We start from the raw sequence: 227,990 nt of genomic DNA on the forward strand, positions 1-227,990 counted from the left end.
TCAGTGCGATGGCGATGCCGATCCCCGCAACCGCGATCGCGAACAGGCTCCGTCCCGGGAAGGGAAAGGTGAGCGAAGGGAAGCGTTCTGCGGCCAGCCACATCAGGCCTGCAGTGGCCCCCATGACGACGAGGGGCGGAACGCGAAGTTCAAGGCGCCTGGCGATCCGACTTACCACCATCCCCACCACGGCCACGGCGCCGGGTAGCTCATCGCGTCCACGGTTTCACGGGCCGGCCACAGGTAGACCACGTCGGCGTCCACGCGCGGGAAGCGGTAGTCGTACTGGCCGATGCGGCGGTTCTCGTAGCCGGCGATGTGGCCGACGAAGGTGACCTCGCGGTTCTTCTCGAACACGGCCGGGTCGTAGAAGCCGGTGCGGCAGGCGAGGAAGCGACCGCCGGTGTCGTCGCTGCCCCAGTACGGCCGGCCGCTATCGCCCAGCATGGTCGAGATCATCTCGAAGCAGGTGCGGTTGGCCAGCGGTTCGACGTTGACGATGCGCCCGCCCCAACGTACCGGCGCGCCCGTGCTGTCCCGGGCGGCGGCGTCGCGCGGATTGATCGGGTCGAACTGGCCCTGCAACGGTTGGGGTACGCTCGCGCAGGCGGCGAGCAGCGCGGCGCTGACGGCGAGTACGGCGAGACGGACGTTCATCGGCGTTCTCCTGGAGAAGTCGCGGGCGGGCGATGCGCGCGTAGCGCCATGGTCAAGGCGCGGGCCGAACGTCCCCCCGGTTCGCCATCAGCGTACCGCCAATCGCTGAAACGTTGGCTGAGCATCCGCAGGTCCGCGGCCAGGTCGGGACGGGCCGCGGCGATGCGCTCCACCCAGGTCGAAGGGGGCTCGAAGGGTTCGCGCTCCAGACCGAAGCGGCGATACCGGCGCGAGAGTCGATGCCACGCGCGCAGCACCGGGTCGGCCTCGCGTTCGTTGCGCCGACTCAGCCAGACCATCCACAGCAGGCCCAGCGCCGCGGCCAGCGCGAGCAGCAGCACCAGCGTGCGGTCGTCGATGCGCTCGATGCCGAAGGGTCGCAGCAGTTGCTGCTGGCGCCGGGCATCGAAGCCCAGCACGAAGTCGTTCCAGCCGCGCCGCAGCCAGTCGCCGACATCGGACAGGGACGTTGCGCCGCCAAAGCTGGCGAGCAGGCCATCGGGGGCCGTTTCCTGCGTCTGCAGGGTATCGAAGACGCGCTCCGGCGCGACCGCGGCCGTGGGGTCCACGCGGCTCCAGCCCCGACCGCGCAGCCACACCTCGGCCCAGGCGTGCGCATCGGATCGACGCACCAGCCAGTAATCGCCGATGCGGTTGCGGTAGCCGCCCGTGTAGCCGGTGACCACGCGCGCCGGAATGCCCGCGGCGCGCATCAGCACGACGAACGACGAGCTGAAGTGTTCGCAGAAGCCGGCCTTGCGGTCGAACAGGAATTCATCGACCGAATGCCGCCCGAGCAGCGGCGTTTCCAGCGTGTAGCTGAAGTCGCGGCGGATCCAGTCCAGCGAGCGGCGCACGATGGCCTCGTCGTCGAACGGGCCGGCCTCCTGCCGCCATTGGCGGGCCAGCGCCAGCGTGCGCGGATTGAATCCCTGCGGCAGTTGCAGCGCGTACTGGCGCACATCGCGCGGAAGCCGGGGCTGGTACTGCGCGGGCGGTGCCGATTGCATGCGCCAGCGCGTCAGGCCGTTGAGCGGGCGGAAGGTCTGCAGATTGTGGTCCGGCTCCATCCGGCTGCCATCGGGTGCGGAGACCGGCAGGTCCAGTGCGACCAGCTGCGTGCGGTCGGTGGGCTCCAGTTCGATCTCGTAATCCCAGCGATCGCGCGCGGGAACGACCGGCGTTTCCGGAATGTCCGGATGCCAGTTGGGCTGGGTCCATGTGCGCCCATCGAAATCCCACAGGACGGGCCCACGCCAGTACATCTGCTGCGGACGCGGCGTCGCCCCGAAGAAACGCGCACGCAGCGCGGGGCGATCGTCGCCCATGAGGTCGACCCAGTCGCCCGGACTCATGCGGTCGGTCAGGCCGGTGCGTGCCAGCGCGCGATCGGGAATGCCCCACAACGGCGCCCCGAGGCGCGGAAACAGCCAGAACGCGGCCAGCGCCAGCGGAAGGCCTATGGCGAGCAGGCGGGCGATGCTCCACAGCCGCTGTCGCGCCGGCACGGGTTGCAGATCGCCCGATTCGATTTCCGCCAGGTATTGCAGCGTGGCCAGCACCAGCAATGCGCCGACCAGGCCCAGCAGCAGCGACAGCGGCCCCTGGTCCAGCAGGAACGTGGCGAACGGTGCGAACAGCGCGAAGGCGAGCAGGCTGCGCGCATCGCGCACGGTGAAGGTTTCCGAAGGTTTGACCGCCAGCATCGCGGCCAGCAGCGCACACCCCGTGTCGCGGCCGATGGAGAAGCGGCTGAGCATCAGCACGAGGGCGATCAGTCCCAACGCGATCAACAGCCGCAGCGCGCCGGGCATCGGCTGGCGGTGCGACAGGACGGCGATGGCCAGCGCGCAACCGCCGATGGACAGCGCAAGCGTCAGTGGCAATTGCAGCAGCAGCGGCAACAGGCACACGGCCGCGGCGAGCAGTGCCCAGGCGCGATGGTGCGGCTTCAGTGCGAGCGCGGCACTAGCCATGCGGCATCAGCGCAAGCGCGCGCAGGCAGGTGTGGCGATGCTGCGGGCCGCGGTCCGGTCCGATCGCAGGCTGGCCGGGAAGACGCAGCTGGTAGCGACGGCCCTCACGTTCGGCCTCGTCCACCCAGCGCGCCAGTCGCGAGATGCGCGCTTCGTAGGGCACGCCGCCCGCGCTGTGCCAGTCCAGCACGATTTCCGCGCCCATGGGTTGTTCGAACTCGCGCACGATCAGTGCGTCGCGCCGCGCCGATGGCTTCCAGGCGATGGCGCGTCGCGGATCGCCGGCGCGGTAGGCGCGCAGGTGGTGCACGTCGTCGCCGGCGGGATTCAGTCGCGCCTGCACGCGATCGCCACGGCCGGTCGGCAACGGCGGACCGTGTGGTTCGGGTGTGGGGTAGACCAGCAACGGAGTTTCGGGCCACACGTACGCCCATGCCCGTGCAAGCCCTAGCGGGCGTGTGGTCGACAGGCGCAGCCGGGGCAGATCGAACCAGCCACGCTGGAGTGTGGGCAACTGCAGTTGCGCCTGGCCCGCGCCCTGTTCGAGGTTGAGCACCGCGGCGTCGGCATCGAAGAGGCCATCGTCGTCCAGGCGCAACCCGCGTCGGGCGCGTCCTGGTGCGGCGCGCGCATGCACGCGCACGGTGAGTGCGGCGCCCGCGGAAACCGGCTCGGCTTCGGCGGCGATGATCTCCAGTTCGGACAACTGCATCTGCGCGGCGATCAGGCTGGCCATGCCCGCGCCGCCCAGCAGCAATCCGAGCAGCAGCGCGGGGTTGTTGTTGTAGTTCAACGCGCCCAGCAGCATGGTCAGCAGCGCAGCCGCATAGAACAGGCCGAAGCCCGTGGGCAGCACGTAGATGCGACGACGGTGCAGGCGGGCGGGGAACGGCTCCGGATCGCGCGGCCGCGTCCACACCATGGCGAAAGCATGGAAGCGCGCATACAGGCGCCGGACCGCAGCTGCGGGCATGGTCAGTCCACCGGCACCGCGTGCAGGATCGCCTTGGCCAGTGCGGCGTCCTTGCCGGCATCCACTTCCGCCACCAACCGATGCGCGGCCACGGCGGGGAACAGGGCCTGCACGTCCTCGGGCAACACGTGCGCGCGGCCCAGCAGCAACGCATACGCACGCGACGCACGCAGCAGCGCCAAGCCCGCGCGGGGCGACAGGCCCACGCGCACGCCCGGATGACGACGGCTGCGGGCGAGCAGCGCCTGCACGTAGGCGATCAACGCGTCGCTTGCGTGCACCTGCTGAACGACGCGCCGCGCATCCTGCACATCGGCGCTGCCCAGCAGTGGCAGCACCTTGGCGATCATGTCGCGACGGTCGTCGCCGGCGAGCAGGTCGCGTTCGGCGCTCTCACCGGGATAGCCCAGGCTCAGGCGTAGCAGGAAGCGATCCAGTTGCGAATCGGGCAACGGGTACGTGCCGGACAGGTCGACGGGATTCTGCGTCGCGATCACGAAGAACGGATCGGGCAGGGGATGCGTGGTCCCGTCCACCGTGACCTGGTATTCGGCCATCGCTTCCAGCAGCGCGCTCTGCGTACGCGGCGGCGCGCGGTTGATTTCGTCGGCCAGCAGCACCTGCGCGAACACCGGGCCTGCATGGAACTGGAATTCACGCGATTGCGGATCGAACACCGACACGCCGACGACATCGGCCGGCAGCAGGTCGGAGGTGAACTGCACGCGCTGGAAATCCAGTCCCAGCGTCGCGGCGAGCGCGTGTGCCAGCGTGGTCTTGCCCAGGCCCGGGAGGTCTTCGATCAGCAGATGTCCGCCGGCGAGCAGCGCGACGAAGGCAAGGCGCACTTCCTGCGCCTTGCCCAGCACCAGTGCGTTGACCTGTGTCTGCGCACGGTCGAGGGCCAAGCGCAGGCCATCGGTTAGCATGGGCGCCGTCGTGAGGGGTACCGCCATCGTGCGTGTCTCCTGATTGCCGCCGCGGGCGCATCGTTGCCGTGCGCAGGGCGCCCCGAACGGGTCGTCCCGATCAAACCAGAGTGTAGCGAGGTCACGAACGGATGCGGGATGCAGCGAAGACGCAGCGCGCCTTCTGGGTGCTGTGGGTCTCAGTTCTGCTGGTGAAGGTGGCGGTCGCCGCGCGACTGCCGCTGTTCGTCGACGAGGCCTTCTACTGGCAGGAAGGCCAGCATCCGGCTGCCGCGTATTCCGATCTGCCCGGACTTACCGCATGGCTGACCCGCGTCGGCGTGGCCCTGGGGGGCGACACCGCGTTGGCATTGCGCTTGCCGTTCCTGCTGATCGCCGCATGCATTCCGTTGCTGACGGTGCGCATCGCTTCGCGTGAATTCGGTGCGAAGGCCGGCTGGGAAGCGGGGCTGTTCGCCCTGCTGCTGCCGCTGGCAGGCACGCTGGGGTTGATGGCATTGCCGGATGCGGCGATGGCGCTGGCCACGCTGCTGTGCGTGGATGCCGGTGCGCGCTTGCTGAGGCAGGTCACCGCGCAGGCCGCACTCGAACTGGCGGTGGGTCTGGCGCTGGGAGCGCTGTGCCATTACCGGTTCATCGCGGTGATCGGTGTGGGGTTCATCGCGCTGCTGATGCTGGAAGAGGGGCGACGCGCGCTGCGCGACGTGCGCGTGATGATCGCCATCGCCTTCGGCGCATCGGCATGGGTGCCGCTGGTCGCCTGGAACCTGGACAACGCCGATGCAGGGCTGCGCTTCCAGCTGGTCGATCGGCATCCGTGGTCGTTCCACGTGGACGGGCTGCTCTTCCTGCTGGTGCAGCCGCTGCTGGTGACACCCCTGCTGTTCGCGGCCCTGTGCGTGGCGGCCTGGCGCAGCCTGCGGTGCGCATCGACCGTGTCGCGCTACTTCGCGCTGCTGGGCGCGGGCATCGTGGCCGGCTTCTTCGTGCTGGGATTCTTCGCCGACACCGAACGGGTGAGTTTCCACTGGCCGCTGCCCGGGTACCTGGCGCTGCTGCCTTTGTTGCCCGCCGTGCTGGCCTCCTGGCCACGCGGATGGCGCGTGGCCACGCTGGCGTTGGCGGCAGTGGGCCTGGCTGCCAACCTGGGCTACTACGTGGCCGTGTCCAGCGCGCACTGGCGCGAGATCAACGCGGCGAAGAAGTGGTATCCGTCCAACTTCGCTGGCTGGCAGCCTCTGGCCGATGCGGTGCGTGCGCGACTGGCGACGATGCCGCCCGGCACGCGGTTGGTGGCCGACAACTTCAAGATCGGTTCCGAACTGGGTTTCGCCCTCGGCGATCCGCGCATCGAGGTACTCGATCACCCGATCAACCAGAAACACGGCCGTGCACCTCAGTTGCGCTTGTGGGGATTGCACACGGCAGGGCGCGAGGCGTGGGGTGAAGGGCCTGTGCTGCTGGTGGTCGGCGCGACCGAAGTGAAGTACCGCGACCTGCTCGCGCGTTACCACGAACTGTGCGCGGTGGTGGGCCCATTGCCGCCAGCTCAGGTGCTCAATGTCGATCATGGGCGCCAGCGCTTCCTTCTGTTCGCGCTGGATGGCCCGCGCGCGCCAGGGCCGTGCACGACGCCGGCGATGGCATGGGTCGATGCGCCCGTGGCCGATGCGCGCGTGGGCGAGCGCTTCGACGTGCGCGGCTGGGCGTTCAAGGACGGTGCCGGGCTGGCCGGCATCGACGTGACGCTGGACGGCCGCGTCGTCGCACAGGCGCGTTACGGCACGCCGTTCGACGGGCTGCGGACGGTGTGGCCCATGTCCAACGATCCCCAGCATCCGAATGTGGGCTTCGAGGCGAACGTGGACCTGCGCGGGCAATCGATGGCGCCGGGCCCGCATTGGCTGGGCCTGCGACTGCACGGTCACGATGGCAGCATTGAGACCTGGTCGGAACAGCCCGTCGTGCTGACGGAATGACGCCAGCTAGGGAAGGGTAAAGCCGGCCTGTCGAAGCAATCGTGCCGTCGCGATCAGCGGCAGGCCGATCAGCGCGGTGGGGTCGCGGGTGTCGATGGCGTCGAACAGCGCGATGCCCAGCCCTTCGGACTTGAAGCTGCCGGCGCAGTCATAAGGCTGTTCAGCGGCGAGGTAGCGCTCGATATCCCCTTCCGCCAATTCGCGGAACCGCACCACGGTGAAGTCGAGCGCTTCCAGCGGTTCGTGGCCGACGCGCGCCAGGCACAGTCCGGTCTGGAAGCGGACCTCCCGGCCCGACATCGCGCCGAGCTGGGCGCGGGCGGTCGCGTGGTCGCCGGGCTTGCCGATGGGTTGGCCGTCGAACTCGGCGACCTGGTCGGAGCCGATCACCCAGGCGTCCGGATGATGCGTGGCGACGGCTTCGGCCTTGGCGCGCGCGAGGCGGCGGGCCAGGACGACCGGGGCTTCCCCGGGCTGAGGGGTTTCATCGACGTCCGGCCGGGCGACGTCGAACGCCAGACGCAGGCGGGACAGTAGTTCGCGCCGATAGACCGAAGTGGACGCCAGGACCAGGCGGAGCGGGGCGCTCATACCATTGGAGCGCGTGCCTGGGCGATGCGCGATAATTGCTGGTCGATGCGGTCGCGGGCGGCGTCGATCGAGCTGCGCACCTCGCCGAGCTGGGCCAGGCTGGCCTCGCGGCCATGGTCGCGCAACCACAGGCGCTGGCGCAGCATTTCGCGCATGGCCTCGCCGACGGGGTCGTCGCCACCGCTTCCGGCCACGGCTTCGATCTCCGCCCGGGCGATCCGCAGCTGGGCTTCCAGCGCGTCCGCGGCGTCCAGTACGTCGCGCAGGGCGCGGTCGCGCCGGCTGGGCCGATTGCGGGCAAATACCAGCGCAGCGACCAGGAGCGCGGAAAGCAGCACGAGCAGGGCGATGGTCACGGCAGGGATTTCGGGCTGAATGGGATGGCTCCAGTCTGAGGCCGGCAACCCCGGCCCGCAAATGAACCTGCACGGCCCGTGACGGGCCATACGGAGCGACGGGTTCAGGTTTGACAGGAGGCGTTGGGGTCCATAACATTCCGCAGCTTATGTCAGCGGACCTGCCCGAGATTCTTGATGCTTGGCGCATGGTGGCGGCACGGCGCGGCGTTGAAGGCCGCGTGCCGTTGTCATCGCTGACGCGGTTGCGGGACAGTCTGGCCGACACCGAAGGCGACGTGCGGTTCGCGATCGAATTCGATCACGATTCGCTGCGGGTGCCCTATGTCGAGCTTCGCATCGATGCCGAGTTGCCGCTGATCTGTCAGCGCAGCCTGCAGCGGTTCCTGTTGCCGGTGAACATCGTGCAGCGGCTCGGTCTTATCCGCCATGAAGCGGACGAAGCCGCGCTGCCGCCAGGATACGAGCCGCTGCTGATGCCCGAAGACGGCCAGTTGCGGACCGTCGAACTGGTCGAGGATGAGTTGATCCTCGCCGTTCCGGTCGTGCCGATCATGCCCGGCACGGAAGCGGTGGAGCGCGACTGGCCCGCGGCCGAACAGGCCAAGGAGCCGGAACGTGCGAATCCCTTCGCGGCGTTGTCGGCATTGAAGAAACATTCGAACTAGTTTTTTTGGAGCAAGACCATGGCTGTCCAGAAGTCCCGCGTTTCCCCGTCCAAGCGTGGCATGCGCCGTTCGCACGATGCGCTGTCCGCCAAGCAGCTGGCCACCGACCCGACCACGGGCGAGACCCACCTGCGTCACCACGTCACCGCCGACGGCTACTACCGTGGCAAGAAGGTGATCGACACCAAGACCAAGGTTGTCGACGAAGAGTAAGCTCTCCGTCCATCCGCCGCGCCGCGCGCAGGTCGCTTGACGACCGGCGCGGCCGCCGCCCGGCCGGACAGTCCGGAACCGCCAGGCCCCTCGTGGACGGCGGCTGAAGCGGCGGTGCTCTACCGCTGGTTCGGCCAGCGGATCCCGACAACGGCTGTGCAGCGGAGTGGCGATGACGCAAACGATTTATTCCCGCATCGCGGGAACCGGCAGCTACCTTCCCGAGAAGGTGCTGACCAACGACGACCTGGCCAAGATCGTCGATACCAGCGATGAGTGGATCGCCGCGCGCACGGGCATCCGTGAGCGCCATATCGCCGCGGAAGGCGAAACCACGTCGGACCTCGCCTACCACGCCGCCACGCGCGCGCTGGAAGCGGCCGGCGTCGATGCCAAGGACCTCGATCTGATCGTGGTCGGCACGACCACGCCGGACCTCATCTTTCCCTCGACCGCCTGCCTGCTGCAGCACCGCCTCGGCGCGAACGGCTGCCCCGCGTTCGACGTCAATGCCGCCTGCACGGGTTTCGTCTATGCGCTGACGGTGGCCGACAAGTTCATCCGTTCCGGCGCCGCGAAGACGGTGCTGGTGGTCGGCGCGGAAACGCTCACCCGCATGCTTGACTGGAGCGACCGCTCCACCTGCGTGCTGTTCGGCGACGGCGCCGGCGCGGTGGTGCTCAAGGCCGACACCGAGACCGGCATCCTCAGTACCCACATGCATGCCGATGGCGGCAAGAAGGAACTGCTGTGGAACCCGGTCGGCGTGTCGGTCGGATTCAAGCCGGAAGAACACAACGCCGGCGTGCGCGTGCTGATGACCGGTAACGAGGTCTTCAAGCATGCGGTGAAGGCGCTCGACTCCGTCGTCGAGGAAACGCTGGAAGCCAACGGGCTGGATCGCCATGACATCGACTGGCTGATTCCGCACCAGGCCAACCTGCGCATCATCGAAGCCACGGCCAAGCGCCTGGACATGCCGATGGACCGCGTGATCGTCACCGTCGACAAGCACGGCAACACCTCGTCGGGCTCGGTGCCGCTGGCGCTGGACGAAGCGGTGCGTTCGGGCAAGGTGCAGCGCGGTCAGCTGGTGCTGCTGGAAGCCTTCGGCGGCGGTTTCACCTGGGGCTCGGCGCTGCTGCGTTACTGAACCCGGGTCTGCGCCCCGACACGACGCCTCCGCCGGCAACGGCGGGGGCGTTCTCGTTTGCGGGCACAGGAACGCGTTTCACGGTTCCGCAATGGCGGCGGTGCTTCAGTACGTGGCGGTACAGACGTCCTAGAGCAAACACTCGTATCATGCGCACTCTTTTTTCAGGGACCCCCGCGTGACCGATACCGCACCCGAGACGACGCTGGCCTTCGTCTTCCCCGGCCAGGGCTCGCAGTCGCTGGGCATGCTCGCCGAACTGGCGGAACTGCACCCCATCGTTCGCGAGACCTTCGTCGAAGCCAGCGACGGTGCCGGTGTCGATCTGTGGGCGCTCAGCCAGGGCGGTCCCGAGGAAATGCTCAATCGCACCGAGTACACGCAGCCGGCACTGCTCGCCGCGGGCGTGGCGGTATGGCGCGCGTGGCAGCACAAGGGCGGCCGTACGCCGGCACTGTTGTCCGGCCACAGCCTGGGCGAATACACGGCGCTGGTCGCCGCCGGCGCGCTGTCGCTGAAGGACGGCGCGCATCTCGTGCGCCTGCGCGGCCAGCTGATGCAGGAGGCCGCGCCCACCGGTGTCGGTGCGATGGCCGCCGTGCTCGGCGCCGAAGACGCGCTGGTGCAGGAAGTCTGCGATGCCGTGTCCGGTACCGAGGTCGTGGTCCCGGCCAATTTCAATTCGCCCGGCCAGATCGTGATCGGCGGCCACGCCGCAGCGGTCGACAAGGCGCTGGCGATGCTCGGCGAACGCGGTGTGCGCAAGACGGTGAAGCTTGCCGTCAGCGTGCCCTCGCACACGCCGTTGATGCGCGACGCGGCCAACCGCCTGGCCGAAGCGATGGCCGGCCTGTCATGGCGCATGCCGGATCGTCCGGTCGTGCAGAACGTCGATGCGAAGGTGCACGGCAGCGTCGATGCCATCCGCGACGCGCTCGTGCGCCAGCTGTACCTCCCGGTGCAATGGACCGGTTGCGCGCAGGCGCTGATGGCGCAAGGCGCCACGCGCATGGGCGAGTGCGGCCCGGGCAAGGTGCTGGCCGGACTGATCAAGCGCATCGACAAATCGGTCGATGCGCGCGCGCTCGGTACGCCGGGCGAATTCGAATCCGCTTTCGAGGAATGGAACAAGGCATGAGCGAGAAGCTGCTTTCCGGAGAGATCGCCCTCGTCACCGGCGCCAGCCGCGGTATCGGCGCGGCGATCGCCGACGAACTGGCCGCGCAGGGCGCGACGGTCATCGGTACCGCCACGTCCGAAGCCGGCGCGAAGGCGATCGGCGATCGCCTGGCGGCCCACGGCGGCCACGGCCGTGTGCTCGATGTCGGCGCTGCGGGCGCCATCGAGGAACTGATCGAGGGCATCGCCAAGGACATCGGCGCGGTGTCGATCCTGGTCAACAACGCCGGCATCACTCGCGACAACCTGCTGATGCGCATGAAGGACGAGGACTGGCAGGCCATCCTCGACACCAACCTCACCAGCGTCTACCGCAGCAGCAAGGCGGTGATGCGCTCGATGATGAAGGCGCGCAAGGGCCGCATCATCAACATCGCTTCCGTCATCGGCGTGACCGGCAACGCCGGCCAGGCCAATTACGCCGCCGCCAAGGCGGGCATCATCGCTTTCAGCAAGTCGCTGGCGAAGGAAATCGGCAGTCGCGGCATCACCGTGAACGTGGTCGCGCCGGGCTTCATCGACACCGACATGACCCGCGCGCTGCCGGAAGACGCGAAGAACGCGATGCTGGGCCAGATCGCGCTGGGCCGCTTCGGCGAACCGGCCGACATCGCACGCGCGGTGGCCTTCCTGGCCGGCCCGTCGGCGGCCTACATCACCGGCGAGACCCTGCACGTCAACGGTGGCATGTACATGCCGTAAGACGCCCATGCCGGGCTCAATGTTTCAGCTGTAACCGCTTGAACCCCAAGGACTTTCGCGTATGCTCGCGATCGTCCACGATTCATTTAGACTATTCCGTCGAATATCCCGTCCCGGGAGGAGTGAGTACCCATGAGCAGCATCGAAGAGCGCGTCAAGAAGATCGTGGTCGAACAGCTTGGCGTTAAGGAAGAAGAAGTCACCAACAACGCTTCGTTCGTCGACGACCTCGGCGCTGACTCGCTCGACACCGTCGAGCTGGTGATGGCCCTCGAAGAAGAGTTCGAGTGCGAGATCCCGGACGAGGAAGCCGAGAAGATCACCTCGGTGCAGCAGGCCATCGACTACGTGAAGGCTCACGTCAAGTCGTAAGCCTCGCCCTGCGGCGCCGGCCGATGGCCGGTGCCTACAGGCAAGCCGCCGCCTGGTTCAGGCGCGGTCGCTTGAAAAACACAGACCGGGGCCGCATTGCGGCCCCGTGTCTTATGAGCCGGACCATGCGCCGGCGTAGTGTTCGAAGACGGAGTGTTTCATGTCCAATCGCCCCCTCCGACGCGTCGTCGTCACCGGCCTCGGCATCGTTTCGCCGCTGGGCAACGACCTGGCCAGCAGCTGGGACGGTATCGTCAACGGTCGCTCCGGCATCGGCCCGATCACGAATTTCGACGCCTCTGCCTTCACCACCCGCATCGCGGGCGAGGTGCGCGACTTCGACATCACCCAGTGGGTGAATCCGAAGGACGCGAAGAAGATGGAGGAGTTCATCCATTACGGCGTCGCCGCATCGATGATGGCGATGAAGGACGCCGACCTCACCGTCGACGATTCCAACGCCGAGCGCATCGGTGCGCTGATCGGCTCGGGCATCGGCGGCCTGCTCGGCATCGAAGAGCAGACGATCAAGTACCACGAAGGCGGCCCGCGCAAGGTGTCGCCGTTCTACGTGCCCAGCACCATCATCAACATGCTGCCCGGCCAGGTTTCGCTGCTGACCGGCATCAAGGGGCCGAATTTCTCCGCCGTCTCGGCCTGCGCCACCGCCAACCATTCCATCGGCATGGCGATGCGCATGATCCAGTACGGCGATGCCGACGTGATGGTCGCCGGTGGCGCCGAGCGCGGCTCCTCGCCGACGTCGGTCGCCGGCTTCTGCTCGATGAAGGCGATGTCCACGCGCAACGACGACCCGACGCACGCCTCGCGCCCGTGGGACAAAGACCGCGACGGCTTCGTGCTCGGCGACGGTGCCGGCATCCTGGTGCTGGAGGAATACGAACGCGCCAAGGCGCGTGGCGCGCGCATCTACTGCGAGCTGGCCGGTTTCGGCGCCAGTTCCGACGCGTTCCACATGACCGCGCCGAGCGAGAACGGCGAAGGTCCGGCGCGTTGCATGGTCGCGGCGATGAAGGACGCGGGCGTCAATGCCGACCAGATCGAGTACCTCAACGCGCACGGCACCTCGACGCCGCTGGGCGATCTGGCCGAAACGCTCGCCATCAAGCGCGCGCTGGGCGACCACGCGTACAAGACCATGGTCAGCTCGACCAAGTCGATGACCGGCCACCTGCTCGGCGCGGCCGGCGGCGTGGAGGCCATCTTCTCCGTGCTGGCGCTGCACGACGGCATCATCCCGCCGACGATCAACCTGTTCGAGGCGGGCGAGGGCTGCGACCTGGACTACGTGCCCAACGTGGCGCGCGAGAAGAAGATCGACGTGGCGATGTCCAACGGCTTCGGCTTCGGCGGCACCAACGGCACGCTGGTGTTCAAGCGGATCTGACGGCAGGCCTCGCGCGGTGTCTGGACGATCCCCGCTTCGGCGGGGATCGTTGTTTGGGGCCTTCCTTCCCGCGAGGGCGCGGCTCCCGGGCCGCCCTACGACGGCATGTCTCCACCGCGAAGGCAGCGTCCTTCCGGCCGCGATAGACGACAATATCGCCATGCTGCTGACCCACCCCCTTCCGGCGTCCTTCGACCTGCTCTCGCTCCAGCGCCTGGCGCCCGGGCGCTACCCGATGCTGTTGGAATCCAGCGCGCACGGCACCGCGCAGGGTCGCTGGGACATGCTGCTGGTCGCTGGCGTGGGTGCGTTGCGCCTGGATGCGGACGGCACGGTCCGCGACGAGCACGGGGTGGATGCCGGGCGTGATTTCTTCGCTGCTCTCGATGCCCGCTGGCAAGCCGAGCGCGTCCCGCGCGACGAGCCGCGTTGGCCCTTCCGCGGCGGCTGGGCGCTGCTGCTCGGCTACGAAGCGGCAGCGCAGGTGGAACCGATCCTGCACCTGCCGCGCGCCGAAGGCCGGCTGCCAGCTGCGATGGCTCTGCGTTGCCCGGCAGCGGTGCTGCGCGACCACACCAGCGGTGAATGCGTGCTCGTCGTCGAGACCGCACATGAATCGCTGCGTGCGAGCGTGCTCGAAGACGTTGCCGCGCTCGCGTCGCAGCCGACGCTGCGGTCCTGGCAGGTGCCGGTCGCGCTGGAGGAGGACGAGCCGCAACGCTTCATCGATGGCGTGCGCCGCGTGCTCGACTACCTCGCCGCCGGCGATGTCTTCCAGGCCAACCTGTCGCGCGGCTGGCGCGCGCGCTTCGATCGCGGCGTGGAGGCGGCGGAACTCTTCCAGCGGCTGCGCGAGAACAACCCCGCGCCGTTCGCGGGCGTGTTCGCCGGCGATGACTGGGCCGTGGTGAGCGCCTCGCCGGAGCGACTGGTGTCGGTGCGCGGCGACGTGGTCGAAACGCGCCCGATCGCAGGCACGCGCCCGCGCTTCGCCGGCGACGACGACGCGACGCGCATCCAGGAACTGGTGGGTCATCCGAAGGAACGCGCCGAGCACGTGATGCTGATCGACCTGGAACGCAACGATCTGGGTCGCGTGTGCACGCCGGGCAGCGTCGAGGTCGACGAGCTGATGACGGTGGAAAGCTATGCGCACGTGCACCACATCGTCAGCAACGTGCGCGGACGCCTGCGCGCCGAAGCGACGCCGGGACAGGTGATCCGCGCGGTATTCCCCGGCGGCACCATCACCGGCTGCCCGAAGGTCCGCTGCATGCAGATCATCGCGGAACTGGAAGGCGTGGGGCGTGGCGCCTACACCGGTGCGATGGGCTGGCTCAACCGCGATGGCGACCTGGACCTCAACATCCTCATCCGCAGCGCCGAACTGGAGCGCGACGAGGCAGGCAGCGCGCTGCGGTTCCGCACCGGTGCCGGCATCGTCGCCGATTCCGACCCCGCCAAGGAACTCGACGAGACGCGCGCCAAGGCACGCGGCATGTTGCGCGCGCTGGGAGTGGCCGGGTGATCGCGCCCATGCGCCATTTCGCCGGCGATGAGGCGATTGTGGCGACGCCCGACCACGATCGCGGTCTCGCCTATGGCGATGGCCTGTTCGAGACCATGCGCGCGCACGGCGGCGTCATCCACTGGTGGCCGGCGCACTGGCACCGGCTCGAACGCGGCGCGCAGGTGCTGCGGATCCCGTTGCCCGACGAAGCGCGCGTGCGTCGCGAATGCGAGGCGTTGCTCGACGGCGGGGCGGGGGTGTTGAAGCTGGTGCTCACGCGCGGCGCGGGCGGACGCGGCTATGCGCCGCCGGTGAGCCCCATCCCGCACTGGGCCATCTCCCTGCATCCCGTGCCGGACCGTGGGCCCGCCGACGGATTGCACCTGCGCTGGTGCGACACGCGCCTGGCGCTGCAGCCGGTGTTGGCCGGCATCAAGCACTGCAACCGGCTCGAACAGGTGCTGGCGCGCGCCGAATGGAACGAACCGGACATCCACGAGGGCCTGGTGCGCAGCATGGAGGGCGATGTCGTCTGCGCGACGGCGGCCAATGTGTTCGTGCTGCGCAATGACCATTGGACCACGCCCGCGGTGGACCGCTGCGGTATCGCCGGCGTGTGCCGCGACTGGGCCCTGCAGGCGCTGGGGGCCGACGAGACGCGCCTGGCTGTGACCGATGTCGAAGCCGCCGACGCCATTTTCCTGTGCAATGCCGCGCGCGGTATCCTGCCCGTCGCGCGGCTGCGCGATCGTTCGTGGCGACCGCATCCGCAGGTGCTCGAACTCCAGCGCCGGCTGGCCGCCGAGCATCCCGCATTCGCCACGGAGGTTGCGTGAGTCGCAAATCTGGACGCCGCTTCGGCGGTCTGCTTTTCCTGCTGCTCCTTTCGGCCGCCGTGGCCGGGACATGGCTGTGGCAGCGCTACACCAGTTTTGCCGACGCACCGCTCGCGGGCATCGAGAACGGACAGACGCTGGTGGTGGAACCGGGTGATTCGCTCCCGGCCGTGGTGCGCAAGTTGCGCGCCACCGGCGTGCGGACCGGCGAGCCCATCCAGTGGCGCGCGCTGGCCAAGCAACTGGGCGCCGCGGGCAAACTCCAGGTGGGCGAGTACGAACTGGAGAAGAACACCTCGCCGCGCAAGCTGCTGGTGGCGATGCGCGACGGCAGGGTGGTGCGCCGCCGCTTCACCATCGTCGAGGGCTGGAACATCCGCGAGCTGCGCGCGGCGCTCAAGCGCGCGGGTGAACTCGAGCACGAGACGGATCAACTGGACGACGCGGCGTTGATGAAGGCGCTGGGTCATCCCGGCCAGCATCCCGAGGGCCGTTTCCTGCCCGAGACGTACCTGTTCGTTCGCGGCGACAGCGACCTCGACATCCTCAGCCGCGCGCATGAGGCGATGGACAAGGCGCTGGCAGCGGCGTGGGAACAACGGCACGAGGACAGCGTGCTGAAGACGCCCGACGAAATGCTGGTGCTGGCTTCGATCGTCGAGAAGGAGACCGGCATCGCCGAGGAGCGTCCGCGCATCGCGGGGCTGTTCGAACAGCGCCTGCGCATCGGCATGCGCCTGCAGACCGATCCGACCGTGATCTACGGTCTGGGCGCCAGTTACGACGGCAACATCCGCAAGGTGCATCTCACCACCGACACGCCGTACAACACCTACACGCGCGCCGGCCTGCCGCCCACGCCCATCGCGATGCCGGGCGTGGATGCACTGCAGGCGGTCGCGCGCCCGGCGCCGGGCGAAGACCTGTTCTTCGTGGCGGTGGGTGACGGCAGCGGCCGGCACCTCTTCGCGCGCACCCTGGCCGAACACGATGCCAACGTGCAGCGTTACCTGCAGCGCTACCGACAGGCCCGCGCCGCTGAACGCGCAGGCGCGGACGCAGTGCAGACGCAGGAGCGGCAATGACGCTTCGCACGCTACCGCGCCTGGTCACGCTTGAGGGAGGCGAGGGCGCCGGCAAGTCGACCGTGCTTGCCGCGTTGCGCGAAGCGCTGTCCGCGTCCGGTAGCGAAGTGGTGAGCACCCGCGAGCCGGGTGGCACGCCGTTGGCGGAACAGATCCGCAGCCTGCTGCTGGACACGCATCACGAGCCGCCGACGACCGACGCCGAACTGTTGCTGGTGTTCGCAGCGCGCGCGCAGCACGTGCGCGAGACCATCCTGCCGGCCATCGAGCGTGGCGCGTGGGTCATCAGCGACCGCTTCACCGATGCCAGCTACGCCTACCAGGGCGCGGCACGAGGCGGCGACCTGGGTTTCATTGCCGAACTGGAGCAGCGCGTGGTCGGCATCGAGCCGGGCCTGACCCTGCTGCTGGACGTGCCGGTCGACGTGGGCCTGAAACGCGCGCGGGGTCGTGGCGCGATGGATCGCATCGAATCCGAGCGCGAGGACTTCTTCGAACGCGTGCGCGCCGGCTACCTCGCGCGTGCGCAGGCGCAACCGCAGCGCTTCCGCGTGATCGACGCCACGCAGCCGCAGGCCGACGTGGCCGCGCAGGCCGTGGCGCACCTGCGCGCGTGGATGGAGACGAACGCATGAGCGTGAACGTCGCCACCTTCGCGCCGTGGCAGCAGCGCGTGTACGAACAGGCCGTGGCGGCACTGGGCGCGGGACGTCTGGCGCATGGACTGTTGTTCTGCGGGCCCGCGCAGCTGGGCAAGCGCGCAGTGGCCGAACGTCTCGCGCAACGCCTGCTGTGCCAGAAGCCCGGCCCCGATGGCGAACCCTGCGGCGCGTGCCGCAGCTGTCACCTGCTGGCTGCGGGCACGCATCCGGACTACCACCTCGTGTCCTTCATTCCCAACAAGGAAGGCACGCGGCTGCGCACCGAAATCGTCATCGAGCAGATCCGCCAGCTCTCCGAGCAACTCGCGCTGACGCCGCAATACGGCGGCGCGCAGGTGGTGATCCTCGAACCGGCCGAGGCGATCAACCACGCCGCCTGCAACGCGCTGCTGAAGACGCTGGAAGAGCCCGTGCCGGGCCGTTACCTGTGGCTGGTCAGTTCGCATCCCACGCGCTTGCCGGCGACCATCCGCAGCCGCTGCCAACGGTATGAATTCCGTCTTCCGCAGGCAGACGAGGCGCTGGCCTGGCTGCGCGCCCGCGGGCGTTCGGAAGCGGCCGCCCGTGAAGCGTTGGACGCCGCGCGCGGCCACCCCGGGCTGGCGGAGGAGTGGCTGGAAAACGACGGCCTGAAACTGCGGCGCGACGTGGCCAACGACCTGGCCCGGATCGCGAAGGGCGACGCCGGCGCGGTCGAAACGGCGCAGCGCTGGGTCGGCGACGACGATGCGGGCCTGCGGTTGCGCCATGCGGCCGACCTCGCGCTGACCGAGGCGGCCGGCTTGACCGACCCGGTGCGAACGCGCAGTCTGGCCGCGTGGTTCGATCAGGCGAACCGCACCCGCGACCTGCTGCGCACCACGGTGCGCGCGGACCTCGCGGTGACGGAATTGTTGCTGGCCTGGCGCGCCGCGAGCGGCGGCCGGGTCGAGGGGGGAAGCAGGAGATGAGTGGCATGAATGCAGCAGGCGGCGCGCGCCAGGGCATCCTGTCCTGCGCGATCAAGGACAAGGCGCAGCTCTACACGGCCTACATGCCCTTCCTGAAGGGCGGCGGTATCTTCGTGCCGACGCCCAAGCGCTATTTCCTCGGCGATGAAGTGTTCCTGCTGCTGACGCTGCCGGAATCCGCCGAGCGCCTGCCGGTCGCAGGCAAGGTAGTGTGGGTCACGCCCGTCGGCGCACAGGGCAATCGCCCGGCCGGCATCGGCGTGCAGTTCGCCGACAGCGCCGAAGGCGAGACGGTGCGCAGCCGGATCGAGGCGCTGCTGGCCGGCACGCTGAGCGCGGAGCGGCCGACGCATACGATGTAACGGCGAATGTGGGCAAGCCCACCGCCATCATCGGTATCGATTGCGCGACGGACAACGCCAAGGTTGGACTCTGCCTGGCGACCGTATTGCACGGCCATTGCAAGTAAGACGTCGGAGTTGAAAGGCGCACCCGATCGGATGCGCCTTCAAGTACATCCCTCAGGTTCAGGCCGCCGCAGCGGGTGCCTGGGGTTCCGCACGCAGCGCAGGACTGTTCCAGCCGGGCCGCGGCTTGAACCGGTCGCCATAGCGCTGCTGCAGGATCGACATGCGCGCCAGCAGGCCTTCCACGCCGGTCTCGCGGATGTACTGGATCGGGCCGCCGCGGAACGGCGCGAAACCGGTGCCGAAGATCACGCCGGCATCGAGCAGTTCCGCATCGTCGACCACACCGTCGTGCAGGCACGCCACCGCTTCGTTGAGCAGCGGCAGGATCAGGCGATCCTCCAGGTCCGACGGCATCTGGTAGTCCTTCGGTAGCGCCGGCTTCACGGCCTTGCCGTTCTCCCAGCGATACAGGCCCTGGCTGTCCTTCTTGCCGCGCTTACCGGCTTCCGGCGGCCTGGACAGCGATTCGGGAATCGGCAGGCCGAGGAACGGCGCGAGTTCCGCACCGACGCCGGCTGCCACGTCCAGCCCGACGGTGTCGATCAGTTCGATCGGGCCCATCGGCATGCCGAACTTCACCGCGGCCTTGTCGATCGCCGCGCCCGGAATGCCTTCGGCAAATGCAGTCGCCGCTTCCAGCATGTACGGGAACAGCACGCGGTTGACGAGGAAGCCCGGTGTGCCTGCAACCGGAACGGGCAGCTTGTCGATGGCCTTGCAGAATGCGGCCAGACGCTGCTCGGTCTGCGGCGCGACGCGGTCGTGATGGATGATTTCCACCAGCGGCATCAGCGCGACCGGATTGAAGTAGTGCAGGCCGGCGAAATGCACCGGACGCGCGATGTGCTCGCGCAGCTCGGTCAGCGGGATCGACGAGGTGTTGGTGGTCAGCAGCGCGTCGAACTTCATGCGCGGCTCGAGCGAGGCGTACAGCTCGCGCTTGGCCTCGGCGTTCTCGATGATCGCCTCGATGACCAGGTCCGCATCGGCCACGCCGTCGCCAGCGAGGTCGCCCTTCAGGCGCGCTGATACCGCCGCACGCTTGGCTTCGTCCTTCACCTTCTTCTCGAACATCGACTGCGCACGCGTCAGTGCGCCGTCGATGAAGCGCTGCTCGCGATCCTGCAGCGTGACGTTGAAGCCCTTGGTCGCCGACCACGCGGCGATATCGCCGCCCATCACGCCCGCGCCAACCACGTGCACGTTGCGGATGCCGTGTTCCTTGCCGCCCAGTCCCTTCAATCGCTCCTGCAGGAAGAACACGCGGATCAGGTTGCGTGCGGTCGGGGTGGACGCCAGCTTCACCACCGCCTTGCGCTCGGACGACAGGTGCGACTGGATGCCGCCGCCGCTGTTCGCCCAGCTGTTGATCAGCGCGTACGGCGCGGGGTAGTGCTCCTTGCGCGCCTTGCGTGCGACCTGCTTGGTCAGCATCGGCGCAAGCAGCCGGCGCGCGGGCAGGGTGTTGGTGGCCCAGCCGAGGAAGCGCTGCTTGAACGGACGCTGCGCGCCGCCCTTGAGCGCGTACGCGGCGGCGACGTCGATGAGGCTGGCCACGTCGGTGACCTTGTCGACCAGCCCGTTCGCACGCGCGGCCGAGGCCGACAGCGTGCGGCCGGTGAGCATCATGTCGAATGCCGCCGGCGCGCCGATCAGGCGCGGCAGGCGCACGCTGCCGCCCCAGCCCGGGAAGATGCCGAGCTTCACTTCCGGCAGGCCGATGCGCGTGGACGGGTCATTGCTGGCGACGCGGTAGCGGCAGGCCAGCGAGATCTCGGTGCCGCCGCCCATGCAGAAGCCGTGGATGGCGGCGACGGTCGGGCAGGGAAGTTCGGCCAGGCGCTGGAAGGTCTGCTGGCCGCGGCGGATGGCGTCGCCGACCGTCCCCTTCTCGTCGAAGGCCTGGAATTCCCGGATGTCGGCGCCGGCGATGAAGCCGGAGGCCTTGGCCGAGCGCAGCACCACGCCCTTGGGCGGGTCCAGCGCCAGGCGCTCGATCAGGGTGTCCAGCTCGATCAGAACGTCCTGGGAGAACGTGTTGACCGGGGTGCCGGCCTTGTCGAAGGACAGGACCAGGACGCCGTCGGGGCGCAGTTCGGTCTGCCAGTGCTGGAAGCGGAGACCGTCGAGGCCAGCAATCATTGCGGGACCATCCGTTCAGGTATGGAGAGGCCGCTATCATCCCGAGGATGCTTCACCGGCGTCAACGCACCAGCCTGCGCGGGGTCCGGTATGCGTCCCGTGACCGCTGGCGCTTGCGGCCCCGGGGGGCGCCCCCATTAATGATTGCGATTGAACTTACGCCCGGAAGGGCTGTCCATTCGTTCGGCCATGGCCGAGCTGACAGGAGCGCCGGCGGGGTATGGCCGAAACGACGTTGCAAAAAGACGTGGAGTTGGACCAGGAACTGGTCAGGCGTGTCCAGCGCGGCGAGAGTGCGGCCTTCGATGCCCTGGTGCGCAAGTACCAGCATCGGATCACCGCGCTGATCGGGCGCTACATCGCCGACTGGAGCGAATGCCAGGACGTGGCCCAGGAAACCTTCATACGCGCCTACCGGGCGCTGCCGAACTTCCGGGGCGATGCCCAGTTCTATACATGGCTGCACCGGATCGCCGTGAATACCGCCAAGAACCACCTGGTTGCGCAGAACCGCCGACCGCCGACGGACGACGTCGATGCGGCCGACGCGGAGCAGTTCGATACGGGCACCCGCCTGCGCGACACCGACACGCCGGAACACGAACTTCTGCGGCAGGAGATTGAACGCACGGTGATGCGTGTGGTCGAAGGACTGCCGGAAGAATTGAGGGCCGCGATCACCCTGCGCGAGGTGGACGGCCTGAGCTATGAAGAGATCGCGCAGAAGATGGGCTGCCCCATCGGTACCGTCCGTTCGCGCATTTTCCGTGCGCGAGAGGCGATCGATGCGGACCTGCGGCCCCTGCTCGACAACGACACTGCGGAAGCTGCCACGCGATGAACTCCAACCACGCTACTCAAGACGATCGCGAAACCCTCTGCGCGCTGTTCGACGACGAACTGCAGGGCGATGAGGCGCGTTTCGCGTTGAAGCGGCTCGGCCACGACGCGCAATGGCGCGAGGCCTGCGGTCGTTGGCAGTTGTACGGCGACGTGCTGCGCGGACAGGCGCAGGCGGTCGCGCCTGCCGGATTCGCCGAACGCGTGGCGCTTTCGATCGCACAGGAAGACACCCTGCGAACGGCAGACACGCCCGTCGCGAGCCGGCCGACGACGCTGCATCGCGGCTGGATCGGCGGCGCACTGGCGGCGTCGGTCGCGGTGGCGGCGCTGTTCGTGGTGCGACCGTTCGCCGACTCGGATGCCCCCACCACGCGCAGCGCACCGGCCCAGGTGGCTGCTGCGCCGTCGGTCGTCACACCCTCGCTGCCGAGACCGGCAATCCCGCAGCGCATGCCGACCCCGCAGGCACCGGTGCAGACGGCCGATCTCGCCGCGGCGGCCGTTGCGGTCGCCGAAGTGCCGCGCCGTGCGGTGGAGCGTCGCGCCTCGCGCGGGCAGAACCAGCGGGCCGCCGTGCGTGCCAGTCGCCAGAACACCTTGCCGGCCGTGGCCGCCGCATCGGTGGCGGCCAGTGCCGTGGCCGGAGTGGATGCGATCCGCGCGAGCGTGATGCCCGCGACCTCGCCGGCTGCGACCAATCCCTTCCATCCCGGGCACGCGGATGCCGTCAGCCGGCCCTGGCCGCGTGCGGTGCTGCCGCAGTACTCCGGCGGCAATAGCGGCATGACCGCCAGCTTCGGAACCGGTTCCGCATCGCCGTCGTTCTACCCGTTCGAACCCCAGCCCGTGCAGGCCGAACCTGAATCGACGGGCGACGACGACGGGTCGCTGCAGCGCTGACCGCGGAACCTTCCGCCCCTCCGTCCCGTCCATGCGTCGCACTCGCGGCGCCGCCGCACCCACTCACCTTTCGTTTGAGATCCCTTCCGATGAGTCGTCCGTTCTCCAAGCCGCTGCGCAGCATCCTCCTCGTCGGTGCCATCGCCGTGGCGCTGCCCATCGCCTGCACCGCGCAGCAGTCCGCGTCGCCGATCGCGCCGCCGCCCGCTGCCGTGCAGGCTCCGTCGCTTGTGAGTGGCCTGCCGGACTTCACCGGCCTGGTGCAGCGCGTGGGCCCGGCGGTGGTGAACATCCAGGCCGAGGTCTCGCCCCGTCGCGTGGCGCGCGGCTCCGCCCCCACCGAGGACCAGGTGCCCGAGATCTTCCGCCGCTTCTTCGGCGACGACATGCCGTTCCCGGGTGGCCCGGGCGGCCCCGACGGTCCGCGCGCGCCGCGTGGTGGCACGTCGCTGGGCAGCGGTTTCGTGATCTCCGCCGACGGCTACGTGATGACCAATCACCACGTCGTGGAAGGCGCGGACACCGTGACGGTGAAGCTGTCGGATCGTCGTGAGTTCACCGCCAAGGTCATCGGAAGCGATGAGCAGTCCGACGTCGCGCTGCTGAAGATCGACGCCAAGGGCCTGCCGTTCCTGCGCATGGCGCAGGCCAATTCCACCAAGGCCGGACAGTGGGTCATCGCCATCGGCTCGCCCTTCGGCCTGGATCACTCGGTCACCGCCGGCATCGTCAGCGCCGTGGGCCGCAGCAACCCGTACGCGAACCAGCGCTACGTGCCCTTCATCCAGACCGACGTGGCCATCAACCAGGGCAACTCCGGTGGTCCGCTGCTCAACACCAGCGGTGAAGTGGTGGGCATCAACTCGCAGATCTTCAGCAACTCCGGCGGCTACATGGGCGTGAGCTTCGCCATCCCCATCGACGTGGCGATGAGCGCGGCCGAGCAGCTGCGTGCGACCGGCAAGGTCAGCCGCGGCCAGCTGGGCGTGCAGGTGCAGGTGCTCACGAGTGAAAGCGCACGCGCGCTGGGCCTGCCGGACAGCAGCGGTGCGCTGATCGCCGACGTCCTGCCGGGCAGCCCGGCGGAGAAGGCGGGCCTGGAACGTGGCGACGTGGTGCGCGCGGTCGACGGTCGCACCATCAACGAGTCCAGCGACCTGCCGCCGATCATCGGCTCGATGGCGCCGGGCACCCGCGCCAAGGTCACCGTGTTCCGCGACGGTCGCACGATCGAGAAGACCGTGGTGGTGAACGAACTCAATGGAGGTCTGGCCAATGACGGCTCCAGCCCGCGCCCATCCACCGCGGATGGTCAGGCACGCCCGTCGGCCGGCAATGCCCTCGGCCTGGTCGGCCAGGACCTGTCCGCGGGCGAGCGCCAGCGCCTGGGCCTGCGCTCGGGCGAGGGCGTGCTGATCCGCAATCCCGGCGACGCCGCGGCCGAAGCCGGCCTGCGTCCGGGCGATGTGGTCCTGCAGGTCGGCCGCAGCACGGTGGGCAGCGCCTCGGCGCTGGACCGCGAACTGGCCTCGATCAAGGCCGGCCAGACCGTGATGCTGCTGGTCCGCCGCGAGGGCTCGACCCAGTTCATCGCCGTGACCGCCGGGGACGAGGCCAAGACTGGCTGACCTCCGCCAGACAGGATCCCGCGCCTGCCGCAACGGCAGGCGCGGAGTGGTGGCGCCGGGCCCTGTGCGATAATCGCCCGTTGATTTCAAGGAACGGCCAGCCTCGCGCGCCCCCGCATGCAGCAGATCAGAAACTTTTCCATCATCGCCCACGTCGACCACGGCAAGTCGACCCTGGCCGACCGCATCATCCAGCTCTGTGGTGGCCTCGAAGCCCGCGAAATGGAAGCCCAGGTCCTCGATTCGAATCCGATCGAGCGCGAGCGCGGCATCACCATCAAGGCGCAGTCCGTGTCGCTGCCGTACAAGGCGCGCGACGGCAAGACCTATTTTCTCAATTTCATCGACACGCCCGGCCACGTCGACTTCAGCTATGAAGTCAGCCGTTCGCTGGCTGCGTGCGAAGGCGCGCTGCTGGTGGTCGACGCCGCGCAGGGCGTGGAAGCGCAGTCGGTGGCCAACTGCTACACCGCGGTGGAGCAGGGCCTGGAAGTGGTGCCGATCCTCAACAAGATCGACCTGCCCACGGCCGACATCGCGCGCGCCAAGGCCGAGATCGAGGCCGTCATCGGCATCGACGCCGAGGACGCCGTGGCGATCAGCGCCAAGACCGGCCTGAACGTGGAAGAGGTGCTGGAGGCGATCGTCCATCGCATCCCGCCGCCGAAGCCGCGCGATACCGACAAGCTGCAGGCGCTGATCATCGACTCGTGGTTCGACAATTACCTCGGTGTGGTGTCGCTGGTGCGCGTGATGCAGGGCGAGATCAAGCCCGGCGACAAGCTGCTGGTGATGTCCACCGGCCGCACGCACCAGGTCGACAAGGTCGGCGTGTTCACGCCCAAGCGCAAGGACCTGCCCAAGCTGGGCGCGGGCGAGGTGGGCTGGATCCACGCCTCGATCAAGGACGTGCACGGCGCGCCGGTTGGCGACACGCTTACGCTGGCGGGAGATCCCGCCGCCAAGCCGCTCCCGGGCTTCCAGGAAATGCAGCCGCGCGTGTTCGCCGGCCTGTTCCCGGTCGACGCCGAGGACTACCCGGACCTGCGCGAGGCGCTGGACAAGCTGCGCCTCAACGACGCCGCGCTGCGCTTCGAGCCTGAAAGTTCCGAGGCGATGGGCTTCGGTTTCCGTTGCGGCTTCCTGGGCATGCTGCACATGGAGATCGTGCAGGAGCGCCTGGAGCGCGAGTACAACCTCAACCTCATCAGCACCGCGCCGACGGTGGTCTACGAGGTCCTCAAGACCGACGGGTCCATCGTGTCGATGGACAATCCGGCCAAGCTGCCGCCGGTGAACATGGTCGAGGAGATCCGCGAGCCGATCATCCGCGCCAACATCCTCACGCCGCCGGACTACGTGGGCAACGTGATCACGCTGTGCGAAGAGAAGCGCGGCGTGCAGATCGGCATCCAGTACATGGGTGGCCAGGTGCAGATCAGCTATGAGCTGCCGATGGCCGAAGTGGTGCTGGACTTCTTCGACAAGCTCAAGTCGGTCAGCCGCGGCTATGCCTCGCTGGACTACCACTTCCTGCGCTTCCAGGCCGGCCCGTTCGTGCGCGTGGACACGCTCATCAATGGCGACAAGGTCGACGCGCTGTCCATCATCACCCACCGCAGCCACGCCGACCGCCGCGGTCGCGACCTGTGCGAGAAGATGAAGGAGCTGATCCCGCGCCAGATGTTCGATGTGGCCATCCAGGCCGCCATCGGCTCGCAGATCATCGCCCGCAGCACGGTCAAGGCGATGCGCAAGAACGTGCTGGCCAAGTGCTACGGCGGCGACATCTCCCGCAAGAAGAAGCTCCTCGAGAAGCAGAAAGAGGGCAAGAAGCGGATGAAGCAGGTCGGCCGCGTGGAAATCCCCCAGGAGGCCTTCCTGGCGGTGTTGCAGGTGGACAGCAAGTGAGGCCCGGTCGGGGGACGACCGGAACGCCGGCCCCGGCCGGCCGTGCCCCCGGGAGCGGCCACGCGCCGGCAAACCTCGCAATGACGAAGGGCAGATCCCCGGCTATGCTCGATCCGGCAGGCTCGTCGGGGTACGGCTTGCCGGGTGGGTCATCGCCTTCCCGTTGTTCCTTCCCGATTCCCGAATAACGGCTCCCAAGGAGCGTGCATGCGCTGGTTTGAAATCGCCCTGGTCGTCCTGACCCTGTTCACCGGCCTGGTGTGGCTGCTCGACAAACTGGTACTCGCCAAGCGCCGCGCGGCGCGCCAGGGCCTGCTGGACGACGGCAAGGAGCCGGTGGTCGTCGATTACTCCAAGGCGTTCTTCCCGGTGCTGGCGGTGGTGCTGATCCTGCGCAGCTTCGTGGCCGAGCCCTTCCGCATTCCGTCCAACTCGATGATGCCGACCCTGCTCACGGGCGATTTCATCCTGGTCAACAAGTTCACCTACGGACTGCGCCTGCCGATCAACAACCATAAGTTCATCGCCCTGGGCGAACCCCAGCGCGGCGACGTCGTGGTCTTCCGTCCGCCGCACCATCCGGAGCAGGACTGGATCAAGCGCGTCGTCGGCCTGCCGGGTGACCGCGTGAGCTACCACGACAACCAGGTGACCGTGAACGGGCAGCTGCTGCCGTACGCGCCGGTCGGCGTGTACCAGGGCAAGGGCAACGGCGCGGAGATGACCGGCGCCGAAGAACTGCGCGAGGACCTGCTCGGCCGCGAGCACAGCGTGCTGGAGCGGACCAACATGCCGTACCTGGACCAGGGCGAGGGCGAGTGGGTGGTGCCGCCGGGTCACTATTTCGTGATGGGCGACAACCGCGACAACAGCGAAGACAGCCGATACTGGGGCTTCCTGCCGGAGGAGAATCTCCGCGGCAAGGCGTTCCTGATCTGGATGAACATCGATGGCGGCGTGGACACCTCGCGCATCGGCACCCGGATCAAGTAATACTGCGCGCGTCGCCCGGGGGCTCGTGGTGGCGCGGGTGATCGACCAACATTGGGGGAGTGAGTGAAATGAAGCGTAACCAGAGCGGCATGACCCTGATCGGGTTTGTACTGATCCTCGGCATGGTGGGCGTGTTCATCTACATGGGCATGAAGCTGATCCCCATGTATTCGGAGTACTACGCCGTGAAGGAAGCGCTGAAGGAGATGTCGCAGGAAGCCGACATCAGCCAGCAGGATCCGGGCCGCATCAAGGACGCGTTCTTCCGTCGCCTGTACATCAGCTACGCCGAGAACGTGAAGTCCGAGAACGTGAAGATCGCCCGCAAGGACGCCGGCTACGTGATGACGGTGGACTACGAAGTGCGTCGTCCGCTCATCGCCAATATCGACGTGGTCGGTCACTTCAACGCCGAGCAGGTGCTGAGCCGCAGTCTGGAATGAGTGAGCGTATCGGTCATCGTTTTCGCGATACGGGCCTGCTCCAACAGGCCCTGACTCACCGCAGCGCCGGCACTCCGCACAACGAGCGCCTGGAATTCCTCGGCGACGCCCTGGTCAACCTGATCGTCGCCGAAGCCCTGTACGCGCATTGGCCGCGCGCCGACGAAGGCGCGCTGACGCGCGCCCGCGCCGAGCTCGTCCGCGAATCCGCCTTGGCTCCGATCGCACGTGCGCTGGAGCTGGGCGCCCGCCTGACGCTGGGGCCGGGCGAAATGAAGTCCGGCGGCCACCGGCGCGATTCCATCCTTGCCGATGCACTCGAGGCGCTGGTCGCGGCGATCTACCTCGATTCCGACTTCGAGACCTGCCGCGCCGCCGTGCTGCCGTGGTTCCAGGAGGCCATCGACGCCCTGCCGCCGCCGAACAAAGTGGGCAAGGATGCCAAGACGCGTCTGCAGGAATGGCTGCAGGGGCGCCAGAAGCCGCTGCCCGTCTACACGCTCCTGGCCGAAACCGGCGAGGAACACGCCAAGACCTTCCAGGTCAGCTGCACGCTGACCCAGCCGCCGCTGGTCGCCGAAGGCATCGCGCATTCGCGCCGCGCCGCCGAGCAGATCGCGGCGGAAGCGGTGCTGGAGCAGCTCGCGCCCTAGTCGGGAGGGCTGGCGCGCGTGGCGTTTGCCCCCGGCGCGCCGGGCGCCGACAATTCCCGCCATGAACACCCCCGCACATCGCGCCGGCCACGTCGCCGTCATCGGCCGTCCCAACGTCGGCAAATCCACCCTGGTCAACGCGCTGGTCGGCGCCAAGGTCAGCATCACCTCCGATCGCCCGCAGACCACGCGCCACCAGCTGCTCGGCATCGCCACCTTCCCGGAAGGCCAGCTGCTGCTGGTCGACACGCCCGGCATCCACCGCGAGCAGAAGCGCGCGATGAACCGCTGGATGAACCGTGCCGCGCGCGGCGCGCTGGAAGGCGTGGACGCCGCCATCCTGGTCGTGCGCGCCGGACAATGGGACGACGAGGATTCGCTCGCCTTCGACGCGCTGAAGAAGGCCGGCCTGCCCGTGATCCTGGTCGCCAACCAGGTCGACCGCATCAAGGACAAGACCACGCTGTTGCCGTTCCTGGCCAAGGTCAGCGAAGGGCGCGACTTCGCCGGCATCCATCCGATCTCCGCGCTCAAGCGCAAGGGCCTGGAGGCGCTGGTGAAGGACGTGCTGGCACTGCTGCCCGAGCAGGCCGCGCTGTACGCCGAAGACGAGATCACCGACAAGAGCCAGCGCTTCCTGGCCGGTGAGATGGTGCGCGAGCAGCTCATGCGCCAGCTCGGCGAGGAACTGCCGTACGCAACGACGGTGGAGATCGAGAAGTTCGACGTCGACGGCGCACTGTTGCGCATCGGCGCGGTGATCTGGGTGGAGCGCGACGGGCAGAAGGCCATCGTCATCGGCAAGGGCGGCGAACGCCTGCGTGAGATCGGGGCCAGATCGCGCGTGCAGATGGAGCGCCTGTTCGGCAGCAAGGTGTTCCTGGAAACCTGGGTGCGCGTGCGCGAGGGCTGGTCGGACGACGAAGCGGCGCTGCGCGCCTTCGGGTATCACGATTGAGCGCTCAGGCCGAGGACCTGGCGTTCGAGGCGGCTGACTTCCGGGCGCGGGGCTGACCCCGCGTCCTTCGCCTCCAGCCGCGACCATCCCATCCATGCGCCTCACTGCCGAATCCGCCTTCGTCCTGCACACGCGGCCCTGGCGTGAGACCAGTCTGCTGGTGGAAGTGCTGAGCGAGCATCACGGTCGTCTTGGCCTGGTCGCGCGCGGCGTGCAGGGGCCCAAGCGACAGACCCTGCGTGCGGCGCTGCAACCGCTGCAGTGGATCCGTTTCGATGCCGTGCAGACGGGCGAAATGGCACGCCTGAACTCCGCCGAGGCGCACGACGTCGCACCCAGACTATCGGGCGAGGCGATGCTGTCGGGCTTCTACCTCAATGAACTCACTCTCCGCCTGGCCCCGCGGCAGGATCCCGTGCCCGAGTTGTACGACGCCTACGGCCGCGCCCGCGCGCGACTGGGCGCAGGCGAATCGCTGGCCTGGACGTTGCGACGTTACGAACGCGACCTGCTGGACGCACTCGGTTTCGGTTTCGACTGGGAGCACGACGGCGACGGTGCACCCATCGATCCGGCCGCGCGCTATCGACTCGATCCCGAACACGGCCCTCGCCGCCTGCTGAGCGATCGCGGACACGGCGACCGCAGCAGTGCGGCGACCGGTCGCGGATTGCTGTCCCTCGCGCAGGACCGAATGCCCGAGGCGGACGACCTTCCGGGCCTGCGTCGCGCCATGCGCGGCGTGCTTTCGCATCACCTAGGGCCGCGCGGCCTGAAGTCCTGGGAGATGGTGTCCGAGCTGGGGCGCATGGCGCCCCGTGACGATCACACCGCGACGGAGTGATCCACCGACGGCGCCGTCGCGCTCGGATGCGCGAGGGTGTCCTGCGCGACGCGCTCGAGCACCTGCAGTCGTACCGCGGAAGCTGGATCGTCCTGCATCGAATGCACCGCCGCGGCCATCCGCTGCGCGCCGACGAAACCGCAACTCGCGCGCAGGCGATGGAGGTCGTTGCGTACGGAGTCCAGATCGCCGCGCTCGGCGGCGATGGCGATCGCGTACACCGCGTTGGGCAGCTCATGCACGAACAGGCCGCGCAGGGTGTCCACGTGGGTGCGGTTGCCGTTGAGGGCCAGTACCGCGGCTTCTTCGTCCCACAGCGGCAGCGTGTCATCGATGGACGAGGCGATCGAAGCGATCGGCAACGACGGCGCCAACCCGAGCAGACGCCGCACCGCGCCCTGCACGGCGCTGGCCGGCATCGGTTTGGTCAGGGCTTCGACGAAGCCGGCTTCGACCAGCGCATCGAGCGTGGTCGCCTCGTGCGCGGCGGTGTGGGCCAGCGCGGGCGTATGCGGGTGGTGTGCCCGCAGTCGCGCGAGCAGTTCCTCGCCGGTGCCGTCCGGCAGGCGGGCGTCGATCATCCACGCCGAATAGTCCTGCGATGCGGCCAGTGCGATCGCCGCGGCGACGCTGTCGGCCGCGTCCACCTCCGCGGGCGTGGCCTGCAATGCCGCGGTGAGGAAGCTTCGACTGGTCGGGTCGTCCTCGACCAGCAGGATGCGGGGGAGGGTGGCGGGCATCATCGGCATTTCGCGTCCTGTCGGTATGCTGATCGGATGTCGCGTCCGATCTTACGCCTGCTGCTGGTCTGTGCACTGCTCGTGCCGTTCACGCCGGCCACGGATGCGTGGGCGCGTTCGGCACAGGCGCGCATCGCCAACGTGCGCACACCGGTGGCGACACTCGAAGACGTCCGCGTCCGACTGGTCTGGCCTGCCGCGGCGACGCAGGGTCGCCTGCTGTTGCAGGCCGGGCGGGTCGATGCGCCCGACCTGGGCTACCGCTTCCGCAATCTCGCCTGGCAGTGTCCACTCTTGCACGAGGCCGGCCGATGGCGCTGTGAAGGGGAGATCCGCAGCGGCAACGCGCGCCCCTTGCGGCTGGCGATCGAACTGGACGATGCGCGCACCGATGCGCGCCTGTCGCAGGGCGATGGCGTGCTTTCCCTGCACCGCGATGCCAAGACGCCCGACCTCACGCGCATCGACCTTGCACGTGTGCCGCTGGTCTGGGCCCAGGCACTGCTGTCGAATGCGTGGACCGAGGGCCGCCTGAAATCGGGCTCGCTCGACGGTCGCATCACGGTCGATGCCGGCGCCAACCGTCCGTTGCGGGTATCCGGGCCGCTGCGCGTGAGCGGCGGCGCCTTCGATACCGCCGATGGCACCGTGGCGGGCGAGAACGTGGGTGCGCAACTGGAACTGGACACGCGTTTCGGGCCGGCCCCGCAGGTGAGCCTGGCCGGTGCGCTGCAGGGCGGCGATCTGTTGTTCGGAAATGCATATCTCGCCCTGCAGCAACGGCGCATCGGACTGGACCTCGTTGCCACGCGGCTCGCGGACGGCGGGTGGCGGGCCACGCGCCTGCACTGGGACGACGCAGGCATCCTCACCGCGGAAGGCAGCGCCACGCTGGGCGTGGATGCGGGACTGCGCGCGCTGCAGATGCGTGCGCGCAGCCAGGACCTGTCCCGCCTTCGTGACGGTTACCTCACCGGATTCCTAGGTCTGGCCGGATTGGCGGAACTGCAATTGCGCGGTGCGGCAGATCTCGATCTGGAGATCGACGGTGGTGCGCTGCGTCGCGCGACGGTCGCGCCGCACGCGGTCGCCATCGACGACCCGCAAGGTCGCTTCGACTTCGCCGACCTCGACGGCGACCTGCGTTTCTCCTCCGGCAGCGAGGTTCAAAGCGCGCTGCGCTGGAGCGGTGGCAGGCTGCATGGCCTTGCCTTCGGCGCGGCAGAGCTGCCGTTCGCCAGCAGCGATGGCGAACTGCGACTGCGCGATGCGGTGCGGATGGCGATGCTGGGCGGAGAGGTGCGCATCGCCCACCTTCTGTTGCGTCCGCCGTCTGACGGGCAGGGACTCGACATCCGCTTCGGCCTGGAGCTGGATCGCCTGGACATCGGGCAGCTGGCCAGTGCGCTGCGATGGCCGCCCTTCACCGGGGAGCTCACCGGCCACATTCCGCAGGCGCGCTACTTCGAGGACCGGCTCGATTTCGAAGGCGGTCTGTCGGTGGAATTGTTCGGCGGCCACGTGCAGGTGTCGTCGCTGGCGATGGAACGGCCCTTCGGCGTCGCGCCGACGCTGTCGTCCGACATCGCGTTCGAGGACATCGACCTGCAGGCGCTGACTGGCGTGCTCGGATTCGGCGAGATCACCGGCAAGCTCGACGGCCGCTTCGACCGCCTGCGCCTGGTCGACTGGCAGCCGGTCGCGTTCGAGGGACATCTGTCCAGCGATGCACAGGCCGCGCGCCGTGCCGGCGTGCGCCAGCGCATCAGCCAGCGCGCCGTGCAGGACCTGTCCAGCGTCAGCGACGCCTCCTTCGTGAGCAGCCTCCAGGCGCAGCTGATCGGGTGGTTCGACGACTTCGGCTACCGGCGCATCGGCATCTCCTGCCGGCTCAACGACGAAGTCTGCGAAATGGATGGCCTGAGTTCAGCCGGCAACGGATTCACTATCGTCGAAGGTTCGAGCCTGCCGCGACTGACCGTGGTCGGCTTCAACCGGCGGGTGGACTGGCCGACGCTGATGGATCGCCTGAAAGCGGCCAGCACGGGCGACGTGAAACCCGTCTTCGAGTAAGTTGGGAGCGATAACCATGCCCTGGAGAACGCACATGCGCCGTTGGATGGGAGTTCCGGTCGCCGCGGTCCTGTTGACCGCCTGCGTCACGATCAACGTGTACTTCCCGGCCGCCGAAGCCAAGGAAGCGGCCCGCGAATTCGTCGAGAAGGTCATTGGCGACGAAGGGCAGCCGCCCGCGCCCAAGCCGCAGGACAAGCCGGGCGGGCAGAGTGCCTACGTGCCTTCGCCGATGCCGGGGCGTTCGCTCGCCGCGCGCATCGACTGGCTGTCGCTGGTCGGCATCGGCAGCGCCCAGGCGCAGGACCAGCCGGACATCACGATCAAGACGCCTGCCATCCAGGCGATCCAGTCGCGCATGGGCTCCCGCTTCGAGAGCCAGCTGCGTCCGCATTTCGATTCCGGTGCGCTGGGCTTCGCCAACGACGGCACCATCGCCGTGCGCGACGCTGCCAAGATCCCGCTGCCGCAGCGCGTGGCCGTGAACCAGGCCGTGGCCGACCAGGGGCGCGATGCCCGGGCCGTGTACCGCGAGATCGCCGTGGCCAACAACCATCCCGAATGGGAGCAGCAGATCCGCGCCGTGTTCGCGCGCCAGTGGATGGACAGCGCCCACCCGGGCTGGTGGGTGCAGGACGCCGGCGGTGGCTGGCGCCAGAAGTGACCTGAGCGCCATTCCGGCCACGAAGGGCCCGCTGTGAAGCGGGCCCTTTGCCGTTCAGGGCCCGGCGGGGCCGCCGGCGCGATCTGCGACAATACGCGGCTTCCCCCGCATTACACGCCAGCCGCTGTGGCCCGCATCGACCAGACCCCCTTCGAAGTACAGATCACCGACCTCACCCATGACGGCCGCGGCGTGGCCCGCCGTCCCGACGGCAAGGCCGTGTTCGTGGCCGGCGCATTGCCGGGCGAGCGCGTCATGGCCTCGCAGACCGGCCGCCACCGCAGTTTCGACGAGGCCAAGACCGTCGAAGTGCTGGAGGCCGCGCCCGAACGCGTCGTCCCGCGCTGCGCGCATTTCGGCACCTGCAGCGGCTGCGCCCTGCAGCACTACGCCGAGGACCAGCAGATCCTCGCCAAGCAGCGCGTGCTGATGGAGAACTTCGAGCGCATCGGCCATGTCGCGCCCGAGCGCATCCTCGCGCCGCTGACCGACGCGCAGTGGGGTTACCGCCGCAAGGGCCGCTTCTCGGTGCGCCGCGTGGAGAAGAAGGACAAGACGCTGGTCGGATTCCGCGAGACCGATCCGCGCTTCGTCGCCGACATCCGCGAATGCCACACCGTGATCCCGCAGATCGGTGAGGCACTGCCCGCGCTGTCGGCACTGGTGGACGGCCTGCAGGCGCGTCGCGAGATCCCGCAGATCGAATTCATCGCCGGCGATGCGCAGGACGATTACGCCGGCATCGCGCTGACGATCCGTCACCTCGTGCCGCTGTCCGACGCGGACCGCGACGCGCTGGTGGCGTTCGCCAAGCAACATCGCTTCGCCATCTTCCTGCAGCCCGGCGGCGTGGACAGCGTGCATCCGCTGTGGCCCGAATCGCCGAAGCTGGCGTTCTCGCTGCCGCAGTGGAAGCTGGAGTTCCTGTTCCGCCCGCTCGACTTCATCCAGGTCAACGCCGGCCTCAACGGCCGGATGATCCAGCTCGCCATCGACCTGCTGGACCCGAAGCCGGAAGACCGCGTGCTCGACCTGTTCGCGGGCCTGGGCAACTTCACCCTGCCGCTGGCACGGCAGGTGCGCGAAGTCGTCGGCGTGGAAGGCGAGGCTGGACTGGTGCGTCGCGCACGCGAGAACGCCGCGCACAACGGCATCGCCAACGCGGAGTTCCACGCGGCCGACCTGGCGAAGGACCTCAGTGGCGAGTACTGGATGAAGCAACCCTTCGACAAGCTGCTGCTGGACCCGCCGCGTTCCGGCGCCGATGTCGTGCTGGCGCAGCTGCCGCTGAAGCAGTTCGACCGTATCGTCTACGTGAGCTGCCATCCGGCCTCGCTGGCGCGCGATGCGGGCTTCCTGGTCAACGAACGCGGCTGGAAGCTCAAGGCTGCCGGCGTGATGGACATGTTCCCGCACACCGCGCACGTCGAATCGATCGCGCTGTTCGAACGCTGAGGACGCCATGGGCATCGAAATCGAACGCAAGTTCCTCGTCACCGGCAATGGCTGGCGCGACGCCGCGCACAAGGTCGTGCCGATGGCGCAGGGCTACATCAACGACCAGGCCGCGATGGATTCGGGCGCGATGAAGGCCTCGGTGCGCGTGCGCATCGCCGGCGAGGAAGCCTTCCTCAACCTCAAGTCGCGCGAGCTGGGCCACACGCGTCAGGAATACGACTACGCCATCCCGGTGGACGACGCGCGCGGCCTGCTCGCGCTGTGCGTGGGCGGCATGGTCGACAAGCGTCGCCATTACGTCACGCACGAAGGCCATCTTTGGGAGGTCGACGAATTCCTCGGCGACAACGCGGGGCTGGTGGTGGCGGAAATCGAACTGTCGTCGGCCGACGAAGCCTTCGCGCGGCCGGAGTGGATCGGCGCGGAAGTCACCGACGCATCGCGCTACTACAACCTCGCCCTGGCCACGCGCCCCTACCTGGAATGGAACGCGGACGAACGCGCCGGCACGGTTGCGTAAGGTATCCACGCCCTCATATCGATCCCCATGAACGACAAACCCCTGCGCATCGACATCTGGTCCGACGTGGTCTGCCCCTGGTGCTGGATCGGCAAGCACCGCCTGCGCGCGGCGCTGGCACAGCTGGGGCCGGCCGGCGAATCGGTGGACATCCACTGGCATGCCTTCCAGCTCGACCCCGAGTCCGACGAGACGCCGGTGCCGCTGCGGCAGGCATACGAGAAGAAGTTCGGCGGCGCGCAGCGCACCGAACAGATCCTGTCGCAGACGCAGGCCGCCGGCCGTGCTGAAGGCCTGCCGTTCGATTTCGAACGCGGGCAGGTGCGCGTCAGCACGCTCAAGGCTCATCGCCTGATCTGGCTGGCTGGCCGTGAAGGCGATGCCGACAAGGTCGGCGAGGCGCTGTTCCGCGCGCACTTCGCGCACGGCCGCAACCTGGCCGACGTACAGACGCTGGTCGAAGCCGGCGCCGCGGGCGGGCTGAGCGAGACGCGCGTGCGCGCGATGCTCGATTCCGACGAAGGCCTGGCGGAAGTGCGCGCACAGATGAGCCAGGCGCAGGCGCTGGGCATCCAGGCCGTGCCGACCTTCGTGTTCGACGGCCGCATGGCGGTGCAGGGCGCGCAGACGCCGGACGTGTTCAAGCAGGTGTTCGAGCGGCTGGGCCTGGAATCCTCGCCGGCCGCCACGCAGGACGCCGGCGCCTGCGGTCCCGAGGGCTGCGCGGTCTGAGCCTGAACCGCGACGCCCGCAGGGTGTCGCGACCCGCCAACTGGGCGACAATGCCGGGCCGCGCTGCGGCGCGATCGTCCCTATCGGAGTTCCAAGCATGCTCGTGATCGGCGTCGCCGGCACCGAACTCACCGCGCAGGAGCGCGACTGGCTGCAGCACGACGCCTGTGCCGGCGTGATCCTGTTCAGCCGCAACTTCGCCTCCAAGGCGCAGGTGACCGAACTGTCCGCCGCGATCCGCGATGCCGCGCCGCGGCCGCAACTGATCTGCGTCGACCAGGAAGGCGGTCGCGTGCAGCGATTCCGCGAAGGCTACAGCGCGCTGCCGCCACTGGACGGTTTCGGCAAGCGTTACGCCGACGACCGCGAAGGCGCGTTGAAGCTCGCCGAAGAACACGCATGGCTGATGGCCAACGAAGTGCGTGCCAGTGGCGTGGACCTGAGCTTCGCGCCGGTGGTGGACCTGGGACGCGGCAACCTCGCCATCGGCAATCGCGCGTTCTCGGAAGACCCGGCGGTCGTCGCCGAGTTCACCCGCGCCTACATCCGCGGCATGCACGCCGCAGGCATGGCGGCGACGCTCAAGCATTTCCCGGGACACGGTTCGGTGCAGGCCGACACGCACTTCGACGACGCCGTCGACCCGCGTGCGCTGGACGAACTGCGCGCGACGGACCTGATTCCGTTCGTCGCCGGCATCGAAGCCAAGGCCGACGCGGTGATGATGGCGCACGTGAAATACCCGGCCGTCGCACCGGAACCGGCCGGCTATTCGAAGCGCTGGATCGAGGACATCCTGCGCGGCGAGATGAAATTCCGCGGTGTGGTCTTCAGCGACGACATCGGCATGAAGGCCGCGTTCTCGGCGGGCGGGGTGAAGTCGCGTATCGACGCGCACTACGATGCCGGCTGCGATGCGGTGCTGGTCTGCCACCCGCAACTGGTCGAAGAATCGCTGGCGGCGGTGGAAGGCCGCACGCTCAACACGATGGCGCTGGCCGGGTTGATCGGTCGTGGCGCCATGGGATGGGACGGCCTGCTGGCCGACGCACGTTACGGCGCCGCGCGCAGCCGACAGGAAGGACTGGCCTGATGGAAACCATCGCGAACACGCACGACCTCGCCAGCGCGCTGGCCAATTCGGACCTCATCTTCGACCGCGCCACGCTAGAGCAGGCCATCGCCCGCATGGCCCGCGACATGAAGGCCGACTACGACAACGCCGACGTGCCGGTGTACCTGACGATCATGCACGGCGGCCTGCCGTTCGCCGCGCAGCTGGCGATGGAGCTGGGCGCACTGGGCCAGGACCTGGAATTCGATTACCTGCACGCCACGCGTTACCGCGGCGAGACCTCCGGCGGCGACCTGGTGTGGAAGCACCGTCCGGCCACGGCGCTCAAGGGCCGTCGCGTGCTGCTGGCCGACGACATCCTCGACGAGGGCCACACGCTGGCCGCCATCCGCGACTGGTGCATGGAGCAGGGCGCGCGCGACGTGCGCATCGCCGCGCTGGCGGTGAAGAAGCACGACCGCTGCGTGCAAGGCGTGTGCGCGGACTATGTCGGCGTGGACGTGCCGGACCGCTACGTGTTCGGCTACGGCATGGACTTCCACGAGCAGGGCCGCAACCTGCCGGCGATCTATGCGTTGAAGGACTGACCGATGAGCGACATCGCACTGGCCGTCATCGGCGGCACCGGCCTGTACAAGCTGGCGAACCTGCAGGACGTGGAAACCGTCCAGCCCGACACGCGCTTCGGTGCGCCCTCGGGCCCGATCCGCATCGGCACGATCGGCGGCCATCGCGTGGCCTTCCTCGCGCGCCATGGCGAAGGCCATTCGCTGCCGCCGCACAAGATCAACTACCGCGCCAACCTGGCCGCGCTGCAGGGCCTGGGCGCGACGCGCGTGCTGGCGCTCAACACCGTCGGTGGCATCACCGAGCGCTTCGGTCCGCGCGTGCTGGCCTGCCCGGACCAGCTGATCGACTACACCTGGGGCCGCATCTCCACGATCTGCGAGGAGCCCGGCACCGAGGTGCTGCACGTGGATTTCGGCGAACCCTACACGCGCTCGCTGCGCGCGCAGGTGGTCACTGCGGCGGAACGGGCCGGCGTCGCGCTGGTGGCCGTGGGCTGCTATGGCGCAACCCAGGGCCCGCGTCTGGAAACCCGGGCCGAGATCGCCCGCATGCGCCGCGACGGCTGCGACCTGGTCGGCATGACGGGCATGCCGGAGGCCGGTCTGGCCCGGGAACTCGGCCTGGACTACGCCTGCCTGGCCATCGTCGCCAACTGGGCGGCGGGTGCCGGCCCGGACCCGGACGAAGTCATCACCCTGCAGGATGTACTGGACAACGTCGCCGCCGCCTCGGCCGGCCTGCCGGCCCTTCTGTCGGCTTTGCTCGGCGGTCCTGTGACAAGGTGATTGTCAAGCCGGCATTCAGTTTGCATACTCGACCGGCGTTCGGGCCTGCACTGGCCGTGCGCGACTCGCATCCAGCATGAGGTTGACAAGGACATGCAGTACGGCACCGTGAAATGGTTCAACGACGCCAAGGGCTTCGGGTTCATTTCGCCCGAGGACGGCAGCGCAGATGTGTTCGCGCACTTCTCTGCGATCAACGCCAAGGGCTTCCGCAGCCTGCAGGAAGGCCAGCGCGTCAGCTATGAGCTGACCCAGGGCCCGAAGGGCGCTCAGGCGTCCAATATCAACATAGTGGCCTGATCGCAGGCGCAAGCCCGCATTGATCTGGAAGGCCCCGCATCGCGGGGCCTTTTTTCATTCCGACAGGACGTCGTCGTGCCCGCTACCCGCCCCGAATCCCTGCGCATCGGCATCGTCGGCTACGGCACCGCCGGACAGGCGGCCGCGTTGCTGCTTACCCGCGACGGGCACACCGTGGAGGTGTTCGAGCGCGCCCCCGTGCTCGGCCCCGTGGGCGCCGGCTTCCTGTTGCAGCCCACCGGCCTGGCCGTGCTGTGGGAGCTGGGCCTGCTGGACGACGCGCTGGCTCACGGCGCGCGCATCGGCCGGCTGTTCGGCGAGACCACGGGTGGCCGACCCGTCATGGACATGCGCTACGGCGACCTGGACTCGCGCCTGTTCGGCCTGGGCATGCAGCGCGGTGCCCTGTTCGGCCTGCTCGACGCAGCCTGGCAGGACGGCCGCGCGATCCACTGCGGGCGTCGCATCGTCGATGTCGATGCGCAGCGCGGCGTGCTGCGCGACGACACGGGCGAGGAGCACGGCGCCTATGACCTGCTGATCGTTGCCGACGGCGCCGCTTCCTCGCTGCGCGGTGTGATCGCAAAGCCCGCACTGGACCGGCCATATCCCTGGGGCGCGCAGTGGTGCCTGGTGGCGCAGCACGATTGGCCATCGCGCGATGAACTGCGCCAGCGTTACGTGCGTGCACGCCGCATGGCTGGCCTGCTTCCCGTGGGCACGCGCCCGGGCGATCCCACGCCCCGCCTCAGCTTCTTCTGGAGCCTCCCAGCCACTGCACTGGCGGAGGCGGGCACCGACGAGGCGGCGTGGCGCCGCGACGTCGCCAGCGTGTGGCCCGAGGCCGAAGTGCTGCTGCGCGACACCGCCGTGCCCTGCGATCTGGCGCAGGCGCGTTACCGCGATGCCGTGCTGGACCGGTGGCATCGAGGCCGCGCCGTGCTGATGGGCGATGCGGCCCATGCGATGAGCCCACAGCTGGGGCAGGGCGTGAACATGGCGCTGGCCGATGCCTTCGCGCTGCGCGAAGCCCTGCGCACGCACGCGGACCTGCCGACGGCACTGGCGCGCTACCAGCACGCGCGTCGCCAGCACCTGGGCATCTACCACTTCTGGAGCCGCTGGCTCACGCCGCTGTTCCAGTCCGAACGCGACCGCCTGGCGGCGCTGCGCGATCGCGTGTTCCATCCGATGTCGCGCCTGCCCGGCGGGCGCGGGCAGATGCTGCGCGTGCTGACCGGGACGCGTCGCGGCTGGTTCGGCACCGTCGCGCTGCCACCCGGGTTCGAGGACGCTCTTGCCGAACGTGCGGGCGCGCCCGTGACTGCCGTCCGTCTGGCCGGCGAAAGCGCGTAGGCCCCTGCGGGCCTAGAATCGGACCGTCCCTGGCCGGAGTTGCAGATGGAACCGCTGCCGCCGTTCGTTACGCATCGCGTCGAGAACCAGCCGCCGGAGTTCGCTCCGCGCGACCTGTGGCGCGACGACATCGCACTGCGCGAGGCGGTGGTGCGCGAAGGCGGCTACGACTTCGCCGATGCGCTGGCCACGTACGGCGCGCTCGCCGGCGACGAGCTGTATCGCCTGAGTTTCGACGCGCACCGTGATCGTCCGCGCCTGCGCACGCACGATCGTTTCGGCCATCGCATCGACCTGGTCGAGTTCCATCCCAATTACCACCGCATCATGCAGTCCGCGATCGAACACGGCGTGGCGGGTTTGTCGTGGTCGCAACCGCGGCCTGGCGTGCACGTGGCACGTGCGGCGCTGAGCTACCTGCATCATCAGGTGGAGCCGGGCACCAGCTGCCCGCTGACGATGACGCACGCGGCGGTGCCGGTGTTGCGCCATGCGCCCGCGCTGGCCGGCTGGGAAAGCAAGGCGATATCGCCGTACTACGACCCGCGCGACATCGCCTGCGAACACAAGCTCGGCATCACGCTGGGCATGGGCATGACGGAGAAACAGGGCGGCAGCGACGTGCGCGCCAACGCCACGGTCGCCATGCCGTTGGGCGCCGAAGGCGAATACCGGCTGATCGGGCACAAGTGGTTCCTTTCCGCGCCGATGTCCGACGCCTTCCTCGTGCTTGCGCAGGCACCCGGCGGCCTCAGCTGCTTCCTCATGCCGCGCTGGCGGCCCGATGGCAGCCGCAACGCATTCGCGCTGATGCGTTTGAAGGACAAGCTCGGCGACTGGTCCAATGCATCGTCCGAAGTTGAACTCATGGATGCGTGGGCCTACCGCATCGGCGAGGAAGGGCGCGGAGTGGCCACCATCATCGAGATGGTGATGCTCACGCGACTGGACTGCATGCTGGGGGCCGCAGCGGAAATGCGCATGGCACTGGCGCAGGCAATGCACCACACGCATCACCGCACCGCCTTCGGCAAACGGCTGGCGGACCATGTGCTGATGCGCAACGTTCTGGCCGACCTGGCCGTCGAGGCGGAAGCCGCCATCGCGCTGGCGATGCGGGTGGCGCGCGCCGTCGACCATGCGCCGTTCGATCCGCAGGAGGCCGCATTCGCGCGCATCGCCACGGCGATCGGGAAGTACTGGGTGTGCCGGCGTGCGCCCGGCTTCGTCAACGAAGCGCAGGAATGCCTGGGCGGCGCAGGCTACATCGAGGAGTCGATCCTGCCGCGGCTGTATCGGCAGGCGCCGCTCAATTCGATCTGGGAAGGCAGCGGCAACATCCAGTGCCTGGACGTGCTGCGTGCGCTCACCCGGGAGCCGGACACTGGCCGCGCACTGCTTACGGAACTGGAAGGCGCGCTGCACCTGGATCCGGATTTCGACGCCGAGTTCAAGGAACTGCGGCCGGTCCTGCAGGGCGAGGCCACGTTGCCCGAAGCCGAGGCGCGGCGATGGGTGGAAGCCATCGCGCTGGCGCTGCAGGCCAGCCTGCTGCTGCGCAGCGGCAACCTCATGGCCGATGCGTTCTGCGCCACCCGCATCGGCGGCGATCACGGCCTGGCGTATGGCACGTTGCCGCGCGACTTCGATTCGCACGCGCTGATGACGCGTGCCTGGGTCCCCGACGCCTGAAGGCGCCCTAGAACCAGCGACGCACGCGCAGGACGTATTGCGCCCACGCCGTGCCGTGCGTGCGCGCCAGCCACGGTTCTTCGCCGAACACCACGCGCAGGTGGAAGGCCAGTGCCACTGCCAGCGCGTACAGCAGCAGTCCGCTCGACCAGAAGGCCGCTGCCCATCCCAGCAGGATCAGGAACACCGACACATACATCGGGTTGCGGCTGAAGCGGTACAGCCCCACGACCACCAGCTCTTTCGGTGGCGCCCACGGCGCCAGCGTGCCTTTGCCCGACACGTAGAAGTCGCGCACGCACCACAGCAGGCCGAACGTGCCCAACGCCACCGCGAGCAGCCCCGCGGGTTGCCGCAACGGCAGGTGCGCCAGCGATGCCCACGACAGCGGCACGAGGAACGCAACAACGCCGGGGAGCGCGAGGAAGGCGAGCAGGGCGCGCATGAAGGGATGCATTCGTCTGCCTCCTCAGGTGACCGGTGCGATCTCGCCCGCCGTGCTGTTGTACGTCACAGCACCATGCCCATGATGTGATCGTCGTAGTCGTGGCCGCCGACATTGAAACGGCGGGTTCCCAACTTCTGGAAGCCCATGCGTTCGTAGAAGCCGATCGCAGCATCGTTGCGCGCGTAGACGCCCAGAAGCAGCCTTTTGGCATCGCGCTGGCGTGCTTCGTCGATGGCCTCCAGCACCAATCGCTTGCCCAGGCCGCCGCCGTGGAACCGGCTGAGTAGGTAGATGCGCTTGATCTCCACATCCTGGGTGGAAATATCGGGAAGCGGCAGCTGCGCGGGCGCGAGGGCCATGAAGCCGACGGGCGCCTGCCCCGGATGGGCCTCGGCCAGCCACAGCCGGTAGTCGGCGTGGTTCAACCAGTCGCGATAGAGAACAGCGGAGTGGGCATTGGCGCAATGCGCCACGATGTCGCGCCCCGCGAGCACGCCGGCGAACGTTTCAAGGAACGTGGCCTGCCCGATGAGCGACAGGGCGTCTTCATCGCCCGGCAGGCACGTTCGAATCTGGATGTGCGTGGTCATGGACCTTCCCTGGAATCGTTGGGGAAACGGGGCCAACCTTCCTGCACGGCGATGTCGAAATGCAGCACGTCCTCGCGCGTGCCCAGCTTCGTGTACAGCGCGATCGCGGGGTCGTCGCCGTGGTCGGCCTGGACGAAGATCACCCAGGCGCCGCGCGTGCGGGCGACCTGCTGCAACCGTGCGATCAAGGCCGTCGCGATACCGCGGCGGCGGTGTGTCTGCTGCACGGCAAGGTCGTAGATGTAGACCTCGCTGCGTGCCTGCTCGAACTTGTCCAGCACGTATGCAGCGAGGCCACCGACGACGGCATCGCCCTCCAGTGCGGCGACCGCGATGAACGTATCGCTTCCCAGCAGGCGACGCAGGTAGTCATCGCCCGGCGGCGCATCGTGGAACGTGGCGACCTCGTCGAAGGCTTCGCCGAGCATGGCGAGCATCGCGCGCATGGCTGCCACATCGTCGGGGCCAAGCACGCGGATGTCGTGTGCGGGCATGCGGATTCCTCGACTGGACCTGCAGGCAGCCTGCCATGCCCGCGCCACGGGCGGATATGCCGGAGGTCAGTCCAGGAACTGCAGCTTCGCCAGTTCCGCGTACAGGCCGCCTTCGGCGAGCAGCTTCTCGTGCGTGCCTTCGGCAATGATGCGGCCGCGGTCCATGACGACGATGCGGTCGGCCTTGAGCACGGTGGCCAGGCGGTGTGCGATCACCAGCGTGGTGCGTCCTTCCATCAGCGTTTCCAGCGCCTGCTGCACCGCGCGTTCGCTCTGCGCGTCCAGTGCGCTGGTGGCTTCGTCCAGCAGCAGGATCGGTGCGTCCTTCAGCAGGGCGCGGGCGATGGCGATGCGTTGCTGCTGGCCTCCGGACAGGCGCGCGCCACGCTCGCCCAGTTCGGTGTCCAGTCCCTGCGGCAGGGCGTGGATGAAGTCGGCCGCGTGCGCGGCATCCACCGCCTGCGCGATCTGCGCGTCGTCGGCTTCCAGGCGGCCATAGCGGATGTTTTCCCGCGCGCTGGTGGCGAAGATCGTGGGCTGTTGCGGCACCAGCGCGATGGCCTCGCGCAGCGCGGCCAGGTCGAGCTGGCGGATGTCGGCGCCGTCGATGCGCACATCGCCGGACTGCGGATCGTGGAAGCGCAGCAGCATCGAGAACACCGTGCTCTTGCCGGCGCCCGACGGGCCCACCAGCGCCACCGTTTCGCCGGGGCGTACGTGCAGGTCGAAGCCTTCCAGCGCCGGGGCGTCGGGGCGCAGAGGGTAGTGGAAGGTCACGTTGTCGAACGTGATTTCGCCTCGCAGCGGTTGCGGCAGGGCTAGCGGCTGCGCGGGCGAGGCGACGGCGGGATTCTCTTCCAGCAGTTCGCTGATGCGGCCCATGCCGGCAGCGGCGCGTTGCAGCTCGTTCCACACTTCGGCCAGCGAGCCCACCGAACCGCCGACGATCAGCGCATACAGCACGAACTGCGCGAGCGTGCCCGCGGTCATGCGCCCGGCCATCACGTCGTGCGCGCCGGACCAGAGCACCAGGATGATCGCGCCGAACACCAGAAGGATCGCGATGGCCGTGACCCAGGCCTGTGCCTGGATGCGCCGGCGCGCGGTGTCCACGGCGATCTTCAGCGCGCTGCCGAAGCGGCCCAGTTCATACGGTTCGCGTGCATGCGCCTGCACGGTGCGCACCGCACCAAGGGTTTCGCTGGCCATCGCATTGGCATCGGCCACGCGATCCTGGCTGGCGCGCGAGATCTTCTTCAACCGTCGCCCGCCCAGCACGATGGGCAGCACCGCGAGCGGGATGCCGACCAGTGCGAAGGCCGCCAGCCGCGGACTGGTGACGAACAGCATCGCCAGGCCACCGATGACGGTGACCGAGCTGCGCAGCGCGACCGACATGCTCGATCCGACCACGCTGCGGAGCAGTTCGGCGTCGGCGATCAGGCGCGAGACCAGTTCGCCACTGCGGTTGCGGTCGTGGAAACCCGCGTCCAGGCCGATGAGGTGGGCGTACAGCTGCCGGCGCAGATCCGCGACGACGCGTTCGCCCAGCAGCGAAACGAAGAAGAAGCGCGCGGCGGTGGCCAGCGCCAGGGCGGCGGCCACCGCGAACAGCAGCAGGAAGGCGCGATCGATGGCACCCGATCCGGCCGCGGCGGCACCCGGGGCGAAGCCATGGTCGATCATCGTGCGGAACGCGGCGGGCATGCTCAGCGTCGCCGCGCTCGACGCGGCCAGCGCTACCAGCCATGCGACGAACAGATTGCGATGGCGCCGTACGAACGGCCACAGGGTGCGCAGACTGCCGATGGGGGCTTTGGCGGGGGAAGCGTCGCTCATGCGGCAAGTATGGTCCGGGTTCGGGGGAATCGGCTTCGCCGATGATGGCGAAGGCGCGCGCCGCCCGGTCAACCGGAAAGAAAGCGCGTCCGATCCCGGGTGGCGTCGCGCAGGCGTACTTTCAAGTCGTCCACGCGGTCCGCGGGCAGTCGCACGTGCAGGTGCGCGCCGTCCGCATCGAAGCGCTCGTCGAGCTTCTGTGCGCCAAACAGGGCCAGTGCGGCGTGGACGGCTCCCGTGTCGGCGAACGGGTACTCCAGCGCCAACTCCGCATAGGCGACAAGTTCGCGGCGCGGGGCGACGCGCAGGCACTCCGCCGCGCTGCCACCGTAGGCCCTCACCAGACCGCCCGCGCCGAGCTTGATGCCGCCGAACCAGCGAGTGACCACGGCCACCACGCGGTCCAGCCCCTGGCCGTCGATGGCGGAGAGGATGGGGCGGCCCGCCGTGCCTGCGGGTTCGCCATCGTCGTTGAAGCGGTATTCGCTGCCGATGCGGTAGGCCCAGCAGTTGTGGGTGGCTGCCGGATCGCCGACCTGCGCGACGAAGGCGAGCGCTTCTTCCGGGGTATCCACGGCGGCGGCGTTGACCAGGAAACGGCTGTGCTTGACCTCGAGCAGGAACGAGGTCGGACCGGCCAGCGTGCTGCTCATCGGGCGGGTGCGGCGAGCTCGCGCAGATCGCGCGGCACGCGCACGCGCGGGTGGGCTTCGCGGAAATGCCTGAGGCTTTCGCGCGCGCCATCGATGTCGCCCGCATCGCGGCGTTCGCGGATGCGCTGCAGCCATTGCGCCGGTTCCAGTGCGGCATCGGCGGCGACATCGGTCGCAGCCGAGGCGTTGGGAGCGACCGCGACATCAGCCGCGCTTGCCGGGGCCGGTGCGGCTGCGGGAGCAGGCGCCGCCATCGCGGCACGCTTGGCGGATGCGGCTGCCGCCCCGTCGCTGCGCTCGCGCGCGGCGGATTCCGCCGCGGTCTGGGCCGCCATCCGGCGATGCATCTGCTCTTCGCGCGCGTCGGCTTCCGCCGCCTCGGCGATAGCCGCCGGTGGTGGCGGTGGGGCGGGGGCCGAATAGGCTGCCGCGGCGGCGGCGGTGGAGGTGTGCGCGACGGCCTCGTCCACGTAGTGGTCGTGTTCGTCGGTAACGGGGGCGGGCGCCGGCGCGGCGGGGGCGGCCTTGCGGGCCATGGCCGGCGCGGGTGCTTGCAGCGCACGCGCGGACGCGACGGTTTCCGGCGGGGGCGGGGGCGGCGGTGCCGTTGGCTTCCGCGCTTCGCGCTTGATCAGGTCGACGCTGACCACGCCCATGTCGCCTTCCTCGCGGGGAAGGCGCGCGGTCGGGCTGGACGGACGCAACTGCCAGACCACGCCGACCACCAGGACCAGCGCGGCGGCCATGCCCGCGCCGGTGATGAGCCCGCCCGGGATGGCGGCCAGACCGAGCCAGCGTCTGCGGTGCGGACGCGCAGCCGCCGCGTGCGCGGCCGCGAGGATGCGCGCGTCCAGTGCGGGCGGCGGGCCGTCGTGCGGGCCCAGACGCACCAGGCGGTCGGCCAGTGCGCGTTCTTCCGGGCTCAGCGGGTCGCGGTCGGTGCGGCTCATTCGGTCAGTCTCGCGCGCAGCTTGTCCATCGCGTATCGCAGTCGCGATTTGACGGTCTCCCGGCCCACACCGGTGATGTCGCCGATCTCCTCCAGGCTCAACTCCTGTTCCAGGCGCAGCACCACCACTTCGCGCTGCTCTTCGGGCAGGTCCTCGATGGCCAGTTGCAGCCGCCGCCGTTGTTCGAACTCCGACAGCTCGTGCTCCGGGCTGCTGGGGTCCGGCACGCGCGTGGCGCGCTCGTCGCCATCGGCGGGGGCGGCGGGGCGGTGCTTCAGGCCGCGCCAATGGTCGTTGAGGCGATTGTGGGCGATGCGGAAAAGCCAGGTCCTGAACGCGGCGTCCGGTTTCCAGCCCTGGCGCGCGGCGATCACGCGCTGCCAGACGTCCTGGAAGAATTCGTCGGCCAGCGCCTGGTCGCGCAGCTGGCGGAGCAGGAACCGGTACAGCGGGCCGCGGTGCCGGGCGTAGAGCACCTCGAACGCAGCCACGTCGCCGGCCGTCCAGGCCAGCATCAGTGCGTCGTCAGGGGTGTCCGCGCCCGTGTTCATCCGCGGCAGGGTACGGGTTGGGCGCGCCGGCGTGAAGCACACGGCTTCGGCCGGGGTCTGCCCCGGGAATGCAATGGCCAGGTCCATATTCGGATGAACGGGTCGCAGTTCCGGATGGGGTTGGACACGATCGCGAAAGGCCGCGCTATCCTGCTTCGTCTGCCCAGGGGCTGATTCACTAGTGTCCAACCGCACCAGGCCAAAAGCCGTAAGGATCGTCGACGCCCGCAGTGGCCGCGACGTGCTTGCGGACACCCTGCAGGAGGCGCTCCCGCCCGGCTCGGAAGTGGCCGTGCTCTGGCGCGATCCCCAGGGCGTGGTGGCGGCGGGGTCGGCCTCGGCAGGGGCGACCAGCACCCTGGCCAACCGTGCCGAATCGCTGCTGGGGCGCGAGCCCGTCGGCCAGCACTCGCATCGCATCGAAGCCAGCTGGACCTCGCCGGAAGGGGTGCGGGTGGCGATGGCGGCGCAGCTGCCCGGTCCGATCGCGACGGAAACGCGTTCGATGTGGATCGCGCTGGCCCGCCAGGTGATCCATGCGCACCTGGTCGCGCTGCGCACGCTGGCGCGCGCCGAATCGCTGGAGAAGTCCGAACGCCTGCAGCAGGCGCTGTTCGAGATCGCCGACCTCGCCGGCTCGGATCTCGAACTGGCCGACATGCTGCGCCGGTTGCACACCGTCGTCGCCGGCCTGATGTACGCGGCGAATCTGTACATCGTCCTGTACGACGATGTGCGCGACACGCTGCGCTTCCTGTACTTCGCCGACCAGCGCGACACCTACGTCGCCGAACCCGAACGCGACATCCCCATCGAGGAGATGCCCAACAGCGTGACCGTCGCGCTGTTGCGGCACGGCGAGCCGCTGCAGGGCCCTTCGGCCGACATCCGCGAACGGCTCGGCGTGGCGCGCGACAGCCGCCATGGCCCCGACAGCGAGGACTGGCTGGGCGTGCCGATGCGCCGCGACGACCGCATCTGCGGCGCGATCGTGGTGCAGAGCTACGACCGTCCCGACGTCTACGGCGAGGAGGAACGCGCGCTGCTGGCGTTCGTCGCTCAGCACATCCTCACCGCACTGGACCGCTTCCATGCGCGCGAGGAACTCGAACGCCGCGTCGAGGAACGCACCCAGGCATTGCAGCTGAGCAACCGCGACCTGCAGGCCGAGATCATCGAGCGTCAGCGCGCCGAACGCCTGCAGCGCGCACTGTTCCGCATCGCCGAGCTGTCGATCACCTCCGAAACGCTCGAGCGCTTCTACACGCAGGTGCACGACGTCGTCAGCGACCTGCTGTACGCGCGCAACTTCTACATCGCGTTGCTCACCGATGACGGCGAGCGGCTGGAATTCCCGTACTCCATCGACGAGCGCGATGCCGTGCGCGAGACCCGCAAGCTCACCTCGGGCCTGACCGAGTACGTGATCGAGCGCGGTCGACCGCTGCTGGCCGACCGCAAGCGCATCGCCGCGCTCGAGTCGCAGGGGCTGGTGCGCAGTCGCGGTTCGCTCGCGCACTGCTGGCTGGGCGTGCCGCTGTTCCGCAACGAGGCGGTCGTGGGCGTGATTACCGTGCAGAGCTACTCGCCGGCGATCAACTTCAGCCAGCGCGACCAGGAACTGCTCACCTTCGTCGCCCACCACATTTCCATCGGCCTGGCGCGCAAGCAGTCGCAGGATCGCCTGGTGACCGCGCACGCCGAGCTGGAACAGCGCGTGGACTCGCGCACCCGCGAGCTGGCGCAGGCCAACGCGGAGCTGCTGTCGCAGATCGGCGAGCGCCTGAGGGTGGAGCAGCAGCTCACCCACCAGGCCATGCACGACGCGTTGACCGGCCTGCCCAACCGCAGCCAGCTGCTGGATCGGCTGGCGCAGGCCATCGCGCACGCGCACGCCGATTCCAGCCGCACCTTCGCCGTGCTGTTCCTCGACCTGGACCGCTTCAAGCTGGTCAACGACAGCGTGGGCCACGCGGCGGGCGACGAACTGCTGATCGAGACCGGTCGCCGCATCGTCGATGCCGTGCGCACCGGTGACACGGTCGCACGCCTGGGTGGCGACGAGTACGCCATCCTGATCGAGAACATCGAGGGCCCGCAGGTCGCCGAGGAGCTCGCGCAGCGCGTGCTGCGCGCGCTGGGCGAGCCGTGCTGGATCGCCGGGCGCGAGGTGTTCCCCTCCGCAAGCCTGGGCATCGCGCTGTGGCATCCGCGCTACCGCACCGGTGCCGAACTGCTTCGCGATGCCGACGCCGCCATGTACCGGGCCAAGTCGGCCGGCCGCGATCGCTGGGCGGTATTCGATGAGGCCATGCGCGAGGAGGCCGTGCGCATCCTCGACCTGGAAGCCGACCTGCGCCGCGCGATCAACGGCGACGGTTTCGTCGCGTTCTACCAGCCGATCGTTCGCCTGGACGACCAGCGCGTCATCGGCCACGAAGCCCTGCTGCGCTGGCGCCATGAGCGGCGCGGCCTGCTCACGCCCAGCGAGTTCATCGGTGTGGGCGAGGACAGCGGCCTGATCGAGGAGGTCGACTGGATCCTCTACGGGCAGGTCATGGAGGAGCTGGCGCGGGGCGGGGAAGGGTACATCTCGGTCAACGTGTCGCCGCGGCACTTCCGCTCGTCGGACTTCGCCGACCGCCTGCTGCGCATGATCGACCAGGCCGGCGCGGACCCGCACCGCCTGCGCATCGAGATCACCGAGGTCGCCCTGCTGGACGACGTCCCGCGCGCGCTGCGCATGCTGCGCACGCTGCGCAGCCACGGCGTGCTGGCTCAGCTGGACGACTTCGGCACCGGCTTCTCGGCGCTGTCGTACCTGCACCGGTTCCCGATCGAGTGCCTGAAGATCGACCAGAGTTTCGTTGCCGGCCTGGTGGGCGATACCCAGCCCGAAAGCGTGGCCGTGGTGCGCGCCATCCAGGCGCTGGCGGGCACCCTGGGCATCCACACCATCGGCGAAGGCGTCGAGAACGAAGCCCAGCGGGCCACCCTGCGCGAGCTGGGCTGCGCCTACGGCCAGGGCTATCTGTTCGGCTACCCCACCGAGCGCACCCACACGGTGCCCCTGCGGCTGGCCGTTACCGGCTAATTAACGGGTTACTGCGCACTTCCGACGATAGGAAATGGCGAGCCTTGACTTGAATCAGTTGTTCCAGTGGACGTCGTGCACGTCACATTCGACTCTACCGGATTGGACGTAACGCCATCCGCATCGATCAACGTGCTCCGGACGCGTGTGACTCCTGTCGTGCTCGCGTTGCATGCAAACATCCAGGTCAGCGGGGATGCCTGGCTCGATTGATAGGTCGAGTTTCCACCTGTGCATGTCCATCCCGCTGGGCACTTCACGATGTCGAGTTTCAGCGTGACTGGAAAGGTTGGGTAACCTTTGAAGTGGATGTCAGATGCTGCTTTGTCGCCCCTGGGGGCAGTCGAATCCGTCACGCTCGCAATAGCCAAGGGTTGGCAGGGCTTTGCTTCGCGCCACATCCGATAGCCCTTCTCGACGCCTTTCATCGATGCGGTGCGAAAGCGCGAGTCCTGTAGCGCGAGGGCATCATCCGGGTTTGTGTGGAAGGCAATCTCGACCAATGCAGAGGGCATGGAACCGGAGTTCTCCGCGTACTGGTCACTTGGTCGAGTCTCACGCATCGTCCAGTTCTGGTATGTGGGTTGCGCATGAATCAGTTCTTCCATATGGCAGGCAATGCTGGAAGCGAGTGCTAAGCCTTCAGCCTGCCCTGTGGCATAGAAGACCTGCGTCCCTCGGGCTGTAAGCGCGGTGGTGGCGTCGGGTGCGGCATTCGTATGCAGGCTGATCATCGCGAGCGCGCCCATCTCATCAGCGAACAGGGCGCGGGAGTTGATGTCTTTTGCGCGATCACGCTGGTTGTCAGTTCTTGATGTGACGTCCCAAAGATCCGTCCGCCCCGGATACAACTGTTCCACATGGTACTTGGCACCTATGTCGGTCCAGAGGTGAGTGCTGCCAGACTCCCGAGTGCTCTGTTCGTGAACCAGAGGAGAGGTAGACCGCGTCGAGAAGGTGTCGATACCCGGGCTGCGCTCCGAGAACCATTGCTTCACCTCGGTGGCATAAAGCGGGGTTATCTCGTCTTCCACCAGGCCGTTGGACGGGTCGCGCTGGGTGGTCCAGCGGTAGTTCGGATCAAGCGTCCCGGCGCTGTAGAGCTTGTAGAGTCCGTGCCCAGGGTTGATGGCGACGCTCGGGGGGTTGTAGGCGACGAGCGGATAGGGTTGCGGCGGGAGGTACATTCGCGAAGGGTCGTCATTGACCGGCGGAGGGATGTACGGCGGAAACGGGGGGTAGCTGGAGTCCTGCTGGGTGCTGCTGGCCTTCTTTGCTCTTGGTTTCAGGTCTGGGTAGTAGTAGACGATGTTCTTGCCGTCGAACAGGTAATTGATGCCGACGTACTTCACCTCGGCGACCATCGTGTCCATGACGGCGGTGAGCATGTGCAACTGGTCTGGCACGTATGCGCCGTTCAACGTTCCATCGGGCTTAAGTACAAACCGTCGCCCTAGCTCAACCATCAGCATGTTTCCTTCGGGATCGAACCGTACAACGACCTTGGCCGGGAACTCCTGCCCCTCCGCGGGCTTCATTTCCTTGAGTGTCAGCTGGATATGCTCGGCCATCATTGCTTCCAGCTCGGCTCGTTCCGAACTGCTCAGTTCCGCCGGCCTGATCATTGGAGGGGCCTGTTCCGCATGAGCACTGCCCCCTAACAGAACGGCAACGGTTAGCAGAATTTTCGACGCCCGGCGCCAAGTCCTTTTCGGATCGCTCACGCATGACTCCTTTCATAGGGATTGAGTGCGCCTCCTTACGGTCTCAGAGCGCAAGTGCAAGGTAGCGTCCGGATCACAGGGGGGATGTCGGGTTTTCCCTCTGTCGTGGCAGAAAATTGCCCGTAACGGTCAGGGGGAAGGCGGCGAGTAGACCGTCGGAAAGTTTCGCGAGAATGCGGTCATGGGGGGCGCAGACAGGCATGCTCTTTCGTGACGAAGCCCAGCGGGCCACCCTGCGCGAGCTGGGCTGCGCCTACGGCCAGGGCTATCTGTTCGGCTACCCCACCGAGCGCACCCATACGGTGCCCCTGCGACTGGCCGTTACCGGCTGAGCCCGTCGCCGGCTCCACAGCCGGCGATCACCATCCCAATCTCACAACCCTGCGTGACGCGCAGGGGCAGGTACTCCTGCGTCATGGATTCGTTAATGGCATGTGACTAAACGGTGAATATCTCACTAAAAGTGTGACAAGAAGCACAAATCACACAAAAATTTAACGTGAACGTACGTTAAGCGTTGACCCATCCCCATGCCGGAAGTCAGGGTCGCAATGCTCCTTTTGGGGCATTCCATTTGCTGAATTGGGGGAATTAGTGAAACGTTCAACTCTGAACCGCAACATGCGGCGCAGCGCGCTGACCGTGGCTTTGGGTCTGTGCTTCGCGTCGGGCGTGCACGCCCAGCAGACCGGTGGCTCGGTCTTCGGTCAGGCGACGGCTGGGGAGACCGTCGTGATCGAGAACTCGGCAACGGGTTTCCGCCGCGAAGTGGCCGTGGGCGCAGATGGCGCCTTCCGCGTGCCGGCGCTGTCGCCGGGCAATTATCGAGTGACCTTGCAGCGTGCCGACGGCACCACCACCGTCCGCGACGGCGTCGCCGTCAGCCTGGGTACGGGTACGCCGGTGAGCTTCGGTGCGTCCGCATCGAGCGGCTCGGCCACCACGCTTGAGAGCGTGGTCGTGACCGGTGCGCAAGTGGTCAATCCGATCGACGTGTCCTCGGTCGAGTCCACCACGATCCTGACGGCCGCGCAGATCGCCAAGATCCCGGTCGCGCGCGATGCCACCTCCGTCGCGCTGCTGGCCCCGGGCACCGTCCGTGGCGACAACGCGTTCGGCAACCTGGCCTCGTTCGGCGGTTCGTCGGTCGCCGAGAACCAGTACTACCTCAACGGCTTCAACATCACCAACTCGTTCCGCGGCCTGAACTTCGCTCAGGTGCCGTACGAGGCGATCGCCGAGCAGCAGGTCAAGACCGGTGGCTACGGCGCCGAGTTCGGCCGTTCGCTGGGCGGCGTGGTCAACATGATCTCCAAGCGCGGTACCAACGAGTTCCACGCCGGTGGCAACGTGTTCTGGTCGCCGAAGTCGCTGCGTTCGGAAGTGGCCAGCACCTACTACGCCAATCCGCTGGCTGACAACGACATCAACCCGGTCGGTTCGGTGCGCGAGGACAACTCCGAGGACACCGAAGAGCAGTGGAACAGTTCCATCTGGGCCAGCGGCGCCCTGATCAAGGACACCCTGTTCGCCTATGGTCTGTTGTCGTACAGCCAGAAGGAACAGAACTACTGGAACACCCAGGGCAACACCTACTTCCCGAACAACAACTTCCACGAGAAGGAAAAGGGCAACCCGACCTGGTTGGTGAAGCTGGACTGGAACATCAGCGACAACCACCTGCTGGAGTTCACGTCCTTCTCCGACCAGCGCGATACCACGCGTCAGACCTACCTGAACGGCGCCTCGCCGCTCTCGCGTGGTGGTCTGGTGGGCACCTCGTACGAGGAGTCGGGCGGTGACAACTATGTCGCCAAGTACACCGGATACCTCACCGACACCTTCACCCTGTCGGCGCTGTACGGCTACGGCGAGTATTCGCGTTCCCGTCACCTGATCACGGCCGGCGGCCAGCGCGTGGAATACGGCGGTGACCTGAACCAGCCGGCCACGGGCTGCCCGATCATCACCGACATCCGCCCGGGCTATCGCAAGGCGGTCACCGGTACCTACGCGAGCACCTGCAACATCACCGGTGGCGCGATTCCGCGTTCGGACTCCGGCGACACGCGCGACATGTTCCGCATCGACGCCGAATGGCAGCTTGGCGACCACCGCGTGCGCGGCGGTATCGACGTGGACGAGTACGAGTCGGTCGCAGGCAACTCGAACGAGGGTGGCCGCTTGTGGCGCTACTCGACGACCGATCGCGATGGCGACCCGAACAGCGGCGACGAGTTCGACGTCGTCCGCGAGCAGATCGTCAACCAGGGTTCCACGGTCAAGGTCAAGTCGCAGGCGTACTACCTCGAGGACTACTGGAGCATCTCGGATACCTTCCTGGCCTACATCGGTGCGCGCTGGGATACGTTCGAGAACTACAACGGCGAGGGTCAGAAGTACGTCGAGATCAAGAACCAGTTTGCTCCGCGCTTGGGTTTCTCGTGGGACGTCCACGGCGACTCGACGTTCAAGGTCTACGGTAACGCCGGTCGTTACGCCCTGCCGCTGACTTCCAGCGTGGCCGTGCGTGGCGCCAGCGCCTCGCTGTTCACCCGCCAGAACTTCGACTTCAGCGGTGTGGATCCGGTCACGGGCGCGCCGATCAATCCCACGCCGCGTGGCGGGCTGACCTACGTCAATGGTGAATTCGGCGAGCCGAAGACGCCGGAGACGATTGCCTCGCAGAACCTCGATCCGATGTACCAGGACGAGTTCATCCTTGGCTTCCAGTACCAGCTGACCGACCACCAGAACGTCGGCGCGCGCGGCATCTACCGCAAGCTGAAGGCGGCCATCGACGACAACTGCGATTACACGCCCATCCTGACGATCGAGGGCTTCAGCAAGAACGACGATGACGTCTGGGTCGACGCCAATGGTCGCGAAGCAGCCCTGCCGAGCGCCGGCTTCCCGTACTGCCGCATGTTCAACCCGGGCTCCGACGCGGTGTTCCTGACCGACCTGTACGGCGACGGCAACCTGAAGGCCACCACTGTTCCGGGCGACCTGCTCTCGCCGAAGGCCAAGCGCAACTACCAGGCGCTTGAGCTGTTCTGGGACGGCAGCTGGGACAAGTGGTTCTTCCAGGCGTCGTACACGCTGGCCCGCAACAAGGGCAACACCGAAGGCGGCGTGAAGTCGGACATCGGCCAGGCCGATACCAACGTGACGCAGGACTTCGACTACAAGGAACTGGCGGTCGATTCGTACGGCTACCTGCCCAACGATCGTCGCCACAGCCTGAAGGTGTTCGGCAACTACTCGTTCAATGACGAGTGGTCGGTCGGTGCCAACCTGCTCGTGCAGTCGGGTCGTCCGATCAACTGCTTCGGCGTGCTGCCGGTGGGCGACGTCGCGGACGGTGATCTGCACGGCTATGGTGCCTCGTTCTTCCGTTGCGGCACGACGTCGGCCGGTGGTGGTTATCTGGACACCAACAACGACCTAGTCCCGGATACGCTGGCTCCGGCCGGTCCGGCGCCGCGCGGTACGGCGGGTCGCCTGCCCTGGACGAACTCGATCGACCTGAACATCGCCTACTTCCCCAACTGGGCGAAGGGGCTGCAGTTCAAGGTCGACGTGTTCAACGTCTTCGACAACCAGAAGGTCACCTCCGTGTCCGAAGTGGCCGAAGATGCCGTCGCCGGTGCCCCGCTCGATACGTACCTGATCGCGCGTACGTTCCAGGCTCCGCGTGCGGTGCGTTTCATGGTTCAGTACGACTTCTGAGTAGTACGTTTTCATTTACTCTCTCCACGGCCGCCGCAAGGCGGCCGTTTTTTCAAAGCCGGTCGTCGTGAAATGAATCCAGCCATCCCAGGTCCGCCGCCTCACCCTGGCGCCGCCGCCTCCGCGCAGAGCTGGCAGCGTGCCCAGCAGTTCGAATCGACGGGGCAGTGGCAGCAGGCGCGCGAGCTTTACGAGTCCATGCTCGCCACTGCGCCGCAGCACGTTCCAGCCCGGTTGCGGATGTCGCGGCTGGAGCAGTTCGCCGATCGCTATCGCGAATCCCGGGATCACATCCTCCAGGCCGCCGACACCGTCCGCCTGCAGGCCAGCACGCGCAACATCGCCTACGTGACGGCGCGCCTGCTCGAATTCGCCGAGGAAGCGGAAGTCGCCTCGGTCATCCTTTCCGCCGACACGTCCGATCCGGACGTGATCCGGCAATCGCCCACGCTGGCGCAGCACCTGTGGCTGGCCGGCCGTTACGAGGACGCGCTGCGCTTCCTCGACGCGATGGACAAGCACACGCCATCGCACCCGCTGTTGCTGTTCACCCGCGGCAACGTGCTGCGCTACCTCGGCGATGCCGACGGCGCGGCGCGCCTGTACGAGGCTGCGCTGGCCCGTGCGCCCCATCTTCCGGACCTGCACTGGGCCATCGCCACGCTTTCGCGGGCGCAGCAGGCCCTGTCGCGCGTTCCCCGCATTCGTGCGGCGATGGCGCAACATCCGGCCGGCAGCGCGGCGCAGGCGCAGCTGCTGTACGCGTTGTTCCGCGAATACGACGCCGCCGGCGACGTGGATCAGGCCTGGGCGGCGCTGTCGCAGGGCGCGGCGATCCTGCACCGCGACGGCGCATACGATGCCGGCCGCGTCGCAGCACGACTGGATGCGCTGCGCGCCATGCGCCCGGGCGCACTGGTCGCGGAGGAAGCCCCGCTGGGCACGCTGCCGGTCTTCGTCGTCGGCATGCCGCGCACCGGCACCACGCTGCTGGATCGCGTGCTCGGCAATCACGGCTGGGTGCGTTCGCTCGGTGAACGCAACGACCTGTCGGCGGCCATCAGCGAAGCGTCCGGCCATTTCTTCCAGTCGGCGGTGCAGGGCGATCATCACGACCTGCTGCAGTCGCTGGACATGCGTCGCGTCGGTCACCTGTACATGCAGCGTCTGCGTCGCGCGGCGCCGCCGGTGCGCTACGTGATCGACAAGAACCCGCAGAACCTCTTCAGCATTCCCGTCATCCTGCAGGCGCTGCCGCAGGCGCGCATCCTGTGCCTGCGCCGCGACCCCATGGATGCGTGCTTCTCCACATTCAAGGAGCTGTTCCAGGGCGACGCCTACGCCTGGAGCCATTCGCTCGAGGACGCCGCCTCGCACTGCCAGCAGGCGCGCTCGTGGATGGCGCACTGGCAGGCCGTCGCGCCGGGTGCGGTGCGAGTGGTCGACTACGAATCGCTCGTGGACGATCCCGAAGGCACCGCCGCCTCGCTCAGCGAATTCCTCGGGCTGCCCGCGCAGGCGGGTCTGCACGACATCACCCGCAACGATGCTCCCGTGGCCACCGCCAGCAGCAGCCAGGTGCGCGAGGGCATCCATGCGCGCAACGTGGGCGCGTGGAAGCGCTACGAGGCGCATCTGCAGCCGTTGCGCGACCGGCTGGACGCGCGCGGATGAATTCCCCCGCGCCGACGACCGTTCGGGGCCTGCTGGCGCAGGCCGAGACATTGGCGTCGCAACGCGACTGGGAAGGCGCCATCGCGGCCTGCGAGGTCGCGCGTTCGCTTTCGCCCGACAGCACGGAAGTGCTGTTGCAGCTGTCGTACCTGCATTCGTTGCGCGGCGACTACCGCGATGCGGATGCGTTCGCCGTCGCCGCGGCCGAGACGGGCATCACCGACCCCGAACAGGTGAAGGAACTGCTGCCGCGACTGCGCACCTTCAATCGCATCGACGCGATGATGGCCTGCATCGAGCGGTTGAAACCGATGTCGCGCATGCCGATCCCGTTGCTGATCTCGGTCGGCGCGCAACTGAGCTACGCGAACCTGCCCGATCGCGCCATCGCTTTCCTGGATGAAGCGCGCCACGCCGATCCGGAGTATCCGCCCACGCTGCTGGCGCGTGCGCAGGTGCTGACCTACCTGGGCCGTTTCACCGAGGCCGAGGAAGACGTGACACGCGCATTGCGGCGCGCGCCGGAGATCGCCCAGGGCTATTGGCTGCAGGCATGGGTGCGCAAGCAGACGCCGGACCGCCACCACGTCGATGCGATCCGCCGCGAGCTGCATCGCCCCGGCCGCAAGGCCGAGGACATCGCGCTGCTGGCCTTCGCGCTGCACAAGGAACTCGACGACCTCGAACGTCATGAAGAAGCCTGGGACGCGCTGACGCTGGCTTGCCGCGCCAAGCGTTCACGCGTGGCCTACGACACGGCGGTCACCCAGGACCTGTTCGCTGCGCTGAAGTCGTGGGCGCCTGCCAGCAATGCGATGGCACCGTCGGATGGAAGCGACGCGATGCCGATCTTCATCGTCGGCATGCACCGGTCGGGGACGACGCTGCTGGAGCAGCTGCTCGACGGCCACCCGCAGGTGCGCGGCCTGGGTGAGCTGTACGACTTCACCAGCGCGATGCGTCACGCGACCGACCACCATTGCCGCGGCGTAATCGACCGCACGCTCGTGGAGCGCGCCGCGCAGGCCGATCTGGCCGCGGCCGGACAGCGCTACCTGGACGGCACGCGCTGGCGGCGTGGCGAACACCGCGTGTTCACCGACAAGCTGCCGTCCAACTTCCTCAATGTCGGCTTCATCGCGCAGGCCTTGCCGCAGGCGAAGATCCTGCACATGGTCCGCGACCCGGTGGAGACGTGTTTCTCCAACCTGCGCGAGCTGTTCTCCGAGGCGAACGCCTACAGCTACGACCCGATCGAGCTGGCCGAGTACCACCATCAGTACCGCAGCCTCATGGCGCACTGGCACGCACGGTTCCCGGGACGGATCCTGGATGTCGACTACGCGCAGCTCACGCGCGAGCCCGACGTGCAGATGCGCCGCGTGGCCGAGTTCTGTGGGCTTCCCTTCGATGCGGCTATGCTGAAGATGCAGTCGCGCCGCGGCGTGGTGACGGCCAGTGCGGTGCAGGTGCGCGACCGCATCCAGGTGCGTGAACGACCGAAGTGGGCGCCGTATGAGCGCTGGCTGCAGCCGATGATCCAGCGACTGCGCGACTGACCGGGCCGCCCGGGAACCCCGGACGGCCCGATCTGCGGATCATCGCGCGCGTTTCATCGCGCCACGCCCACGCGTGGCGGTTCGTCAGCCTCGAGCTGCCGGCGCGCGACCTCCAGCAACTGCAGGAACTGCGCGCGGTCGCCTTCCGCATCGTCACCCCGTGCCTGCTTCGCGGTGCGGGCGATGGCGTCCCAGTTCCAGCCGTCCATGCGTGCGCCGCCACGCAACGCGTCGGCGAAGCCCGCGACCGCGCTGGCGAAGCGCAGCGATTCGCTCGGCGTTGTGGTGGCCTGCGAAGCCAGCACGGGCGTTTCGATCAGCTGGCTGCTCTGGCTTCCAGGACGCTTGTAGCGAAGGCGCAGGTGGGCGACTTCCCGCGCGGCGTCCGCGGGCGTCGACGGCACGGTGGCATAACGCAGCGGCGCCATGCGTTGCGCGGCGGACGAGGTGGGCGTGATCTCGTACAGGGCGGTGACTTCATGACCCGCGCCGATGTCGCCGGCATCGACCTTGTCGTTGGCGAAATCCTCGCGGTTGAGGATGCGGTTCTCGTAACCGATCAGCCGATACTCCGCGACCTGCGCCGGATTGAACTCGATCTGTATCTTCACGTCCCGCGCGATGGTCAGCAGCGTGCCGCCCATCTGCCGCACCAGCACCTTGTGGGCCTCGCGCAGGTTGTCGATGTAGGCGTGGTTGCCATCGCCCACGTCGGCCAGTCGTTCGGACAGCTCGTCGTTGTAGTTGCCCGTGCCGAAGCCCAGCGTCGTGAGCGCGATGCCCGACTTGCGCTGGTCGGCGACGAGCGTCTCCAGTGCGTTCTCGTCCACCGTGCCGACATTGAAGTCGCCGTCGGTGGCCAGGATCACGCGGTTCGCCCCGCCGGGCACGAAGGCCTGTTTCGCCATCGCATAGGCCAGGCGGATGCCGTCTCCGCCGTTCGTGCTGCCGCCGGCCTGGAGCCGATCCAGTGCCGCGAGGATCTCTCCGCGGTGGTCGCCCGGCGTGGGCGGCAACACCAGTCCCGCGCTGCCTGCATAGACCACGATGGAGACGCGATCCTGCGGGCGCAGCTGCGACACCAGTTGTCGCAGGGCGCCCTTCACCAGCGGCAATTTGTCCGGCGAATCCATCGATCCTGATGTGTCGAGCAGGAACACCAGGTTCGCCGGCGGCAACGTCGCCTTGGGCACCTCGTAGCCTTTGATGCCGATCATCAGCACCTGCCGCTGTGCGTTCCACGGGGCCTGTGCGAGTTCGGTGGTCACGCGGAACGGAACTTCACGCGTGGTCGGCGCGGCGTGCCCGTACTGGAAGTAGTTGATGAACTCCTCGGCACGCACCGAATCCGCGGGCGGGCGCACGCCGTTCTCGATCATGCGCCGCACATTGGCGTAACTGCCGGTGTCCACGTCGATGGAGAAGGTGGATACCGGATGTTCCGCGGTGCGCTGCACCGGGTTGTCTTCGCGCGCGGCGTATTTCTCCGTGTTGGCCGGTGCGGGCGCGGCCATCTGCATCGGCGGCGGCATGAGGTTGCGCTGCGCTTCCATTCGCGAGCGCGCCATCTTCGCTTGCGGGACGGCGTAGCCCTCGGGCGGAGGAGGCGGTGGTGCGGAAGCGGGTGCGACCGCCAGCATGTCTGCCGCCGCGTCGGCGGTTTCTGCGACGGACGGTTCTTCGGGTGCCTGCGAACGTGTGCTGCGACAGCCGGCCAGGGCCAGCAGCACGGCGGTGAACAACAGGGCGGGGGCAAAGCGCGTGCCAACGGATCGGGTGCGGTTCATCGGGCGAGCTCCAGGTGGGTCGCAGGGAATGAACGCGCAGGTCGGGTGAATGGGGTTATGCGGCGGTCAACCCGTGTCGGAGGTCATGCAAACGACGCGACCGCGCAATACATCCCAGGCGATGTATCCCGAAAGTCGTGGTGACCTTTCGAACTGGTGTACCGCATGGGATGCGCGCCACGATGCCTGCACCGTTGCGTGTTGGCAGTCCATTCCGTTCCCCCCGGTGGAGGTAACTGTCATGAAGGTCCTGGAGTCCGTACAGTCTGTTTCCCGTTTGCGTGTCCTCATCGCCACGATGCTGGTGGCCGCGTCGTCCGCCGCGATCGCGGAACCGCACCTGATCTACCTGCCGTCGGCCGAAGCGGGCGTCGACCATGACGCCATCGTGCAGGCGCTGGATAAACAGGGATTCGAAGTCACCACCCTCGCCAACGCCGGCGAGAACCGACTGGCCTACGCCAAGCGCATCGCCAAGGAAGTCCGCGCCTTGATGGCGCAGGGCGTTCCCGCCGACGACATCAGCGTGGTGGGCGCAGGCACAAGTTCTGCCGTCGCCGCGTTGACCTCCGCGCGCGTGGGCGACCGGCACGTGAACTATGTGCTGCTCGGGCAGTGCGATCCCATCCTCAAGGCCGAGTACAACTTCCGCATGAGTGGTCGCGTGTTGGGCATCCATGACGATGGCGACAGCGCGTCGTTGTCGTGCCGTTCGCTGTGGATCGGCTCGCCCAAGGTCAGTGACCGCCAGGAGATCGTGCTGGACACCGGTTTCGGCGCAACGCTGTTCCACGAGCCTCGTGCGCAGTGGGTGCAGCCGCTGGTCGAATGGAGCAACGGCGGCCGCGTGAACGTGGGTGAAGGTGCGCGGGTGACGCAGGTCGACGAGCCGGCGCCGAAGAACACGCGTTGATGGCGAACTGACAGGTTTCGGGCCGCACCGGGCGCGTCGCAGGGAGGCGCGTCCGGTGCGTGCCGTGTTCAGCGCGGGCGGTCGCGGATGACCAGCAGGCGCTGTTCGGTCATGTCCTCGATGGCGTAGCGGATGCCCTCGCGCCCCAGGCCCGAATGCTTCACGCCGCCGTAGGGCATGTTGTCGACGCGGAAGCTGGGCACGTCGCCGACGATCACGCCGCCCACTTCCAGCCGGTCCCACGCGCGCATCGCGTGTTCGAGGCGACCCGTGAAAACGCCCGCCTGCAGGCCGAAGTCGCTGTCGTTGACGCGGTCGATGGCCTGGTCGAAATCGTCGAAGGGTTCGATCAGCGCGACCGGCGCGAAGGCTTCCTTGCAGTACAGGTCGCTGTCGTGCGGCACGTTCTCCAGCAGCGTGGCCGGCACCATGTTGCCGGTGCGTTCGCCGCCGGCCAGCTGTTTCGCGCCACCCTTGCGCGCGGCGCGGATCCACGCCTCCACGCGCTTGGCCGCCGCTTCGTCGATCATCGGCCCGATGAAGGTGTGCTCGTCGCGCGGGTCGCCCATGCGCAGCTTCGATACGGCGGCCTTGAGCTTCCTGCGCAGCTTGTCGTGGATGTCGGCGTGCGCATAGATGCGCTGCACGCTGATGCAGCTCTGGCCGCTCTGGTAGTACGCGCCGAAGATCATGCGCTCCACTACCTCGTCCAGCGGCGCGCCAGGGTCCGCATCGACGATGCAGGCGGCATTGCCGCCCAGCTCCAGCGTGACCTTCTTGCGGCCCGCGCGGGCTTTCAGGTCCCAGCCGACCAGTCCGCCGGTGAAGCTGAGCAGGGCGATGCGTTCGTCCTCCACCAGTTGCGCGGCGTCCGCGGTGGAACAGGCCAGCACCGAGAACGCGCCCTTGGGCAGATCGGTCTCGGCGAGGATCTCGCCGATGATCAGCGCGCCGATCGGCGTCTTCTCCGAGGGTTTCAGCACGAACGGGCAACCGGCCGCGATCGCCGGCGCCACCTTGTGCGCGACCAGGTTGAGCGGGAAGTTGAACGGCGTGATGAAACTGCACAGGCCGACCGGAACGCGCTTGACCATGCCGCGGTAGCCGCGCGTGCGCGGCGAGATCTGCAGTTCGATCACATCCCCGTCGATGCGCGTGGCTTCGCCCGCAGCGATGCGGAAGCTGTCGATCAGACGTGTCACTTCACCGCGCGCGTCGCGGATGGGCTTTCCGGCCTCGATGCACAGCGCCATCGCCAGTTCGTCGAAGCGCTCGGTGAACCGCTTGACGCAGTGTTCCAGCACGTCGCGACGGGCGTCGGGCGGGAAGGCCGCCATGGCCTCGCGTGCCTGGTAACCGGCGACGATGGCCTTGCGCACCGCGGCCGCGTCGGCCATCGCCACGCGCGTGGCGCGCTGTCCGCTGTACTTGTCCAGCACCTCCAGGTCCGTGTTGGGCGCGACCGGGCGGTTGGCGAGGTAGTAGGGGTAGCTCGACTTCAGACCCGAGCGGCCGCGCGACTCGCGTTTCTTCTTGGCCATGGGAAACTCCGGAAAGGGGCAGGGTAGGCGGCGTGGCGTGAGCGCGGGGTCAGTCCAGCGCGGCGCTCAGGCGCGGGATCTCGTCGTTGAGCAGCCGGTCGTCGTCGTCATAGTCGATGGGCACTTCGATCACGTCCACACCCGGCGTGTCCAGTGCGTGGCGAAGCAGCGGCGCGAACTCGTCCGCACTCCCCGGACGATGGCCGCGCGCCCCGTAACTGCGCGAGTACTCGACGAAATCCGGGTTGCCCAGATCCATGCCGAAGCTTGGGTAACGCTCGTGCGCCTGCTTCCACTTGATCATGCCGTACGCATCGTCGCGCAGCACCAGCACGGTGAGATCCAGACCCAGCCGCACGGCGGTCTCCAGCTCCTGCGAGTTCATCATGAAGCCGCCGTCGCCGCAGACGGCGAGCACCTTGCGGTCCGGGCAGACCAGGCGCGCGGCGATCGCCGAAGGAAGCCCCGCGCCCATCGTGGCCAGTGCGTTGTCCAGCAGCAACGTATTGGGTTCGCGACAACGGTAGCCGCGCGCGAACCACAGCTTGTACAGGCCGTTGTCCAGACAGACCACGTCACGTTCGCCCATCGCCGCGCGCACATCGGCGACCAGCCGTTGCGCGACGAGCGGAAAGCGGTCGTCGCCGGTGCGGTCGGCCAGGTGCGAAAGCAGTTCCGCGCGCACACGGTCGAAGAAGGCGAAGTCCCAGTGCGGTTGCGGTCCAAGGCGTTCGGTGAATTGCCAGATGGTGTGGGCGATGTCGCCAACCACTTCGATCTGGGGAAAGTACACCGCATCGACTTCCGCGCCGGCGTAGTTGACGTGGATGACCGTGCGACGGCCCTCGCGCATGAAGAACGGCGGCTTCTCGATGACGTCATGCCCGACGTTGACGATGCAGTCGGCCGCATCGATGGCGCGGTGCACGAAGTCGTGGTCGGACAAGGCGGCATTGCCGAGCCACAACGGGTGCAGCTCGTCGATCACCCCCTTGCCCATCTGCGTGGTGAAGAAGGGGATGCCCAGTGCGTCGACCAGCGCGCGCAGCTGGTGTGCCGTGGTCTTGCGGTTGGCGGCGGCGCCGATCATCAGCAACGGGTGGCGCGATTGGCGGATCGCATCCACCGCGCGTTCGATGGCCTTGAGGTCCGCCACGGGCCGGCGCGAGTACGAGGCTGGAATCAGCTTCGCGGCGGTCTCGTCGCCCGCGATGTCCTGCGGCAGTTCCAGGTGGGTCGCGCCGGGGCGTTCCTCCTCGGCCCGGCGGAAGGCTTCGCGCACGCGCGCCGGGATGGCGTCGGCGGAGACGATCTGCCGCGTGTATTTGGTGAGCGGGCGCATGGTGTCGACTACGTCCACGATCTGGAAGTGGCCCTGGCGGCTGGTCTTGATCGGCTTCTGCCCGGTGATCATCAGCATGGGCATCGCGCCCAGCTGCGCGTAGGCCGCGGCCGTGACCAGGTTGGTCGCGCCCGGGCCAAGCGTGGACAGGCACACGCCCGCCTTGCCCGTGATGCGGCCGTACGTGGCGGCCATGAAACCGGCGGCCTGCTCGTGGCGCGTGAGCACCAGGCGGATGCGCGACGTGCGCAGCGATTCGAGCAGGTCGAGGTTCTCCTCGCCGGGGATGCCGAAGACGATCTCGACGCCTTCGGCTTCGAGTGCGGCGACGAACAGATCGGAGGCCTTCGTCATGCGAACTCCCCTTGCCGGTGGCGTGCGCCGACATGGTAGTGCTGCCCGCGTGAGCGCGGGCGTGACACAGCGTTGCAGCCGGTGTCAGTCGTCCGTGGGCTCGTGCGATTCCACGCGCACGGCCAGTTCGCCGTCGCTCATCCGTGCCGACAGGCGATCGCCCGGGGCGGCATCGAGCACGCTGCGCACGACGCGGCCGTCGCGGTGCTGAAGGATCGAGTAGCCGCGCGCGACCGTCGCCAGCGGGCTGACGGCTTCCAGCGACCGGGCCAGGCCGCGCAGGTGCAGCGCTTCCTTGCCCAGTCGGCGGACGATGGCCGCCTGCGGGCGCGGGCCCAGCGCGGCCAGGCGCTCGCGCAGACGCGCGATGCGGCCGCGCGGGTGCGTCGCGCGCAGTACGGCGTCGGCATGACGCAGGCGTGCGCGCTCGCCTTCGAGGCGACGCTTCCACGCGGATTCCAGGCGGCGCAGCGCATCGACCTGGCGACGGTGCAGCAGGTCCAGTCGTGCCCGCGGACGCAGCGCCTGCAGCCGAAGCGAGGCGCGATCGGCGCGTTGCATCGCCTGGCGCAGGTGGCGCAATTGCAGGCTGCGCAGGCGCGCTTCCAGCACGCGCAGGCGGTGCAGCAGGTCGTCGCGCTGCGGCACCAGCAGCTCGGCCGCGACCGAGGGCGTGGGCGCGCGCACGTCGGCGGCGAAGTCGCTGAGGCTGAAGTCGGTCTCGTGGCCGACCGCGGACACGATGGGCACGGGCGAGGCCGCGATGGCACGCGCCAGTCGCTCGTCGTTGAACGCCCACAGGTCTTCCAGCGAACCGCCACCGCGCGCCAGCACGATCACGTCGTAGCGCTGAGCGGCGATGGCCCGCTGCAACATCGCCACGATCTGCGGCGCCGCGGTGTCGCCCTGCACGGGCACGGGCAGCACGTCGGCCTCGACCAGCGGGAAACGGCGCGACAACACGCTCAGCACGTCGCGCACGGCCGCGCCGGTGGGCGAGGTGATCAGTGCGATGCGGCGCGCGTAACGGGGCAGCGGGCGCTTGCGCTCGGCCTCGAACAGCCCCTCGGCCGCCAGCTTGGCCTTGAGTTCGTCGAATGCGCGACGCAGCGCGCCTTCGCCGGCTTCCTCCATGTGGTCCAGCACCAGCTGGTACTCGCCACGCGCTTCGTACAGCGTGAGCCTGCCGCGACCGAGCACGCGCAGGCCCTCGCGCGGAGTGAAGCGCAGCCAGCTGCTCTTGGGACGGAACATGGCGCAGCGGATCTGCGCGCGCGCGTCCTTCAGGGTGAAGTAGAGGTGCCCGGAGGACGGCCGCGAGACGTTGCCCAGCTCGCCCTCGATCCAGATCGAGGGGAACGTGCCCTCCAGCAGGTCGCGCGCCAGCGTGTTCAGCTGGCTGGGCGTGAGCACCTGGTCGGGGCGGCTGGAGTCGGGGACGGGGCTCATGGACGGCGGTCGTCGACGGCCGGCCACGGTAGCGCAGAGCGGGGCGCGGGTCACGTGAAAGCGCGGCCGCCGTTGTGCGGGCGGCACGGGGCCGTGGCCTACAATGGGCCCATGAATTCGCATGCTCCGGCGCCCTGCGCCCACCCAGCCTTCGGACCCCTGCCGCGGCGCATCACGCGCGCGGTGCGCATCGGCGGCGTCGACGTCGGCGGCGGCCATCCGGTCGTCGTCCAGTCGATGACCAACACCGACACGGCCGACGTCGCCTCGACCACGAAACAGGTCGCCGAACTGTGGCGCGCCGGCTCGGAGATGGTGCGCGTCACCGTCAACACGGTCGAGGCCGCCGCGGCGGTGCCGCGCATCGTCGACAAGCTGGCGATGATGGGCGTGAGCGTGCCGATCATCGGCGACTTCCATTACAACGGTCATCAACTCCTCACCGCCGAGCCCGCCTGCGCCGAAGCGCTGGCGAAGTACCGCATCAATCCAGGCAACGTCGGCTTCGGCAAGAAGAAGGACAGCCAGTTCGCGACGCTGATCGAGCTGGCCATCAAGTACGACAAGCCGGTGCGCATCGGCGCCAACTGGGGTTCGCTCGATCAGGCGCTTGCCGCGCAGCTGATGGACGAGAACCACAAACTGGCGCAACCGCTGGACGCCGCCGAAGTGCTGCGCGAAGCGCTGATCCGCTCGGCGCTGGATTCGGCCGCGCGCGCGGTGGAGCTGGGCCTGGCGGCCGAGCGCATCGTGCTCAGCGCCAAGGTCAGCGGAGTTCAGGAGCTGATCGCCGTGTACCGCGAACTCGCCCGTCGTGGCGACTATGCGCTGCACCTGGGCCTCACCGAGGCCGGCATCGGCAGCAAGGGCATCGTCGCCTCCAGCGCCGCGCTGGGCGTGCTGCTGCAGGAAGGCATCGGCGACACCATCCGCATCTCGCTGACGCCGGAACCCGGCCAGTCGCGCACCAATGAGGTGATCGTCGCGCAGGAGCTGCTGCAGACGATGGGCCTGCGCGCGTTCACGCCGATGGTGACCGCGTGCCCCGGTTGCGGCCGCACCACCAGCACGTTCTTCCAGGAACTGGCAAAGACCGTGCAGGAACACGTGCGCGCGAAGATGCCCGAATGGAAGATCAGCCACCCCGGTGCGGAGAACCTCACGCTGGCGGTGATGGGCTGCGTGGTCAACGGCCCGGGCGAATCGCGCCACGCCAACATCGGCATCTCGCTGCCGGGTACGGGCGAAGCGCCATCGGCGCCGGTGTTCGAGGACGGCGAGAAGACCGTGACGCTGCGCGGCGAGAACATCGCCCACGAGTTCGTGGCGCTGATCGACCAGTACGTCGAACGCAAGTACGGAGCCGACGTCGCGCGTGGCGGCTGAGCGCGACGCCGCGCCCGCCACCGCGCTGCACTACGGCGCGCAGGTGCTGCGCCGCCATGGCCGGCGCCTGCTGCTGGTATTCGTCGCGCTGCTGCTGCCGTTGTGGGCCTTCGGCGAGTTGGCCGACGAGATCCACGAGCAGGAAGCCATCACGTTCGACGAACCGATCCTGCTGTTCGCGCACACCATGGCGCGACAGGGGTTCGACGATTTCTTCGTGTTCGTGTCGAAGCTGGGCTATGCCTGGGGCGTGGTGCCGTTCGACATCGTGCTGGTGCTGGCGCTGACGGTGATGCGGCGATATCGCGAAGCCACGTTCGCAGCGATCGCGCTGGGCGGCTCGGCGCTGCTCAACATCGGCGCGAAGCTGGTGTTTGCGCGTGAACGGCCCTCCTTGTGGGAGTCCATCGCGCCGGAAACCAACTACAGCTTTCCCAGCGGTCACGCGATGGGTTCGATGACGCTGGCGTGCACGCTGGTGTTTCTGGCCTGGCACACGCGCTGGCGCTGGCTGGCGATCGCGGTCATGGTGCCGTTCGTGCTGCTGGTCGGCCTGTCGCGCGTGTACCTGGGCGTGCATTACCCCTCAGACATCCTGGCAGGCTGGGCCGTGGCAAGCGCCTGGGTGGCCGCGGTGTTCCTGTCGGTCTACGGCGTGCGCCTGCGGCCGTGGCATCGGCATTCGGGGACGGGCGCCCGCCCCTGATTCGTGCGCGGCTCGCAGGTGCCGCCCGGCGCTACTCGCGGCCGCAAGTCGCTCCGATGCAGGTCAGCGTGTTGTAGTCGAGCACGCGCGAATGGCCGGGATTGCCGGTGGGGCGCTGGACGCCGCGCGGAACGATGAAGGTCGCCGAGTGCGCGCCGTACAGCCCGGCCGGCAACTGCATCGGACGAAGCACCACAAAGGCGTTGTGCAGGCGGGCATCGCTGCGGTCCGGTGCGGTCGCGCCGGACACGGGCGGTTCATCGCGCCGGTTGGCCGCATCGAAAGCGGTCTGCCAATCGCGCAGGTCGCTGGAGCGCGCTTCGCGCAGCAGGCCCTTGGCCACCGCGTCACGCAGTCCGGCTTCGCCGGCGAGCGGTGCCTCACGATCGCGGAACTGTTCCGGCGGCTGGTTCGCATCGGTCACCAGTCCGGTGGTCGTTCCGTTGCCGATGACGACGAATCCGTCCTTGGCCAGGAAGACCCGCGTGACCGGCCGCCCGAACATGCCGCGCGCGATCGGATTGAGCTGCCCCAGCTTGTCCTGGCTCACATAGAAGTAACCGCACGGTCCCTTGTTGTCGTAGCTGCTGTTGAGGCGCGGCACCGACGGCGGCAGGCCGGCGATGGCCTGGCGGTGATAGCCGCTCACCAGCACGGCGAGGATGCGCGTGCGCGGCGTCCAGCCGATGTTCCAGACGGTGGGTTCGTAAGCGCCCAGCATGAGCACGACCGGCGTTGCGGATTCGTCCACCGCGACGTCGATCTGCGTGGCTTCGTGGCCGCTCTGGTCGATCTGGTAATCGAGCGTGCGGCCGGAGTACGCGCCGGCCGCATAGACGGCGAATGCCGCCGGCAATGCGAGGCCGTCGAAGGCGCACTGCGCGGGCGCGATGTCGGCGCGCGACGTGGCCGGCTTGAATGGCACCAGGCGAGGATCCGCAGCGGGCGTTGCGGCGGCCGGGGCGATGGGAGGTGCGTCCGTCGACGCCGATGGGATCGATGTGGCGACGGGAGGAGCGTCCTGCGTCGACGCGGGCGATGCCGCCGGGACTGGTGCGGCAACACGTGGCGGGGCGGACGATGTTGCGGCAGGGGACGAAGCGGAGGCCTCCGCGCCATCTGTGTCCCACCACCATTTCCCGCTGCGCGTGTCGCACGCGGTCAGCAGCACGAGCGGAACCAGTACCGCGGCAGCCATCCTTGCCTTCATGCGGAATCCCCCTGTGGACGCGCACATCCTAGGCACGCCGCACGGGGCTGTCGAATGGGTCGCCTATTCGCCCGGCTTGGCCGCCTCGACCGGGGCATGGGTGGCGTGCCGGCGCAGCAACACCGCTTCACGGTGGGCGATGTAGGCGTTCGACGCCAGGATGATGCCGGCGCCGACCCAGGTCCATGTGTCCACCCGCTCGTCGAACCAGAACCAGCCCACCGTCGCGACCAGCGGCAACTGGATGAAGCTGATGGGCGTCAGCGCGGACACTTCGCCCAGCTGCAGCGCGTGCGTCCACAGCACCTGTCCTCCAGTACCGAACAGACCGGCGCCGATCACCCACAGCCACGCGATGCCCTGCGGCCATTCCCACACGAACAGCGCTGGCACGAATGACATCGGCACCCAGAACAGGTACGTGTAGAGCACGATCGTGTTGGCCGCATCCACGCGCGAGAGCTGCTTGATCTGGATCGCCACCACCGCGCTCAGAACCGCGGCGGCCAGGGCGATCAGCGTGCCGGAGGTGAACTCGGTGGAGCCCGGGCGCACGATCACCAGCACGCCGACGAAGCCCATCGCGACCGCGGCCCAGCGGCGTCCGCGCACGTGTTCGCCCAGCATCAGCGCGGCGAGGATGGTCACGAAGACCGGTGATGAGTACGACAGCGAGATCGCCTGCGCCAGCGGCAGGTGTCCGATCGCCCAGAAGCCGCACAGCATCGAGAAGATTCCGATCAGGCAGCGCACGAAATAGCGCGGCAGCTGCTTCGTGCGCAGCGAGGACGGATCCATGCGCATCACCAGCGGCAGCACCGTGAGCAGGCCGAAGAAGTTGCGGAAGAACGCGATCTCCAGCGTGTTCAGCGAGTGCGAGGCCAGGCGGATGGCGATGGCCATCATGCCGAAGCAGAGCGTGCTGGCGAGCATGAAGCCCGCGGCGCGAAGGGGGTGGTGGATCGTCGTCGTCGCGCTCACGGGTGTTCTTCTGATTTACCAGTCGGCACCGATGACCCGTGGCTCGGGTTCGATGGCGACGTTGAAACGCTGCCGTACCGACTCGGCGATGCGGCGGGCCAGGTCGAGCAGTTGCCGTCCCGTGGCGTTGCCGTGGTTGACCAGCACCAGCGCGTGCGTCGGCGCAACGCCGGCATCGCCGTCGCGGTGGCCCTTCCAGCCGCAGGCATCGATGAACCACGCCGCCGACAGCTTGCGCGTGCCGACGTCGTTGCCGCGGAATATCGGCATGGTCGGGTATTGCGCATGCAGGGCTTCGGCCTGCGCGACCGGGACGATGGGGTTCTTGAAGAAACTGCCGGCGTTGCCGAGCACGGCCGGGTCGGGCAGCTTGCGACGGCGGATGGCGATGACCGCATCCGCCACATCGCGCGGCGTGGCCTCGGCGATGCCCATGGCAGTCAGTTCGTCGCCGATGCCGGCGTAATCCAGCTTCAGCGACGGTGTGCGCGACAGGGCGAATTCCACCGCGGTGACGATGTAGCGATCCGGCTGGTGCTTGAACACGCTGTCCCGGTAGCCGAACGCGCAGGTCGCCGCATCGAAGCGGTGCACGCGTCCGGTGGCGGGCTCGAGCGCTTCCACGGCATGGATGGAATCGCGCACTTCCACGCCATACGCACCGATGTTCTGGATGGGCGCGGCGCCGACGGTGCCGGGGATCAGCGCGAGGTTTTCCAGGCCGGCCAGCCCCAGCGCCAGCGTGTGCATGACGAAACCGTGCCAGACCACGCCTGCGTCCGCGCGCACGATGGCGACGTCGCCATCGGTCAGCACGCGCACGTCCTGGCCGGTCAGCGCGAGCACCGGCGCGGTCGGGTCGTCTGCGAACAGCAGGTTGCTGCCACCGCCCAATACGAGCGGCGTGCGCCCTTCGAAGTCGGGGTGGCGGAGCAGGTCGGGCAGCGCGGCGGCGTCGCGCACTTCGGCCAGTACCTGCGCGCGTGCGGCCACGCCAAAGGTGTTGCGACGATCGAGCGGCGCGTCGTGCAGAATTCGGATCGGGTCGCTCATGTCGTCCGGAGGGATCATTCCCGGGGAAGCGGGAACGGCGAAGCGGATTCGCGGGCAGGGATCATACGATGGGCGGCATGTTGCCGCGGCTCGGGGCTTCCTTGCGCCGGCGCATGGCTTCCACGCATTCGTGCACGAGTGTGGGCCCGCGATAGACCAGGCCGGTGTAGCACTGCACCAGTGTCGCGCCGGCCGCCATCTTCGCGGCCGCGTCGGCGCCGGACAGGATGCCGCCCACGCCGATCATCGGGATCGATTCGGGCAGGCGCGTGCGCATCATGCGCAGCACTGCGGTGGCCTGGCCCAGCAACGGTTTGCCGGACAGGCCGCCGGCTTCGTTCGCGTGCGGCGCGCCTTCGATGCCGATGCGCGAGACGGTGGTATTCGTGGCGATCACGCCGTCCACCTGCAGGTCGCCCAGCACGCGCGCGGCGGCCTCGACGTCCTCGTCGGAGAGGTCGGGCGCGATCTTCACCAGCATCGGCACGCGCTTGCCATGCAGCGCACCGAGGCGTTCCTGTGCCTCGCGCAGCGTTCCGACCAGGCGACGCAGCGCCTGTTCTTCCTGCAACTCGCGCAGGCCCGCGGTGTTGGGCGAGGAAATGTTGACCGTGACGTAATCGGCGAGCGGGTACACGCGCTCCAGGCAGAGCAGGTAGTCCTGCTCGGCGGACTCGTTGGGCGTGTCCTTGTTCTTGCCGATGTTGATGCCCAGCAGCCCGTGCCGGCGCTTGGCCTTCTCGACGTTGCGCACCAGTGCGTCGACACCGCCGTTGTTGAAGCCCAGGCGGTTGATGACGGCCTGCTGGTCGGGCAGGCGGAACATGCGCGGCTTCGGGTTGCCTTCCTGCGGGCGCGGCGTGACCGTGCCCACTTCGACGAAACCGAACCCCAGCGCCAGCAGCGCGTCGATGTGGGCGCCGTTCTTGTCCAGGCCCGCAGCCAGGCCGACCGGGTTGGGGAAGGTCAGACCGAACGCACGCGTCGGCAGCGGGGCCGGGCGCCGCGACAGCAGGGCGCCCGCACCCGTGCGGTACGCCACTTCCATCGCCCGCAGCGTCGCGCCGTGGGCGGTTTCGGCATCCAGGCCAAACAGGAAGGGGCGAACGAGTCCGTACATGGATGCCGGGTTCGGAGTTGTGGTCGGTATCGCAGGTTAACGGAACACAGGGCGTCGAGTCGGGCGGCGATGGATTTCGCCGCCCGGAATCGCGACGGTCCTTACAGATCGAACTTGATGCCCTGGGCCAGCGGCAGCGCGTCGGAGTAGTTGATGGTGTTGGTCTGGCGGCGCATGTAGGCCCTCCAGGCGTCCGAGCCGGACTCGCGGCCACCGCCGGTTTCCTTCTCGCCGCCGAAGGCGCCGCCGATCTCCGCGCCCGAGGTGCCGATGTTGACGTTGGCGATGCCACAGTCCGAACCGGCCGCCGACAGGAACGCCTCGGCCGCCTTCAGGTTCTGGGTGAAGATCGACGACGACAGGCCCTGCGGGACGTCGTTCTGCAGGTGGATGGCCTCGTCCAGCTGGCTGTACTTCATGACGTACAGGATCGGTGCGAAGGTCTCGTGCTGCACGATCTCGGCGTCGTTCGACAGACCGGTCACGATCGCCGGCAGTACGAAGTTGCCGGGACGGTCGATCGCGGTGCCGCCGGTCTCGATCTTGCCGCCGCTGGCCTTGGCCTTCTCGATCGCGTCCAGGTAGGCCTGCACGCCGTCGCGGCTGTTGAGCGGGCCCATCAGGTTGGTCGGGTCGGTCGGGTCGCCAATCTTCTTCTCGACCTGCTTGTAGGCGGCGATGAGCTTGGCCAGCACGTCGTCGTAGATCGACTCATGCACGAACAGGCGACGCGTGGTGGTGCAGCGCTGGCCGGCGGTACCGACCGCGCCGAACGCGATGGCGGGAATGGCCAGCTTCAGGTCGGCCGAGGGATCGACGATGATCGCGTTGTTGCCGCCCAGTTCCAGCAGCGAACGGCCCATGCGGCGTGCGACGCGCTCGCCGACGATGCGGCCGACCTTGGTCGAGCCGGTGAAGCTGATCAGCCCGATGCGCTTGTCGTCGACGAAGCTCGAGGCGAGTTCGGTGCCGGCGTCGTTGAACAGGAAGAAGATGTCCGGGAAGCCGCCGGCCTTCAGCGCTTCGTTGCAGATCTTCATCGAGGCGATCGCCGACAGCGGGGTCTTCGGCGAGGGCTTCCAGATCGTGATGTCGCCGCAGATGGCAGCGATGAACGAGTTCCAGGCCCACACGGCGACCGGGAAGTTGAAGGCGGAGATCACGCCGACCAGACCGATCGGGTGCCACTGCTCGTACATGCGGTGGCCGGGACGCTCGGAATGCATGGTCAGGCCGTAGAGCTGGCGCGACAGGCCGACGGCGAAGTCGCCGATGTCGATCATCTCCTGCACTTCGCCATCGCCTTCGGGCTTGGACTTGCCCATCTCCAGCGCGACCAGCGAGCCCAGCGCGTCCTTGTGCTTGCGCAGCGCATCGGCGCACAGGCGGATGGCTTCGCCGCGGCGCGGTGCCGGCGTGGTGCGCCACACCTTGAAGGCAGCCTGGGCGCGCTCGACGATGGTGTCGTAGTCGTCCTGCGAGGAAGCGTGGACCTTGGCCAGCACGTCACCGTTGGTCGGGTTCACCGGTTCGAGCACGCCCGCGTCGCGGGTGGCGGACCACTCTCCATGGCCGAGGTAGGTGCCGGATTCGGTGTCGTTGAGACCGAGGGCGGTGAGTACGGGGTGGGTCATCGAAGGCTCCTTGGGCTGGGACGGGCGCCCGGGTCGGAAGCGGGGGCTTCCGGCGGTGCGGGTGCATGCGCTCGTCGCAATGGCGGCCCCGACACGATTCGAACGTGCGACCTGTCCCTTAGGAGGGGACCGCTCTATCCAACTGAGCTACGGGGCCATGAGCCGGGCATTTTCGCATGAACCCGCCGGATCGGGGCCCGGCTTTTGCGGGCCCCCGACCGGACATGTCAGACGGAAGGCTCGACCGGTGCGGCGGGATCGACCGCCTCGTGCTGGCCTTTCGCCACCACCGTGGTGGCCGTTAGGTCGCCCGTGACATTGCCCAACGTGGCGAATACGTCGGGGATGGTGTCCAGCGCCAGCAGCACGCCCAGGGGTTCCACCGGCAGGCCCAGCGCCTGCGTCACCGGCATGTTGGTCGCCATGAAGCTCACCTGGCCCGGCAGGCCCACCGAACCCATGCTGATCACCACCGCCAGCGCGGCCGCTGCGGCCCACTGCGCCACGCTCAGGTCCACGCCGTAGGCCCAGGCGACGAACGCCGCCACGCCCATGTACTGGATGGGGCTGGTGATGCGGAACAGCGACACCGCCATCGGCAGCACCAGCGAGGTCACGCTGAGCGGATGCCCCAGGCGCTCGCGCGAGGATTCGATCATCGCCGGCAGCGAGGCCAGCGACGACTGCGTACTGGCCGCCACCGCCTGCGCCGGCAGGATGGCCGAAGCGAAGCGCTGCAGGCGTTCGCGACCGGCGATCACCGCGATGGGATACATCAACGCCGTCGCGCACAGGTACATGGTGCACAGGATGGCGATGTACCAGCCGAAGGCACCGATCATGCCGTGGCCAACGCGCGCGCAGACCGCCAGCACCAGCGCGAACACGCCGATCGGCGCAACCCACAGCACCCAGTGCACGATCACGATCATGACGTCGGCGATGCCCTGGACCAGTTCCAGCACGCGGGCGCGTCGACCGGCGTCGATACGCGTGAGACCGAAACCGAAGAACAGGGCGAACACCACCAGCGGCAGCATCGCGCTCTGCGCGGCGGCGGCGATGGCGTTGCTGGGAATGATGCCGGCGAACCATTCCGACAGTGAACTCGGCAAAGTCAGCTGCGCCGCGCCCGCGGTGGCGGCGCGCAGCGAATCGGCCAGCCCTTCCTGGCGCGGCACGAACGAGAACAGGATCGGCGCGAGGATGGCGGCGAAGGCCGCGCACACGCTGAGGATGACCACGAAGGTCACGATGGCGCGGCGCGCGGTCCGACCGGACGCGGCGGCGTCGGTGGCGTTGTTCACGCCGATCACCACCAGCGCCGCGACCAGCGGCACCACCGTCATCTGCAGGGCGTTGAGCCACAGCCGGCCCACCGGCGCGACCACGTCGGCCACCTTCACCGCCAGCGCGGGATCGCCCCAGGCCAGCAGCAGGCCAATGACGGCACCAAGGAACAGGGCGAGCAGTACGCGGGCGGTGGGCGACATCAGCTATCCAGTGGGCGTTGATCGGATCCGGCCAGGTCGGAGGCAGGACGGCGCCTATTGTGGTCGCGTCGGGGAGGCAATGGGCAGCCCCCAGGCCGCATGCAGCCGTGCCAGTTCGTTATCGGGCAATAACACGAACACCGGGTGCCGCTCCGGGGAGAGCCAGGCCAGCAGTTGTTGCATCGCCGGTTCGGCCATCGCGGTGCAGCCCGCGGTCGGCTCGCCCGGCGCCTTCCACAGGTGGGCGAAGATGCAGCTGCCCGCGCCGCTGCGGTTGTCCGGGTTGTGCTCGATCACGAAGCCGAGCTTGTAGCGCTGGTCGCCATCGGCGTGCAGATCGCGACGCATCGGCTCGCTCGATCCCTGCACGGCGTCCTCGCCCACCTCGCGTGCGTCGACGATGCGGTTGTAGATCGGGGAATCGTTGACGTCGATGCACCAGTCCGACGCCGTCATGCCCTGGTAAGGCCAGCCGGTCGCAGCCGAATCCGCATAGCCGAATGCGGTGCCGATACGGAACACGCCGGCCGGTGCGCGACCGTCTCCTTCGCGCTTCTGTGGGCCATCCGCCTGCGCCGTGTTCAAGCCGACACCCCATGCCGATCCGCTGCGGCCCACCGAGATCGGTTGCGCTTCGCCCACCTGGCGCCATTGCGCGCCATCGCGCTCGAAGCGTTGCAGCGTGCCGGTGGAGGCGTTCCAGTCGGGGGTCGTCACCAGCACCAGCTGGCGGGCGTCGTCCCACGGTTGCGATGCGGTCTTCTTCGTCGCCGTTCCCGCGCAGGCCGACACGCCCAGCAGGAGGGCGATCAGGCAGGTGCGTCGCAACCCGTCGGTCAAAGGCATCGGCATGTCTCGTGGTGGATGTCAGCTGTCCAGCAGGTCCTGCATGCGCTCGAAGTTCACGTCGAGCTGCATGCGGCGATCCTCGCTGGCATCGCACAGCAGGATGAAGATGAGGTCCAGAAGGTGTTGCAGCGCCGACTGGTAGAGCAGTGGTTCGATGTGGCGACGCTCGTCGTGCGCCGATACCAGCAGGGCATCGTTCGCGTGCGCGCGCAACGGGTTGGGCGTGTGCCGCGTGACCGACACCACCTTGCCCACGCGCTCGCGGAACAGGTGGCTGATCTGGCACAGCGACGGCTGGCGGCCGTGCTCGGAGAACACCATCAGCACGTCGCCGGGTGCGGCCGTCGACACGCCGGCCTGCATCAGGATCGCGTCGACGTAATGCACCGTCAGCACGCCCAGCATCGACAGGCGCGTGGCGAACGCGCGTGCCGGGATGCCGTCCTCTCCCAGGCCGATGATGAACACCTTGCCCGCCTGCTGGATGGCGTGGGCGATGGCATCGATGCGCTCGGGCGGATTGATCAGCCGCGTTTCCGCCTCGGCCTGCGCCTTCAGGTGCCACAGGCTCTCGGCCAGCGCGGCGTGCGGGTCATCGCGGCGTGTCTCGCCGGTACCGGCTTCTTCTCCGCCATCGCCACGCGCCACGGCCTGGCCGATCGAGTACTTGAGGTCCGGATAGCCCTTGTAGCCCAGCTTCTGGCTGAACTTGACCACGCTGGACTGGCTGATGCCCAACGCGTTGGCCAACTGCTGCGAGGAGTAGTCGCGCAGCAGGTGTGCGTTTTCCAGCAGGAAGTCGGCGATTCGCCGTTCGATCGCCGACATCTGGTCGCGTTCCGCGCGGATCTTCAACAGTGGCGACATCCGGGCTCCGCTCAGTCGGGAAGCAGTTCGAGGCCGCGGATCTCGCGGATGCCAAGGCCGGGCGCGTCGGTCACCGAGATCTCCGATTCGTTGAAGATCACGCCGCCGTCCACCGGATTGAACGCGCTGAGCGAGGGGCCGTCCAGGTCCACCTTGGTGATGGCGTTGGACTTGGCCACCGCCAGGTGCACGGCCGCGGCCACGCTGATGCTGCTTTCCAGCATGCAGCCGATCATGCATTCCACGTCGTACAGCGCGGCGATGTCGGCGATGCGGATGGCATTGGACAGGCCTCCGGTCTTCATCAGCTTGATGTTGATGATGTCGGCCGCGCGCATGCGGATCAGGTCGATCACCTCGGTCGGGCCGAATACGCTCTCGTCGGCCATGATCGGGGTGTGCACGCGTTCGGTGACGTACTTCATGCCGTCCAGGTCCTGTGCCTTCACCGGCTGCTCGACCAGTTCCAGGCGCACACCGGCGTCCTCGAGCATGTTGATCGCGTGCACCGCCTGCTTGGCCGTCCAGCCCTGGTTGGCGTCCAGGCGGAGCAGGGCGCGGCCCTCGACGGCGGCGTAGATCGCCTTGACGCGCTCGATGTCGACGCCGATGTCCTTGCCCACTTTGATCTTCAGCGACTCGAAGCCGCGATCCACGGCGCTGATCGAATCGGCCACCATCTTGTCGATGTAATCGACGCTGATGGTGATGTCGGTGGTGATCACCGGGTCGCCGCCGCCGAGCATCTTGTACAGCGGCACGCCGTAGAGCTGGCCGAACAGGTCGTACACCGCGATCTCCACCGCGGCCTTGGCGCTGGTGTTCTTCTCCAGCGCGGTCTGGATGAGCTGGGTGATCCGGTTGAGGTTGGCGATTTCCTGGCCGATGAGGCGCGGCGCGATGAACTTGCGGATCGCCTCGATGATCGAGCCGTGCGTGTCGCCGGTGATGACCGCGGTGGCCGGCGCTTCGCCGTAGCCGATGTGCCCGGTGTCGGTGTGCACTGCGACCACGATGTCCTCCACCGCCTCGACCGTGCGCAGCGCGGTCTTGAACGGCGTCTTCAGCGGTACGCGCAGCATGCCGAAACGGATATCGGTGATTTTCATTGGGTCCGGAAGTTCGCAGTTCGAAAGGGGATGGCGGCGCGGCCCTTACGGGCGGATGCGCTGGATGTTGGTGATGCGGTCCACGAAGGTCTGCTTGCCGTTGAACAGCAGCGGCGTGAGCGGCGAGACCGTCACGCCGTTGGTCTTCGCCCGGACGGTGGTGCCGTCCGCGCCGGCGAAGCTCAGGCCGGTCGTGTCGTGGATGACGTAGGGTTCGCCGTCGATCTGCCCGATCACCATCATCACGTGGCCGGGGATGTAGACCAGGTCGCCCACCTGCAGGTCGCGCACCACGGCCAAGCGCTTGTCGCGGCCGTCCTTCTCGCTGAGGGCGATGCGGTTGAGCGCCGGGCTGACGGCCTGGTCGCTGGTGTTGCGCGGCAACTGCACGCCCATGCTGCGGTAGACCTCGGACACGAAGCCGCTGCAGTCGCGTGCGTTATAGCTGTGGCCCCATCCGTAGCGTTCGCCCAGGAACCTGAAGCCCTGTTCGATGATGTGGCGCGGGGTGAGGGCGAGGTGCTGCGCCTGGGTCGGTTCGCGTTGCGGCAGCAGGGCCGGCGCGAAGCGCAGGCTGCCGTCGGGATTGCGCACGGGCAGCTCGATGACGTGCGCAGTGTAGGCGTGCTGGCCATTCACCGGCGTGCCCATCGGCCAGTCGGCCAGCACCGGCACGCGCACGCCCATGTCGAGCTGCAGCTCCGAAACCGCGGGTTCTTCCGGGGTGAAGACAGTGGTCGCGCGGGCACCGGTAACCACGCGGTACGGTGTCTTGTTTCCGTAGCCCAGTACCTGTTCGGCGGTGCCCTCGGCGACGTGGCGTTTCTCGATCCACGCCGCATAGCGCGTGTTGACGACGAACCACCATTCGCCGTCGCGGCTTTCATGCACGATCGCCACCGGGTCGCCCGGGAACAGGCCACTCTCCTGGAAGCGGTCGATGTCGTGGTCGTCGTTGGCGCTGAATACCCGGGTCCGCGTGGGGAAGCTGCGCAGATCCGCGCGGTGGACGACCAGCCCGAAGCGCGTCGCCTGGTTGGCGGGAATCGCCGCGAGGTTCGCGTTGACGACGATGTCGTCCAGCACCTGCGTCGCGACCGGTTGCCCGCGTTCGTCGAACAGGGGCCGCGTGGGCCGCTTCGACAGCCCCTCTACCCATGCGGCGACCTGCGCGCGGTCCAGCGTCTTCGGCAGCGCGGCAAGGTCATGCATGCTGCGGTCGGTCGCCATCAGGCGCGCGTTCTGTGCGGCAATTGCCCCGGCGTCGAGGATCACGCGGTCGGGATCGGCCTGGCGCGCGATCCAGAACGCGGGGTCCAGCTGCGCCTTCTCGACGCCGACGACGCCCGTATCCGCGGGGACGCTCCACGACCGTTCGAACGCCAGCGCGGAGTGCGATACGGCGACGGCCAGCAGGGCGGAGAGGACAAGGAAGCGAATGGGGCGCATGGCGCGGAGTCCGGAATCAGGCGTGCTGGGCCGCGGCGGAAAGGTGCGGGGCATCGGGGCGCGACGAAGGGCCGGGGCCAAGGAATCGGACAGGCGCCGCAACGCTTCGCAGGACCAGACCATTCCCATCATTGCGTCCCCTCATGACCACCGAAGGAAGGCGGCGGCCTGCGGGTCAGAATAGATACTTCCTTTTCTGGATTAGTCAAGAATAAATTATTGACCACGTACTCCCTTCATGTTACACAGCGGTGAAACCGCCCTGTGAGCAGGAAGCGCGTGAACGGTCCCTGGTTACCGCTCCAATCGCCAATGCCCCGGACGCGCACCCCGCGCGCACTGGCCGGTGCCGCGCTGGCCATCGCGTTTGCCGTGCAGGTCGCGATGGCGCAGGCCGTGCCCGACGCGGTGCAGCGCAATGCCGCGCGGATCGATGCCGGCCAGTTCGCCGCCGCGCGAGCGGAGATCGATGCCCACCTCGCGGCCGCCGACATCGACGCCGACACCGCCCGCGCCCTCGAATTCCAGCGCGAACGCATGCGTCGCATCCGTCTGGATTTCACCCTCAGTGCGGATCAGGCCAGGGCCAGGCTGCGCGAATCCATCCCTGACCTGCGCGAGGACGAGTTCCAGCGCTGGACCGCGTCGAACCAGCTCGAGCACATGGTCATCGACGGCACCCCGTACTACTTCAACCGCTCGGTCTCGAACCTGTTCCGCGTGAGTCCCGAGGCGCTCGCGCGCCGGGCCACGCCGTTCCGGCGTAACGACGGGCCGATGGAGAACGCGAACGCCTACCACGACAAGGCCGTCGCCGAAGCCCGCGCGGGTGGAAGGACCAGCGTGGCGCCGCGACGCGTGCGCGTGACGCAGGCCATCACGGTCAATGCCGACGCCGTCCCCGCGGGCGAGACGCTGCGCGCATGGATTCCGTATCCGCGTGCGTTGCCCGGGCAGCAGGAGGACATCCGTTTCCTGTCCAGCGCGCCGTCGACGCATTCGGTCGCGCCCGAATCGACGATGCAGCGCACGGTCTACCTGGAACAACCCGCGGTGGCGGGGAAGCCGACCACGTTCTCGATCAGCTACGAGCTGACCGTGTACGGCCAGCACCACCGCATCGACCCGGACAAGGTCGTTCCGCTTACCGCGCAGCAGCGTGAGGACATGGCCGCCCAGCTAGCCGAGCGCCCGCCGCACATGGCGTTCACCGACGACCTGCGCGCGTTCTCGAAGCAGGTGGTCGGCGACGAGAAGAATCCGTACCGCATCGCGCAGAAGCTGTTCCAGGCAGTGGACCGCATTCCCTGGGGGGGTGCGCGCGAGTATTCGACGATCACCAACATCAGCGACTACGCGCTGCATGCCGACCACGCCGATTGCGGCCAGCAGACGTTGCTGCTGATGACGCTGCTGCGCTTGAACGGGATCCCGTCGAAGTGGCAGTCGGGCATGGTCTATTCCGACGGCTCGTACGACAACCTGCACGACTGGGGAGCGCTGTACCTGGCGCCCTACGGCTGGGTGCCGATGGACGTGACCACCGGTCAGTTCAAGGGCGCGCGCGACGCGGAGGTCGAGTGGTTCTACCTCGGCGGTCTGGACGCGTATCGCATCGCCTTCAACGACGACTTCGGAACGGACTTCGTTCCTGCAAAACAGCATTTCCGGTCGGAGACCGTGGATTCGCAACGCGGCGAAGTGGAGTGGGCCGGGGGGAACCTCTATTTCGACCAGTGGGATTACGCGTTCCGTGCGCAGGTGCTGCCGGTCGCGGGGAAGTAGATCAAACCGATTTTTTCTGGAATCCAACCATTTGAGAGGGGAGAGGGGATGAGCGGCAAGGCTTTGCGTAAGGCGGCGTTGTGCATGGCGCTGGGTGCGTGCATCGCGACCATGGCGCCGTTGGTGAGCGCGCAGAACGTCACCGGTTCCGTCGGCGGCCGCGCGAGCGCGGGCGACCAGATTACCGTCGTCAACAACGCCACCGGCTTGAGTCGCACCGTAACGGTCGGTTCCGACGGGACGTATCGACTCGGCCAATTGCCGGTGGGCGATTACCGCCTGCAGGTGATTCGCGAAGGGCAAGCGGTCGGTGAGGCCGTTGCGGTCAATGTAGCGCTGGGTGGCACCACCACGGTGAACCTGGGCGCACAGGGCGAGGTCGTCAACCTCGCCGCGATCCAGGTCATCGGCTCGCGCGTGGTGAACCGCGTTGACGTCAGGTCCACTGAAACGGCGACCAATATCACCCGCGAGGAACTCAAGCGCCTGCCGGTGCAGCAGAGCGTCGAAGCGGTGGTGCAGCTCGCGCCCGGCGTGCAGGCGGGCAATGCGACCTTCGGCGGACTGACGTTCAGTGGCTCGTCGGTGGCCGAGAACGCCGTGTACATCAACGGCCTAAACGTCACCGATTTCTACACGAGGCAGGGCTTCTCCAGCGTTCCGTTCGCCTTCTACCGCGAATTCCAGATCAAGACGGGCGGCTACTCGGTCGAGTTCGGTCGCAGCACCGGCGGCGTCGTCAACACGATCACGCGTTCGGGCACCAACGAAGTCGAAGGTGGCGTGGAGATCACGTTCGAGCCGGCCGCGATGCGTTCCTCGGCCGATGACCAGTACCACAAGGACGGCACCGTCCATGCGCTGGCCAGCCGCGACGAGCAGCAGTTCACCAAGGCCAACGTCTGGGCGTCCGGCCCGCTCGTGCGCGACCGCCTGTTCCTGTTCGCGATGTACGAGCAGCGCGACACCGGCGAGCGCAACACCAACGACCCCGGCAACACCTGGACTGACAGCGACACGAGCGACGGGTTCTGGGGCGCCAAGCTGGACTGGAACATCACCGACAACCACCTGCTTGAAGTACTGGCCTTCTCCGACAAGTCCGATACGGAGGCGGCGGCGTACAACTACGTCTTCGCCACGGGCGAGATCGGCGCCTACCAGGGCGACAGCTTCTCCACGACGGGTGGCGACAACTGGTCGCTCACCTACACCGGTCACATGACCGAGAACTTCGTCGCCAAGGCGATGTACGGCATCAACAACCGCAGCAGCTTCGTGCGCTCGGCACTGGATGAACAGTGCAGTCGCGTGACGGCGGGCTCCAGCTACTCGACGATCTACAACTCGATGGGCAGGCCAGTGCTTGGCTGCCACCCGACCGGTAACTCGGTGGTCCATCGCGACGATGAGCGCGAAGCCTCGCGCCTGGACTTCGAATGGAGCCTGGGGGATCACTTGCTCCGCTTCGGTTTCGATCGCGAACTGATGACCACCGAGCAGTCCTCGCGCTATCCGGGCCCGGAGGGTCAGACCTACACCGCCATCACCGTCGTGCCCGGCCAGGAGATCTGGGACACGTCGGGCGCATTCGTGCCGGCAGGCGTCACCCAGGCCATCGACGCGCGCAGGCGCCTGCTGGGCGGTACGTTCGAGACGGAGGCCAATGCGTTCTACATCGAGGACAACTGGAACGTCACGCCCAACCTGCTGCTCAACCTTGGCGTGCGCTGGGACAGCTTCGACAACCGCACGGCGGCCGGCGACAGCTTCATCAAGATCGACGACATGATTGCGCCGCGCGGTGGCTTCTCGTGGGACATGAAGGGTGATGGCAGCACCAAGCTGTACGGCAACCTGGGCCGTTACTACCTGCCCGTCACTAACAACATCAACGTGTCGTTCGCTGGTGGCCTGATCGACGAGCACACCTACTACGCTCTCAACGGATGGAGCCAGCAGACCAATCCGGTCACCGGCGCGGCTTACCTGGCGCCCGTGCTGGGCCCGCAGATCGGCCCGGTGGACGACCGCCTGAACGTCGGCGGCGGCGACCTGCGCCAGAGCGTGGACCGCGACATCAAGGCGGTTTACCAGGACGAGTTCATCCTGGGCTACCAGGCCATGCTCGATCCGGCGTGGTCCTGGGGCGTCAATGGCACGTACCGCCGCATGGAACGCGCGCTCGACGACATCCGCATCAACCACACGCCGTGCGGACCGACCGGCAGCACGCTGTTCCCGATCGGCAACCCCGGCGAGAACATGACGATCTGGGGCGACGAAAGCATCGGCTGCGCGACCGAGGGCTGGATCACCATCGACACCTCGAAGGACGGCTACCGCAAGGGCGGCAGTGGCGAGGTCATCGGCTACTACGATCCGGAGCGCACATACAAGGCGGTGGAGTTCCAGATCGACCGCGCGTGGGACGAGAAGTGGGCGCTCAATGCCTCCTACCTGTGGTCCAAGTCGGAAGGCAACTTCGAAGGCCCGGTAAATTCGGACCTGGGGTATGGCGATACCGGCATGGTCCAGCACTGGGATCACCCGGCCAACAACGAGCGCTACGGCTACCTGTTCAACGACCACCGCCACCAGATCAAGGTGCGCGGCAGCTACGCACTCAACGAGCAGTGGACGTTTGGCGCCAATCTGCAGGTGCAGTCGGGCGGTCCCGTGACGGCCTTCGGCGTCGTATGGCCGAACGACAGCACCGCGGCCGGCAGCTTCACCAATGAGTTTGGCAGCGGCGGATCGGGCTGGATCTGCGTGGATAAATGTTCCGGCCGGGATCCGGTTACCGGCGTTGCGTACACGTATGCGGATCGCGTACTCGAGTACACGCCGCGCGGCGCCTACGGAACCCTGCCGTGGACCTGGACACTGGGCGCCAACGTGACCTGGAAGTTGCCGGTGGAGACGACCGACCTGCAGGTGCGGTTCACCGTCTTCAACCTGACCAACAACCAGGAGAAGGTGAATATCCACTCGCGTTACGAAGCGGCGCCGGGTGTCTACCGTCCGTACTTCGAGGAGGGCACGCGGTGGCAGTCGCCGCGTTATGCGCAGCTGGTCGTGAGCTGGCGCTTCTGAGGCCAGTGGTGAAGGCGCCTGGCGGCGAAGGTCGCCAGGCGCAGCGGCGTGGGCTCCCGGTATTCCGGGAGACGGAAGGGGTCCACGCACGATCAAGGGACGAGATATTTCGATGACTGTACTGACTGGCGTGGACGATGCGAGGCTGTTCGATGGCGTGGACCTGCACACGCTCGCCTCGCGGGTCCAGACACCGCTCTACGCGTATTCCAGCAGCGTGATCCGCCAACGCACGACCGCCCTGCAGGACGCGTTCGCCGGCCTCGACCTGCGCATCTGCTACGCGGTGAAGGCCAACTCCAACCTCGCCATCCTGCAGCTGGTGGCGCAGCAGGGTGTTGGCGCGGACATCGTCTCGGTGGGCGAACTGCACCGTAGCCTTCGCGCAGGTATCCCCGCCGAACGCATCGTGTTTTCCGGCGTCGGCAAGACCGCGGAGGAGATCCGCGCGGCGTTGTCCGCCGGCATCTGGCGTTTCAACGTCGAATCGGCGGACGAGCTGCTGTTGCTGCAGGAGGTCGCGCGCGAAGAGGGCGTGTGCGCACGCGCGGCGGTTCGCGTGAATCCCGACGTGGATGCACAGACCCACGCCAAGATCTCCACCGGCAAGGCCGAGAACAAGTTCGGCGTTTCGATCGACGAAGCGCGCACCTGGTTCGTCCGCGCCTCACGCATGAGCCATGTGCAGCTGGACGGCCTGCACGCCCACATCGGCTCGCAGATCCTCAACCTGGAGCCCTTCCGTCACGCCCTGCGCCGGGTCGAGGATTTCCGTCAGGAACTCGAAGCCGCGGGCCATCCCATCCACAGCGTGGACATCGGTGGCGGGCTGGGCGTGCGTTATCGCGCGGGCCATGACCGCCCCATCGCCATCGAGGACTACGCGGCGCTGGTGCGCGAGACGTTTGCGGCCTTCAAGGGCACGCTCGTGGTGGAGCCAGGCCGCTGGCTGGTAGCCGAGGCCGGCGTGCTGGTGACGCGGGTGATCCGCGTGAAGCCTGGCGCCGACCGCGAGTTCCTCATCGTGGATGCAGCGATGAACGACCTGCTTCGTCCGGCGTTGTACGACGCCTGGCACGACATCGTGCCGCTTCGCCCGCGTCGCGAAAGCGCGTGCTACGACGTGGTCGGCCCGGTCTGCGAGACCGGCGACACGTTCGCCCGCGGTCGCGACATGCCGCGCTGCGAGGCCGGCGACCTGTTGATGATCGGTGGCACCGGCGCGTACGGTGCCTCCATGGCCTCCACCTACAACTCGCGACCACTGGCCGCCGAGGTGCTGCTCGATGACGGTCGCTACGCGGTCGTGCGTCGTCGCCAGACCCTGGCGGAGATGATGCTGGGCGAACAACTCCCACAGGACTGGCATGAAGCGTGAATTCCGGTTCGGGCGCGCGTGCTGCGCCGGCTTGCTGGCGTTGCTGCCGCTGTTCGCCCACGCGGCACCGCGCACGGACCGCGCCGCGGTGGACGCTGCCTTCGACGAGGTGATGCGCCGTTACCGCTTGCCGGGACTGGCGCTTGGCGTGGTCGAGGACGGACGCGTGGTGTACACACGCACCGCTGGCGAACGGGTGGAAGGCGAGGGCGCGCGCATCGACGCGCAGACGCTGTTCAAGGTCGCCTCCAACACCAAGTCGATGACGACCGCGACGCTGGCCCGGCTGGTCGATGCCGGCAAGCTGCGCTGGGACGATCCGGTGGCGAAGTGGCTACCGCAATTTCGTATGTACGACCCATGGGTCGGTGAGAACATGCAGGTACGCGACCTGCTCATCCACGACAGTGGTCTGCGCGCCGGTGCCGGCGACCTGATGCTGTGGCCGGAACCCAACGCATTCACGCGTGCCGACATCATCCACGGCTTGGCTTACCTGAAACCGCAGCGCAGCTTCCGCTCCGGATACGACTACGACAACCTGATGTACATCCTCGCCGGCGAGGTTGCGGCCGCTGCCGGTGGCGCGCCGTACGAGACGCTGGTGCGTCGCGAAGTGTTCGAGCCGTTGGGTATGACGCGTTGCCAGGTCGGGCAGTGGAGTCGCACCGAGGTCGGCAATGTCGCACAACCGCACATGCGGCAGGGCGGCCGTAACGTGCCGGTGCGCAGCGACGGTGACGTGGTGCCGGCCTCGACCATGGACCCGGCCGGTGGCGTGCGCTGCAGTCTGGACGACATGCTGCGCTGGGTGACGGCATGGCTGACGTCGCAGGGCGGCACGGCGCAGTGGCTGTCGCAGACGCAGCGCGAAGCGCTGTGGGCACCGCAGATGCCCATGCCCATTTCCAGGCGCATGCGCGAGTGGGACAGCAGCCATTTCTCCGCCTACGGATACGGTTGGCGACTGGCCGATGTCGATGGCGTGTTCAAGGTCTCGCACACCGGCACGCTGATGGGCATGTACTCGGCCGTGACGATGCTGCCGGACAAGGGCGTCGGATTCGTCCTGATGATCAACGGCGAGGGCGAGGACGCACGCACGGTGCTCAACCAGGCGCTGGTGAAGCTCTACACGCGTCCGGGTGCCGGGCTGGACGCCGCGCATTACGCCGCGCTGCTCGAGAAGGAAGACGCCGCCACCCCTGCGAGCGAGAAGGCACCCGATACCTCCGCGCGCCGCGCCGCGACCGCGCGCGAGCTGTCGTCGCGCCTGGGCGTGTATCGGGATCCGTGGTTCGGCGAAGTCCGGCTGTGCCCGGAGGGCGAGGGCGTGCGCCTGGTGTCGGCCAAATCGCCCATGCTCGATGGCCGCGTGCAGAAGGTCGGAAAGCGTTGGCTGGTGGACTGGAACGATCCCAGCGTGGATGCCGAAGCGTGGCTGGACTTCGATGCAGGCGGCGCCGACCTGGCGATGAGCAAGGTCGATCCGCAGGCCGACTTCAGCTACGACTACGAAGACCTCGCGTTCAAGCGTACCGGGACGTGCCCGTGAAGCGGCTTGCAGGTGTGGTTGCGTGCCTTGTCGCGATGGCGATGACCGGCTGCGCGACGACGCCCGCGATGGACGTATCCGATGCCGCCACGCCACAGGCGGCCGGTCTGGTGGACATCCGCACGCTGGTGCCCGATATCGACCTCGACCTGCGCTACGCCGGCAGCGACAACTTCGTCGGTGCACATATCGACGGCTATGAGGCGCCGCGCTGCTATCTGCTTGCACCGGCCGCCAAGGCGCTGGCACAGGCTGAGCGGACACTACGTGAAGAAGGCATGCGGCTGCGCCTGTTCGATTGCTATCGCCCTGCGCGCGCGGTGCGTCATTTCGTCGCGTGGGCGAACGATCTGGACGATCAGGCCACCAAGGCGCGCCATTACCCGAACCTGGACAAGCGCGACCTGCTGGGCGGGTACATCTCGCCGACGTCCGGCCACAGTCGCGGTGCGACGGTGGACCTCACGCTGCTGCAGTGCGATGGCGGCGGCGCCTGTCGCCCATTCGACATGGGCACGGATTTCGACTTCTTCGACCCGCTCGCCAACACGGATTCGCCGAAGGCGAGCGCGTCGCAACACGCCAACCGCGACCGCCTGCGCCAGGCCATGCAGCGGGCTGGGTTCCGCAACTATCCGATGGAGTGGTGGCACTTCACGCTCGACCCCGAGCCCGCGCCGAAGACCTTCCTCGACGTTCCGGTGAAGTAGCCGGCGCGTGCGCCGTCAGTGCGCGGCGTCGCCGTCCCGCACCAGCACAGCGATCCGCTTGGCGGTTTCGTAGGGTTCCGGGTCGTCGCGGTTGGTCAGCACGACCACCGTCATGTGTTCTTTCGGATACCGCACGATGACGTTGCGGAAGCCGATGGTTTCGCCGGAATGCCACAGGCTGTCGCCGGTGATGCGCCAGCCGAAACCGTACTCCACGTCGGCCACGTCCGTCTTCGTGGCGGGCATGAATGCCTGTCGCAGCGAGTCGGCCTTGAGCAGGCGTTCGTCGTAGAGCGCGGCATCCCAGCGGGCCAGATCGTCGATGGACGAATAGATGCCGCCATCGCCCAGTACCGCGCTGGTGGTGCTCTGGTCGGTGCGTCGCCACGCGCCGTTCTCCAGGCTGTAGCCATACGCGCGATGCGCGACCTGCGAGATGCCGTCCTCGAAGGCGACGGTGCCCTGCATGCCCAGCGGCAGGAAGATGCGCTGCCGCAGGAAATCGGCATAGCGCAGGCCGGATGCGCGCTCGACGATGAGCGAGAGCAGCGCGTAGCCGCTGTTGCTGTAGCGATAGCCCTGTCCGGGCGGGAAATAGGTGGTGTGCTGGGATTCGAGCAGATGCAGCACGTCGGCATCGTGCACCTGCCGGGTGTCGGCCGGGTCCATGACGTCTTCGTAATCGATGAGTCCCGACGTGTGCGTCAACAGATGGCGCACGGTGATCGGCGCGGCCACCTCCGGCAACGAGGGCAGCCACTTGCGGACCGGATCGTCCAGCCCGAGACGGCCGTCCTGTGCCAACAACAGGATCGACGCCGCGGTGAACTGTTTGCTGACCGAAGCCAGACGATAGTTGGTGGCCGGGGTCGCGGCGACACGCGCTTCCATGTCGGCCATGCCGTAGCTGCGCCGCACGATGGGCCGTCCGTCGCGAAGCACCAGCACCGACGCGCCGGGCACCGTTCCATCGTGGTCGCGCATCAGTGCATCGATGTCCTGCTGCATTCGAGAGCCTCCACCCGCGCAACCGGCGAGCAGCAGGGCGGGTCCGATGAGCCAGGCCGGTTTGCGCATCGGGTGATCGTAGCTGTGCTCAACGCGCGCCGCACGTGCAGGCGTTGGCAGATCCGCAACCTTCGCCAGTCTGGAAGCAGGTGGCGCCGTCTGTGTTGCAGGCGATCGATCGTCGGGATCGGGAACGCGCGTGTGGCGCGCGAGAGGAGGCTTTCCCTGGCCTGTGGCTGGGGCCTGTGTCATGACACGGCGCGACAGACGGTTCGATGCTGGCCTGTACCGCGCTTCACCGGCGTTGTATTCGGCAGGAGCCTCATACCGAAGGACAGACCGTGGCCGAATTCGACAAGGGACCGCCCCAGCGCTTCGCCAACGTGTTCGCGCAGTGCCCGGATTACGGAGCGCTGAAAACGCATTTCTGGTACGACTGGGGGCCGGTGTTCTATCGCGGCCGACTGGACGGTTCCGCGCGCGTGCTGTGCGTGGCCTCCGATCCCGGCGCGACGGAGCGGATCGCCGGCCGGACGCTCGTCGGCGACGCCGGGCAACGCGTGCAGGGCTTCCTCGCCAAGCTGGGGCTCAGCCGCTCGTATCTGTGCCTCAATGCGTTTTCGTATGCATTGATTCCCTCGCAGTCCAGCGATGGCGATGACGTGCTGACGGACCCGGCGCAGGTGACTTGGCGGAATCGACTGTTCCGCATGGCGCGCGGGAAGAACCTGCAGGCCATCGTGGCGTTCGGCGTGCAGGCGCAGAAGGCCGTGGACCTGTGGCCCGGAAAGGACGACACGCCGGTGTTCAAGGTGCCGCATCCCAGCAGTCGCGACGAAGCCGTCCTGCTGGCGAAGTGGAAGAGCGCGGTCACGTCGTTGCGCGGCATCGTCACGCCGGACGACGATGGGCCCAGTGGCCTGCCCAATTACGGCTCGGCCTTCCGCGAGAGCGACTACGCGGCGGTTCCCCGGCGCGACCTTCCGTTCGGTGCGCCCGCCTTCCTGGGCGACGACAGCCGCGGGCGCGCATCCTCGCCGCCGCAGCGCACCAGCGTCAGTCGCCCGCAACCGGACGACCGCCACACGCTGATCTGGACCGCTCCCGCGTCCCCCTAGTGTCGCGTGACGCGACCGAACGAGCTGCCGCCATGCCCGACAACACGCCCCTTCCCATCGACCCGTTGAATGGCGCGCGCATCGTCCTGCAGGGGCGGGCCGTGACGATGGATTCGCGCTTCAAGGTGTTGCCGCGCGCACGCGTCTACATCGACCGCGGCAACATCGTCGCGGTGCAGGACAGCGCGATGCCCGCGCCGTCCGGTTTCGACGACATCGCGGTCCTCGACACCAAGGGCACGCTGTATCCGGGCCTGATCGAACTCCACAACCACCTGGCCTACAACCTGCTGCAGCTGTGGAAAGTGCCGAAGAAGTACAGCAACCGCGATCAGTGGGCCGGAACGCCCGAATACCGCAGGCTCATCAGCGGGCCGATGCAGATCGTCGGCAAGACGCCCGAACTGCTACCGGCCCTGACGCGCTATGTCGAAGCCAAGTGCCTGCTCTCGGGCGTGACGACCAGCCAGGGCATCGCCCTGTACAGCAGCGCTGGCGTGCGCAAGTTCTATCGTGGCCTGATCCGCAATGTGGAGCAGACCGACGAAGCCGACCTCCCTGAAGCGTCCACGCGCATCCCCGACGTGGATGCCAGCGACATCGTGCGCTTCAAGGAGCGCCTGCTGAAGCAGTCGTGTTTCCTCCTGCACCTGAGCGAAGGCACCGACACGAAGGCGCGCAATGCCTTCCTCGCGCTGAAGATGGCCGGCGCCGACTGGGCCATCACCCGGGCGTTGGCCGGCATCCATTGCGCCGCGCTTCATGAAGAAGACTTCCGCACGATGGCGCAGTTCGAAGGCGCGATGGTGTGGTCGCCGCTGAGCAATCTGCTGCTGTACGGCGAGACCGCGCGCATCAAGGCGGCCAAGTCCGAAGGCGTGCGCATCGGGCTTGGATCGGACTGGTCGCCGTCGGGGAGCAAGAACCTGCTGGGCGAGCTGAAAGCCGCCAAGTTGTGGAGCGACGAACACGGCGTGTTCAGCGACCGCGAACTGGTGGCGATGGCCACGCGCAACGGTGCCAACATCGTCGGCTGGGGCAAGCGGCTGGGCTCGCTGCAATCGGGGAAGCGAGCCGACCTGATCGTGGTGAAGGGCGACGACAAGGATCCGTACGAACAGTTGATCCGCGCCACCGAAGGCGACGTCGCACTGGTGATGATCAACGGTGTTCCGCGTTGCGGATTGCCCTCATGGATGAAGAAGCTGGGCGTGAAGGCGTCGGAAGGCGAGTCGTGCAAGGTGGACGGCAGTGCGCGCACGCTGTTCCTGAAGCAGGACACGCAGGACCCCGCGGTCGCCAGCCTCGCGCTCGGGCCGGCGACGGAAATGCTGACGAAGGCACTCAAGCAACTGCCGAAACTCGCGCGAAAGCTGGAAGAGCCGCGCCCCGTGGCGGCGCTGGCGCGTCGCAAACCGGTGTGGCAGCTGGCGCTGGACGAGTTGGAGGAGGGCGGCCATCTGCGTCCCAACCTGCCGTTCGCGCACGTGTATACCGGCGCGCGCCCTCAAGTCGGCGCCGGCAGCAAGAAGCTCTCGGAAATCGTGACGCCGCTGGTGCTGGATCCACTGACGGTGGTGGACGATGCGCACTTCATCGACCGCATCGAGGCCCAGGCAAACCTGCCGGACGCGGTGCGGACGCAGTTGCGGGCGCTCTACTGATCACCGGCGACGTGACGATGCATCCGTAACCGCGGCCGCGCCCATACACCCGGCGTCGTGATGAGCGCGTGCAGTGGCGCGTGTCGTGGCTCGCCGATGTCAATCAAGGAAACGGTTGCGGGCGCGCGGCATACGCCTCATCCTTCGGCGAAGTCGCACATCGTGCGTATTCGTTTCGATTGCGCCTCTCGTGCGCGATCCATACGGAGAGTCCGGACGTGGCATTCCTGGTCTCGAAGTTCCCGACGACGATCTCGGCCCCGTGCATGCGTTCGCATGTGGCAGGCCCGATGGCGGTCGTTGCCCGGTTCGTCCCGATCGTGCTCGTCGGCGTGCTGTGCTTGTTGTCGGGATGCGCAACGCTGCCGCGTGATCCCGTTCCCCCGCAGCTGACCGGGACCGCGACGATTCCCGGCATGACCGGCGTGCGCGCGACGGCGGGACGGCCCAGCCTCGCGATGCAGAGCGACTTCCTGCAATCGCTGCAGGACGAATCCGCCACGGATTTCCCCGTCGATGCCAACGGCGCGACGCGCTATCCCTACCTCGCGCTGTCCGGCGGTGGTGCGTATGGGGCATTCGGTGCCGGGTTCCTCGACGGCTGGACCGCGACAGGAAAACGGCCGGTCTTCAAGATCGTCACCGGCGTTTCGACCGGCGCGCTGATGGCGCCTTTCGCGTACCTGGGCCCCCGGTACGATGCCTTGCTGAAACGGATCTACACCACCACCACGCGCGACGACATATTCACGCCGCTGTCGCCCATCGCCGCGTTGCTGCGACGCGATTCGTTCGCGCAGAGCGCGCCGCTGGAGCGGCTGATCGAGCGTTACGTGGATGCCACCGTGTTGTCGGAAGTGGCGCAAGCACATCGGAACGGCCGCAGGCTTTACATGGGCACGGTGGACCTGGATTCACGCCGTTTTGTCGTCTGGAACATGGGGCTGATCGCCACGCACGGCAATGCGCAGGCACTGGAGCTGTTCCGCAAGGTGATGCTGGCCTCGGCCTCCATTCCCATCGCGTTTCCGCCCGTGCTGATGGAGGTGGAGGCAGGTGGGCAACGTTACGATGAGATGCACGTGGACGGTTTCGTCGGCGCCAATGTGTTCGTCAATGTCGGCGTGTTCGATACGTCCAGCATCTACCTCGCCGCGGGACGTGCGTACGCGCACGACGATATCTTCGTGATCCACAACGGCCAGCTGGCGCCGCCGCCCGGGCCGACCGAGCGCTCGTTCCGCGGCATCGCGGGTCGCGTGATCGAAACCTCAGGCCGCTCCACCATCGTCGGCGACCTCTTCCGCGAATACGCCTTCGCGCAACGCAACGGCTCCGGTTTTCATTGGGTGACGATCGAACCCTCGGTTGTGCTGGGTGACCCGCTCGCGTTCAACGCCGATGAGATGGCCAAGCTCTACGCCGAAGGCGAGCGCGCCGCCCGCGCGGGACCGGTGTGGTTCACCTTGCCGCCGGGGTTCGTGGGTGGCCCGCCATTGCCGGGGCACTGATGCCTGCGGACGTGAGCCCGGGGCGATGCGCTGGTTCTTGAAGTTGCAGCGCCAGAAACCGGATGCCCAAAGCAAAACAGCGCGTCACGCCGATGGCATAACGCGCTGTCCTGGCTGGATGAATGGTGGAGCGGAGGAGGATCGAACTCCCGACCTTCGCATTGCGAATGCTAATGCATCGCTATGCAAATCAACGCATGTGGCGATTACTTGGATTTAACGCCACAATTTTGCCACAGTCAGGAGGAGCTGATGGCAACTTTTCGGAAGCGCGGCCCCTATCAGTGGGAGGCCCAGATTCGCCGGCGCGGATACCCGGCGACTAGCAAGACATTCGAAACCAAGGCCGAAGCCGAAGCCTGGTCGGCAATGATCGAATCGGAGATGTCGCGCGGCGTCTGGGTCAGTCGTAGTCAGGCGGAGTCTACGACTCTGCACCAGCTCCTCGAACGCTATGAGCGGGAGGTTGTTCCCACGAAGAAGGGGCACACCCAAGAACGCTCCGTGTTGAGTGTGTGGCGCTCGACAGCACTTGCCAGACGCACTGTGGCCGGTGTACGTAGCACGGATGTGGCCGCGCTTCGGGACGAATGGTTGCGATCCTATAAGGCCGCCACTGTGCTGCGTCGACTCTCCGTGCTCTCCCATGTCTTCAATGTGGCTAGGCGAGAATGGGGAATGGAGAGCGTGGGGAACCCTGTTGAGCTTGTTCGGAAGCCAACCGTCAACAATGCGCGGTCACGGCGACTCGCCGCGATCGCGGAGGCGGGAAGCAACACCCTTGCCAAGGGGGAGTTGGACCGCGTCATTGCCTCCACCGAGTCAACCACACTGCCAGCAATCGTTCGACTCGCAGTTGAAACAGCCATGCGCAGGAGTGAGATTGTTGGCTTGCGTTGGGAGCACATTGACCTGACCAGGCGCGTCGCGCACTTGCCGGCTACCAAGAACGGTAGCTCGCGCAACGTTCCATTGTCTGGGGCAGCTGTTGAAGTGCTTGCCAACCTACTTCCTACGGGTGCCCAGGTGAATAGGGCGCCTGGTGGACGCGTATTCCATCTGCGCGATGATGCGGTTACTCGCGCCTTCGAAAGGGCTGTGGCGCGAGCGCGTCATGAGTATGAGTCCGAATGTCGCATGGCAGGGTTGCCTGCTGATGCCACGTTTCTGACCAACCTAAGGTTTCACGACCTTCGTCACGAGGCGACTTCTCGGCTGGCCGACGTGTACCAGTTGCACGAGCTTTCAAAGGTCACCGGACACAAGGATCCACGCATGCTATTACGCTACTACCATCCGAGTGCTGAGGACCTGGCCAGAAGGCTTCTATAAGTGAATAGGATGGGTCAGTTTTCATGAAAGTGAAACCGTCAGGCACATTCGCTCCTCAGGGCAAAACAGTCACTGCGCCTTCAAGCATTCTTTGACTGCATGATCGATGGAAGCCACATGGATGGGGGTGGGCGATCCACCTTTCATCTTCCACACTGTATAGCCTCCCTTGATCGCTTTGCCGCCGATAGCGGTCTGCTTGCCCTCAGAAACGAAACGCGTAAGGAGCTTAGTTGTGCCTTCGTCCTGGATGTCGAATAGCTTTCGCGCAACCGCATCTGTGAGCAGGTGAGCTCCCTTGGTGTCCAGACAGAACACCAACTTGCCCTTCCACGCGAGGAAGTCAGGGGAAAACGACGCGCTGTCGCCTTCGGACAGTAAGGGAATACGGAAGCCGCCATTGCTGGGGTTCCGGTGCCAGGCCACGCCCACTTTGTCCAAAGCGGAAGCGAATGAGGCTTCGAACTTGTTGAGGCCTGCGTAGCGCTCATAAAGCGCGTTTTCGAAGGCCTGCGCCTTCTTGGGCACGCGCATTGTAGAAAAAGTGAACTCTCGGTTGGACTCATAGACCAGAGAAGTCAGTTGGTAATACGTGGCCACAATCTCACGCGCCAACAGTTCTGCTGCGGCAGCCGCATTGCTTCCCGCCTCCACGCGCACATCGAACTTAGATGCCTTGAGGTCCGCCACTGCTAGGGCGGCCGGGGACCGTGCGCGGATAGCGTTGCCCACCAGCCAGCGCAGACGCACGCGGTTGGCATGCCCGCTGGCAGCCCACTCCTGGTTTCCTGACTTGGCCAGATTGGAAATTTCCACCGTCTCGGTCTTGCGGTGCGCATCGCCCTGGGTATCGATCTCACCTTCTTTGAACGTGGGGAACTGGCCCACCAGCTTCGCAATGACCTCGACGGCGTCGTCCGCGTCGGCGTGGACTTGGTGGAGCACCGCGGCCATGTCGTCTTTGGGCTCCAGGTCCTCCAGGCTCCCTTCTCCGCCCCCATATGTGTGGACGATTTCGATGGTGGTACCAGACTCCTGCAGCTTGGCGCGCACGGCTTCGATGGAGTCGGTGAAGACGTTCTTCTTGTCCACCCTCAGGAAGAAGTGCGCGCTGTTTAACAACGCGGAGTCGTAGTGCTTGGCATCGTATTGGCGCAGCACCCTGCCGATGATCTGCTCAACCTTGATTTGGGAGCCCATCGATTTGTCGACGTAACCCAAATAGCAGGCCGGGTCGTCCCATCCTTCCTGGAGACCTAGGTTAAAAATGATGTGCTGGAAATCGCCGGCCTGAAACTCGTCGAAGTCGCTTTCGCCCTTAGAAAACAGGTTCACGGCCTCGGGCTTATTGCCCTCGCTGAACTTCAAGTCGGCGTAGATGGCAACCTTGGCGGGGTCCACCTTCTTCTGCTCGACTAGGTAGCGCCAGATGCGGATGGGCGGCGCGCTGCGGTGTTCGAAGGGCTTGGTGTGGTCGTCCTTGTCGCCGTCGTCGGTAATGTTGGTCTTACAAACGTAAATGGCCTTGGGCGTGAACCCCAGCGCCCGGGCGTCGATCTCCTGCTCAATGAGCCGGAGCCGGTCGTGGAGATCGTCTAGGCACCGCTCCATCGGGGCGGTGGTGCCATCGAACTGGATCGAGGTCTTAATCAACTCTGCCTTGATAACGGCATTGCTGTCGACGGCGGTGATGGCAAATGCGCTGGCGTCTGGCACTCCTTCCTTATCCACCGCACTGAGCCGGCCGAACTCCTTGGCGCCGTCAACCTCTTGCCCAGCTTCCTCCACCCAGGTATCCAATGGACCAAGCACCGACCTGGCGAAATTCGCCGGCAGCTTTAGCGTGGCGCTGGCCAGAAGGTAAGCCTCCGGCTCCAGCTCGGCCAGAATCTGCGTTTGCTGCTCGGACAGGTTGTGCCCTTCGTCGTAAACGATGATGAGCGGGCGCCGGACGCCGCCGACATCGCGGGCGATGAGGCGTTCCCACGGCGACTGGTCGCCGAACAGGTCCTGGTCCTTCTTGTAAATGTTCAAGGCGCCGTCGGCCTGCTCCTTATTGTTGAACAGGCCAGTGGTCGCCAGGATGAGGAGTGGTGAGCTGCCGTCGGCGATCAGGTTTGGCTCCAGCTGTGCTGCGCGGATGACGCGGAAGTCGTCCACGATCTCCGCATACTTCCCTCCGCTGGAAAAGTTGGTGTAGGTCTGCTGGACCACCGACTTGGCCTTGCTCATCCAGAACACAATGGGCTGCACGCCCATGTGCAGCCGCATCAAAGTCACGGCCTCAGCCAGCACCGGAGTCTTGCCCGCGCCAGTGATGGCTGCCAAGGCCTGGTAGAACGGCCGGGGAAGCTTGCCCTTATAGGTGGGTCGGTAAGGATGGCCCGTGTAATAGGCGTAGCGTTCGGCGATCTGCTTGGCGGCGCGAATCTGAAAAGGTTTTAGCTCAATCTGCATCCGTGCCACCGTCATTGTTGAACGCGTCCGCCCGGGCGTTGAAGCCAATATGCTCCAACACCTTGTCGGGGATTTTGTAGAACTCAATGTCATTGCCCGTGTACGGCGCCAGGGACGCGTAGACGTGGTAGCGGCCGGCTAGCCCAGCGGCCTTGGCCTCCTGGACGATCTCTTTGAACACTGTGCGGGTCAGCGCCGAGGGTTGGTCGGGGGCGGTCCACACCAGGAAGAACCCCTCGTTGCGGGTGTTCACTGCGAAGAGGTGTTTGTGTTCTCCCACCGGCAGGCGTTTGAGGTAGGACTTGGCCTTGTCGTTGCGATCCCAGTAGCTAACCAGCAACAAGTCCATCATTTCCTCGCGGGCCAGCGCATTCACGGCGGTGGCGTCCACCTTCTCTCGCTTGAGGGTGAAGTAGCGGAAACCCCCGCCCAGTGGCTCGCGATCGCCGGATTTCCACTTGCCAGTGATGACGCGCTTGACTCGGTCAGCGGTGAGGGTCTTGGCGTAGTTATCCCCCTTCGCGTCGTTGCCCTGTTCGATCAGGACGAAGCGCCGGTTGGCATCCTGTTCCTGGTTCAATTCCAGCACTGCGTGCCCGGTCGTGCCTGACCCCGCGAATGGGTCCAGCACAATGCCGTCCTTGCGGCACCAAATCTGAATGATTTTCTTGATTAGGCGCAGGGGTTTGACCGTCTCAAAGTTGTGCCCCTTGCCCACCACCGCGTCTAGCTCTTCGATGCCGTCTCGGGAACGACCGCTGAGGGTGCGCAGCCAGGACACGCCGTCAATGGCCGGCGGGGCCTCGTCATCCTCCAGCCAGAATGTGGTCGGAACACCGCCTTGCCGGACCAGGGCCTTGTAGACCTTGCGAACGGGCTTCTGTTGCCCATCCACGCCCCAGTAGAGGTACGGCCAAGCGCCCTTGTCCAACCGCTTTCCGGCCACATCCGCGGCCCTCTTCAACAGCGCTTTCCGCTGAGTGGCATTCGCTGCACCCCAGCCCTTCAACGCCAGTGCCTTGCCACGTTTGTCGCCAATGTCCATATCTTCGTAGGACACATCCCACTCTTCCAGCCACTTCTTCATCGCCGACCGCTTGTTCGCCCAGTGACGTTCGCCGGGATGGTGGAAATCCCCGGTGAAAGGTGACTGGATTGCGTAGTTGGCGTTCTTACTCGCGCCCTTGCCCGTCAAGTCGCCCTGTTTCCAATCGGACAGGGGGTCGTTGTCGATGTTCCCGAACCGGGCGTCGGCGAGCGCGGAGCGTTCCACCAACCCGGTTTTGGCCAGCTCGGCCGACTTGGCGTAGACCAGCACGTACTCGGTCGTTAGGGAAAGTTTCGACGACTGGTTTTTCGGCGTTGTTTTTTGCCAGTTGATGATGCCGAGGCGGTTCTCCTCGTGGAAAATCTCGTCCATCAGCATCCCGAGTCGATAAAGCTCGCGGTGATCGATGCAGATGGCGATGACCCCGCCGGGCTTGAGCATTTCGCGCATCATCCAAAGGCGCGGCGTCATAAAGCGCAGCCACTTGCTGTGTCGCGAGCCATCATCCTTGGCCACAAGTTCGCCCATATCCGGGTCGTTGGGGTCCTTGTCCCATTTGTCGTTGTAACGGAAGTCCTCGCCCGTGTTGTAGGGGGGGTCGGTCAACACCAGGTCCACCTGCCCGCGATACTTATAGAGCGTGACCATCGCAGCCAAGTTCTCACCGTCCCACAACTCGTTGGCGACTTCCTCTGCCGCGCCTCCCACCGAAGCGCGCTTGTTGAGTTCGCACATCCGGGGCTTGACCTGGCGCACGATCTGCCAAGGCGCGGCGCGCCCGGAGTAGTTCAGGACAATTCCGTCCTTCCCGGCCTCCGCACGCTCGGCGTCGTAGTCTTGCAGCAACTTGATGAGCGCTGACCTGGGCAGCTCCTCGTATTTCATTCGACTCGCCTTGTTTTTTCGGGTGCGGCCTGCCGCAAAAAAATGGCCCGGGTGGGCCAGGAGGATGGGCGCGCTCACGAATGCGTGAGACGCGTTGGTGGAACGTAACTGACCCCTGTCTCACGGGCTGCGCCGTTGCGCGGCCGTCCTCCCGCGCCATTCTTACGCCCGCCTATGAAATCAGCAAGTTAAGCCGGGATTGGCGCTAGACCCCTCTCCCGCTAGCGCGCATCTCGCCAGCCAGCGTCATCCGGCCTCGTTCTGGGAGAGTAGGCCGGACCTTCTTAAGGATCCCGGGCGCGTACTCACAGTGGAGCCTCGCCGAGAACGAAAGCGACGAGTTCTCACTGGACTTTGAGGCGCGTGGGGAGATCGAGACCATTCCGCGGAAACGGCGGGAACTGGGCCAGCGGTTGCCGCGCCCGACGCCCGATCGACGCCCGTTCTACGAAGCCGCCTGATGCCGCGCGCGCAAAACCTCGCCCTTTCACTCGCTTGCAGGTCTTGGGGGAGGGCGGTTAGAGAATGGCGCCATGCCTCGAAGACATTGTGCGAACGCGCCGGACCTCGTCCGTGATCCCAGATTTCGGCGACCATCTCAGTACGAGCGTCCAAGAGTCTGACCATGCCGCTGGGTGTGCCAATGTGCGAGGTGCCCGACGTGCTAATCAAGATCATTAGCACGCCGGGCTTCTTGCAGGATTTGCTGCATCGCTTCGGTTGCGCTGATCTCTCCGTTGACTACTCGTTGCATCAGCTCACGATCTTCCCCGGAGACGGTGAAACCCTCCATTTCCACTGATGCCATAGCCATCGCCATTGCGTTCTTGGCAGAAATCTGCATTCTCATCGAGCCTGTTGGAGGAGCGATCAGCCAGCCATTTTAACGCGTCGAGATCAGTTTCCGACTCGGATCGGCTTTGCCTTCCACCCCTCGCGAGGATCGCGATACTTCGTCGCCTCACGTATCGAAGCCTCCTTACTGGTCTCGGACTGCTGGTTGGCGGCTATGTACGTTCCAGTGGCCTGCATCTGCGCCACCATGAGCTCTCGAAGTTGCTGCAGCTGGGTGATCTGAGCCAGCGCAATCTGATTGCCTGCGTCTACCGCGGCCTTCTGGCCATCGGCCGTGGCAACGGCGGAACGCAACGAAGCTAAGCCCTGTTCCTCGGTCACGGCCCCTCGCGCCTGCAAGTTGGCCACGCGAAGCGCGCCCAGCACGGAATCGCGTGACGTCTCGCTCCACTCGCGGTAGCTCTCGCTGTAGTTCGTCGTCGCCTGGTAGCCGGGAAATCGTGACTTGAAGGCACTCTCGTAGTCGCTCGCGGTCACCGCAAGCGATTTACCCTTGCCAACCACACGATCGAGCCGACTAAGGGCGTCGATTGCAGTGTCCAGGTCGCGCAAGTCGAGGCTCTTGGTGTTACGGAGCATGTTGTCGTACTGCTGCAGCTGGGTTTGGATCTGCCTTACCTCGTTGACGTTGCTCTGCACCGCGCGGAGCTGCTGCAGGAAGTTCTGTGCGTAGTTCGTCGGATCGAACACGGCCCACTGCGCCGCTGCCGGCAGGGTGTAGGTGAGGCCGGTACCGGTAATAGCAACCGCGAGGGCCAAAGTAATGCTCTTTTGAATCTTCATGGTGGTGATCCTGTTTTAGTCGTCGGTGTCGAGGCGGATGGAGACGGCACTAGCCGGCGGCGCGTCAGGCGGAAGCTGAGGCGGCGCGATTCTGCTGCCCCAATTCGGGTTATTCGGGTCGGGCTGACGGAACTCCGGGCTACCGTCGTCATTCGGTGCGGCCGACTGCTGCGCCGTTAGCGGCCTCACGCCACCGTCGGGCGTGCTCCCGATGTTGAGCGGCGCGGTTTCGCCTCCATTGGCGATGGCCGGCGCGCCTGCCTTCGTCTCGCGTACCTGTTGAGCTTGTCCCTGTAGGTTGTTCGCAGCGCGGGTGCCCATGTTCTCGACATTACGGCCTCGGCTGTCAGTCGCATTGACCGATGGGGGCGCTAGGCCAAGCCCTGCTTTCGCTGCCTGCCCGGCTTCCAATGCTGTTGCGCCAACGGCATGGCCCAACCCCCTGACCGCTGCACCAATGCCGGACGCTCCGCTTTCCTTTGCCAGCGAAACGCCGCTCGTCGTCGCCTGCATTGCGCCCTGTGTAGCGGCAGCAATAGCCGATACACCGCCGGTTGCCACCGCTGCGCCCATTGCCGCCGCGCCACCTGCCGCAACGGCCGGCGCGATCGCATCGTTCGGCCCCAGCGATACCGCACCATTGACCAGACTGCCAGCAACTTTCGGAATCGACCACGCCAGCGCGGCAAAAACCGCAGAGCCGACGAACAGCTGCAACACCTGGCGCAGCACGGCATCCGGCGTGCCCTGCGTGAGCGAGGCTGGCCAGCTGGTAACCAGCTGCATGCCAAAGCCGATTACGACGTTGAGCATGAACAACTGCGCGCCCGCACCGATCATGTAGCTGAGATAATTCTTGGGAATGTCCCGAGTGAAGGAAATGCCGCCAAAACCCAGCAGCAGCACTCCCCCGTACATGACCATGTAGAGCTCGATCACTCGGACCAGATACAAAATTCCCACGATTGCGAAGCACGCCAGGATGCCCATGCCGGCGAGAGCGAGCGGCAAGCCGAAAGCGGCTGTGTCGCCCCATCCCATTGCGCCGATCGCGTCGAAGGTTCGGAAGCACGCATCGAACCCGAGAACGACAATGCCGGAGGCCGACAATTCACCTAGCCCGGTGACAGCCGCGCCGCTCTGGATGAAGTACCCGATGAACTGCAAAAGCAGCTGCGGGCCATGAGTGACCACCATCATGAAGAATCCGAGCTTTAGGATCTCCATCGCAAAGCGCGTTACGAGCGTGGTGAGATTGCCGTCACCGTTCATCATCTGCTTGATGAAGAACATAGCGATGCTAATGAACGCTAACAGGCCAAAAAGCCGGTACGCGAAGGGCTCAAGCACCGCCTGCATCGCCTTTGCCTGCTGCATGTAGAACGTGGCGATGTCATCGAACATTCCCATACTCGGCGCGATCTGTTGCGCAGATGCCGCGGCTGAGAAGAGCAGGACGGCCACGGCGAGGCTGCCGGCGAGAATCGCCATTCGCGCGCGCCCTTGCTGCGCCCGCGTGTGGTGAACGGGCTTAGCGGACTTCATCGGAGATGTCCTTGTTGTCCTTGGCCTTCGCCTCGCCGTTGAGAATGTCGATGCCCTTGGGCTTCAACCCTTCGCGCGGATCGTGGTAGCGAGTGGCTTCGCGGATGCTTCCGTGCACGTCGACCCCTGAGGCGGCCGGCCTGGGCGATGCCAGGTCTGCCTTGTTAGCTGACTGTGGATCGGACGAGCACCCTGAAAGACCTAAGGCTACGGAAAGGGCTAAACAGAAAGGTGCTAGGTGTCGATGGGATCGGGTCAGGAACGAGCAGAGGGAAGTTAAGACCAGCATGATGATCACGCTGGTGGTGAGCACGCTAAAGTAGGTGCCGCAACTGATGAGGAGAATGCCGACTACACATAGGGTGATGCCGACTCCTCGCTCGGCGCGCGGTGGTAGGCCGCGCCGGTCGGCGGCATTGCGAGCAACGTGGAATGCAGCGTCTACGACGCTGAAATCGCGGGACAAGTAGCGCATGGTTGGCCTCGGAAATGAGATGCCGCACCGCACACGGTGCGGCTACAGGTCTAGATCCGGGCTCGCTTCTCCAAACTTGGACGCCATCTGTGCGCCCATCACGCGATGGAATTGCTCCTATCGCGGGCAGACCGTGGTCGCTCCAAGCGCCATATCTCGGCCGTGTATCTCACTCGCCAGGTACAGCCTCTCGCACCTAGCTCGCTAAGGCATAAGGGCTTCCGAGCCCCGGACCTTAAATCTTGGAATTTGAAGCGTGGTCGAACAGATGCGAGCTGCGCGATAGGCGCAACGCTCGGTACCGCGGAGTAACGTGAAGTTGTGGTATTAGGCGGCGACCTCCATGATCTGGCGCGACCATTCGCGGAATCGGTTGTGCTCATCCAGCATGCCGAGCATCAGGCCTTCTGCCAACTGATCCAGAGTGCCCTTCTCTCCATCTACCTGGTCGACGTACTGGCGGTACCGCTCCAGCAGGACGACTGTATCCGGGTCAGTAATGCTAATGACTAACGCCATCGGTCCCTCCTATTAGCTTATCGGTCGCTTGGCGCCAGCCTTGATCAGCAGCTCCTCAATGATCGCGCTTGGCCCTTTGCCAGTGCGTTCCTGCAGAGCCGCCAAAGCTTGCGCACCGTCTATGCGCAAGGCGATTTGGACGATCCGTCCACCACCGTTTTTGATGCCGGTTCGACGTCGCTCGGCGGCTTTGGCGCGCGCCTCGGGGCGACTCATTCCATTCTCCTTGCGCTGGCTTGATCGTATAGCATGCTATACCACGCGGGCAACTTGATATTCTCGGCGTATGTCCGTCATGCAGTCTCGAATTGAGGCTCGGCGCGAAGCTCTCTCCCTCGAAGAGGCGCGGTACGCGCAGCCAAGCAAGAAGCAAAGCATCGTAGGGATGGCCATTTTCTGGCGATTCGTCAAAAGTCTGAGCCTCGTGAGAAGGGTCTCGTTGGGGAGCCGTTCGACGATTCGTCAAGCCAGCGGCGGGTATGGCGGTGAGTTTTTTGACGATTCGTCAAAAAAGGCAGGGCTGCCCCGCCGGCTCGCCGGGAGAGTGCTGTCGAGCATGGCCGCCTGGGACGGCGCTGCATGCCTCTCTTTCTTGTCACCGCGTCAGAATCTGCCGTCTGGGGGCGTAGGAGTAGTGGCGCGTGCCGCGGTAGGCTTGGCTAGACAGACTCAGGAGATGCAGCTTGGAACTCGAAGCCGATCCAAACCTCGCTCAATCCAATGCACGAGCCAGTTTCGACCGGCTTGCTTCGGAGCTGCCTGCTACAGTCCAAGAGCGAGAGAATCAATTGCCCGACGAAGTGGCAAGACAGCCTGGTAGTGCTATACGCAAGCTACGACAGCTCTACCGGGCCCTTGGGGAGATCCTGGAAGCTGTCTCCCTTACGTAGCATGTCGAGCCGGCTGCACCAGTTGCTGTCATTACGCGGTCCACGTGTTTCCGATCGAGGCAGAGCTCATCGAGAAGCGAACTGGGCACAAGCGGCTCTCTACGCCTGGGCCCACGGAGGATTTTCATGGGCGCCCCTGCCCATTCTTGATCCAAGGCCGTTGCGGGATCTATGAGGATAGGCCCATGAGTTGCCGTCGACATCTTGCGTTGACGAAGTCAGCCTACTGGTGTGAACCAACTCGTGCAGGACAGATACAACTTCCCATGGCGCGATTTAGCGCGGCCGACGAAGCGTTTGAGGCGATAGTCCGCCTGGACGGAAGGAAAGGCGCAATCGACATTAGACAAGCCTTCGGCACATCCCCACGGATGTGATGTGAGCTGCTCGCTGATTTGAATAGGGGCCCTTTTTTGACTTTTCGTCAAAAAAGTCGGCGCCCGCTAAGGCGTCACACGGACTCACTCAAGCCTCGGTCCCCGCATCGACGTCCAGCTCGTTCTGCAATTCCGACCACAGGCCCTCTCCACCCTGCAGGTTGGAAACGACTCGCTTGAGGAACTTTCGATAACGGTCGGTAGCGGATGCGGCGGCTACATCGACAGCCTCATCAGGGAGGGGCGGGGTGTGGAGTAGGTACGATTCCGCCAGGGTGTTGATGAACGCCATCGTCAGGTGAACGTCATTTCGGACGATCCGAACGTCCTTCATGACTCGGGTCATTGATCCGACGAGCCGCCTCTCCAACGCGGCCATTTCGTCGAGCTGGCGCTCCCTGTCCAGGTGCTCTCGAAGCGCATCACGCATGACAGTGCTGAACGTATGCCCGCGAGAGCGGGCAAGGGCTTCTGCTTGTGCTTCGAGTTCGGGAGGAAGCCGTAGGGCGCGGGGTGCTTTGCTCATGTATTACTCCGTAATACGCTCCAGATGCTTGTGTATTACGCGCTAGGGCCTCATAGAACGGGCCTCACAGCTCGCTCAAACGACCTACAGTAATACACCCTTTATGTTCCACTATTAGAGGAGTGTGGTCTTTGCTGTGGGTAGTGCTGGGTAGACCAAAGGTCTATCTGAGAAGCGGTGTCTGTTGGCTTGCTGGTCTCGGTGCGCTGTTTTTTGACTTTTCGTCAAAAACGGGTTTTCGGACTCACGAAGGCGATCGTATGAGGGAGTCGGCCTTTTTGACATTTAGTCAAAAAGGCGAACCCGACCGCGGCTCCCGCTCGAGAAATGACGTCATCAACTGGAACGCCCTAGTGGTCGGAAGCGACTTGACGATTCGTCAATTTTCTCGGGGCGACTAGGTCTGCTGAGGTGACAATTGCCCTCCATAAGCTCTACCGGGGTCCGCAAGCAGGGCGGCGCGCGAGCCTTTTGACGATTCGTCAAAAGTCAGGAGCTTTCGCAGGAGCTACTCGGCGAGAAGAACTTCGCAAACAGTTGGCCCGTAGAACTTGCTGAATGCCCGGGGTCTGGTCAGGGGTAGAATGGGTCGTTCTCGTGAGGCCTCCTGCTCCGATGCCGCTGACTCCCGATCAGGCCTTGGCCTATGCACAAGCCTCGCAGCGCATCGACGGACTGCGTATGTCAACGTACGCGGTTGCAGTGGCAAGGAGGATGCTTTCCGGCGAAATCACCTATGAGGAAGCGCGCGCGCTACTCATCGCTGACGCTAGGTCGAAAGCATTGGCTAGCGCGAGGCCTGGCGGCTCGCATAGCTGATCAGTGGCAGGACCGGGCGATGTGCTTGGGTTTAGGTTAGCGATTAAGTTCCGCGGCGGCCTCGTCCACCCTCGCGCGGCGCCGCGCAAGCTCTTCGGGTGTCTTGGCTCGCGCCAATTTGCGAGATAGCTCCTGTCGCGCCATGGCTTCTGCCGCTTCCTGAGCGCGCGTGTGGCGCCTTCGAGCTACCTGCAGCGCTCGCTTAGGAGCCAACTCGCCTCGCCTCGCGAGGCCAACAACGGCCTTAGTCCACCTACGAACGTCCTTGGGCGGGTTTCCTTGATCGAATGCGCCCTGCATCTCGTCGAGAACGAGCTGTTGGAGCTCCGGGCTTAGGCACTCAATCAACGACCGAACCACAACTGCGTCCTTCTTCATAAGCGGGCTGGGCCACACAAGCCCGTCGGCGCCGATGGGTTTCGTTGATGGTTCATTTGACGGGTCAAATGACGGTTCGGGTGACAACTGCGACACCCCTGGGGCGTCGTTGATGTCACCGCTGGGGCGACGTGAGTGACGCCCCAGGGGTGACGTGGGAGTCGGGGGTGTCAGATTGTCACCCCTGACGCCAGTGTCACCCCTGTCGCCGGTGTCACCCCTACGTAGCGCGTTGACGTTGATCCGGTACCTTCGCGATGACCTGCCTCCATTTTCGTTGCCGACTACGTCGATCCAACGTGCGGCTACGAGCGTTTGCATGACGCGCTGACTTTGTCGTTCAGATAGACAAGCCCGCCGAGCGATGCTGCTGACGCTCGGGAAGCAAAGCCCCTCATCATTTGCCCAGTCGCAAAGCGCTAGCAGGACAAGCTTGTTCGTCGGCTGCATGTCCAGATCCCAGGACAGAGTCATTAGCTTGATGCTCATGCCTCAACGCTCCCTAGACTTTCGCTGCATTCTGTCCGCTTTTGTTGGGCGGCCACGGCGACGTGTGGGCGTGGTGGTTTTGGCCACATGCATGGTCTGGACGGTGCGGGCGACCACATGCTCTGCGAGCCACTGGGTCACATCCTCCTCGCGCCACAGGAGGCGTTTGGTGCCTGGAAGCCGGCACATCGGCGGGAGCGAATGCGGGCTGCGGCAAGCGTCGCTTCGAATAGACGCGACGGACTTATGAATGCGTTTAGCTAAATCCTCAACGCGGAGCAGTGCGCGTGCTTGAGGGGCATCGGTAGTAGCGGCGACTCGGACGTCGCGGGATAGTTTGCGCATGGTGGCCTCGGAAATGAGATGCCTCGCCGCACTGAGTGCGGTTTAGCGGGTCAGATTTCCGGACTCGTCCCTCTACGTCGCGACACCATCTGAGTGTCGAAACCGCAGGGCAATTCAATCGCCGCTGCAGGTAGGCCGTGGACGCTCCTAGCGCCATACTCGGCCGAGTTTCTGGCTCTATCAGGTGCAGTCCGCCGCACCTGGGAGCTGGGGAATAAGGGCTTCCAAGCCCAGGACCACCAATGATCTAGAGAGAGCGTGTTCTGAACAGATGCAGGCGGTACGCGCGAGGGCCCTTGCCTGGATGCAACCATGCGAGAGGAGACGTTAGTAGCTCCGCCTCCTGATTCGCATTGCGGTGCAGATTGATGCGTAGAATCAGCATTGTCAAGCGAGGTGCGGACGCCACATAAGTTGGGCGTCGCCAGTGAGTATGGACAGGGGAAAACATGGATCTGATTGCGCGACCTATGCCGCTGAACCTGGTGGCCGAGCTGCCTGCTGATGCGTCGGTTAAGAAGCTAGCCAACTTTCACATCAAGCATCTTCCGGATTGTGAGCGAGTGAGGGCGGCGATTGCCTATGCGTCTCGCGACAACATGCAGCTATTGGACAGTTGCATGGGTCAGAGCAAGGCATTGGAGTTCTTCGGTCGTTACGATGGGTCATGTCCAATCGATCCGATGATCCTGGACTGGTTCCTTAAGAGGAACTCGCCAAATTTCCAGTATTTCGCGGTCCCGAAGTGGTTGCATGCCAAGGTTATCTGGTACGTCGGGGCAGGGGCTTACATTGGCTCAGCCAACATGACGGACCGCGCGTGGATCAAGAACTTCGAGGCAGGCTTGTTCCTTACGCATGAGGAGCTGGATCACTTTGGTCTTCTCGAGGAGCTTGTGGCCTTCTTTGATGGTCTTCGTGCCGTAGCTAAGCCTCTGACAGATGAAATGTGCAAGGCGCAGTGGGCGCTATTCAAGCAGCGTGAGCAATTGGAGAGGCAGCTGAGCAGGGTGGCTGAGGCGTTCGACACGACGGACTCATTCGTCAATGGCGCCCAGGACCCGATTCCCGCAGTAGTGGCGCGGACTGAAGCTACGCGGTATGCGCGCTTTGCTAGCGAATGGGAGGAGACGCTCCAGCACATGCGCGGTTTAGCAGCGCAGGTAGTAGCGAACAGGCCGGATTGGATTGATAGCAACGTGCCTGGCGGTGTGCAGGCTGATCAGTTCTTACATGCTTATTACTACCAGACCGTGCGCGGAGAGCAAGTCAAGGATTCGTACAAAGTCTTCCACGACCGGAATCGGAAGAACCCTCAGGCAGCGCTCCAGTCTGCCCTGGATGATTGGAGGATAGGGGCGTTCGATTTCGAGTGGGAGGACCGCACCATCAGGGAGTGGGCTCCGACGATACGCGCTGCGTTTGCCAAGGACAGAATTCGAGGTCTTACTGAGTCTCAATGGGTGGAGGCCGCCACGCGGGTGCACGCTCTCCGCGACCATGGCGTCAAAATGTCCAACCGCTTGCTCGGATTGCCGGAAGTTCAGCAAGACGAAGATACGAAGCACGAGGCTTTCGCACGCTGGCTATGGATACAAAGAGGAGCGGGCGGAAGTTCAATTCTGGATCTACTGTATTTCGTGATCTGGGGCGACGGAAATCTAACGCAGCGCCTATGGGATGGTATCCACAGCGCTGCGTGGAGGATTCCACATATTGGTGTCAGTATTCTTGGTGAGATTGTGGGCTGGGCCAATCCCGACATGTATCCGCCACGCAATCAGCGCTCGAGCAAGGCCCTTCGTGCGCTTGGATACGATGTCAATGTCAGTCTCTGAATGTTGTGAGTGCATGCGTTGCTGCCAGGACGCCCACGTGAATGAAAAATGGAGCCTAAAGTGACTGTTCGGGATTCCGTAGCCGACTACTATCACCATGACGCGATGCACTTCATTCAGCGCTATGAGAGTCTGCGGCCCGAGGACTTCAACAAGGCCGGAAGGGTCAAGAATTTTGTTGACGTGATCATGGCCGCCGAGTGTGCTCTCAAGGCACATATTTTTAGAGGGCCGAGCGTTGCCGGTCCCTTAGAGCTATACCGAGAAGTTAGAGGTCTGGGCCACGCAATCGCTGGGCTGGCAAATCGCGCTGATTTCCTTGAGGATCGAAGAGCCTATGAGGCTATCAAGGCTAGGCTAAGTGGCCTCTCCGTGTTCCTTCGATATTCGCTCGATATGTGGGAGCTGTATTTTCCGCTGGTCGAGCAGGAGGGGCGGGGAGGTCCTGAGCAGTATGACGCTACGGTCGGGTCGAGTCGCTGGCGTGCCGAAGCTGTCGACGAGGTCAAGGTGCTGATAAGGGCGTTGGACCGAGGTGCTCGAGTTGTGGAGATGGATATTGGAGAGATTCTGGAGCACGGGGCCGAGATGGCGGAATTTGTTCGTCAAGCGAGGGTGGGGCGCTAACGATAGAGCCCGCTACCCTTGCTGCTGCGGGTTGAGCCAGTCCTTAGTTAGTCCAAGTATGTCTCCAATCGTAGGGCCGTCGCTCCATACAAGCTGCCCATCGATGCCATATGCATGCGCAAACTCGCGCAGGCCCAGCGGTGCCACATTCGCTGCGAACGGGTTGAAGTAGAGCGTTCCCGTTTGTTCGGTGAGCGTGTATGGCGAAAGGCGGTCAAAGATCCAGGCCCCAGACACGCGTGTGAACTCAGGACCATTTGCTCCGACCCACGCGCCGTTTGGTTTCCTTCTTAGTTGGCCGTCATCGTTAGGGGCATTGACTTGGAAGACGATGACCTCGTCCCCAAAGAGTGCCTCAACCTCGTCGTCACGACGCAGTCCGTACCCGTCGTGATTGACCGCGATGACAAAGGGTTGGTCGAGGCGCCCATACTTGGTTCCCTTGAAGCGGATCGCATCACGCACGGGAGTCTTCGGGCTTATCCATCCCGCACCGCCGGAATGGATCCCGAGCAGTCTTTCAGATTTTCCTCGCCGCTCAGGCCTAATCGGGATGGCGCTGACTTCGATCTCAAGTTCCTCATGGCGCCAAGTCATCGTTGGCTGATCGCCAAAGCCATGCTCCTTTACGTCCTTGTCAACGGCATCAGGATCAAGGCCATCCAGCCAGCGAAGAACGCACTGCAAGAACTTTTTCCTACTCGGCTGCGTCTTTGGATGCCCCCTTGTTTTTACACCGACAAGAAAGTTTCGATGAGCGTGAGTGCTCAGTACATCCAATGTTTGCTCAGTGAGCTTGTCGCCGGACATGTCCTCGTTTGTCTCCGAAGGATTGATCGCCTCTAGATAGAATTTGCTCCCATCGGGCGTTGTCACGAGGAAGTCGGGGCGAGCACTGCTCCCGTTGGGCAGCGTTGGATGGGGCTCAAGTTCGTATCCCCGGCGACGGAGAGTCGCATGGAGGATCAGTTCGAACTCCGCGGACTTATAGGCTGCGTCATCGCCCGAGCGAAAACGCGAAACGAGATCTGACTGCTCGCTGGCGGGGTACTCCCCTGCAAGCTGTTCGAGTAGACATCTGACGGCGGCGATCTCAGGTCGCGCACTGCGATTCATGAAGCCAAACTCAGTTTCCCGGCTTAGTTTTGGACCTGCGTCCGTTCGTTCGATGTCCGAGAAGATCATTGCTGCGTTTCCAGTAGTAGACCGCACTCAATGCCTTGTATGGTCCGCCCACCTGGGGAGCGGTCGCCGGCGAGCCGCCGGCAGCAACCAGTGATCAGGTCGTGCCAACCTCAATGTTTCCGGCGTGATTTGCTATTGCGAGAGCTCTCAGCCGACCCACCGCAACCATATGTTTGTTGTCGCGGGCGGAGAAGCGTGCTGCGGCTTTGACTGGCGCATAGGGTCCGTAATAGATCTCCTCCCAAGAGCCATCATGTTTGACGCCGAGAACGAGCAGGAAATCTGCTTCGCCTCGAAATCCAATCTGGCTTGATGCGTAGTTCGTCTTGATTTGGACGGAGAGGCCATCTTGCCTGCGGGCGTCGTAGTCGCCTGAACCGGCTGGTGCTTTGGTTAGGGCGTAGTGGTCAGTTGCAAGGAGTTCGCCGAAATCGCCGAGGAGGTTGCCAAGGCCGGCCCAGGAGTACTCCGGAGCAAGGGCACGCAACGCCCGCTGAGAAGCAAAGATGCTCGCGAGAATGGCTTGAGCGGCCACGATTCGATCGCGGGCAAAATTATCTGAGGTGGCTGGTCCCATGAGGCTGCTCAGGGTGGGGAGGCTGAATCCTAGCCGCACCTTGCAATACATTGCAGGATCGCGCGCACCGCCGCGGGCGGGCTTCCCTGGACATCCCCTGAGTGCCACAAATTTGCCACACGTGGTGTGGCAAGGACTGCACCTTAAAGCAAAACAGCGCACTACACCGCAAGGTGTAAAGCGCTGTTTTGGCTGGATAAATGGTGGAGCGGAGGAGGATCGAACTCCCGACCTTCGCATTGCGAACGCGACGCTCTCCCAGCTGAGCTACCGCCCCACGAAGGGCCAAAGTTTAGCGGGCCATCGGGCAGGGCGCCAGCCCTGGCTGCGAAATCGTCTGTCGGGGGCGCGCAGGGCGGTTGATCGAGGTCAAGCGGCGACGTTCGGGGGCGCGTGAGAGTGAGCGCCTGTCCCCGGAGAGCAATACCGATGCACACGCCCGCCACGCAGGGTCCGCCCGAAGCCGAAGCTGCCGATTCGCCCGATGCCGTCCGTCCCGTGGGCGGGGTCGCAGACGTCGGCCATTCGGCGACGGCAGCCGGGGAACCGTCCAACGATCCGCTCGAGCCTGTCCTGCGCGGACGGATGTCGCGCCGCCGTTACGAGCGGGAGAAGCGGCGCCTGCAGATCGAGCTGCTCAAGTTCCAGGCCTGGGTGAAAGAAACCGGCCAGCGCGTGGTGATCGTGTTCGAGGGCCGCGATGCTGCCGGCAAGGGCGGCACCATCAAACGTTTCATGGAGCACCTGAATCCGCGCGGCGCACGCGTGGTGGCGCTGGAGAAGCCCACCGAAACCGAGCGCGGTCAGTGGTATTTCCAGCGGTATGTCGAGCACCTGCCGGCCGCGGGCGAGATCGTGATGTTCGATCGCTCCTGGTACAACCGTGCCGGCGTGGAGCGGGTGATGGGCTTCTGCAGCACCGATGAATACCTGGAGTTCATGCACCAGTGCCCGAACTTCGAACGCATGCTGGTGCGCAGCGGCGTGCGTCTGTTCAAGTTCTGGTTTTCGGTCAGTCGCGAGGAACAGCGTGCACGGTTCGCGAAGCGCAAGAGGGATCCGCTGAAACAGTGGAAGCTGTCGCCGGTGGACCTGGCTTCGCTGGACAAGTGGGCCGAGTACACGCGGGCGAAGGAGGCGATGTTCATCGCCACCGACACGCCCGACGCGCCGTGGACGGTGATCCGTTCCGACGACAAGAAGCGTGCGCGGGTGAATGCCATGCGCGCCGTTCTTGGGACATTCCATTACACCGCCCAGGATCGCGCCGCGATCGGCACGCCCGATCCGTTGATCGTTGGCCCGGCATCGCGGGTCTATGAGGACGGCGAGCGCCTGTTGCGACCAGCCTGAGCTACGCCGTGGCTCAGTTGGGCTCGGCCAGCAACGGAGCGAGGCCGGGCTCCAGCGCCTTGCGACGCCAGCCGGCGAGGGCGTCCGGCCATTCGCCCTGGTCCATCAGCGCTTCCAGCCAGCGGCGCGAGGCGAGCACGCCGTCGGGCAGGCCCAGCTCGGCGCTGCGCGCGGCGACGACGTCCTGCAGTTTGCGCAGGCGCTGCTTGTCTCGGGTTTCGGCGGCGGTGGCGTCGGGCGCGCTGGCTTCGTCCGGCAGTGGCGTGTTCAACGCGTTCCACACGGCCTCGCCCAGCTTGCGGGGCGCCTTGGGATGCGCGTCGAGCGCACGCTGCAGGCCAGCGCGGTCGATCGGCGGGTTGCGCGCGAGAGTGACGGCCAGCTCGTTGTCGAGGATCCAGCTGCGCGGACGGTCGTTGTCGCGGGCGTAGGCATCGCGCCAGCGCAACAGCCGAAGCAGGCGCAGCTGTGCGTCACGCGCGAGGAACTGCGCGCTGCGCATCGACAGGTGCGGCCAACGTTCGCCCGACTCGGTCTCCGCATTGTGCAGCGTGCGAGCCGCGTCCTCGGCTAGCCATTCGCGCCGGCCCAGCATGTCCAGGCGCTGGTCCAGCTGGTCGTGCAGTTCGAACAGGTGGCGCACGTCGTCGGCGGCGTATTCCAGCTGCGAGGCCGACAGCGGACGACGCATCCAGTCCGAACGCGTCTCGCCCTTGGCCAGCACGATGCCGGTCAGCTGTTCCACCAGCTTCTGGTAGCCCAGGCCGCCGCCCACTCCGGCCAGCGCCGCAGCGAGCTGGGTGTCGAACAGAGGCCGGGGTACCACGCCACACGCATGCATGAACGCCACAAGATCCTCGCTCGGGCTGTGCATGATCTTGAGCGTGGCGGGCTCCGAGAGGATCGACGCCAGCGCGGGCAGCATCCCCGCCACCAGCGGATCGACCAGCAGGATGTCCGGGTCGTCCGTGCCGTTGTCCACGGCGATCTGCACCAGCGCCAGCTGCGGCCAGTACGTGCGTTCGCGGATGAATTCCGTGTCCAGGCCGATGCGCGACGGCGGCGTTGTGAAGCGGGCGCTCAGATCGGCGGGGGCGGAAATCCAGGCGACGGGCATGTGGAGTGGGTCGTAGGGCTGGGCGGCGGGTTGCCGGGGCGGGCGACAATAGCCTACTTTCGACGCTCCCGGTGCCATGGTCCGTGAAGGCGGTCGGGGACAAGGTCGCAGGCCACGAGAGAGGCGAGGAGGACGATTGCGCGCACGGTTGTTGGCTGGCATCGCGGCAATGACGCTGGTGGCGGGCGGATGCTCGCGCGAGCCCGCCGCGCCCGCGAACGATGCCGCTGCGCGGACGCCCATTGTCACCATCAGCGCGGACCAGGCGGTGTCGCCGGTACCGGCGTGGCGCGTGCCGCCTGTCGCGGTCACCGACGCCAACGTCGACGAACTGAAGAAAACGGCGGCGCTTGCACTGCGCGAGGGTCGTCTGTTCGGCGGCCCGGACGATGCGATTCCCGTCTACTACGCGCTGCGTCGCTTCGATCCGGAGGATGCCGGCGCCAACTCCGGGTTTGACCGGGCGCTGGCCAAACTGCTGGTACGGGGCGACGAAGCGCTGGCCGAACTCGACCGCGATCCGCTGTCGTTGCGCCGCGCGCACGAAATCGCCGCTGTCGCGCGCGCCGTGGCGCCGGCACAGCTGGATGTCGTGGATTACCTCGAACGCCTGGACCGCACCGACGAAGCACAGGAAGCCAACCGCCTGGGTGAGGAAGCGCTCAATGCCGGCCGTCTGGGCGTGGACGCAACCGCCGGCGAGGCGCTGACCTATTTCCACGCTGCTCTGGCGCTTCGCCCCGGCGACATGCGCGCGCGGCAGGGCGTGGCGGCGGTCGAGAGCGCGTTGATCCGCCGGGCCGAAGTCGCGGCCGATCGCGACGATTACGTCGGCGCGCAACGCGAGCTGGACATCGCCGCCCGGGTGAGGCCGTCCAGCGCCACCATCGACGACGCGCGCGCACGCGTGGCCATGCAGCGGATCGCGCGGGTGAACGCGCTGCGCGATGCCGGCCTGGCGGCGCTTTCGCGGGAGGGCGGTATCGACGAGGCACGGCGTCAGCTCGGCGTGCTGCTGCGCATCGCGCCGACGGGCGATCCGGCGACCGCGGAGTTGCGCGAGCGCATCGACCTGGCGACGCACTACGGCCTGTTCCGACCCGGGCAGGTCTTCACCGACGCCATGCAGAGCGGCGGTCGCGGCCCGCAGCTGGTGGTGATCCCGCACGGCGCATTCCGCATGGGGTCGGAAGAGAACGAAGGCGCCGAATCCGAGCGTCCGGCGCGCAACATCCGGTTCGAGCGCGGTCTGGCGATGTCACGCACGGAGATCACCGTCGGCGAGTTCCGCCGCTTCATGCAGGCCACCAAACACCGCGCCCGCGCGACGCGACGCGGCTATTCGACCGCCTACGACGAGCGCAGTGGCAACCTGGTGCGACGTGGCGGCGTGGACTGGCAGTCCGATTACGCCGGGCAGCCCGCCCGCGACGACCTGCCGGTAGTGCACGTCAGCGCGAAGGACGCACAGGCGTACACCGAATGGCTCTCCACGCAGACCGGTCAGCGTTATCGGCTGGCCAGCGAGGCGGAATTCGAATATGCCCTGCGTGCCGGCGGACGCGGTCGCTATCCGTGGGGCGACGGCGCTCCGCCTGCGCGCGCAGGCAACTTCACCGGCGCCAGGGACGTCTCGCCCAGCGGTCGGCGGTGGCGCAACGCGTTCGCCGGTTACGGCGATGGCGCGTGGGGACCGGCACCCGTGGGCAGCTTCCTGCCCAATGCCTTCGGCATCCACGACCTGTCCGGCAATGTCAGCGAGTGGGTCGCCGACTGCTGGCACGACACCTTCCGTCGCGCACCGCGCGACGGCGCGGCCTGGCTGAATCCCGGTTGCCGTTCCAAGGTGGTGCGGGGCGGCTCATGGGCCAGTTCGCCGGAGCACACCCGGTCGGCGTGGCGACAGAGCAACGACGCCAACGCCACGAGCGCGCGGGTAGGATTCCGCGTGGTCCGGGAAATCTGATTCACGCCCGTACGCGCGACTTACAGTGAAGGCTCCAGGACCGAGCGGGAGACGCAGATGAGGGTCGATCCTTTGGGCCAGGCGCGACAGCAGGGACGCCCACGACGTGGCTTCGGTGGCATCCGCTGGTGGATCCTGATCCTGTTCGCCGGCTATGCCGCCTGGTCGTGGTTCGGCAGTGCGCGGGTCGATCCCTACACGGGGGAGACCGCGCATTACGGAACCACCGCGGACGAGGAAGTGCAGCTGGGTGCGCAGGCGTTCCAGCAGGTGCTGGGCGATGCCAACGCGCAGGGTGCGCTGTTGCCGCCGGATGCACAGGCCAGCCGTGACATTCGCGAGATCGCCCAGCGGCTCATCCAGCGCGTGCCGCAGGTGACGAGCGCGCTGGCCGCACAGAATGGGCAGCAGGTGCCCACCGAACACCAGAATTTCCAGTGGGACGTGGCGGTGATCCAGTCCGACCAGGCCAATGCGTTCTGCCTGCCCGGCGGCAAGATGGCCGTCTACACCGGCCTGATCCCGGTCGCGAAGACCCGCGACGCGATGGCGGTGGTGATGGGGCACGAGATCGCCCACGCCCTGTTGCGCCACGGCAGCCAGCGCATGGCGCAGCAGAAACTGGTGCAGATGGGGCAGATGGCTGCCGGCGCCGCCGTGGGCGGGATGGATCCGCAGCAGCAGCAGGCGGTCATGGCCGCACTCGGCGCTGGCGCGCAATACGGGCTGGTCCTGCCGTACGGACGCAATCACGAAACGCAGGCCGACAAGGTCGGGCTGATGCTGGCCGCCGCCGCGTGTTACGACCCGAAGGAGGCGATCCCGCTATGGGAGCGGATGTCGGAGCTCGGAGGCGGTGAACGGCCGCCGGAGTTCGCGTCGACCCATCCCGATCCGGCCAACCGCATCCAGGTGTTGCAGTCGCTGATGCCGCAGGCGGAGCAGTTCCGCGCGCAGTACTGTGGCACCGGCGCGCAGGCGACGGCCTCGGTGCGATAACAGGAAATCGAGCGCGCGGTGCGCGCGCTCAGCGCTTGCTGGGTTCGCGCTCGCCCTTGGCCTTGGTCGGCGGGGGCGACGGACTCTGGCCGACGTTGCCGGACAGGTTGCGCTGGAACTCGTTCCACATCTGCAGGTTGCGCTCGGTCAGCTGGTTCATCAGCGCCCACGGCGTCTGGCCGAGGATGCCGCCCATCTGGTTGCGGAACTGCTGCTGCTGGTCCAGGAAGACCTGCATCGAACGCTCCAGGTAGCTGCCCATGAAGCCCTGCAGCGAATCGCCGTAGAAGCGGATGATCTGGCTCAGCAGCTGCGTGGACAGGACCGGTTCGCCGTCCTGTTCGTGCTCGGCGATGATCTGCAGCAGCACCTGGCGGGTGAGGTCGTCGCCGCTGCGCGCGTCACGCACCTCGAACTCCTCGCCATCGACGATGAGCTGGCGCACGTCCTCGATGGTGATGTAGCTCGAAATCTCGGTGTCGTAGAGCCGTCGGTTCGGGTACTTCTTGATGACGCGCGTCGAGGCCATGGAGCTTCGGCTCTAAATCGTGATGCTTCGCAGCATGGCTCAGCGCGGCGGGCCTTGCAACTGCCGTCAGGCGGACCGTCGACGCGCGCGGCCCACACGTGCCTGCGTGAACGGGGAGCCGGCTGGCGGCAAGGACAACGCCGCCTGAAAAACGTCGCAATCCGACGCGAGCCGTCACCGTTCGACGCGGTCACCAACCCATGTGGTGGCCGCCGTTGATGTCCAGGTTCGAGCCGGTGATCCATGCCGCCTCATCCGCGGTCAGGAAGGAAACCGCGTAGGCGATCTCATCCGGCGTGCCGAGCCGGCCGGTTGGAATCTCCGCGACGATCTTCGCGCGCACGTCTTCGGGCACCGCCATCACCATGTCGGTGGCGACGTAACCCGGCGAGACCGTGTTGACCGTGACGCCGAAGCGCGCGTTCTCGCGCGCCAGCGAAATGGTGAAACCGTGCATGCCGGCCTTGGCCGCGGCGTAGTTGGCCTGGCCGTACTGGCCCTTCAGGCCGTTGATCGAACTGATCTGCACGATGCGCCCCCACTTGCGTTCGCGCATGCCTTCGATCACCGGGCGCGTGACGTTGAAGCAGGAGTTGAGGTTGGTGCCGATCACTTCGTTCCACTGCACGGGAGTCATGCGATGGAAAGTGGAGTCGCGGGTGATGCCGGCGTTGTTGATGAGGATCTCCACCGGGCCAAGCTGGCGTTCTATGTCCTCCACCAGCGCCTGCGCCTGATCCGGACAGGACACATCGCCCTTCGCCAGGGCCACGTCGAAGCCCTGTTCGCGCATGCGCGCCTGCCACTCCCGCGCACGGGCTTCGTCGCGATAGTTGGTCGCCACGCGGTGGCCCGTCCGGGCCAGACGCTGGATGATGGAACTGCCGATACCACCCGTACCGCCGGTGACCAGGGCCACGCGAGACTGCATGTCGTCCTCTCCTGATGGGGGGCGCGGAGCGGCGCCTTCGATTCGATTCTAGTAGGGAAAACTAGTCGGCCATCGTACGAACGGTCGATGACATTTCGAACGCGTCTTCCGGCGCGGGAATCCGGTCCGGTTCGAACGCAGGGACGGCCCGTTGGAGGAATCCGGCGAGATCTCCCGTCTCGGCGACCGGCGTCTGGCCCAGCCGCAGCCAGGCGGCACGCAGGGCGGGCAGGGGGTCGGTGGGATCCACGGGCAGGGCTGCGTCGGATTTGGACAGTTTGCGTCCGTCCGGGCCCAGCACCAGCGGCAGGTGCGCGTAGCGCGGCGTCGGCAGGCCGAGTGCACGCTGCAACAGGATCTGCCGCGGGGTGGAGTCGAGCAGGTCCGCCCCCCGGACCACGTCGGTAATGTCCTGCGCGGCGTCGTCCACCACCACCGCGAGCTGGTAGGCCCAGTACCCGTCGGCGCGCCGGAGCACGAAATCGCCCACCTCGCTGGCGACATCCTGTTCGACCCACCCGCGGACCGCGTCGTGGAACCGCACCCGGCTTCCCTCAGGCACGCGCAGGCGCACCGATGGGTCCCGTCGTTCCCGCTGCGCGACGCAGCCGTGATGGATGCCGCCGGCAGCGGCGAGGTCGGCGCGGCTGCAATGGCAGACGAACGCATCGCCCCGCGCCAGCAGACGATCGAGCGCGGCCTGGTACAGCATCGAGCGCCGGCTCTGCCAGACGACCTCCCCATCGGGCGCGAAGCCGAACGCTGCCAGCGTGGCCAGCTGGCGCTTCGCTGCGCCCGCGACTTCGCGGGCGGCATCCACGTCCTCGATCCGCACCAGCCAGGCGCCACCGGCCTGGCGCGCCAGCAGCCAGCTGCCGAACGCCGCCAGCAGCGAACCAAAATGCAGGTCGCCGGTCGGGGACGGAGCAAAACGGCCGCGGTAGCCGATGGACGGAGGGGGAAAGCTCACAGAGGACTCGTCGGGAAAGCGAGCGTGCCGTTTCACTTGAATTCAACGCGAGCGTGCCACATTTTCCTGTCGTGACGCGCATGGTGCGCGGAAGGTTTCCGTCATGTTCAAACGCATCGCCCTGTTCCTGGCCACCAACCTGGCCGTCCTGGCCCTGCTCAGTATCGTCATGGCGGTACTGCAGAATTTCTTCGGCATCCAGCTGCGCGGGCAGGGTGGCCTGCTGGTCATGGCCACCGTGTTCGGCTTCGGTGGCTCGCTGATTTCGCTGATGACCTCCAAGTGGATCGCCAAGCGCTCCACCGGCGCGTACGTCATCGAGCAGCCGCGCAACGAATCCGAACAGTGGCTGGTCAACACCGTGCGTCGCCAGGCCGAAGCGGCCGGCATCAAGATGCCAGAAGTGGCCATCTACGACGGGCCGGAGATCAATGCCTTCGCCACCGGTCCCAGCCGCAACAACTCGCTGGTGGCCGTGTCCACCGGCCTGCTGCGCGCGATGAACCGCGACGAAGCCGAGGCCGTGCTGGGCCATGAGGTCAGCCACGTCGCCAACGGCGACATGGTCACCATGGCGCTGATCCAGGGCGTGCTCAACACGTTCGTGATCGTGCTGTCGCGCGTGGTCGGCCGCGTCATCGACAGCTTCATCAGCGGCAACCGCGAAGGCGGCCCGGGCATCGGTTACTTCGTCATCGTCTTCGTGCTCGACATGATCTTCGGCCTGTTCGCCAGCATGATCGCGATGTGGTTCTCGCGTCACCGGGAGTTCCGCGCCGACGCCGGCGGCGCGCGCCTGGCCGGCCGCGACAAGATGATCGCCGCGCTGCAGCGACTGTCGCAGACCTACGGCGAGAGCACGCTGCCCAAGACGGTGCAGGCCTTCGGCATCAGCGGCGCGGTGGGCCACGGCCTGCGTCGCCTGCTGATGAGCCACCCGCCGCTGGAAGAGCGCATCCAGACCCTGCGCAACGCGCCGCTGGAGCAGGTGCGCGGCACGGTCGTCAGCTGACGGCTTGCGCAATGCAACGAAAAAGCCCGCCTTCCGGCGGGCTTTTTCGTTTCCGCGAATACGGAATCCCCGTATCCGTCAGAACTCGTAATCCATGTTCGGCCCCGGCGGCGCCAGGAAGTTGCCCTGCGCGTAGTCGATGCCCGCGCCGAACAGGATGCTCATGCTGCCCGCGTCCTGCACGAACTCGGCGATGGTCGTCTTGCCCAGCTCGCGCGCCTTGTCGGCGATGTCGCGCACGCGCTGCTGGTGCTCGGCGTTGCCGGCCAGTTCCTGCATGAAGCTGCGGTCGATCTTGAGCAGATCGGCATTGAAGTGGGTGAGCAGCTGGAAGGAGTTCAAGCCCACGCCGAACTGCTCCAGGCCCACGCGCACGCCGTACGGCGCGACCTGTGCCTGGAATTCCTGCGCGGCGCGCAGGTGCGTGAACACCTTCGACTCGGGCAGCTGCAGGACCAGCATGCGGCCGTCCGCACCGTGTTTGGCCAGCTTTTCCTGGATGTACTGCTGCAGCGTGTTGTCCTGCAGCGAGGCCTGCGTGATCTTCACCAGCACCGTGGTCTGGCGTCCGGCGCGCATGCGGTCGCCGATCACCGAGATGGCCTTGCCAACCACCCACCGGTCGATTTCCCACAACAGGCCGTGCTCTTCGGCGATCTGCAGGAAGGCCAGCGGCGGCACCAGTTCGCCGTGCTCGCCCTGCAGTCGCAGGTAGGCCTCGTACATCTCGACCGGCTCGCCGTGCAGGCCGATGAGGGGCTGGTATTCCATGATGAAGCGGTCGGCGTCCAGCGCATCGCGGATGCGGGTGACCCAGGCTTCGATGCGTTCTTCCTCGGCGCGGTCGGCTGCGCCGGGATCGAACAGTTCGGTGCGGTTGCCGCCCACGCCGCTGGCCGATTGCAGGCACTGGCTGGCCTTGCCGAGCACGGCGGTGACGCTGGCGATCTTCTCGCCGATCAGCACGCCGCCGATGCTGACGGTGGTGCTGAGCGAGCGGTCGCCCGCTTCCAGCACGTTCTCGGAGAACGCGCTGCGCAGGGCTTCGGCCAGGCCGGTGGTCTGGCGGTGGTCGCTGTTGGGCGTGAGCACCGCGAACTGGTGCTCGCCGAAACGCGCCACGACATCGTTGGGGCCCACCGCCTTGCGCAGGCGGCCTGCCATCGCGGCGACCAGCGAGTCGGCCGCGTCCAGGCCGATGTCCTGCAGGAGGCGGTTGAAGTGGTCCGGCTCGAGCAGCAGCAGGCCATGGTGGGTGCCGTTCTGTGCAGAGGTCGCCACCGCGTCTTCCAGCGAGCGCAGGAAGGTGGCGCGGTTGAGCAGGCCGGTGGCCTGGTCGCGCTGGCGCAGTTCCTCGACCTCGCGTGCGAGCTCGGGATCGACCTCCTGCCGGCGCAGGATCACCTGCAGGCAGTTCTCGCCCTCGTAGGTGGCGGCGGTGAATTCCATCACCGCCGGGAACTGGTTGCCGTCCAGCGTGCGCGCCTCGGTCTCGTGGCGCGGCGGGGCATCGCCCTTGGAAATCTGCTTGAGCAGCTGCTTGAATCCCTCGACCTTCGCCGGGGCGATCAGGTCCAGCAGGGACATGCCCTCGATCTCGTCGAAGGACTCGAAGCCGAACACTTCCAGGTACGCCGCGTTGGCGCGGATGTGCATGCCTTCGTGGATGTAGGCGATGGGTTCGCGCGAGGAATCGATCAGCGCGTCGCAGCGTCGCTCGGTTTCGCGGATCTGGGCTTCCAGGCGGCGCTGCGTGCGGCGCGCCTCCAGGTCGGCCCACTCGGCGCGAACGCGCGCCTGCACGTGCTCGGAATGGTTGCGCAGGATCACCCCGCGGGCGCCCAGCGTGACGGTCTCCATCAGGCGGGTCTCGTCCACGCTGTCCAGCAGGACCAGTACCGGCAGGTCCTTGCCGCTGGCGTCGACCACCTGCATGACCTTGGTGATCGGCACGTTGCGCGCTTCGCGCGCGGCGAGCACGAGGTCCTGCGGCTGGCTGGCGATCAGCGAAGCCAGCTCGCCTTCGTTTTCCGGACGCGACGGGCGTACCGCGATACCGGTATTTCGCAGGCCGCTGACGATGGCCTCCGCTGCCTCGACGCTGTCGTCGACGATCAGCAGGCGCAGCGCCGTGTCTTTGCCGAATTGCATTGCGTCACCTCCCCCAAGCGCCTTTTTATGACATGAACAGCCTGTTCAGTCCATGCGCCATGAACTGAAACGGGGGGATATGACGGATTAACGACCGACATGGCGCGAACTTGAGACCATCGTCGCGCAACGCCCGCACGACGCTACGCGTAGGTCAGCGGGCGCTTGCCCGGGTCGCCGGCAACCTCGCGCACCAGCTTCGGCACCAGATATCCCGACAACCGTGCGGCCAGTTCGCGGTGCAGCTGCAGCGCGACGTCGTCCGGCACCTCGAAATGGGCCGAGCCCTGCACGCGATCGAGCTGGTGCAGGTAGTAGGGCAATACGCCGGCCGCATGACCGCGCTCGCTCAGTGCGGCCAGGGCGTCGACCGAATCGTTGACGCCGCGCAGCAGCACGGCCTGGTTGAGCAGCAGAGCGCCCGCGCCGCGCAGGCGGGCCAGAGCGGCATCGACCGCCGGGTCGAATTCGTTGGCGTGGTTGGCGTGCAGGACCACGGTGACCGGCCACGGCAGGGCCGACAGCCAGGCAAGCAGCGCTTCGTCGACCCGTTCCGGCAGGACCACTGGCAGTCGCGTATGGATGCGCAGCCGCTTCAGGTGCGGGACCTGCGCGAGGGCGTCGGTCAGCTCGGCCAGCTTGGGCGTGGCCAGCGACCAGGGGTCGCCGCCGGACAGAATGACCTCATCGATCCCCGCGTCGGCGGCGATGGCGTCCACCGCGTCGCGCCAGCCCGCGGCGGCCGCGGTCTCTTCGGCGTAGGGGAAGTGGCGGCGGAAGCAGTAGCGACAGTGGATGGCGCAGCTGCCGGTGGCGATCAGCAACGCACGCCCACGGTATTTGCGGATGACGCCGTGCCCGGCCTTGGCCGCGCCGTCGCCGACGGCATCCAGGCTGAAGCCCGGCATGGGCTGCATTTCCGCGTCCAGCGGCAGGACCTGGCGCAGCAGCGGATCGTGCGGATCGCCATGGCGCATCCGCGCGATGAACCCTTGCGGCACGCGCAGCGGGAACTGCACTGCCGCGTCGTCGGACAGCCCCAGGCCGCCGGCGACCGCGTCCAGGCCCAGCTGTGCCAGCAGTTCGCGCGGGTCGCGCACGGCGTCCCGCCAGAGCTGTTGCCAGCGCGGCGTGGGCGGAGTGGCGGGCACGGGGGCGTGCTGGGGGGCGGGGGCAGCGGGTATCATGTCGGACCGGTTTTCCTTGCGCCGCGGCCTGCGGGCCGGGCACAACAGCCCGACATTCTAGCCTTCGCTGCCCCTGTGCGGCCGGCACCCCGATACCTATTCACTTAGCAAGCAGGAGTTCCATCATGGCCAGCCTGGGCATGAACGACGTCAAGAACGGCCAGAAGATCCTGGTCAACAACGACCCGTGCATCATCACCGAGACCGAGTACGTCAAGCCGGGCAAGGGTCAGGCGTTCACCCGCGTGAAGTACCGCAGCATCAAGTCCGGCCGCGTGGTCGAAATGACCATGAAGGCCACCGACAGCGTCGAGCAGGCCGACGTCGTCGACACCGACATGCAGTACCTGTACGCCGACGGCGAGTACTGGCACTTCATGAACCAGGAATCCTTCGAGCAGGTGCAGGCCGACAAGGCCGGCATGGCCGGCGCCGAGAAGTGGCTCAAGGGCGAGGAAGAGTGCGTGGTGACGCTGTGGAACGGCACGCCGATCGCCGTGCAGCCGCCGAACTTCGTCGAGCTGAAGATCGTCGAGACCGATCCTGGCCTGCGTGGCGACACCTCTGGCGGTGGTGGCAAGCCGGCGACGCTGGAAACCGGCGCCGTCGTGCGCGTGCCGCTGTTCGTCAACCAGGAAGAAGTGATCAAGGTCGACACCCGCTCCGGTGAGTACGTCAGCCGAGTGAAGTGATGCATGGGCCGCCCGCGCAGTGCGCGGGCCCCGGCAAAACCTCATCCCCGTGACACGGGGATCCAGCGACTTCATCGTTGCTGTTGTCTTCGTCCCGCATCGGGCGAAGACACTTGGGTTCCCGCCCCCGGCGGGAACGCGTCAACAAGGAACCGCATGACCCCCGAGACCCGCCCCGAGCCCTGCGACCTGTTGATCGAAGCCGGCTGGGTGGTGCCGGTGGAACCGCACGGCGTGGTCCTGGAGGATCACGCCGTGGCCGTGCGCGACGGTGCGATCGTCGCGCTGCTGCCCACGCGTGAGGCGCGCACGCGCTTCGCCGCTGCCGAAACGGTTTCGCGCCCGGAAGCGGCGTTGATCCCCGGGCTGGTGAACGCCCACACGCACAATCCGATGACGCTGTTGCGCGGCATCGCCGACGACCTGCCGTTGATGGAGTGGCTTCAGGGGCACATCTGGCCGGTCGAAGGCGCGGTGATCGGACCCGAGTTCGTCGCCGATGGCATCGCGCTGGCGATCGCCGAGATGCTGCGCGGTGGCACCACCTGCGCCAACGAGAACTACTTCTTTCCCGACGTGCAGGCCGCGGTCTACAAGCGCCATGGGTTCCGCGCGCGCGTCGGCCTGCCGGTGATCGACTTCCCGACCGCGTGGGCGAAGTCCTCCGACGAATACTTCGACCGCGCCGGCGAGGTCCACGACCAGTGGCGCGACGATGCGCTGGTGGCGACGACGTTCGCCCCGCACGCGCCGTACACCGTGTCGGATGCCAACTTCGAACGCATCCGCATGCTGTCGGACCAGCTCGATGTGCCGGTCCACCTGCACACGCACGAAACCGCACAGGAAGTGGTCGAGTCGCACGACAAGCACGGCCAGCGGCCGATCGCGCGACTGGACCGCCTGGGGCTGGTCAACGACCGTCTCATCGCGGTGCACATGACGCAGCTGACCGACGCCGAGATCGCCCTGTGCGCCGAGCGTGGCGTCAGCGTGGTGCATTGCCCGGAATCCAACCTGAAGCTCGCCTCGGGTTTCTGCCCGGTCGGCAAGCTGCTCAAGGCCGGCGTGAACCTGGCCATCGGTACCGACGGCTGCGCCAGCAACAACGATCTGGACATGTTCGGTGAGACGCGGACGGCCGCGCTTCTGGCCAAGGCCGTGGCGCAGGACGCCTCCGCGCTGGATGCCGCCAGCGCGCTGCACGCGGCCACGCTGGGTGGCGCACGTGCGCTGGGTTTCGACGCGTCCATCGGCTCGATCGAACCGGGCAAGCAGGCCGACCTGGTGTGCGTGGACCTGGGCCAGCTGGAAACGCAGCCGCTGCACCACGTGATTTCGCAGTTGATCTACGCCACCGGCCGCAACCAGGTCAGCGACGTGTGGATCGCCGGCCGCGTACGCCTTCGCGACCGCATCCTGGTGGACATGGATCCGGCCGAACTGGTCGCCAACGCCAAGCAATGGCGGGCGCGCATCGCCGCGATCCGTTTGACCTGATCTTTCATGTTCGTCATCCCGCGCGCCACGGGAATGACTGCCGCGAGGACTCCATGACGACGCAGACGCACGACACCAACTACAGCCAGGCCGAACTCGACAAGTTCGGCGCGCTCGCGCAGCGCTGGTGGGATCCCGATGGCCCGCAGAAGCCGCTGCACGCACTCAATCCGGCGCGATTGGGTTACGTGGCGCAGCGCACCACCTTGCGCGGCGCGCAGGTGCTCGACGTGGGTTGCGGCGCCGGCCTGTTGAGCGAGGCGCTGGCGCGCGAAGGTGCGCAGGTCACCGCGCTCGATCTCGCGCCGGAACTGGTGAAGGTGGCGCGCCTGCACGGGCTGGAGAGCGGCGTGAAGGTCGATTACCGGCTGCAGTCGGTCGAATCGCTGGCGGCGGAAATGCCTGGCGCGTTCGACGCGGTCACCTGCATGGAAATGCTGGAGCACGTACCCGATCCGGCATCGATCATCCGCGCCTGCGCGACGCTGCTGCGTCCGGGCGGGCGGTTGTTCCTGTCCACGCTCAACCGCACGCCTGCCGCGTTCGCGCTGGCGATCGTCGGCGCCGAATACATCGCGCGCCTGCTGCCCAAGGGCACGCACCAGTACCGCGACTTCATCAAGCCGCATGAACTTGGCGCGTGGTTGCGCGACGCCGGGCTGCAGTTGGAGGACGTGAGCGGCCTGATGTACGAGCCCTGGAACAACAGCGCACGCGTGATCGGGCGCACCGACGTCAACTACCTGGCCTGCGCGGTCAAGCCCGCGTCGGACGCGGCGTGACGGCTGTGGTGGAGCCGGTGGTGTTTCCAAAGGCGGTGCTGTTCGACCTGGACGGCACCTTGCTGGACAGCGCGCCGGACATGGTGGCGGCCATCGATGCCATGCGCGCCGCGCGCGGTCAGCCGCCGATGGCCTTGGCCGACCTGCGTCCGCATGTGTCCAAGGGCGCGCGCGCGATGGTGGCCGCGGCGTTTCCGCAGGTTGACGCGGACGAACGTGAGCGCTGGATTCCGGAATTCCTCGATCACTACCAGCGCGAACTCGGTCGCCATGGCGGCGTGTTCGATGGCATCGAGGCGATGCTCGCCGCGCTGGAGGATGCCGGTTGCGCATGGGGCATCGTCACCAACAAGCCCGAATACCTCGCGCGCCAGCTGGTTCCCCTGCTGGGATGGGAACAGCGCTGCGCGGTGCTGATCGGCGGCGACACACTCAAGGCGCGCAAGCCCGACCCGTTGCCGCTGCTGGTCGCGGCGCAACGCATCGGCGTCGCACCGGCGGACTGCATCTATGTCGGCGACGACGAGCGCGACATCATCGCCGCGCGCGCGGCCGGCATGCCCTCGGTCGTGGCGTTGTGGGGCTATCGCCTCGACGAGGACGACCCGATTGCCTGGCATGGCGACGTGATGATCGAAGACCCCGACGCGTTGCGACTGCCGTCGGCCTGGCCGCGCACGCGATGAGCATGCACGCCCCCGCACGCGACGACGCCCTCGACAGCTTCCTCGACAAATGGCGCGGACGCTGGCCGGAGTGGAACGTCGCGCAGGTGTTCGTACCTGCGTCGCAGCGTGAAACGGCACTGGCCTGGGCGTCGCTGCAGCAGGAACTGACCGACGCCGCCTGGGGTGGCAGCGACGCGCGTCCCGGCGAAGCCAAGCTGGCGTGGTGGATGGAAGAACTGCAGGGATGGACGCGTGGTATTCGCCGGCATCCCCTGGGAGCGTCGCTGCAACGGCTGCCGGCGCCCTGGGGTCGTCTGGCCGCGGCCATCCCGCCGCTGCAGGCCGGTCGCGAACGTCCGCGCGATGCCGACGACGCCCTGGCCGCCGTGGCGCCGTTCGCGGAGGCTGTCGTTGCGGTCGAAGCGGCGCTGTTCGATGGGCCGGAAACGGGCCTGGCCGTTGTGCAGGCCACGGTATTGCACGGGCACCTGCTGATCGCCGGTGAGGCCGCCGTGCCCCTGAGTCTGCTCGCGAAGGCGGGCGAGGGCGCTCCGGCCCGTGCATGGGGCGCGGAGCTCCTGCGGAGGTGGCCGGCCGGTTCGGGCGCGTCGCGGCCCCGTCGACTGTGGTCGGCCCTGGCCCGTCAGCGTCTGCGCCGCGGCGACCCCGCGCTGCCGCTGCCGCCGTTGGCCGCATTGATGGCGGCCTGGCGCGGCGTGCGCGGCTGAGGGGCGCCTATCTATCGGGTCGATAGCCGGCGTCAGGGGCTGCAACTGACTGTTGCAGGCTGTCCCGCGGGCGTCCCGGATCGGGCCGCTACAATGGCCCGGCTTGCGCTCCCCCGCGCCGTCCCCATTCCTGAGCCGTGAACACGAACTCGCCCGCTCCGCGCCGTCTCCCCGATGTCGCCTTCGACGCCGCCGCCGCGGCGCGACCGCTCGACTGGGTTGGCATGTCCAACATCGCGCTGCCGCTGCGCGTGGCCTCCGCCGACGGCGAGGTCATCACGGTCGCCGCCTCCGTCGATGTATCCGTCGACCTCAAGGACGCCAACGCGCGCGGCATCCACATGTCGCGCATGTACCTGCAACTGCAGAACGCCTTCGCCAGCGAGACCGTGACGCCCGCGGGCCTGCGCCGCGTGCTGCAGACGTTGATCGAACAACAGGGCGGCATTTCCAGTGCCGCGCGCCTGGTGCTGCGATACGAACAACTGCTGCTGCGATCCGCGCTGGCCAGCGCCAATGCCGGCTGGAAGCGCTATCCGGTCGAGATCGACGCCAGCCTGCGCGACGGCCACCTGCACCTGGCCCTGGGGTTCTCGGTCGAGTACTCCAGCACCTGTCCTGCGTCCGCCGCGCTGTCGCGCCAGCTCAATGCCGAGCGCTTCGCCGAAGACTTCGCTGCCGCGCGGCCGCTGTCCACGGCGGTGGTGGGCGAGTGGCTGGCCTCCGAGCGTGGTCTTGCTGCCACTCCGCACGCCCAGCGCAGCCGCGCCGAGGTGCGTGTCGAGCTGCGGCCCTCGTTCGACGAACTGCCGCTGGTCTCGCTCATCGATGCCCTGGAGCAGGTCCTGGCCACTCCGGTCCAGACCGCCGTCAAGCGTGAGGACGAGCAGGCCTTCGCCCGCCTCAACGCCGAGAACCTGATGTTCTGCGAGGACGCGGCCCGCCGCGTCGCTTCGGCCCTGGCGGCCGATGTCCGGGTCGAGCGTTTCGACGCCCGGGTGTCCCATTTCGAAAGCCTGCACGCGCATGACGCCGTGGCCCGGGTGACCGGGCAGGGCGCCGCCCGGGACTAATACGCCGCCCACCCCCGTCCAGCGGCCCTTCATCGGGTCGCTTTCGCGACGGGCGTCTCATTTGGGTATGCTGTCCGACCTTGCAGGGGGCCGGACGGGTTATGGGGAAACCCTTACGTCGTTGGTGGCAGGCTGCTTTGGCAGTGATCGGCTTGCTCGTGGCGACCTTGGCGTCGGCGCAGACCTTCGATGTCGCCCGCCTCGACGGCGATCCAGTCCCCGCTCAAGTCCTGGCCGGCAGCGTCGAAAGCGACTTCGCCTCGGTCGAAGGGCAGTCCATCCACGAGACCGGCAGCCGCCCCCGCTGGTGGCGCCTCACCGCACGTGCACCGATATCGCCGGCCGAAGCGCCGCACCTGGTGCTGCGTTTCCCCTACCTCAACCATGTCGAAGTCTGGCGTCCCGGCGACACCATGCCGGTGCGACGCGGCCTGGTAGGGCATGACGCGGACTTCAGCTTCTCCACGCGCGCGCTGGTGGTGCCCTTGCCGCAGGGCCTGGCCACGGGCGAAGCCATTTACATTCGCGTACACACGCTCACGCCGGCGCCGATGTTCGTCGATGTCGAGCCGCTCGCGCAGGTGCATCGCCAGGACCTGCGCCACGTCGCGATGCGCACCTTCGTATTGGGCACGCTGTCGGTGCTCGCGCTGCTGGCCGTGGGCTTCTGGATCGGCATCGGCGAGCGCAGCTACGCCTACCTGTTCCTGACGCTGGCGGCGCAGGCGCTGTACCTGGCCAGCGTGGGCGGCGAGGTGCGTGGCGTGCCGTGGCTCGCCGACCTGATCGGTGCCGATCCGCGCGTGGGACGCATGTTCGGGCTGCTGGGCGTGCTGGCCAGCAACAGTTTCGTCGCGCTGTATCTCAACCTCAACGACCACCACACGCGCCTGATGCGCGCACTGCACGTGTGCAACGCCGCGCTGCTGCTGCTGTTGCTGGCCAACGTCGGCAGTGCCGCCAACGTGCTGGGCGTGCTGGCCAGTGCGGTGTTCCTCGCCTGCGCCGTGGTGACCTTCACCGCCAGCGCGGCCGGCGCACTGAAACGCCAGCGCGAGGCGTACTTCATGGTGCTGTCGTGGACGCCCATGCTGGTGCTGGCGCTACTGCGCATGGGCGAACTGCTGGGCGGCTGGCGCAACCCGGAATGGATGGAATATGCATTCCCGATCGGCCTGGCGATGGGCGGACTGGTGCTCACCATCGGCCTCACCGACCACATGCACCAGATGCGCCGCGACCGCGACCATGCCAGCCGTCTGGCGACCTACGACGTGCTTACCGGCGCGTTGACGCGCTCGGCGATCACCGAGCGCCTGGACGCACTGGTGGAGTCCGCGCAGCGCGGGCGCCGGCCGTTGTCGGTGGTGTTCTTCGACATCGATCATTTCAAGAAGATCAACGACGAGTACGGTCACCGCGTCGGCGACCAGACGCTGCGCATCGTCTCGCTGCGCACGCGCAACCGGCTGCGTACCTACGATCTCTTTGGCCGTTACGGCGGCGACGAAGTCCTCGTTGTTCTGCCCGACACGCAACTGCGAGAAGCATTGTGCGTGGCCGAGAACCTGCGCGCCGCGGTGAACTGCCGGCCGCTGTCGATCGACAACCGCCTGTTCACCGCCACCTTGAGCCTGGGCGTGGCCGAACTGCATCACGGTGAGAGTGTCGAGCGACTGCTCGAGCGCGCCGATGCCGCGCTGTACGCGAGCAAGGAAACCGGACGCGACCGCGTCACCGGTTACACCGCCTCGCGCCTGCGGACCACGGCGGCCACTCCGGCGGCCAACACGGCCAACACGCACAGCACCAGCACGATCTACTGAACGACAGCGCCAGCGGTTACTGCGTTCGTTCCAGCACCAGCAGTGGATCGATGCGCACGTCGAACCAGTTCATGCCCCAATGCAGATGCGGCCCGGTCGCACGTCCCGTCGCGCCGACCGCGCCGATCACCTGGCCCTGCTCGATGCGGTCGCCCACCTTCACGTCGATCCGCGACAGGTGCAGGAAGTTCGAGCTCACGCCGTGGCCGTGGTCGATCAGCAAGGTGCCGCCCGTGAGGTACAGGTCGGGCGCGGCGAAAGTCACGACGCCGCCCGCCGGCGCGAGGACCGGAGTGCCGGTCGGCGCGGCGATGTCCATTCCCGAGTGCGGCGCCTTCGGAATGCCGTTGTAGACACGCTGGTTGCCGAAGCGGCCGCTGATACGGCCGCGCACCGGCCAGGCGAAGGGCTGGGCGAAGTCCGTTCGGTCGTCGTCGCGCACACGCGCGGCGGTCACCTGCGCCTGCTCGCGTTCGATGCGTGCCGCGATGTCCGGGGGAGGCTCGACGGTTTTCGGCGGCACGCCCTGGACGTTCTCGACAGGCCAGTCGCGCGGCGTCACCGCGATGCGAATGGTGCGGGAGTGGCCGTCGGCCGTGGCCACGTCCACCGCGACCGGCTGCGCCTGGTCGCGGCCGACGCCGAACACCACCGTGCCATAGGGTGTCGCGTGCAACACGCGCGAACCGTAGCGGACCGTGCTGCCGGCCGGCACCTTGCCGAACACCAGTGCACCCTGCTGCACCGACGAGGGAAACACCACGCGGGTGTCGGCGGCGGGAGCATTCGTTCCGGGTGGCGTTGAAGCGGCCGGCGTGGCCGCGCATGCCGACAGCGCCGCCGCCAACAGCGACGGCACAAGTGTCCTTGCGCGCATCAGCGGTCGAACGCCAGTCGCTGTCCCTGCGGCTTGCCGACCAGCTGGCGGCCGTCCCACACGAGTTCGCCATTGACCCAGGTCGAGGCGATGCGCGAACGGAACGTCGTGCCTTCGAACGGAGACCAGCCGCACTTGGACAGCACATCCTCGCGCTGCACGGTGAAGGGCGTATCGTCGATCAGCACCAGGTCGGCGGCGTAGCCTTCGCGCAGGAAGCCGCGGCCCTTCACGTCGAACAGCTGCGCCGGCGCGTGCGCGAACTTCTGCACGACCTGCGCGGTGGTCAGGCGGCCTTCGTGGACGAGCTCCAGCGCGGCGACCAGCGCGTACTGCACCAGCGGCAGGCCACTGGGCGCGCCGGTGTAGGGGCGCGCCTTCTCTTCGAGCGTGTGCGGCGCGTGGTCGGTGGCGAGCACGTCGATCACATCGTTGGCCAGCGCCTGGATCAATGCCTCGCGGTCGCCGGCGTCCTTGATGGCCGGGTTGCACTTGATCAGGTTGCCCAGGCGTTCGTAGTCGGCCCGGTCGAAACGCAGGAAATGGATGCAGGTCTCGGCGGTGATGCGCTTGCGGCTGCCGTCGGCGCGCACCAGCGGGCCGCGCTCGAACAGCGCCAGCTCGTCGGCGGTGCTGATGTGCAGCACGTGCAGGCGCGAGTTGTGCTTGCGCGCCAGCGACAGCGCGAGCTGCGTGGATTTCATGCAGGCTTCGCGCGAGCGGATGTCCGGATGGCACGCGGGCGGGATGTCGTCGCCGTACTGGGCCTTGTAGCGGGCCAGTTGCGCGTCGATCATCGGCGTGTCTTCGCAATGCGTGATGATCGGCGTCGGCGCATCGCGGAAAATGCCGTCGAGGATCTCCGGGTTGTCGACCAGCATGTTGCCGGTGGACGCGCCCATGAAGACCTTGATGCCCGGCGCGCTGTGTGGGTCCAGCGCCTGGATCGCCGCGAGGTTGTCGTTGCTGGCGCCCATGTAGAAGCCGAAGTTGCCCCACGCGCGACCCGCGGCGCGGCGGTACTTGTCTTCCAGCGCCGCCGCGTCCAGCGTGGGCGGGTTGGTGTTGGGCATGTCCATGAACGTGGTCAGGCCGCCGGCGACGGCCGCCGCCGATTCGGTCGCCAGGTCGGCCTTGTATTCCATGCCGGGTTCGCGGAAGTGCACCTGGTCATCGATCATGCCCGGCAGCAGCCGGCGCCCTTCGGCATCGATCACGGTCTCGTTCGCTCGCGCGGACAACCCGCTGCCGATCGCCTCGATGCGGCCATCGGTGAAACGCAGGTCGCCGTCGAATTCGCGGCCTTCGTTGACCAGGCGGGCGTTGACGATCAGTGTCGTGGGCATGAGTGTTTTCCGGAAGGCGCATCGGGTACGGGATCGAGCCCGCCGGGATGCAGGGGATGACAGCGCAGGATGCGGCGGAACGCGAGCCAGCCGCCCTTGAACGCGCCGAAGCGGGCGATGGCCTGCATGGCGTATTCCGAGCATGTCGGATGGAATCGGCAACGCGGGCCAAGCAGCGGGCTGAGCCAGCGCTTGTAGCCGCGAAGCGCGACAATGAGCAGTCGGTCGATCACGGTTCCTTAATGCGGACAGGCACTTGAATATGCGGTTGCCGCAGGTGCCGGGGCAGGGTATAACAGCGCGCTTTCCCGTCACAAGGCTTCAGGTCCGGGCGATCGAAACGGGTCGTCCGGAGATCGTGGAACCGGTGTCAGACGACCGGTTCGCGCAGGGGTTCCGGCACTCGCATGCCGTAACGCAAAGTGGGGCATGCTGTGCTCCGCACCGCCTTCGGACTTTCCGGTCCGGAGGACCTCAGGGAACAGAAGGACACGTCGCTCGTGGCAGTGAAAAAAACCGCGAAGAAGGCCGCCAAGGCCATCAAGAAGACCGTCAAACCGGCCGCAAAGAAGGCCGCGTCCAGCAAACCCGCAGCGAAGAAGGCACCGGCCAAGAAGCCGGCCGCGAAGAAGGCGCCGGCCAAGAAGCCTGTCGCCAAGAAAGCCGCGCCGGCCAAGCCTGCCGCCAAGAAGGCCGTAGCCAAGAAGGCGCCTGTGAAGGCGCCGGCGAAGCCGGCCGCTGCCAGCAAGAAGGTGCCCGCCAAGAAGGCGGCGCCGGTCAAGAAGCCCGTTGCCAAGCAGGCGCCGGCACCCGCGAAGAAGGCCGCGCCGGTGAAAGCCGCGCCGGTCCGCTCCGCACCCCCCAAGGAAAGCAAGCCTGCGGCCGTTAAGCCGGAGAGCAAGCCCGTCGTCAAGAAACCCGCTCCGAGCGCACCGACCCCGTCCAAGGCGGTACCGGTCGCGAGCAAGCCAGAAGTTGCCAAGAATCCAGTGACACAGTCCGTATCCAACAAGGCGCCTGCATCCAAGGCGGCGGCCGCCAGCACCCCCGCGACCAAGACCGCTCCACGCCCGACCGGCAAGGTGGCCGTGGCCGTCGTTGCCAAGCCGCAGGCACCCGCGCCGAAAGGCAAGGTCAAAGTCGTGCCGTACACCACCGATGAAGCCACCGGGCGCCCCATCGTGCCGAAGGGCTACAAGCCCGCGGTCGATGAGGAGTACATGAACCCGCTCCAGCTCGAGTACTTCCGCCAGCGCCTGCTGCAATGGCGCACGGACCTCGTCGAGGAGTCCAAGCAGACCATCGAGAACCTCAAGGACGAAGTGCGCGATGTCGGCGACGAGGCCGAGCGTGCCACGCGCGAGACCGAGAACTCGCTGGAGCTGCGTACCCGTGACCGCTACCGCAAGCTGATCAGCAAGATCGACAGCACGCTCAAGCGCGTGGACTCGGGCGACTACGGTTACTGCGTCGACACCGGCGAGGAAATCGGCCTGGAGCGCCTGGAGGCGCGCCTTACCGCCGAGCGCACGATCGACGCACAGGAACGCTGGGAGCACCTGCAAAAGCAGATGGGCGACTGAACCGTCGCCGTCCGCCACCTCGGACGTCGTCCCCAGCGGGACGCGAAAGCCCGGCTCAAGCCGGGCTTTTTCGTGAACGGACAGGTTCGGTCCACGTGCGCGGAGCCCGCAGCGCGCATGCTGTCGACCTCGCGAACTGGAGCGCCGCCATGCCTGGATCCCTGGACTTCATGCGGGAGGCACTCGCCCTCGCGCATGCCAACGTCGCCGCGGGCGGCCGGCCGTTCGGTGCCGTTCTGGTGCTGGACGGCGAGATCATTGCCCGCGCGGCCAACCGCATCCACGACACCCACGATCCGACCGCGCACGCGGAACTGCTGGCCATCCGCCAGGCCGCGCAGCGCCTGGACTCGCCGCGCCTGGACGGGTGCGAGATCTACGCCAGCGGGCATCCGTGTCCGATGTGCCTGGCCGCCATGCATCTGTGCGGCGTGTCCGCGGTGTACTTCGCATACACCAACGAGGACGGCGAGCCGTATGGGCTGTCGACCCGCGCGGTCTACGAGGAGATGGCGAAGCCGCCGTCGCGTCAGTCGCTGACGGTGTTGCCGCTGCGGCCGCAGGGCGAGGACGGCCTGTACGCGCAATGGGCCGATCGCCGGCGCTGAGTTCGCGCGCTCCTAGGCGCGCTGTTTGTCCGGATCGGCTTCGTGCAGTTCGCGCAGGTCGAGCCGGCGCAGCTTCGGCGCCAGCTTCGCGGTCACGGCGACCACGGCCAGCGTCATGCTGCCGCCGAAGATCATCGACGGGATCAGGCCGAGCAGTCGCGCGGCCAGGCCCGATTCGAACGCGCCCAGCTCGTTGGACGAACCGATGAAGATGCCGTTGATGGACGACACGCGTCCGCGCATGTGATCGGGCGTGGCCAACTGCAGGATGGTGGAGCGCAGCACGACCGACACGCCGTCGCACATGCCCGACAGCATCAGCATCACCATCGCCATCCACAGATGCCGCGACAGCGCGAAGCCGATGATGCACAGCCCGAAACCCGCCACGGCGATCAGCAGCACGCGGCCCGCGTGGCGCTGCAGCGGGCGTCGCGCCAGATAGACGCCCATCAGCACCGCGCCGACGGCGGGGCAGGCGCGCAGCAGGCCCAGCGCCTCGGGGCCGGCGTGCAGGATCTCGCTGATGAAGGCCGGCAGCAGCGCGACGGCACCGCCGAACAGCACGGAGAACATGTCCAGCGCCTGCGCGCCCAGTACCACCTGGGTGTTGAGGACGAAGCGCAGGCCTTCGCCGATGCTCTTGAAGACGGGCGCACGTTCGGCCGGCAGCGGCGGTTCGGTCACGCGCAGCGAGATCACCGCGATCGCCGCCGCCAGTGCGAAGGCCGCCGCGACCAGATATGCGGCGGTCTTTCCGCCCCAGGCCACGATCAGGCCGCCCATCGCCGGGCCCATCACCAGTCCGGTCTGCATCACCACACTGCTCACGCCGGCCCCGCGCGCGAACTGCTCGCGCTTGAGCACCCGCGCGAACAACGACATGTACACCGGCGCCAGGAAGGCGCGCACGATGCCGTTGACCGCGATCGCCGCGTAGATCACCAGCGTGCCGAAGCCGCCGATGCCGGTTGGCAGCACGCCGCTGGCCACGCCCGCCAGCGTCGTCGTCGTCAGCAGCAGGCCCACGCAGGCCGCCATGCCCAGCTTGCGTCGCGGCAGGTGGTCGACCGCGTAGCCGGCGAAGAGCGCGAAGCAGAAATAGGGGATGACCTCGGCCAGTCCGATCAGGCCCAGCGCCAGCGCATCGCGCGTGAGTTCGTAGACGTGCCAGCCGACCGTGACCGCGACGATCTGGTACGACAGCATCGCCAGCAGGCGATAGGCGAGCAGCCCGGTAAAGCCGCGGTTTCTCAGCAGCGCCCGGATGTCGGTGGATGGAGCGGTCGCGTCGAGCGTCGCCTCGCTCACTTGCGCGCGCTCACAGCTGCTCGCGCGCGCGTTCGCGGATGAAGCCCAGCAGCGCGGCCAGGCCGTTGCTGCGGGTGGGGGACAGGTGGCGGGCCAGGCCGATGTCGCCGATGTAGTCAGCGTCGGTGTCGGCGATCTCGCGTGCGCTGCGGCCCGAATACACGCGCAGCGCCAGGTAGATCAGGCCCGAGACGATGGCCGAGTCGCTGATGGCGTGGAAGTCGAGCCGGTTGGCGTCGCCTTCGGCGACGATCCACACCATCGACTGGCAGCCGTGCAGGCGGTGTTCCTCGGATTTCCATTCCGCCGGGAGGTCCGGCAGCTTGCGGCCGAGGTCGATCAGGTACTGGTAGCGCTCCGACCAGTCGCCGAAGAACGCGAACTCGTCACGGATGGCCGCCTGCGCTTCACGCGTGGTGGCTTCGGTGGGGAACGGGCTGACGGGAGCGGCGATGGCGTTCATGCGATGACGATTTTACGCCCGCGACGCGGCGGGCTTGCCCACGCGGGCTTCATGCGGATGGGTTGCTGCGTTGCGCACGCGGCGGGATTCGGCGCGCGACCGGCGAGGCCGCACGCCGGAGGGTTCATCCGCGCTTCCAGCGCACGCCCTGCGGCGTGTCCTCCAGCAGGATGCCTTCGGCCGCCAGTTGCTCGCGGATGGCATCGGCGCGGGCGAAATCGCGTGCCTTCTTGGCGGCAATGCGTTCGTCGATGAGCGCCTGGATGCGGGCGTCGTCCTCGTTGCCCGCACCGCGCGCGAACCATGTCGCCGGATCCTGCTGGAGCAGGCCCAGGGCGAAACCGGCGCCCAGTAGCTCGCGCTTGAGGCGTTGCCTGTCCTCGGCCGACTCGGCCTTGCGCGCCTCCGCGGCGATGCGGGCGATTTCGGCCAGCACCTGCGGCGTGTTGAGGTCGTCGTCGAGCATGGCCTCGATGGCCGCGGGAATCTCAGCCGTCGCGGCGATATTCGCCAGATCCCGCAAAGTTCCGTACAGGCGGTCCAGCGTGCGGACACTCTGGTCGATCAGGCCGTCGGACCATTCCAGCGGCTGGCGATAGTGCGCCGAGAGCAGCGCATAGCGCAGGGCCTCGGGCGGGTATTCGCCGATCAGGTCGTGCACGCGCTGGATGTTGCCCACCGACTTGGCCATCTTGGCGCCGCCGAAATTCAGCATGCCGTTGTGCAGCCAGAAGCGCGCGAAGACCTTGCCGCCGTGCGCGCACTCGCTCTGCGCGATCTCGTTCTCGTGGTGCGGGAACTGCAGGTCGACGCCACCGGCGTGGATGTCGATGGTCTCGCCCAGATGCGCGGCGGCCATGGCCGAGCATTCGATATGCCAGCCCGGACGGCCCCGGCCCCAGGGCGAATCCCAGCCGGGGAGGTCGTCGGTGGACGGCTTCCACAGCACGAAGTCGCCCGGATCGCGCTTGTAAGGGGCCACGTCGATGCGTGCGCCCGCCAGGAGTTCCTCGGGATCGCGGCGGGACAACTTGCCGTATCCGGCGAAGCTGGCGACCGCGAACAGCACGTGGCCCTGCGCCTCATAGGCGTGGCCGGAACCGATCAGGCGCTCGATCATCGCGATGATCTGCGGCACATGGGCGGTCGCTTCAGGCTGCAGTTCCTGCGGCTTCACGCCCAGCGCGGCCATGTCCTCGCGGTAGGCGGCGGTGAAGCGGGTGGTGATGTCCGAGATCGGCACGCCCTGGTCGCGGGCGGCGTTGTTGATCTTGTCGTCGATGTCGGTGATGTTGCGGGCGTAGGCCAGGCCGCCGTAGCGGCGGCGCAGCACCTCGGCCAGCACCCCGAACACGACCGGCCCACGGGCGTTGCCGATGTGGATGAAGTTGTAGACCGTGGGCCCGCACAGGTACATGGTCGGGCGGGCGGGATCGAGGGGCGCGAAGGGCTCGACCCGTCGCGTCAGGCTGTTGAAAAGGTGCAGGCTCATGGGGTTACCGCCGGAAGTGCCGGCCATTCTAGCGGCAGGGCCGGTCGCTCGGCCGGGTCGGCGGAGGCGGGAGGGCTCGCCCACTCGCATCGGCCCGATGCTAAAGGCAAGATTCAGACCTCGGGCTCCCGATCCGCTTACAATTTCTGAACGTTTTTCCGACCTAGCGAGTGTGATGGCCCGTCCAGTTCCGTTCCTGCCTGTCCTGGCCGCGCCCATCCTTGGGCTCGTGCTGGTCGTTGCGGGCACCGGGCCGGCACGCGCGCAGAACACCGTCATCCAGGCCGAGAACGTGCGCTTCGACTATGCGCAGGTGTTGCGGGTGACACCGGTCTACCAGACGCTGCGCGCCACGTCGGTCGAGGAGCAGTGCGAAAACGCCGAGAACAAGGGCGATTCGCGCCTGTCGCGGGTGGTGGGGGCGGTGAAGGAGGCCCTGACGCGCGAGCAGAAGGAGCAGCAGGAGGCGTGCAAGCCGGTCACGGTGGAACGCGAGTTCCGCCGGCCCATCGCCTACGACGTGGACTACGTCTACAAGGGCTCCAAGTACCGCTCGCGCCTGCCCGAAGACCCGGGCAACCGTCTGCGCATCCGCGTTTCCGTGACGCCGGTCGTGCAGGCGCCGCGCAGCCGCTGACCTGTCGCTTACCGATGCTTGCACCCGCCGCGGGTGCATGCGAGCATTCGCACCCTCGATGAACGCCCACTACGCCGACGCCGACGTCCTCACCTCCGCCTACATGGCGGCGGGCATGACCTCGCGCGCGCGCCGACCGTATTCCCGCCAATCCGCTGGGTAACGGTCACACGCGCCATTCGCAACAGGCGAAGTGACATACGGAAAGCCCAGCCTACGCGCTGGGCTTTCTTGCTTTCGGGCCCAGCAGATCCTCTCCCACCGGAATGCACCCGATGACCCACAAGCACTTCCTCAACACCCAGGACTGGTCGCGCGCCGACCTCGACGCGCTTCTGACGCAGGCCGCGCAGTTCAAGCGCAGCAAGCTGGGCGACCAGCTCAAGGGCAAGTCGATCGCGCTGGTGTTCTTCAACCCGTCCATGCGCACCCGCACCAGCTTCGAGCTGGGCGCGTTCCAGCTGGGCGGCCATGCTGTGGTGCTGCAGCCCGGCAAGGACGCGTGGCCGATCGAGTTCAACCTGGGCACCGTGATGGACGGCGACACCGAGGAGCACATCGCCGAAGTGGCGCGCGTGCTGGGCCGGTATGTCGACCTGATCGGCGTGCGTGCGTTCCCGAAGTTCGTCGACTGGCAGTACGACCGCCAGGACATCGTGCTCAACAGCTTCGCCAAGTATTCGCCGGTGCCGGTGATCAACATGGAGACCATCACGCACCCGTGCCAGGAGTTGGCGCACATCCTCGCGCTGCAGGAACACTTCGGCACCGCCGACCTGCGCGGCAAGAAGTACGTCCTGACCTGGACCTACCACCCCAAGCCGCTCAACACCGCGGTGGCCAATTCCGCGCTGACCATCGCCACGCGCATGGGCATGGACGTCACGCTGTTGTGCCCGACGCAGGACTACCTTCTGGACGAGCGCTACATGGGCTGGGCGGAGCAGAACGTCGCCGAGAGCGGTGGTTCGTTCACCGTCAGCCACGACATCGAAAGCGCCTACCGCGGTGCGGATGTCGTCTACGCCAAGAGCTGGGGCGCGCTGCCGTTCTTCGGCAACTGGGAACCGGAAAAGCCCATCCGCGACCAGTACAAGCACTTCATCGTCGACGAGGCCAAGATGGCCCTCACCAACCACGGCGTCTTCAGTCACTGCCTGCCGCTGCGCCGCAACGTCAAGGCGACGGACGCGGTGATGGACTCGCCGCAGTGCATCGCCATCGACGAAGCCGAAAACCGCCTGCACGTGCAGAAGGCCATCATGGCCACGCTCGCCGGCCGCTGATACCGAAACGCAAAGACCCCACAGAGATCCAGACATGAGCAAAGACATCGTCCTCGCCTTCTCCGGCGGCCTCGACACCAGCTTCTGCGTGCCCTACCTGAAGGAGCGCGGCTGGAACGTGCACACCGTGTTCGCCGACACCGGTGGCGTCGACGCGGAAGAACGCGCCTTCATCGAGCAGCGCGCCGCCGAACTCGGCGTGGCCTCGCACGTCACCGTCGACGGCGGCCCGGCCATCTGGGAAGGCTTCGTCAAGCCGTTCGTGTGGGCCGGCGAGGGCTACCAGTCGCAGTACCCGCTGCTGGTGTCCGACCGTTACCTCATCGTCGACGCCGCCCTCAAGCGCTGCGACGAACTGGGCACGAAGGCCATCGCGCACGGTTGCACCGGCATGGGTAACGACCAGGTGCGTTTCGATCTGGCCGTGAAGGCGCTGGGCGATTACGAGATCGTGGCGCCGATCCGCGAGATCCAGAAGGAACACACCGAAGTCCGCGCCTACGAGCAGAAGTACCTGGAAGACCGCGGCTTCGGCGTGCGCGCCAAGCAGAAGGCCTACACCATCAACGAGAACCTGCTGGGTCTGACGATGTCCGGCGGCGAGATCGACCGCTGGCAGGCACCGGGCGAAGGCGCGGTTGGCTGGTGCAAGCCGCGCAGCGAATGGCCGGCGCAGCCCCTGCGCGTGAAGATCGGCTTCGTCAACGGCGAAGCGGTGACGCTGGACGGCCAGAAGATCGAAGGGCACACGATGCTGGCCAGGCTCAACGGCCTGTTCGCGCAGTACGGCGTGGGCCGTGGCCTGTACACCGGCGACACCACCATCGGTCTGAAGGGCCGCATCATCTTCGAAGCGCCGGGCCTGACCGCGTTGCTCGCCGCGCACCGCGCGCTGGAAGAAGCCGTGTTGAGCAAGCAGCAGAACCGCTTCAAGCCCGAGGTGGCGCGCAAGTGGGTGGAGCTGGTGTACGAGGGCTTCTTCCACGATCCGCTCAAGACCGACCTGGAAGCCTTCCTGCAGTCGAGCCAGTCCACGGTCAACGGCGAAGTCACGCTGGAAACCAACGGCGGCACCGTCACCGCCGTTGCCATCGAATCCAAGCACATCCTCAACGCCAAGGGCGCGACCTATGCGCAGGCGGCGGACTGGGGCGTGGCCGAGGCAGAAGGCTTCATCAAGCTGTTCGGCATGAGCAGCACGCTGTGGGCCGAAGTGAACCGCGGTGGCGGGAAGGGCTGACGTGCTCGCCAAGACGCTCAAGCACCTGGAAGCGCTGGTGTCGTTCGACACCCGCAATCCGCCGCGCGATATCGGTACCGGTGGGATCTTCGACTACCTGCGTTCGCAGCTGGAAGGTTTCCGCATCGACGTCATCGACCATGGCGACGGCGCGGTGTCGATGCTGGCCGTGCGCGGCAATCCGCGCCGGCTGTTCAACGTGCATCTGGACACCGTGCCTTCCTCGGAAGCATGGAGCGCCGATCCGCACCGCCTGCGCGTGACGAGCGACCGTGCAATCGGCCTGGGCGCCTGCGACATCAAGGGCGCCGCGGCGGGCCTGGTCACGGCGGCCTCGGTCGCGCAGGGCGATGCGGCGTTCCTGTTCTCCACCGACGAAGAGGCGAACGACGCGCGCTGCATCGCGGCGTTCCTCGGCAGCGGCCATTCGTTCCAGGAAGTGATCGTCGCCGAGCCGACGAAATGCGAAGCCGTGCTCGCGCACCGAGGCATCAGCTCGGTGCTGTTGAAGTTCCGCGGCGTGGCGGGCCACGCGTCGGGTGCCAACGCGCTGCAGGCCAGCGCGCTGCACCAGGCGATCCGCTGGGGCGGGCACGCGCTGGACTTCGTCGAGAGCCAGGCGCACCAGCGTTTCGGCGGCCTCACCGGCCTGCGCTTCAACATCGGTCGCGTGGAAGGTGGCATCAAGGCCAACATGATCGCGCCCAGTGCGGAGCTGCGTTTCGGCTTCCGTCCGTTGCCGTCGATGTCCATCGATGCGCTGCACGAGACCTTCGGCACGCTGATCGAAGCCGGCGGCATCGAACGCTACGAGGAAACCTTCCGCGGTCCGTCGTTGCCGTCCGGCGACGTCGCCGATGCGGAGCGACGGCGCCTGGAAGGCCGCGACCTGGCCGATGCCCTCGGCCTGCCGATCGGCAACGCCGTGGATTTCTGGACGGAAGCCTCGCTGTTCTCCGCCGCCGGACTCACCGCGATCGTCTATGGCCCGGGCGACATCGCCCAGGCCCATACCGCCGACGAGTGGGTCGCTCTGGAGCAGCTGTTGCGCTACACCGAATCGGTAACCCGCATCCTCGAACATTCCTGATGCCTGACCACGACCGGAAGCCCGCTTCCGGAGCCCCCTTGAGTCAAGGGGGCGGCCTCGCCGAAGGCGAGGCGGGGATCTGGCACTAGACCCTGAGGGGGCCGCGAAGCGGACCCCGCCGGCCCGAAGCAGATGCAAGAACGTACCCATACCGCTCAAAGATGAACGACGCCCGCGACATCCAGACCCGCCAGACCATCGTGCGCCTGCTCTCGAGCATGGCCAGCGCGAAGGAGATCTCGCAGTACCTCAAGCGTTTCTCGCAGCTCGACGCCAAGCGCTTCGCGGTGGTGAAAGTCGGCGGCGCCGTGCTGCGCGACGACCTCGAGGCGCTGACGTCCTCGCTCGCCTTCCTGCAGGACGTCGGCCTCACACCCATCGTCATCCACGGCGCCGGCCCGCAGTTGGACGAGGAACTGTCCGCCGCCGGCATCGTCAAGCAGACCGTCAACGGCCTGCGGGTGACCTCGCCGGAAGCGCTGGCCATCGTGCGCCGCGTGTTCCAGTCGCAGAACCTCAAGCTGGTGGAGGCGCTGCAGGCCTTCGATGCACGCGCCACGTCCATCGTTTCCGGTGTGTTCGAAGCCGACTACCTCGAACGGGATACCTACGGCCTGGTCGGCGAGGTGAAGCGCGTCAACCTGGCGCCGATCGAGGCCAGCCTGCGTGCCGGCTCGATTCCGGTCATCGCCAGCCTGGGCGAAACCGTCAGCGGCCAGATCCTCAACGTCAACGCCGACTTCGCCGCCAACGAGCTGGTGCAGAAGCTGCAGCCGTACAAGATCGTCTTCCTCACCGGCACCGGTGGCCTGCTCGACGACAACGGCAAGGTGATCGATTCGATCAACCTGTCCACCGAGTTCGACCACCTGATGTCGCAGCCGTGGATCAACGGCGGCATGCGCGTGAAGATCGAGCAGATCAAGGACCTGCTGGACAAGCTGCCGCTGACCTCCTCGGTGTCCATCACCAAGCCGTCGGAGCTGGCCAAGGAACTGTTCACGCACAAGGGTTCGGGCACGCTGGTGCGCCGCGGCGAACGCGTGCTGCAGGTCTCGCAATGGAACGAGCTGGACCTGGAGCGCCTGCGTGGCCTCATCGAGTCCGCCTTCGGCCGTCGCCTGCTGCCGGATTATTTCGAGCGCACCACGCTGCATCGCGCGTATGTCAGCGAGAACTACCGCGCGGCGGTGATCCTCACGTCCGAGGATGCCGGCATCTATCTGGACAAGTTCGCCGTGCTCGACGAAGCGCAGGGCGAAGGCCTGGGACGCGCGGTGTGGCAGGTGATGCGCGAGCAGAACCCGCGCCTGTTCTGGCGTTCGCGCCACGGCAACCCCGTCAACCCGTTCTATTACTCCGAGTCCGATGGCTGCCTGAAGCAGGAGAAGTGGAAGGTGTTCTGGTACGGCGTGGACAGTTTCGCCGAGATCGCGCGTTGCGTGGAGCACTGTGCGACGCGGGTCCCGACGCTGGCGGATCCGACATGAGTGCGACGCAGTTCCTCGATCCGGTGGTGCTCGAAGGTCGCCACGTGCGGCTGGAGCCGATGGAGGCCGCGCATGCCGCCGGGCTGGCCCAGGCCGTGCGCGACGGCGAGCTGTGGAAACTCTGGTACACCAGCGTGCCTACGCCGGACGCGATGGGCGATCACGTCGAGCTGATGCTGAAGCGCCGTGCGCTGCGCACGTTCCTGCCGTTCGTGGTGCGCCTGCCCGGGACGGGCGAGATCGTGGGCCAGACCACGTTCTGCAACGTCGACCACGAACAACGCCGCGTCGAGATCGGTTACACCTGGTATGCGCAGCGCGTACAGCGCAGCGCGGTCAACACCGAGGCGAAACTTCTCCTGCTGGGGCATGCCTTCGAGGCGTGGGACTGCATCGCCGTGGAGTTCCGCACCAACTGGTTCAACGAACGCTCGCGCGCGGCCATCGCGCGCCTGGGCGCCAAGCAGGACGGCGTCCTGCGCAACCACATGCGCATGCCCGATGGCGCCTTCCGCGACACGGTGGTCTTCTCGATCATCCCGACGGAATGGCCCGCGGTGAAGCGCAACCTGCAACACCGGCTCGACCGGAACGAACAAGGGAGTGACCGGACGTGAGCAAGTCCGTTGGAATCGTTGGTGCGCGCGGTTACGTGGGCGCCGAGCTCATCCGCCTGATCGCCGCGCATCCGCAGTTCGAGCTGGCGTTCGTGTCCTCGCGCGAGCTGGTGGGTCAGCGCGTGGCCGATCACTTCAAGGACATCGCCGGCATCGATCCGGAACTGCGCTACATCGCGCCGTCGAACGATGAGCTGCCGTCGCTGGGCGCCGATGCGGTCGTGCTGGCCCTGCCCAACGGCAAGGCGGCGGCCTGCGTGGCGGCCTTCGACGCGGCGGGCGTGGATCCCGTCATCGTCGACCTGTCGGCCGACTATCGTTTCGACGACACCTGGTACTACGGCCTGCCCGAGCTCACGCGTGCGACCTACGCAGGACAGCGCCGCATCAGCAATCCCGGTTGCTATGCGACCGCGATGCAACTGGCCGTCGCGCCGATGCGCGATGCACTGGCGGGGCCGGTGCAGTGCTTCGGCGTGTCGGGCTACTCCGGCGCCGGCACGACGCCGTCGGACAAGAACGATCCGGACAAGCTGCGCGACAATCTCATGCCGTATGCGCTGACCAACCACGTGCACGAACGCGAGGTCACGCGTCAGCTGGGCCATGAAGTGCAGTTCCTGCCGCACGTCGCGCCGCACTTCCGCGGCTTGACCATCACCGCCAACCTGCCGCTGTCGCGCGCGTTCCAGCGCGAGGACGTGGTCGCGCGCTACCGCACGTGCTTCGACGGCGAACCGCTGGTCGAGGTGCTGGACGAGGCGCCGTGGGTCAGCCGCATCGCAGGACGGCATCATGTCGAACTGGGTGGCTTCACGCTGTCGCCGGATGGACGGCGGCTGGTGGTGGTGGCGACCGAGGACAACCTGCTCAAGGGCGCGGCCACGCAGGCGTTGCAGAATCTCAACCTTGCCTTCGGGCTGGACGAATGGACGGGCATTCCCGTCGCGAACACTCAACAGGGTAGGGCGGCATGAGCGACTTGTTGTGGCAGAAGCCCGGCGTCAAGGTCGACGCACGCATCCAGCAGTTCCTCGCCGGCGAGGACGTGATCCTCGACCGCGAGTTCTTCGTCTTCGACATCGAGGCCAGCCGTGCGCATGCGCAGGGGCTTCAGCGAATCGGCATCCTCAATGCGGATGAGCTGGCCGGACTGGAGCGTGAGCTGTCGGTGCTCGCTGACGACTTCCGTGCCGGAAATTTCGTGCTCGACGAGCAGTACGAAGATGGCCACTCGGCCATCGAGGCGCGCCTGGTCGAACGACTGGGCGATGCCGGCAAGAAGATCCACACCGGACGCAGCCGCAACGACCAGATCCTGGTCGCCACGCGTCTGTGGCTGAAGGATCGCCTCGCGCGCGTGGCCGCGCTGTGCCGCGAAAGCGCTGAGGTTGCGCTGGCGCGTGCCGGAGCGGAGCAGGGCGTTCCGCTGCCGGGCTACACGCACCTGCAGCGTGCCGTGGTCTCGTCGCTGGGCATGTGGTGGGCGGCGTGGGCCGAAGGGTTCATCGACAACGCCCAGCGCGCCCGCCAGACGCTGGACTGGGTGGATGCCAATCCGCTCGGCAGCGCCGCGGGCTACGGCGTCAACCTGCCGCTGGATCGCGACCACACCACCGCCGCGCTCGGCTTCGGCCGTCTGCAGGTATCGGCGGCTTATGCGCAGCTCTCGCGTGGCAAGTTCGAGATGGCCGCGATCGAAGCCCTGTCGTCCGCATTGCTCGACCTGCGCCGCCTGGCCTGGGACCTGAGCCTGTTCACCAGCGCTGAGTTCGCCTTCGTCGCGCTGCCCGCGCAGTACACCACCGGCAGTTCGATCATGCCCAACAAGCGCAATCCGGACGTGATCGAGCTGATGCGTGCGAGCTACTCCGCCGCGGCGGCCGCGCGCACCGAGATCGAACAACTGCTGTCGCTGCCCTCGGGCTACCACCGCGACCTGCAGTTCTCCAAGGGTGCGATCTTCCACGCCTTCGGCCGCGGCATCGGTGCGCTGGAACTGCTGCCCGACCTGCTGCGCAACCTGGAATGGAAGGCCGATCGCATGCGCGAAGCGCTGGATCCGTCGATGTATGCGACCGACCTGGCCGTCGATCTGGCACGCCAGGGCTTGCCGTTCCGCGAAGCCTATCGCCAGGCCGCCGACCCGGCACGCTGGGCGCAGGGCGATGCCGACGCCAGCCTGGCCGCGCGCGTCTCGCCCGGTGCTTCGGCGGACCTTCGCCTGGGCGAATTGCAGGCACGCCTGGCCGCACTGACCTCATGACCTCCGGCGCACGCCCCGCGCGTGCGCCTGCACCACCGGCAGTACCGCAGTAGCAGTTCCGGCATCACGTCGATCGAACGATGAAGGGGAACCCATGCGTCGCAGGCTGGTTGCAGTACTCGCATTCATCCCGTTGCTCGCCTGCGCGCGCGACCTGCCCGCGCCAGCGGCGATCGATGCCGAAGTCGCCCGGCTCCTGAAGGAAACGGGTGCCAAAGGCCTGGCGATCGCGGTGATCGACGAAGGACGCCCCGTCCACGTCGCCGCCCACGGCGTGCGCAACACTGCGGGCGATCCGCTGCAGGTCGACACCATCATGTATGGCGCGTCGCTCACCAAGGCCGTGTTCGCCTACACGGTGATGCAGCAGGTGGAACAGGGAAGGATGGGGCTCGATACACCCCTTGCCGACAGCCTGCCCAAGCCGCTGCCGGCCTATGTGTCGCCGCAGATCGTCGACCGTTACGCCGACTGGTCCGCGCTGGACGAACGCTGGCGCAAGCTCACGCCGCGCATCCTGCTGACCCACAGCTCGGGTTTCGCGAACTTCGGATTCCTCGAGCCCGACGAGAAGCTGCACTTCCATTTCGATCCCGGTTCGCGCTACGCCTATTCCGGCGACGGCCTGAACACACTGCAGTTCGTGATGGAGACCGGACTGGGCATCGATGTGGGCGCGCAGACGACGCGCATCTTCGAGGGCCTGGGCATGCACCGCACCAGCCTGATCTGGCGGCCGGATTTTGCCGGAAACCTCGCCGACGGCTGGGACGCGAAGGGCAACGTTGAACCGCACGACGAACGTTCCAAGGTGCGTGCGGCCGGTTCGATGGACACCACCATCGCCGACCTGGCGAAGTTCGTCGCCGCTTACGTGCGTGGCGATGGGCTCTCGCGCAAGGGACGCGCGGAGCTGGTGCGGCCGCAACTTCCGATCACCACGCGTTCGCAGTTCCCCTCGCTGCAGGACGAACTGCCCGCGGCGCAGCGACGCAAGGACCTGGCTGCCGGCCTGGGAGTCGTCGTGTTCGACGGCCCGCAAGGCCATGGCTTCTTCAAGGGCGGTCACAACGACACCACCGCAAACACCCTGGTATGCGTGGAAGCCGGCCAGCGTTGCGTGGTCATCCTGTCCAACGACGTGCGTGTCGAACGACGCTTCCCGGACCTCGTCCGCTTCGTGCTGGGCGACACCGGCGTTCCCTACGACTGGGAGTACGGCACGCCATGAGCGCAACCGGCTTCTCGACGCAGCCACTGCCGCGCTGGCAACGCGCGGTGCTCAAGGTCGGCAGTAGCCTGCTTGCCGGAAGCGGCGGGCTCGATCCACGGCATGCGGCGGGTCTGGCCGCGTTCATCGCGGCATCGCGCGCGCGTGGTCGCGAGGTCGTGCTGGTCTCGTCCGGCGCGGTCGCTGCGGGACGAGGGCGTGTCGGAGGCGGCGGCGACGGGCTGGTGCAACGGCAGGCGTTGGCCTCGCTGGGGCAGGCGTCGTTGATCGCGTTCTGGCAGACGCTGGTGGCGCAGCCGGTCGCGCAGGTACTGCTCACGCACGACGACCTTCGCAATCGTCGCCGCTACCTCAACGCACGCGCGACCCTGCGCGAGCTGCTGCGCCTGGGCGCATTGCCAGTGATCAACGAAAACGACGCCGTTGCGGTGGACGAACTCAAGCTGGGCGACAACGACAACCTTGCCGCGGCGGTGGCGTCGCTGGTCGATGCCGACCTGCTGCTGATCGCGACCGACATCGGCGGCCTGTACAGCGGACATCCGACGCGCGATCCGCAGGCGCGGCCAATCGAGCGCGTCGAGCAGGTCACGCCCGAGTTGTTGCAGATCGCCAGTGGCGGCGCCGGCGAGCTTGGCACCGGTGGCATGCGCACGAAGCTGGAAGCGGCGGCCAAGGCCGGCGCGGCCGGCATTCCCACGGTACTGTTCTGTGGTCGCGACGATACCGTCGTACACGCCCTTGGCGAAGACCTGCTGCGCGGCACCCTGGTGCTTGCCCAGGGCGATCGCCTTCGCGCGCGCAAGCAATGGCTGCGGCACGCGCCATCGTCCGGGCGCCTGCAGGTGGACGAAGGCGCGGCGATCGCGCTGCACAGGCAAGGTGCATCGCTGCTGCCCGGTGGCGTGCTCGAGGTGGAGGGCGAGTTCCGTCGCGGCGACGTGGTGGAGATCGTCACCGATGCCTCGTCGTTGCCGTTCGCACGCGGCCTTGCGCAGTACAGCGCCACCGAGGTGCGCAGGATCGCGCGGCACCACAGCCAGGACATCGAGCGATTGCTCGGCTTCCGCTACGGCGAGTCGGTGATCCATCGCGACGACCTCGTGCTGCTGGCGCTGGCCAGCCAACCGGAGGCTTCGGCATGACGGGCTATGTGCGCGAACTCGCGCTGCGTGCGCGTGAAGCCGGTCCGGTCATCGCTGCGCTGGAAAATGCGGCGCGGCGGCGCCTGATCGAATCGATGGCGCAGTCGCTGCGTCATCGCAGCCCGGACATCCTTGCGGCCAATGCGCAGGACATGGCGCGCGGGCGCGACAACGGACTGGGCGCCGCGATGCTCGACCGGCTGCGCCTGGACGAGGCGCGCGTGAACGCCATCGCCGATGCACTGATGGAAGTGGCCGCGCAACCCGATCCGCTGGGCGAGGTCACGCGACGGGAAGTGCGGCCCAATGGCGTGGTGATCGAGCGCCAGCGCATACCGCTGGGCCTGATCGCCATGATCTACGAAGCGCGCCCCAACGTGACGGCCGACGCCGCGGCGTTGTGCCTGAAGGCCGGAAACACCGTACTGCTGCGCGGCGGCTCGGAGGCGCGCGCCAGCAACGCGGCCATTGCCGACTGCCTGCACGCCGCGTTGCGCGAGCATGGCCTCCCGGAGGCCGCCGTCTCGCTGGTGTCCGATCCCGCGCGCGAGCACGTGCTGGAGCTGTTGCAGCTGTCGGACCTGATCGATCTGGCGATCCCGCGTGGCGGCGAAGCGTTGATCCACTTCGTCGCCGAACACGCACGCGTGCCCGTCATCAAGCATTACAAGGGCGTGTGCCACCTGTACGTGGACCGTGCCGCGGACATCGACAAGGCGCTGGCCCTGCTGGTCGACGGAAAGACCTCACGGCCGGGGGTGTGCAACGCGCTGGAGACGTTGCTGGTGCATCGCGATGTCGCCGGGCACTTCCTGCCGACGGCGTTGCAGCGATTGCGGGCGCGTGGCGTGGAGGTTCGCGGCTGCGAACGCACGCGCGGGATCGTCCCGGATGTGAAGCCGGCGGATGAGGGCGATTACGCGGCCGAGTACCTCGACCTGATCCTCGCCGTGCGCGTGGTGGATGACTTGGCCGACGCGCTCGCGCATATCGCGCGTTTCGGTTCTGACCACACCGAGGTCATCGTCACGGAGGACTCCGCCGCCGCCGAAGCCTTCGTGCGCGGCACGCGCAGTTCGGCGGTGATGGTGAACGCGTCCTCGCGCTTCAACGATGGCGGACAGCTCGGTCTGGGCGCGGAAATAGGTATCTCGACCACGCGGTTGCACGCATACGGGCCGATGGGCGCGGAATCATTGACCATCGAACGTTTCGTCGTGCGTGGCGACGGGCAGGTGCGCCACGCCGAATCGCGGGGGTGATCGCGGCGGGCTACGCGCCCGTGCGTTCGGACAGTCGCTGCACGCCCCGCCAGCGCTCGCCGGGAGCCAGGCGTACCGGCGCCACGACGGTGCCCGATTCCACGCAGACGAAGCGCAGGTGCTCGCCAGCGCCCAGATCGCCGATGGACGCGGCGAGCGTGGCGCCCGGGTTCCACACGATGGTGTCGCGGAAGCCTTCGGCTTCGATTCCCAGCACGCGCTCGTCGTCGTGCAATGTCAGTGCGTGCGGGGCGTCGGGATACACGCGGTCCACCTCGCCCTCGAAGCGGACCGGTACGTGGGTCGCGGCTGTCGTCACGGCGCCGCGTGCGGAGTCCTCGAACGCGTGCGATTCCAGGCCAGTCAGGCTCACGCCGGGCAGGCGGCGCACCCGCAGGTAGGTATGCAGTGCGGTGGTGAATTCGAAGGCTTCCTCGCCGCGGTTCAGGATTTCCAGCTGGACCGTCAGGCTCGATGGCGTCAGTGATACCTGCAGGCGCGCTCGAAAGCGGTGCGGCCACAGGGGCCACGTCTGTTCGCCGTCGACCAGTTCGAGGATCGCGGTGGGTGCCTCCTCGACGTTCATCTCCCCCGGCTGCCATTCCAGCAGGCGCGCGAATCCGTGCTTGATCATCGGGCCGCGGCCAGCGAACTGTGGAAACACGACCGGAATGCCGCCACGGATCGCGCCGCCGGCGCTGCGGCTGGCGTTCGGGCTCAGGTACAGGCGCTCGCGATCGGGCGAAGTCTTCCACGACAGCACCTGCGCGCCGTGCAGGCTGACTTCCGCGCTGGCGCCGTCGGATCGGACCAGACGCAGGCACGGGCGATCGTCGCGTGTGAACGGCTCGATGGAATGCGTCATGGGCGGGCCAGGGAGAATGCCAGCGCCGATCTTGCCCGATGCCGCGTGCCGTGCGGCATCCGGAAACGAAAAACGCCGGCAGGGCCGGCGTTGTTTCTGTGTCAGCCTTCCGGCGCGATGCGGAAGTTGGTCGGGGAGACAGGATTTGAACCTGCGACTTCTACGTCCCGAACGTAGCGCTCTACCAGGCTGAGCTACACCCCGACTGCTGAGCCGCAAATTCTAGTCAGTTGCCCCATCGCGAGGCAAGGGGTCCGATGCAATTTCCTTCAGCCGGCGCCCGGATCGCTGGGGGAAACCGGGGCACAGCCGCTAAACTGTGGCGGTTTTCCGCTCGTTCCGCCCCGTACCGGCCGCCCGCGGCCCGACGTCACTGGAGTTCCGCTTGATCAAGCCGCGCACCCCGCCCGGGGTCATGGAGCTGTTGCCTCCTGACCAGATCGCCTTCCAGCGCATGCTGGACACGATCCGCCGCAATTTCGAACGCTTCGGCTTCCTGCCGGTGGAAACGCCGGTGATGGAGCTGTCGGAAGTGCTGCTGACCAAATCGGGCGGCGAAACCGAGCGGCAGGTCTATTTCGTTCAGTCCACCGGCGCGCTGGAGAAATCCGGCGAGGGCATGCCGGAGCTGGCGCTGCGCTTCGACCTCACCGTGCCGCTGGCGCGTTACGTGGCCGAACACGAGCACGAACTCGCGTTCCCGTTCCGTCGCTACCAGATGCAGCGCGTGTACCGCGGCGAGCGCGCCCAGCGCGGCCGCTTCCGCGAGTTCTACCAGTGCGACATCGACGTGATCGGCAAGGACGCGCTGAGCGTGCGCTTCGATGCCGAACTGCCGGCGGTGATCCACGCGGTCTTCTCCGAGCTCGACATCGGCGCGTTCACCATCCAGCTCAACAACCGCAAGCTCATGCGCGGCTTCTTCGAAGCGCAGGGCGTGGCCGATGGAGAGCTGCAGGCGCTGGTGCTGCGCGAGGTCGACAAGCTCGACAAGCGCGGCGAGGACTACGTGCGCGAGACGCTGACCGGCGAAGGCTTCAACCTGCCGGCCGAGGGCGTGGAGAAGATCCTCGACTTCGTGAAGGTGCGCTCGACCTCGCACGCCGACGCGATGGCGAAGCTGGACGCGCTGGGCGAGGGCAGCCAGTCGCTGCGCGAAGGCGTCGCCGAACTGCGCGAGGTGCTGGAACTGGTGCGCGCCCTGGGCGTGCCGGAGGCGAACTACGCGCTCAACTTCTCCATCGCGCGCGGGCTGGACTACTACACCGGCACCGTCTACGAGACCACGCTCAACGACTACCCGCAGATCGGTTCGATCTGCTCGGGCGGCCGCTACGAGAACCTGGCCAGCCACTACACCAAGTCGAAGCTGCCCGGCGTGGGCATCTCGATCGGCCTGACGCGCCTGTTCTGGCAGCTGCGCGAGGCCGGCCTGCTGGGCAAGGCCACCGGCAGCACCGTGCAGGCGATGGTCGCGCTGATGGATGGCGAATCGCTGCCCGACGCGCTGGACATCGCACGCCGCCTGCGCTCGGCCGGCATCAACACCGAAATGCAGATGGAAGCGCGCAAGATCGGCAAGCAGTTCCAGTACGCCTCGCGCGCCGGCATCCGGTTCGTGGTGCTGACCGGCGAGGACGAACGTGCGCGCGGCGTGGTGGCGGTCAAGGACCTGCTGCGGGAAGAACAGTTCGAAGTCGCGCGCGACGAGCTGGCCAGCACGCTGCGTGTAGAACTCGAACAGGCGCAGGCGCTCGCGGGCCGCTGAGCCTGCAGCGCTGCTGTTTCCGTCTGATCCGCGACCGAACTGACCGGACAACCGATACATGAAACCGATCCGACTCGATGGCCGCTCGCTGACGCGCGCGCAACTGGTGGACGTGGCCTATGGCGCGCACGTCCAACTGGACGGCGACCAGCTGCCTGCCGTGGCCCGTGCGGCCGAATTCCTCGCCGACCAGGTCCGCCGCGAGGAGCCGATCTACGGCGTCTCGACCGGCTTCGGCAGCAATGCCGACCGCCTGCTGGGCAACCACCACCTGCGCGACGAACTGCCGGGTGCGGTGCGCTCCGGGCAGACGCTGCACGAGGAACTGCAGCGCAATCTCATCGTGACCCATGCGGTCTGCGTGGGCGAGCCCTTCGCCCAGGAAGTGGTGCGCGCGATGCTGTGCATCCGCATCAACACGCTGATGCGCGGACATTCGGGCATTCGCGTGGAGACGCTGCAGGCGCTCACCGCGATGCTCAACGCCGGCATCGTGCCGGTGGTGCCGCAGCTGGGTTCGGTCGGTGCGTCGGGTGACCTCGCGCCGTTGTCGCACCTGGCCATCGTGCTGCTTGGCGGCGGTGAGGCGTTCCACCAGGGCGAGCGGATGCCGGGCGCCGAAGCGCTGCGTCGCGCCGGCCTGGCGCCGGTCACGCTGTCGTACAAGGAAGGCCTGGCGCTCAACAACGGCACCGCACAGATGCTGGCGTGCGGCGTGCTCGCGCTGGATCGCCTGGAGGACCTGCTGGACACCGCGGACCTTGCCGCCGCGATGACCATCGACGCCTTCGCCGGCCGCCTGGGCGCGTTCGCCGAGGAAGTGCACGCGCTGCGCCCGCATCCGGGCCAGGTGCACAGCGCCGCCAACCTGCGCATCCTGCTGGAAGGGTCGACGCTGGCCGATATTCCGTACCATCTCGTGCCGCGCTTCCGCGCATGGCAGCCGGGCAGCTGGGATACCCCCGAGGCGCAGGCACTGCGCTTCGACATCGGCTGGGATTGGGTGCCGATGTCGCAGCGTCATGGTCGCGAGAAGTTCTATCTGCGTTTCCGTCCGTTCCGCGGCGGCAAGAAGCACCAGCCGCAGGACAGTTACTCGCTGCGCTGCATTCCGCAGGTGCATGGCGCCGTGCGCGATGCCGTCGCGCAGGCCGCACGCGTGCTGGATATCGAACTCAACGCGCTTACCGACAATCCCATCGTGTTCCCCGATGCGCGCAAGGCGCACGTCGAGGAGCAGGTGATCTCCGCCGGCCACTTCCACGGCATGCCGCTGGCGCTGGCGATGAGCTACGTGAAGGCGGCCATCCCGGTGCTGGCGAGCATCTCCGAACGCCGCCTCAACAAGCTGGTCGATCCGGCCACGAACGATGGCCTGCCTGCGTTCCTGATCGGCAACGAGGATTCCACCGAGTCGGGCCACATGATCGTGCAGTACACCGCCGCGGCCATCGTCAACGACCTGGCCAGTCGCGCGCATCCGGCTTCGGTGTATTCCATTCCGACCAGCGCCAACGCGGAAGACCACGTCTCGATGGGCGCGAACGAAGCGCGTCACGTGCTGGCGATGGCGGACGATCTGGGCAAGGTGATCGCGCTGGAGCTGTACACCGCCGCGCAGGCGCTGGACCTGCGACGCGACATGATCAACGCCGCGCGCGATCTGGCCGAACGAAGCGATGCGCACGCGCTCGCTTCGAAGGTGCAGGGCGGCCCGCAACCGGGCACGCTGGAATACGACGCCTTCCTCGATGAAGTCGAGGGCCTGCGCAGCGAGCTGGCGTCGGCGGCCGAGTTCCAGCCGGGTCGTGCGGTGGCCGCTGCGCACGCGGCGATCCGCGAATCCATTCCGTTCCTCGACCGCGATCGTGCGCTCGACGGCGAGGTCGCCATGGCGGTGCGCCTGGTGCGCGAAGGCACCATCCTGGGCGCCGCACGGCGGTGAGGTGCACGGTGGTTCCGCAGGTTGCGGAACCACCGATCCGGATCGGACTGCGCTCCGGCCTGTGAGACGCCCTGATCGGATCGCCGCTTGAGTGGTGGAGAAGGCCGGACGGAATCGGCGCCGGAACACGGCATTCGATCGCCCCCTGAAGCCCTCGATGCACCGCGGCGCGGTGCGGACAGCAGAGATCCCACGTTCCAGTGGATGTCGCGCAGCCGGCATTCACTGCGCGCCGCTGTGCGCGAGAACCACCAGCCGGCGCGTTCACCAGCTCCCGCAGCCTTGCGCCAGCGGCCGGGCAAGGGGCGGTCGCCGAGGCGCGGCCCTGTCAGTTCCGCGCTGAAGGGCGAGCGTGAACACCTGATTCAGGTTCCCGACTGCTCCCGGGCTACCGGGCGCCTGCCCGGATTGACGGCGCGCGGACAACTCAGGTCTAATGTATTAACGCGTTAATACATTAGACACCATGAAGCGACGTCCCCTGGAAACCGAGCGGAGCGAGGCGAACCTGGCCTTCCTGGCCTCGGCGCTGCTGAGCCTGCGCACGGCCGAGGAGGTGCAGGCGTTCCTCGCGGACCTGTGCACCCCGGCCGAACTGGAAGCCATGGGCGACCGCTGGCGCGTGGTGCCGCTGCTCCAGGAAGGCGTGCCTTACCGCGAGATCCACGACCGCACGCAGGTCAGCGTCACCACCATCGGCCGTGTCGCCCGCACCCTGGAACGGGGTGAAGGCGGCTACCGCCTCGCGGCGGCTCGTCTGGCCGCCCCCGAATCCTCCGAGTCCCCCGCATGAGCCCGACCCCGAACACGCCGGTCCGCGACCGGCTGCGCATCGCCATCCAGAAGTCCGGCCGCCTGGCCGAACCCGCCCGCGCGCTGCTGGCCTCCTGCGGACTGAGCTGGCGCGAGAGCCGCGACCGCCTGTTCTGCTACGGCGAAAGCCTGCCCATCGACCTGCTGCTGGTGCGCGACGACGACATCCCCGGCCTCATCGCCGACGGCGTGTGCGACCTGGGCATCGTCGGCCGCAACGTGCTGGAAGAGCAGGGCAGCGAACGCGCCAGCCTGGATCGTGCACCGGCCTTCCGCGAATACCGCGCGCTCGGTTTCGGCGGTTGCCGTCTGGACATCGCCGTGCCCGACGGCTGGGACTGGCAAGGTCCGCAGCAGCTGGACGGCAAGCGCATCGCCACCAGCTATCCGGCATTGCTGTCGCGCTGGTTGAAGGCGCAGAACGTGGACGCGCAGGTGGTGCTGCTGTCGGGCTCGGTGGAAATCGCGCCGCGCCTGGGGCAGGCCGAAGCGATCTGCGACCTGGTATCCAGCGGTGCCACGCTCTCGGCGAACCAGCTCAAGCCGGTGACCACGCTGCTGCAGAGCGAAGCGGTGCTGGCCGGCCCGGCCGACGCACTCGACGCCACGCGCGGTGAACTGGCCGACCTGCTGCAGCGCCGCCTCGATGGCGCGCTGCGCATCCGTCACAGCAAGCTGCTGCTGTTCCAGGCGTCGCGCCGCGTGCTGCCGGATCTGCTGCCGCTGTTGCCCGACGCCGAAACCCCGACCGTCATGCGCCTGGACGACGGCGACGACCTGGCGTTGCAGGCGCTCTGCCACGGCGCCGTGACGTGGCAACGCCTGGAGGAACTCAAGCGCGCCGGTGCGCGTGGACTGATGGTGCTGCCTGTGGAGGGCATGCTGGCATGAGCGCAGTAACCACCGAAACCACGCTGATGCGCCGTGTCGACTGGGGCGCGCTCGATGCCGCAGCGCAGGCACGTCTGCTGCGCCGCCCCGCGCAGATCGCATCCAGCACCACGTCCGCCGCGGTCGCCGCGATCATCGCGGAAGTGCGCGAAAACGGCGACGCCGCATTGCGCGCGTTCGGCGCGCGTTTCGACGGCGTCGACATCGAGGACTTCCGCGTCTGCGAAGACGAGTTCCGCAACGCCGTCGAGCAACTGCCCCGCACACTGCGCGACGCCATCGACGAAGCCGCCGAACGCATCGCCGAATTCCACCGCGCAGGCATGCTCGCGCCGTATCACGTGGATACCGCGCCCGGTGTGCGTTGCGAACGCGTGCTGCGCCCGATCCGGCGCGTGGGTCTGTATGTGCCTGCCGGGTCGGCACCACTGCCTTCCACGGCATTGATGCTGGGTGTTCCAGCGCGACTGGCCGGTTGTACCGACGTCGTGTTGTGCACGCCGCCGCGCCGCGACGGCAGTGCCGATCCCGCGGTGCTGTATGCCGCCTCGCGCTGTGGCATCACGCAGGTGTTCAAGGCTGGCGGCGCGCAGGCGATCGCCGCCATGGCGTATGGCACCGAACGCATGCCGCGTTGCGACAAGTTGTTTGGCCCGGGCAACGCCTACGTGACCGAAGCCAAACGGCAGGTCGCGATGGACAGCGAGGGCGCCGCCATCGACATGCCCGCGGGCCCGTCCGAAGTGCTGGTCATCGCCGATGGTGGTGCCAACCCGGCTTTCGTCGCGGCGGACCTGCTCTCGCAGGCCGAACACGGCCCGGACTCGCAGGTGATCCTGCTCAGCGACGACGACGCGCTGCTCGATGCCGTGGCCGGTGAACTCGCGCTGCAGCTGGAAGCATTGCCGCGTGCGGACATCGCGCGCAAGGCGCTGCAGGCGTCCAGCGCGATCCGCGTGGCCTCGCTGGAGCAGGCGATGCACATCAGCAACCGCTACGCGCCCGAACATCTGATCCTGGCGTTGCGCGATGCACGCGCGTGGCTGCCGGGCGTGCAGGCCGCCGGCTCGGTGTTCCTCGGCGACTGGGCGCCGGAAGCATTGGGCGACTACTGCAGCGGCACCAATCATGTGTTGCCCACCAGCGGCGCGGCGCGCTTCAGCGGCGGGCTCAATGTGTCCAGCTTCCAGGTCGCGATCACCGTGCAGGAAGTGCAGCCGCGCGGCATCCAGGCCATCGGCCCCTGCGCAGTCGAACTCGCGCGCGCCGAAGGGCTGGACGCGCATCTTCAGGCGGTGGCGCTACGGCTGAAGGCGGTGGTCGCATGAGCGCCATGCTCGACAGCACCGCACCACCGTCCGGTCCGCTGACGCTGCTGCGCGAGGACCTGCGCGATTTCGGAGGGTACCGTTCGGCGCGCAGCGAGCGCTTGCAGGGACGCATCTGGCTCAACGCCAACGAATCGCCGTGGGCGAATCCTGCCGATGCCGACGGTGCGTTGCGGCGCTATCCCGATCCACAACCGCAGGCGCTGCGTGAAGCCCTTGCTGCGTTGTACGGCTGCACGCCGGAACAGTTGCTCGTCGGGCGCGGCAGCGACGAGGGCATCGATCTTCTCGTGCGTGCCGTGTGCCGCCCGGGCGGTGACGCCATCGTCGTCAGCACGCCGACCTTCGGCATGTACGCCGTCAGTGCACGCCTGCACGGCACGCGCGTCATCGATGTGCCGCTGCGCGAGGCGGATGGCGCATGGCAATGCGATCTGGCCGCCATCGGCGACGTCGCACTGGAGCAAGGGGCGCGCATCGTCTTCCTGTGCTCGCCCGGCAACCCGACCGGTGCGCTGATCCCGCTCGATGGTATCGCCGCACTCGCGTCGCGGCTGGAAGGTCGCGCGCTGCTCGTGGTGGACGAGGCCTATCTCGAGTACGCACTGGCCCCGTCCGCGCTGACGCTGATGCAGTCGCATCGCAATGTCGTGGTGCTGCGAACGCTGTCCAAGGCGCATGCGCTCGCCGCGGCGCGCATCGGAAGCGTGATCGCCGATGCCGAACTGATCGAAGCGCTGCGTCGCTGCCAGGCACCGTATCCGTTGCCTTCCGCCTGCGTGGACGAAGCGTTCCGCGCACTGGCCGCGGATGCGGTCGCAACCACCCGTGCCCGCGTGGCCACCGTGCGCGACGAGCGTGAGTCGCTGTGGCGGGCGCTTGGCGGACTCCCCGGCGTACGTCGCGCATACCCGTCCACGGCCAACTTCGTGCTCGTCCGGTTCGAGGATGCGCAGGACGCATTCGAGCGCCTGCTCGCTGCCGGCGTGGTCGTGCGCGACATGCGCGCCGCGCGCGGGCTGGGCGATGCGCTGCGCATCAGCATCGGTACCCCGGAGCAGAACACTGCCGTCCTGTCGGCATTGTCGGGAGGCCGCGCATGAGCGCCACGCCCATCCTGTTCGTCGACCGCGACGGCACGCTCATCGAGGAGCCGTCCGACTTCCAGATCGACCGCTTCGACAAGCTGCGCTTCGTGGCGGGCGTGATCCCGGCAATGCTGCGTCTGCGCGATGCGGGCTACCAGTTCGTCATGGTGACCAACCAGGACGGCCTGGGTACCGATTCCTTTCCGCAAGCCGACTTCGATGGCCCGCACCGATTGATGATGCAGGTGTTCGAAAGCCAGGGCATCGCGTTCCGGGATGTGCTCATCGACGCCAGCCTGCCGGCCGACAACGCGCCCACGCGCAAGCCGGGTGTCGGATTGGCGTTGCCGTTGATGCGCGATCGCAGCATCGACTGGTCGCGCTCGGCCATGGTGGGCGACCGCGAGACCGACAATGCCTTCGCGCGCAATCTGGGCATCCGCGCGTTCCAGTTGCGTACCGAGCAGTTCGGCGGCGAGTGGGACTGGAGCGGCATCGCGCATGCGCTGGCCGACGCGCCGCGTGTCGCGAAGGTCACCCGCAACACACGCGAAACGCGCATCGAGGTCGCCATCGACCTCGATCGCGCCACTGACCCGCGAGTGGCCACGGGGCTGGGCTTCTTCGACCATATGCTGGAGCAGATCGGCAAGCACGGTGGTTTCGCACTGGAGCTTCGTTGCGAAGGCGACCTGCACATCGACGAGCACCACACGGTGGAAGACAGCGCGCTGGCCCTGGGTCAGGCGCTGCGCGAGGCGCTGGGCAACAAGCGTGGCATCGGGCGCTATGGGTTCACCTTGCCGATGGACGAATCGCTGGCGAGTGCGGCCCTGGATTTCTCCGGGCGGCCGTACCTGGTGTTCGATGGTGGATTCACGCGCGAACGCGTGGGCGACCTGCCGACGGAGCTGGTGCCGCATTTCTTCCGTTCGCTGTGCGAGAGCGCCGGACTCAATCTCAATCTGCGCGTGCAGGGCGAGAACGACCACCACAAGGTCGAGGCCTGTTTCAAGGCGGTCGCACGTGCGTTGCGCCAGGCAGTGAAACGAGAGGGCAGCGATCTGCCCAGCACCAAGGGAACGCTGTAGTGGCCGACGTCGTTCTCATCGACTGGGGCGGTGGAAACATCGGCTCCGTACGCTACGCGCTGGACCGCATCGGCGCGCGCGCGGTGCTCAGCGCGAACGCCGACACCATCGCCAACGCACCGCGCGTGATCCTGCCGGGCGTGGGCGCGGCGCCGCCAGCGATGGCGCGCCTGCACGGGCTGGACCTGGTGGACACCCTGCGCAACCTCCAGGCGCCGCTGCTCGGCATCTGCCTGGGCATGCAGTTGCTGTACGAGTCCAGCGACGAAGGCGATGTGGAATGCCTGGGCCTGCTGCGCGGTCGCGTGTCGAAGCTTGCATCGGCGCCGGGGCTGCGCGTGCCGCACATGGGATGGAATCGCCTGAGCCCGGTGGTCGATTCGCCGCTGCTGGCAGGCATCGATGCCGGGGCGTGGGCGTACTTCGTGCACGGATTCGTCGCCCCGCAGACCGAAGACACCCTGGCCAGCACGGACCACGGTATGCGATTCACCGCCGTGGCGGCGCGCGGGCGCTGCTTCGGTGCGCAGTTCCACCCGGAGCGTTCGGCTGCGATCGGCCAGCGCCTGCTCACCAATTTCCTGGCGATGGAGGCCGCATGAGCGCCATCGCATCGCCTGCCGCGAGTGTCATGAACGATTTCGAACTCTACCCGGCCATCGACGTGCGCGGCGGACAGGTGGTCCGCCTGCATCAGGGCGACTACGCACGCGAGACGCGCTATTCGCCGACGCCCATCGAGCTTGCCATCCGCTATGCGGAGCAGGGAGCGCAGTGGCTGCATCTGGTCGATCTGGACGCCGCCCGCTCAGGGGGCTACACGCTCGCCGCGTTGCTGGCCGCAATCGGTGACAAGACCGGGCTGCGAGTGCAGACCGGCGGCGGTGTGCGCGGCGAAGCCGATGTGGAAGCCATCCTTGCTGCGGGCGCTTCGCGCGTGGTGGTTGGTTCGCTGTCGGTGCGCGATCCCGAGCGCGTGCTTGGCTGGATCGCACGTTTCGGCGCGGACCGCATCACCGTCGCGCTCGACGCGCGGCGCGATGCGCAGGGGGTCTGGCGGCTGCCGGTATCCGGCTGGACGCAGGACAGCGGCGCGACGCTGGAAACGCTCGTCGCGCGGTTTGCCGACGGTGGATTGCGTCACCTGTTGTGCACCGACATCGACCGCGACGGCACGCTCACGGGGCCGAACCTGGAGCTGTATCGCGATCTAGTGGCACTGGCGCCCGGCCTGGAGGTGCAGGCATCCGGTGGAGTGCGCAGCGTCGACGACATCCTCGACGCGCGTGCCGCTGGCTGCGGCGGGGCCGTGCTCGGCAAGGCGTTGCTCGACGGCGCATTCGCATTCCCTGATGCGCTGAGCACGGTGCGCGCATGCTGAGCCGTCGCATCATTCCGTGTCTGGACGTGCGCGATGGCCGCGTGGTAAAGGGCGTGCGTTTCCGCGATCACGTGGACATGGGCGACATCGTCGATCTCGCCCTGCGCTACCGTGCCGAGGGGGCGGATGAGCTGGTGTTCTACGACATCACCGCCAGCCCGGAGGGGCGCAGCGTCGATCGCGGCTGGGTGGAGCGGGTGGCGCGTGTGATCGACATTCCCTTCTGCGTGGCGGGCGGGATCCGCAGCGTCGAGGATGCACGTGCGGTGCTGCTGGCCGGCGCCGACAAGATTTCCATCAACACGCCGGCGCTGGAGCGTCCCGCGCTGATCGGCGAGATCGCGCAGGCGTTCGGTGTGCAGTGCGTGGTGGTGGGCATCGACAGCCTGCGTGACGACGACCACGAGTGGCGCGTCCGCCAGTACACGGGCGATCCGTCGCGAACGCGGGCCTTGCCGCGGCGGACACTGGACTGGGTGGTCGAAGCCCAGGAGCGCGGCGCGGGCGAGATTGTCCTCAACTGCATGGGCAGCGACGGCGTGCGCAGCGGTTACGACATCGAACAGCTGCAGGCGGTGCGCGAGCGCTGCGATGTGCCCCTGGTCGCGTCGGGCGGTGCGGGAGCCATCGAGCATTTCAGCGATGTGTTCCGCGAGGCCGATGTCGATGCCGCACTGGCGGCGAGCGTGTTCCATTCCGGTGCGGTACCGATTCCGGCGCTGAAGCAGCACCTGCGCGGGCAGGGCATCGAGGTGCGCGATGAGTACTGAACGGGCCGGTGTGCCGTTCGCGGCCGATGCGCTGGCATGGGACAAGCAGGACGGCCTGTTGCCGGCGATCGTGCAGGATGCCGATACGCGGCGCGTGTTGATGCTCGGTTACATGGACCGCGAGGCATTGCGCGTGACGCTGGAATCCGGCCACGTCACCTTCTTCAGCCGCAGCCGGCAGCGGCTGTGGACGAAGGGCGAGACCTCCGGCCACACCCTCGACCTGGTGTCCATCGAAGCGGACTGCGACGCGGACACGCTGCTGGTGCAGGCGCGGCCGCACGGCCCGACCTGCCATCTGGGCCGCGAAAGCTGTTTCGCCGGCGCGCCGGCCGGAGCCGGCTTCCTGCAGAGGCTGGACACGCTTGTCGCCACGCGTGAGCGCGAGCGACCGGCTGGCAGCTACACCACGCGGCTGCTCGAGGGCGGCATCCGCCGCGTCGCGCAGAAGGTCGGCGAGGAAGGCGTGGAGACCGCCCTGGCGGCCGTGACGCAGTCGGACGATGAACTGCTGGGCGAAGCCGGCGACCTGCTGTACCACCTGCTGGTACTGCTGCGCGCGCGCGGGCTGGGGCTGGGCGACGTGGAGGCGCTGCTGGAACAACGCCACGCCGGCGGATCGTGAGGCTCGGCGGCCGTGCGACTTCCGGGCGACACGACATCGCCGGATAATCGCGCGATCCCGTGCCTCGATCCCGTGCCATGGCCCATGCCCGTTCCGTCCTCCTGTTCGCCCTGATGACCGTCGCCGCGCAGGCGCCTGCGCAGGTGAAGTCCTCCATCGTTGGCACCGTGTTCCGCGACGATAATGGCAATGGCCAGCGCGATCCGCGCGAACGCGGCCTCGAAGGCGTGAAGGTCTCGAACGGTCGCGAGCTGGTGGTCACCGATTCGCAAGGCCACTACCTGCTGCCCAAGCGTGACGGCAGCACGCTGTTCGTGATCAAGCCGCCGGAGTTCGCGACCGCGAAGGGCGACAACGGCCTGCCTTACTTCTGGCACCACCTGTTCCCGGAAGGCTCGCCGAAGCTGCGCTTCGGTGGCATCGCCGCCACCGCGCCAGGCGATGCGTACGACTTCGCGCTGCAGCCGCAACGCGCCGCGAAGGGCGACCTGACGATGCTGGTTTTCGGTGATCCGCAGCCGAAGAGCCGCATCGACGTGGGCTACTACGAGCACGACATCGTGCAGCCGCTGGTCGGCACGCACGGTGCGCAGCTGGGACTGAGCCTGGGCGACATCGTCCACGACGACCTCAGCCTCTATGCCGACATGAACCGCGTGACCGCGAAGCTCGGCGTGCCGTGGCTGCACGTGACGGGCAACCACGACCTCGACTTCGACGCCATGCGCGACGAGGACGCGCTGCTGGGCTTCCGCAACGTGTTCGGCCCCGATACCTACGCGTGGGAAGAACCGCAGGCCAGTTTCATCGTGATGGACGACGTGGTGTACATGCCGGGGAAGAAGCCGACCTATGTCGGTGGCATCCGCGAGGACCAGTTCGCATTCCTGCAGGCGTACCTGGCAACGCTGCCGAAGGAGCGGCGCGTGGTGATCTCGGTGCACATTCCCTTCTTCGAACCAGTGCCCGGGGTGGAAACCTTCCGTCGCGCCGACCGCGAGCGCCTGTTCGCATTGCTGAAGGATCACAGTCAGGTGTTGCTGCTCAGTGCGCACACGCACAACCAGCGTCACTATTGGCACGATGCCTCGACCGGTTGGCATGGCGCCAGGCCCTTGCACGAGTACAACGCCGGCGCGACCTGCGGCGCGTTCTGGTCCGGTGTGAAGGATGCACAGGGCATTCCCGATACGACCATGAGCGACGGTACCCCGAACGGATACGCATGGCTGACGTTCCAGCGCGATGGGTCCTACTCGCTGCGTTACCAGGTGGCGCGCGGTGCGAAGGACGACGCGATTGGCCTGCATGCGCCCAGGGTGCTGCGCCGCGGCGCGTGGCCGGCGTTCGGAGTGTTCGCCAACGTCTACATGGGCGATGCCGAGAGCCGCGTCGAGTACCGTATCGACCAGGGCGAGTGGAAAGCGATGAAGCGCGTCGAGCAGCCGGATCCGCGACTGGTGGCGGAGAACGTGGCCGACGAGCTGGCGACGACGCTGCGCGGTTTCGATCGGTCGCCCGAGGCTGACCCCTCGACGCACCTGTGGCGCGGTACGCTGCCGACAGACCTCACGTTGGGCGAGCACCGCATCGAGGTGCGCGCGTTCGACCGCTGGCAGGGCGAACAGCACGCGCAGACGCATTACCGCCTGGACGACGCACAGGAGTAGATGCCATGACCACCGGGCTTCCGACCGATCTGCCGATCCGCGTGTTCAGTACGGAAGCCGCGTGGGAGAAATGGCTGGCCACGCACGGCGACGCGCCGGGCATGTGGCTGAAAATCGCCAAGAAGGACTCGGGTGTCACGTCGGTGACGTACTCCGAAGCGCTGGACGTGGCCCTGTGCCACGGCTGGATCGACGGCCTCAAGCGCGCCTGCGACGAACGGTATTTCCTGCAGCGCTTCACACCGCGCAAGTCGCGAAGCCTGTGGTCGAAGCTCAACGTCGCGCGCGTGGAGAAGCTGGTGGCGGCTGGGCGCATGCGCGAGGGCGGACAGCGCGAGGTGGATGCGGCGAAGGCGGATGGGCGTTGGGATGCGGCGTACCACGCAGCCAGCGGCATGGAATGTCCACCGGAACTGGTCGCGGCGCTGAAGAAGAACGCGAAGGCGCGCAAGGCATTCGACGCGTTGGATGGCACCAACCGTTACGCCTTCTGCTGGCGCGTGCACACCGCGAAGAAGCCCGAGACGAAAGCGGCGCGGGTCGAGAAGTTCATCGGGATGCTGGAGCGCGGGGAGAAGATCCACGCGTGACGCCCGGCGCCGATGCGCGGCAACGGAGCCGATTCCCTTCTCCCCTTGCGGGAGAAGGTGCCCCGAAGAGGCGGAAGAGGGGGCTTTGCCGGGAGGGCGTCAGCGGACCGTGACGCTCGCAAAGCGTCAGCGGACCATGACGCTCGCAAACGTCTCCACCCGCACGTGCCCATGCGTCGCCTCGCCCGTGCGCGGCGTCGGATAGTCGTCGAGACGGTCGATCAGCGCGGTCTGCAGGCCCGCTTCGCGCGCCGCGTCGAGTTCCTCGACCACGTCGGACAGGAACAGGATGTCGCCCGCCGGAAGCCCGATGGCGTCGACGATGTTGCGGTAGCTCTGCGCTTCGCGCTTGCCGCCCATCTCGGTGTCGTACCAGCCCGAGAACAACGACGTCAGGTCGCCCGCGTCGCTGTGGCCGAAGAACAGGCGCTGCGCCGGCACGCTGCCGGAGGAATACACGTACAACGGCAGGCCGGCGGCATGCCAGTCGCGCAGCGATTGCGCGGCGTCAGGGTAGATGTGCGCGGTGAAGTCGGCGCTCTTGTAGCCGTCCGCCCAGATCATGCCCTGCAGCGCTTTCAGCGCCGTGTGCTTGCGGTCCTCGTCGATCCAGCCCTGCAGCACCTCCACGATCATCGCGTCCTGGCACATGCCGCCGTTCTCGGTGGCCACCACATCGAGCCACTTGCGCACGCCCGGTTCCTTGCCGCGTGCGGCGACGAAGCGGGGCAGGGCGCGGCGCGCGTACGGGAACAGCACGTCCTTGACGAAGGAAATGCTGCTGGTGGTGCCCTCGATGTCGGTGAGGATGGCGCGGATGGTCATGGATGCGGCGTCAGCGAGACGCGCGATGGCGCGCGTCGGAGTGGATGGAAGTCGCTGGATCCCCGCGTTCGCGGGAATGGCGTTTCGCGGCGGGACTCAGCCCGCCTGGCCCTTCTCGTAGCGCGGGAAGCGCTGGGCGATGTCGGTGCCGGTGAAATGGCCGACCCAGCCGTCCGGCTCGGTGAAGAAGCGGATGGCGATGAAGCTGGGCTCCGGGCCCATGTCGAACCAGTGCCTGGCGCCGTCGGGCACGGCGATCAGGTCGCCCTGTTCGCACTTCACCTCGTAGACCTCGTCGTTCACGTGCAGCGTGAACAGGCCCGAGCCGGCGACGAAGAAGCGCACCTCGTCTTCCTTGTGGAAATGCTCGTCCAGGAACTTGGCGCGCATGGCCTCGCGCTGCGGGTTGTTCGGCGCGATGCTCACGACGTCGACGGTCTTGAAGCCGCGTTCGCGGACCAGGCGGTCGATGTCCGCGCGGTAGGCGTCCATGATCTTCTCGGGCGAGTCGCCCGGCTGCACCGGCGCGTTCGCCGCCCAGCGTTCGAAGGTCACGCCGATCGGCTGCAGTTCGCGTGCGATCTCGGCGTAGTCCGTGGTGGCCACGCGCGGCGTGGTGGTGTCGTTCTCGGAAAAAATGCGCAGACGGCTCATCGCTGCAGTCTCCTCAGGTCAAGCTCGCAGCCGAGCAGGAATTCGAATGCTTCCAGGTGGCGCCTCGCCTCGGGCATGTCGCGGCCCCAGGCGTAGAGGCCGTGGCCATCGATCAGGTAACCCCACATCTGCTGGCGGTCGAGCAGGCAATCGACCTGCGCGGCCAGCGTGTGCATGTCCTGGCTGTTGGGCAGCACCGGAAGCTCGACGCTGATCTCGTGAGTGGTGTTGCCGGTGAAGGCTTTCAAGAGTTCGTAGCCTTCCAGATGAACGTGCCCGGGGCCGGCATACAGGCGCGAGGCGACGGTCTGGACGCGAGAGTGCGTGTGCAGGACGCAGCCGATGTCCGGGAAGCGCTTGTACAGCTGCGTGTGCAGCAGCGTCTCGGCGGAGGATTTCTGCGCGGTGGCCACCGGCTGGCCGTCGAGGTCGACGACCATGATGTCGGCCTCGGTCAGCTTGCCCTTGTCGCGACCGGACACGGTGATGGCGATGTGGGCCGCGTCCATCCGGCGCGAGAAATTGCTGCTGGTCGCGGGCGTCCAGCCGAGCTCGGACAGCTCGCGCACGTTCACGATGATCTCGCCGGCGCAGTGCGCCAGGCGCTGGGGGTCATAGGGGAGGGGGGCGGCGTTCATGGGGCAAGTTTATCGAACTTGGGGCGATGGGCAGGGTGAGGCTCGCGGTTGCCCTAGGCCGGAACAGGATCCCGTGGCGGCCATTGTCGGCCCGCGATGCGATCGATCTTAAGAGCGCGTTAAATCGTCCGACCCGGGAGTTTTGTCATGAAGCGCATCGCATGCCCTCTGCTTGCGGCGATGCAGACGACCCGGAACGACAAAGGCGCCACGAGGGCGCCTTTGTGAGGGACTGAAGGCGTACACCGTCAGCGCCGCATCCGGCTGTGCCTGTAGCCGTACAGGAAGTAGATCAGGAAGCCGGCGGCGGTCCAGACCACCATCAGGAGCCAGTTGTGCGCGGTCATCGTCGACAGCAGCGCCAGGCAGCTGAGGATGCCCGCGATGCAGACGCCCCACGCGAACGGGATGCGGAACGGGCGCGGCAGGTCGGGCTGGGTGCGGCGCAGGATCAGGACGCCGGCACAGACCGCGGCGAAGGCGATCAGGGTGCCCATCGAGGTGAGCTCGCCCAGCACGTCCAGCGGGAACAGCGCCGCCAGCACGGCGATGCCGATGCCGGTGATGACGGTGTTGATGTGCGGTGTGCGGTACTCGGGGTGGATCTTCGTGAACAACGGCGGCAGCAGGCCGTCGCGCGCCATGATCATGAAGATGCGCGGCTGGCCGATGATCATCACCAGGACCACCGACGACAGGCCGATCAGCGCGCCGATCTCCACCACAATGCGCAGCCAGCCCAGCTCCGGATGCGCGGCCACGGCGGTCACCACCGGTTCGGCCGTGCCCAGCTGCGAGTACGGCACCAGTCCGGTCATCACCGCGGCCATGGCGATGTACAGCACGGTGCAGATGGCCAGCGAGGCGAGCATGCCGATGGGCAGGTCGCGCTGCGGCTTGTGCGATTCCTGCGCCGCCACCGAGACCGCCTCGAAGCCGATGTAGGCGAAGAACACCAGCGCCGCGCCGCGCAGCACGCCCTCGAAGCCGTACTTGCCCGGCCCCTGGTTCTCGGGGATGAAGGGCGTCCAGTACTCCGGGTTCACGTACTTCCAGCCGACGAAGATCACCAGCAGGATCAGGCCCGTCTTGAGCACGACCATCGCCATGTTCATGGCGGACGACTTGCGGATGCCGACGTAGCACAGCCAAGTCAGCAGCAGCACGATCGCCGCGGCGGGCAGGTTGGCGATGGCGCCGGTGGGCCGCAGCTGGGCGTCCAGTGGAGCGCTCACCAGCTCGGTTGGCAATGTGATGTTGAAATGTTGCAGCAGGCTGAGGAAATACCCGGTCCAGCTCACTGCGACCGCCGAGGCGGAGACGCCGTACTCCAGTACCAGCATCCAGCCGATGAACCAGGCGGACAGCTCGCCCAGCGTTGCGTAGGTGTAGGTGTAGGCGCTGCCGGAGACCGGCACCATCGCGGCGAACTCGGCATAGGCCAGTGCGCAGAAGGTGCAGCAGATCGCCGCGAGCACGAACGAAAGCATGATGGCGGGGCCGGCATGGTTCGCCGCGGCCTGGCCGGTGATGACGAAAATGCCGCCGCCGATCACCGCGCCGATGCCCAGCGCGGTCAGGCCCCAGGGGCCGAGGGTGCGGTGCAGGCTCAGGCCTTCGGCATCGGCGTGGCTGGCATGCGGGTGTTTGGTCGCCCAGAGTTGTCGCATCGATCTGTTTCCCGGCGCCGGCGCAGGCCGGCATGAGTGGTGCGTGCTTCGGATGAAACAAGGCCGGCGGGGATGCCGCCGGCCCTGGACTTCGTATCAGCGATCAGCGCGCTGCCTTGCGTACCTTGCTGTGGTGGTAGCCATAGAAGAAGTAGATCAGCAGGCCGATAACGGTCCAGCCGGTCATCAGCGGCCAATGCTCCGAGAACGGCTTCCAGAACAGGTAAAGGCAGGCCGCGGCGCCGAGCGGGCAGATGATCGAGGCGGCCGGCACGCGGAACGGACGCGCCAGGTCCGGGCGGCTCTTGCGCAGCACCAGCACGCCGATGGAGACCGTGGCGAACGCCAGCAGCGTACCCATCGACACCAGCTCGCCGAGCAGGCCGATCGGCAGGAAGCCGGCCAGCAGCGCGGCGAAGATGCCGACGATGATCGTGCCGACGTACGGCGTCTGGAACTTCGGATGCACCTTGGCGAACATCTTCGGCAGCAGGCCGTCCTGCGACATCGAATAGAAGATGCGCGGCTGGCCCATCAGCATCACCAGGATCACCGAGCTCAGGCCGGCGATGGCGCCGATCTCGACGATGTGCTTCAGCCACGCCAGCGACGGGTAGGCTTCCAGCGCGGTGGCGACCGGCTTGGGCGTGCTCAGCTGCGGGTACGGCAGCAGGCCCGTCAGCACCAGGGCGACGATGATGTAGATGATGGTGCAGATGACCAGCGAGCCGAGGATGCCGATGGGCATGTCGCGTTGCGGGTTCTTGGCTTCACCGGCCGCGGTGGAGACGGCGTCGAAGCCGATGTACGCGAAGAACACCACCGAGGCGCCGCGGATGATGCCGTCGATGCCGTAGCGGCCCGGTCCCTGGTTTTCCGGGATGAAGGGCACCCAGTTGTCCGGGTTGATGTACTTGGTGGCGAAGGCGACGAACAGCACGATCACGATCACCTTGATGGCGACGATGATCGAGTTGACGAAAGCCGACTGCGTGATGCCCACGTAGCACAGACCGCTGATGGCAGCGATGATCGCCACGGCCGGCAAGTTGATGAGGCCGCCGGTGTAGACGATGCTGCCGTCGACCACGTTCAGCGGCGCCGCCGCGAGCGACGCGGGCAGCGCCATGCCGAAGGTGCCCAGCAGGCTGTTGAGATAGCCCGACCAGCCCACCGCGACCGTGGACGCGGCGAACATGTACTCGAGCACCAGGTTCCAGCCGATGAACCAGGCGACGAACTCGCCGAGCGTGGCATAGGAATAGGAGTAGGCGCTGCCCGACACCGGCAGCATGGCTGCGAACTCGGCGTAGCACAGGCCGGCGAGGGCGCAGGCGAAACCGGCGATGACGAAGCTCAGCACGATGGCCGGGCCTGCGTGTTCGGCGGCGGCGTGACCGGAGAGGACGAAGATGCCGGCGCCGATGACGGCACCGATACCCAGCATCACCAGCTGCGTGGCGGTCAGCGATCGCTTGAGGGTCGCCTCGCCCTGGAGGCTGCCTTCGACCGGCTCACCGGCGTCGACGTGCCCGGCGGGCTCCACCGGCTTGGTGAGGAATAGGTTTTTGAACATCGATTTCCCCTGGGGATGTGTGATCGGCCGCCCGTTCAGGCGGCAAGTGTGCGCAGGCCGTGGGGGCGGGCCACCATAACCCACGCGGGAAAGCAGCGGCAAGACGGGGAAAGTCACGGCCCCGACACGCATAATCGCGGCCCCTGACACATCGCCGCCGGCCTTGCCCATGACCGAAACCGCTGACCAGGCCCTCGCGCGCATCCGCGGGGAACTGCTCGACTATGCCCGGCGCTGGCCGTCCGAGTCCGATCCGGCGCTGTTCCTGGAGCTGCTCGACGATGGGCAGGCCCCGTTCGTGCGGGAGCGTCTGGCCGGTCACTTCACCGCATCCAGCTGGCTGGTGGACCGCAGCGGCACGCGCGTGCTGCTCACGCACCACCGCAAGCTGGAGCGCTGGCTTCAGCTTGGCGGACATGCCGACGGTGACCGCGATCTGTCGAACGTCGCGCTGCGCGAGGCGGAAGAGGAGTCGGGCCTGACGGGCTTGCGCGTGGAACCGGAGCTGTTCGACCTGGACCGGCACTGGATCCCCGAGCGCAAGGACGTGCCGGGTCATTGGCACTACGACGCCCGCTACGTGGTGCATGCCGGCGAGAACGAGGACTATGTGGTCAGCGAGGAATCGCACGACCTGGCATGGCGGTCGATCGACGCGATCCTGTCGGACGCGGAGAGCGATGAGTCGATGCTGCGCATGGCGACCAAGTGGATGCAGCGCAGGGGCAGCGCTTCGCGCTGACGCGCGTACCCCTCTCCGACGCGCTGCGCGCGTCGACCTCTCCCATGCGGGGAGAGGTGGAAAACCGGCCTAGTACAGCACGCGCGTCCGCAGTGTTCCCGGAATGCGACCGAGCTCCTCACGCACCTGCGCCGCCTGCTCCTGCGTCGCGGTCACGTCGATCACCACATAGCCTACCTTCGGGTGCGTGCGCAGGAACTGGCCGTCGATGTTGACGCCCAGGCGCGAGAACACGTCGTTCACCTGCGACAGCACGCCAGGCACGTTGCGGTGGATGTGCAGCAGGCGCGTGCTGCCGGTGTGTTCGGGCAGCGTCACTTCCGGGAAGTTCACCGCCGACAGGGTCGAGCCGTTGTCGCTGTAGCGGATCAGCTTGGCCGCCACTTCCAGTCCGATGTTGTCCTGCGCTTCCAGCGTGCTGCCGCCGATGTGCGGCGTCAGGATCACGTTGTCCAGGCCCACCAGCGGCGAGACGAACGGGTCCGCGTTGCCCTGCGGTTCCGCCGGGAACACGTCCACCGCGGCGCCACCGACCTTGCCCGAGCGCAGCGCTTCGGCCAGCGCGTCGATGTCCACCACCGTGCCGCGCGAGGCGTTGATCAGGTGCGCGCCCGTCTTCATCTTCGCGATCTGCGCCTGGCCGAACATGCCCTGAGTGGCGGGCGTTTCCGGTACGTGCAAAGTGACGATGTCGCTGCGCTCCAGCAGGTCGTCCAGACCCATCGCCATGCGCGCATTGCCCAGCGACAGCTTGGTCTCGATATCGTGGAAGATGACCTGCATGCCCAGCGCTTCGGCGATCACGCCCACCTGGGTGCCGATGTGGCCGTAACCGACGATGCCCAGCGTCTTGCCGCGTACCTCGTGGCTGCCGGCCGCCGACTTCGACCAGCCGCCGCGATGGCATTGCGCGTTCTTCTGCGGGATGCCGCGCATCAGCATGATCGCCTCGGCCACCACCAGCTCGGCGACGCTGCGCGTGTTGGAGTAGGGCGCGTTGAACACCGGGATGCCAGCCAGTTCGGCCGTGTCCAGGTCGATCTGGTTGGTGCCGATGCAGAACGCACCGACCGCCATCAGGCGGCGTCCGTGCGACAGGACCTCGGCGGTGAGGTGCGTGCGCGAACGGATGCCGACGATGTGCGCCTGCGCGATCTCCTGGTGCAACAGCTCGGGCGGCGGCGATTTGTCGTAGACCTGGATGTTCGAGTAACCGGCGTTGCGGAAACTTTCCACCGCGGTCGGCGCGACGCCTTCCAGCAGCAGAACGCGGATATCGGACTTGGGGAAGGAGGTCGGCAGGCTCACGACGGTCGCGGGTCGGGTGTGGGCTTTCGACTATGTCAGAAATGCGGGGTGTTTGCTGCATTGCACCAGCGGCTTGGATAGGATGCCGGGAGTCCGGTCCTGGAACGCTCGCGCGACACCGGGGACTGGTCACGCCAAAGGCCGCAACCATTGCTGGGTTCCGATGACCGACTCCCGCCTCGAACGCCTGCAGGCCGCCATTCCGGGCCTGCGTCTGACCACCGATGTCGCCGACCTGGAGCATTACGGCCGCGATTGGACGCGACGCTGGACGCCGGCACCGCTGGCCATCGCCCTTCCGTCTTCGGTGGATGAGGTCCAGGGCATCGTGCGCTGGGCCAACGCCGAAGGCGTGGCCGTGGTGCCCTCGGGTGGGCGTACAGGACTTTCCGGCGGGGCCGTCGCCGCCAACGGCGAGCTGGTGCTGAGCCTGGAGCGCATGAACCGCGTGCTGGACTTCAATCGCGTCGATCGCACGCTAGCCGTGCAGGCCGGCATCCCGTTGGAGGCGGTGCACAACGCGGCGCGCGAGCATGGCCTGGTGTACCCGGTCGATTTCGCCGCACGCGGTTCGTGCTCCATTGGCGGCAACATCGCCACCAACGCCGGCGGTATCCGTGTGATCCGTTACGGCAACACGCGCGAGTGGGTCGCGGGCCTGACCGTGGTCACCGGCGCCGGCGAGGTGCTGCACCTCAACCGCGGGTTGATCAAGAATTCCAGCGGCTACGACCTGCGCCAGCTGATGATCGGCTCGGAAGGCACGTTGGGCATCGTGGTGGAGGCGACACTGCGCCTGACCGACCCGCCGCCGCCGACCAACGTCATGCTGCTCGCGCTGCCTTCGTTCGAGACGCTGATGCAGGTGTTCGCCGCGTTCCGCGAGCGGCTCACGCTGGAGGCGTTCGAGTTCTTCACCGATCGCGCGTTGCACCACGTGCTCGCCCATGGCGCGCAGAAGCCCTTCGACGAGGTGCATCCGTACTACGTGGTCACCGAGTTCGCGGTGGGCGACGAAGCACGCGAGGCGGCGGCGATGGCCGCTTTCGAGTACTGCATGGAGCAGGGCCTGGTCAGCGACGGCGTGATCAGCCAGAGCGACGCGCAGGCTGCGCAGCTGTGGCGGTTGCGCGAAGGCATCACCGAGAGCCTGGCCAAGTACAAGCCGTACAAGAACGATGTGTCGGTGCGCATTTCCGAGATGCCGGCCTTCCTCACGCAGACGCAGGCGCTGCTGGGGCAGGAGTACCCGCATTTCGACGTGGTCTGGTTCGGGCACATCGGCGACGGCAACCTGCATATCAACGTGCTCAAGCCCGACGACACGGCCGATGCCGACTTCGTGCGCCAGTGCGAGCACGTCACCAAGCTGCTGGCGCAGGCGCTCGAGAGGCACGGTGGCAGCATCTCGGCCGAGCACGGCATCGGCCTGGTCAAGAAGCCGTACCTGCTGGGTACGCGCAGCGCGGAGGAAATCGCGCTGATGCGCGGCATCAAGCATTCGCTGGACCCCAGGGGGCTGATGAACCCGGGCAAGGTGTTCGACGCCTGAGGAGTAACGTCCGGCGAGGGCCGGGCCGTTCGCGCCGGCTCCTTCCGGATCGTGAACGGCCGGCGCGTGGCGCGCCGTCGTGCACGTACTTCGTCGCGACGAGCGGGTAGTCTTCGCGGACGGCCCCCGGGCCGCATTCCACGACAAACGGGTATTCCTGATGAAGCGTTCCGCCTTCCTGCTGCTCGTCGCCCTGACCGCCGCCGCACCGCTCGCGCTGGCATCCAGTTTCGCCGGTACCTCCGCAGGCTCGTCGGCCGGTGGCAGCTCGGCATCGAGCAACGCCAGCTCGGATTCGAGTTCCGGCAACGATGACAGGGTGGTACTGGCCGCGCGCGAGGATGCCGCCAGCTTCGTCGCCAGCGACGGCACCATCCGCGGTGCACAGCTCGAGTCCGCGCTGCGCCATCTGCGCGAGCACGACGCAAAGGCACGCGTCGCCAGCGACCTCGAGCTGGCCAAGGCCATCCTGGCGCTGTAACCGTGCACCGCCGCATTCGTCGCGGCGCGATGGCATGGCTGGTCGTGGCGTGCGCATCGGCGCACGCTGCGCCCTCGCTTCAGCTGGACGAGGCCGGCCTCACGCCGGATGAGATCGCGGTCAGCCGGCAACTGCTGGCCGACGCGCAGGCGCGACTGCCTGCCGCCATGCGCGATGCGCCCGGCCGCACGATTCCCGTGCGCTGGACCCATGCATTGGACGAGCAGGTACATGGGCGCGCAGGCCGCGACGAACTCCTGCTCAATCGTGCGCTGTTGCCGTCGCTGCTCGGCGCCAGCGATGCGCAGGCGCGTCATGACGCGTTGGCGACCGTGCTGCACGAACTCGCGCACTACCACGACCGCGGCGCGCACGGTGGCATCTCGCGCGATCCGCGCTTCCTCGACCTTGCCGGCTGGCAGGTCCGCGCCACCCGCTTCACGACGCAGCTCGCCGGTCGTGCACGCGAGAACCGCTTCGTCGACCGTTCCCCCGATCCGTACGAGCTGACCCGTCCCACCGAGTTCTTTGCCGTCAACGTCGAGCATTTCCTGCTGGACGCCGACTACGCGTGCCGACGACCCGCGCTGCACCGCTATTTCTCGCAGCGTCTGGGCGCGCCACCGGGGCAGGGGGGCGTGGACTGCGCACGCGACATGCCCTACCTCGATGCCGGCGAAGGCGAGGGTGGCGCGCTGGGCACGATCGATCCGGCGCGCGTGTACGCCATCGACTACCTCCTCGCCGAAGGCAACGCACAGCCGATGAGCCGGTGGGGCCACAGCATGCTGCGACTGGTGGTGTGCGCACCCGGTCGCGAACCGGGGCCGGACTGTCGGTTCGATCTGGCGTACCACCGCGTGCTGTCGTTCCGCGCCTTCGTCGACGACGTGCAGATTTCCAGCTGGAGCGGCCTGACCGGTCGCTATCCCTCGCGCCTGTTCGTGCTGCCGATGGCGCAGGTGATCGACGAATACACCAAGGTGGAGCTGCGCGGACTGCGATCGATCCCGTTGAAGCTGGACCGCGACGAGGTCGCTTCGGTGCTGGAGCGTGCAGCGCAACTGCACTGGAGCTACGACGGCCGCTACTACTTTTTGGGCAACAACTGCGCTGCGGAGACATGGAAGCTGCTGCATGACGGCGTACCGCGGCTGGCCGGGCAGGGCATCGGCAGCATCACGCCGACGGGTCTTCTGCGCCGGTTGGAGAAGGCCGGTGTCGCCGACGCCTCGGTGCTGGACGACGACGCGCAGGCGCTGCGCCTGGGCTACCGGTTCGCATCGCAACGAACCTGGTTCCAGCAGATGTATGAAGTTGCCCGCGAGCAGTTGGAGCTGCCGCATCGCGACGTGGAGGACTGGATCGGGCTGTCGCCGCAGGCGCGGCGCCCGTGGCTGGAGCGTGCGGACCTGCGAGCCAGCGCGGCACTGCTGGTGCTGGAACAGGCGGCGCTGCGTCGTGGCGAGCTGCGCGTTCGCGAGCAACTGAAGAAGCGTTACCTGCGCGACGATGCGCGCGGTGGTCCGGACGATGCGGTGCGTCGTCTGTTGCAGGAGAGCGAAGCGCTCGGTCGTCCGGCCCGGCTGATCGACAGCGGCGGTTACGGCCTGCCGCAAGCGGCGGAACGCGAAGCGCTGGCCCGGGACGGCCTGGCTCTGCGCGACCGCCTGCGCGAAACCCGGGCGCAGCTGGATCGCGCGGCACGCAGCTGGATGACGCCGGAACAGCGCGAATGGATGGATGGCATCGCGGCCAACGCGGACCTCATCGGCCGGCGCGTGCGCATGCTGCATGCGGAGCAGGGCGGGTTGCGGTTGCCCTGAGTCAGGCGGGTGGTTGCCCCAGCCATTTCGTCATCAGCCGCCGTGGATGCATCGCGTAACCGCGGCGGCGGTAGATCTCGCGCGCAAGGTCGTTGCCGTCGGTGACTTCCAGGCGCACGCACTTCAGCCCTTCGGCGACACAGAGTGCTTCGACTTCGTCCAGCGCCCGCTTGCCGATGCCGCCACCACGATGCGCGGGCAGCACGTACAGTTCGTCGAGCAGGCCGAAACGCCCGCCGAATTCCAGGCTGAAGCAGAAGCCGACGGCGAAGTACCCCGCGAGTTCGTCCTCGCGTTCGAGCAACATCAGCCGGCCGTGCGAGGGATGCGACAGCAGGGATTCCAGTCCGGAGCGCACGCGTGCTTCGTCCCAGGCGATGCCCTCGTCCGCGTGGAATACGCGGATGACCGGCAGCAGCGCCGGCAGGTCGGCAGCGGCGAATGCCCGGACGTGCAGGTCGCTCATTGCGAACGCGTGTCCGGGGTGGTCACGTGCGGCAGCAGGTCGTCGACCAGGCGCTTGCGGCTGCTGCGGTGGTACTCGGCCGGAGAGAACGGCATCGACACCGCCTGGTAGCGCGCGATCAATCCACGCACCGCGGTCCTCTCGGCGTCGCTGAAGTCGCGTCGGCTGCCGTTGTCGGTGAGCTGCGTCAGGCGCGCCTGCACGGTTTCCTTCGCGGCGATGTGGGCCTCATCGAGCGGATGCGCCACGCACAGGCCGTACGTGCCGGCCAGCAGGTGCTGCCACAGCGAGGGGAACTGCGTGTCGAACGCCGCGTCGTCGAAGCGGCCCTGCGCGTCGGCGAAGCCAGGAATGGAGCCTTCTTCCGCGTGCACGGCTTGCAGCGCGACGCGGTAGCCTTCACGGAAGCGCGCCTGCAGGGAGGCCGCCGCAACGGCGACATCGCCATCGTGCGCTGCGAGCGAATCATGGCCACGCGCCACCCAGGGTGCCATGGACGGATTGAACCATTGCCCCATGGGTGCGCCGGGTGAGGGCACGGCACCGAAGACGAGCGAGCGCATCGTGCCCGCATCGTCCACCTCGTACGACGCTCCCGGCGCGAGGCCCGACGCGATCAGTCGCGACAGCGTCGGCTCGTCGATCCCGCAACGCGCCGCGAAGGCCGGCGCATCGAGGAAACGCTCGCGCAGGTAGCGTTCAACCACTGCGTCAGTCCGCGCGCCCGGCGAACTCACCGGTGGTGGTGTTCACCAGCACGCGTTCGCCGTTGCCGATGTACTCGGGGACCATGATCTCGATGCCGGTGGAAAGCTTGGCCGGCTTCGGGCGCTTGGTGGCGGTGCCGCCCTTGAGTTCCGGCGGCGTCTCGATCACTTCGATCGCCACGCTCTGCGGCAGCTGCAGCGCGACCGGCGCGTCGTCGATGATCTGCACGTAGCAGCCGGTGAGGTCGGCGACGATGTAGCCGGCCAGGTCGCCGACGACATCGGCATCGAGCATGTAGGGGGTGTAGTCCTCGTCGTCGAGGAACACGAACGCGTCGCCGTCCTTGTACGAGAACGTGGCCTGGCGTCGGCTGAGCTCGACTTCCTTCAGCTCGTCCTCCGCGCCCATGCTCACGTCGAGCTTGGTGCCGCCGGGAACGCTGTACATGGTGAAACGGAACTTGACGTTGCCGCCGCGGCCCTGCGGCGAGCTGCGTTCGATGTCGCGGATCTGGTAGACCGCGTTGTTGTGTTCGACAACGTTACCTTTCTTTACGTCGTAGGCTTTCATGGGTGCAGTGATTCGCGATTCGGGATGGGAGATTCGAGGCGGAGAACGGAACCGCGTTCAACCTTACTTCGGCGCCAGACGCGTCGCGCCGTCGAGGCGGATGGTTTCGCCGTTGAGATACGTGTTGCCAAGGATGTAGGCGACCAGGTCGGCGAACTCCTTCGGCTGGCCCAGGCGCGAGGGGAACGGGATCGACGCGGCGAGCGACTGCTGCACCGAGTCGGGCATGCCGTCCACCATCGGCGTCCAGAACACGCCCGGGGCGATCGTCATCACGCGGATGCCGAAGCGTGCCAGTTCGCGCGCCATCGGCAGCGTCATGGCGACCACGCCACCCTTGGACGCGGAATACGCAGCCTGGCCGATCTGGCCTTCATAGGCGGCCACGGACGCGGTGTTGACGATCACGCCGCGCTCGCCGTCCACGCCCGCATCGTTGTGCTGCATCAGTGCGGCCGCGGCCTTGGCGACGTTGAAGCTGCCGACCAGGTTCACCATCACCGTGGACTGAAACTGCGACAGCGGCATCGCGCCTTCCTTGCCCAGCACGCGGCCCGCGCCAAGGATGCCGGCGCAGTTCATCACCACGTTGAGGCCGCCGAGGAAGTCGCGTGCGGCCGCGACGTTGTCGACCACGCCCGATTCGCTGGTCACGTCGGTCTTGAAGTAACGGGCATTGGCTTCGCCCAGTTCGGCGACGGCCGCAGCGCCCTTCTCGTCGTTGACGTCGAACAGGGCGACCTTGCCGCCGTTTGCGACCAGGTGCTGGGCGACGGCGAAGCCGAGGCCGGAGACGCCGCCGGTGACGATGGCGCGGACGGATTGAAGTTGCATGGGCTCAGGTCCAGGTCGCGGAAATGCGGGATTTTACCGGAGGACGGGGTGGGGGCGTCCTTCGTTGGCGCCCCGCCGGATCGAGCCCGCGTTCAGGCCCCCATGGACGCCGTGCGGTATGCATTGCGCAGTTCGGCCGGCGTCAGGCCTGGGGCGAACAGGAAGCCCTGGCCGACGTGGATCCCCAGCTGCAGCAGGAAGCTGCGGTGGTGCTCGGCTTCCACCCCCTCGGCAACCAGCTCCAGCCCCAGGCTCTTGGCGATGCCGGTGACGGCCTGGCATACCGCCACGTCCGACTGGTTGTCTGGCACGCCCTGCACGAACAGCTGGCTCAGCTTGAGACCGTGAATGGGCAGGCGTCGCAGGTAGTTGAGCGCGCTGTAGCCTTCGCCGAAATCGTCGATGGTGAGCATGACGCCCATCTCGCGCAGCGCAGCGAAGGTGCGCAGCGTGTCGGGTGCGTCCTCGATCAGGACGCGCTCGGTGAACTCCAGCTCCAGCGCATGGCCCGGCAAACCGTATTCGGCCAGCACGGCGGCGACGGTGCTGGCCAGGTCCTCGCCGAGGAACTGCCGGTACGAGACGTTCACCGCGATGCGCGGCACTTTCAGGCCGCCTTCCTGCCATTCGCGCATCTGCCGGCAGGCTTCGTGCAGGACCCAGTCGCCGATGCCGACGATGTCGCCGGTGGTCTCGGCGTGGTCGATGAACTTGTCGGGGCGGATCTCGCCCAGCGAATGATTGCGCCAGCGGATGAGCGCCTCGACGGCCATTACATCGCCGTTGCGCATGTCCACCTGGGGCTGGTAGACCAGATGGAACTCGTCGTTGTTGACCGCGCGACGCAGGTGCGTTTCGAGTTGCAGCCGATGCAGTTGCTGTTCCGCCAGTTCCGGCGTGAAGCCCTGCCAGCCGTTGCGGCCGCGACGCTTGCTGTCGTACATCGCGACGTCCGCGCTCTGGATCAGCTGCTGCGAGCGCACGCCGTCCAACGGGGCCTGCGCGATGCCGATGCTGGCGGTGATGCTGAATTCCTCGCCGTCCAGCCGGAAGCTGTCGCCGAAGATCTCCAGGATGGCATCGGCCAGACGTTCCGGACGGGAAGGGTCGCTGCCGGTGTCGCAGATCACCAGGAATTCGTCGCCGCCGAAACGCGCGATCAAGCCTTCGCTGCCGATGGCGCGCTGGATGCGGCGCGCCGCGGAGGCGAGCAGGCGGTCGCCTGCCGCGTGGCCCAGCACGTCGTTGACCACCTTGAAGCGGTCCAGGTCCACGTACAGCACGGCCAGCTGCGAGCGCAGCGGATCATCCAGCCGGCTTTCCAGTTCGGCCAGCACGGCGTCGCGGTTGAGCAGGCCGGTGAGCGGATCGCTGCGTGCCTGCACACGCAGGGTTTCTTCGTCGTGCTTGCGTTCGGTGATGTCCTGCAGCGTGCCGGTGAGGCGCGAGTTGAGCGGATCGCCGGCCTCGGCCTCGCCGATCACGCGCACCCAGAACGAGCGGCCGTCGGCGCGGTGGCCCTGGACTTCCAGGTCGAGGTTGCGACCGAAGGAGATGCTTTGCCCCAGCGCGGCGCGCAGGCGGTCGCGGTCGCCCGCCCGCAGGCACTGCAGCATGCCCTCGATGTTCGCAGGTGCAGGGCGGTGGCCCAGGATGCGCTGCGCTTCGTGGGTCAGGTAAAGGCGGTCCGGCCCGACGTTCCATTCCCATCCGCCGATGTGCGCCATGGCCTGGGCGCGGTCGAACAACGTGCTGTCGCGCTTGAGCGTGGTGACGTCCGAGAACAGCGTCAGCACCTGGTGCGGCTTGTCGCCGCCCGCCGGGAACTGCGGCACCGAGGTGCACGACAACCACATCAGCTGCTCGCGCGCACGGTGGTACAGGCCGACCTCGGTGCTCTCGATGATGCGCCCGGTCTGCATCGCTCGATACGAGGGATAACGCTCCGGCGGCAGCGCGTGGCCGCGTTCGTCCACGACCATCCAATGGTCGGGGCGCAATGCGTCATTGATGGATTCGTCCTGGCCGATGCCGAAGATCTTCATCGCCGCGACGTTGGCGTAGACGATCTGTTGCTCCTCGTCCTGCACGATGATGCCGCGGTCCACCGCCTCCATCAGCTCGCGGTAGCGCAGTTCCGCGGTGTGGCGGCTGCTCAGGTCGCGCGCCACGGCCACCATCGCCTTGTGGCCCTCGTAATTCAGGCCGGCGGTGTGCACCTCCACCGGGAAGCGCGTGCCGTCGCCGCGCATGTTGGTGACTTCGACCACGTAGGTGCCGCCGCGGTTGAGCGTTTCCCAGACGGGCACCATGTGGTCGGTGGGCAGGTCGGGGTTCAGCGTTTCGATCGGCTGGCCGACGATTTCCTCGCGCGTGCGCTGGTAGGCCTCCATGCCGGCGCGGTTGAGGTCGAGCACGGTGCCGTCCCACGCGATGATGCTGACCGGATCGGGCACGGCATCGAAAAGGGTGCGATAGCGTTGCCGTTCGGCATCGCATTCGGCCATCGTGGTGGCCAGCGAATCGCGCGCCTGTTGCAGCAGCACGCGGGTATCGGCGGGCAGGTCCGCGCGCGACAGCGCGTGCTCCAGTGCCGCCAGCGTGGCCGCCGCGCCTCCTTCCGGGGGCGTGTTCGGCGGTGGCGCTGGCGGTTTGCGCGTCATCCGGCCGCCAGTGCCTTGCCGACCTTGCTGCCGGTCTCATGCCCCAGCAGCGAGGCGAGCCAGCGGCCGGTGTCGGCCAGTTTCGCAAGGTCGATGCCGGTCTCGATGCCCAGGCCCTGCAGCATGTAGACCACGTCCTCGGTGGCGACGTTGCCGCTGGCGCCCTTCGCATACGGACAGCCGCCGGTGCCCGACACCGAGGCATCGACCACTGCGACGCCTTCTTCCAGGCACGCCAACACGTTGGCCAACGCCTGGCCGTAGGTGTCGTGGAAGTGCACGGCCAGTGCGGTGATCGGCACCTGTCCGCTCACCGCCAGCAGCATCGCGCGCGCCTTGCCCGGCGTACCGACGCCGATGGTGTCGCCCAGCGATACCTCATAGCAGCCCATTTCGTGCAGTGCACGCGCCACGCGCACCACGTCGGCCAGCGGCACTTCGCCCTGGTAGGGGCAGCCGAGCACGGTGGACACGTAGCCGCGCACCGCGACGCCGTCCGCGCGGGCGCGCTCCATCACCGGCGCGAAGCGCTGCAGCGATTCGTCGATGCCCGCGTTGATGTTCCTGCGGTTGAACGCTTCGGACGCGGCGGTGAACACCGCGATCTCCTCCACGCCGACGGCGCGGGCGCGTTCGTATCCCTGTTCGTTCGGCACCAGCACCGGGTAGCGCACGCCGGGCTGCTTGTGGATGCCGGTGTAGACCTCGGACGCGTCGGCCAGCTGCGGCACCCATTTCGGGCTGACGAAGCTGGTGGCCTCGATGCTGCGCAGGCCGGTCGCCGATAGTCGATCGATCAGCGCGATCTTGTCGGCCGTCGCGATCATGGCCTTTTCGTTCTGCAGGCCGTCGCGCGGACCAACCTCGACGATGCGCACCGAAGGCTTCATGGCGCCAGCGCCACCAGCACGGCATCGGCCTCGACGAAATCGCCGCTGGCCGCACGCACTTCGGCAACCGTGCCGGCGCGCGGGGCCTTGAGGCTGAGTTCCATCTTCATCGCTTCGATCACCATCAGCTCCTGGCCAGCCTCGACCGCATCGCCGGGCGCTGCCTTCACCAGCACCACGCGGCCCGGCATCGGCGCGAGCACCTGGTGGCCGGCGTTGGCCGAGCCTCCCTGCTCGTGACGATACATCGGGACCCCCAGCAATCGCAGGCGACGGTCTCCGTCATGGATCACCATCCGCTGGCGATTTCCGTCCAGCGTATCCATGCATAACGTAAAACGGCGTCCACGCCCGTCGATGCGCAGGGACAGGCCGCCATCGCCGTCTGCACGGGCGCCTTCGATCGCATGGATGTGGCCCCGCAGTTCGATGCGGTACTCGCCGGCGGCGCCACGGGCGTGCAGGGCGTGGCGGTGTTCGCCGTGCAGGAAGGCGAGGTCGCGGTGGCCTCCGTGGCCCAGTCGCCAGCCATCGGCGATGGCCCAGGGCGAGGTCGGGTCCTTCGATGCGGCCGCGCGCGATGCGCTGTCACGTTCCTGCGCGAGCATCTGGGCCGTGGCGGCCGCCAACAGGAGGTCGGCATCGTCCTCGTCGGCAGCCGGCATGAATTCGTCCAGGTGACGGTCCAGGTAGCCGGTGTCGATGCGGCCTTCGACCACCGCCGGGTGACGCGCAAGGCGCTCCAGGAATTCGATGTTCGACTTCGGGCCGGCGATGTCGCACGCGGCCAGCGCCGCACGCAGGCGGGCGAGCGCGGTCGGGCGGTCGATGTCGTGCACGATGAGCTTGGCGATCATCGGGTCGTAGAAGATCGTGACCGTGTCGCCCTCGATCACGCCCGAATCGATGCGCACAGCTTGTCCTGAGCTTGTCGAAGGGTGGTCGTCGGTCTGCGGCAGGCGCAGGCGCTCGAGCCGGCCGGAGCCGGGCAGGAAGCCCGCTTCCGGGTCTTCGGCGTACAGGCGCACTTCGATGGCGTGGCCGCGCTGCGCGATGGCGTCCTGTGCCAGCGGCAGCGGTTCTCCCGCGGCCACGCGCAGCTGCCATTCGACCAGGTCCAGGCCGGTCACCATCTCGGTCACCGGATGCTCGACCTGCAGGCGCGTGTTGATCTCCATGAAGTAGAAACCGCCGTCCGCACCGACGATGAACTCCACGGTGCCGGCGTTGACGTAGTCGATCGCACGCGCGGCCAGCACCGCTGCATCGCCCATGGCCTGGCGCAACGCGGGCGTGAGGAAGGGCGAGGGCGATTCCTCCAGCACCTTCTGGTAACGGCGCTGCGCGGAGCACTCGCGTTCGTTGAGGTGGATCGCGTGGCCGTGGCTGTCGCCGAACACCTGGATCTCGATGTGGCGCGGCTTCTCGACGTAACGTTCCAGCAGGACGCGGTCGCGGCCGAAGGCATTGGCGGCCTCGCGCTGGCAGCTCTGCAGGTTCGCGGCGAACTCGCCGCTGCCGCGCACGATGCGCATGCCCTTGCCACCGCCGCCGTGCGCGGCCTTGATCATCAACGGATAGCCGATGGCGTCGGCCTCGCGCTGCAGGCGTTCGGGCGACTGGTTCTCGCCGGTGTATCCCGGCACGACCGGCACGCCGGCGGCGTGCATCAGATCCTTGGCGCCGGCCTTGCTGCCCATCTTGCGCATCGACGCCGCCTTCGGGCCGATGAAGACCAGGCCCGCGGCTTCGACTGCGTCGGCGAAGTCGGCGTTCTCGCTGAGGAAGCCGTAGCCGGGGTGGATCGCCTGCGCACCGCTGCGCCGCGCGACATCCAGGATGGCTTCGCCGCGCAGGTAGCTTTCCTGCGGACGTGGGCCGCCGATGGGCCAGGCTTCGTCGGCCAGGCGCACGTGCTGGGCGTCGGCATCGGCCTGCGAATACACCGCCACCGTGCGGATGCCCAGGCGACGGCAGGTGCGGATCACGCGGCAGGCGATCTCGCCGCGGTTGGCAATCAGGATCTTGTCGAACATGCGGTCACTCGGGAAGGTGGCACACCGCCTCGACGTTGTTGCCGTCGAGGTCGATCACGAACGCGCCGTAGTAATTCGGATGGTAGTGCGCGCGCAGCCCCGGCGCGCCGTTGTCGCGCGCACCGGCCTGCAGTGCGGTCGCGTGGAAGGCGTCCACTGCCGCGCGCGTCGCGGCCTGGAACGCGACATGCGTACCACCGCCATGCGCGTCGCCGGTACCGATCCAGAACGCCGGCTTGCCGGGCGGACCGAAACCGCAACCTTCGTACCCGCCGCTTTCCTCGCGTGTCACCTGCATGACCACGCCGTAGCCGAGCAGCGGCAGCACGCGTTCATAGAATGCGCGGGCGCGGGCGTAGTCCGAAACGGTCAGGCCGATGTGGTCGATCATGGCGGCGTCCTCATTCGCTCCAGCGGGGTTTGCGCTTGTCGAGGAAGGCGCCCAGGCCTTCCTGGCCTTCGGCGGAGACGCGCAGCCGGGCGATCAGCGCGGCGTTGTCCGCATCCAGGCGGTCGCGGTCGTGTTCGCCGGCCACGCGGCGCACCAGCGCCTTGGCCTGCGAGGAGGCCAGCGGACCGGCTTTCAGGAGCAGGTCGATCTGCCGCTGCACCGCGGTGTCCAGATCGGCCGCCGGCACCACCTCGTGCAGCAGGCCCAGGCGCAGCGCGGTGGCGGCGTCGAACATTTCCGCCGTGGCGAACCAGCGGCGGGCCTCGCGCGGGCCGATCGCTTCCACCACGTAGGGCGATATCACGGCGGGCAGCAGGCCCAGCCGGCTTTCGGTCAGCCCGAACTTGGCCTCAGGCGCGGCGATGGCGATGTCGCAGCACGCCACCAGGCCCACGCCGCCACCGAAGGCCGCGCCATGGACCCGCGCGATGGTGGGCTTGGGGAGTTCGTCCAGCGTGCGCATCAGGCGGGCCAGGGCGAGGGCGTCGGCGCGGTTCTCGGCCTCGCCGGCGGCCGCCATGCCGCGCATCCAGTTGAGGTCGGCACCGGCGGAGAAGGAGGCGCCTTCGCCCTCGACGACCACGACTCGCACGCCGTCGTCGCCGGCCACGCTTTCCAGCGCGCCGGTCAGGGCGGCGATGAGCATGGCGTCGAACGCGTTGTGCAGCTCCGGACGGTTCAGGCGCAGGCGGGCAACGGGCCCCTCGCGCAGGTGCAACAGCGGGTTGGTCATCGGCCGGAGCGGTTGTTGGACTCTGGCGGATGATAGCCGTTGGCCTTCCTCACCCACGAACCGGAAGGGTGAATGCTACAATTGAGAACCGTTCCCATTTAAGCCGCTCCCGGTGCGCACCGGTCCGGCCTGCAGGTGAGCCTTGAAGCTGTCCGAACTGCCACGCCGCACTGCCGCCATCGTCGAACGAGTCGAGGACACCGCGCCCAACGACGCCATCGCGCGCCGACTGCGCGAACTGGGATTCGTGCACGGCGAACGGGTCGAAGTAATGGCCGCAGGCCCCGTATCCGCCGAGCCGTTGCTGGTGCAGGTGGGTTTCACGCGCTTCGCCCTGCGACGCAATGAAGCCGCGCGCGTGAGTGTGCTGATCGAAGGCACGGCGGTTGCGGGAGCCATCGCATGACGCCCGCCGTCGACAGCGCCATCCGCATCGCCCTCATCGGCAATCCGAACTGCGGCAAGACCGCGCTGTTCAACCAGCTCACCGGCAGCCGGCAGAAGGTCGCCAACTACGCGGGCGTGACGGTCGAGCGCAAGGAAGGCCGGTTCCATGCGCCGTCGGGCCGCAGTTATGCCGTGCTCGATCTGCCGGGCGCCTACAGCCTGCACGCGGCGAGCCTGGACGAAGCCGTCGCGCGCGATGTGTGCCGTGGCTTCTACCCGGGCGAACCCGCGCCCGACGTGCTTGTATGCGTGGTCGATGCGACCAACCTGCGCCTGCACCTGCGCTTCGCGCTGGAAGTGCGTGAGCTGGGCCGGCCGATGGTGCTGGCGGTCAACATGATGGACGCGGCCAAGCGTCGCGGCATCGAAGTCGACCTGGCCGTGCTGGAACGCGAACTGGGCGTGCCGGTGGTGCCGACCGTCGCGGTGCGCAACGGCGGTGCGCGCGAGCTGGTGGCGATGCTGGATCGCGTCTCCGAGAAGCTGCACGAACCCGACGCGCATCTGCCGACCGAAGCGGCGCACGATCCCGATGCACTGCACGCCGAAACGCGCCGTCTGCTGTCGCTGGCCGTGACCATGCCGCGCCGCACCGCCGAGGTGGACGAGGCGCTCGACCGCTGGCTGCTGCATCCGGTGTTCGGACTGCTGTCGCTGGCGGTGGTGATGTTCCTGATCTTCCAGGCGGTGTACGCCTGGGCCACACCGCTGATGGACCTGATCGAAGCGGGGACGGGCGCGCTCGGCGCGTTCGTCGGCGACGCGATGCCGGACGGACCGCTGCGCAGCCTGCTGGTCGACGGCGTGATCGCCGGCCTGGGCAGCGTGATCGTGTTCCTGCCGCAGATCCTGATCCTGTTCGCCTTCATCCTCGCGCTGGAGGAGTCGGGTTACCTGCCGCGCGCGGCGTTCCTGCTCGACCGCCTGATGTCGCAGGCCGGCCTGTCCGGGCGTTCGTTCATCCCGCTGCTTTCCAGCTTCGCCTGTGCGGTGCCGGGCATCATGGCGACGCGTTCGATCCAGGACCCGCGCGATCGTCTGGCAACCATCATCGTCGCGCCGCTGATGACGTGTTCGGCGCGCCTGCCGGTGTACGCGCTGCTGATCGGTGCGTTCATTCCGCAACGGCAGGTGGCGGGCGGGCTGCTCAACCTGCAGGGACTGGTGCTGTTCGCGCTGTATGCGGCCGGCATCGTCAGTGCGCTCGCCGTGGCGTGGTTGATGAAGAAGTGGCGTCGCGACAAGAGCGAGCACGCGTTGCTGCTGGAGCTTCCGTCGTATCGCGTACCGCATCCGCGCGATCTGCTGATCGGCCTGTGGGAGCGCGCGTGGATCTTCCTGCGTCGCGTCGGCGGCATCATCCTGGCGCTGACCATCCTGTTGTGGTTCCTGCTGTCGTTCCCGGGCGCACCGGAAGGCGCGACGGGCCCGGCCATCGACTACAGCTTCGCCGGACGCATCGGCCACGCACTGACCGCGATCTTCGCGCCTCTGGGTTTCAACTGGCAGATCTGCATCGCGCTGATCCCGGGGTTGGCGGCACGCGAAGTCGCGGTGGCCTCGCTGGCAACGGTGTACGCGCTGTCGGCCGCGAGCGACGATGCCGCCGCGCAGGCGCTGAGCCCGATCATCAGCCACGGCTGGTCGCTGGCGACGGCGCTGTCGTTGCTGGTCTGGTACATCTACGCGCCGATGTGCATCTCCACGCTGGCCACCATCCGCCGCGAAACCCATTCGTGGAAGCAGGTGGCATTCACCGCCGGCTACCTGTTCGGCCTGGCCTACCTGGCTTCGCTGGTCACCTACCAGGTTGCCGTGGCGCTGGGCGGCGGCTGATGGACGCCGGCCTGCTCGCGCAGTACCTGGTCATCGCCGTGGCGGTGCTGGTGAGCGCGTGGTTCGTGGCCAAGCGGCAGTTCCCCAATGCCGTGCGGCGGCTGCGCGTCGCGCTGGCCGTGCCGATGGTGCGGGAGGGAAGGCCGCAATGGTTGCGGCGCGCAGGGCGTCGTATCGCGCCGCCGGCAATGGCCGGCGACGCTTCCTGTGGTGGCTGCAACAGCTGCGACCCGCCCGCGCCGAAACAGCACTGAGGCGCTACATACCGTCGCTCAGTGGCGGCTACGCTTGGCGCGGTAGCCGGTGACTTCGGTCGCCTCGACCTCGAGCGTGAACGAGCGCTCCTCGCCGGAGAACAACGCGCCCACGCCCATCACCTGGCGATCGATCTCTTCGCCATCGGCGTTGCGGATGGTCAGCACCACCGAATACTCCAGCGCGTTGTCGCCCGGCGGCGGTTTGATCGTGCCCTCGACGCGCAAGGGCACGGACCGCTTCTTGGCGGACTCGACTGCATCCGGATCGAAACGCAGGTGGTGCCGGCACGACGGGCAGACGTTGGCGCTTTCGAGGATCTTCGTCTTGCAGTGCGGGCAGGTGCGTGTCGCGCCGGGCGTACCGGGGCGCGCGAGGCTCATGACGCGGTGGCGGCCTCGGTCTTGGATTCGGTCTTGTCCGACTTGCCGTTGGACTTGGCGTCCTTCCCGTCGAAGCCGAACTCCACCTGGCCGCGCATGCGCGAACCCGGTGCGATGCTCACCACGCCGGCCTTGATGTCGCCGACCACGGTGCCGCCTTCCAGCAGCTCCACGCGCTGCGCCGATTCGACGTTGCCTTCCAGTTCGCCCGCGATCACGACCTTGCGTGCGCGCACGCTGCCGTTGACCTTGGCGCCCACTTCGACGGTGAGGTCGCCTTCCACGGTGACATCGCCCTTGAAGCGGCCGGCGATGCGGATGTGCCCGGCACCGTTGATCTTGCCTTCGATCGACAGGTCGGCGGCGATGACGGACTCCTTGCCCTCGGCGGGGCGCGATGCCGGTGCGGGAGCGGGAGCCGGCTTGGGCGCCGGTGTGCCGAACGAGATCTCGCTGCGGGCGTCGGGTTCTTTCGGAAGCGCGGATTCGCTGGGGCCGGTGCCAGTTGGCGTACCGGGAACGTTCTCGCGCTTGGGGGCAGGGGATTGGGGGGAATTGAAGATCGCCATGACGCTACTTCCTCGATTGGGGCAGAACGGGGGAAACAACCCACCCGAGGCTACGCCCGTCGATACGTCATCGGTGTGACTCGCCTCACCCAATCTGCGTCGCGCACGCGATCGTTCATGGACCGATCACATGCCTGAATTGGCGAATGCGCGTCACATGCGGAACACGCCGAAGCGTGTGCGGTCCTCGATGGGCGCGTTGAAACTGGCCGACAGCCCGAGGCCGAGCACGCGACGCGTGTCGGCAGGATCGATGATGCCGTCGTCCCACAGGCGCGCGGTGGCGTAGTAGGGATTGCCCTGCGTTTCGTACTGCTCGCGGATCGGCGACTTGAAGGCGTCTTCTTCCTCGGCCGACCAGGACTTGCCGCTGGCCTCGATGCCGTCGCGCCTGACCGTGGCGAGCACGCTGGCGGCCTGTTCGCCGCCCATCACGCTGATGCGCGCGTTCGGCCACATCCACAGGAAGCGTGCGCCATAGGCGCGTCCGCACATCGCGTAGTTGCCGGCACCGAAACTGCCGCCGATGACGACAGTGAACTTGGGCACGTGCGAGCACGCGACCGCGGTGACCATCTTCGCGCCGTCCTTGGCGATGCCCGCGTTCTCGTACTTCCGGCCGACCATGAAGCCGGTGATGTTCTGCAGGAACACCAGCGGGATGCCGCGCTGGTTGCACAGCTCGATGAAGTGCGCGCCCTTGAGCGCGCTTTCGGCGAAGAGGATGCCGTTGTTGGCGACGATGCCGACCGGATAGCCGTGCAGGTGCGCGAAGCCGGTGACCAGCGTCTTGCCGTAACGCGCCTTGAATTCCTGGAAGTCGCTGCCGTCGACCACGCGTGCGATCACTTCGCGGATGTCGAACGGGCGGCGCGTGTCCTTCGGCACGATGCCGTAGAGCTCGCTGGGTGCGTACAGAGGCTCGCGCGATTCCTGCGCGGCGACCGGCAACGTCTTGCGGCGATTGAACGTGGCGACGATGTCGCGTGCGATCTGCAATGCGTGACGGTCGTCCTGCGCGAAATGGTCGGCCACGCCCGAAACGCTGGTGTGCACATCGGCGCCGCCGAGCGCCTCGGCGTCAACGACTTCGCCCGTTGCCGCCTTCACCAGCGGCGGGCCGCCGAGGAAGATCGTGCCCTGTTCCTTGACGATGACCGATTCGTCGCACATCGCTGGAACGTAGGCGCCACCGGCGGTGCACGAGCCCATCACCACGGCGACCTGAGGGATGTTCTCCGCACTCAGCCGTGCCTGGTTGTAGAAGATGCGGCCGAAGTGTTCCTTGTCGGGGAAGACCTCGTCCTGAAGCGGCAGGAACGCGCCGCCCGAATCGACCAGGTAGACGCAGGGCAGGCGGTTCTCGCGTGCGATCTCCTGTGCGCGCAGGTGCTTCTTCACCGTCATGGGGAAATAGGTGCCGCCCTTGACCGTCGCGTCATTGGCGACGATCACCACTTCCTGTCCCATCACGCGGCCGATGCCGCACACCATGCCGGCCGCGGGCGCGGCGTCGTCGTACATGCCCTCGGCGGCGAGCGGTGCGATTTCCAGGAACGGCGAACCCGCATCGAGCAGCGCGGTGATGCGGTCGCGCGCAAGCAGTTTGCCGCGCTCGGTGTGCTTGGCGCGCGCCTTGTCGCCGCCGCCTTCGGCCGCGCGGGCCAGTCGCGCATCCAGTTCGTCAACGAGCGCGCGGTGGTACGCGGCGTTGTCCTGGAAGTCCTGCGAGCGGGTATCGATGGTGGAAGTGATGGCGGGCATCGATGCGGCACGTGCGAAAGATGCGGCATCTCACCATAAAGGCGCGCCGGCGGCCAATGGCACGCCGCGGCGTGGCAGTCGTCGCGCGAGGCCTGAAAAAACGAAAGGCCCGCAAGCGCGGGCCTTTCGCGGAAACGATGCAGTGGAGCTCGATTACTTCTTTTCGGCTTCGGTAGCGGCCTTGTCGGCAGCGGCGTCGGCCTTGTCGGCAACCTTCTGCGCTGCGTCGGCCGTGGCCTGCGCGGCATCGGCGGTCGCGGCGGCAGCGCCGGCGGCGGCGTCGGAGGCGGCAGCGGACGTGGCGTCGGCAGCATTCGAGACCGCAGCGCCGGCCTGCTGGGCGGCAGCGTCGGTGGCGGCTGCAGCGGCCTGCGCGGTTTCGGTTGCAGCCGTGGCGGTGGCGTCAGCGGCGTTGTTGGCAGCGGCAGCCGCTTCGGCGGCTTCGGTCTGCGCGGAGTCGTGCTTGGTGCAGGCCGACAGGGCCAGGACGGCGGCGGCCAGCGCAACGTAAAGCTTGGTGTTCATGAGTCTCTCCGAGTAGGTGTTCGGGAATTACCAGCTAAACCAGGCATTGCCAGCGCGGGGTGAAGCACCCATCACGGGCCACCGTGGGGCAACGGACATCAGGTCCATCTACGGAAAAAGCCGCCGGGAACCCGGCGGCTTCTTCATTGTAATCACCTGGGCAATTGCTTGCCCGGGGAGATTACTTCTTGCCTTCTTCCTTGGCAGCGTCGGCGGCCTGGTCGGCAGCCTTGGCAGCCTGGTCGGCAGCGTCAGCAGCCTGCGAGGCAGCGTCAGCAGCGGCGTCGGCAGCAGCCGGAGCAGCAGCAGCGGCGGTGGCGTCGGCCGAGGTGGCAGCGGCGTCAGCAGCCTGGGCAGCGGTGTCGGCAGCGGCCTGGGCAGCGTCAGCAGCAGCGGCGTCGCCGGTGGCAGCAGCGTCGGTGGCAGCAGCAGCGGCTTCGGTCGAAGCAGCGGCGGCGTCAGCAGCGGCTTCGTCAGCCTGCTTCTGGTTCGAGCAGGCGGCCAGAGCGGCAACCATAGCCAGGGCGATCAGCGCCTTGTTGAAGGTCATGATTTGTATCCTCGTCGTTTAGTTAGGCAACGCGCAATTGCGCGTCTATAACATGATGACAAGCCGGTGACGCGTGTCAAGCGGCTTGGCCGGTTTTTTTTAAGTAATACGTTCTTAACGTCTTATACCAGTTCGACCGCGATCGCGGTGGCTTCGCCACCGCCGATGCACAGCGAAGCCACTCCCCGCTTAACGCCACGTGCACGCAGGGCATGCAGCAGCGTCACCACCAGTCGGGCGCCGCTGGCGCCGATCGGATGCCCCAGGGCACATGCGCCGCCGTTGACGTTGAGCTTCTCGTGAGGGATGCCCAGGTCCTTCATCGGCGCCATGGCCACACAGGCAAACGCTTCATTGACCTCGAACAGGTCAACGTCCTCGACCTTCCAGCCGGCCTTCTCGAGCACGTTTGAAATCGCTTTCACCGGTGCGGTGGTGAACCATTCCGGAGCCTGCGAGTGGCCGGCATGGGCCACGATGCGCGCCAGCGGAGCCAGGCCACGACGGCTCGCTTCCTCCGCGCTCATCAGAACGGTGGCGGCAGCGCCATCGGAAATCTTCGAGGAGGACGCAGCGGTCAGCACGCCTTCCTTGCCGAACGCGGCGCGCAGCGTGGGGATCTTGGCCAGGTCGATCTTGCCCGGCTCCTCATCGCCATCGACGACGACGTCACCCTTGCGACCCTTGACCGTCACCGGCACGACTTCGTCCTTGAAGGCGCCGCTGGCCAACGCGGCCTGTGCGCGTCGCGCGCTTTCGGTCGAGTACGCATCCAGCGCAGCGCGATCGAAGCCGTACTTCTCGCACGCCATGTCGCCGAACACGCCCATCGCCTTGCCGTCGTACGGATTGGTCAGGCCGTCCCACGCCATGTGGTCGAGCATTTCAGCGCTGCCGTAGCGGATGCCCGTGCGCGAGTTGTTGAGCAGGTGCGGTGCGTTGGTCATCGACTCCATGCCACCGGCGACGACGACATTGGCCGAACCGGCCTTGATCAGGTCGTGCGCCAGCATGATGGCCTTCATGCCCGAGCCGCAGACCTTGTTGATGGTCGTGCAGCCGGCCGAGGTCGGCAGGCCGGCACCCAGCGCCGCCTGACGGGCGGGTGCCTGGCCCAGACCGGCCGGCAGTACGCAACCCATGATGACTTCGTCGACCTGGTCGGGGGCGACGTTCGCGTGGGTCAGTGCGCCCTGGATGGCGGCCGTGCCCAGGGTCGGCGTCGGCACGCCGGTGAATTGACCGAGGAAGGAACCGATGGCGGTGCGCTTGGCACCGACGATGACGACGTCGCTCATGGGGACTCCAGCAGGAACAGCAGAAGCGGGCCGGCGCGCGGCCGGAACCCTGCGATTATGCGGCGCCATGCTGCGGCGCCGCAAACCACCGTCAGCCTAGCCGGAGCAGGTACAGGGCGCGCCCGCGCCCCGCCGGGGACTGCCGCTGGAAGCCGGCAGCCTCGAACAGGGAGGGCACGCCCGTCCAGACGAACGCCGCGGCCTGGCGCTCGCCCGGGTCGACGCCCTGCGGGTAGGCCTCGACTTCCCGCGCCCCCTGTTGCCGGGCGTGGTCGATGGCGGCCGCGACCAGCGCCTTCGCCACCCCCTGGCCGCGCCAGCGCGCCGGCACGAACAGGCAGTTGAGCGACCAGGTGTCTGCGCTCCAGTCGCGGTGGAGGGTTCGGCTCCGATCCAGGCGGGGGAAGTCCCCGCGCGGACCGATCGCGCACCAGCCCACGGCTTCCTCGCCGATGAAGGCCAGGACCCCGGAAGCCTCTCCTCGTTCGATCAGTGCCTGGAAGGCCACGCGGTTGGGCGCGCCCTTCGCCGCTTCCCAGGTGCGACCGCCCATGGGCACGCGCCACCACATGCACCAGCAGCCGGCGCACGCGCCCCGATCGCCGAACAGCGCATGAATCGTGGGCCAGTCATCGCGACGGAGCGGGCGGGTGCGGACAGGGGCCATGCATTCATCCTCGTGCACGCCAGGTGGAGTTTGACGCTTCGGGACGCGCATCGATTGTGACGGGCGGCGGTTGGATCGATACTCCTCACGGGCCCGCTGGGGAGCGGCTGCCACCACTGAGGACGACATGCATTACCAGGAAAAAGGACTTGTGACTGCCCTGCGCAGCGCGTTGCTGTGCACGGGATTGGTGGGCCTGGCCGCATGCGGCGGTGGCGGTGGTGGCGGCAACGTGCGGTCGAACGAACCGGCCATCGTGCCCAGCACGCCGAATCCGCCGCCCGCTACCCAGCCGCCGGTCGTCTCGACGCCGAATCCGGCTTACAGCGCGCACATCAGCCTGACCGGCGCCGACGTCGCGCACAACGCGGGCGTCACGGGCGCGGGCGTGCGCATCGGCGTCATCGACACCGGCGTGATGCGCACCCATCCCGCACTCTCGCCGCGCGTGGTCGCCAACCTCAACTATGTCGGCGCTCCCAACAATCTTGCGGTCGACGACGTGGTCGGCCACGGTACCGCGGTCTCGCAGATCGCGGCCGGCACGCCGTTCGGAGCGTGGCCCGGCGGCATCGCGCCCGGTGCGGAGATCGTCTCGGCCCGCATCATCGCGGACGAGGAGCCCAAGGACGACGGATCCGGGCAAGGCAACGAAGTGGACGGGGCTCTGGGCCTGGCCGCGATACACCAGGACCTCATCAACCGCGGCGTGCGGGTGATGAACAACTCCTGGGGCGGCCTGTACTGGACCAATCCGGCCGCCACCGCGCCGATCGCGGCGGAATACCGTCCCTTCATCATCAACAACAACGGGCTGGTCGTATTCGCGACCGGCAACGAAGCGCACGCCAATCCGTCCAGCATGGCCGCGTTGCCGAGCCAGCTGGGTCCCAACGGCACGCTGCCGGCGGCGGACCTGGAGCGCGGCTGGCTTGCCGTCACCGCGGTCAACCCGAGCAACATCAACCAGCTCGACGTGGGCAGCAATGGCCTCGTCTACGCCAACGCCTGCGGTGAGGCGATGCGCTACTGCCTTGCGGCGCCGGGTACGGTGGCCGTCACCGGCAAGGACGATAAACCGACCAGCCCGACCTACTGGCGCTGGGCCGGCACGTCGCTCTCCGCACCGCAGGTGTCGGGCGCGGCGGCACTGGTGTGGCAGGCGTTCCCGTACTTCAACAACGATCTGGTGCGGCAGACGCTGCTGGGCACTGCGCGGGACATCGGAGTTTCCGGAGTGGATCCCGTCTTCGGCTACGGACTGCTCGATGCGGGCAAGGCAGTGAAGGGGCCGGGGCGCTTCGACTGGGGTGATGTGACCGTCAACTTCGACGGCATCACCTCCACCTGGTCCAACCAGATCACGGGCGCCGGAGGCTTGATCAAGCAGGGTACCGGCACGCTGCGCATCGACGGCTCACTGAGCTACACCGGTCGCACGCAGGTGCTGGGTGGCACGCTGGACCTCACGCGCTCTGCGTTGCCCAGCACAACCCTGATCGGTGCGCAGGGGCGCCTGATGCTGCGCGGAGGAAGTTCGTATGGCATCGAGAACCAGGGGCGCCTCGATGTTCTGGGCACGTTCCCGGTCAGCAGCTATCTGCACGGTGCCAACGCCACGCTGGCGTTCAACGTGGGCGACTACCTCAACGTGATGGGCACGGCACAGATCAACGGTGGCACGGTCCAGGTTCTGGGCGTGAAATCCGGTTACGTGTGGACTGCACACGAGCCCGTGCTGAAGGCATGGACGCTCACGGGCCAGTTCAACGCGCTGACCGCAGCGCAGGGCGTCTTCCTCAATGGCTCGCTGAGCTACGACCCGACCACCGTCTGGCTCAACATCACCCGCCTGGACGTCACGGCCGCGGCCCAGTCGATGGGACTGACCACGCAGTCGGTCGGCAGCGCGCAGCGCGTGGAAGGCGCCTTCGACGAGATCGACGCAGGCGCGGGTGCGCAGGGCGCGGTTGGGAACGGCTTCCTGTCCGGCGCCGGCGCGATCCAGGGCTCGCCGACCGCGGCCGCCGCGGAACGTACGCTGTCGAGCCTGTCCGGCGAGCTGCACAGCGCGGATGCAACGTTCGCGCTGATGGCCATCGAAGGCAACCGTCGCGCGCTGGAATCGCGCGTGGACGAAGTGCTCGATGCGCCCGCGGGCGGCGCGTGGTACGACCAGCTCACCGCGCAGCGTGCGATGTCGCAGTTCGACCTCGACGCGAGCGGCTGGGTCGTCGGCCAGGACCGCCGTCACGGCGAGCGCCTCACGCTCGGCGCGGCCCTGTCGCAGACCGATGCCTACGCGTACCACGACCAGCGCTACGACCGCGAGCGCAACCGCCAGCTCGAAGCGCAGTTCTATGCGGCCTACGACCTCGGCGCGGCGTATCTGCTGGGCAGTCTGTCGATGGGCAACATGCAGCGCTGGACACAGCGCGACGTGCTGCTGGGCGAGGAGGCGTTCCGCGTGCGGACCGACTACGCCGACCGCTATGCCAGCGCCAACCTGCAGGCCGGTATTCCGTTCCACGTCGGCAACGGCCGCCTCACGCCGTACGCGGGCATGCAGAGCCTGCGCCTGGAACGCAACGGCTTCAGCGAGGACGGCGCGGTCGGTTTCGGCCTGAGCACGTCGGATTCGTCGATGACGGTGAACCAGGCATTGCTCGGCGCGCGTTACGCAACCGGCTGGCGGACGGGCTCAACGCACTGGGACCTGCAGGCACGACTGGAATGGCAGCGCCTGCTCTCGCAATCCGGCGGCGACATCGAAGCCCGTTTCACCGCGCTGGACGTCTGGTCGCCGATCCTGGGCAACGGGATCGACCGCGACGTCGGCGTGTTCGGCTTCGGCCTGGGCACGTGGCTGCGCGGCGGCAGCCGTCTGGGCTTCGATCTGGATGCGCGCCACGACCAAGGCGAAACCTGGTCGCGGGCGATGGTGAACTGGTCGAAGAACTGGTGAGTTCGGTGTTCGGGCAGCGGCTCAGTGCCGCTGCTCGAACAACTCGCGTCCGATCAGCATGCGGCGGATTTCGTTGGTGCCGGCACCGATGGCGTAGAGCTTGGCATCGCGCAGGATTCGTCCCGTCGCGAACTCGTTGATGTAACCGTTGCCGCCCAGCGCCTGGATGCCTTCCAGCGCCACCTGCACGGCGGCTTCCGAGGCGTGCAGCAGGCACGCGGCCGCATCGACGCGGCTGCTGTGGCCGCCATCGAAATCGCGCGCCACCTGGTAGGCGAACGCGCGGCTGGACTGCAGCGCGGTGTACATGTCGGCGATCTTGCCCTGCATCAGTCCGAACGTGCCGATGGCCGCGTTGAACTGCTTGCGTTCGCGCACGTAGGGCAGGGCGAGGTCCAGCGCCGCCTGCATCAGGCCGATGGGGCCACCGGTGAGTACCAGGCGTTCGGTGTTGAGGCCGCGCATGAGCACACGCACGCCCTTGTTCACTTCGCCCAGCACGTTCTCCGCCGGAATCTCGCAGTCCTCGAACACCAGTTCGCAGGTGTTGGAGCCGCGCATGCCCAGCTTGTCCAGCTTCTGCGCGGTGGAGAAACCCTTCATTCCCTTCTCGACGAGGAAGGCGGTCATGCACTGGCTGCCCGCATCCTTGCCGGCGGTGCGCATGTAGACGATCAATACGTCGGCCTCGGGGCCGTTGGTGATCCACATCTTGTTGCCGTTGGCCACCCACACGCCGTCGCGCAGTTCCGCGCGGCAGCTCATCGAGCCGACCACGTCCGAGCCCGCACCCGGTTCGCTCATCGCCAGCGCGCCTTTCCACTCGCCGCTGCACAGCTTCGGCAGGTACTTCTGCCGCTGCGCTTCGTTGCCGTTGGCGTACAGATTGCTCACGCACAGGTTGGAGTGCGCGCCGTAACTCAGGCCGACCGAACCGGACGCGCGCGAGATCTCCTCCATCGCCACCAGATGCGCGAGGTAACCCATGTCGCTGCCGCCGCACTCGCCCGGCACCGTCATGCCCAGCAGGCCCATCTCGCCGAGCTTCGGCCACAGGTCCTGCGGGAACCAGTTCTCTTCGTCGATCTGCGCCGCACGCGGTGCGATCTCGGCCTCGGCGAAACGTCGTACGGCGTCGCGCAGGGCGTCGATGTCTTCACCGAGGGGGAAAGGGCGCATGGGAATCCTGTCAGTCCGGAGGGCGGGGCGTGGTCTTCGACGACGCGCGATGACTCGATTCTAAAGGTGTCGCATGAAACCTTCGTCGTGCGGTGCAATAAAGACGCGGCCGTACTGGGCGCACCTTTCCCCCGCGAGAGGTCTTGCGTCAAAGAAAACGCCCGGGCAAGCCGGGCGTTTTCTCAGTGCTTCGGGTTGATGCCGTCAGGACGGATCAATGCCCGCCGCGGATACGACCCTGGAAGCGCGGAGCCGAGCGGCCCAGCGGCAGCTTCAGCTTGCCGATGGCGGTGATGCGCTCCTCGGCCAGGCGGTCGGCCGCGCGGTAGGTCGGGATGCCGTCACGCTCGGCGATCTCGAAGATGCGCGCCAGGTTGTGGTAGATCGTGCGCATCATGCGCATGGCACGCTCGCGGTTGTAGCCGTCCAGTTCCAGCGCCACGTTCATCACGCCGCCCGCGTTCACCGCGTAGTCCGGTGCGTACAGGATGCCGCGCTTGGCCACTTCATCGCCGATGGCGTTGTTGGCCAGCTGGTTGTTGGCCGCGCCGCAGATGACCTTGGCCTTCAGGCGGGGCAGGGTGTTCTCGTTGACGGTGCCGCCCAGCGCGCACGGCGAGTACACGTCGGCCGGCACGTCGTAGATCTCGTCCAGGCCCACGGCTTCGGCGCCGTACTCGGACACGGCTTTGTCGACCAGACCCTTGTTGATGTCGGTGACGAACATCTTCGCGCCGCGCTCCTTGAGCAGCTTCACGAACTCCATGCCCACGTGGCCCAGGCCCTGCACGGCGTAGGAATACTTGCCGACTTCCTCGTCGCCGAAGCGCTTGTTGAGCGTGGCCATCAGGCCCTGCAGCGTGCCGTAGGCGGTGAACGGCGACGGGTCGCCCGAGCCGCCGTGGACCTGGTGCACGCCGGTGACGTACTCGGTCTCGCGGTACACGTATTCCATGTCGTTGACGTCGATACCGACGTCCTCGGCGGTGATGTAGCGGCCGCCCAGCGCTTCGACGAACTGGCCAAATGCGCGGAACAGCGCTTCGGACTTGTCGACCGCCGGATCACCGATGATGACCGCCTTGCCGCCGCCGATGTTCAGGCCGGCGACCGCGTTCTTGTAGGTCATGCCGCGGCTCAGGCGGAGCACGTCGTTCAGCGCGTCCTGCTCGGTCTTGTACGGCCACATGCGCGTACCACCGAGGGCCGGACCGAGCACGGTGTTGTGGATCGCGATGATGGCCTTCAGGCCCGCGTCCTTGTTGTGGCAAAACACGACCTGCTCGTGGCCGAAGGTGTCCAGGGTTTCGAAAATCATCGGGTGCTCCGCTGTTGGCGCGAGTGGTTGCGCGTCGCGCTTTACGCCAACTGTGATGGGTAAGTCGTTGAATCGAAATGGATTCGCCTCTGCGACAAAGGCTTGGGGCCCGCCGCAGGCGCGGTAGTCTAAATCAATCAGGGGATACGGATGCGTACGCGTTCAGCCCGTCGCCGGCGTGACGCCCGTTCAGAAATTCCGGTAGGGCGCCTGGCGCAGCCAGAGGGTGGCCAGCCACTTCACTCCGCGCTGCACCGGCAGGCCGGCATGCAGCGAATCCACGTCCGGTGCGCCATCGGCGTGCAGGTTGTCGAAGATCACCGCGCGCCCGGGCCGGGGCGCCACGCGCAGGCCGGCCACCGGGAATTCCGTCTCGCCGCCGGCCTGCACCTCGTTGAGGTACACGCAGATGGTGCGCAGGCGGTTGCCGGCGTCCGGACGGTCGCGCTCAAGCGAGCCCGGCGGGCGGTAGTCGCGGTGCGGGCGGTATTCCTGTCCGGGCTCGTAACGCAGCACGGTGAGGTGCTCGGCATGCGAGAGCGGCACGCCGGCGGCCGACGCCATGCGCAACTGCACCGCGCGCAAGGCGACGTCTTCCAGGATCGGGTCCAGCGACGCATCGCTGCTGGTACGCAGGTCCATCGCCAACGGCAGGCCGTCATTCGGGTCGATCGTGCGCGAACTCTGCAGACGCGATTCCGATGCCGCGATCAGCAACCGGCATTCGTCCGCGCTGAGCAGCCCGTCCACGGTCAGCACGTGCGGACGCGCCGACTGCAACGTCAGGTCCACCGGTTGCAACACGTCTTCCATCTGCAGCTGGCCGGGCTGGGCGTTTATCGGCACGAACTCCGGCACGGCCACCGACGGCAACGGCCCGACCCCGTGCTGCGCCAGCTGGCGACGCAACTGCGCCGCGGCGTCGGGACGAGGGCGGCAGCCTTCGCCGCGCTGCAAGCGTTCGGCGAGCAACCGCGCCGCGACCGCGTCGCCCAGGCCCGCCGCACGTTCCAGCCATTGCATGCAGCGCGCCTGGTCGTCGCGATCGGCCTTGCGCCCGAAATGCATCGCCACCGCGCGCAGTGCCGGCGGGTATTCCGCGCGCACGGCCAGCATCAGGCGTTCGTTGATGCGCCCGTCGCGCGGCAGCGCCTGTCCACCCAGCGCGATCAACGCCAGGAAATAGCCGGCGATGGGGCTGCCGGCCAGTTCCGCGCGCAGCAGCCATGCCACCGCCTGCGACGCATCGGCATCGCAGCCCACGCCGTACATCAGCATGCGCGCGTGTTCGATCTGCGCATTCGCCAACCCGGCCTCGGCGGCCCGGCGGTGCAGGACGAAGGCCTCGGCCATCTGATGCCGCAGCACCAGCGCCGACGCCAGCCGGTACAGCGCCGGCGGCGAACCGTCGCGGGCCTGGTGGCGCAGGTCGAACAGGGCGGGGTCGTCGATCATGGGCGGTGGTGCGGACGGGCTAGGAGTGTAGTCACAAAAGGCACGGACTTTGCCGGCCATGGCGGCCGCCCACCGGCCGGGCCCACGCCTTCCCGCGCCGCACAACGAGCCCGTAATTCCCCTCGGGCTACAATACGGATTCGTTCGTTTCCGAATTGAGCAGTCCATGAGCACCCCCGCCACCAACCTGCCCGAAGCCGCCACCGAGACCAGCCCGCTGCGGTTCGTCACCGCCGCCAGCCTGTTCGACGGGCACGACGCCGCCATCAACATCATGCGGCGCCTGATCCAGGGGCAGGGTGCGGAAGTCGTCCATCTGGGCCACAACCGTTCCGTGGAGGACGTCGTCCGCGCCGCGTTGCAGGAAGACGCCGACGGCATCGCGCTGTCGTCCTACCAGGGCGGCCACGTCGAGTACTTCAAGTACATGGTCGACATGCTCAAGGAACGCGGCGCCGGCCACATCCGCGTCTTCGGCGGCGGCGGCGGCACCATCACGCCAGAAGAGATCCGCGAACTGCAGGCCTACGGCGTCGAACGCATCTACCACCCCAACGACGGCATGCACATGGGCCTGGTGGCGATGATCGAGGACGTCGTGCGCCGTGCCGGCGATGCCCGCAAGTCCGCGCAGCACCCGGACCAGTCCGCCAGCATCGACGATGAAATCAGCATCGGCCGCACCCTCAGCGCCATCGAGGAAGGTGTGTTCGACGACGCCCAGCTCGCGCACCTGCGCAAGCAGTGGCAGCTGGCCGGCGGCAAGACGCCGGTCATCGGCATCACCGGCACCGGCGGCGCCGGCAAGTCCTCGGTGACGGACGAACTGCTCAACCGTTTCCTCGCCAGTTTCCCGGAGATGCGCGTTGCCGTGATCTCCGTCGACCCCACGCGCCGCCGCACCGGTGGCGCGCTGCTGGGCGACCGCATCCGCATGAATTCGCTGCGCAGCAAGCGCGTGTACATGCGTTCGATGGCCACGCGCCGCCAGCACATGGCCACCAACACCGTGCTGAAGGACTGCATCGGTTTCCTCAAGGGGCTGGGCTACGACCTGGTCATCGTCGAGACCGCCGGCATCGGCCAGTCGGATTCGGAGATCGTCGACCTGGTCGACTTCCCCATGTACGTGATGACCAGCGACTTCGGCGCGCCGAGCCAGCTGGAAAAGATCGACATGCTCGACTACGCGGAACTTGTGGTGCTCAACAAGTTCGACAAGCGCGGCGCCGAAGACGCCCTGCGCGACGTGCGCAAGCAGTGGAAGCGCAACCGCGTCGCCTTCCAGACCAAGGACGAGGACGTCCCGGTCTACCCGACCATCGCCAGCCAGTTCAACGACCCCGGCATCAGCTGGATGTTCGCCAACCTGTGCCGCCTGCTGCGCGACAAGCTGCAGCTGCCGACGGAAAAGTGGACGCCGGACATCGACACCGCGCTGAAGGAGCCGCGCGCCACCGTGCTGATCCCCGGCGCGCGCGTGCGGTACCTGGCCGAGATCGCCGAACAGGGCCGCGGCATCAACGCCAAGATCGAAACGCAGTCCGAGACCGCCGACCGCGCGCAGAGCTACTGGCAGTCGCTGCACGACCTGGGCGACGCGGCGCTGCCGAAGGCGCTGGACCTGTACGCCGCCGATGCACTGCTTTCCACCTCTCCCCTTGCGGGAGAGGTCGACGCGCGCAGCGCGTCGGGAGAGGGGAGCGCGCAAAGCGCGCCCGACCGCACCCTCCTCACCCTCCGCCAACGCTACAACGACGCCGTCCAGTCCCTGACTTCAGAAGCCCTGAAGCTCCTGCGCGACTGGCCCGCGCGCCTGAAGTCCATCACGGACGAAGTCAACGAATACCAGGTCCGCGACAAGACCATCCGCGTCGAGAACTACCGCGAGTCGCTGAGCCACCAGAAGATCCCGAAGATCGCCGCGCCCACCTACAAGAGCTGGGGCGAGCTGCTGACCTTCTTGCAGAAGGAAAACCTGCCGGGCTACTACCCGTACACCGGCGGCGTGTACCCGTACCGCCGCACCGGCGAAGACCCCATCCGCATGTTCGCCGGCGAAGGCACGCCGGAGCGCACCAACCGCCGCTTCCATTACCTGTCCGTCGGCCAGCCGGCCGCGCGCCTGTCCACCGCGTTCGACAGCGTCACGCTGTACGGCGAAGACCCCGCCGTGCGCCCGGACATCTTCGGCAAGATCGGCAACTCCGGCGTCAACATCGCCACGCTGGACGACATGAAGAAGCTGTACTCCGGCTTCGACCTGTGCGCGCCCAGCACGTCCGTTTCGATGACCATCAACGGCCCGGCGCCGATCATCCTGGCGATGTTCATGAACACCGCCGTCGACCAGCAGGTGGAGAAGTACCTGCGCGCCGATCAGCACCGCTGGGACGAAGCGCACGACAAGATCGAAAAGATGTTCGAAGGCCGCAATCGCCCGCAGTACAGCGGCATGCTGCCCGAGACCAACGACGGCCTCGGCCTGGGCCTGCTGGGCGTCACCGGCGACCAGGTCGTCGACGAAGAGACCTACGCGAAGATCAAGGCACACACCCTCGCCACCGTGCGCGGCACCGTGCAGGCCGACATCCTGAAGGAAGACCAGGCGCAGAACACCTGCATCTTCAGCACCGAGTTCGCCCTGCGCATGATGGGCGACATCCAGCAGTACTTCGTGGACAAGAACGTCCGCAACTTCTACTCGGTGTCCATCAGCGGTTACCACATCGCCGAAGCCGGCGCGAACCCGATCAGCCAGCTGGCTTTCACGCTCAGCAACGGCTTCACCATCGTCGAGTACTACCTCGCGCGCGGCATGAAGATCGACGACTTCGCGCCCAACCTGTCGTTCTTCTTCAGCAACGGCATGGACCCGGAGTACACCGTCATCGGCCGCGTCGCCCGCCGCATCTGGGCCCGCGCCATGCGCGAGCGCTACGGCGCCTCCGCGCGCAGCCAGATGATGAAGTACCACATCCAGACCAGCGGCCGATCCCTGCATGCGCAGGAGATCCAGTTCAACGACATCCGCACCACGCTGCAGGCCCTGTACGCGCTGTTCGACAACTGCAACAGCCTGCACACCAATGCATATGACGAAGCCATCACCACGCCCACGGAAGAAAGCGTGCGCCGCGCCGTGGCCATCCAGATGATCATCAACAAGGAGCTGGGGCTGAACTTCAACGAGAACCCCTGGCAGGGCAGCTTCATCGTCGACAAGCTCACCGACATCGTCGAAGAAGCCGTCTACAAGGAGTTCGAAGCCATCAGCGAGCGCGGCGGTGTGCTGGGCGCCATGGACACCATGTACCAGCGCGGCAAGATCCAGGAAGAAAGCCTGTACTACGAGCACAAGAAGCACGACGGCAGCCTGCCGCTGATCGGCGTGAACACCTTCCTGCCCAAGGACCACGGCGGCGACATCGTCACCGAGATCGAACTGATCCGCTCCACCGAAAGCGAGAAGGGCCAGCAGATCGACAACGTCGCCGGCTACCAGGGCAACCGCAACGGCTTCGCCGCCGATGGGTTGAAGTCCCTACAGGCCACCGCCCGCGAACGCCGCAACGTGTTCTCCAGTTTGATGGAGGCGGTGAAGACGCACAGCCTTGGGCAGATCAGCCATGCGTTGTACGACGTGGGTGGGGAGTACCGCCGCAACATGTAATTCGTCCTGTCCACCGGACATCGGAAGGCCCGCTTCGGCGGGCCTTCATTTTTTGCGCGCGCTGTCGCTAAACTCGGCCGGGGACAACACGGGGATGGGGTATGGACACTCGCGCGGCACTGCGGGCGCTGTGTGCGTCTGCTGCACTTTTCATCGGACTGGCGCAGGCGGCAGGGTCGCCGCCCGACTTTGCCGCTGCGGAAGCCGGACGCGCCATTGCCAAGGTCGAAGAGGCCACCCAACACGCCTATGACGAAGCACTCGCCGCGCTGGATGCCGCCACGAAGCAGGCACCCGGCGACATCGGGCTCGCCGTCTCGCGATGCCGCTTCCTTCAGTTCTATGGCGACCCGGAAGGTGTCCGCTGGATTTCCGGCGCGGAGGACGCCCTTGCGTCCTGCACCCAACAACTGCGCGAGCGCTGGCCGAATGCGCCGCAGGTGGCGTTGTTCGAGATGGAAACGCTCTTCGGCGAGGAGGCCGCCACGCGCGGCGAAGCCCTCCTGAAGGTCGCCGACCAGTGGCCGGCGCCGCCCCGGCGCGAGCTGCTGAGCCAGACATCGATGGGCCACGAGTTCAACGACAACCCGGAACGTGCCGGCGAACTGGCCCTCATGGCGGTCCGCATGGGCGATGTTTCCCGTACCGGCGCCGCGGCACAGTATCTGGTGAACCAGAAGAAGTTGGACGAGGCCGCCGACCTCCTGGCGAAGGCCGCGCCGTCGGAAAACCCGATGGACGTGGCCGGTCGCGTCAAGGCCGCCCTCGCATTGCCCGACCCGAAGGCCGGCTTGGCGGAACTGCGTCGCAAGCCGGAGTTGATGGAGTACGTCGACCACGAAGTGGCCGCGCGCGCCTACCTGCGAGCCGGCGATTTCGCCTCTGCGCAGCGCGTGCTCAAGAACGTCTGCATCAAGTGCGAAGCGACCCGGTCGCTCAAGTTCGAAGCCGCCATGGGCGCCCGCGACTACGCCGGCGCAGCCAAGCTGGTGGACCTGACCGATCGCCCGAACTTCGCCGGCCACCTCTCGCGCTTCGCCACGCTGGCGATGGCCGCGCCCCTCACGCTGGTCAGCCCGACCATGCTGCCGGGCCTGGCGATCTGTCTCGCGTGGCTGCTGCTGTTGCTGCTGGCGCCCGGCGTGGTGCTGGTGCCCGCGCACTACCGAGGACTGGCGCGGCGCCTCAAGGGCAAGGTCAGTGAACCGATGTTCCCGGCCATTGGACTGAAGCGCGCGTGGTACGGCGCGGCCGTCGCGCTGATCGTCCCGATGGTGGTGCTGATGCTGGTGCGGCCGGAGGCGATGGCCGACCTGTTCAGTGGCAACGCCGCGGCATCGGCGCAGATGTTCCGCGCCTTCCTCATCGCCGAAATCACGGCGTTGGTGTTCGTCGTGCCGGCGCTGGTCGGCATGACGCGGCGCCAGTTCCTCGGCGACCGCACCGCGCTGCGCACCTGGTGGATCGTGCTGCTGATGTGGGGCGCGCTGATCGCCCTGGGCTGGGTGCTGGCCGTCGTGCAGACATGGATGGGTGTGAACCTCGAAACCGCGCAGACGCGCATGGTTGCCGCGATGGTCGAAGGCGGCGAAGAACTCGGCGGCCCGATGCTGACGCTGCTGATCCTGGCGCTGATCGGCCCCGTGTTTGAAGAGGTCGTCTTCCGCGGCCTGATGCTGGGCGGCCTGTCGCGCCACATCAGCTTCGGCTGGGCCAACGCGCTGCAGGCGCTCGGCTTCGCTGCCATGCACGACGACCCGCCGCGCTTCCTTTACTACTTCGCGATGGGCCTTTTCGGCGGCTGGCTGGTGAAGCGGACCGGGTCACTGGCGCCGACGATTGCGCTGCATGTGCTGAACAATGCGGTGGCGGTGGGGGTTTTGTTGGGGGTGGGGTGAGGGGGCGTGAACGGAACAGTAACTATTGAAGGATGTCGGGTTGAGTTCTCGCGCATTCGCGTGATGGCAGCGTCGTCTGGCTGACTGGCTGGGAGCAGTGAAACAGGCGAGGTCTGATGGGATGTGTACCACACGGGAATTGACATCAGCCAGCGTAGCCCGAGTAAGCGGAGCGCACCCGGGTTTGATCAACGAAGCTCCATCCTTTGAGGCTGACTCGCAGGCAACTTCGGTTACCTGAGCTGGTTGGCGGATCCTCTGGAGCGTGGATAGATGACTGCATCTAAAGGCACAACAGTTTCAGGGTATCGAAACAAGAACGGTCAAGTGGTTGTAAGGTCAACGGGGCTTCCTGGGACCGACCACCTTCAGAAGATCTACGTCCTACGTTGCGATGCGTGCAAGCTGGAGTACGGAGCCAACGGTAGCGATATCTTTCTCAGGCGCTGCCCAAACTGCGGAGGTGGGCGTCCAGGGCTCGACTACCACCCAGCGTAGCCCGGGTAAGGGAAGCGCACCGAGGATCGGCATAACGAGCACGAGAAGTGTTCAGCGCACAGAACTGTTAGCGGCGCAGCTAGGATCGAGACGACCCCTCGATGCCCAGCGCTTTTCTGGTTCGGAGGACAAGCGAAGCGCTCCCGAAGTATTTAACGAACATTGCAAGGTTCTTAATGCGTTTATACGGTTATCCCAATCACGGGCTCCCGATAGAGCAGATCAAGTCGGAAGAGCTTGCAGAAATCACGTTCGTCGCCACGCCGGACGAGGCTCGCAGGACTGCGGCGTTCCTCATGCACGCCGCAGACGAGATGGAGCGGATGGGGGCGGCGTACAGCCACGTTCACCTGTCCGACGTCCAGGCGGGGTTCGATGACTCCCCGCATGTCACGGTGTTCAACGCGCAGAACCTCTAGCCGTTGCCGCTTGGAGGCGTGTGTTGCTGACACTTCGCACAACCGCGCTGGGACTTAGGCTCATTGCCGGCAGTCGAACGCCCTAGCAGACTCCCTCTCAAGGAGCGTCGAAGCTCCGCATCAAGCGGTAACCCGCCACCGAATCACAGGCGGGTTTCTTATGCCCGAATCCTGGGCATGAGTCCGGCGCAACGATGTTCCGCGTCGGGAGGGCGGCTAATACAACACCTCGCAAGAGGAAATACGCCCGCCGGCTTGATGCGGCTTCGAACCTCCCGACACCTTGCGCTGCCTCCGCAGCGCAAGCCGGCTGGTTTGCTGGAGACACCACATGCGAAAGGATCCTCGCTCCATCCCCGCCGCGTTCCGCGGCTACTTGTTGCCCACGCGCGCGCACGAATCGCTGGTCCACACGCGCGACCAGCTGCGCCTGCTCGCGCAGTTCACCGAAGCCCGCAGCGAACGGCGCGAAGTCCTGTTCGTCTCGCCCGACGCCCTGTCCGAACTCTTCGACCGCGTCGCCAACCATCTGGACGACGCACTTTCTGTCGTGATCCACGACGACCCGGGGTCCGGGTCGGCGTGACGCGCGTAGTACGTGCGAAGAGTGGCGGACTGCCGCGCGTCAATCCTCACCCGGAATTGCCGGGTCGAACGCGAGCAGATCACCGGGCTGGCATTGCAGCACGTCGCAGATCGCCTCAAGCGTGGAGAAGCGGATCGCCTTGGCCTTGCCGGTCTTCAGGATGGACAGGTTGGCCAGGGTGATGTCGATGCGCGCGGCCAGCTCGGTCAGCGTCATGCGCCGTGCGTGCAACAGGTCGTCCAGTCGGACCACGATGGCCATGTCAGACGGTCCCTTCCAGGTCGGCCCGCATGCGTGCGCCGTGGGCGAACACGCCGGACAGCACGAACAGCATCAGCACCGCCAGCCACGGAGCGAACGAGAAGCCGTCGATCTTTCCGGGCTCCCACACCGCCGAGGCAATGGCGGCGACGATCATGCGCAGCACCTCCAGTGCCAGCACGCTCCAGGCGATGGCGTTGAGTCGTCGGGCGTTGGCCGCAATGAACGGATCGCCGCCGCGCACCGTGTCGACGATGGCCAGCAGGCGACGCAGCACGGTGTGCACGATGCCGGCACCGATCAGGCCGATGACGACGATGGCGCGCAGCCCGGCCGGCGCCCACGGGTATTGAGTCACCAGTTCGATGCCCAAGGGCCGCTTCGGCCAGCCTTCAATGAAGAAGCTGGCGATGAGCAGCCCCGCGACGCCGGCGGCGTAGAGGACGTTGAGGGCCGTCAGGCCCTGGATGACCGGGCGGGCGACGCCAAGGGCGCGGGCGGACATGCTGTTCATGGTGGCCTCCGGGGTGGGGACGGGTATCGTGAAACGATAATAGACATATTGTTTAACGATAAAAATAGGCCGGAAGACACCCCTCGCGCGTGGCCGGGGCCCAGGGAGCCCCGGGCCTCCATGTCCTCACGCGGATCCGGACTGTCCGCCCGGTTGCGCGGCCGCCGTTGCCTTGCGTGTGATGCAGGCCCCTCTGGGCCGGAGGGGTTTCGCATGTACCCACGCAGCATGGCGGTCGCGGTCCTCGTCGCAGGGATGGCGTGCGTGACCGGTTGCGCGCCGAAAGCCCCGCAAGGCAGCGACGCCGACAGCGAGCGGCAAGCGCTGGTGCAGCGAGCGCAGGCCTTCAAGCGCGACGCCGCCAGCACGCCCGCGCTCACGCCGGCGCGCAAGACGGAGCTGCAGCAACTGGCATCCGATGTCCGCGCCTGGCAGGCGCGCACCAAGCGCGAGGATGTGCACGTCACGCGCGACTCGCTGACCACGAAGCGCATCAACGACAGCGGCGGTGGCGGCGGCTGCGAGTCCTGCCCGGGTTACCGCCTGGACGGCGACCGCATCTGCTTCCTCGAAGAAGAAGGCGAATGCCCCGTCGACGACGGCAGCGACCTGCAACTCGGCCGCGTGTGCGTCTACAGCTGCATCTGGATTGGCGCGGAGGCGGAACCGGCGCGCAAGGCGCCCTGAGCACTCGTGCGGCCGCGAAGGTATTCCCGGCCGCACCGATAGTGCAGCGACGTCGCCGCCTGTCCTCGCCCGTGTCCATCGTCCTGACCGACGTCGCCCGCACCCGCCTGCTACTCGCCGCGCGGAACCTCGATCGCGACGATGGGCTGCTTGCGTGACACGAGCCGGTGCCCGCAGGCGAGCGCGGCGCCGTCGTAGGCGGCACGGAGATGGCCGAAGTAGGGCGCGCCTTCGACCACGCGGGTGGGACCGCACGCACCACAGGTCACCGCATGTCCGAGGCAGACGAGCGGGCGCAGGAGCCCGTCCTGGCAGGCCACCCGGACATCGGCCAGCCCTTCGGTTGTCTCCCCGCCTGCGTTGGTTGTGTCGCCCACGACAATCACGTGACGCCTTTCCATACGACTCTTTCTCCCTGATCGAGGCGACCTTGTAGCCAAGCGATCCCGTGAGCCGCAATGAGAATTTTTCTCGCATCGGCGTGCGACCTCGGCGCGGGGGATGGGGTGGCCCCCGGTGTCGGCCGGGAGTGCGCCCTGGACCGGGCATGCGGGCTTCGAGCTTTGGCGGCGACCTCACGGGTTGGGTACGACTCGCCGGATGACGGCTACCATCGGCGGGCAGGAACAGAAGGGGGCGGGAAGGAATGAAAGGTCTCAAGGGCGTCGCGAATCGGCGGGCCGATGCGCTCGCGCGCGTGAGCTGGGATCGTCTGGAAGCGCTGCTCGCGGCCTATTACCGCAGCGAAGGCTATGAGGTCGAGCACGTCGGTACGGGTGCCACCGGCGCGAAGTTCGACGGCGGCATCGATCTGAAGCTGCGACGCGGCGAGCAGTTCATCATCGTGCAGTGCAAGCACTGGAACGCGATGAAGGTGCCGCACAACGCCGTGCACGAACTGCTGGGGCTGATGGTCAACCACGGTGCCACCGGCGCCATCCTGGCCAACAGCGGTGAGTTCACCAAGGCGGCCATCGAGGCTGCGCAGAAGCTGGGGCACGTGCAGCTCATCGACGGCGACGAACTGCGCATGATGCTGGGCCCCATCCGCGAACCGGCGACCGCATTCGATGCGGTGCGCATGGGTGCCGCGGATGGCGCAGGCACCGCGATGGCCCGGCGGCTGGGCGAGCGACTGCTGTCCGCAACGGGTGACCGCACGCAATCGCCCGGCGCCACCCGCAGTGTCGCGGTGGTGCTGGCGTACAAGGTGCTTGTCACCGTGTTGTTCCTGGGGTTTGTGCTGCTCATGTATCACGTGCTCGTGGACCGGATCACGGCCACGCTGGCGCCGAAGCCGCCCGCGTCCGCGCCGCCTGTTTCGGCGCCCGTGCAGACGGTCACGGCATTGCCCCCGTCCACGACGTCGCAGGCCGATCCCTGCCACGAGGTCATCGATGCGGCCTCGGGCTCGTACATCGACCATTGCGCCTCCGGCGAAACACCGCGAGCCACGGCCCGGAGCCAGCGGGAACAACAGCGTCGAGCCGAAGAGGCGATGAAGGTCATCAAGGAATCGACACCGGAGCTGTGACGGTGCGGGGCGGCCGCGTTGCCGCGGCTTCTTTGGCATGATCGCCGCAACGACCACACGCAGGGGGCGTCATGGACGGTGCAGGGCAGGCTGGGCTGGGCAACGCGGAAGGTTCGTTCGCCGACTTGTGGCAGTGGTACACGTACCTGGGTGACAAGTGCGACAGCTATTCGCGCAGTTCCTTTGAGGACTTCGGGCTGCTGTTCTCCACCGGGGCGATGGCGGCGTGGGTGCCGGTCTCGGCGCAGTTCCCGGAGCAGGCGCTGGGCACATGGGCGCCGCTGGCGGGGTTCGTGGCGATCCTCTTCTTCATCGTCATCGTCGGTACGCGCACGCTGGCCAAGCAGGCGCTGGTGCAGTACTACCTGGCGCAGATCGCGCGCGTGGAGACGAGCATCGCGGCGCGATTGTCGGCGGACGACGGCGCGGCCTTCTCGTTCGGGCGACAGTGATCGCAGTGGCAGCGTCAACATTACGAGCCGATCATGCAGCGCTTCCTGTTGCTGTTTGCGCTGTTCCTGTCGGTGGTGCCCACCGCCGCGTTGTGGGTGGGCTCAGGGCGCGCCAAGGCGCTGACCTATCTGGCGTGCTTCGTCGTGGCCGGCGGTGTGTACGCCTCGGCGGCGGGCAAGCTGCGCGATGCCGCGGGCGACGCGGGGCGCAACGCATGAGTGCCGTGCAACGTGTGGCCGCGTGCGTCCTGCTGTTTGCGTGCGCGATGCCGTATGTAGGAAAGGCCGCGTCCAACTCGCCAGCCGGGGCCACTGTCGCGGACACGGCGACCGCCGAGCCGGTCATCGCCACGGCAGAGGAAACGCGCGCCATCCTTGCAGTGGTGTTGCCCGCGGTTGGATTCGAAGGCATGCCGCCTCCGCCGCCGGAGCCGGCACGGGCGCAATCCTCGCACAAGCAGCAGCCGAACACGCTGTTGCTGGCCGATGAGTCGATCTGCCTGGGCGACCCCGCGGCGAAGTGCGACGGCCACCTGGCGGACGCTCCACCCGCTGCGCTGGATGGCTTCGTGCCCCGCAGGCTGTTCGATGACCTGCTGCGGGCCAACGTGTCGGTGGTTCCGCTCGACCTCTCGGGCATTCCGGGCACGGCGATGGTCCGGTCGAGCGATCTGGAGGCGGCGTTCGCCGGGCCTCCGGATCTCGATCGCTGGGCGCAGTTCCATCGCACGTTTCCCGGCGCGTCCGGCGTGCTGCATATCACCCGGCCCGTCCTGAGCGCCGACCGCAGCAGTGCGTTGCTGTACGTGACCCATCATTGCGGCGGGTTGTGTGGCGCCGGGCTGCTGGTTCGCCTCGAACGTTCGCCGCACGGCTGGCGGGTCGTCGAACACAAGGGCGTCTGGGTCAGCTGATCGGCGCGGTCGCGCGCGTGGCCGATAATGGCGCATCGCCACCGATGCCCCGCCCATGTCCATCTTCCTCACCGACTTCGCCCGCGCCCGCCTGTTCCCGCGGGAGTCGCGGCGCAACACCATCCAGGACTGCACGCCGGAAGCGTTCGAACGCCACCTCAACGAGGTCGCGCCGCTGGCCGTGCTGGATGGCTACGCGCCGTTCTGCAAACTGCACGTGCACCGCAACTGGACGTCCACGCGTTGCCTGGCGGTGCCGATCACCGACGACAACCGACACCTGCTGCGCTCCGAGTACGAAGCCCGCACGCGCGAGGAACTGCCGGTACTGGTGCGCTGGTTCGAAGGCATCGACCCGCCCGTGGCCGATTACCTCATCGTCATCCTCTACGACCGCGAGCAACTGGCGAAGGAAGGCACGCACATCGACGCCGACTGGGGCGTGGTGGGCTGCATGTACACCGCCGAGCCGGTCGAAACGCCGATGGCGCCCATCACCATGATGCGCAACGCGCTGGGCGTGGAAGAGGGCGGCTCCGGCGTACCGATGGACCGCAAGGCGTATCTGCACAGCGTGGAGTTCTGGCGCACGCATGCGAACTGGCGCGGTTGAGCGCAGGGCTTGACGGCGCCTTCCATCCATTTGGCTAAAGTCGGCCAAACGTCCCAGGCAGGCTCGGCATGAAGATGACCCGCATCACGCCCATGCTGCCGGTGCGCAGCGTGTCCGACAGCACCGCGTTCTATCGCAGGCTCGGCTTCGAGGTGGTGAAGCAGAACGACTCGTGGCGCTGGGTGCTGCTGGCGTTCGACGACTGCCAGCTGATGCTGGACGAGTCGATCAATCCGCACCCGGACGTGGCGCGCTGTTCCGTGCTGTACCTGTATCCGGACGACATCGCCGCCTACCACGCGAAGGTGCGCGCGAACGGCGTGGAAGTGCCGGAGCTGGAAACCTCGTTCTACGGGATGACCGAGTTCCGTATCGAGGACCCGGACGGCAACCGGTTGTGGATCGGGCAGAGCGCGGCAGCGCCGGAGCTGTGACGCCGCGAGGCGACGCCGATCACAGTGCGCGCAGTGCGCCCGTGGGTTTTACGTCGCGCGCGCTCCGCTCTCCCGCCGCACGAAGCGCGTTTGACCTCTCCCGCAAGGGGAGAGGTGCATGGCTCGCGCATGTCCCTTCTCCCCTCGCGGGAGAAGGTGCCCCGAAGGGGCGGAAGAGGGGGCTTCCGCGCCGATGCGATTCCCTTCCCGCGAGGCGAAACCCGTCCCGTGATGGCCCGCCGCGCCGCCGACAGGTACCTTAGCCCCAGCCCAGCCCGAGCGACCGCCGATGGCCCCGCCGACCCGTCGTGATTTCCTCGCATCCACTGCCGCCATGGCCGCCGCTCCCTTCATCAGCACTTCGTCCACGCGGGCCCGCGCGCAGGATTCGCGCAAGCTCGGCGTCGCCGTGTGTGGCCTGGGCAAGTTGAGCACGGACCAGATCGCACCGGCGCTGATGAAGACGAAACACTGTCGCCTGGCGGGCATCGTGACCGGCACGCCGGCCAAGGCCGAAGCGTGGAAAGCGAAGTACGGCATTCCCGCCAACAGCGTGTACTCGTACGACACCATGCAGCGCATGGCGGACAACCCGGACATCGACATCGTCTATGTCGTCACGCCCAATGCGCTGCATGCGCAGCACACCATCCAGGCGGCGCGGGCCGGCAAGCATGTGTTCTGCGAGAAGCCGATGGAGATCTCGGTCGAACGCTGCCAGCAGATGATCGACGCCTGCCGCGACGCCAAACGGCTGCTCGGCACCGCCTACCGCTGCCAGTACGACCCGCATCACCTGGAATGCATCCGGCTGGTGCGCGAACAGGTGTTCGGCAAGCCGACCATCCTGCAGGCCGGTTTCGCCATCGACGTCGGCCCGGCGGATCAATGGCGCCTCAAGCGTGAGCTGGCCGGCGGTGGCGCGCTGATGGATGTGGGCATCTACGCGCTGCAGGCCACGCGATACCTGACCGGCGAGGAACCCATCCTCGTCTCCGCGGTGGAAACGAAGACCGACCCGGTGAAGTTCGCCGAGGTCGACGAATCCATCGTGTGGACGACGAAATTCCCCAGCGGCGTCGTTGCCTATTGCAGCACCAGCTACAAGGCCGGACGCATCCAGAACCTGCGCGTGAATGCCGAGAACGGCTGGTTCGAACTCGACCCGGCCTTCTTCTACGACGGCAACCACGGCCGCCGCAGCGACGGGAAGGAGATCCGCTTCCCGGAGATCGACCTGTTCGCCGCCGAGATGGACGACTTCGCCCAGTGCATCCTGGAAGGCCGGCCCACCAAGGTGCCCGGTGAGGAAGGCCAGCGCGACGTGCGCATCCTGCAGGCGATCTACGAATCGGTGCGCAGCGGGCGGGCGGTGTCGCTGGCGTAGCGCCGCCTTCACCGCCGCGTCATCACCGGAAAGGCGCAATGACGCCGGTTCCGGGTCGGGCGCGATGGCATGAACACTCTCTGGGTGCGTCCGCTGCAACGCGTGGAACGCGCATGACGCCCGATCTGGCCATGGTCCTTTTGCTGCTGGGCGGCGCCATCGTGATGTTCGCGATCGGCCGTCCGCGCAGCGACGTGGTCGGCCTGCTGATGGTCGCCGCGTTGCCGCTCACCGGCGTCATCGACATCGGCGAGGCCATCGCCGGTTTCGCCGATCCCAGCATCGTGCTGATCGCACTGCTGTTCGTGCTGGGCGAAGGCTTGTCACGCACCGGCGTGGCGCAGCGGTTGAGCGAACTCATCGTGCGGTTCGCGGGACCGGCGGAAACGCGCCTGATGGTCGCGCTGATGGTGGCAGTGGCCACCATCGGTTCGGTGATGAGTTCCACCGGCGTGGTCGCCATCTTCATTCCCATCGTGCTGCGCATCTGCCAGCGCGTGGGCATTGCGCCGGGGCGGTTGATGATGCCGCTTAGCGTGGCCGCGCTGGTCAGCGGCATGATGACGCTGGTCGCCACGGCGCCCAACCTGGTGGTGCAGTCCGAACTGCTGCGCGAAGGGCATCCGGGCTTCGAGTTCTTCGCGTTCGCACCGTTCGGCGTGCCGGTCCTGGTGGTGGCGATCGCGTACATGCTGTTCGCGCGGCGCTGGCTGGGGCGCGACGCGCAGGCCGTCGATGCACGGCCCGGCATCGAGGACTGGATCGGCGAGTACGCGCTGGCCGGCCGCGCCTGCCGTGTGCGCGTGCGTCCCGCGTCGCCACTGATCGGCCGCGTGGCCGCCGACTGCGAGGGCAGTGAACTGGCGGGCGTGCACGTGCTGGCCATCGAGCAGTCCGGGCTGTTGGGCCGCACGTCGCTGGCGTCTCCCATCGGCGTGCCGGTGGAGGCAGGTGCCACGTTGCTGCTGGACGTGCACGATCGCGATGTCGATGCCGGTGTGCTCTTCAACCGCCAGCGCCTGGAATCGCTGCCGCTGCAGGGCAACTACTTCTCCGCGTACGCGAACGACATCGGCATGGCCGAGGCGCTGGTGACGGCGAACTCGCCGCTGGTGGGACGCACCGCGCGCGAGACGCGCCTGCGCGACCGCCACGAGCTGGTGGTGATCGGCCTGCGCCATGGACGTTCGGCCTCGCGCGATCCCGACGAGGAACGCATGGAGGTCGGCGATACGCTGCTGCTGGTCGGACCTTGGCCGGCGTTGCGTTCGGTGGGCGTGGATTCGGAAGGCCTGGTGCTGCTGAACCTGCCCGGCGAGGCGGACGACGTCGCGCCTGCGGCAAGCCGCGCGCCGTTCGCGCTGGCCATCCTGGTGCTGACGGTGGCGATGATGGTGACCGGCGTGGTTGCCAACGCGCATGCCGCGCTGATCGGCTGCCTGCTGATGGGCGTGGCCGGTTGCGTGGACCTGCGCGGTGCGTACCGGGCGATCCACTGGCCCAGCCTGGTGCTGATCGTCGGCATGCTGCCGTTCTCGCTCGCGCTGCAGCGCACCGGCGGCGTCGATCTGGCGGCCGACCTGCTGCTGGACGTGGCAGGCGGTGCAGGACCACGCGCGGTGCTGACCGCGGTATTCGTGGTGACGGCGGTGTTGGGCATGTTCATTTCCAACACCGCAGTGGCGGTGCTGATGGCGCCGGTGGCGCTGGCCATCGCGGACCACCTGGACGCATCGGCGGCGCCGTTCGCGATGACGGTGGCGCTGGCGGCATCGACCGCCTTCATGACGCCGGTGTCGTCACCGGTCAACGCGCTGGTGGTGGGGCCGGGCGGTTATGGCTTCGCCGACTTCGTACGCGTGGGCACACCGCTGGCGCTTCTGGTGCTGGTGGTGACCGTGGCGCTGGTGCCGGTGCTGCTTCCGTTCTGAGACGTGCGCGTGGAATGCGCGTATCGCCCGGGTGGCACCGTGCCTTCATGCACGGGAACCGCGCGCGGCGGCCGGGTACGGTGTGGCGCGACGGCGGGGTAGTGGATGAAGTGCCCGCCGGCTCCCCCACAAGGAAGGAAGCCATGCTCCGACTGCGCCACTTCGCCCCGCTCGTCGTTTTCTGTCTCGTTCCCGTCTGCGCGCAGGCCGCACCGCCCGGGCCGCAGATCCTGACCGAGGACGTCACGCGCTTCTACGCGATGTACGACGCCACCGCCGGCAAACCCACGGTGGAACAGATCGAACAGGACTATCTGGCGCGTGGCACGCCCAGCCTGCACGAGTTCGCGAAGCTGCGGCGCGTGACCGCGCAGAGCATCGCGGACCGCATGGCGCGCGATCCGGCGATCTACGCCAATGCCAAGCAGTGCATGACGACGCTGCCGGCGGTGGAGAAGCGGCTGACCGCTGCGTTCGCGCGATTGGCGCAGGTGTATCCGGAGGCGAAGTTCCCGCCGGTCGCCATCGTGGTGGGGCGCGGCAAGCCGGTGGGCATGGCCTATCCCGGCGGGCTGACCATCGGGCTGGAGGCGCTGTGCGCCGCCGACTTCATGAACCCCGACATCGAAGACCGCTTCGTGCACGTCATCGCGCACGAGTACGGCCACATCCAGCAGACCGGTGCCACCGATTTCGAGGACGGCGATCCGCGGGCCACGGTGCTGCGCGTGTCGCTGATCGAAGGCGGCGCCGAATTCATCTCGGAGCTGATCTCCGGCAACGTCGGCAATCCGGGCCTGGCGGACCGCGTGCGCGGCCATGAGCGCGAGATTGAAACCCGGTTTGCGCGCGACATCGACAGCACCGACCTCACGCCGTGGCTCTACAACTACCAGGCCGGAACGGACGCGCCGTACGACCAGGGCTACTGGATCGGCTATCGCATCGCCAAGTCGTACTACCTGCAGGCGAAGGAGCGGGGAGCGGCCGTGCGCGACATCCTGCAGCTCGACGACCCCAAGGCCTTCCTGGCGAAAAGCGGCTGGACACCAGGCATGACGCTGCCGCCGCCGGGCGAGGGGATCGACTGAGGCGGGGCGTTCGCGCTGGCGCGCGCGCCCTCTCCCGACGCGCTGACGCGCGTCGACCTCTCCCGCAAGGGGAGAGGTGAGAGCGCAGCGCCCCCTGGGGGCGGATGCGGGGCACTCCCGGCGCTGGCGTTCGCCGCGTCAGGCACCAGCCCCGGCAAGCGCCTAGAATGCGCGCTCCGCTTCTCCCCCCAAGGCATCCCCGCATGGCGCTCAAGGCGACCGTGGTCAAGGCCGAGCTGACGATCAGCGACCTGGACCGGCACCACTACGCGACCTATCCGCTCACCCTCGCGCAGCATCCGTCGGAGACGGACGAGCGGCTGATGGTGCGCGTGGTCGCTTTCGCGCTGTTCGCCAGTGAGCGCCTGGAGTTCGGCAAGGGCCTGAGCAACGACGACGAGCCCGACCTGTGGCGTCGCGACTACACCGGCGACATCGAGCAGTGGATCGACCTGGGCCAGCCGGACGAGTCGCGCATCCGCAAGGCCTGCGGGCGCGCGCGGCAGGTGGTGGTGGTCAACTACGCCGGACGCGCCGCCGACCTGTGGTGGGACAAGAACGCCAGCGCGCTGGCGCGCCTGGACAACCTCACCGTGATCGACATCGATGCCGCGGTGGTCGATGCGCTGGCGGCGATCATTCAGCGCAGCATGCGTTTCAGCGCGCTGATCCAGGATGGCGAACTGCAGCTGATGGGCGACAGCGGCTCGGTCGATCTGCGTCCGCGCACGCGCATGGCGTCGGCCGCGCAGGCAGCCTGATCGCGGGGCAGGGCATGAGCGGGCATTTCGACGCGGTGATCGTCGGCGGCGGCGCTGCCGGCCTGATGTGCGCGCTTACCGCAGGACGTCGAGGCAAGCGCGTGCTGCTCGTCGAGCATGCCAACCGCGTCGGCAAGAAGATCCTGATGTCGGGCGGTGGCCGCTGCAATTTCACCAACACCGGCACCACGCCCGCCAATTACCTCTCGGCCAATCCGCATTTCTGCAAGTCGGCGCTGGCGCGCTACACGCCGTGGCACTTCATCGACATGGTCGAGCGCCACCGCATCGCGTATCACGAGAAAGAGCTGGGCCAGCTGTTCTGCGACGAGTCGTCCAAGCTGATCGTGAAGATGCTGCTGGACGAATGCGCCGATGCGGGCGTACGCGTGGAAATCAGCTGCAGCATCGAGCGGCTCACGCACGGCGACAGCGACGAGGCCCGTTTCCGCCTGCACACCACGCACGGCACGTTTTCCGCGCCATCGCTGGTGGTCGCCAGTGGCGGGCTGTCGATTCCCAGCATGGGCGCGACGGGCTTCGGCTACGAACTGGCGCGCCGGTTCGGCCACGGCGTGCTGCCCACGCGCGCGGGGCTGGTGCCGTTGACCCTCAGCGGCAAGCACCAGGAACGCCTGGCGGAGTTGAGCGGCGTCGCGCTGCCGGTGACGGCGCACTGCAATGGCGCCAGCTTCAGCAATTACCTGCTGATCACGCACCGCGGCATCAGCGGGCCGGCGATCCTGCAGATCTCGTCGTACTGGCAGCCCGGCGACGACCTGCGCCTGGATCTCCTGCCGGGACAGGACGCGTTGGAAGCGTTGCAACAATGGCAGCGCGAGCGTCCCGCGGCCGAACTGAAAACCGTGCTGGGCGACGTCATGCCCAAGCGCTTCGCGCAACGCCTGTGCGAGCACTGGCTGAGCAACCGGCCAATGAAGCAGTACAACGCGCCGCAACTGCGCGAGATCGCCCAGGTGCTGGGCGACTGGCCGCTGGTGGCCAGCGGCACCGAAGGCTATCGCACCGCCGAGGTGACACTCGGCGGCGTGGACACCGACGAAATCTCGTCCAGCACGATGCAGTCAAAGCGTGTGCCCGGCCTGTACTTCATCGGCGAAGTCCTCGACGTCACCGGCTGGCTGGGCGGCTACAACTTCCAGTGGGCCTGGGCCTCGGGACACGCCGCGGGCAACGCGGTGTAGGCACAGGCCGCGTTCTTCTCCATCGAACCCCGATGCAGGGTCAGTCCAGGTTGTCGATGTACGCCCTGACGTCGGGATCGATCGGAAGCAGGTAGGCCTTGCCCAACCGGATCACGCCGATACCGCCGCATACGAGCCCCACGATCGCGATGCCGCGACCGAAGGGGCGATTGGACAGCAGAGCCGTGATTCCTCCGGACGCGAACAGTCTGAAGGTGTCGTACGCGCAGTAGATCCCGAAACCGATCATCGCGATTCCTGCGACGACGAAGACGCAGGCCTTGATCCTGTCCATGGGGCGAACTCCGTGGTTTGACGTGGACGTGTGACGTGACTGCATTGAAGGCTGGCGCAGCCCCGAACGATGGCGCCGCTATGCCACCGGCTCGATCCGCCCACCAGCATCCGCGAAGCCGGCCGTCCCCGTCCGGGCGCCGTACACCAGGCGTTCGCGGACGTACTCCTTCAGCGCCGCGCTGGGCTTGGAGCGGGTGTGGCTGCGGATCAGGTGGACCACGTTCGTGATCGTCGCCACCGGCGTCATGATCAGGCCGAAGGGAATGCCCCACCAGCCGGCCAGTAGCGTTCCGATCGTCCACAGGGCCTGCTGCTTGCGTGCGCAGGCAATGCAGGCGGTGATCGTGTTCTTTCGGGTGAACGTCACGAGGATGACGGACCAGACGAAGAGCGCGTGATGGACTTCGACGCCGCGACTGCAGCCGCATCGCGCACACCGGCCTTCGGTACGCATGCGCGCCGCTTCGATCTCGACCTCCTGCTGCGGAATCGCCGCGAGTCGTTCAAGGAACGACGCCTTCTGGGCGTGGCACGCCTTGCTGCAGAAGCGGAATCCGTGCGCCTTGATGCCGCCCAGCGCGATGGTCTGTTTGCAGGTGTAGCAGGTCCCCATGATCTCCTCCCCCCGGAGTCGCATCGGATGCAGGGGGCGACGCTACCCGAATGCGCGGGTGTCGCCAAGGAGTAGGGCGCTGCATCCGACCGGCACCGCAGGCGCGGCGCCGGTCGGACGATTCATCAGTACGACGTCTGTTGTGCGTCCGGTTCCGTGATGGCTTCGACCGCCGCCTGCGTCGCGGTGTTCGTTACGCCTGCCGGCGAGAACGAGAGCACCAGGCCGAAGCTGCTGTTCGGACTCTGGCCGTCGCCGTGCTGGCGGCGCGCCAGCAGCGACAGCTTCCAGCCCAGCGACAGCTCGAAGTCGATGCCGCCGCCGTAGGTCAACGCGTTGTCGCCGACGCTGCGCAGGCCAACGACGTAGCCGCCGTCCACCGGCATGACCGCGTAGTTCAGATCGACGTTGCTGCGGTTGTCGAGCGATTCGCGGTACTCGAACATCCAGTACGGGCGGAACAGGTTGCCGCGTGCGGTGAGGATGGGCAGGCTGCCTTCCACACCCAGCGACGCGCCGCTGCTCTCGACCGTCTGCGAACCGTAGGTCAGGTCATGGATGCCCAGGCCTTGCTCGCGATAGCCATCCAGCGTGGTGCGGCTGGCATCGAGTCGGCCGTAACCGGTGAGGGTCGCGCCTTCGCCACCGCCGTGTTCGTAACCGGCCGTGAGTGCGCCGAAGGCCTGGTCACCGCTGCGCTGTGCGGTGGCAGTCGCGTCGGCGACCGCGCTGTAGCGGCGGATGTCGAAGTCCAGGTCGCCCCAGCCGAGCACGCCGTCGACGAACCAGTGCTGCGACGGGCGCCACAGGCCGTACATCGACAACGCACGCTGGTTGGCGTCGAGCGTGGAGCGTGCGTCGTCCAGGTCGGTGCTGTTCCAGCCCCAACCACCGGCCACGCCAAGCAACCACTGCTCGTTGACGCGCCAGTCCGCACCGACGGTAACGCCATCGCTGCTGAAGTCGAACGCGTTGCTGCGCGCATCGGGCTCACGCTGGCCGGTGGTGATGGTGCCGGCCGTCCACACGCCCACGCCGTTCGGCAGGCGCGTGTCGTCGAGCGAGGCCACTTCTTCCGCAGCCACCGTCAACGCGGCACCGGAGGCATTGGCCAGGCTGACGTTCACGCCGTTGACCGAGCGATTGGCACCGCCAAAGCGCTGCTGGCGCAGGCGGTCCTGGATGTTGGACTGCTGCGCCATCGCGAAGCGCACGCTGGCATCCACCTGCGCCTGCAGGCCGCCCACCACGCTGGGATCGCGCGTCGGGTCGGGACGGTCGGTGACGGTGAGCACCACGCTGACCGACGCCGACGCGTAGTTGCCCGTGGCCGCCTGCGTGGCAACCAGTGTCGTCACGCCCGCGCCCACCAGCGTCACCGTGCGACCGCTCACCGTGGCCACCGACGGAGCGGAGCTGGTGAAGGTGAAGGTGCCATTGCTCTGGCTGGTGGGGTTGGAGAGGTCGAACGTGGTTTCGCCGAGGGTGCGGTTGAGATCGCCCACCCAGCCCAGCGTCGGTGTCGCGCGGCCGATGGCCACCTGCAACGCCACCTGCGGCGCGGCCGTGTAATTGGCGTTGCCGGCCTGGTCGGCGGTGAGCGAACACGCGCCCGCGGCGAGCATCGTCACCGTGCTGCCGACGACCGTGCACACCGCCGGACTGGTGCTGGCGAACACCACCGCGTTACCCGACGCACCGCCCGTCGCAGACAGCGCGAAGGTGCCGTTGGGCGAATACACGGGCGCGGCCGGATTGGCGGCGAAGGTGGTGATGGCCTGCGCGCCCGCACCGATGCTCACGTCCAGCGCGACCTGCGTCGCGGCGCTGTAGTTCGCGTTGCCGGCCTGGTTCGCGGTGAGTGAGCAGTTGCCCGCGGCGAGCATCGTCACCGTGCTGCCGCTGACCGAACACACCGACGGCGTGGTCGAAGCGAACACCACCGGCAACCCGGACGCACCGCCCGTCGCGCCCACGTTGAAGGTGCCGCCCGATACGTAGGCCGGTGCGACGGGATTGGCCGCAAGGCCGGTGATCGTCTGCGGCAGCAGGCCGACCTGCACGCCGCTCGTGTCGCCGATGGTGCCCAAAGCCGTCGCCGCGGCCGTGCCGAGTGCATCGGCGAGGGTGCCGCCGTTGGGCGCGAACGCGGTGCCGACGACGATGCCGTCCAGGTCCTGGTCGCCAGGAGCGACGGTGTAGGCGAACACGAGCACGTTGCTGCCCGAACCGCTCACGTAGTTCGCCTGGCGCGTGACACCGGCGTCGAGCGTGAGCGGCAGGTTCGGCGTGCCGGTCACGAACACCGGTTCGTTGAAGACCAGCGCGAAGGTGAGGGCCTGGCCGGCGATGTACTGGCCGGCCGCAGGCACGGTCACGCTGAGCACCGACGGCGCGGCGTTGTCGATCGCGTAGGCCTGGCCGGCGTCGAAGCCAGTTGCCAGGTTGCCCGCGGTATCGGTGATGGCCGTGCCGATGCTGTTGAGGTCCAGCGCCAGCGTGCCGTCGCCGGCGACACTGGAAACGGTAACGGTGAAGTGCTGCGCGTCGGACGGCACGATGCTCGCGACCAAACCCGATGCGGTGCCCGTCGTGCGCACGGTGAAGTCGGCCACGTCCACGCCGGCCACCGGTTCGGAGAACGTCACCAGGAAACGCAACGTGGCGGCATGGGTGGGACTGGCGTCCACGCGGTCGATCGACGTCACCGTCGGCGCCGTGGTGTCCGGGCTGGTCACGGTGATGTCCAGCGTGTCGGTATCGGTCTTGGTGCCGCCCGCTCCGGTGTTGCCCAGGTCGTTGCTGGTGATCTGCAGCGACGCCTGGCCGGTGTAGCCCACGGTGGGCGTGAACAGCAGCCCGTTCAACGCGCCATTGATGTCGGCGATGCGGCCATCGAAGGACACCGTGCCGTCGCTGAAGCCGGATCCGACCATGAAGACGAGTCCGGTAGTGCTCGCCAACGTGATAAGGCCATTGCTGGCGGTCAGCGTGACCCGGACCGTGGCACCGCCTGCATCCGCGTCGCTGATGGAAATGGCGTTGGGCCCGCTGAGGAAAAGCGCGACGTCCTGCACGATCGTCTGCGCGCCCGGCACGCGGTTGACCGGCGCCTGGTTGATGACGCCCACCAGCACGCCGCTGGTGCTGCCCACCGAATTGAGCGTGAGCGATGCATCCATGCCGCCGCTGCGGACCGTGCCGCCGTTCAACGTGAGCGCGCCGACGGTGATCCCGTCGGCATCGCTTTGTCCGGCCTGCACCGTGTAGCGGAAGAGCGTGGTGGTCTGGTTGGGGGACGACAGGTACGTCGCGTACACCGTCGTCGCGCCGATGGTCAGGGCGATGCGCGGCGTGCCGGTGATGGTCACCGCGTGATCCCAGCTGACCGTGAAGTCCAGGTTCTGGCCCGGGCCGTAGAGGCTGTTCGCGGGGACGGCGACCGAAGTGATCGCGGGCGGAACGTCGGGCGTGACGCTGTTCGATGCCGCCGACGCCGCACCGGTGCCGGCGCTGTTGTCGGCGGTGACGGTGAAGGTGTAGGCCACGCCGTTGGTCAGGCCGGTGACCGTGATCGGAGCACTCATGCCGGAGGCGGTGAGGCCGCCCGGATTGGACGTGACCGTGTAGTGGGTGATGGTCGCGCCGCCGTTGGAGGCGGGCGGAGTGAAGCCGACGGTGGCCTGCGTGTCGCCGGCGATGGCCGTGCCGATGGTCGGCGCACCCGGCACCACCGCGTTGACGACGAACGACTGCGAAACCTGCGCCGCCGCGTTGAACGCTGCGTTGCCCGCCTGGTTGGCGTTGATCGTGCAGGTGTCGGCGGCGGAGAAGGTGAGCAGCCCGCCGCTGGTGATCGTGCACACGCCGGTGGTGCCGGAGGTAAACGTCACCGGCAGGTTCGAGCTTGCGGTCGCGGTGAGCGTCGGCGCCGTGCCGAAGTTTTGTGGGCCCGGGTTGGCGAAGGCGATGGTCTGGGCGGCCTTCGGCGTCACGCTGTTCGACGCCGCCGACGGCGTGCCCGTGCCGGCGATGCTCGTGGCGGTGACGGTGAAGGTGTAAGCCGTGCCGTTGGTCAGGCCGGTGATCGTCACCGGGCTGCCGTTGCTGGTCGCGATGATGCCCTGCGGGCTGGACGTCACCGTGTAGCTGTCGATCGGCTGGCCGCCGTCGAAACCCGGCGTGAAGTTCAGCGTGGCCTGGCTGTCGCCCGCGGTCGCGATGCCGATCTGCACCGGGTCGGGCTCGCGCGCCGGCGCGAAGGGAAGTTCGAAGGTGTTGGTCGTGCCGCTGCGCGAGGCACCGGTGGGACGTGTGGCGCGCCAGCGGCCCAATGCCGTCACCTTGCCCAGCGCCATGTCATTGGCGGTAGTGGTGTAGGTGAAGGTGCAGTTGCGTATGTCGCCCAGGTCGGCGGGCATGCTCGGGCAGCTCACGGCCGACATGCCGGTGGGGCTGCCGCTGGTGAACACCAGATCACTGATCTCGGTGTTGCCGGTGGACAGCTGCACATTGAAGGTGACCGGCTGGCCGATGCGCGAGAACGAGGGGCGGTTGGCGCCCGTGATGCTTACCGTCGTTGCCTGCGCCGCCACCGGGCCGGCGACCGCGATCATCAGCGTGGCAAGCAGTGCGGCGAGGATCCGTTGCGTGGTGCGGTGTGCGTTACCGGTTGCGTGCGTGCGCGGCAAAGCTTCGCCCACGCCGATCCAACGCTGGATCGCGTTCTGGTAATCCATTGGTGTTTTCCCCTGTTCGGCGCGCGGCCCGCACAGTGAATCTGTGAGGAGCCTCACATTCCCGGCGCGCATGAGAACATTTTTTTGACGCAGGTGCCACCTTGGGTTCGTCAATTCGTCGGCGCGGGTGGAAGGGTCACAAGGCGCGCCTTGTCATCGGTTCGGATGGATGACCCACGCAAGGCCAAAGGGGGCAGGGAAATGATCCAGCATCGATCACGCATCGGCTCATGGCCGGTGATCTCGGCATGCCTGCTGTTGTCGGCCTGTGTCTCGCGTCCCCATGCCGCGGTCGAATCGGACAACTGCCTGACGGGAGAGTCCACGCAATGGACTCGGCTGGCAGCGCCACCGGCCGATGCGGGCGTGCTCAGGTCGTTGTCCAAGTCGGACTTCGCCAATCCCAGGAGGGACGCGGAGGAGCGCTGGTACGCCGCGCAGGACCGGCTGCGGTACTGCCGTCGCGAGGACTGGTGCGTTGCCGAAGCGTGGTCGTTCGCGCGGACCGACGGCGTCTGGCGTGTCGTGGCGCACGACGGCTGGGTGTGCGTCACCTCGCATGGTTCCCCTCACGGGTCGCGCGGGGAGGGGTGATCCGGCCTGCGGAAACGCGACGTCCGGGACGGTCGGGCGTCGTGCACCGATGCTAAAGTCCGGCCTCCGTTCCGATCACGAAGGCCGTACGCCATGACCGCCAGCACCACCGCTTTTTATCCCATCGGTACTCCGGGTGTTGCCTGGGGCGCGACGGAGAAAGCGCAGTGGTTGTCGCGACAGAGCCGCCAGCGCAGTTACATGGACGAGGTCGTGTCCGCCATCGAACGCCTGCGCGCGCGCTTCGACGTGGTGGAGTACGGCCACATCGCCTACGGTGACGACGCCTACCCGCTGTTCGCGGTGAAAAGCCGCGAATGGGACGACGCGCTGCCCATCGCGCTGGTCACCGGCGGCGTGCACGGTTACGAAACCAGCGGCGTGCACGGCGCGCTGCGCTTCCTCGACCGCCATGCCGACGATTACGCCGGCCGGATCAACCTGCTGGTGGCGCCGTGCATCAGTCCGTGGGCCTACGAACGCATCCATCGCTGGAATGCGAACGCCATCGACCCGAACCGCTCGTT

The 227,990-nt window shown here is 67.2% G+C and carries 204 protein-coding genes, 3 tRNA genes and 1 pseudogene (2 of these 208 running past the window's edge); 117 read left to right on the plus strand and 91 right to left on the minus strand.

Annotation, left to right across the window (positions count from 1 at the left end; genetic code table 11):
* The 5 genes from QLQ15_RS10645 to QLQ15_RS10665 form a co-directional block, all read right to left on the minus strand.
* On the minus strand, positions 1–103 hold the start of the coding sequence (locus tag QLQ15_RS10645) for a methyltransferase family protein (protein WP_283212755.1). Its footprint begins 299 nt before the window's first position; the window shows 103 of its 402 coding nt (coding positions 1–103); its start codon is at positions 101–103; its stop codon lies beyond the left edge, outside the window.
* 68 nt (positions 104–171) lie between these two features.
* Complete coding sequence (locus QLQ15_RS10650; RefSeq protein WP_283212756.1) at positions 172–657, minus strand: Slp family lipoprotein; 486 nt, start codon at positions 655–657, stop codon at positions 172–174.
* Positions 654–2,633, minus strand: a complete 1,980-nt coding sequence (locus tag QLQ15_RS10655; protein ID WP_283212757.1) for a transglutaminase TgpA family protein — start codon at positions 2,631–2,633, stop codon at positions 654–656. The genes QLQ15_RS10650 and QLQ15_RS10655 overlap by 4 nt, the downstream gene beginning before the upstream one ends.
* Positions 2,626–3,555, minus strand: coding sequence for a DUF58 domain-containing protein (locus QLQ15_RS10660; protein WP_283213994.1), 930 nt, complete (start codon positions 3,553–3,555; stop codon positions 2,626–2,628). The genes QLQ15_RS10655 and QLQ15_RS10660 overlap by 8 nt, the downstream gene beginning before the upstream one ends.
* A gap of 53 nt (positions 3,556–3,608) precedes the next feature.
* A complete protein-coding gene (locus tag QLQ15_RS10665) occupies positions 3,609–4,562 on the minus strand; it encodes an AAA family ATPase (protein WP_283212758.1) in 954 nt (317 codons plus the stop codon).
* 104 nt (positions 4,563–4,666) lie between these two features.
* Between QLQ15_RS10665 and QLQ15_RS10670 the strand changes: the two genes are divergently transcribed.
* Positions 4,667–6,514, plus strand: coding sequence for an ArnT family glycosyltransferase (locus QLQ15_RS10670; protein ID WP_283212759.1), 1,848 nt, complete (start codon positions 4,667–4,669; stop codon positions 6,512–6,514).
* A 6-nt stretch (positions 6,515–6,520) separates the two neighbouring features.
* On the opposite strand, the gene QLQ15_RS10675 is transcribed toward QLQ15_RS10670, so the two are convergent.
* Both QLQ15_RS10675 and QLQ15_RS10680 read right to left on the minus strand, forming a co-directional pair.
* Positions 6,521–7,105, minus strand: coding sequence for a Maf family protein (locus QLQ15_RS10675; protein WP_283212760.1), 585 nt, complete (start codon positions 7,103–7,105; stop codon positions 6,521–6,523).
* Entirely contained in the window at positions 7,102–7,461 is a 360-nt protein-coding gene (locus tag QLQ15_RS10680) for a hypothetical protein (RefSeq protein ID WP_283212761.1), read from the minus strand. The genes QLQ15_RS10675 and QLQ15_RS10680 overlap by 4 nt, the downstream gene beginning before the upstream one ends.
* Before the next feature lie 149 nt (positions 7,462–7,610).
* Between QLQ15_RS10680 and QLQ15_RS10685 the strand changes: the two genes are divergently transcribed.
* From QLQ15_RS10685 to QLQ15_RS10745, 13 genes are all read left to right on the plus strand, one after another.
* Positions 7,611–8,129, plus strand: coding sequence for a YceD family protein (locus tag QLQ15_RS10685; protein ID WP_283212762.1), 519 nt, complete (start codon positions 7,611–7,613; stop codon positions 8,127–8,129).
* A gap of 18 nt (positions 8,130–8,147) precedes the next feature.
* On the plus strand, positions 8,148–8,342 hold the full coding sequence (gene rpmF / locus QLQ15_RS10690) for a 50S ribosomal protein L32 (RefSeq protein WP_158982056.1): 195 nt from the start codon (positions 8,148–8,150) through the stop codon (positions 8,340–8,342).
* Positions 8,343–8,514: 172 nt separating this feature from the next.
* Positions 8,515–9,495, plus strand: coding sequence for a beta-ketoacyl-ACP synthase III (locus tag QLQ15_RS10695; RefSeq protein ID WP_283212763.1), 981 nt, complete (start codon positions 8,515–8,517; stop codon positions 9,493–9,495).
* Positions 9,496–9,673: 178 nt separating this feature from the next.
* Positions 9,674–10,633, plus strand: a complete 960-nt coding sequence (gene fabD, locus QLQ15_RS10700; protein ID WP_283212764.1) for an ACP S-malonyltransferase — start codon at positions 9,674–9,676, stop codon at positions 10,631–10,633.
* Positions 10,630–11,376 (plus strand): 3-oxoacyl-ACP reductase FabG, encoded by a 747-nt coding sequence (gene fabG, locus QLQ15_RS10705; protein WP_283212765.1) that lies wholly within the window; start codon positions 10,630–10,632, stop codon positions 11,374–11,376. Before fabD ends, fabG begins: the two co-directional genes overlap by 4 nt.
* A 132-nt stretch (positions 11,377–11,508) precedes the next feature.
* Entirely contained in the window at positions 11,509–11,748 is a 240-nt protein-coding gene (acpP, locus tag QLQ15_RS10710; RefSeq protein ID WP_031373652.1) for an acyl carrier protein, read from the plus strand.
* A gap of 160 nt (positions 11,749–11,908) precedes the next feature.
* On the plus strand, positions 11,909–13,156 hold the full coding sequence (gene fabF / locus QLQ15_RS10715) for a beta-ketoacyl-ACP synthase II (RefSeq protein ID WP_283212766.1): 1,248 nt from the start codon (positions 11,909–11,911) through the stop codon (positions 13,154–13,156).
* Positions 13,157–13,316: 160 nt separating this feature from the next.
* Positions 13,317–14,684, plus strand: a complete 1,368-nt coding sequence (locus tag QLQ15_RS10720; protein WP_283212767.1) for an aminodeoxychorismate synthase component I — start codon at positions 13,317–13,319, stop codon at positions 14,682–14,684.
* A gap of 8 nt (positions 14,685–14,692) precedes the next feature.
* Positions 14,693–15,502, plus strand: a complete 810-nt coding sequence (pabC, locus tag QLQ15_RS10725) for an aminodeoxychorismate lyase (protein WP_283212768.1) — start codon at positions 14,693–14,695, stop codon at positions 15,500–15,502.
* The gene (mltG, locus tag QLQ15_RS10730) at positions 15,499–16,587 is read left to right on the plus strand and encodes an endolytic transglycosylase MltG (protein ID WP_432277798.1); all 1,089 of its coding nucleotides are present in this window, start codon (positions 15,499–15,501) and stop codon (positions 16,585–16,587) included. Before pabC ends, mltG begins: the two co-directional genes overlap by 4 nt.
* Positions 16,584–17,222: a dTMP kinase gene (gene tmk / locus QLQ15_RS10735; RefSeq protein ID WP_283212769.1), complete on the plus strand. Its 639-nt coding sequence runs from the start codon at positions 16,584–16,586 to the stop codon at positions 17,220–17,222. Before mltG ends, tmk begins: the two co-directional genes overlap by 4 nt.
* Positions 17,219–18,199: a DNA polymerase III subunit delta' gene (locus tag QLQ15_RS10740; protein ID WP_283212770.1), complete on the plus strand. Its 981-nt coding sequence runs from the start codon at positions 17,219–17,221 to the stop codon at positions 18,197–18,199. Before tmk ends, QLQ15_RS10740 begins: the two co-directional genes overlap by 4 nt.
* Positions 18,196–18,561 (plus strand): PilZ domain-containing protein, encoded by a 366-nt coding sequence (locus QLQ15_RS10745; RefSeq protein ID WP_283212771.1) that lies wholly within the window; start codon positions 18,196–18,198, stop codon positions 18,559–18,561. The genes QLQ15_RS10740 and QLQ15_RS10745 overlap by 4 nt, the downstream gene beginning before the upstream one ends.
* Positions 18,562–18,726: 165 nt before the next feature.
* On the opposite strand, the gene QLQ15_RS10750 is transcribed toward QLQ15_RS10745, so the two are convergent.
* Entirely contained in the window at positions 18,727–20,811 is a 2,085-nt protein-coding gene (locus QLQ15_RS10750) for a 3-hydroxyacyl-CoA dehydrogenase NAD-binding domain-containing protein (RefSeq protein WP_283212772.1), read from the minus strand.
* A 220-nt stretch (positions 20,812–21,031) separates the two neighbouring features.
* On the opposite strand from QLQ15_RS10750, the gene rpoE reads away from it, so the two are divergent.
* From rpoE to recO, 9 genes are all read left to right on the plus strand, one after another.
* Positions 21,032–21,652, plus strand: a complete 621-nt coding sequence (gene rpoE, locus QLQ15_RS10755; protein WP_283212773.1) for an RNA polymerase sigma factor RpoE — start codon at positions 21,032–21,034, stop codon at positions 21,650–21,652.
* The gene (locus tag QLQ15_RS10760) at positions 21,649–22,554 is read left to right on the plus strand and encodes an RseA family anti-sigma factor (protein WP_283212774.1); all 906 of its coding nucleotides are present in this window, start codon (positions 21,649–21,651) and stop codon (positions 22,552–22,554) included. Before rpoE ends, QLQ15_RS10760 begins: the two co-directional genes overlap by 4 nt.
* 89 nt (positions 22,555–22,643) lie before the next feature.
* On the plus strand, positions 22,644–24,182 hold the full coding sequence (locus tag QLQ15_RS10765; RefSeq protein WP_283212775.1) for a DegQ family serine endoprotease: 1,539 nt from the start codon (positions 22,644–22,646) through the stop codon (positions 24,180–24,182).
* Between the two features lie 117 nt (positions 24,183–24,299).
* Positions 24,300–26,093 carry a translation elongation factor 4 gene (gene lepA, locus QLQ15_RS10770; protein WP_283212776.1) on the plus strand — a complete coding sequence of 598 codons (1,794 nt, stop codon included), beginning with the start codon at positions 24,300–24,302 and terminating at the stop codon, positions 26,091–26,093.
* 207 nt (positions 26,094–26,300) lie between these two features.
* Positions 26,301–27,086 carry a signal peptidase I gene (gene lepB, locus QLQ15_RS10775; protein WP_283212777.1) on the plus strand — a complete coding sequence of 262 codons (786 nt, stop codon included), beginning with the start codon at positions 26,301–26,303 and terminating at the stop codon, positions 27,084–27,086.
* A 68-nt stretch (positions 27,087–27,154) separates the two neighbouring features.
* On the plus strand, positions 27,155–27,529 hold the full coding sequence (locus tag QLQ15_RS10780; protein ID WP_283212778.1) for a DUF4845 domain-containing protein: 375 nt from the start codon (positions 27,155–27,157) through the stop codon (positions 27,527–27,529).
* A complete protein-coding gene (rnc, locus tag QLQ15_RS10785) occupies positions 27,526–28,182 on the plus strand; it encodes a ribonuclease III (RefSeq protein ID WP_283212779.1) in 657 nt (218 codons plus the stop codon). Before QLQ15_RS10780 ends, rnc begins: the two co-directional genes overlap by 4 nt.
* Positions 28,183–28,243: 61 nt before the next feature.
* The gene (gene era / locus QLQ15_RS10790) at positions 28,244–29,140 is read left to right on the plus strand and encodes a GTPase Era (protein WP_283212780.1); all 897 of its coding nucleotides are present in this window, start codon (positions 28,244–28,246) and stop codon (positions 29,138–29,140) included.
* A gap of 85 nt (positions 29,141–29,225) precedes the next feature.
* Positions 29,226–29,984: a DNA repair protein RecO gene (gene recO, locus QLQ15_RS10795; RefSeq protein WP_432277853.1), complete on the plus strand. Its 759-nt coding sequence runs from the start codon at positions 29,226–29,228 to the stop codon at positions 29,982–29,984.
* Here recO and QLQ15_RS10800 read toward each other — a convergent pair.
* The gene (locus QLQ15_RS10800; RefSeq protein WP_283212782.1) at positions 29,966–30,724 is read right to left on the minus strand and encodes a response regulator; all 759 of its coding nucleotides are present in this window, start codon (positions 30,722–30,724) and stop codon (positions 29,966–29,968) included. The two genes, recO and QLQ15_RS10800, sit on opposite strands and share 19 nt — an antisense overlap.
* 36 nt (positions 30,725–30,760) lie before the next feature.
* On the opposite strand from QLQ15_RS10800, the gene QLQ15_RS10805 reads away from it, so the two are divergent.
* The 11 genes from QLQ15_RS10805 to QLQ15_RS10855 all read left to right on the plus strand — a co-directional run bounded on the left by QLQ15_RS10805 (position 30,761) and on the right by QLQ15_RS10855 (position 41,949).
* Positions 30,761–32,797, plus strand: coding sequence for a hypothetical protein (locus tag QLQ15_RS10805; RefSeq protein WP_283212783.1), 2,037 nt, complete (start codon positions 30,761–30,763; stop codon positions 32,795–32,797).
* Between the two features lie 34 nt (positions 32,798–32,831).
* The gene (locus QLQ15_RS10810; protein WP_283212784.1) at positions 32,832–33,461 is read left to right on the plus strand and encodes a YdbL family probable chaperone protein; all 630 of its coding nucleotides are present in this window, start codon (positions 32,832–32,834) and stop codon (positions 33,459–33,461) included.
* Positions 33,462–33,587: 126 nt separating this feature from the next.
* Positions 33,588–34,916 carry a 23S rRNA (uracil(1939)-C(5))-methyltransferase RlmD gene (gene rlmD, locus QLQ15_RS10815; protein ID WP_283212785.1) on the plus strand — a complete coding sequence of 443 codons (1,329 nt, stop codon included), beginning with the start codon at positions 33,588–33,590 and terminating at the stop codon, positions 34,914–34,916.
* A 7-nt stretch (positions 34,917–34,923) separates the two neighbouring features.
* Positions 34,924–35,439 carry a CYTH domain-containing protein gene (locus QLQ15_RS10820; RefSeq protein WP_283212786.1) on the plus strand — a complete coding sequence of 172 codons (516 nt, stop codon included), beginning with the start codon at positions 34,924–34,926 and terminating at the stop codon, positions 35,437–35,439.
* A 42-nt stretch (positions 35,440–35,481) separates the two neighbouring features.
* Positions 35,482–36,171: a DsbA family oxidoreductase gene (locus QLQ15_RS10825; RefSeq protein ID WP_283213996.1), complete on the plus strand. Its 690-nt coding sequence runs from the start codon at positions 35,482–35,484 to the stop codon at positions 36,169–36,171.
* 97 nt (positions 36,172–36,268) lie between these two features.
* Complete coding sequence (gene nagZ, locus QLQ15_RS10830; protein ID WP_283212787.1) at positions 36,269–37,264, plus strand: beta-N-acetylhexosaminidase; 996 nt, start codon at positions 36,269–36,271, stop codon at positions 37,262–37,264.
* Entirely contained in the window at positions 37,264–37,833 is a 570-nt protein-coding gene (locus QLQ15_RS10835; protein ID WP_283212788.1) for a hypoxanthine-guanine phosphoribosyltransferase, read from the plus strand. The genes nagZ and QLQ15_RS10835 overlap by 1 nt, the downstream gene beginning before the upstream one ends.
* A 3-nt stretch (positions 37,834–37,836) precedes the next feature.
* Positions 37,837–38,601, plus strand: coding sequence for an S-methyl-5'-thioinosine phosphorylase (locus QLQ15_RS10840; RefSeq protein ID WP_283212789.1), 765 nt, complete (start codon positions 37,837–37,839; stop codon positions 38,599–38,601).
* Positions 38,602–38,694: 93 nt separating this feature from the next.
* Positions 38,695–38,901, plus strand: coding sequence for a cold-shock protein (locus QLQ15_RS10845; protein ID WP_158982025.1), 207 nt, complete (start codon positions 38,695–38,697; stop codon positions 38,899–38,901).
* A gap of 75 nt (positions 38,902–38,976) precedes the next feature.
* On the plus strand, positions 38,977–40,257 hold the full coding sequence (locus tag QLQ15_RS10850; protein ID WP_283212790.1) for an FAD-dependent oxidoreductase: 1,281 nt from the start codon (positions 38,977–38,979) through the stop codon (positions 40,255–40,257).
* Between the two features lie 45 nt (positions 40,258–40,302).
* Positions 40,303–41,949, plus strand: coding sequence for an acyl-CoA dehydrogenase family protein (locus tag QLQ15_RS10855; protein WP_283212791.1), 1,647 nt, complete (start codon positions 40,303–40,305; stop codon positions 41,947–41,949).
* A gap of 7 nt (positions 41,950–41,956) precedes the next feature.
* Here the strand turns inward: QLQ15_RS10855 and QLQ15_RS10860 are convergent, their stop codons facing one another.
* From QLQ15_RS10860 to QLQ15_RS10890, 7 genes are all read right to left on the minus strand, one after another.
* Entirely contained in the window at positions 41,957–42,406 is a 450-nt protein-coding gene (locus tag QLQ15_RS10860; protein WP_283212792.1) for a methyltransferase family protein, read from the minus strand.
* Positions 42,407–42,459: 53 nt separating this feature from the next.
* A complete protein-coding gene (locus QLQ15_RS10865; RefSeq protein ID WP_283212793.1) occupies positions 42,460–42,987 on the minus strand; it encodes a GNAT family N-acetyltransferase in 528 nt (175 codons plus the stop codon).
* On the minus strand, positions 42,984–43,481 hold the full coding sequence (locus QLQ15_RS10870) for an AAC(3)-I family aminoglycoside N-acetyltransferase (protein ID WP_283212794.1): 498 nt from the start codon (positions 43,479–43,481) through the stop codon (positions 42,984–42,986). The genes QLQ15_RS10865 and QLQ15_RS10870 overlap by 4 nt, the downstream gene beginning before the upstream one ends.
* Positions 43,482–43,547: 66 nt before the next feature.
* Positions 43,548–45,320, minus strand: coding sequence for an ABC transporter transmembrane domain-containing protein (locus QLQ15_RS10875; RefSeq protein WP_283212795.1), 1,773 nt, complete (start codon positions 45,318–45,320; stop codon positions 43,548–43,550).
* Between the two features lie 68 nt (positions 45,321–45,388).
* On the minus strand, positions 45,389–45,973 hold the full coding sequence (locus QLQ15_RS10880) for an IMPACT family protein (protein WP_283212796.1): 585 nt from the start codon (positions 45,971–45,973) through the stop codon (positions 45,389–45,391).
* Positions 45,970–46,923, minus strand: coding sequence for a hypothetical protein (locus tag QLQ15_RS10885; RefSeq protein WP_283212797.1), 954 nt, complete (start codon positions 46,921–46,923; stop codon positions 45,970–45,972). The genes QLQ15_RS10880 and QLQ15_RS10885 overlap by 4 nt, the downstream gene beginning before the upstream one ends.
* Positions 46,920–47,474 carry an RNA polymerase sigma factor gene (locus QLQ15_RS10890; RefSeq protein WP_283213997.1) on the minus strand — a complete coding sequence of 185 codons (555 nt, stop codon included), beginning with the start codon at positions 47,472–47,474 and terminating at the stop codon, positions 46,920–46,922. Before QLQ15_RS10890 ends, QLQ15_RS10885 begins: the two co-directional genes overlap by 4 nt.
* Positions 47,475–47,715: 241 nt before the next feature.
* On the opposite strand from QLQ15_RS10890, the gene QLQ15_RS10895 reads away from it, so the two are divergent.
* The gene (locus QLQ15_RS10895; protein WP_432277854.1) at positions 47,716–50,568 is read left to right on the plus strand and encodes a sensor domain-containing phosphodiesterase; all 2,853 of its coding nucleotides are present in this window, start codon (positions 47,716–47,718) and stop codon (positions 50,566–50,568) included.
* Between the two features lie 8 nt (positions 50,569–50,576).
* On the opposite strand, the gene QLQ15_RS10900 is transcribed toward QLQ15_RS10895, so the two are convergent.
* Positions 50,577–52,292 carry an N-acetylmuramoyl-L-alanine amidase family protein gene (locus QLQ15_RS10900; RefSeq protein WP_283212799.1) on the minus strand — a complete coding sequence of 572 codons (1,716 nt, stop codon included), beginning with the start codon at positions 52,290–52,292 and terminating at the stop codon, positions 50,577–50,579.
* Positions 52,293–52,492: 200 nt separating this feature from the next.
* On the opposite strand from QLQ15_RS10900, the gene QLQ15_RS10905 reads away from it, so the two are divergent.
* The 4 genes from QLQ15_RS10905 (at position 52,493) to QLQ15_RS10920 (ending at position 59,257) form a co-directional block, all read left to right on the plus strand.
* The gene (locus QLQ15_RS10905) at positions 52,493–52,624 is read left to right on the plus strand and encodes a hypothetical protein (RefSeq protein WP_283212800.1); all 132 of its coding nucleotides are present in this window, start codon (positions 52,493–52,495) and stop codon (positions 52,622–52,624) included.
* Positions 52,625–52,886: 262 nt separating this feature from the next.
* Positions 52,887–56,024 carry a TonB-dependent receptor gene (locus QLQ15_RS10910; RefSeq protein WP_283212801.1) on the plus strand — a complete coding sequence of 1,046 codons (3,138 nt, stop codon included), beginning with the start codon at positions 52,887–52,889 and terminating at the stop codon, positions 56,022–56,024.
* Between the two features lie 72 nt (positions 56,025–56,096).
* A complete protein-coding gene (locus QLQ15_RS10915) occupies positions 56,097–57,698 on the plus strand; it encodes a tetratricopeptide repeat-containing sulfotransferase family protein (RefSeq protein ID WP_283212802.1) in 1,602 nt (533 codons plus the stop codon).
* Positions 57,695–59,257 carry a tetratricopeptide repeat-containing sulfotransferase family protein gene (locus tag QLQ15_RS10920; protein ID WP_283212803.1) on the plus strand — a complete coding sequence of 521 codons (1,563 nt, stop codon included), beginning with the start codon at positions 57,695–57,697 and terminating at the stop codon, positions 59,255–59,257. The genes QLQ15_RS10915 and QLQ15_RS10920 overlap by 4 nt, the downstream gene beginning before the upstream one ends.
* Positions 59,258–59,310: 53 nt before the next feature.
* On the opposite strand, the gene QLQ15_RS10925 is transcribed toward QLQ15_RS10920, so the two are convergent.
* Complete coding sequence (locus tag QLQ15_RS10925) at positions 59,311–61,044, minus strand: vWA domain-containing protein (protein ID WP_283212804.1); 1,734 nt, start codon at positions 61,042–61,044, stop codon at positions 59,311–59,313.
* A gap of 277 nt (positions 61,045–61,321) precedes the next feature.
* Here QLQ15_RS10925 and QLQ15_RS10930 point away from each other — a divergent pair, with 277 nt between their 5' ends.
* Positions 61,322–61,957, plus strand: a complete 636-nt coding sequence (locus tag QLQ15_RS10930) for a hypothetical protein (RefSeq protein WP_283212805.1) — start codon at positions 61,322–61,324, stop codon at positions 61,955–61,957.
* A gap of 68 nt (positions 61,958–62,025) precedes the next feature.
* Here the strand turns inward: QLQ15_RS10930 and QLQ15_RS10935 are convergent, their stop codons facing one another.
* The 3 genes from QLQ15_RS10935 to xseA form a co-directional block, all read right to left on the minus strand.
* Positions 62,026–63,498, minus strand: a complete 1,473-nt coding sequence (locus QLQ15_RS10935; protein ID WP_283212806.1) for an aldehyde dehydrogenase family protein — start codon at positions 63,496–63,498, stop codon at positions 62,026–62,028.
* 49 nt (positions 63,499–63,547) lie between these two features.
* The gene (locus tag QLQ15_RS10940; RefSeq protein WP_283212807.1) at positions 63,548–65,194 is read right to left on the minus strand and encodes an acetolactate synthase large subunit; all 1,647 of its coding nucleotides are present in this window, start codon (positions 65,192–65,194) and stop codon (positions 63,548–63,550) included.
* 84 nt (positions 65,195–65,278) lie between these two features.
* Positions 65,279–66,643: an exodeoxyribonuclease VII large subunit gene (gene xseA, locus QLQ15_RS10945; RefSeq protein ID WP_283212808.1), complete on the minus strand. Its 1,365-nt coding sequence runs from the start codon at positions 66,641–66,643 to the stop codon at positions 65,279–65,281.
* Positions 66,644–66,754: 111 nt separating this feature from the next.
* Here xseA and ispG point away from each other — a divergent pair, with 111 nt between their 5' ends.
* Positions 66,755–68,029: a flavodoxin-dependent (E)-4-hydroxy-3-methylbut-2-enyl-diphosphate synthase gene (ispG, locus tag QLQ15_RS10950; RefSeq protein WP_283212809.1), complete on the plus strand. Its 1,275-nt coding sequence runs from the start codon at positions 66,755–66,757 to the stop codon at positions 68,027–68,029.
* Positions 68,019–68,735: a phosphatase PAP2 family protein gene (locus tag QLQ15_RS10955; RefSeq protein WP_283212810.1), complete on the plus strand. Its 717-nt coding sequence runs from the start codon at positions 68,019–68,021 to the stop codon at positions 68,733–68,735. Before ispG ends, QLQ15_RS10955 begins: the two co-directional genes overlap by 11 nt.
* Positions 68,736–68,766: 31 nt before the next feature.
* Here the strand turns inward: QLQ15_RS10955 and QLQ15_RS10960 are convergent, their stop codons facing one another.
* The 11 genes from QLQ15_RS10960 to QLQ15_RS11010 form a co-directional block, all read right to left on the minus strand.
* Entirely contained in the window at positions 68,767–69,660 is an 894-nt protein-coding gene (locus QLQ15_RS10960) for a hypothetical protein (RefSeq protein WP_283212811.1), read from the minus strand.
* A gap of 348 nt (positions 69,661–70,008) precedes the next feature.
* A complete protein-coding gene (locus QLQ15_RS10965; RefSeq protein ID WP_283213998.1) occupies positions 70,009–70,878 on the minus strand; it encodes a DMT family transporter in 870 nt (289 codons plus the stop codon).
* A 63-nt stretch (positions 70,879–70,941) separates the two neighbouring features.
* Positions 70,942–71,979, minus strand: a complete 1,038-nt coding sequence (murB, locus tag QLQ15_RS10970) for a UDP-N-acetylmuramate dehydrogenase (RefSeq protein ID WP_283212812.1) — start codon at positions 71,977–71,979, stop codon at positions 70,942–70,944.
* Positions 71,980–72,040: 61 nt separating this feature from the next.
* Positions 72,041–73,099: a quinone-dependent dihydroorotate dehydrogenase gene (locus tag QLQ15_RS10975; protein ID WP_283212813.1), complete on the minus strand. Its 1,059-nt coding sequence runs from the start codon at positions 73,097–73,099 to the stop codon at positions 72,041–72,043.
* A 101-nt stretch (positions 73,100–73,200) separates the two neighbouring features.
* On the minus strand, positions 73,201–74,733 hold the full coding sequence (amaB, locus tag QLQ15_RS10980) for an L-piperidine-6-carboxylate dehydrogenase (RefSeq protein ID WP_283212814.1): 1,533 nt from the start codon (positions 74,731–74,733) through the stop codon (positions 73,201–73,203).
* Between the two features lie 80 nt (positions 74,734–74,813).
* A tRNA-Arg gene (locus QLQ15_RS10985) sits at positions 74,814–74,890 on the minus strand.
* A gap of 70 nt (positions 74,891–74,960) precedes the next feature.
* Entirely contained in the window at positions 74,961–76,226 is a 1,266-nt protein-coding gene (locus QLQ15_RS10990) for a dicarboxylate/amino acid:cation symporter (protein WP_283212815.1), read from the minus strand.
* Positions 76,227–76,280: 54 nt separating this feature from the next.
* Positions 76,281–77,072, minus strand: a complete 792-nt coding sequence (locus QLQ15_RS10995) for a L,D-transpeptidase family protein (RefSeq protein ID WP_283212816.1) — start codon at positions 77,070–77,072, stop codon at positions 76,281–76,283.
* A 21-nt stretch (positions 77,073–77,093) separates the two neighbouring features.
* Positions 77,094–77,942 (minus strand): MurR/RpiR family transcriptional regulator, encoded by an 849-nt coding sequence (locus tag QLQ15_RS11000; RefSeq protein WP_283212817.1) that lies wholly within the window; start codon positions 77,940–77,942, stop codon positions 77,094–77,096.
* Positions 77,943–77,953: 11 nt separating this feature from the next.
* Positions 77,954–79,051 carry a dipeptide epimerase gene (locus QLQ15_RS11005; protein ID WP_283212818.1) on the minus strand — a complete coding sequence of 366 codons (1,098 nt, stop codon included), beginning with the start codon at positions 79,049–79,051 and terminating at the stop codon, positions 77,954–77,956.
* Between the two features lie 45 nt (positions 79,052–79,096).
* Positions 79,097–80,500 (minus strand): C40 family peptidase, encoded by a 1,404-nt coding sequence (locus QLQ15_RS11010; protein ID WP_283212819.1) that lies wholly within the window; start codon positions 80,498–80,500, stop codon positions 79,097–79,099.
* Positions 80,501–80,812: 312 nt separating this feature from the next.
* Here QLQ15_RS11010 and QLQ15_RS11015 point away from each other — a divergent pair, with 312 nt between their 5' ends.
* The 5 genes from QLQ15_RS11015 to QLQ15_RS11035 all read left to right on the plus strand — a co-directional run bounded on the left by QLQ15_RS11015 (position 80,813) and on the right by QLQ15_RS11035 (position 89,024).
* Positions 80,813–82,285 carry a transglutaminase-like domain-containing protein gene (locus QLQ15_RS11015; protein WP_432277799.1) on the plus strand — a complete coding sequence of 491 codons (1,473 nt, stop codon included), beginning with the start codon at positions 80,813–80,815 and terminating at the stop codon, positions 82,283–82,285.
* A gap of 48 nt (positions 82,286–82,333) precedes the next feature.
* A complete protein-coding gene (locus tag QLQ15_RS11020) occupies positions 82,334–85,381 on the plus strand; it encodes a TonB-dependent receptor (RefSeq protein ID WP_283212820.1) in 3,048 nt (1,015 codons plus the stop codon).
* 112 nt (positions 85,382–85,493) lie between these two features.
* Positions 85,494–86,759, plus strand: a complete 1,266-nt coding sequence (gene lysA / locus QLQ15_RS11025; RefSeq protein WP_283212821.1) for a diaminopimelate decarboxylase — start codon at positions 85,494–85,496, stop codon at positions 86,757–86,759.
* On the plus strand, positions 86,749–88,314 hold the full coding sequence (locus tag QLQ15_RS11030) for a serine hydrolase (protein WP_283212822.1): 1,566 nt from the start codon (positions 86,749–86,751) through the stop codon (positions 88,312–88,314). The genes lysA and QLQ15_RS11030 overlap by 11 nt, the downstream gene beginning before the upstream one ends.
* A gap of 35 nt (positions 88,315–88,349) precedes the next feature.
* Positions 88,350–89,024: a M15 family metallopeptidase gene (locus QLQ15_RS11035; RefSeq protein WP_432277855.1), complete on the plus strand. Its 675-nt coding sequence runs from the start codon at positions 88,350–88,352 to the stop codon at positions 89,022–89,024.
* 15 nt (positions 89,025–89,039) lie between these two features.
* Here the strand turns inward: QLQ15_RS11035 and QLQ15_RS11040 are convergent, their stop codons facing one another.
* Entirely contained in the window at positions 89,040–90,101 is a 1,062-nt protein-coding gene (locus QLQ15_RS11040) for a serine hydrolase domain-containing protein (protein WP_432277800.1), read from the minus strand.
* A 272-nt stretch (positions 90,102–90,373) separates the two neighbouring features.
* On the opposite strand from QLQ15_RS11040, the gene QLQ15_RS11045 reads away from it, so the two are divergent.
* From QLQ15_RS11045 to QLQ15_RS11060, 4 genes are all read left to right on the plus strand, one after another.
* Positions 90,374–91,150, plus strand: a complete 777-nt coding sequence (locus QLQ15_RS11045; protein ID WP_283212824.1) for a uracil-DNA glycosylase family protein — start codon at positions 90,374–90,376, stop codon at positions 91,148–91,150.
* A 32-nt stretch (positions 91,151–91,182) separates the two neighbouring features.
* Positions 91,183–92,814 carry an amidohydrolase family protein gene (locus QLQ15_RS11050; protein ID WP_283212825.1) on the plus strand — a complete coding sequence of 544 codons (1,632 nt, stop codon included), beginning with the start codon at positions 91,183–91,185 and terminating at the stop codon, positions 92,812–92,814.
* 218 nt (positions 92,815–93,032) lie between these two features.
* Positions 93,033–94,325 carry a patatin-like phospholipase family protein gene (locus tag QLQ15_RS11055; protein ID WP_283212826.1) on the plus strand — a complete coding sequence of 431 codons (1,293 nt, stop codon included), beginning with the start codon at positions 93,033–93,035 and terminating at the stop codon, positions 94,323–94,325.
* 183 nt (positions 94,326–94,508) lie between these two features.
* Positions 94,509–95,657, plus strand: coding sequence for a tyrosine-type recombinase/integrase (locus tag QLQ15_RS11060; RefSeq protein ID WP_283212827.1), 1,149 nt, complete (start codon positions 94,509–94,511; stop codon positions 95,655–95,657).
* 69 nt (positions 95,658–95,726) lie between these two features.
* Here the strand turns inward: QLQ15_RS11060 and QLQ15_RS11065 are convergent, their stop codons facing one another.
* The 8 genes from QLQ15_RS11065 to QLQ15_RS11100 all read right to left on the minus strand — a co-directional run bounded on the left by QLQ15_RS11065 (position 95,727) and on the right by QLQ15_RS11100 (position 104,440).
* The gene (locus QLQ15_RS11065) at positions 95,727–98,114 is read right to left on the minus strand and encodes a DEAD/DEAH box helicase family protein (RefSeq protein ID WP_283212828.1); all 2,388 of its coding nucleotides are present in this window, start codon (positions 98,112–98,114) and stop codon (positions 95,727–95,729) included.
* Complete coding sequence (locus tag QLQ15_RS11070; RefSeq protein ID WP_283212829.1) at positions 98,104–100,125, minus strand: site-specific DNA-methyltransferase; 2,022 nt, start codon at positions 100,123–100,125, stop codon at positions 98,104–98,106. The genes QLQ15_RS11065 and QLQ15_RS11070 overlap by 11 nt, the downstream gene beginning before the upstream one ends.
* A 586-nt stretch (positions 100,126–100,711) precedes the next feature.
* Complete coding sequence (locus tag QLQ15_RS11075) at positions 100,712–100,891, minus strand: antitoxin VbhA family protein (RefSeq protein ID WP_283212830.1); 180 nt, start codon at positions 100,889–100,891, stop codon at positions 100,712–100,714.
* 53 nt (positions 100,892–100,944) lie between these two features.
* Positions 100,945–101,685: a P-type conjugative transfer protein TrbJ gene (trbJ, locus tag QLQ15_RS11080; RefSeq protein ID WP_283212831.1), complete on the minus strand. Its 741-nt coding sequence runs from the start codon at positions 101,683–101,685 to the stop codon at positions 100,945–100,947.
* 15 nt (positions 101,686–101,700) lie between these two features.
* Positions 101,701–103,230, minus strand: a complete 1,530-nt coding sequence (gene trbL, locus QLQ15_RS11085) for a P-type conjugative transfer protein TrbL (protein WP_283212832.1) — start codon at positions 103,228–103,230, stop codon at positions 101,701–101,703.
* Positions 103,217–103,705: a hypothetical protein gene (locus QLQ15_RS11090; RefSeq protein WP_283212833.1), complete on the minus strand. Its 489-nt coding sequence runs from the start codon at positions 103,703–103,705 to the stop codon at positions 103,217–103,219. The genes trbL and QLQ15_RS11090 overlap by 14 nt, the downstream gene beginning before the upstream one ends.
* Positions 103,706–104,032: 327 nt before the next feature.
* Positions 104,033–104,224, minus strand: a complete 192-nt coding sequence (locus QLQ15_RS11095; protein WP_283212834.1) for a hypothetical protein — start codon at positions 104,222–104,224, stop codon at positions 104,033–104,035.
* A gap of 12 nt (positions 104,225–104,236) precedes the next feature.
* Positions 104,237–104,440, minus strand: a complete 204-nt coding sequence (locus QLQ15_RS11100) for a hypothetical protein (protein WP_283212835.1) — start codon at positions 104,438–104,440, stop codon at positions 104,237–104,239.
* A 685-nt stretch (positions 104,441–105,125) separates the two neighbouring features.
* Here QLQ15_RS11100 and QLQ15_RS18360 point away from each other — a divergent pair.
* A pseudogene (locus QLQ15_RS18360) lies at positions 105,126–105,491 on the plus strand (YkgJ family cysteine cluster protein); the annotation flags it as partial.
* An 88-nt stretch (positions 105,492–105,579) separates the two neighbouring features.
* Here QLQ15_RS18360 and QLQ15_RS11105 read toward each other — a convergent pair.
* Positions 105,580–106,017, minus strand: coding sequence for a ribbon-helix-helix domain-containing protein (locus QLQ15_RS11105; protein WP_283212836.1), 438 nt, complete (start codon positions 106,015–106,017; stop codon positions 105,580–105,582).
* Between the two features lie 855 nt (positions 106,018–106,872).
* A complete protein-coding gene (locus tag QLQ15_RS18365) occupies positions 106,873–107,703 on the minus strand; it encodes a helix-turn-helix domain-containing protein (RefSeq protein ID WP_432277801.1) in 831 nt (276 codons plus the stop codon).
* 794 nt (positions 107,704–108,497) lie between these two features.
* Here QLQ15_RS18365 and QLQ15_RS11110 point away from each other — a divergent pair.
* Both QLQ15_RS11110 and QLQ15_RS11115 read left to right on the plus strand, forming a co-directional pair.
* Entirely contained in the window at positions 108,498–109,886 is a 1,389-nt protein-coding gene (locus QLQ15_RS11110; protein ID WP_283212837.1) for a phospholipase D-like domain-containing protein, read from the plus strand.
* Between the two features lie 48 nt (positions 109,887–109,934).
* Entirely contained in the window at positions 109,935–110,513 is a 579-nt protein-coding gene (locus tag QLQ15_RS11115) for a hypothetical protein (protein ID WP_283212838.1), read from the plus strand.
* A 12-nt stretch (positions 110,514–110,525) separates the two neighbouring features.
* Here the strand turns inward: QLQ15_RS11115 and QLQ15_RS11120 are convergent, their stop codons facing one another.
* The 3 genes from QLQ15_RS11120 to QLQ15_RS11130 form a co-directional block, all read right to left on the minus strand.
* Positions 110,526–111,698 (minus strand): hypothetical protein, encoded by a 1,173-nt coding sequence (locus tag QLQ15_RS11120; RefSeq protein ID WP_283212839.1) that lies wholly within the window; start codon positions 111,696–111,698, stop codon positions 110,526–110,528.
* 94 nt (positions 111,699–111,792) lie between these two features.
* Entirely contained in the window at positions 111,793–112,275 is a 483-nt protein-coding gene (locus QLQ15_RS11125) for a DUF6998 domain-containing protein (RefSeq protein ID WP_283212840.1), read from the minus strand.
* 201 nt (positions 112,276–112,476) lie between these two features.
* Positions 112,477–112,552, minus strand: a tRNA-Ala gene (locus tag QLQ15_RS11130).
* Between the two features lie 152 nt (positions 112,553–112,704).
* On the opposite strand from QLQ15_RS11130, the gene ppk2 reads away from it, so the two are divergent.
* A complete protein-coding gene (gene ppk2 / locus QLQ15_RS11135; RefSeq protein ID WP_283212841.1) occupies positions 112,705–113,628 on the plus strand; it encodes a polyphosphate kinase 2 in 924 nt (307 codons plus the stop codon).
* Between the two features lie 13 nt (positions 113,629–113,641).
* Here ppk2 and rnd read toward each other — a convergent pair whose 3' ends face one another.
* On the minus strand, positions 113,642–114,745 hold the full coding sequence (gene rnd, locus QLQ15_RS11140; RefSeq protein WP_283212842.1) for a ribonuclease D: 1,104 nt from the start codon (positions 114,743–114,745) through the stop codon (positions 113,642–113,644).
* A 136-nt stretch (positions 114,746–114,881) separates the two neighbouring features.
* Here rnd and QLQ15_RS11145 point away from each other — a divergent pair, with 136 nt between their 5' ends.
* Both QLQ15_RS11145 and QLQ15_RS11150 read left to right on the plus strand, forming a co-directional pair.
* Entirely contained in the window at positions 114,882–116,711 is a 1,830-nt protein-coding gene (locus QLQ15_RS11145) for an SUMF1/EgtB/PvdO family nonheme iron enzyme (RefSeq protein ID WP_283212843.1), read from the plus strand.
* 57 nt (positions 116,712–116,768) lie between these two features.
* Entirely contained in the window at positions 116,769–117,710 is a 942-nt protein-coding gene (locus tag QLQ15_RS11150; protein WP_283212844.1) for a M48 family metallopeptidase, read from the plus strand.
* 28 nt (positions 117,711–117,738) lie between these two features.
* Here the strand turns inward: QLQ15_RS11150 and phaR are convergent, their stop codons facing one another.
* From phaR to gluQRS, 3 genes are all read right to left on the minus strand, one after another.
* Positions 117,739–118,239, minus strand: coding sequence for a polyhydroxyalkanoate synthesis repressor PhaR (phaR, locus tag QLQ15_RS11155; protein WP_283212845.1), 501 nt, complete (start codon positions 118,237–118,239; stop codon positions 117,739–117,741).
* A gap of 190 nt (positions 118,240–118,429) precedes the next feature.
* Entirely contained in the window at positions 118,430–119,170 is a 741-nt protein-coding gene (gene phbB / locus QLQ15_RS11160; protein WP_283212846.1) for an acetoacetyl-CoA reductase, read from the minus strand.
* A gap of 61 nt (positions 119,171–119,231) precedes the next feature.
* Positions 119,232–120,140, minus strand: coding sequence for a tRNA glutamyl-Q(34) synthetase GluQRS (gene gluQRS / locus QLQ15_RS11165; protein ID WP_283212847.1), 909 nt, complete (start codon positions 120,138–120,140; stop codon positions 119,232–119,234).
* A gap of 103 nt (positions 120,141–120,243) precedes the next feature.
* Between gluQRS and htpX the strand changes: the two genes are divergently transcribed.
* Positions 120,244–121,152 carry a protease HtpX gene (gene htpX / locus QLQ15_RS11170; protein ID WP_283212848.1) on the plus strand — a complete coding sequence of 303 codons (909 nt, stop codon included), beginning with the start codon at positions 120,244–120,246 and terminating at the stop codon, positions 121,150–121,152.
* A gap of 78 nt (positions 121,153–121,230) precedes the next feature.
* Here the strand turns inward: htpX and QLQ15_RS11175 are convergent, their stop codons facing one another.
* Positions 121,231–123,303, minus strand: a complete 2,073-nt coding sequence (locus QLQ15_RS11175) for an EAL domain-containing protein (RefSeq protein ID WP_283212849.1) — start codon at positions 123,301–123,303, stop codon at positions 121,231–121,233.
* A 143-nt stretch (positions 123,304–123,446) separates the two neighbouring features.
* On the minus strand, positions 123,447–124,490 hold the full coding sequence (gene epmB, locus QLQ15_RS11180) for an EF-P beta-lysylation protein EpmB (protein ID WP_283212850.1): 1,044 nt from the start codon (positions 124,488–124,490) through the stop codon (positions 123,447–123,449).
* A 125-nt stretch (positions 124,491–124,615) separates the two neighbouring features.
* On the opposite strand from epmB, the gene efp reads away from it, so the two are divergent.
* From efp to QLQ15_RS11215, 7 genes are all read left to right on the plus strand, one after another.
* A complete protein-coding gene (efp, locus tag QLQ15_RS11185) occupies positions 124,616–125,182 on the plus strand; it encodes an elongation factor P (RefSeq protein ID WP_283212851.1) in 567 nt (188 codons plus the stop codon).
* Positions 125,183–125,338: 156 nt separating this feature from the next.
* Positions 125,339–126,682, plus strand: coding sequence for a TRZ/ATZ family hydrolase (locus QLQ15_RS11190; protein ID WP_283212852.1), 1,344 nt, complete (start codon positions 125,339–125,341; stop codon positions 126,680–126,682).
* A 53-nt stretch (positions 126,683–126,735) separates the two neighbouring features.
* Positions 126,736–127,464: a bifunctional 2-polyprenyl-6-hydroxyphenol methylase/3-demethylubiquinol 3-O-methyltransferase UbiG gene (gene ubiG, locus QLQ15_RS11195; RefSeq protein ID WP_283212853.1), complete on the plus strand. Its 729-nt coding sequence runs from the start codon at positions 126,736–126,738 to the stop codon at positions 127,462–127,464.
* Positions 127,461–128,150, plus strand: a complete 690-nt coding sequence (locus QLQ15_RS11200) for a phosphoglycolate phosphatase (RefSeq protein WP_432277802.1) — start codon at positions 127,461–127,463, stop codon at positions 128,148–128,150. The genes ubiG and QLQ15_RS11200 overlap by 4 nt, the downstream gene beginning before the upstream one ends.
* Positions 128,147–128,860, plus strand: coding sequence for a phytoene/squalene synthase family protein (locus tag QLQ15_RS11205; RefSeq protein WP_283212854.1), 714 nt, complete (start codon positions 128,147–128,149; stop codon positions 128,858–128,860). Before QLQ15_RS11200 ends, QLQ15_RS11205 begins: the two co-directional genes overlap by 4 nt.
* 137 nt (positions 128,861–128,997) lie before the next feature.
* A complete protein-coding gene (gene folE2 / locus QLQ15_RS11210; protein WP_283212855.1) occupies positions 128,998–129,933 on the plus strand; it encodes a GTP cyclohydrolase FolE2 in 936 nt (311 codons plus the stop codon).
* A gap of 143 nt (positions 129,934–130,076) precedes the next feature.
* The gene (locus QLQ15_RS11215) at positions 130,077–131,759 is read left to right on the plus strand and encodes a diguanylate cyclase (RefSeq protein WP_283212856.1); all 1,683 of its coding nucleotides are present in this window, start codon (positions 130,077–130,079) and stop codon (positions 131,757–131,759) included.
* 16 nt (positions 131,760–131,775) lie between these two features.
* On the opposite strand, the gene QLQ15_RS11220 is transcribed toward QLQ15_RS11215, so the two are convergent.
* Genes QLQ15_RS11220 through yidD form a run of 3 tightly spaced genes read right to left on the minus strand, consistent with a single transcriptional unit; the run spans position 131,776 to position 134,215 of the window.
* Entirely contained in the window at positions 131,776–132,636 is an 861-nt protein-coding gene (locus tag QLQ15_RS11220) for a M23 family metallopeptidase (protein WP_283212857.1), read from the minus strand.
* Positions 132,636–133,982 carry a dihydroorotase gene (locus QLQ15_RS11225; protein ID WP_283212858.1) on the minus strand — a complete coding sequence of 449 codons (1,347 nt, stop codon included), beginning with the start codon at positions 133,980–133,982 and terminating at the stop codon, positions 132,636–132,638. The genes QLQ15_RS11220 and QLQ15_RS11225 overlap by 1 nt, the downstream gene beginning before the upstream one ends.
* Complete coding sequence (gene yidD, locus QLQ15_RS11230) at positions 133,967–134,215, minus strand: membrane protein insertion efficiency factor YidD (RefSeq protein WP_283212859.1); 249 nt, start codon at positions 134,213–134,215, stop codon at positions 133,967–133,969. Before yidD ends, QLQ15_RS11225 begins: the two co-directional genes overlap by 16 nt.
* 267 nt (positions 134,216–134,482) lie before the next feature.
* On the opposite strand from yidD, the gene dksA reads away from it, so the two are divergent.
* Together dksA and QLQ15_RS11240 are read left to right on the plus strand one after the other, a co-directional pair.
* The gene (gene dksA, locus QLQ15_RS11235; protein WP_283212860.1) at positions 134,483–135,565 is read left to right on the plus strand and encodes an RNA polymerase-binding protein DksA; all 1,083 of its coding nucleotides are present in this window, start codon (positions 134,483–134,485) and stop codon (positions 135,563–135,565) included.
* A 149-nt stretch (positions 135,566–135,714) separates the two neighbouring features.
* A complete protein-coding gene (locus QLQ15_RS11240) occupies positions 135,715–136,173 on the plus strand; it encodes a nucleoside deaminase (protein WP_283212861.1) in 459 nt (152 codons plus the stop codon).
* A gap of 12 nt (positions 136,174–136,185) precedes the next feature.
* Here QLQ15_RS11240 and QLQ15_RS11245 read toward each other — a convergent pair whose 3' ends face one another.
* The 3 genes from QLQ15_RS11245 to cysS form a co-directional block, all read right to left on the minus strand.
* Positions 136,186–137,484 carry an MFS transporter gene (locus QLQ15_RS11245; protein WP_432277803.1) on the minus strand — a complete coding sequence of 433 codons (1,299 nt, stop codon included), beginning with the start codon at positions 137,482–137,484 and terminating at the stop codon, positions 136,186–136,188.
* A gap of 10 nt (positions 137,485–137,494) precedes the next feature.
* Positions 137,495–137,947, minus strand: a complete 453-nt coding sequence (locus QLQ15_RS11250) for a SufE family protein (protein ID WP_283212862.1) — start codon at positions 137,945–137,947, stop codon at positions 137,495–137,497.
* A 124-nt stretch (positions 137,948–138,071) separates the two neighbouring features.
* Complete coding sequence (gene cysS / locus QLQ15_RS11255; protein ID WP_283212863.1) at positions 138,072–139,439, minus strand: cysteine--tRNA ligase; 1,368 nt, start codon at positions 139,437–139,439, stop codon at positions 138,072–138,074.
* A 175-nt stretch (positions 139,440–139,614) separates the two neighbouring features.
* Between cysS and QLQ15_RS11260 the strand changes: the two genes are divergently transcribed.
* The 11 genes from QLQ15_RS11260 (at position 139,615) to QLQ15_RS11310 (ending at position 151,703) form a co-directional block, all read left to right on the plus strand.
* On the plus strand, positions 139,615–140,076 hold the full coding sequence (locus QLQ15_RS11260; protein ID WP_283212864.1) for a hypothetical protein: 462 nt from the start codon (positions 139,615–139,617) through the stop codon (positions 140,074–140,076).
* Positions 140,077–140,351: 275 nt separating this feature from the next.
* Positions 140,352–141,362, plus strand: coding sequence for an N-acetylornithine carbamoyltransferase (locus QLQ15_RS11265; RefSeq protein WP_283212865.1), 1,011 nt, complete (start codon positions 140,352–140,354; stop codon positions 141,360–141,362).
* A 34-nt stretch (positions 141,363–141,396) separates the two neighbouring features.
* Positions 141,397–142,602 (plus strand): argininosuccinate synthase, encoded by a 1,206-nt coding sequence (locus QLQ15_RS11270; RefSeq protein ID WP_283212866.1) that lies wholly within the window; start codon positions 141,397–141,399, stop codon positions 142,600–142,602.
* On the plus strand, positions 142,586–143,692 hold the full coding sequence (locus QLQ15_RS11275) for an acetylornithine deacetylase (RefSeq protein ID WP_283212867.1): 1,107 nt from the start codon (positions 142,586–142,588) through the stop codon (positions 143,690–143,692). The genes QLQ15_RS11270 and QLQ15_RS11275 overlap by 17 nt, the downstream gene beginning before the upstream one ends.
* 161 nt (positions 143,693–143,853) lie before the next feature.
* Positions 143,854–145,182 carry an acetylglutamate kinase gene (locus tag QLQ15_RS11280; protein ID WP_283212868.1) on the plus strand — a complete coding sequence of 443 codons (1,329 nt, stop codon included), beginning with the start codon at positions 143,854–143,856 and terminating at the stop codon, positions 145,180–145,182.
* Positions 145,179–145,799, plus strand: a complete 621-nt coding sequence (locus tag QLQ15_RS11285) for a GNAT family N-acetyltransferase (protein ID WP_283212869.1) — start codon at positions 145,179–145,181, stop codon at positions 145,797–145,799. Before QLQ15_RS11280 ends, QLQ15_RS11285 begins: the two co-directional genes overlap by 4 nt.
* Positions 145,796–146,776: an N-acetyl-gamma-glutamyl-phosphate reductase gene (gene argC / locus QLQ15_RS11290; RefSeq protein WP_283212870.1), complete on the plus strand. Its 981-nt coding sequence runs from the start codon at positions 145,796–145,798 to the stop codon at positions 146,774–146,776. Before QLQ15_RS11285 ends, argC begins: the two co-directional genes overlap by 4 nt.
* Positions 146,773–148,065, plus strand: coding sequence for an argininosuccinate lyase (gene argH, locus QLQ15_RS11295; RefSeq protein ID WP_283212871.1), 1,293 nt, complete (start codon positions 146,773–146,775; stop codon positions 148,063–148,065). The genes argC and argH overlap by 4 nt, the downstream gene beginning before the upstream one ends.
* Before the next feature lie 94 nt (positions 148,066–148,159).
* Entirely contained in the window at positions 148,160–149,296 is a 1,137-nt protein-coding gene (locus tag QLQ15_RS11300) for a serine hydrolase domain-containing protein (protein WP_283212872.1), read from the plus strand.
* A complete protein-coding gene (gene proB, locus QLQ15_RS11305) occupies positions 149,293–150,441 on the plus strand; it encodes a glutamate 5-kinase (protein ID WP_283212873.1) in 1,149 nt (382 codons plus the stop codon). The genes QLQ15_RS11300 and proB overlap by 4 nt, the downstream gene beginning before the upstream one ends.
* Positions 150,438–151,703: a glutamate-5-semialdehyde dehydrogenase gene (locus tag QLQ15_RS11310; RefSeq protein ID WP_283212874.1), complete on the plus strand. Its 1,266-nt coding sequence runs from the start codon at positions 150,438–150,440 to the stop codon at positions 151,701–151,703. Before proB ends, QLQ15_RS11310 begins: the two co-directional genes overlap by 4 nt.
* 10 nt (positions 151,704–151,713) lie before the next feature.
* Here the strand turns inward: QLQ15_RS11310 and QLQ15_RS11315 are convergent, their stop codons facing one another.
* Both QLQ15_RS11315 and QLQ15_RS11320 read right to left on the minus strand, forming a co-directional pair.
* Entirely contained in the window at positions 151,714–152,568 is an 855-nt protein-coding gene (locus QLQ15_RS11315) for a D-hexose-6-phosphate mutarotase (protein ID WP_283212875.1), read from the minus strand.
* A 127-nt stretch (positions 152,569–152,695) separates the two neighbouring features.
* Positions 152,696–152,772, minus strand: a tRNA-Pro gene (locus QLQ15_RS11320).
* A gap of 181 nt (positions 152,773–152,953) precedes the next feature.
* Here QLQ15_RS11320 and hisS point away from each other — a divergent pair.
* The 13 genes from hisS to QLQ15_RS11385 all read left to right on the plus strand — a co-directional run bounded on the left by hisS (position 152,954) and on the right by QLQ15_RS11385 (position 166,528).
* Positions 152,954–154,336, plus strand: a complete 1,383-nt coding sequence (gene hisS / locus QLQ15_RS11325; RefSeq protein WP_283212876.1) for a histidine--tRNA ligase — start codon at positions 152,954–152,956, stop codon at positions 154,334–154,336.
* Positions 154,337–154,394: 58 nt separating this feature from the next.
* On the plus strand, positions 154,395–156,281 hold the full coding sequence (locus tag QLQ15_RS11330) for an HAL/PAL/TAL family ammonia-lyase (protein ID WP_283212877.1): 1,887 nt from the start codon (positions 154,395–154,397) through the stop codon (positions 156,279–156,281).
* Between the two features lie 466 nt (positions 156,282–156,747).
* Positions 156,748–157,074 carry a YerC/YecD family TrpR-related protein gene (locus QLQ15_RS11335; RefSeq protein WP_283212878.1) on the plus strand — a complete coding sequence of 109 codons (327 nt, stop codon included), beginning with the start codon at positions 156,748–156,750 and terminating at the stop codon, positions 157,072–157,074.
* Positions 157,071–157,985 carry an ATP phosphoribosyltransferase gene (hisG, locus tag QLQ15_RS11340; RefSeq protein ID WP_283212879.1) on the plus strand — a complete coding sequence of 305 codons (915 nt, stop codon included), beginning with the start codon at positions 157,071–157,073 and terminating at the stop codon, positions 157,983–157,985. Before QLQ15_RS11335 ends, hisG begins: the two co-directional genes overlap by 4 nt.
* Before the next feature lie 26 nt (positions 157,986–158,011).
* The gene (hisD, locus tag QLQ15_RS11345; RefSeq protein WP_283214003.1) at positions 158,012–159,313 is read left to right on the plus strand and encodes a histidinol dehydrogenase; all 1,302 of its coding nucleotides are present in this window, start codon (positions 158,012–158,014) and stop codon (positions 159,311–159,313) included.
* On the plus strand, positions 159,310–160,416 hold the full coding sequence (gene hisC, locus QLQ15_RS11350; protein WP_283212880.1) for a histidinol-phosphate transaminase: 1,107 nt from the start codon (positions 159,310–159,312) through the stop codon (positions 160,414–160,416). Before hisD ends, hisC begins: the two co-directional genes overlap by 4 nt.
* Positions 160,413–161,492: a bifunctional histidinol-phosphatase/imidazoleglycerol-phosphate dehydratase HisB gene (hisB, locus tag QLQ15_RS11355; protein ID WP_283212881.1), complete on the plus strand. Its 1,080-nt coding sequence runs from the start codon at positions 160,413–160,415 to the stop codon at positions 161,490–161,492. The genes hisC and hisB overlap by 4 nt, the downstream gene beginning before the upstream one ends.
* Positions 161,492–162,094, plus strand: coding sequence for an imidazole glycerol phosphate synthase subunit HisH (gene hisH, locus QLQ15_RS11360; protein ID WP_283212882.1), 603 nt, complete (start codon positions 161,492–161,494; stop codon positions 162,092–162,094). The genes hisB and hisH overlap by 1 nt, the downstream gene beginning before the upstream one ends.
* 29 nt (positions 162,095–162,123) lie before the next feature.
* Positions 162,124–162,873, plus strand: a complete 750-nt coding sequence (gene hisA / locus QLQ15_RS11365; protein WP_283214004.1) for a 1-(5-phosphoribosyl)-5-[(5-phosphoribosylamino)methylideneamino]imidazole-4-carboxamide isomerase — start codon at positions 162,124–162,126, stop codon at positions 162,871–162,873.
* Complete coding sequence (hisF, locus tag QLQ15_RS11370; protein ID WP_283212883.1) at positions 162,867–163,643, plus strand: imidazole glycerol phosphate synthase subunit HisF; 777 nt, start codon at positions 162,867–162,869, stop codon at positions 163,641–163,643. The genes hisA and hisF overlap by 7 nt, the downstream gene beginning before the upstream one ends.
* The gene (gene hisIE, locus QLQ15_RS11375; RefSeq protein ID WP_283212884.1) at positions 163,633–164,268 is read left to right on the plus strand and encodes a bifunctional phosphoribosyl-AMP cyclohydrolase/phosphoribosyl-ATP diphosphatase HisIE; all 636 of its coding nucleotides are present in this window, start codon (positions 163,633–163,635) and stop codon (positions 164,266–164,268) included. Before hisF ends, hisIE begins: the two co-directional genes overlap by 11 nt.
* Positions 164,269–164,345: 77 nt before the next feature.
* Entirely contained in the window at positions 164,346–165,938 is a 1,593-nt protein-coding gene (locus QLQ15_RS11380; RefSeq protein ID WP_283212885.1) for a calcineurin-like phosphoesterase family protein, read from the plus strand.
* A 5-nt stretch (positions 165,939–165,943) separates the two neighbouring features.
* Positions 165,944–166,528 carry a YdeI/OmpD-associated family protein gene (locus QLQ15_RS11385; RefSeq protein WP_283212886.1) on the plus strand — a complete coding sequence of 195 codons (585 nt, stop codon included), beginning with the start codon at positions 165,944–165,946 and terminating at the stop codon, positions 166,526–166,528.
* A 126-nt stretch (positions 166,529–166,654) separates the two neighbouring features.
* Here QLQ15_RS11385 and mtnC read toward each other — a convergent pair whose 3' ends face one another.
* The 5 genes from mtnC to QLQ15_RS11410 form a co-directional block, all read right to left on the minus strand.
* Entirely contained in the window at positions 166,655–167,353 is a 699-nt protein-coding gene (mtnC, locus tag QLQ15_RS11390; RefSeq protein WP_283212887.1) for an acireductone synthase, read from the minus strand.
* A gap of 96 nt (positions 167,354–167,449) precedes the next feature.
* A complete protein-coding gene (locus QLQ15_RS11395; RefSeq protein ID WP_283212888.1) occupies positions 167,450–168,007 on the minus strand; it encodes a 1,2-dihydroxy-3-keto-5-methylthiopentene dioxygenase in 558 nt (185 codons plus the stop codon).
* Positions 168,004–168,645, minus strand: coding sequence for a methylthioribulose 1-phosphate dehydratase (locus tag QLQ15_RS11400; protein ID WP_283212889.1), 642 nt, complete (start codon positions 168,643–168,645; stop codon positions 168,004–168,006). Before QLQ15_RS11400 ends, QLQ15_RS11395 begins: the two co-directional genes overlap by 4 nt.
* Before the next feature lie 248 nt (positions 168,646–168,893).
* Positions 168,894–170,315, minus strand: coding sequence for an amino acid permease (locus tag QLQ15_RS11405; RefSeq protein WP_283212890.1), 1,422 nt, complete (start codon positions 170,313–170,315; stop codon positions 168,894–168,896).
* A gap of 103 nt (positions 170,316–170,418) precedes the next feature.
* Positions 170,419–171,891 carry an amino acid permease gene (locus QLQ15_RS11410; RefSeq protein WP_283212891.1) on the minus strand — a complete coding sequence of 491 codons (1,473 nt, stop codon included), beginning with the start codon at positions 171,889–171,891 and terminating at the stop codon, positions 170,419–170,421.
* Positions 171,892–172,060: 169 nt separating this feature from the next.
* On the opposite strand from QLQ15_RS11410, the gene QLQ15_RS11415 reads away from it, so the two are divergent.
* Positions 172,061–172,633 (plus strand): NUDIX hydrolase, encoded by a 573-nt coding sequence (locus QLQ15_RS11415; RefSeq protein ID WP_283212892.1) that lies wholly within the window; start codon positions 172,061–172,063, stop codon positions 172,631–172,633.
* A gap of 69 nt (positions 172,634–172,702) precedes the next feature.
* On the opposite strand, the gene serA is transcribed toward QLQ15_RS11415, so the two are convergent.
* On the minus strand, positions 172,703–173,941 hold the full coding sequence (gene serA, locus QLQ15_RS11420) for a phosphoglycerate dehydrogenase (protein ID WP_283212893.1): 1,239 nt from the start codon (positions 173,939–173,941) through the stop codon (positions 172,703–172,705).
* Between the two features lie 163 nt (positions 173,942–174,104).
* On the opposite strand from serA, the gene QLQ15_RS11425 reads away from it, so the two are divergent.
* The 3 genes from QLQ15_RS11425 to QLQ15_RS11435 all read left to right on the plus strand — a co-directional run bounded on the left by QLQ15_RS11425 (position 174,105) and on the right by QLQ15_RS11435 (position 177,800).
* Positions 174,105–175,493 carry an FAD-binding oxidoreductase gene (locus QLQ15_RS11425; protein WP_283212894.1) on the plus strand — a complete coding sequence of 463 codons (1,389 nt, stop codon included), beginning with the start codon at positions 174,105–174,107 and terminating at the stop codon, positions 175,491–175,493.
* A 160-nt stretch (positions 175,494–175,653) separates the two neighbouring features.
* Complete coding sequence (locus QLQ15_RS11430) at positions 175,654–175,974, plus strand: DUF2388 domain-containing protein (RefSeq protein WP_283212895.1); 321 nt, start codon at positions 175,654–175,656, stop codon at positions 175,972–175,974.
* A 29-nt stretch (positions 175,975–176,003) separates the two neighbouring features.
* Positions 176,004–177,800, plus strand: a complete 1,797-nt coding sequence (locus QLQ15_RS11435) for a zinc-dependent peptidase (protein ID WP_432277857.1) — start codon at positions 176,004–176,006, stop codon at positions 177,798–177,800.
* A 1-nt stretch (position 177,801) separates the two neighbouring features.
* On the opposite strand, the gene QLQ15_RS11440 is transcribed toward QLQ15_RS11435, so the two are convergent.
* The 9 genes from QLQ15_RS11440 to QLQ15_RS11480 form a co-directional block, all read right to left on the minus strand.
* Positions 177,802–178,266 carry a GNAT family N-acetyltransferase gene (locus QLQ15_RS11440; protein WP_283212896.1) on the minus strand — a complete coding sequence of 155 codons (465 nt, stop codon included), beginning with the start codon at positions 178,264–178,266 and terminating at the stop codon, positions 177,802–177,804.
* Positions 178,263–178,973 carry a DUF6058 family natural product biosynthesis protein gene (locus QLQ15_RS11445; protein ID WP_283212897.1) on the minus strand — a complete coding sequence of 237 codons (711 nt, stop codon included), beginning with the start codon at positions 178,971–178,973 and terminating at the stop codon, positions 178,263–178,265. Before QLQ15_RS11445 ends, QLQ15_RS11440 begins: the two co-directional genes overlap by 4 nt.
* 4 nt (positions 178,974–178,977) lie before the next feature.
* Positions 178,978–179,544, minus strand: coding sequence for an elongation factor P-like protein EfpL (efpL, locus tag QLQ15_RS11450; RefSeq protein WP_283212898.1), 567 nt, complete (start codon positions 179,542–179,544; stop codon positions 178,978–178,980).
* 63 nt (positions 179,545–179,607) lie between these two features.
* Positions 179,608–180,378 (minus strand): SDR family NAD(P)-dependent oxidoreductase, encoded by a 771-nt coding sequence (locus tag QLQ15_RS11455; protein ID WP_283212899.1) that lies wholly within the window; start codon positions 180,376–180,378, stop codon positions 179,608–179,610.
* A gap of 92 nt (positions 180,379–180,470) precedes the next feature.
* Positions 180,471–183,041 carry a sensor domain-containing protein gene (locus tag QLQ15_RS11460; RefSeq protein ID WP_283212900.1) on the minus strand — a complete coding sequence of 857 codons (2,571 nt, stop codon included), beginning with the start codon at positions 183,039–183,041 and terminating at the stop codon, positions 180,471–180,473.
* Positions 183,038–183,931, minus strand: coding sequence for a hydroxymethylglutaryl-CoA lyase (locus QLQ15_RS11465; RefSeq protein ID WP_283212901.1), 894 nt, complete (start codon positions 183,929–183,931; stop codon positions 183,038–183,040). Before QLQ15_RS11465 ends, QLQ15_RS11460 begins: the two co-directional genes overlap by 4 nt.
* The gene (locus tag QLQ15_RS11470; protein ID WP_283212902.1) at positions 183,928–185,967 is read right to left on the minus strand and encodes an acetyl/propionyl/methylcrotonyl-CoA carboxylase subunit alpha; all 2,040 of its coding nucleotides are present in this window, start codon (positions 185,965–185,967) and stop codon (positions 183,928–183,930) included. Before QLQ15_RS11470 ends, QLQ15_RS11465 begins: the two co-directional genes overlap by 4 nt.
* A 4-nt stretch (positions 185,968–185,971) precedes the next feature.
* A complete protein-coding gene (locus QLQ15_RS11475) occupies positions 185,972–186,358 on the minus strand; it encodes a VOC family protein (protein ID WP_283212903.1) in 387 nt (128 codons plus the stop codon).
* Positions 186,359–186,368: 10 nt separating this feature from the next.
* Complete coding sequence (locus QLQ15_RS11480) at positions 186,369–187,151, minus strand: enoyl-CoA hydratase-related protein (protein WP_283212904.1); 783 nt, start codon at positions 187,149–187,151, stop codon at positions 186,369–186,371.
* A gap of 142 nt (positions 187,152–187,293) precedes the next feature.
* Between QLQ15_RS11480 and QLQ15_RS11485 the strand changes: the two genes are divergently transcribed.
* From QLQ15_RS11485 to QLQ15_RS11495, 3 genes are read left to right on the plus strand one after another with little or no spacing between them, the layout of a single operon-like run.
* On the plus strand, positions 187,294–187,557 hold the full coding sequence (locus tag QLQ15_RS11485; protein ID WP_283212905.1) for a FeoA family protein: 264 nt from the start codon (positions 187,294–187,296) through the stop codon (positions 187,555–187,557).
* Positions 187,554–189,434, plus strand: a complete 1,881-nt coding sequence (feoB, locus tag QLQ15_RS11490) for a ferrous iron transport protein B (RefSeq protein ID WP_283212906.1) — start codon at positions 187,554–187,556, stop codon at positions 189,432–189,434. Before QLQ15_RS11485 ends, feoB begins: the two co-directional genes overlap by 4 nt.
* The gene (locus QLQ15_RS11495; protein WP_283212907.1) at positions 189,434–189,688 is read left to right on the plus strand and encodes a DUF6587 family protein; all 255 of its coding nucleotides are present in this window, start codon (positions 189,434–189,436) and stop codon (positions 189,686–189,688) included. Before feoB ends, QLQ15_RS11495 begins: the two co-directional genes overlap by 1 nt.
* Before the next feature lie 18 nt (positions 189,689–189,706).
* On the opposite strand, the gene QLQ15_RS11500 is transcribed toward QLQ15_RS11495, so the two are convergent.
* From QLQ15_RS11500 to QLQ15_RS11530, 7 genes are all read right to left on the minus strand, one after another.
* On the minus strand, positions 189,707–190,072 hold the full coding sequence (locus QLQ15_RS11500; protein ID WP_283212908.1) for a hypothetical protein: 366 nt from the start codon (positions 190,070–190,072) through the stop codon (positions 189,707–189,709).
* Positions 190,069–190,641, minus strand: coding sequence for a bactofilin family protein (locus tag QLQ15_RS11505; protein ID WP_283212909.1), 573 nt, complete (start codon positions 190,639–190,641; stop codon positions 190,069–190,071). Before QLQ15_RS11505 ends, QLQ15_RS11500 begins: the two co-directional genes overlap by 4 nt.
* A gap of 153 nt (positions 190,642–190,794) precedes the next feature.
* Positions 190,795–192,405 (minus strand): carboxyl transferase domain-containing protein, encoded by a 1,611-nt coding sequence (locus tag QLQ15_RS11510; RefSeq protein WP_283212910.1) that lies wholly within the window; start codon positions 192,403–192,405, stop codon positions 190,795–190,797.
* A gap of 153 nt (positions 192,406–192,558) precedes the next feature.
* Positions 192,559–192,930, minus strand: a complete 372-nt coding sequence (locus tag QLQ15_RS11515; RefSeq protein WP_283212911.1) for a hypothetical protein — start codon at positions 192,928–192,930, stop codon at positions 192,559–192,561.
* 181 nt (positions 192,931–193,111) lie between these two features.
* On the minus strand, positions 193,112–193,480 hold the full coding sequence (locus QLQ15_RS11520) for a hypothetical protein (RefSeq protein WP_283212912.1): 369 nt from the start codon (positions 193,478–193,480) through the stop codon (positions 193,112–193,114).
* Positions 193,481–193,602: 122 nt separating this feature from the next.
* Entirely contained in the window at positions 193,603–194,778 is a 1,176-nt protein-coding gene (locus tag QLQ15_RS11525; protein ID WP_283212913.1) for a thiolase family protein, read from the minus strand.
* Positions 194,779–194,869: 91 nt separating this feature from the next.
* Positions 194,870–195,445, minus strand: a complete 576-nt coding sequence (locus QLQ15_RS11530; protein WP_283212914.1) for a GNAT family N-acetyltransferase — start codon at positions 195,443–195,445, stop codon at positions 194,870–194,872.
* Between the two features lie 151 nt (positions 195,446–195,596).
* Between QLQ15_RS11530 and QLQ15_RS11535 the strand changes: the two genes are divergently transcribed.
* Positions 195,597–198,410: an autotransporter serine protease gene (locus QLQ15_RS11535; RefSeq protein WP_283212915.1), complete on the plus strand. Its 2,814-nt coding sequence runs from the start codon at positions 195,597–195,599 to the stop codon at positions 198,408–198,410.
* A 21-nt stretch (positions 198,411–198,431) separates the two neighbouring features.
* On the opposite strand, the gene QLQ15_RS11540 is transcribed toward QLQ15_RS11535, so the two are convergent.
* From QLQ15_RS11540 to QLQ15_RS11550, 3 genes are all read right to left on the minus strand, one after another.
* Positions 198,432–199,589: an isovaleryl-CoA dehydrogenase gene (locus QLQ15_RS11540; protein WP_283212916.1), complete on the minus strand. Its 1,158-nt coding sequence runs from the start codon at positions 199,587–199,589 to the stop codon at positions 198,432–198,434.
* A 214-nt stretch (positions 199,590–199,803) separates the two neighbouring features.
* The gene (locus tag QLQ15_RS11545; RefSeq protein ID WP_283212917.1) at positions 199,804–200,907 is read right to left on the minus strand and encodes a Glu/Leu/Phe/Val dehydrogenase dimerization domain-containing protein; all 1,104 of its coding nucleotides are present in this window, start codon (positions 200,905–200,907) and stop codon (positions 199,804–199,806) included.
* 189 nt (positions 200,908–201,096) lie between these two features.
* Complete coding sequence (locus QLQ15_RS11550; RefSeq protein ID WP_432277858.1) at positions 201,097–202,359, minus strand: 2OG-Fe(II) oxygenase; 1,263 nt, start codon at positions 202,357–202,359, stop codon at positions 201,097–201,099.
* Positions 202,360–202,528: 169 nt separating this feature from the next.
* On the opposite strand from QLQ15_RS11550, the gene QLQ15_RS11555 reads away from it, so the two are divergent.
* The 4 genes from QLQ15_RS11555 (at position 202,529) to QLQ15_RS11570 (ending at position 209,436) form a co-directional block, all read left to right on the plus strand.
* Positions 202,529–206,035, plus strand: coding sequence for a methylmalonyl-CoA mutase family protein (locus tag QLQ15_RS11555; protein ID WP_283212919.1), 3,507 nt, complete (start codon positions 202,529–202,531; stop codon positions 206,033–206,035).
* 101 nt (positions 206,036–206,136) lie between these two features.
* Positions 206,137–207,933, plus strand: coding sequence for a CPBP family intramembrane glutamic endopeptidase (locus tag QLQ15_RS11560; RefSeq protein WP_283212920.1), 1,797 nt, complete (start codon positions 206,137–206,139; stop codon positions 207,931–207,933).
* Between the two features lie 599 nt (positions 207,934–208,532).
* Complete coding sequence (locus QLQ15_RS11565) at positions 208,533–208,850, plus strand: hypothetical protein (protein WP_283212921.1); 318 nt, start codon at positions 208,533–208,535, stop codon at positions 208,848–208,850.
* 331 nt (positions 208,851–209,181) lie between these two features.
* Positions 209,182–209,436 (plus strand): XAC0095 family protein, encoded by a 255-nt coding sequence (locus tag QLQ15_RS11570; protein ID WP_283212922.1) that lies wholly within the window; start codon positions 209,182–209,184, stop codon positions 209,434–209,436.
* Between the two features lie 39 nt (positions 209,437–209,475).
* Here QLQ15_RS11570 and QLQ15_RS11575 read toward each other — a convergent pair whose 3' ends face one another.
* Both QLQ15_RS11575 and QLQ15_RS11580 read right to left on the minus strand, forming a co-directional pair.
* Positions 209,476–209,697 (minus strand): helix-turn-helix domain-containing protein, encoded by a 222-nt coding sequence (locus QLQ15_RS11575; RefSeq protein ID WP_283212923.1) that lies wholly within the window; start codon positions 209,695–209,697, stop codon positions 209,476–209,478.
* A 1-nt stretch (position 209,698) separates the two neighbouring features.
* Positions 209,699–210,211: a DUF2975 domain-containing protein gene (locus tag QLQ15_RS11580; RefSeq protein ID WP_283212924.1), complete on the minus strand. Its 513-nt coding sequence runs from the start codon at positions 210,209–210,211 to the stop codon at positions 209,699–209,701.
* Positions 210,212–210,424: 213 nt separating this feature from the next.
* Between QLQ15_RS11580 and QLQ15_RS11585 the strand changes: the two genes are divergently transcribed.
* Positions 210,425–210,898 (plus strand): hypothetical protein, encoded by a 474-nt coding sequence (locus QLQ15_RS11585; protein WP_283212925.1) that lies wholly within the window; start codon positions 210,425–210,427, stop codon positions 210,896–210,898.
* 110 nt (positions 210,899–211,008) lie between these two features.
* Here QLQ15_RS11585 and QLQ15_RS11590 read toward each other — a convergent pair whose 3' ends face one another.
* A complete protein-coding gene (locus QLQ15_RS11590) occupies positions 211,009–211,284 on the minus strand; it encodes a PAAR domain-containing protein (protein ID WP_283212926.1) in 276 nt (91 codons plus the stop codon).
* Positions 211,285–211,544: 260 nt separating this feature from the next.
* Between QLQ15_RS11590 and QLQ15_RS11595 the strand changes: the two genes are divergently transcribed.
* From QLQ15_RS11595 to QLQ15_RS11645, 11 genes are all read left to right on the plus strand, one after another.
* Complete coding sequence (locus tag QLQ15_RS11595; RefSeq protein ID WP_283212927.1) at positions 211,545–212,432, plus strand: restriction endonuclease; 888 nt, start codon at positions 211,545–211,547, stop codon at positions 212,430–212,432.
* A gap of 71 nt (positions 212,433–212,503) precedes the next feature.
* A complete protein-coding gene (locus QLQ15_RS11600) occupies positions 212,504–212,884 on the plus strand; it encodes a hypothetical protein (protein ID WP_283212928.1) in 381 nt (126 codons plus the stop codon).
* Positions 212,885–212,917: 33 nt separating this feature from the next.
* The gene (locus tag QLQ15_RS11605) at positions 212,918–213,103 is read left to right on the plus strand and encodes a hypothetical protein (RefSeq protein WP_283212929.1); all 186 of its coding nucleotides are present in this window, start codon (positions 212,918–212,920) and stop codon (positions 213,101–213,103) included.
* Positions 213,100–213,798 carry a hypothetical protein gene (locus QLQ15_RS11610; protein WP_283212930.1) on the plus strand — a complete coding sequence of 233 codons (699 nt, stop codon included), beginning with the start codon at positions 213,100–213,102 and terminating at the stop codon, positions 213,796–213,798. The genes QLQ15_RS11605 and QLQ15_RS11610 overlap by 4 nt, the downstream gene beginning before the upstream one ends.
* 55 nt (positions 213,799–213,853) lie before the next feature.
* Positions 213,854–214,411, plus strand: a complete 558-nt coding sequence (locus QLQ15_RS11615) for a DUF3228 family protein (protein ID WP_283212931.1) — start codon at positions 213,854–213,856, stop codon at positions 214,409–214,411.
* 68 nt (positions 214,412–214,479) lie between these two features.
* Positions 214,480–214,845: a VOC family protein gene (locus QLQ15_RS11620; RefSeq protein ID WP_283212932.1), complete on the plus strand. Its 366-nt coding sequence runs from the start codon at positions 214,480–214,482 to the stop codon at positions 214,843–214,845.
* A gap of 334 nt (positions 214,846–215,179) precedes the next feature.
* The gene (locus tag QLQ15_RS11625) at positions 215,180–216,232 is read left to right on the plus strand and encodes a Gfo/Idh/MocA family protein (RefSeq protein ID WP_283212933.1); all 1,053 of its coding nucleotides are present in this window, start codon (positions 215,180–215,182) and stop codon (positions 216,230–216,232) included.
* A gap of 131 nt (positions 216,233–216,363) precedes the next feature.
* Entirely contained in the window at positions 216,364–218,163 is a 1,800-nt protein-coding gene (locus QLQ15_RS11630) for an SLC13 family permease (RefSeq protein ID WP_283212934.1), read from the plus strand.
* Between the two features lie 143 nt (positions 218,164–218,306).
* A complete protein-coding gene (locus QLQ15_RS11635) occupies positions 218,307–219,254 on the plus strand; it encodes a DUF2268 domain-containing putative Zn-dependent protease (RefSeq protein ID WP_283212935.1) in 948 nt (315 codons plus the stop codon).
* A 203-nt stretch (positions 219,255–219,457) separates the two neighbouring features.
* Positions 219,458–220,015, plus strand: a complete 558-nt coding sequence (locus tag QLQ15_RS11640; RefSeq protein ID WP_283212936.1) for a YaeQ family protein — start codon at positions 219,458–219,460, stop codon at positions 220,013–220,015.
* Positions 220,016–220,029: 14 nt separating this feature from the next.
* Positions 220,030–221,220 carry a BaiN/RdsA family NAD(P)/FAD-dependent oxidoreductase gene (locus QLQ15_RS11645; protein WP_283212937.1) on the plus strand — a complete coding sequence of 397 codons (1,191 nt, stop codon included), beginning with the start codon at positions 220,030–220,032 and terminating at the stop codon, positions 221,218–221,220.
* A gap of 40 nt (positions 221,221–221,260) precedes the next feature.
* On the opposite strand, the gene QLQ15_RS11650 is transcribed toward QLQ15_RS11645, so the two are convergent.
* From QLQ15_RS11650 to QLQ15_RS11660, 3 genes are all read right to left on the minus strand, one after another.
* Complete coding sequence (locus QLQ15_RS11650; RefSeq protein WP_283212938.1) at positions 221,261–221,515, minus strand: hypothetical protein; 255 nt, start codon at positions 221,513–221,515, stop codon at positions 221,261–221,263.
* Positions 221,516–221,593: 78 nt separating this feature from the next.
* Positions 221,594–222,130: a hypothetical protein gene (locus tag QLQ15_RS11655; protein WP_283212939.1), complete on the minus strand. Its 537-nt coding sequence runs from the start codon at positions 222,128–222,130 to the stop codon at positions 221,594–221,596.
* Between the two features lie 125 nt (positions 222,131–222,255).
* Positions 222,256–226,869 carry an autotransporter domain-containing protein gene (locus QLQ15_RS11660; RefSeq protein WP_283212940.1) on the minus strand — a complete coding sequence of 1,538 codons (4,614 nt, stop codon included), beginning with the start codon at positions 226,867–226,869 and terminating at the stop codon, positions 222,256–222,258.
* A gap of 201 nt (positions 226,870–227,070) precedes the next feature.
* On the opposite strand from QLQ15_RS11660, the gene QLQ15_RS11665 reads away from it, so the two are divergent.
* Positions 227,071–227,463, plus strand: coding sequence for a hypothetical protein (locus tag QLQ15_RS11665; protein WP_283212941.1), 393 nt, complete (start codon positions 227,071–227,073; stop codon positions 227,461–227,463).
* A 93-nt stretch (positions 227,464–227,556) separates the two neighbouring features.
* On the plus strand, positions 227,557–227,990 hold the 5' end (the start) of the coding sequence (locus QLQ15_RS11670; RefSeq protein WP_283212942.1) for a M14 family metallopeptidase. Its footprint extends 493 nt past the window's final position; 434 of the gene's 927 nt are visible here — the first part of the coding sequence; its start codon is at positions 227,557–227,559; its stop codon lies off the right edge, out of view.

The organism is Lysobacter stagni, assembly GCF_030053425.1.
In the GTDB taxonomy this organism is placed as follows: domain Bacteria; phylum Pseudomonadota; class Gammaproteobacteria; order Xanthomonadales; family Xanthomonadaceae; genus Lysobacter_J; species Lysobacter_J stagni.

Coding starts and splice junctions, on each gene's coding strand:
- QLQ15_RS10885 (WP_283212797.1), bottom strand. CDS start 46,923: ATGAGCCGCACCGACCGCGACCCGCTGAGCCCGGAAGAACGCGCACTG.
- QLQ15_RS11010 (WP_283212819.1), bottom strand. CDS start 80,500: ATGCGCCCCATTCGCTTCCTTGTCCTCTCCGCCCTGCTGGCCGTCGCC.
- QLQ15_RS10650 (WP_283212756.1), bottom strand. CDS start 657: ATGAACGTCCGTCTCGCCGTACTCGCCGTCAGCGCCGCGCTGCTCGCC.
- phaR (WP_283212845.1), bottom strand. CDS start 118,239: ATGGCCTCGACGCGCGTCATCAAGAAGTACCCGAACCGACGGCTCTAC.
- QLQ15_RS10685 (WP_283212762.1), top strand. CDS start 7,611: ATGTCAGCGGACCTGCCCGAGATTCTTGATGCTTGGCGCATGGTGGCG.
- QLQ15_RS11410 (WP_283212891.1), bottom strand. CDS start 171,891: ATGTTCAAAAACCTATTCCTCACCAAGCCGGTGGAGCCCGCCGGGCAC.
- QLQ15_RS10695 (WP_283212763.1), top strand. CDS start 8,515: ATGACGCAAACGATTTATTCCCGCATCGCGGGAACCGGCAGCTACCTT.
- QLQ15_RS18365 (WP_432277801.1), bottom strand. CDS start 107,703: ATGAGCATCAAGCTAATGACTCTGTCCTGGGATCTGGACATGCAGCCG.
- fabF (WP_283212766.1), top strand. CDS start 11,909: ATGTCCAATCGCCCCCTCCGACGCGTCGTCGTCACCGGCCTCGGCATC.
- tmk (WP_283212769.1), top strand. CDS start 16,584: ATGACGCTTCGCACGCTACCGCGCCTGGTCACGCTTGAGGGAGGCGAG.
- QLQ15_RS10845 (WP_158982025.1), top strand. CDS start 38,695: ATGCAGTACGGCACCGTGAAATGGTTCAACGACGCCAAGGGCTTCGGG.
- QLQ15_RS11610 (WP_283212930.1), top strand. CDS start 213,100: ATGAGTGCCGTGCAACGTGTGGCCGCGTGCGTCCTGCTGTTTGCGTGC.
- QLQ15_RS11585 (WP_283212925.1), top strand. CDS start 210,425: ATGTACCCACGCAGCATGGCGGTCGCGGTCCTCGTCGCAGGGATGGCG.
- QLQ15_RS10990 (WP_283212815.1), bottom strand. CDS start 76,226: ATGTCGCCCACCGCCCGCGTACTGCTCGCCCTGTTCCTTGGTGCCGTC.
- QLQ15_RS10655 (WP_283212757.1), bottom strand. CDS start 2,633: ATGGCTAGTGCCGCGCTCGCACTGAAGCCGCACCATCGCGCCTGGGCA.
- QLQ15_RS11260 (WP_283212864.1), top strand. CDS start 139,615: ATGGCCCGTCCAGTTCCGTTCCTGCCTGTCCTGGCCGCGCCCATCCTT.
- QLQ15_RS11005 (WP_283212818.1), bottom strand. CDS start 79,051: ATGAAAATCACCGATATCCGTTTCGGCATGCTGCGCGTACCGCTGAAG.
- QLQ15_RS11510 (WP_283212910.1), bottom strand. CDS start 192,405: ATGCCCGCCATCACTTCCACCATCGATACCCGCTCGCAGGACTTCCAG.
- QLQ15_RS10925 (WP_283212804.1), bottom strand. CDS start 61,044: ATGAACCGCACCCGATCCGTTGGCACGCGCTTTGCCCCCGCCCTGTTG.
- QLQ15_RS10865 (WP_283212793.1), bottom strand. CDS start 42,987: ATGACCACGCACATCCAGATTCGAACGTGCCTGCCGGGCGATGAAGAC.
- QLQ15_RS11400 (WP_283212889.1), bottom strand. CDS start 168,645: ATGAACGCCGCCCCCCTCCCCTATGACCCCCAGCGCCTGGCGCACTGC.
- QLQ15_RS10905 (WP_283212800.1), top strand. CDS start 52,493: ATGCTCTTTCGTGACGAAGCCCAGCGGGCCACCCTGCGCGAGCTGGGC.
- trbL (WP_283212832.1), bottom strand. CDS start 103,230: ATGAAGTCCGCTAAGCCCGTTCACCACACGCGGGCGCAGCAAGGGCGC.
- ubiG (WP_283212853.1), top strand. CDS start 126,736: ATGACGACGCAGACGCACGACACCAACTACAGCCAGGCCGAACTCGAC.
- QLQ15_RS11150 (WP_283212844.1), top strand. CDS start 116,769: ATGAGGGTCGATCCTTTGGGCCAGGCGCGACAGCAGGGACGCCCACGA.
- trbJ (WP_283212831.1), bottom strand. CDS start 101,685: ATGAAGATTCAAAAGAGCATTACTTTGGCCCTCGCGGTTGCTATTACC.
- QLQ15_RS10995 (WP_283212816.1), bottom strand. CDS start 77,072: ATGCCTTTGACCGACGGGTTGCGACGCACCTGCCTGATCGCCCTCCTG.
- QLQ15_RS10765 (WP_283212775.1), top strand. CDS start 22,644: ATGAGTCGTCCGTTCTCCAAGCCGCTGCGCAGCATCCTCCTCGTCGGT.
- QLQ15_RS11250 (WP_283212862.1), bottom strand. CDS start 137,947: ATGAACGCCATCGCCGCTCCCGTCAGCCCGTTCCCCACCGAAGCCACC.
- QLQ15_RS11395 (WP_283212888.1), bottom strand. CDS start 168,007: ATGAGCCGTCTGCGCATTTTTTCCGAGAACGACACCACCACGCCGCGC.
- lepA (WP_283212776.1), top strand. CDS start 24,300: ATGCAGCAGATCAGAAACTTTTCCATCATCGCCCACGTCGACCACGGC.
- QLQ15_RS11480 (WP_283212904.1), bottom strand. CDS start 187,151: ATGACCAACCCGCTGTTGCACCTGCGCGAGGGGCCCGTTGCCCGCCTG.
- QLQ15_RS11425 (WP_283212894.1), top strand. CDS start 174,105: ATGACCGACTCCCGCCTCGAACGCCTGCAGGCCGCCATTCCGGGCCTG.
- efp (WP_283212851.1), top strand. CDS start 124,616: ATGGCCAGCCTGGGCATGAACGACGTCAAGAACGGCCAGAAGATCCTG.
- htpX (WP_283212848.1), top strand. CDS start 120,244: ATGTTCAAACGCATCGCCCTGTTCCTGGCCACCAACCTGGCCGTCCTG.
- QLQ15_RS11505 (WP_283212909.1), bottom strand. CDS start 190,641: ATGGCGATCTTCAATTCCCCCCAATCCCCTGCCCCCAAGCGCGAGAAC.
- feoB (WP_283212906.1), top strand. CDS start 187,554: ATGACGCCCGCCGTCGACAGCGCCATCCGCATCGCCCTCATCGGCAAT.
- QLQ15_RS11625 (WP_283212933.1), top strand. CDS start 215,180: ATGGCCGCCGCTCCCTTCATCAGCACTTCGTCCACGCGGGCCCGCGCG.
- QLQ15_RS11475 (WP_283212903.1), bottom strand. CDS start 186,358: ATGATCGACCACATCGGCCTGACCGTTTCGGACTACGCCCGCGCCCGC.
- QLQ15_RS11270 (WP_283212866.1), top strand. CDS start 141,397: ATGAGCAAAGACATCGTCCTCGCCTTCTCCGGCGGCCTCGACACCAGC.
- QLQ15_RS11605 (WP_283212929.1), top strand. CDS start 212,918: ATGCAGCGCTTCCTGTTGCTGTTTGCGCTGTTCCTGTCGGTGGTGCCC.
- QLQ15_RS11575 (WP_283212923.1), bottom strand. CDS start 209,697: ATGGCCATCGTGGTCCGACTGGACGACCTGTTGCACGCACGGCGCATG.
- QLQ15_RS11460 (WP_283212900.1), bottom strand. CDS start 183,041: ATGACGCGCAAACCGCCAGCGCCACCGCCGAACACGCCCCCGGAAGGA.
- QLQ15_RS11035 (WP_432277855.1), top strand. CDS start 88,350: ATGGCGATGACCGGCTGCGCGACGACGCCCGCGATGGACGTATCCGAT.
- lepB (WP_283212777.1), top strand. CDS start 26,301: ATGCGCTGGTTTGAAATCGCCCTGGTCGTCCTGACCCTGTTCACCGGC.
- hisB (WP_283212881.1), top strand. CDS start 160,413: ATGAGCGCCACGCCCATCCTGTTCGTCGACCGCGACGGCACGCTCATC.
- rnc (WP_283212779.1), top strand. CDS start 27,526: ATGAGTGAGCGTATCGGTCATCGTTTTCGCGATACGGGCCTGCTCCAA.
- QLQ15_RS11115 (WP_283212838.1), top strand. CDS start 109,935: ATGGAGCCTAAAGTGACTGTTCGGGATTCCGTAGCCGACTACTATCAC.
- ppk2 (WP_283212841.1), top strand. CDS start 112,705: ATGCACACGCCCGCCACGCAGGGTCCGCCCGAAGCCGAAGCTGCCGAT.
- QLQ15_RS10810 (WP_283212784.1), top strand. CDS start 32,832: ATGCGCCGTTGGATGGGAGTTCCGGTCGCCGCGGTCCTGTTGACCGCC.
- QLQ15_RS10745 (WP_283212771.1), top strand. CDS start 18,196: ATGAGTGGCATGAATGCAGCAGGCGGCGCGCGCCAGGGCATCCTGTCC.
- QLQ15_RS11050 (WP_283212825.1), top strand. CDS start 91,183: ATGCCCGACAACACGCCCCTTCCCATCGACCCGTTGAATGGCGCGCGC.
- QLQ15_RS11000 (WP_283212817.1), bottom strand. CDS start 77,942: ATGTCGCCACTGTTGAAGATCCGCGCGGAACGCGACCAGATGTCGGCG.
- QLQ15_RS10965 (WP_283213998.1), bottom strand. CDS start 70,878: ATGCTCGCCAGCACGCTCTGCTTCGGCATGATGGCCATCGCCATCCGC.
- QLQ15_RS11285 (WP_283212869.1), top strand. CDS start 145,179: ATGAGTGCGACGCAGTTCCTCGATCCGGTGGTGCTCGAAGGTCGCCAC.
- QLQ15_RS11540 (WP_283212916.1), bottom strand. CDS start 199,589: ATGCGCCCTTTCCCCCTCGGTGAAGACATCGACGCCCTGCGCGACGCC.
- QLQ15_RS11470 (WP_283212902.1), bottom strand. CDS start 185,967: ATGTTCGACAAGATCCTGATTGCCAACCGCGGCGAGATCGCCTGCCGC.
- QLQ15_RS11100 (WP_283212835.1), bottom strand. CDS start 104,440: ATGAGTCGCCCCGAGGCGCGCGCCAAAGCCGCCGAGCGACGTCGAACC.
- QLQ15_RS11525 (WP_283212913.1), bottom strand. CDS start 194,778: ATGAGCGACGTCGTCATCGTCGGTGCCAAGCGCACCGCCATCGGTTCC.
- QLQ15_RS11310 (WP_283212874.1), top strand. CDS start 150,438: ATGACGGGCTATGTGCGCGAACTCGCGCTGCGTGCGCGTGAAGCCGGT.
- QLQ15_RS10875 (WP_283212795.1), bottom strand. CDS start 45,320: ATGAGCGACGCTTCCCCCGCCAAAGCCCCCATCGGCAGTCTGCGCACC.
- QLQ15_RS10890 (WP_283213997.1), bottom strand. CDS start 47,474: ATGAACACGGGCGCGGACACCCCTGACGACGCACTGATGCTGGCCTGG.
- QLQ15_RS10760 (WP_283212774.1), top strand. CDS start 21,649: ATGAACTCCAACCACGCTACTCAAGACGATCGCGAAACCCTCTGCGCG.
- QLQ15_RS11225 (WP_283212858.1), bottom strand. CDS start 133,982: ATGCCCACGACACTGATCGTCAACGCCCGCCTGGTCAACGAAGGCCGC.
- QLQ15_RS10780 (WP_283212778.1), top strand. CDS start 27,155: ATGAAGCGTAACCAGAGCGGCATGACCCTGATCGGGTTTGTACTGATC.
- era (WP_283212780.1), top strand. CDS start 28,244: ATGAACACCCCCGCACATCGCGCCGGCCACGTCGCCGTCATCGGCCGT.
- QLQ15_RS11015 (WP_432277799.1), top strand. CDS start 80,813: ATGCCCCGGACGCGCACCCCGCGCGCACTGGCCGGTGCCGCGCTGGCC.
- QLQ15_RS11640 (WP_283212936.1), top strand. CDS start 219,458: ATGGCGCTCAAGGCGACCGTGGTCAAGGCCGAGCTGACGATCAGCGAC.
- QLQ15_RS10880 (WP_283212796.1), bottom strand. CDS start 45,973: ATGAGCAGCACGCTGGCCGGTCCGACCTCGTTCCTGCTCGAGGTCAAG.
- QLQ15_RS11615 (WP_283212931.1), top strand. CDS start 213,854: ATGTCCATCTTCCTCACCGACTTCGCCCGCGCCCGCCTGTTCCCGCGG.
- pabC (WP_283212768.1), top strand. CDS start 14,693: ATGCGCCATTTCGCCGGCGATGAGGCGATTGTGGCGACGCCCGACCAC.
- hisC (WP_283212880.1), top strand. CDS start 159,310: ATGAGCGCCATGCTCGACAGCACCGCACCACCGTCCGGTCCGCTGACG.
- QLQ15_RS11660 (WP_283212940.1), bottom strand. CDS start 226,869: ATGGATTACCAGAACGCGATCCAGCGTTGGATCGGCGTGGGCGAAGCT.
- lysA (WP_283212821.1), top strand. CDS start 85,494: ATGACTGTACTGACTGGCGTGGACGATGCGAGGCTGTTCGATGGCGTG.
- QLQ15_RS11595 (WP_283212927.1), top strand. CDS start 211,545: ATGAAAGGTCTCAAGGGCGTCGCGAATCGGCGGGCCGATGCGCTCGCG.
- QLQ15_RS11265 (WP_283212865.1), top strand. CDS start 140,352: ATGACCCACAAGCACTTCCTCAACACCCAGGACTGGTCGCGCGCCGAC.
- QLQ15_RS11435 (WP_432277857.1), top strand. CDS start 176,004: ATGGCATGGCTGGTCGTGGCGTGCGCATCGGCGCACGCTGCGCCCTCG.
- QLQ15_RS10740 (WP_283212770.1), top strand. CDS start 17,219: ATGAGCGTGAACGTCGCCACCTTCGCGCCGTGGCAGCAGCGCGTGTAC.
- QLQ15_RS11380 (WP_283212885.1), top strand. CDS start 164,346: ATGGCCCATGCCCGTTCCGTCCTCCTGTTCGCCCTGATGACCGTCGCC.
- QLQ15_RS11500 (WP_283212908.1), bottom strand. CDS start 190,072: ATGAGCCTCGCGCGCCCCGGTACGCCCGGCGCGACACGCACCTGCCCG.
- QLQ15_RS11580 (WP_283212924.1), bottom strand. CDS start 210,211: ATGAACAGCATGTCCGCCCGCGCCCTTGGCGTCGCCCGCCCGGTCATC.
- QLQ15_RS11205 (WP_283212854.1), top strand. CDS start 128,147: ATGAGCATGCACGCCCCCGCACGCGACGACGCCCTCGACAGCTTCCTC.
- QLQ15_RS10750 (WP_283212772.1), bottom strand. CDS start 20,811: ATGATTGCTGGCCTCGACGGTCTCCGCTTCCAGCACTGGCAGACCGAA.
- QLQ15_RS11175 (WP_283212849.1), bottom strand. CDS start 123,303: ATGCAATTCGGCAAAGACACGGCGCTGCGCCTGCTGATCGTCGACGAC.
- QLQ15_RS10840 (WP_283212789.1), top strand. CDS start 37,837: ATGAGCGACATCGCACTGGCCGTCATCGGCGGCACCGGCCTGTACAAG.
- QLQ15_RS11090 (WP_283212833.1), bottom strand. CDS start 103,705: ATGCGCTACTTGTCCCGCGATTTCAGCGTCGTAGACGCTGCATTCCAC.
- QLQ15_RS11415 (WP_283212892.1), top strand. CDS start 172,061: ATGACCGAAACCGCTGACCAGGCCCTCGCGCGCATCCGCGGGGAACTG.
- QLQ15_RS11635 (WP_283212935.1), top strand. CDS start 218,307: ATGCTCCGACTGCGCCACTTCGCCCCGCTCGTCGTTTTCTGTCTCGTT.
- rpmF (WP_158982056.1), top strand. CDS start 8,148: ATGGCTGTCCAGAAGTCCCGCGTTTCCCCGTCCAAGCGTGGCATGCGC.
- QLQ15_RS11335 (WP_283212878.1), top strand. CDS start 156,748: ATGAAGCGACGTCCCCTGGAAACCGAGCGGAGCGAGGCGAACCTGGCC.
- QLQ15_RS11620 (WP_283212932.1), top strand. CDS start 214,480: ATGAAGATGACCCGCATCACGCCCATGCTGCCGGTGCGCAGCGTGTCC.
- acpP (WP_031373652.1), top strand. CDS start 11,509: ATGAGCAGCATCGAAGAGCGCGTCAAGAAGATCGTGGTCGAACAGCTT.
- QLQ15_RS11075 (WP_283212830.1), bottom strand. CDS start 100,891: ATGCAGATTTCTGCCAAGAACGCAATGGCGATGGCTATGGCATCAGTG.
- QLQ15_RS11565 (WP_283212921.1), top strand. CDS start 208,533: ATGCCCAGCGCTTTTCTGGTTCGGAGGACAAGCGAAGCGCTCCCGAAG.
- QLQ15_RS11385 (WP_283212886.1), top strand. CDS start 165,944: ATGACCACCGGGCTTCCGACCGATCTGCCGATCCGCGTGTTCAGTACG.
- QLQ15_RS11655 (WP_283212939.1), bottom strand. CDS start 222,130: ATGGGGACCTGCTACACCTGCAAACAGACCATCGCGCTGGGCGGCATC.
- QLQ15_RS11570 (WP_283212922.1), top strand. CDS start 209,182: ATGCGAAAGGATCCTCGCTCCATCCCCGCCGCGTTCCGCGGCTACTTG.
- QLQ15_RS11190 (WP_283212852.1), top strand. CDS start 125,339: ATGACCCCCGAGACCCGCCCCGAGCCCTGCGACCTGTTGATCGAAGCC.
- hisD (WP_283214003.1), top strand. CDS start 158,012: ATGCGCCGTGTCGACTGGGGCGCGCTCGATGCCGCAGCGCAGGCACGT.
- QLQ15_RS10805 (WP_283212783.1), top strand. CDS start 30,761: ATGTCGCGTCCGATCTTACGCCTGCTGCTGGTCTGTGCACTGCTCGTG.
- QLQ15_RS10835 (WP_283212788.1), top strand. CDS start 37,264: ATGGAAACCATCGCGAACACGCACGACCTCGCCAGCGCGCTGGCCAAT.
- QLQ15_RS10800 (WP_283212782.1), bottom strand. CDS start 30,724: ATGCCCGCCACCCTCCCCCGCATCCTGCTGGTCGAGGACGACCCGACC.
- argH (WP_283212871.1), top strand. CDS start 146,773: ATGAGCGACTTGTTGTGGCAGAAGCCCGGCGTCAAGGTCGACGCACGC.
- hisF (WP_283212883.1), top strand. CDS start 162,867: ATGCTGAGCCGTCGCATCATTCCGTGTCTGGACGTGCGCGATGGCCGC.
- QLQ15_RS11520 (WP_283212912.1), bottom strand. CDS start 193,480: ATGACCTTCAACAAGGCGCTGATCGCCCTGGCTATGGTTGCCGCTCTG.
- QLQ15_RS11430 (WP_283212895.1), top strand. CDS start 175,654: ATGAAGCGTTCCGCCTTCCTGCTGCTCGTCGCCCTGACCGCCGCCGCA.
- QLQ15_RS10665 (WP_283212758.1), bottom strand. CDS start 4,562: ATGGCGGTACCCCTCACGACGGCGCCCATGCTAACCGATGGCCTGCGC.
- ispG (WP_283212809.1), top strand. CDS start 66,755: ATGAATTCGCATGCTCCGGCGCCCTGCGCCCACCCAGCCTTCGGACCC.
- QLQ15_RS10855 (WP_283212791.1), top strand. CDS start 40,303: ATGGAACCGCTGCCGCCGTTCGTTACGCATCGCGTCGAGAACCAGCCG.
- QLQ15_RS10975 (WP_283212813.1), bottom strand. CDS start 73,099: ATGTACGGACTCGTTCGCCCCTTCCTGTTTGGCCTGGATGCCGAAACC.
- QLQ15_RS11280 (WP_283212868.1), top strand. CDS start 143,854: ATGAACGACGCCCGCGACATCCAGACCCGCCAGACCATCGTGCGCCTG.
- epmB (WP_283212850.1), bottom strand. CDS start 124,490: ATGATACCCGCTGCCCCCGCCCCCCAGCACGCCCCCGTGCCCGCCACT.
- efpL (WP_283212898.1), bottom strand. CDS start 179,544: ATGAAAGCCTACGACGTAAAGAAAGGTAACGTTGTCGAACACAACAAC.
- QLQ15_RS11030 (WP_283212822.1), top strand. CDS start 86,749: ATGAAGCGTGAATTCCGGTTCGGGCGCGCGTGCTGCGCCGGCTTGCTG.
- QLQ15_RS11560 (WP_283212920.1), top strand. CDS start 206,137: ATGGACACTCGCGCGGCACTGCGGGCGCTGTGTGCGTCTGCTGCACTT.
- QLQ15_RS11440 (WP_283212896.1), bottom strand. CDS start 178,266: ATGAGCGACCTGCACGTCCGGGCATTCGCCGCTGCCGACCTGCCGGCG.
- QLQ15_RS11405 (WP_283212890.1), bottom strand. CDS start 170,315: ATGCGACAACTCTGGGCGACCAAACACCCGCATGCCAGCCACGCCGAT.
- QLQ15_RS11220 (WP_283212857.1), bottom strand. CDS start 132,636: ATGCGCGCAAGGACACTTGTGCCGTCGCTGTTGGCGGCGGCGCTGTCG.
- QLQ15_RS11555 (WP_283212919.1), top strand. CDS start 202,529: ATGAGCACCCCCGCCACCAACCTGCCCGAAGCCGCCACCGAGACCAGC.
- QLQ15_RS11125 (WP_283212840.1), bottom strand. CDS start 112,275: ATGGGACCAGCCACCTCAGATAATTTTGCCCGCGATCGAATCGTGGCC.
- hisG (WP_283212879.1), top strand. CDS start 157,071: ATGAGCCCGACCCCGAACACGCCGGTCCGCGACCGGCTGCGCATCGCC.
- cysS (WP_283212863.1), bottom strand. CDS start 139,439: ATGAGCCTGCACCTTTTCAACAGCCTGACGCGACGGGTCGAGCCCTTC.
- QLQ15_RS10670 (WP_283212759.1), top strand. CDS start 4,667: ATGCGGGATGCAGCGAAGACGCAGCGCGCCTTCTGGGTGCTGTGGGTC.
- murB (WP_283212812.1), bottom strand. CDS start 71,979: ATGAGCGACCCGATCCGAATTCTGCACGACGCGCCGCTCGATCGTCGC.
- rnd (WP_283212842.1), bottom strand. CDS start 114,745: ATGCCCGTCGCCTGGATTTCCGCCCCCGCCGATCTGAGCGCCCGCTTC.
- QLQ15_RS11120 (WP_283212839.1), bottom strand. CDS start 111,698: ATGATCTTCTCGGACATCGAACGAACGGACGCAGGTCCAAAACTAAGC.
- QLQ15_RS11110 (WP_283212837.1), top strand. CDS start 108,498: ATGGATCTGATTGCGCGACCTATGCCGCTGAACCTGGTGGCCGAGCTG.
- QLQ15_RS11065 (WP_283212828.1), bottom strand. CDS start 98,114: ATGCAGATTGAGCTAAAACCTTTTCAGATTCGCGCCGCCAAGCAGATC.
- QLQ15_RS11040 (WP_432277800.1), bottom strand. CDS start 90,101: ATGCGCAAACCGGCCTGGCTCATCGGACCCGCCCTGCTGCTCGCCGGT.
- QLQ15_RS10860 (WP_283212792.1), bottom strand. CDS start 42,406: ATGCATCCCTTCATGCGCGCCCTGCTCGCCTTCCTCGCGCTCCCCGGC.
- QLQ15_RS11665 (WP_283212941.1), top strand. CDS start 227,071: ATGATCCAGCATCGATCACGCATCGGCTCATGGCCGGTGATCTCGGCA.
- QLQ15_RS10915 (WP_283212802.1), top strand. CDS start 56,097: ATGAATCCAGCCATCCCAGGTCCGCCGCCTCACCCTGGCGCCGCCGCC.
- QLQ15_RS11455 (WP_283212899.1), bottom strand. CDS start 180,378: ATGCAACTTCAATCCGTCCGCGCCATCGTCACCGGCGGCGTCTCCGGC.
- QLQ15_RS11630 (WP_283212934.1), top strand. CDS start 216,364: ATGGTCCTTTTGCTGCTGGGCGGCGCCATCGTGATGTTCGCGATCGGC.
- phbB (WP_283212846.1), bottom strand. CDS start 119,170: ATGCAGTCTCGCGTGGCCCTGGTCACCGGCGGTACGGGTGGTATCGGC.
- QLQ15_RS10935 (WP_283212806.1), bottom strand. CDS start 63,498: ATGGCCAAGAAGAAACGCGAGTCGCGCGGCCGCTCGGGTCTGAAGTCG.
- QLQ15_RS11530 (WP_283212914.1), bottom strand. CDS start 195,445: ATGGCCCCTGTCCGCACCCGCCCGCTCCGTCGCGATGACTGGCCCACG.
- QLQ15_RS11495 (WP_283212907.1), top strand. CDS start 189,434: ATGGACGCCGGCCTGCTCGCGCAGTACCTGGTCATCGCCGTGGCGGTG.
- QLQ15_RS11240 (WP_283212861.1), top strand. CDS start 135,715: ATGCCTGGATCCCTGGACTTCATGCGGGAGGCACTCGCCCTCGCGCAT.
- QLQ15_RS10820 (WP_283212786.1), top strand. CDS start 34,924: ATGGGCATCGAAATCGAACGCAAGTTCCTCGTCACCGGCAATGGCTGG.
- QLQ15_RS11650 (WP_283212938.1), bottom strand. CDS start 221,515: ATGGACAGGATCAAGGCCTGCGTCTTCGTCGTCGCAGGAATCGCGATG.
- QLQ15_RS11095 (WP_283212834.1), bottom strand. CDS start 104,224: ATGGCGTTAGTCATTAGCATTACTGACCCGGATACAGTCGTCCTGCTG.
- QLQ15_RS11330 (WP_283212877.1), top strand. CDS start 154,395: ATGAAACCGATCCGACTCGATGGCCGCTCGCTGACGCGCGCGCAACTG.
- QLQ15_RS10675 (WP_283212760.1), bottom strand. CDS start 7,105: ATGAGCGCCCCGCTCCGCCTGGTCCTGGCGTCCACTTCGGTCTATCGG.
- QLQ15_RS11315 (WP_283212875.1), bottom strand. CDS start 152,568: ATGACGCATTCCATCGAGCCGTTCACACGCGACGATCGCCCGTGCCTG.
- QLQ15_RS11600 (WP_283212928.1), top strand. CDS start 212,504: ATGGACGGTGCAGGGCAGGCTGGGCTGGGCAACGCGGAAGGTTCGTTC.
- QLQ15_RS11515 (WP_283212911.1), bottom strand. CDS start 192,930: ATGAACACCAAGCTTTACGTTGCGCTGGCCGCCGCCGTCCTGGCCCTG.
- QLQ15_RS10870 (WP_283212794.1), bottom strand. CDS start 43,481: ATGCCCGCACACGACATCCGCGTGCTTGGCCCCGACGATGTGGCAGCC.
- QLQ15_RS10920 (WP_283212803.1), top strand. CDS start 57,695: ATGAATTCCCCCGCGCCGACGACCGTTCGGGGCCTGCTGGCGCAGGCC.
- QLQ15_RS10720 (WP_283212767.1), top strand. CDS start 13,317: ATGCTGCTGACCCACCCCCTTCCGGCGTCCTTCGACCTGCTCTCGCTC.
- QLQ15_RS11020 (WP_283212820.1), top strand. CDS start 82,334: ATGAGCGGCAAGGCTTTGCGTAAGGCGGCGTTGTGCATGGCGCTGGGT.
- QLQ15_RS11060 (WP_283212827.1), top strand. CDS start 94,509: ATGCAAATCAACGCATGTGGCGATTACTTGGATTTAACGCCACAATTT.
- mtnC (WP_283212887.1), bottom strand. CDS start 167,353: ATGACCATCCGCGCCATCCTCACCGACATCGAGGGCACCACCAGCAGC.
- hisA (WP_283214004.1), top strand. CDS start 162,124: ATGAACGATTTCGAACTCTACCCGGCCATCGACGTGCGCGGCGGACAG.
- QLQ15_RS11300 (WP_283212872.1), top strand. CDS start 148,160: ATGCGTCGCAGGCTGGTTGCAGTACTCGCATTCATCCCGTTGCTCGCC.
- rpoE (WP_283212773.1), top strand. CDS start 21,032: ATGGCCGAAACGACGTTGCAAAAAGACGTGGAGTTGGACCAGGAACTG.
- QLQ15_RS10660 (WP_283213994.1), bottom strand. CDS start 3,555: ATGGTGTGGACGCGGCCGCGCGATCCGGAGCCGTTCCCCGCCCGCCTG.
- proB (WP_283212873.1), top strand. CDS start 149,293: ATGAGCGCAACCGGCTTCTCGACGCAGCCACTGCCGCGCTGGCAACGC.
- QLQ15_RS11465 (WP_283212901.1), bottom strand. CDS start 183,931: ATGAAGCCTTCGGTGCGCATCGTCGAGGTTGGTCCGCGCGACGGCCTG.
- QLQ15_RS11545 (WP_283212917.1), bottom strand. CDS start 200,907: ATGATTTTCGAAACCCTGGACACCTTCGGCCACGAGCAGGTCGTGTTT.
- QLQ15_RS10940 (WP_283212807.1), bottom strand. CDS start 65,194: ATGACGAAGGCCTCCGATCTGTTCGTCGCCGCACTCGAAGCCGAAGGC.
- QLQ15_RS11105 (WP_283212836.1), bottom strand. CDS start 106,017: ATGAGCAAAGCACCCCGCGCCCTACGGCTTCCTCCCGAACTCGAAGCA.
- amaB (WP_283212814.1), bottom strand. CDS start 74,733: ATGACCCACCCCGTACTCACCGCCCTCGGTCTCAACGACACCGAATCC.
- hisIE (WP_283212884.1), top strand. CDS start 163,633: ATGAGTACTGAACGGGCCGGTGTGCCGTTCGCGGCCGATGCGCTGGCA.
- QLQ15_RS11645 (WP_283212937.1), top strand. CDS start 220,030: ATGAGCGGGCATTTCGACGCGGTGATCGTCGGCGGCGGCGCTGCCGGC.
- fabG (WP_283212765.1), top strand. CDS start 10,630: ATGAGCGAGAAGCTGCTTTCCGGAGAGATCGCCCTCGTCACCGGCGCC.
- nagZ (WP_283212787.1), top strand. CDS start 36,269: ATGCTCGTGATCGGCGTCGCCGGCACCGAACTCACCGCGCAGGAGCGC.
- xseA (WP_283212808.1), bottom strand. CDS start 66,643: ATGAGCCCCGTCCCCGACTCCAGCCGCCCCGACCAGGTGCTCACGCCC.